The following is a 230,686-nucleotide window of genomic DNA, read 5'->3' on the forward strand; positions in this document are numbered from 1 at the left end:
GTGACGGTTCACGTCCGGCGGTTGCGGGAGAAGATCGAGGCCGACCCCTCCGATCCCCGGTTGGTGCTCACGGTGCCACGCACCGGCTATCGCTTCGTGAGTGAGGCCGGATGAACCGCGACACCGTCACGATCCTCGGGCTGACGGCGCTCTGGACACTGATCGTCGCCGCAGTGGGCGCATCGGTGCTCTGGAAGTTCCGGCGCCGGTCCTTGCGGATCACCATGATCGTTGTCGCCCTCGTGCCGATGGCTGCCGCGTTGTCCGCCGTACTGCAGAGTGTGCGGGCGATGTTCATCTCCGAACACGACTCGTGGGTCGTGCTCTGGACGCTGGCGTTCGCGGCACTGCTCGGACTGGCCATGTCGGTGCTGCTCGCACACTGGATCACCACCGGCTCACGTGCCGTGGAACGACGGTTGCGCCTTCTCGGTACGTCGTACGAACCGGTCGCCGACCATGACACGCGCAACGGGCCGGCTGAGCTGACCGCGCTGACGATCGAGCTGGAGCAGACCCGGCAACGCCTGGCCGCGTCTCGCGAGCGCGAGCGCGCGCTCGAGGCCAGTCGCCGCGAACTGGTCGCGTTCCTGTCCCATGACCTGCGCACGCCGCTGGCCGGGCTGCGGGCCTTGTCCGAAGGACTGGAAGACGGCGTGATCGACGACGCACCGGGAGCCCTGCGGCAAATGCGGACCACCGTGGACCGGATGACCGGCCTGGTGGACGATCTCTTCGAGTTGTCCCGACTGGCCGGGGCTCCGCCGCCACGCCGCCGTACCGCGGTCAGCCTGCGTGAACTAGCCGACGACGTCGTCGGCGAGACCTGCGAGCACGCCCGCGCCGAGGGCGTCACGCTGTCGGTCTCGACCCCGGGCGACGAAGACCGGCTGGCAGTCCATGGCGACGCAGACGAGCTGACGCGGGCGGTGACGAACCTGGTCGACAACGCCATCCGGCACACCGAACCAGGCGGGGCCGTCCGCCTGTCCGTCGACCGCGAGACCGACGGCCGGATCCGGATCGCGGTGACGGACGGCTGCGGCGGGATCCCGGACCACGACCTGGACCGGGTCTTCGACGTCGGCTGGCGCGGCGACACGCAGCGAACACCGGTAGGTGGTGGCGGGGGTCTGGGGCTGGCGATCGCCCGTGGGGTGGTCGAGTCTCATCACGGCAACATCGCCGTCGCCAGCGTCCCCGGCGGCTGCACCTTCGAGATCGACCTACCCGCGAGCTGACCCGACCAGATCGGCGACGCCTTCGGCCAGGTCGTACGCCGGTTTCCAGCCCAGCTCGGCCTTGATCCGGTCGGAGGTCGCCGTGATGTGCCGGACGTCGCCGAGGCGGTACCGACCGGTGATCACCGGCGCAGGTCCGCCGTACACGCGGGACAGCTCGGTGGCCATCTCGGCGATGGTGTGGACGGTACCGCTGCCGACGTTGTACGCCGCGAACTGCGGATGGTCGGCCTGCGCGGCCAACGCCACCGCCGAGGCGATGTCCTGAACGTGGACGAAGTCGCGGCGCTGGCGGCCGTCCTCGAAGACCTGCGGAGCGTCACCGCGCTCGAGACTCGAACGGAACAACGCCGCCACCCCCGCGTACGGCGTATCGCGTGGCATCCCTGGCCCGTACACGTTGTGGAACCGCAGCGCGGCAACCCGGCCGCCCGTTTCCCGTGCCCAGGCGGCGGCCAGGTGTTCCCCGGTCAGCTTGGATGCCGCGTACGCGTTGCGTGGATCGAGCCGTGCATCCTCGTCGACCAGGCCCGGCCGCAGGAACTGCCCGCAGAACGGGCACGGCGGTTCGAAGTTGCCGTCCTCGAGATCCGGGATCCGCCGGGGTCCGGGCGCGACGACACCATGGCGTGCACACTCGTGGCGGCCCTCGCCGTACACCACCATCGAACTCGCGTAGACCAGATGATCGATCCCGGCGCGGCCCAGCTCCCGGAGCAGGACCGCGGTGCCCAGGCTGTTGCTGCTCACGTAGTCGTCGATGTCGTCGAGATCGACGCCGAGCCCGACCTTCGCCGCGAGGTGGACCACCGCGTCCACACCGTCCAGCGCGGCGGCGAGCGCGTCGGCATCCCGTACATCGGCCACGATCAGGTTCTCCAGCACCGGCGGTACGGCGTGAACGTCGGGCCGGAGCGAGTCGAAAACGGCAACATCATGGCCGTCGGCAACGAGTTGGGCGTGCACGTGACGGCCGATGAAGCCGGCGCCGCCGGTGAGCAGAACCTTCACCGGGCAGTCCCATCCAGCGCATGACGGCAACTGCAGTCGACGTCCGGTTTGGGAAGCTGGGCGATCACGTCGGCGAGCAGGACCTTCAGACGCTCGATGCTGCGCCCGAACACTTCGAACACCTCGGCCTGGGTGACGCCCTCCCCCGCCGCCACCCCGGCGTCATGATCGGTGACCACCGCGACCGACGTGTAGCAGAGCCCCAACTCGCGCGCGATCGACGCCTCCGGGGCCCCGGTCATGCCGACCACGGACCAGCCCTGCGCGGCGTGCCACCGGGACTCGGCCCGGGTGGAGAACCGCGGACCGTTGATCACCACCATCGTGCCGTCGGGAACCACGTTGCCCATGGCAATTACCGTGGCCCGGCCGGTAGGACAGTACGGGTCGGCGGCCGCGGTGTGGACCACCGGAGCCGGCGGACCGTCGTACACCGTGTGCTCCCGGCCCCAGGTGCGATCGACGAGCTGATCGGGTACGACGAAGGTGCCGGGAACGAGCTCGGGACGCAACGATCCGACCGCGCACGGACCGAGGACCTGGCGAACACCGAGGGCGTGCAGCGCCCAGAGATTGGCCCGGTAGTTCACCCGATGCGGCGGGAAGCGATGGTCGGCGCCATGCCGCGGGATGAACGCGACCTGACGACCGCTCACCTCACCCACGACGGGCGCCTCGCTGGGCGGCCCGAACGGTGTCTCGACCGTCACCGGGCGCGCGTCTTGCAGGAAGGAGTAGAAGCCCGATCCACCGATCACACCGATGTCTGCCATGCCTCTGACCCTAGGAGCGCGCACTCCCCCGCGGACCCGATCCGGCCGATCCGTCAGCACGCCGTAATCGCACCACCAGTGCCACAAGGCCGACCAGCACGATCGTGGCCTCCAACATCAACCAGTCGCGCAGGTAGTCGCGGGGCAAGACGGTCGGATTGACCCCTCTGCCTTGGCGCAGCAGCAGCGGAATCGCGATCAGTGTGGTGATCCCGACGTACAGCAGCATCGTGCGGACGATCGACCTGCGGGTGAGCCAGCCGGCGGCGATCACCAGCGGGACCAGGACGAAGTCGTCCACCAGTACGACGCCACCCAGCCAGAGCGGCAACCGGATCAACGCATCCGTGCTCAGGCTGTCCAGCATCAGCCACAGCCCCCAGAGCCCGAAGGCGATTCCGCCCACGGCCAACGCCGTACGAGCCTTCGTCATGACAGGACCTCCAGCCGGTGGACCCATTTGGTCTGCAGGACACCAGGCCGGTTCGGCGCGATGATGCGGGCGGGGAACCCGTGGTCGAGGTCCAGCTCGCTGCCGTTCAGCCGGAGGGCGAGGAGAGTGAGCGGATCGGCGGCGAACTGCGGCGGGAGTTCGCTGGTCGCGTAGAACCCGTCCTGCTCCATCGAGACGACCCTGACGCGGGAGGAAGCCGGTGCCCCGCACAGTCTCAGCAGATCACGGATGCGAATGCCTTCCCACCGAGCACCCTGACTCCAACCCTCGACGCACGCGATCGGCAACTCGGACCGGCTCTGCGGCAGCGCACGCAACTCATCCAGCGAATACGTCAGTTGCTGAGGGCCCCTGATCGTGAATCGCCAGTCGGCACCGACGACGGTCACCCCGGCGTCCCTGGCGGTCCGGTTCACCGGCAGACCCTGCGGGCCGATCCCCGGCCGACGCGGCGCCAGTACGGCGATCGGCCCTAGCGCCGGCACCGACTGCCCGACCGACGCGATCCCGACCAGCGCTCCGGCACCGGCAACCGTTCGGAACAAGCCGCGCCGGCTCAGGCCCCCGGTTTCCGGGACGGGCGCACGAGCCTTGCTCCAGTGGGCCGCAATCAGCGGAAGCTTCACGGCCAGATGGACCAGCAGAGCACCGACGATGATCCAGGCGAGCGCGTAATGAGTCTGCCTGAACGGGAACGGCCACGGGTACCACTGGAGCGTGTTGACGAAGCCGATGAACAGTTCCAGCGCCAGCGCCGACACCAGCACCAGAATCGACAGCCGCTCGAGAATCATGCCCAAGGCCTGCCGACCCGGCGGCCACGGAGGCTTGGCGAACAACTTCGGATACACGGCCCACAACTTCGCCAGCAACAACGGAACCGCCACGGTCCCACTCAGCACATGCAGCCCTTGCGTCACCCGATACAACGACGCCGGCCGACTCGGGATGTAGAGCCAATCGGGTCCCGACTGCTGGAAGTGGCTGAACAGGCCGGTCAGGAAGCAGATCGTCACCGCGACACCGAGCCAACGGCCGATCACGGTCGCCACCCGCGGATGGCGCAACGGAGATGGGAAGGACCTCTCGGTCGGAAGTGCCGGCAGCTTCATGCTTCCATCACAACCCGGCCAACCGCCCTTGTGGAGCATCCGAACGCTTACCGCACACGAACGTCCATCTGCTTCCGTAACGCCTGGGCGCGGGCAGGCACTGATCCTTTCAGAAGCGTTTGAGCTGAAGGAGAATCCACGATGCCCGAGTACGACGACCTGCGCGCATTGTTCATCAACTGCACGCTGAAGCGGTCACCGGCGATCAGCAACACCGAGGGCCTAATCGAGGTCAGCCGGCGGATCATGGAGAAGCAGAGTGTCGAGGTCGAGGTGATCCGGGCCGTCGACCACGACATCGCCACCGGCGTCTGGCCGGACATGACCGAGCACGGCTGGGAGACCGACGCCTGGCCGGCCATCCAGGAGAAGGTGATGACCGCCGACATCCTGGTGATCGCGGGGCCGATCTGGCTGGGTGACAACAGTTCGGTGACCAAGCAGGTGATCGAACGGCTGTACGGCAACTCGTCGATTCTCAACGAGCACGGGCAGTACGCGTACTACGGTCGCGTCGGCGGCTGCCTGATCACCGGCAACGAGGACGGCGTCAAACACTGCGCGATGAACGTGCTCTACTCCCTGCAGCACCTCGGCTACACGATTCCACCGCAGGCGGACGCCGGGTGGATCGGTGAGGCCGGGCCAGGTCCGTCGTACCTGGACGAAGGTTCGGGCGGGCCGGACAACGACTTCACCAACCGCAACACCACCTTCATGACCTGGAACCTGTTGCACCTGGGCCGGATGCTGAAGGACGCCGGCGGCGTACCGGCGCACGGGAACCAGCGCTCGGAGTGGGACGCGGGCTGCCGATTCGACTTCGAGAACCCGGAGTACCGCTGACCGTCCTGTTGTACCGTCGGCGTGTGGGGGTGGTTCTGCCGTCGGACGACGTCCTCGTCGCCGGTCTGCGGGCCGGGGACGAGGAGGCCTTTGCCTGCCTGCTGAACGGCTGGTCGGGGTCGATGCTGCGGCTGGCCCGGTCGTTCGTGTCCACCGCCGCGAGCGCCGAAGAGGTGGTCCAGGACACCTGGCTGGCCGTGTTCCAGGGGATCGAGCGGTTCGAAGGACGGTCGTCGCTGCAGACCTGGGTCTACCGGATCCTGGTCAACATCGCCCGCAAACGCGGCAGCCGGGAGCAACGGACGGTGCCGTGGACCAGCCTCATCCCGGACGAGGGACCGACAGTCGATCCGAGCCGGTTCCGGGGCGCGGACGACCCGTACCCAGCGCATTGGGCCGCGTTCCCGGAGCGCTGGCCGAACACCGAGAGCGAAGTGCTCGCGCACGAGGTCCGGGCGACCGTGGCAGCAGCGATCGAGAACCTGCCGCCCCGGCAGCAGGTCGTCCTGACCCTGCGGGACATCGACGGGCACAGGGCAGAGGATGTGTGTGCCTTGCTTGACATCTCGATGGCCAACCAGCGGGTCCTGCTGCACCGAGCCCGGGCAGCGGTCCGCGGCCACCTCGAGCGCTACTTCGCCACGAGTGGAGTCGAGACATGACGTGCGCCGAGCTGGTCGAACTCGTCACCGCCTTCCTCGACGGGGCCCTCGATCCCGAGACCGAACAGCGTTTCGTCGAGCACCTCGCGAGCTGCGACGGCTGCCAGACGTACGTCGACCAGATGCGCCGCACCATCGCCGAGGTCGGCCAGGTGGAGCCCGAGAGTCTCTCCGAGCAGACTCGCGACCGCCTGCTGGAAGCCTTCCGCACCTTCCCCCGCGACTGAGTCTGTAACGCTGACGCTGCCTGCGGCACAGAACCTTCATGCCGGACGTCGAATTCACCAACCTGTTCGCGGTCGCGTTGATCGCCCTGCTCGCACCACTCCTGCTCGGATTGGCGCCGTGGCTTCGGGTTCCGGCCGTGGTCCTCGAGATCGTGGCCGGCATCGTGGTCGGGCCACACGGCCTCGGGCTGGTCGAAGTGGACGAGCCGCTACAGATCGTGGCCCTGCTCGGTCTCGGGTTCCTGCTCTTCCTGGCCGGCCTGGAGATCGACGTCCATCGGCTCCGCGGCCAGATCCTTCGACTTGCGGTGCTCGGCTATCTGGTGACGTTGACATTGGGTACGGCGGCGGGCCTTGGCTTCTCGGCGGCCGGCTGGGTGCAGAGCCCGCTGCTGTTGGCCGTCGCGCTGTCCGCGACCTCACTCGGCCTGGTCGTACCGGTGCTCAAGGACGCGGGCAAGGCCGAGGGCCCGGTCGGCCAGTTCACCATCGCCGCGGCCTCGGTCGCCGACTTCGCCGCCGTACTGGTGCTGTCGCTCGTGTTCTCGACCGAAGGCGGGAGCACCGGCGAGAGGCTCATCATGGTCGGACTGTTCGCCGTCCTCGTGGTCGTCACCGGCGTCGTGGTCGCGACCGCCGGACGTTCCCAGCGGATCGGCACTGTACTGGTGCGGCTGCAGGACACCACGGCCGAGATCAGGGTCCGGGCGGCCGTCGTGCTGCTCGTCGCCTTCGTCGCCCTGGCGGAGCAGTTCGGGCTCGAGACGATCCTGGGCGCTTTCCTGGCCGGCGCGGTCGTCGGGCTGGTGGACCGCGACGCCAGCTCGCATCCTCGCTTCCGGATCAAGTTGGAAGCCCTCGGTTACGGCTTCCTGATCCCGGTGTTCTTCGTGACCAGCGGGTTGAGGCTCGACCTCAGTGGGCTCCTCGACGATCCGGCGGCGCTCGCCCGGGTCCCCCTGTTCCTGCTCGCGCTGCTCGTCGTCCGCGGCGTGCCGGCGCTGCTGTCGATCCGGACGCTGGGTCGCCGCTCATCCGCGGCCGTAGGTCTCCTGCAGGCGACGTCCCTGCCATTCATCGTCACCGCGACCCAGATCGGCGTGCTGACCGGACTGATGGCACCGATCACCGCCGCCGCCCTGGTCTGTGCCGGACTCCTGTCCGTCCTGGTCTTCCCAGCGATCGCGCTCGTCCTGCTCAGACAGGACGAGCGCATCCCTGGCGCTGTTCGCCGCTGAGGGTGGCGTCTGGACTGGGCGGCGATTCGATCAGTTGGGGGTGCGGCTGAGGTGAGCGGTGCGCCAGATGCTCGGCGCCTCGCCTGTCTCGCGCTTGAACGCGCGGCTGAACGCTTCCTCGGACTCATAGCCGACCCGCCGCGCCACTGCTGCGACGCCGAGATCGCTCGACCGCAGCAGATCGGTCGCGAGGTGCATGCGCCAGCCGGTGAGGTAGCGGATGGGCGCCAGGCCCAGGACCGAGCGGAACCGCTCGTCGAGGAGCGAGATGGAGACACCCGCGTCCCGGGCGAGATCCAGCAGAGTCCACTTCCGTTCCGGTGAGGCGTGCATGGCGGCGAGCGCCGGCGACAGTACCGGGTCACGCAACGCCCGCAGCCAGCCGGTTTCCATGGCCGGCGAGTCGGCCAGGTGGAGTCGCAGTACCTCTGCCAGCAGCAGTTCCGGGATGCGCGTCGGAGCCTCGAAGTGATCGGGGCGAATCAGCGCCGTCTGCTGCACCGCGTAGTCGATGCTCGCGCGCACCCAGGGCCGCGCCGCACCGTCCGGGCGGACGACGAACACGGGTGGCAGGGCGCGCATCCGTGGGTCGAACAGCGGATCGTCACAGGCGAGGTAGCCGCAGACCAGGTGCGTTTCCGCACCGCCGGCGCCGTGATGGATGACCGGCATCCGCTCCCACGGTGGCGGCTCGATCAGGGTGGACACGGCGACACACACGGCCGGCTCGGTGCCACCCATGCGGTGGCTGTCGCCGTACGGGAGGACGATGACATCGCCCGCGGAGGCCCAGTGCCGCTCACCCTCGACGGTCTCGATCCAAGCTCGACCCGTCGCGACGACGTGGAACAGGATCACCCGGCGGGCGTGTGGGGCCAGCACGGCCGTTGCGTCCTGGGGCGGAAGCGATTCGTAGGCCCAGGGCTCGGTGTACTCGCCACGAAGGAAGATCGCGCCCTCGAGGTGGAGCCTCGACAGAGCCCGCGAAAGGGTGGCTTCTCGGTCAGCGAGAGCGGCGGAACGATCATGGTGCGCACCCCGGTCGGCCATGACACTGATCATGACACAGCGTGAGCTGGACCAGTCCAGCTCAGAGATTTGGGAGGGAACTGACATGGCCCTTTTCATGGACGTACATCAAAGTCTGCCTGCGGGCGCGACGGTCAAGGACGTCGCCGACGCCCACCTTGCCGACCTGAAGACGCAGGACGAATACGGCGTGAAGTACCTGCGCTACTGGGCGGACGAGAAGGACGGCAAGGTGTTCTGCCTCGTCGAGGCACCCGACGCCGAGTCTGCGATCACAGTTCACCGGGAGGCGCATGGCCTCGTCGCGGACGAGATCTATCCGGTCGTCGAAGGAAGCTGACAGATCACGCTGCGTAATCCCGTCAGAATCGCCGCGCGACCCATCAGGCGCTGGGCAGTGCCTCCGGAGGCGGTGCACTTGGTGGACCGCCTCCGGACGCTTCCCGCCGGTAAGGCCTGATAGTTGCTTGGCGCAACTTTGGTCGCCGGTGCAAGCCTTCGATGGCTATCCGGCTCGGTAGAGGGAACCGCCGCCGGAGATCGCGACCGTGGCGGGCTTGCCATCGACGTTGAGGTTGATGATGAACGTCGTACCGGACTGCCGGACGCTGTAGGTGACCGAGCCGGTGGCACGCAGAACGTCACGATCGAAGAGCTCCAGCCCAGCACACTCATCAACCTGGCCAGAAGCTGAAAGTACGGCGCTGACGCTCACGACCCGCGAGCCCGGTGCGACCGGGGACCTGCTCGGACTCCGCTGGCCGGTTGGTCAACGCCAAACTTCTGCCAAACAGCTGCCAAGACGTTTGGCATCGGACACGATCTTGCCGCCGCCTGGCCGCGGTCCTACCTTCGGATCAATTCCGCTCTGCCAAAACCTTTTGGCAATCTCGAGAAGGAGCCGCCGTGAACTCCTCCACCCCTCCGGACGCACGCCTGTCTCGCCGGGTCTTCCTGGCAGCCGCGGTCGCCGTGAGTGCTGCGGGCTACCTCCAGCTGCCGAGTACGCCGGCGGCTGCGGCCGTCACCGCGGACCTGGCGCCGCGACCGCACAACACGCTCCTCGGCGTGCTCTGACCCACCGCAGCTCACACTACGAAAGAGAAGACGATGCCCTCCACGATCTACGACGTCACCACCTGGACCATCCCCAGCAGCCCATCGACCACCGCCTACACCGACATCGGCGCAATCGTGAACAGCATCATCGCCGACATCAAGACGAACCAGCCGACACAGGCCTCGAAGCCCGGAGCGGTCATCTACATCCCACCCGGCGACTACTCGCTCAAGACGCGGATCGTCATCGACATCAGCTACCTGCAGCTCAAGGGATCCGGACACGGCTTCACGTCGTCGAGCATCCGCTACAACGCCGGCAACACCTCCGGCTGGCACGAGATCTGGCCGGGCGGCAGCCGGATCCGGGTCGAGAACACCGACGGGAACGCCGAGGCCATCCTGATCAGCCGCAGCGGCGACCCCCGGCTCAGCTCGATCGAACTGCTGGACTTCTGTCTGGACGGCGTCTCGTTCACCCCGCACCAGAACAGCTACCTCAACGGCAAGATCGGGATCCGCTCGACCACCGCCACCGACTCGCTGCGGATCACCGGGATGGGCCTGGTCTACCTGCAGCGCGGGATCGTGATCACCGACGCCGACGCACTGCACATCCAGGGCAACTTCGTCTGCGAGAACGGCAGCTGCATCGAGCTCGTCGGCTCCGGGCAGGCCAGCATGGTCAACGACAACCTGATCGGCGCCGGCTATGTCGGCTTCACGATCTTCGCCGAGAACCACTTCGGCCTGATCGTCTCCGGGAACAACATCTTCCCCCGGGGCAAGAGTTCGGTGCACCTGAAGAACTGCACGAACAACACGATCAGCGCGAACCGCCTGCACGCCTTCTATTCGGGGATGATCCAGTTCGAAGGTGCCTGCCACAACAACCTGATCGGGTCGAACCACTTCCTCCGCAACCTCGAATCGTTCCCGGCGATGACCGGCTACAACAACGGGCTCGACGATCTCTTCGGGCTGGTACAGCTCAACGGGAGCGGCAACACCGTGGTCGGCAATCACTTCTCGTTCGACGTCCCGCCCGCGAACATCACGCCGTCCGGAGCGACCCCGACGATGGTCCTGGTGAAGTCGGGGAGCAACAACTACGTCGCAACCAATCACACGGCCGCGAACGTCGCCGTACGCACCGTCGTACTCGACGGATCGACGGTCAACACGAAGGTCCTCGACTGCGGCACGGCCGCGGAGTTCCAGGCGCTGAGCGGAGCGACGTACGGGTTCCGGGCCACGCCATGACCCGGGTCGCGTCGTTCCTGGCCTGGGTCATGGCACTCACCTGTCTCACGGCGGTCCCGGCCGCCGTGGCCGGCTCGCCCTCGGACTATCCGGAGTACCCGTACGCCGCCACCGACTACACCGAGCCGTTCCGCGGTCAGTTCCACTTCAGCCCGCAGAACGGATTCATGAACGACATCAACGCTCCGCTGTACTACCGCGGCGTGTACCACCTGTTCTTCCAGCACAATCCCCACGGGCTCGGCTGGGACGCGGCGGTGCACTGGGGACACGCGACGAGCACGGACCTGGTGCATTGGACGCAGCAACCGATCTCCCTCGAACCGGGTGTGCAGAGCGGCAATCTCTGGTCGGGATCGGGCTGGGTCGACGTGAACAACGTGACCGGCCTGAAGGTCGGGTCCGACGACCCGATCCTGTTGTTCACCAACACCGAGGGCGTCAGCATCGCGTACTCGACCGACGGGGCGAAGACCTTCCAGATGTACGACGGCGGCGCGAAGGTCATCACCGATCCGGTCGAGAGCCGCGACCCCAAGGTGCAGTGGGATCCGCAGCACAACCGCTGGGTACTCGTCACGTTCCGGGCCGGGACCGGCGCCGCCTTCTACACCTCGACGAATCTGCTCGACTGGACCTATCGCGGCGCCTACTCGGCCACCTGGTTCGCCGAATGTCCCGACCTCTACCAACTGCCGGTCGACGGCAACTCCAACGCCCGGAAGTGGGTCCTGCAGGATGCCAGCGGCGAGTACGTCACCGGCTCACTCGACGCGAGCGGACTGTTCGTCGCCGACTGGGCGACCCCGCAGCGGATGGAATGGGGAGTCTCCGGAGCGGCTTTCCCCCCGTCCACCTGGTACGCGCCCCAGACCTTCAACCAGTTGCCGAACGGCCGCATCGTCCAACTGGGCTGGCAGCCGAGCAACGCCGGCGTGACCTGGACCGGCAATGCGTCCTTCCCGGTCGAGCTCGCCCTGAAGACCTATCCGGAGGGCATCCGCCTCACCCGCAATCCGGTCAGCGAGATCTCTACCATCCGGACGTCGACGCAGACCTGGGGAACGCGCACGATCACGACGGATCCGGCGACCGATCCGCTCAGCGGCATCTCGGCCGACACGTACGAGATCAGCGCACAGTTCGACCTGACCGGAGCCACCGCGTCAGAGTTCGGATTCCGCCTGCACGCGCGGTCGGACGGATCGAGCGATCGCACTGTCGCGTACGGCGTTGCGGCGCAGACCCTGTACGGCGCGCCGATGCCACCGATCTCGAACCGGGTCACGATCAGGCTCCTCGTGGACCGCGGGCAACTAGCGGTCTTCGGCAATGACGGCAAGACCGTCGTGAGCGACAACGCCGCCTTCGACTCCTCCCCCGCGAGCCTCGGGCTTCGCCTGTACGCCGTCGGTGGTGCGGTCACCCTCACCTCGCTCAGCTTCTCTCCCATCGGCTCGACCTGGACGCCCGGTCCGGCGGGCTCGGCTCCCGCCGGTGCCATCGCGTCGACCACGCGCCAGGACCTGTGCGTCGATCGTGATGTTGCCAGCGGCAACGTGCAGCTGTGGACCTGCCTGGCGAACTCCAACCAGACGTGGAGTCTCGACAGCTTCGGAGAGCTGAAAACAGGAGGCGTCTGCCTGGAGGTGCCGTCCGGCCAGACGGCGAACCTGACCTTGGTGCGCGTCTCGGCCTGCGCAGGCGGTGGCAACCAGAAGTGGCGCCAAGGCAACTTCGGCTCACTCGTCAACCAGGCCTCCGGGCGGTGCCTGGACCTGCCCGAGGCCGACTTCACCAACGGCCGCCGGCTGCAGATCTACGACTGCGTCGGAACCCGCAACCAGAGCTGGGTCGGCCCCGACTACACGGCCGCCACCGGAGCACTCACCTGGGGTACGACGTCGTCGTGCGCGGATCGTGATGTCGTGACGAACAAGGTGCAGATCTGGACCTGCACCGGTCTGGCCAACCAGACCTGGACCCTGAACGCCAACGGAACCTTCACCTCGGGCGGAACCTGCCTGCAACCCGCGTCGCCGGCGAACGGGGCCGGAGTGACGACAGCGCCGTGCACCGCCAACAACCCCGACCAGCAGTGGACGCGCTGGTCGAACGGACAACTGCGAAACGTCGCCGCGAACCGCTGTCTGGACCTCGACTCCGGCAACACCACCAACGGCCGCCAACTCATCATCTGGGACTGCGTAGGCGGCCCAAACCAAACCTGGACAGGCCCGTCCTAACCCACCCGAGCCCCCCGGGGTGGGCACCCACACCAGTGCCCACCCACCTCAACCACACCCTCCAACCGGCAACACGCCTTCCGAACCCCGTGCACGCGATCACGCACCCCGACGATCAGGAGCGCACCCGCGCCGGATCGTCACCACACAGGGGATGCCGCGTGTCTGTCGAGGTCAGTGTTGTGGGAAGCAGGCGGTGACGGCCAGGCCGTCTACGAAGTCGTTCATCTCGTGGCCGGAATGGCCCTTAACCCAGTGGAAGGCGACATCCCCGCGCTCGATCACCAGCGCCACCAGGGGTTCCCAGAGGTCCCTGTTGGCGACTGGCTTCTTTGCTGAGGTGAGCCAGCCGCGCTCGAGCCAACCTGTGTGCCACCCGTCGCGGAAGCAGTTGACGACGTACGTCGAATCCGACACGACCAGCAGCGGACCGTCGTTGGCCCGCACGGCCTCGAGGGCGGCACGGATCTCCATCCGCTGGTTCGTGGAGGCAGCCTCGTGACCAGCGGCGTACTCGGTCGTCGACAGCGCCCAGGCCCAGCCTCCAGGTCCCGGGTTGCCCGAGCAGGCACCGTCGGTGAACACCGAGCGCGCGCCGACGGGGACGGTCATGTCGGCCGGACGAGGACGGCGGGCGCGGGCTGGAGGCATCAGAGCGGAAACACTACCCCGCCGGCGCATCCTCAGACGCACAGCCCCGAAGACGGCGTACCGCGCCGGACAACACGATCTCGACGGGTTCGTCGTACCTCGGGAGAAGCGCCGCAGTGACGGGACTTCGTACGCTCTTTCGTATCCGCACAGGACCGAGGAGCGACGACGATGAGCGAAGCAGTCGACGGGACCACGGAGACACCGACGGCCGGTGTCCCTTCGCACCGCTACACCGCGGCGCTCGCCAAGCGGATCGAGACCGCCTGGCAGGAGCGGTGGGAGCGCGGGGGCACTTTCCATGCCTCCAATCCGACCGGCCCGCTGTCCGACGGCTTCGACGAGGTCGCCGGCCGGCCGCGCCGCTACGTGCTGGACATGTTCCCGTACCCGAGCGGCGATGGGCTGCACGTCGGCCACCCGCTGGGCTACATCGGTACCGACGTCTACGCCCGCTACCTGCGGATGTCCGGGGCCAACGTGCTGCACACGATGGGCTTCGACGCGTTCGGCCTGCCTGCTGAGCAGTACGCGGTAGAGACCGGGCAACACCCCCGAGACACCACCGAGGCCAACATCCGGACCTACCGGCGACAGTTGCGCCGGCTCGGCCTGGGCCACGACCTGCGCCGCAGCGTCGTGACCACGGACGTCGACTTCTACCGCTGGACCCAATGGATCTTCCTGCGGATCTTCGACGCCTGGTACGACGCCGCCGCGGGAAAGGCCCGCCCGGTCGCCGAGCTCTGGACCGACTTGGACGCCCGGGTCCGGGAGCCGGCCCAGGGCACCAACCCGTTCGGCCGGCCGTGGCCCGAGCTGTCCACAGTCGAGCGCCGGCAGGTGGTGGACGCACACCGGCTGGCGTATCGGTCGGATGCGGTCGTCAACTGGTGCCCCGGCCTGGGCACCGTGCTGGCCAACGAGGAGATCACCCCCGACGGCCGTAGCGAGCGCGGCAACTTCCAGGTCTACCGGCGGCCGCTGACTCAATGGATGCTGCGGATCACCGCGTTCGCGGACCGGCTGATCGACGACCTGGACTCCGTCGACTGGCCGGAGTCGGTGGCGCAGATGCAGCGCAACTGGATCGGCCGGTCCAGTGGCGCGCGGGTCCGCTTCGGCTCGCCCGGTGGCGACATCGAGGTCTTCACCACTCGGCCGGACACACTGTTCGGTGCCACCTACTTGGTTCTGGCCCCGGAGCACCCGCTGGTGGACGGGGTCACGGCAGAGCGGTGGCCGGACGACGTACGTCCGGAGTGGACCGGTGGCGCCGCGACGCCGGGCGAGGCCGTAGCGGAATACCGTACGGCGGCCTCGCAGCGCTCCGAGGTGGAGCGGCAGACCGAGGGCCGGGACAAGACCGGCGTCTTCACCGGGTCATCCGCGCTGAACCCGGTCAACGGTCAGCTAGTGCCGATCTTCGTCGCTGACTATGTGCTGATGGCGTACGGCAGCGGCGCGATCATGGCGGTGCCCGCGCACGACCAGCGGGACTTGGAGTTCGCGCAGAAGTTCCACCTGCCCGTCGTCAAGGTGGTGGAGCCGCCGACCGAGTGGGCTGAGCGGCACCGGATCGGCCGGCACACCCCGTCGGCCGAGTGGCCGGAGGCGTATGCCGGCGACGGTGCCCTGGTTGCCTCTGCGAACGCCGGCGTCTCGCTGAACGGACTGGATCAGGACGAGGCGAAGGCCCGGATCACGGCCTGGCTGCGGGTGCAGGGCCGTGGCGAAGCGGCGATCACTTACAAGCTGCGGGACTGGCTGTTCAGCCGCCAGCGGTACTGGGGCGAGCCGTTCCCGATCGTGTACGACGAGCACGGGTTGCCGGTGCCGCTGCCAGAGTCGATGCTGCCGCTCGAGCTGCCTGAGATGACGGACTTCTCGCCGCGTACGTACGACGGCCCGGACGCGGCCGACTCAGAGCCGGAGCCGCCGCTGTCCCGGCTGGCGGACTGGGTCGAGGTCGAGCTGGACCTGGGCGACGGGCTGAAGACGTATCACCGCGAAACCAACACGATGCCGCAGTGGGCCGGTTCCTGCTGGTACGAGATCCGCTACCTGGACCCGGCCAACCACGACCGCTTCGTCGACCCCGAGGTCGAGCGGTACTGGATGGGGCCGAACGCCGAGAACCCGGCCGGCGGCGTCGATCTGTACGTCGGGGGTGTCGAGCACGCCGTACTGCACCTGCTGTACGCGCGGTTCTGGCAGAAGGTGCTGTACGACTTGGGGCATGTGTCGGCGTCCGAGCCTTTCGCCCGGCTGTTGAACCAGGGCTACATCCAGGCCGCCGCGTACGTCGACGAGCGCGGCTTCTACGTGCCGGCGGCGCAGGTCACCGAGGTCGACGGCAGCTTCACCTACTTGGGCCGGCCGGTCACCCGCGAGTTCGGCAAGATGGGAAAGAGCCTGAAGAACTCCGTCGCCCCGGATGAGATGTACGCCCAGTACGGCGCGGACACGCTGCGGCTGTACGAGATGTTCACCGGGCCGCTGGAACAGTCCCGGCCGTGGGACAACAAGGCGGTCATCGGCGTCTACCGGCTACTGCAGCGGGTCTGGCGCAACGTCGTCGACGAGGAGGCCGGTACGCCGCGGGTCTCTTCGGACGCGGCCGACGAGGAGACGCGGCGGCAGCTGCACCGGACCATCGCGGCCGTGCGCGAGGGGATGGAAGGGCTCCGCTTCAACACCGCGATCGCCCGCATCACCGAGCTCAACAACCACCTGACCGCGCGATGGGGCGCGGCCGGAGGAGCACCCCGAGAGGTCGTCGAGCCACTGCTGCTGATGCTGGCCCCCCTGGCGCCGCACGTCGCCGAGGAGCTCTGGTCGCGGCTGGGCCATGCAAAGTCGCTGGCGTGGGAGACCTTCCCGGTCGCCGACCCGACCCTGCTGACGACCGAGACGGTCGAGATCGCCGTACAGGTGAACGGCAAGGTACGGGCGACCGCCGTGGTGCCTGCCGATGCCGACAAGGCGAGCACCGAGGCACTGGTGCTGGCCGACGCGCAAGTGGTCCGCATGCTGGCCGGCGTCCAGGTCCAGCGGGTCATTGTGGTGCCCGGACGCCTCGTCAACATCGTCACCGAATAGCCGCGGCCGACCAGACTCCTCGACGTCGCGAAAGACCTGGACAAGAAGTTCCGCCGTCACTCGGTGTGGGCTGTCGCGGCCAGGAACTGCGTCAGGCTTCGGGTCAGGTCGACGGGTGCCTGCTCGGCGATGTGATGGGTGGACTTGATGCTGTGCCCTTCGACCTCGCGGCACCAAGCGCGCCAGACAGCGACCGGGTCTCCGTAGAGCTGTTCCATGTCATCGTCGGTCGACCACAGCACCAGCGTCGGGCACTCGATCCGGCGACCGGCCGCCCGATCCGCGGCGTCATTGCCGCGATCGACTCCGAGGCCGGCGCGATAGTCCTCCAGCATCGCGTGAACCGTCGCCGGATCACGAATCGCAGCCAGGAAGTCCGCGTGATTCTCGGGCCCGAGCGCCTGCGGCGTGTTCGTGGTCCAGGCGCCGTACCACGTCTCCGGATCGGCACAGATCACCCGCTCCGCCGGATTCTTCGACTGCGCGAAGAACCACCAATGCCACCACGCGGCAGCAAACTCGGCTCCACACCTCTCCAACGCCTCGATCACAGGCACGCTGTCCAGAACCGCCAGCCGCGACACTCGCCCGGGATGATCCAGCGCCGCTCGATAAGCGACGTACGACCCGCGATCGTGCCCCACAACGGCGAACCGCTGATGCCCCAGAAGCTCCATCAACCCGACAACGTCACCAGCCATCGCCCGCTTCGAGAACGGCGCATGGTCCACATCCGTCACCGGTTTCGCCGAACCGCCGTACCCGCGCAGATCCGGACACACCACACTGAACCCCGCCTCCACCAGCCGAGGAGCGACCGCATGCCACGTCGTATGCGTACGCGGATGACCATGCAACAACACCACCGCCGGACCGGACCCACCATGCCGCACCCGCAGCCGAATCCCCGCGACATCAACCTCATCCACAACAAATCCATCGAACATGCCCCCGCTGTACCCGCCGCGCATTCACGCTGCGCGGTCCGCCAGGTATGGCAACCTCGTGCTCTGAGGAACGGTCGCCGCACCGCTGATCGTGGCGTTGGACACGCGAAGCGGGCTCGCTAATGTGCGCGGGCGACCGGACAGCCCCGAGAGCATCCGTCCGGAGGGGGTCCGTGATCCCGAACATCGCGAGCGTGGTCGCCTTGTTGTCAGCAGACAGCAACGCCTACAAGATTTGGCTCCGCGATGCCGGCCGTGCTCGGGCTGGCCCTGCTGATCGGCCGGCTGATAACGCTCCTCCGCATCCACCGCCGCGACAAAGCCGCGCCCCACGCGTTCGGCGTGCAGAGGCCGAAGAACCGGGCCAAGGAGGTTGCGGTACGGCGGGTACGCGCACCCCAAGGGCGGCGACACCATCGTGCTCTTCATTGGCATCGAGCAGAAGAACTCCGACCCGGAGCAGGGCATCGAGGACTTTTCGCCGGTCTCGCGAAGAGCAGCGGTGAACAGCCTGGGTTGATGGAGTACCCGGCCGGTGACCTGGGTGGCGAAGTGCGCTGCGCCGCCGGGGCCGAGCTCCGCTGCGACTGGGCAGACCGGAGCACCTACGGAGCGATGACGGCAAACGACATCACCGAGGCGGAGCTCGCCGCGCTGCTGGTCAAAGATGCGTACCGACCTCGAGCAAGAGAAGTAACCAGCACGGTTTGCCTTGCGCATGCGTGCGCGTGTCGTCGGAGTCAACGTCTACAGGTGGGGCTGGACGACGGTAGCCTCCGCTGCGGGGGCCGGGGAATCGGTGATGACCCTCACGTTGCTGAATGGGATAGACGATCTGGTGAGGGGGTAGGCGTGAAGGCGGTTGTTTATGAGCGGTACGGGGGGCCCGAGGTGTTGCGGGTCGAGGACGTTCCGGTGCCCTCGCCCGCTGCAGGCCAGGTGCGGGTCAGGATCGTTGCCACGTCGGTCAACCTCAGCGACTGGGAGTGCCTGCGTGGATCGCCCGCCTATGCGCGGATCGGAGGCCTGCGTTCCCCCTCGCGGCGCACGCTTGGATCGGACATCGCCGGACTCGTCGACGAGGTGGGTGAGGGCGTGACCCGGTTCCTACCGGGCGATGAGGTGTACGGCGACAACCTTCTGCTGAAAGGTGGATTCGCCGAATACGCGATCGCGCCAGAGTCCGCGCTCGCTCACAAGCCCGCTCACCTCAGCTTCGCGGACGCATCGACGATCCCGCAGGCGGGCGCGATCGCCTTGCAGGGAACGAAATTGGCCGCCGCGGACCGCCGGATCCTGATCAACGGTGCCGGTGGAGGGTCGGGGTCGTTCGCGATCCAGCTCGCCAAAAGCCTGGGTGCTCACGTCACCGCTGTCGACAACAGCGCCAAACTCGACTTCATGCGGTCCGTCGGCGCGGACGACGTGATCGACTACCAGCGAGACGACTTCACCAAGACCGCCCGTCCATACGACCTGATTCTGGGCCTGGTCGCACACCGGTCGGTGTTCGCCTACCGGCGTGCCTTGGCGCCCGGCGGGACGTACCGCTGCGTGGGTGGATCGGTTCCGACGCTGCTACGCCTGCTGACGGCCGGCTGGCTGGTCGGCCGCTTCAGTGGACGCTCCATCGGGGTCCTGGCGATCAAGGAGGGGCCGACTCACTTCGAGCCGCTTGCCGACCTCTGCGCGACCGGCGAGGTCAAGATCCACATCCACCGTACCTATCCGCTCGCCGACGTCCCCGCCGCTCTCGCCGACGTCGGCGAGGGACGGGCCCTCGGCAAAGTAGTCGTCACCCTGTCCTGACACACCTGACGGCTATGACGAGGTGGGAGTCGCCGCGCTACCGGTCGGCTGCCACGCCGGCTGGCCGTCGAACCCGGGCGCCCGCGTCAAAGCCCGGCTGACACCGGTCTCGACATCAACCACGTAGACGTCCCACGAGCCCTCCGCGTCGGAGTAGTACGCGAGCGACCGGCCGTTCGGCGACCATCGGGGCCGTTCCTCCGACGCCGACTCGGCCACGACAGAACGCCACCCGGTCCCGTCCGCGGCCACGACCGCGATGTCGAAACCGGCATGCGTCACGACGTTGTACGCCAACTGCGAGCCGTCGAAGGTCCAGGACGGGTTGATACCGCGGACCGGCTGCGGTAGGAGCAGTTGTTCGACGCCGGTGTCCGGGTCGACCGCGCGGAGCTCTGGGGCGCCGCTGCGCGTGGTTGCGAAGCCGATCCGCGAGCCGTCCGGCGACCATTGCGGCTTGTCGTCCAGCCCGGGCGAGTTGACGAGCTGCCGGACGTTCGAACCGTCGACGTCCATCACGAAGATGTCCCAGTCGCCGTCCCTGTTGGAACTGAAGGCGAGTCGTCGTCCGTCCGGCGACCAACTCGGGTAGAAGTTCGCGGCCGCGTCGCGGGTGATCTGTTGCAACCCCGTGCCGTCCAGCGAGATCAGGTAGATGTCGCTCACGCTCGACGACCCCGCGTTGAACGCCAGCCGTCGCCCGTCCGCCGACCAGGCCGGGTGCGAGACCGGCGGCAGGTCCCCGGTCAGCCGCCGTACGTTCGAGCCGTCCGCCTGCATCAGGTAGAGCGCGTCGGTGCCCTCGCGATCGGAGACGAAGGCAATGAGCCCGCCCGCGTGCATGGTCGGCGACTGCGATGAACCCTGCGGCGACGGCCGGGGTTCGGGCGTCGACGTCGTACACCCGAGCGCCATGCACCCGAGGATCCCAACCAACAGCGCGCCGCTGAGCAGTCGCGGCCCGTGGACGGTCCGCACGACCTGAGCTTCGCGGTCGACACGACGGCCCGCCAAGAAGTGGCGCGCTTCCGTGGCCGAACCGTTGCGCTCGGGCCGGCAGACCTCAGCCTCGTGCCGGCCGCTTCGCGTTGTACTGGTTGAGGGCCGCGACGAAGGCAAGCCCGGCGGCCTCCACGACATCCGTGGACGACGCCCTGACCGCAACCCTGCGGCCCGGCAACTCCACCTCGAGCTCGACCTCTCCGACAGCCTCGCTGCCCGGGCCGACCGAGTACGCACGGAACGCGACTACCCGTGCCTCCACGCCGGTCGCCTGCGAGATCGAATGGCACACCGCGTCGACGAGCCCGGTGCCAGAACCCTCGGCGTGCACCGGTTCTCCAGCCCGGGAGAGGTTCACGTCGGCGTGCGGCCCGTCCTGCGTGCCCCCGGAGTACGTGATGGCGTCGAGCTGCCAGCCGGTGGATGGCTCGGTCATGAGATCCCCCTTGATGTCCAGCAAAGCCAGACTCGGTCCGGTCCTCGAAGCATATTGCTCCCAGCGTGGGACGGCGTTTGCCGAATCGCTGGACAGCGCTTGTACGACGGGACTACTGTCTCAGCTCGGTCAATTCTATTCACCGTGAGAATAAATGACGAAGCTGGTACGAGGCGGTGCCGGGACCCGGACGGCCAACCGCGGCGCGGTCATCGCCGCGCTGCTGTCCGAGGCCGGGATCGACCGACGGCAACTGGTCGAGCAGACCGGACTGAGCTGGGCGACCGTGGCCCGGATCGTGGACGACCTGCTCGCCGATGGGCTGGCCCTGGAGCAGCACAAGATCGTCCGGGAAGGCCCGGGCCGGCAGGCCGCCGCGCTCGGGTTCAACCCACGATCCGGGCTGGTCTGCGGGATCGATCTCGGCGGTACCTACTGCCGGATGGTGATCGCCGACGGGATCGGTTCGGCGATCATCCGCTGCCGCGACGAGACCCCGCGGGACCTGGGCGCGGCCGAACTCGCGTCCTGGATCGCGACCCGGGTACACGGTCTGGTCGAGCGGTACGGCGACGGCATCCCGCTGACGTCGGTCGCGATCGGCCTGCCCGGCGTGGTCGCCTCGACCAAGGACCGAGTGGTCGGCGCGTTCAACCTGCCACAGATCCTCGGTACGGCGTTCGTCGAGACCGTCGGCGCCGAACTCGGCGTACCGACGATCATCGACAACGACTCCAACCTGGAGCTGCTGGGTGAGCTGTACTACGGCGACCTGCCCAGGGACGAGACCATCGTCCTACTCAGCCTGGGCACCGGTCTCGGCTCGGCGGTCGCCCTCAACCGGCAGGTGCTCGCCGGACCGGAGGGTCTGCTCGGCGAGTTCGGCCGGTTGCGGTTGCCGGGCCGCAAGGAACGGCTGCGGGACCTGTTGTCCGGCGCAGGGTTGCTCGCCCTCACCCGGTCCGCCGGGCACCGAATCGACAGGGCCGACGAGGTCTTCGCCGACCCGGACCGCTTCGGCGAGCTGGTCGGCGAGATCCGTGCGGCTTTGGTCCACCTGGTCTCGATCGTCGCCCTGGCCTACGAGCCGGGCACCGTGGTTTTCACCGGCGGCTTCTCCGGAGCGTTCAGCGACTCCGTGCTGGAGACGGTCGGTGCCGAAACGGTCGAGACCGTCGGCGTGCACAGCGACCTGCGCCGGTCCGTGCTCGGCGATTCCGGCGGCCTGCTGGGCGCGATGGCGGCCGCGCTGAGCGGTTACTACACCTCGATCGGGGTGGCCCGCGACCAGGTCGCTTCGATCACCACCTCCGACCTCGGCGTCGTGGCCCAGCTGGACAGCTGCGCTGTCGATCAATCCGCGAGAGAGGAACTGACATGACACGTCGGAAGACGTTGGCTGTCACTTCAGAGCTTCACCGGCTCGCTCATGGTGTGCTGTTTCCCGCTCTCGGGCGGCCCAAGGTGCCGAACTGGGTGCCGGCGCGGATCGAGGCCGGTCTCGGCGGCTTCGTGATCTTCGGCAAGGACATCGTCGACGGTTCGCAGTTCGAGCGGTTGGCCGCGGAGTTGCACGGCCTGCGCGATCACGTGCTGCTGTCGATCGACGAGGAAGGCGGTGACGTCGGCCGGCTGGCAGACCTCGGCGGCTTCTCGATGCCCGGCAACCGGGCGCTCGGCGAGCTGGACGACGTCGAGCTGACCCGGCAGGCCGCGTTCCAGATCGGGCTGTCGCTGGTCGAGGCCGGGATCGACTGGGACCTGGCCCCGGCGGTCGACACAGCGGTCAACCCGCTCAGCCCGAACGGGATTCGTTGCTTCGGGTCGGATCGTCAGCTGGTCAGCCGGCACACGGCCGCGTGGGTGGAAGGCCTGCAGGCAGCCGGGGTCAGTGCCTGCGCGAAGCACTATCCGGGCCACGGTCTCAGCGGCACGGATGCCCACCTCGCGACGCCACTCGTCGACGTCTCCCGGGCTGAGCTGCTGGACAGCTACCTCGATCCGTTCCATGCCGCGATCGCGGCCGGAGTCGACAGCATCATGGTGTCGCACGACCTGGTTCCGCAGGTGGACGACGTACCGGCGACCATCAGCAAGGTCTTGCTCACCGACATCCTGCGCGGAGAGCTCGGGTACGACGGCGTGGTGATCACCGACGCGCTGGAGATGTACGGGATCGCCGACGTGGCGCCGTTGCCCGAGGCCGCCGTACGCGCAATCGAGGCCGGGGCTGACGCGCTCTGCCTCGGGTCGTGGGCGTTCCTCGACGACGTGGACGTGGCGGCTGCTGCTCTCGTCGAGGCGGTCGAGAACGGGCGGTTGCCACTGGAGCGGCTGCGGAACGCCAACGAGCGACTGGCTCGGCTGGGGACGAGGGCGAAGGCGGATGTCGCGCTGCGGGACAACTCACTGGGTGAGCGGCTTGCCGACCAGGTCGCAGTGACCCACGGGGATCCGGTACTGCGCAGCGACGCCGTACTGATCATCCGGTTGGAGCCGACGCACTCCCCCGCGGCCGGGTCGTCGGGCTGGGGTGTGGAGAAGCTGCTGCGCGATGCCGGGAAAGTTGTCGAGAGCATCGGGTTGTCGGGGCAGACCTACAACGGGCCGGGAATGGCTCGCGCCGGCGTCGGCGAGTTCCGTTCGGAGTACGGCGCTGGGAGCCAGGTCGTGCTGACGGTTCGGGGCGCTCACCGCTTCGACTGGCAAGAGAAGCTCATCGGCGAGCTGCAGAGCCGGCACCCGGACATGATCGTCGTCGACATGGGTGTCCCGGGCACGGACTACTCCGGTTTCGCCGGCTGGATCCAGACCTTCGGCAGTGCCCGAGTGTGCGCCGAGGCCGCCACCCGGCGACTCCTGGGGTCGACGCGTTGACACGTCTGGGTGGGAGCTGATGCTGGACCGGCCCGAGTCTGCGCTGCGCATCGTCGTACGGTCGCGTCTCTACCGTTCGGCGCTCCTGTCCTTGTTGATCGCGGGCATCGGGCAGTCGGCCACGATTCCTCAGCTGGCCCTGTTCCTGGTTCGTGACCTGGGCATTCCCCTGCCCGTGGCCGGGCTGTACTACGTCACGAATCTGGCCGCACCCGTCGCCGGCTATCTGGTCGGCCGGTGGGCGGATCGAAGCCGTGATCGACTGCTCTGGTTCCGGCTGTGCTCGCTGATCGGGGCTGCCGGCTGGCTCGCCATGGCTGCCGCGAACACGGTGTGGCTCCCGTTCGTCATCAGCACGGTCGCGCTGAGCTTGTCCGGCGGCTCCATGGCTGTGCTGTTCGCGGCTTGCCGAGACGAGCTGAGCCGGCACCCGACAAAAGCCGAGAACGGGGTCATCGCGACCATTCGGATGGCCTTCACGACCGGCTGGATCATCGGACCTGTGCTGGGAGGCTGGTTCGGCGGGGTCTTCGGGCTCCGCGCCCTGCTGGTGGCCACCGCCGTCTGCGGCTTCGCCCAACTGATCCCACTCGGCCGCCAACGAGTGGAGCGGTACCAAGGCCCGGCGATCTCGGCACGACCCGAGAACCGGCGACGGCTCGACCACATGATGCCGTTGCTGGTCTACACCGCGGTCTGCGTCCTGGCGATGACCGGCGACACGATCAAGTTCGGCTACCTGCCCATCTACATGGCCGAACAGCTCCACATCTCCGACTCCCTGCGCGGTGCGGTGATCGGGATCCAGCCGCTGCTGGAACTGCTGTTGCTCCCGGCGGTGGCCCGGCTGGCCGACCGATACGGACCGCTCCGGATCATGGCGGCAGGAACCGCGCTGGGCGTGGCCGGAAACCTCGCCTACGCGACCAGCACCTCCGTCGGCGGACTGTTCCTCGGACAAGCGTTGACGGCCGGCCTCTGGGCCTGCGTCGGTGGGCTCGGAGTGTCGATCGCACAGCGGCTGTACCCCGAGGGCGTCGCCACCGCGTCCGGCATCTTCCTCGGTGCCATGCCCGTCAGCTCCGCCATCGGCGGCACGATCGGCGGCATCGGCGTGGCAGTCATCGGCCTTCCCCAGGTCTTCTTCGTGCCGGCCCTGCTGACCACCCTCGCCATGGCCGCCCTCGTCATGTTCACCACCAGACTCGGCAACCCATGACCAGGCGGCGCTTTTCGCCGATCGGGGGTGACCCCGTTAGGGTCTGTTGAGTGTCCATTCTCGATGTTGCCGCCCCTGACCACGAACTGCCGGATGTAGCGGAACGCGCCTGGCGCGATGTGTCCGATGTCGGCGTCGCCGCCGCACGGATCGAGTGGGCGGGCGCCGCGCGGGAGATGCTGCTCGTCGCAGCCAAGAAGTACCAGGCGCTCGTGCAGCAGAAGGACATCGCCACCGGCGTCCAGGAGCTGACCGGCATCCGCACCAAGCAACCGGCCCGGCAGTGGATCGGTGGCGTGCTCGCCGAGGTGTCCGCGGAGAGCCTGCGGCGGGGTGAGCCGATGTTGTCGGCGCTGTGCGTCAACCCCGACGAGAGCGTCTTCGACGGGTACGCCGCCATCGTGGGTGCCGCAACTGGTACCACTCCCCCGGACCCGGATGCACATGCCTCCCACGAGCGCCTCGCTACCTACCGGCACTTCGAGGCGGCCGGCATGCCGGCCGATGGCGGCAGCGCGATGATCCCGCCGAAGCTCGGCGCCGCCCGCGAGCGTGCTCGCCGGGCCGCGATCGCCGACCGCCCGATCAACAAGTGCCCCCGGTGCAACCTGCAGACGCCGGCCAACGGGATCTGCGACACCTGCGACTGATTGCCATCAGCCACGAATAACGGGGTTGTGAGGTCTGGCCGTGGGGATGGTTTGGGCTTAGCCTCGGCTCAGGCAGGCACCGTGGGGGTGCCGGCCGGTACGCCGGTACCCGTGGGGGGGATCGGTCACGGGACTGAGGGGTTTGCTGCGTCGGCCTTGGGGGTCACCCTGACGTTCAACGTCTGCCTCCTGCGGTGACGGCGTCATCCGCCTGCACGGGAGGCCAGCGCATGAGGTCACCGATTCATCGACGAACTACTCGCATCACCATGGCCGGGCTGTCCGCCGGCCTGCTGCTCGCCGCCACCTTGTCCCCGACGGGCGCGGTGGCCGCCGACCCGACTCCAACCCCGGGCAGCCGGAACTGGACCGCGACTCCGCTGCAGGTCGCCAGTACGGTCAACGGCGCGAAATCGCCCAGCGGTCAGCTCGCAAAGAGCGACCCCGCTCTGATCAACAGCACGTCGGCCAAGCAGGTCCGCGTGGTCGTCAAACTCGACTACGACTCGCTCGCCGCGTACCGCGGCGGCATCAAGGGCCTTCCCGGAACCAGCCCCTCGGTCACCGGCAAGCGTCTCGATCCCAGGAGCGCCAACGCCACCAGGTACCTCAGGCACGTGACCACGATGGAGAACGACTTCCTCGCTGCGTTGCAGGCCAGGATTCCGAGCGCCAGGGCGGGACAGAAACTGCGCACCGTGTACGGCGGCATCGCGCTCAGCATGCCCGCGAACAAGGCTCGCGACCTGCTGAAGCTCCCCGGCGTCGCCGCGGTCCAGCAGGACAATCCACAGCAGTTGCTGACCGACTCGAGCGGCGACTTCATCGGCGCCCCGACGATCTACAACCAGCTCGGTGGTTCGGCCGCAGCGGGCAAGGGTGTGATCGTCGGCATCCTCGACAGCGGCTCCTGGCCGGAGCATCCGTCGTACGCCGATCCAGGCACACTGCCCGCGCCGCCGGCGACCGCCGACGGCACACCGCGAGTCTGCGACTTCGGCGACAACCCGCTGACGCCGGCGAGCGACCCGTTCGTGTGCAACAACAAGCTGATCGGCGGACGGCCGTTCCTCGACACCTACAACGCGGTGATCGGCGGCGACGTCTACCCCGACTCGGCGCGTGACTCGAACGGTCACGGCACGCACACGTCGACGACGTCGGCCGGCGGTCCGGTCTCCGACGCGAACCCGCTGGGCATCAGCCGCGGACCGATCCGTGGCATCGCACCGGCAGCGGCGGTCTCGGTCTACAAGGTCTGCGGTGCCGAGGGCTGCTTCCCGTCCGACTCGGCGGCGGCTGTCGCGCGCGCCATCCTCGACGGCGTCCGGGTGATCAACTTCTCGATCTCCGGCGGCAGCGACCCGTACAGCGACCCGGTCGAGCTCGCCTTCCTGGACGCGTACGCCGCGGGTGTGTTCGTGGCCGCTTCGGCCGGCAACTCCGGTCCGGGCGCGAACACGACCGATCACCGCAGTCCGTGGGTCACCACGGTGGCGGCCTCCACCCAGAGCCGGACGTTCCGCTCCACGGTCACCTTGTCCGACGGTGGCGCGACCGCCACGATCTCCGGCGCCTCGGTCACCGCGGGGATCAGTACGCCGGCGCCCGTCGTACTGGCCGGATCCGCGGCCGGGTACGGCGACGCGACCTGCAACACGCCGGCACCTGCGGGCACGCTCACCGGCAAGATCGTCGCCTGCCAGTTCACGCCCGGCCGGGTGATGAAGGGCTTCAACGTCAGGCAAGGCGGCGCCGTCGGAATGCTGATGTACAACACCACCTCGCCGTCCGACGTCTTCACCGACAACCACTGGCTGCCGACCGCGCAGCTCGAGAAGCCCGACGCCGACACCCTGCTCGCGTTCCTCGCGGCGCACCCGAGCACGACCGCCACGCTCACGCAGGGTACGAAGACCACCTGGCAGGGCGACGTGATGACGTCCTTCTCGTCGCGCGGCCCCGGTGGTGACTTCCTCAAACCCGACGTCACCGCGCCCGGTCTGCACATCCTGGCCGGCCATACGCCGACTCCGGAGTCCCCGGCCGAGGGACCGCCCGGGAACCTCTACCAGGCGATCGCCGGTACGTCGATGTCCTCGCCGCACGTGGCCGGCGCGGCCGCGCTGATCATCGCCCTGCATCCGTCGTGGACGCCGGGCCAGGTCAAGTCCGCGCTGGAGACAACGGCCAAGACGACCGTCACGAAGCCTGACCGGGTCACGCAGGCCGACCCGTTCGACTACGGCGGCGGCCGGATCGACCTGACCAAGGCCGGCGACCCCGGTCTGACCGTGGATGAGACGGCGGCCGACTACGCGGCCTCGGCCACCGACGCGTTGAACCGGATCAACCTCAACCTGCCGTCGGTGAACGCGCCGACCATGCCCGGCACGATCACCGCCGAGCGCGTCGTCAAGAACGTCACCAACCAGAGGCTCCGCTTCACCGCGAGCGGTACCACCGTCAGCGGCGCCGGCATCACGGTCCTGCCGCCCGCCTTCGAGGTTCCCGCCGGCGGGACACAGAAGCTGACCATCACGATCACGGCACCCGACGTGCCCGATGGTCAGTACTTCGGCCAGGTCAACCTCAAGCAGATCGGCGGCAGCCGCGCCCTGCACCTGCCGGTGGCGTTCTTCCGGCAGGAGGGCATCGTGCCGATCGACCAGACCTGCGCTCCGAGCACGATCGCGCGGAACACCGGTCTGTCCACCTGCACCGTGACCGTGCAGAACAACAGCCTGCAGACCACGGACGTGACCGCGGTCAGCACGCTGAGCTCGCAGCTGCGGCTCGACAGCGTCACGGGTGCGACCAAGATCGGCAGCCAGATCGCCACCAAGACCGCGACGCTGGCCGGGCGCCAACCCGACGCACCGGCGATCGCGCCGGGGTCGTTGTTCGGCTACATCCCGCTGGACGCGTTCGGCATCACGCCGATCCCTGTCGGCGATGAGCAGGCGGTGAATCTCAACGTTCCGCCGTACGTGTTCGCCGGGCAGACCTACACCAGGATCGGCGTCGTCTCCAACGGCTACTCGGTGGTGGGCGGAACGTCATCCGGGGACGACATCCAGTTCGCGCCGCAGACCCTGCCCGATCCTGCGCGTCCGAACAACGTACTCGCACCGTTCTGGACCGACCTCGACGGGACCGCAGCTCCGGGCATCTACGCCGCCAGCCTGACCGACGGGGTGGATGAGTGGCTCGTCCTCGAATGGCGGCTGAACCTGTTCGGCACGACCAGCCAGAAGGTGTTCCAGCAGTGGATCGGCACCAACGGCACCGAGGACATCACCTATGCCTACGATCCGGCCAACCTGCCCGGTGACCCGGGTCCGGCGTACGGCCTGACCGTGGGCGCCGAGAACTTCGAGGGGACGGCCGGCGGTCAGATCACCGGTCCTCCGGTCGAGGACTACCGGGTGCAGAGTACGCCGGGTGCGCCCGGCGGCTCGATGACCTACTCGATGAACATCAGGGGTGTGCAGAAGGGCACCGGAACGGTCACCACCGGAACCTCCACGCCACTCGTCAAGGGCCTCACGATCGAGGTCGACAAGATCATCGTCAACTAACAGCCTGCCCCGTCCGGGCCGGATCCCCCAGGATCCGGCCCGGACGTCGTGAACCGATGGTGTCTGCTGACCATCGAAGCCTTCCGTAGGACACACTGAGGAACTCATTGCGGAGGGCATCATGAAGCGGAGTATCAAGCTGGCCGGCTTGGTGACGGGTGTTTCGGTCGCTGCTGTGGTGGCGGGCGCACTGGTCGCCGCGCAGCAGACACCGACGCTCGCGGCGGCGTCCGGCGACGGCGTCACCCCGATCGACAGCAGGCCGGCGGCACAGTCCACGACGACGCGCAGGCCGACGCCGGTACAGTCCACGACCCCGAGCAAGCCGCCTGGGACTTCTCCGGCCCAGCCGAGCGGATCGGTCAAGCAGACGCTCGACCTCACGAAGCTCAAGCAGGGTGCGAAACCGGCCACGGCGTACGTCGACGGCAGGACGGTGCGCATCGGAGAGATCGAGTTCACCCTGCCGGCCTCGGACGGCCCGGTCTGGGATGTTGCGCAGGCAGGTACCGGGGGCGCACTCGTTCTGCACAGTCCGAAGGACGACGGCAGGGCCGTTCTCACCGCCTGGAGCGGAGGCTCCCGCGGTGAAACCGTCAACGACGTCTCATCGGTACTCTCCTCGGCTGATCACTCGACCAGCGCGTATGCGGTCCAGCCGACCGCCGCAGACGGCGCCGAGCTTCCTCGCTTCACGCTGACCTGGCGCGACAACGCCAGCGGCGAGAAGATGTCGCTGCAGCGCACCGGCGAGCACGGACCGATCGTGCACGCGGTCCAGGGCAGCGAGGTCTACTTCAGCGCGTTGTCCAAGAGCTCGAAGCAGACCCTCTATCGCTGGACTGCCGGCGACACCGCGCCGCGGCCGATCACTGCCGCGCCGTCTCCGTCCGCAGTGTCGTCGGACCTGCAGCTCGCGGCGTCGGTCGTCTCGCAGGCCGACGACGGCAGTTGCACCGCACTGGTCGAGCTGGCATCGGCCAAGAAGCGCTGGCAAACCTGCACCTACGCGGTCGACGAACTGCTCAGCGGCAGCGACTTTGCGCTCGGCGGGCCGGCCTATCGGGACGGGTACGGCGACGGACTGTTCGCCGCGCTGGACCTGAAGACCGGCAAAGCCGTCCGCGAGTGGTCGGGCGGTTCCGCGGTCGCGATCATCTCCACGGTGATGGAGGACGCCGACCACGTGCTGGTGCTCGCCGAGCAGGGCGGCAAGACAGCCATCGCCCGGTGCGCGCCGAAGACCGGCACCTGTGAGCTGGCTGCCCCACTGAAGAAGGGCACCGGCGACGAGAACAACCGGCCGTACCAGCTCGGCCACTGACGCCAAGGCGCTGCGGCTCCTCCGACGAGGGGCCGCATCGCCTTATTTTCTTGGCTTGTAGTCCACCGAGTCCAGCACTTTCCTGGCCTGCGCGTCGTCCTCGGCCCGTACCTGGATCCGGACCAGCTGTCCCTCGAACTGCTTCACTCGCTCGTACGTCGTCATGCCGGCCGGGCAACCGGTGTACTTGGCCGTTGCCGTGGAGTCGTTGTTGATCTGCTCGGGCGACACCGTGCAGCCCGCCGGACCGGGGAGGCTGGTGGCGGCGGGTAGGTCGCCCGGCGGCAGCACTCCGGCGAAGACACCCGGCACCTTCGCATCGGCCTTGGCCCACGCGCTGTTGTCGTCGCTCACCAGCAGACCGGGCAGCGAGCCGGTCGAGCCCTGTGGCTGCCAGCCGTCGCCGGCCAGGGTACGTGTCCAGCCACGAGGAAGCTCGACCGACAGGACCTGCTGCTTGTCCTCGACCCGCACCCACTGGCGGTTGACGCCGTACTGCCAGCCCAGGTAGCCACCGGCACCAGCGAGCAGCGCGGCTGCGATCGTCGCCGCCACCCAAGGCCTGGCCGACGACCGACGAGAAGTCGCGGGGACGCTCGCCAGTGCGGCCGTCCGGAGCGCTTCGGCGAACGATCGAACGTCGGGCCAGCGCTGCTCTCGATCCTGATGCAGCCCGCGCAGGATGACCGCGTCCACCTCGGCCGGAACATCCTCGCGAACCGTGCGCAGCGAGGCCGGTGGCCCGTCGACGGCCAGCACCGCCGCCAGGGTTGTCGCACCGTACGGCGGTTGGCCGGCCAGCGCGGCGTAGGTGACGGCGGCCAGCGCGTACAGATCGGCTCGCGGGTCGAGTACGTCGCCGCGCACCTGCTCGGGCGCGACATAGGCCGGGGTGCCGCCCGGCATCGTCACCCGCGACACCGCGTCGAGCGACTTGCCCAGGCCCAGATCTCCGAGCATGGCCCGCTCTCCGGTCGGCGTACTGCGGAAGAGCACGTTCTCCGGTTTCACGTCGCGGTGCAGGACGCCTCGGTCGTGCAGCTCCTGCAGGCCGGCGCTGACGTCCTCGATCACGTCCACTGTGTTGGTCAGCGGAAGCCGGCCGGCCTTGATCCTGTCGGCCAGCGTGCCGCGGTCGGCGTAGGTGAGCACCAGGAAGGGCCGGTCGTCGTCGGTGGTGCCGATGTCATGGACGCCGACGACGTACGGCGACTCGACCTTCCGCAGGAAGCGCCCCTCCTCGACGAACCGCCGGCGTACGTCGAGATCGTCGACCCAATGCTCGGCCAGCACCTTGACCGCGACCTCGGCGTCCAGCTCTTCGTCCCGGACCAGCCAGACGGCGGCGAACCCACCGCTGCCCAGCCTCCGGATCACGGCGTAGCGGCCGAAGTGAGAGGGCTGAACCATGCCGTCATTATGCTCAACACCATGGCGAACGACGGGGACGCGCTCGACGAACTGGCCCGGCGCGCTGCACAGGACCCCGCCTTGCTGGACGAGCTGATCCGGCAGGTGCAGCCGCAGGTGATGCGGATCTGCCAGCGCGTCCTGCCACACCGCGCCGACGCCGAGGACGCCTGCCAGGACGCGCTGCTGGCGATCGCCACGAAGGTCGGCACCTTCTCCGGCCGGAGCCGGTTCACCACCTGGGTCCACGTGGTCGCGTCGAACGCCGCTCGCGAGACCTACCGGCGGTTGAAGCGCCGCGCCGTCGAGAACACCGCGGCCTGGCACGACGACGATCGCCCGGCCAGGTACGACCGTCCCGATCCGCGCACCACCAGCGTCGTGGCCGGCACCCGGCTGGACCTGCTCGACGCGCTGGAGCAACTGGAGGCCGAGCTGCCCGAGACGGTCACGTCGGTGATGCTGCGCGATATCTACGAGCTCAGCTACGACGAGATCGCCGACCAGGTCGGCATCCCGGTCGGCACCGTCAAATCCCGGATCAGCCGGGCCCGCGTCGCACTCAAGGCTCAACTGCTCCCCCGCCACGACTGACACAGCCCCCCTTGTGCATGGTTGCTCCAGGCACCTTTTCGGCGCAGGCAGAGGGCACTTTCGCCCGCACTGCAAGGTCCTTCGCCGGATACTTGCCAGCCAGATCCGAACGCAGCAGTCTGGAGCTGGGGGCGTTTCCGCTCCCGGGCGCCGGCCCGCCGGACCGGCCGAGGATCTAGGGGGATCAGATGGCCTTCACCACCAACCTTTCCGCCGCCACCAGCACGCGGACCGCGCTGATCGTCGCGCTGGTGTCGCTGTTCCTGAGCGGCTGGACCTTCATCGACACGCTGTCCGACGAGCGCAACGAACGCCGGATCGAGCAGCGCTTGGCCTGTCTCGAACTGCCCGGACCAAACGACTGCGGCCTCGACGGACGGTGAGCATCAAACTGTTCCTCAGAATGGCAGCTACCTCTGCCAGGTGGAAGCCGGCAACCCGCTCGGCTGCTGTGACCTTGACACTGAGCGCCCGCGCGAGGACTCTCGGTTTGAGGTGGAGACGGCCAACCGCGTGCTGGGGGTAGCACGCGGCCTGGAGGGGGAGGAATCGTCGTGCTCTTCGAGGCATACGCGAGAGTCCAGCTCGATGCATGGCCGCACGTCCGGGCACCACTCTTCCATCCGTTGACCCGGCCCGTCGGCTTTGATCGTCGTACCTGACGGGTGGGCGGGCCATGCCCGGCGCACGCTCGTCGAAGGACAAGCAGACCACGCCCGCAACGCCCACCGTGCTGGGTGTCGCCGTCCGCGACGACACCTGGTTCCGGCCGGCCGGCAACCAGGCGAAGCTCGATCCCGGTAGGGCGACGTCCAACCTGCTCAAGGTTCCGGCCGGTGACGGACAACGGATCCTGCGTCAGACCGTGCGCCTGGTCGCCGACATCCCGCGGCGGGCCTCACCCGACCTGGTCTGGGTGCAAGGGGCCAGCGAACTGCTGGTCCGCACCGGCGGAATCGGGCTGACCTGTCTCAGCGGCCTGATCACCATCGCCCTCCCGGTGACGTGCGATCAACTGAAGAAGGACGCCACGGTCCAGATCCCGCTCGGTGTCGGTACGGCGAAGGCGCCGAGCGGACTGATCATGTCGACGCTGACCCGGCCGGTCGGTCCGGACCTTGTCATCGACGTCTGGTCCGGTGCCCTGATCGCGTTTGCCTGGGAGGCCGTCGTACACCTGGCCCAGCAACTGTGTGCCGCCGCGGGCAAGGACGCCGCGGGGAGCCCGCTGATTCCCGGCTACATCGCGGCCGAACGCGGTGTGCTGCTCATCCAGCCGATGGCACGGCACCGGATCTGAGAAGGGCTGAGACGCATGACCCTGACCGCGGACAGTCTCGACTCCTTCAGCCAACTCGCGAAGGCGATCGGCCTGCTGGACAGCGGCGGGTCGCCGAACGCGTCCTGGTTCGGCGACCCGATCGGCACCACCGGCAACCAGCACGGCCTGCGCCACCTGCTCGCGGACGACGACCAGCGCGCCGCCCTGCTGGCCTTCGTCGACGAGGTGCTGGGGCCACCGGAGCGGGCCGTGCGCACCGGCGAGACCTGGGTGCCACTGTTCGCCGAGTCCGACCCCCGGGTGACGGTGTACGCCGTCGTCTCGGTGGTGTCCGAATTGGTCCACCTTGGCATCGGCGTGGAACACACGACGTCCGGCGGCCCGCCGAACGTGTCCACCCGGATCCAGGTCCCGGTGTTCCGTTTCGTCCGCGGCGACGGTCCGGCGGTGACCGATTCCGGCGGACTGCCGCCGTGGCTCCTGCTGGGCACCGCGGGTGCCCGGGTCGAGATCAGCGTGGACGCGACCTTCACCGACGCCGCGCCACCGCCGGGTGAGGCGGCGCTGGCCGGTGTGTCGGTCGGGCTCGGCATCCCGACCGCAGCCGGCGACAACCTCAGCGTCGAGTTCGAGCTCCGCGGCTTGCAGTTGCCCGGGGCAACGGAACCCCGGACCTTCGGCTTCGACGCGAGCAGCCTGACCGAGCTGGGCTCGGATGTCTTCGACCTGCTGCTCGGGCTGGTCCGGGCCCAGGCTGACGCGCTGAGCGGGATCGACCCGGCGCTGGCGCCGTTCCGGGCGGTGGCCGGGCTGCTCGGCCTGCGGGACGTGACCGGTCTGCCGCCACTCCCCCTGGCCGACCTGCCCAGTCAAGGCGTGTCGGCGCTCGTCGGCTGGGTCGAACAGGTGCTCGCCGCCGACGCCTCGCGGGACGCCTGGCTCGGCCAGCTGGCAGACCTGGTCGGAGGCACCCTGATTCCGGCGGATGACGCCGTCCAGTTCACCTCCGGCCCGGTCACGGTCACTGCCGGCATCCGGGTCCAGCCCGGCGCGGCCGGGCATCCGGTCTTGGTGCCGTGGGTCGAGCTCGGCCTGAACACCCAGGCCGGTGCCCGGGCCCGGCTGGCCGCCGACCTGTTGCGGGCAGACACCGGCACTGGCTCCTGCACCGCGCTGCCCGACCTGCGCGCCGAGGCGGTCTTCGGCGCCGACGCTGGCGGCGCGGCCCTGCTCCCCGGTCCCACACCACATGTCGGCAGCCTGCACACCGGTGTCGCGCTCGATTCGACCGGCCGGCCCGCGTTCGTACTCACCCTGCATGACGTGGATATCACCAGCGGCGGGGCGCATCACGACGTACTCGACCTGTCGTCGCCGTCGGCGGCGCTCGACTCCGCATCCCAGGTGATCGACGCCGCGCTCGCCGATGCGATCGACGCCCTCGGTCCGGCCGGCGTGCTGATCAACCGGCTGCTCGGTCTCGATCCGCCGACGGGCATCCCCGCGCTCAACGTGGCAAATCTGCTGACCGATCCGCTGGCCGCGATCCGCACCTACTGGCGGAATCTCACCGATACCCCGGCCGCCGCTGCGGACGTGCTCGGCCGGCTGCGCGCGCTGGTCACCGACGCCCCCGTCGCGCTGGCGCCGGGATCCGGTACGGCGTCCGACCCGTGGCGACTCGAATTGGTGAGCGGGGTGGAGCTTGACGTCTGGCGGAACGGCGACCAACTGTTTGTCGACCTCGTCGGCATGATCGTCACCCCCGTACTCGGCGAGTACGACGTGACGGCGCTACTCGGCATCATGTTGCTGCGAGCTGACCTGGCTGCCGGCACCGCTGCCTTCGCCGTGGAGGCACACGGCTCGCTCTCGCTGGGTCGGCAGGATGCCCAGCCGGCCCAGCTCGCGCTCGGACCAGTGACGCTACAAGCCGCGGACTTCGCGATCCGGGCCGGCTGGATACCGGGTCGCGGGCTGCGAGCGACCGTCGCCGCCGATCGGCTCGCGGTCGTGGTCGGTGACGACGCTGGGATCCCGCTGCCGCTGCCGGAGCTGGACGCCGACGGCCACCTGGTGCTGCCGACGCCGGATTGGCCCGCACTCGAACGGGCGGCGGCCGCTCTGCTCGCCGAACTGCGGCTGCCGGCGATCGACGCCCTGCTCGACCTGGTCGGCTGGAAGGGCTCGGGAGCACATCTGTCACTGGCCGGCCTGGTTGGCGCCGATCCAGGCGCCGCCCTGCAGGCATGGCTGGCCGACCTGGTCCTCGACTGCGAGCGGATCCGGCTGGGGCTCGGCCCGGTCGCCGCTCTGCTGAGCGGCTTCAGCCGGAGCATCCCGCTGGGCACCGGGTCGGCCCGCAACCCCTTCCGGTGCCCGGTCACTGGCGAGGCCCGCGCGCCCGGGCTGGCGGTCTGGACCGATCCCGGCTGCGCGACCGGATACGAGGATCTGGTCCAGCGGCTCGGCGCACTGACCGGCGGCGAACTCCCGGACCCGGCCGCGATCGCCGGCGTACTGCGTGGCTCCGCGCTGGCACTGCCGGACGTCGCCGACCTGCTGGTCGGGCGGGACTCGCTCGCTGAGGGCCTCGGTCTACTCCTCACCCGCTGGACCGGGACCGACGGCCTGGTCGGCCTCCCGGCAACGATGCCGGACGGCGTGACGACGGTCGAACTGGGCGGGCTCAGCTACGACGAATTGGTGGCGCTGGGCAGTGCGGGGATGCTGATCGCCGACGTGATCGATCCTGCGCCCGCGGCGGTCGTGCACGTAGGGTGCGAGCCGACCTGGGTGAGCGACCTGCGGCCGGCCGGTACCGCGTTCGACCTGACTGGTCCGGACGCGGTCAGCACTCAGACCGTGCCGACCGCTGGCGGCGGTACGTGGTTCGTCCGGTTGCCCACGCCGGAGGCGGCCGCGACAGCGCGGCCGGATCGCGGTGGGGTTGGCGAGCAGGCTGCGCGGTTGGCAGCGGTCCTGGGCGGCCGCACCGACCCGATTGTGCTGATCGGGTACGGCGCCTGCGGTGCGGCCGTGCTGCGCGCCGCGGCGGAGGTGACCGCCGTGACGGACGCCGTGACGGTCGGTACGCCGTGGGCCGGGCTGGCGGTCGACAGCCTGGACACCGGACTCGGTGGCGACGCATTGCAGCTGCTGCGACGGTTGCGGAGGCCGGACCGGCAGCCGTGGCCGGACCGGCTGCTGGCGCAGGAGGCGACACCGCGCGAGCAGGCGTACGGCGTCATCCGCCGGAGCCTGGACATCCTTGCTCCAGGCAACGACCTCCCATCGGCCGGTGCGGAGGCGCGGCGTGCCGGGCTCGCCGTACACGCGGTGTTCGGGAGCCTGGACGACGAGACGCTGAGCCGTGGCCTGGCGGCGTACGTTGCGGATGGCATCGAGGCCCGGATCGCGGCCGCGTCTCCCGGAGTGACTGGCGACACGGCACGAACCGCGTTGCACGCGGGCATCGACGTACCGGTGATCGATCTCGACCTCGGCGGCCTGCTGGTCGGCGTCGGTGCCACTGTGGAGCTGGTCCGGATCGGCCGCGCGACGCCCGGCCCGGGTCTCGACGCATCACTGGTCCGCGGCGTGGTCGTCGACGTACACCTTGGTGTGCACGACGGCTGGCTCGTCGGTGGTCCCGGGTCGTCGAGCACCATCGGCGATCTGCGCTGGATGTCCGCCCGGATCGAGGTGCCGCTCGACGGCCGCCCAGGTGACGCCGAGCTGGTATTGCACGAGGCAACCGGGTTCGGCATCGACCGGGAGCGCTGGGTGGTGCGGGCCGACCCGGGCGGAGCCGCCCCCGACGTACCGGCATTGGACATCACGGTGGCGGTCCCCGAAGTCCGGGTGCTCCTCGCAGAAGTCGTCTCCCGGTTGCGCGCCGCGTCCCCAGACTTGGCTGCTGTGCTCGAGTCGATCGGTCTCAGCCGGGCCGGTGGGCTGGATCCGGACGGCCTGGACCGGCTGTTGCACGACACAGCGGTCACCTTGCGCGGCGCCATCTCCGCGGAAGCGCAGGAGATCGCCACGCGGCTGCGGGCCCTGATCCCGGCCGCTGCCGGAGCCGGTACAGCGCTCAACTGGTCAGTCGGCCCAGCCAGCATCGGCGTCGACCTCGCGGCAGGCACCATCACCGCCGGGCTCGAGGTAACGCCTGTCCAGGTGGACGTGGCACTCAGCCCAGCAGGAGCGACGGCCAGCGCCTCACTGGGCGTCCTGGATCCGCAGGCCGGAGGGCTGCGCTTGCACGCTGGCACCGCACCCACGCCGGCCATCTCGGTCGACTGGGCCGCGCCGGGCGCTGCCACGCGCAGCGTCGCGCTCTTGCCGATACCGGATCCCGCCGCACTCCGCGAGCTGGCCACCGTGGTCCTCCCGGCCGCCACCGCTCAGGGCCTGCTCAGTGCATTCCGCCAACTGGTATCGACTCCAGCGGCTCCGGCTCTCGACGCCGCACTCGACGCGGTGGGCCTGCTCACCCCGGCCGATCCATTGGGTTTCCGGTCTGTCGTCGTACCGATCGGTCTGGTCCAGGACCCGGGCGGCTGGTTGCGGCACGCGGTGGAGTCATGGCGAGCGAATGCCGCCACCAGCGCGGTCGCACTGCTGGAGGCACTCGCGCCGCTGGTCGTGCCGGCCCGCGGATCGGCCGCAGGCTGGCCGATCGCCGACGGGGTGGTCATCGACTACACGGTCGAGCCGGGGAACCGGTTGCGGCTGGTTCTCGATGTGGCGCTCGATGTCGACGCCGGCTCCGGTACGACGGTCACGACACACATCGCCGGCGGTCTACTGATCGGGCCAGACGCGCTGCCGCAGCCGTCGCTGGAGGTCTCGGTCGACGTCGACGGGCGCGGCCTCCGGTTGGTGGTTGCCCCGGGCACCGATCCGTTGGTGCGGCTCAGCCTGTTGCGGCCGCCGGCGGCACCGCTGCAGATCTATCCCGGCGGGCCAGGGCTCGGCGATGCACTGGCGGCGGCCGGCGAGACCGTGCTGCCGATCGTGCTCAACGCGATCGCCGGTCATCGCGACGACGTGGGCACCTCGATGCTCAAGTCCGTCGGTCAGGCGGTGTTCGACCTCGGCGGCGCGCTCGAGCTGCGCGACGGCACGGACTTCACGGCCGGCAGGCTGACGACGTTCGCGCAGAACCCGGCGGCCAGGCTCGCCGCCCGGTTGCCGCAGCTCGTCGCGACCGGAGCCGGAGCGCTCGCCGGCGCCCTCGACCCGGGAGCAACCGTGGTCCGCGCGACGCCCGGCACGGACAAGCTGACACTCGAGTTCGGCGCCGCCCGCAAGGTCAAGCTGGTTCTGGACGCGAGCGGCGCGCTGCCTGCGGTCGAGCTCCAGGCCGACGTCGACATCGACGGTGTCGGCCGGTTCGCGCTGGACCGGCTGCGGCTGTCGACCGCCGGGGTGGACGTCGCGGCACGGCTCGGGCCGATCGTGCTGGACCTCGGCCCGTTCGCGTTGCGGCCGCTGCTGGTGGTCCGGGCGGGCAGCGCGCTCGGATCCGGCCGGATGGTCGGCCTCGGGCTGTCGCTCGACGACGCCGCGGCCAGGTCCGTCGAGTTCCGCTGGGGTCTCGACGCCAACCCGCCGGCGCTGGCCGCTGTCAACCGCTCGGTGAGCGGGGAGACCCTCGGCACCGAGGACGAAGCAGCACAGTGGCTGCTTGCGCTGGCGCTGTCCATTGCGGGCGGAGTGGTCGTCGACAGCCTGCAGAGCGTGCTCAGCGCCAAGGCCAAGGCGACTCTGCAGGGCGTCGTCTTCACTGACAGCCCGGGCAGCACGGAGATCGATCCAGGCCTGGCTCTGGACCTGTTCGATCCGGACTCGTTGCTCGACCGGCTGAAGCGGATGCTGTGGAACGCCGCTCAGGCGCCCGCGCTGTCGATCACCCTGGACGGCCTGGTCACCATCGGCCTGGCGAGCATCGGTACGACGACCAAGCAGCTCGGCGTGAATCTCTCGCTGGCGGCCGGGCAGCGGTTCACCATCGCCGAAGGCGATACCCGGGTGGAGCTCGAGGTGGACGCCAGCTGGGTGAAGCCGGACGTGCCTGCCGGCCTGTCGATCTACGTCCTGTCCGGGACGTCGGCGACGACGCTGGAGATCAGCCCGGCGGTATCGATCGCAGGCCTGGGACTGCGGTTCAGCAAGCTGATGGGGCCGCTGCTGTCGCTCGGTGCGGTGTCGCTGGACGGTATCGCGGTCCACCTGTACGGCGAGGCATCGCCGGCCGGGTTCGGTGGTGGCGTCAACCTCGAGCTGGCCGGACTGGCGTTCTCGCCCGGCGGAGGCTCAGGCGGCAACGGCGTGGCGAACAGCATCCTGAACGACGCCGGCCAGGCGGGACCGGCGAGCCGGCCGGCCTTCTCGCCGTCGATCGCCGTCCAGAAGCACCCCGGTCTCGACCCCTCCGTGTCACTGCGGGCCGGACCGCCGCCCGGGCCGTGGTGGATCGTGATCCAGCGCCAGCTCGGCCCGCTGTACCTGGAGCGGATCGGCTTCGACGCGCAGGAGACCGGCGGCACGGTCAGCCGGATCTCGCTGTTCTTCGACGGCCGGGTCTCCATCTTCGGGCTGACCGCGGCCGTGGACCGGCTGTCGATCAGCTGGACCGGCGGCGACGTCCTGGACATCGACAGCTGGGCCGTCGACCTGATGGGCCTGGCCATCTCGGCCGACCTGTCCGGCATCTCGCTGTCCGGCGGCATCCTCAAGACGATCGGCCCGCCGGACCCCGGCGGCCCGGTGTCGTACGTCGGCATGTTGCTCGGCCGGTTCGGTGTCTACGGCCTGTCCGTGTTCGGCGGCTACACCGACGACGCCGGCAACCCGTCGTTCTTCGTCTTCGGCGGCATCAACGGCCCGATCGGCGGCCCGCCCGCGTTCTTCATCACCGGCCTGGGCGGCGGGCTCGGCATCAACCGCGGGCTGCGGATCCCGGACGATCCGGCCCAGTTCAACACCTTCCCGTTCATCACCGCGCTCGACCCGGCGGCCCAGCCGCCCGACGACCCGATGGACGAGCTGCGCAAGCTGAACGTCTACTTCCCGCCGCAGCGCGGCAACTTCTGGTTCGCCGCCGGGATCAGCTTCAACTCGTTCGCCCTGGTGGACGGGATCGCGGTCGTCGCGGTGTCGTTCGGCGACGGGCTGGAGATCAATCTGCTCGGGCTGGCCCGGATGGCGCTGCCGAGGCCGCAGGCGGCGCTGGTGTCCATCGAGCTCGGCCTGCTCGCCCGGTTCTCCACCCGCGAGGGCGTCTTCATGATCCGCGCGGCACTGACCGAGAACTCCTGGCTGCTCTATCCGGAGGTGCGGCTCACCGGTGGGTTCGCGTTCGCGATCTGGTGGAAGGGGCCGCTGGCCGGGCAGTTCGTGCTGACGCTGGGCGGCTACCACCCGGACTTCCACCGCGACGGCTACCCGGAGGTGCCGCGGCTCGGGCTGATCTGGCGGATCGGCGACGCGATCGTGATCAAGGGCGGCTCGTACTTCGCCCTGACCTCGGAGGCGCTGATGGCCGGCGTCGACGTCGAGGTGACCGCGGACTTCGGCTGGGCCTGGGCGCGGATCGCGTTCGGCGCGCACGGCATCGTCTACTTCGACCCGTTCTGGTTCGAGGTGATGGCGTATGCCCGGATCTCGGCCGGTATCAAGATCGACACCTTCTTCGGCACGATCAGTTTCAGCATCTCGATCGGGGCCCGGATCAAGGTCTGGGGACCGGAGTTCTCCGGCGAAGCGACGCTGGAGATCGGGCCGTGCGAGATCACGGTCGGCTTCGGCAGCGAACGCACGGTCGAGCCGCGCACGCTGAGCTGGGCCGAGTTCGTGGCCAAGTACCTCGAGGACGCCGGCGGCGGCAGCGCCCGCGCGCTGTCGGCCGTCACCGGCAAGGGAACGTTGCCAGCGGCAACGGGCGGCGACCGCGCGGCGCCCAGCTCCGACGGTACGCCGGACCGGCCGTTCGAGGTGTACGCCGAGTTCGAGATCACCGTGGTGACGACGGTGCCGACGTCCCGGATCGACGTGGCCTTGACCAGTGGACCGGTCAACCTGCCGGTGGTCCGCTCCGACGGGCTGCCGGCGACGCTCGGGCTGAAGCCGATGAAGGCGGGCAATCTCAGCTCGACGTTGCGGATCCGGCTCGAACAGCAGAACCCGGCGACCAAGGCGTGGTCCGCGATCCCGGACCGGCTCCGGCTGCTGGGCGCGAACCTGGCGGCAGCACAGCCGCGTCCGGAGGGCAGCTCGTTCGGCCGGGACTCGTACCCGATCGGTGCCTGGGGAGCGCCCGATGCACCAGGCCTGCCGACCGCGCCGCTACCCAAGGGCGACGTGGTCCAGGCCGGCAACCTGGTCCGGCTGGTGGCCGAGGCCGCGATGCCTCCGCCCGGTCCAGAGATCGACTACTACCGGGTCGAGGCCACGCGACGCCCGCTGCCGCTACAAGCCGGCGGCCCGGCCCGCGGCACCCTGCTGGCGACAGCCGACACGGTGCCGGTGCCGGTGGCAACCACTGTGGCCGCCGCCCTGACTGCCGCCAGCGAGAGGCTGTTCGCGGCGTCAGCCGAAACCCTCCCGGAGGGCGTGCTCGCCTCGGGTAAGCGGAGCGCTTTGGCCAGGGCGTCGTACCGCGGCGAGGTCTCGGCCCCGCCGCTGTTCGGCACGCTGGCAGACGGCATGGCGGCGGTGAACGCGGCAGACCCGACGGCGGGGCGGACCGAGCCCGTTCCTGGCCAGAAACCGCGCCCGCTCCGCCCGCCGGTGATCGCCGGGTATCTGGCCGCCGGCAGTCGGGTGGCCCCCCGGGCATCCGGTACGACGGTCTCCGACGGCCGGATCAAGCGGCGTACGGCGCCGACCCTCGACTCGGTCCAAGCCCGGCTGGGGACCCACCTGCCGGTGCGGATGTTGGTCACCGCTCCCCCGTCGGTCGAGCAGGTCGGAACGCTGGCGCTCGAGCGGGTGCCAAGGACCGAAGCGATCGGCACGGTCCGGTCGTACCAACTGGGCTCCAGCGGTCTGACCGGTCTGGTCGGTGGCATCACCGGCGGATTCGCGACCCACGATGCGCGGGCCAAGGCGCCCGCGGAGGGTCGGTTGCTGGCGGCCGGTGAACTGGTCGTTCTGGCCTTGCCGGATGCCGCTGTGGACACTGCGGCCGACCTGCGGCCGGTGCTGCAGCTGGACGGCCAGGCGCGGGTCACGGTACTGCGGGGCGACGGCGAGGTGGTCGTGGACACCGGGACCGAGGCGCTCCGTGGCAAGCTCCGGCTGCCGGTAGGGGCCGCGATGGTCGCCGTACAGGCCGATGGCGTAGTGGCGGGTGGCGACGGGGTGTCGGGCTGGCACGTTCGGTCGCGAGTGTGCTCGCTCGGGTCGCAAGCGGCACTTGCCGACGGGTGCGTGATCACGTCCGACGGCGGCCCGACGGTTCAGGGCACGGTGTGGGTGACAGCGGCGGAGTTGCTGGCCGGAGCAGCGGCGGTACAGACCTGGTTCAGCCGGCCGGTCGGCACCGTGGCGATCGTGCTGGAGGAGGGTGACGCGGATCGCCTCGACGCGGTAGCGCTCGAGCTCGGCGGCGCCAACCGCGCTAAGGATGCCGCAGGCAACGAACTGCCCCCGACCGCGTTGCTGACCGGTGACCAGGCGGTGCTGATCTATCCCGTCGTACCGGAGGCGGCCGGCAAGGTGCCGGTGTCGGTCCGGGTCCGGTCCGGTGGGGACTGGCAGGTCACCGGCGTCCTGGGCGCGGAGTTCGGCATCGACGAGCTGACCCGGGCGGTCGTCCGCGACGGCGTCGTCGCGGTGACCGGCCGGCTCCTCGGCGGCACCGGCAAGGGCTGCCGGCTCAACTGGATCGAGGTCACCAAGAAGGGAGGGCATGATGGCAGTCGGTGAGGGCAAGTTCGTGCTGTACTCGCGGATCGAACCGCCCCTGCAGGCGGGCAACTACCGGTTTCTGGCCAACCAGGACCTGACCGCCACCGGGCACAGCACCAACCAGTTGCCGGTCGCCCAGCTTCCGGCGTACGTCACGGTTCGTTCGCCTCGGTTCACCCTCCCGCCCGACCAGGTGCTGTCCACGTTCCCTCCGGCCGGCAGCGAAGGAGCGTACGGGTCGCGGCTGCCGCAGGTCGTGATCCGTCGCCGGACGCTGCCATGGGAGCGGCTGGTCCAGGAGGGAGTGCCGAGATCCACGCCGTGGCTGGCCCTGGTGCTGATCGCCGAGGGCGAGGCGGAGCTCAAGATGAACGAGCCCGTCGCACAGTGCGTGACGCCCGGCAAAACCCTGCCCGGCAAGGCGGATGTGGAGTTGGGCAACTGTCTGCACATCCGCAGGTCGATGGTGAACAAGATCTTCCCGACCCGGCTGGACGTGCCACTGCTGGCACACGCCCGTGAGGTCGACATCCACGACACCGAACTGTTGATGGGTGACGACGACGGCTTCCTCGCCGTGGTGATCTCCAACCGACTGCCGCTGCCCGGAAAGGATGCCGACGGCAACGCTGCGCCGGTGAAGTACCTGGCCTGCCTGGTCAATCTGGAAGGTCAGTTCAACGATCTGATCGAGCGCGCTCCCGAGCCCTCCCTGTTCACCGTCCAGCCGGTCAAGGCCGCTCAGGTCTTGGCCAACCAGGCGTCGTGGGACCACACCAAGATGGGTCTGACGCCGTACGGAGTCCTCCCTGGTGGCGCCATCGGCGGGCAGCCCGCGGCCGAGGAGCGGGCGGTCGGCAGCACGTTCGGCTCGGTCACCGCCGTGCCGAACACCGGCACCGCGGCGGTCAAGTCCGCGCAGCAGGCGGGCTGGTCGGCCACGGCCGGGAAGCACGGCGGCGATGTGTACGTCGAGATGGCTCGTGACTTCATCGAGGCGACGGTCGGGGCCGTCAAAGGGCAGCCGCTCGACCCGATCCTGCGGTTCCCGGTGCTGCTGCACTGGAGCTTCACCTCGCACGGCAGCGTCACCTTCCGATCGCTGATGGAAGGGCTCGATTCAGGCCTGCTCGGCACCGTGCCCGAGGAACCGGACGAGTCCGGCCGGTCGCCAATCGAGGTGGTCGAGACCGGGCACACCGGACTGGCCCACCGAACCCGGCGCGGCGACCCGGTGCGGTGCTGGTACCGCGGACCGTTCGTGCCGCACCCGACAACGGACCCGCCGGGCGGCCGGCTGCCGCTCGCGCACTCCGCTGACCAGATGCGGATCATCATCCCGGACGGGCGGGAGGACATCTCGATCGCCGCCGCGTTCGAGATCGGCCGGTTGCTCGCGCTGTCCCGGCCGTCGATGATCGCCGCGCTGATGCGCTGGCGACAGAACGGCTACCAGGTGGCGCGCCGGGGCGCGCTGTGGAGTGACAAGAAAGGCTTCCTCGACTCCGTGCTTGGCGTCGGCCAGGTGCTCGACCGCGACCTGGGCGTCCACCTCGGCCGGGGGCTGGCCGAGTCGGTGATCACCAAGCCGGAGAGCTTCCTCGGCGAGCCGGCGCCGCTGGTCGCGGCCGGCCGGCCCGTGCCGGTCGACGGTACGCCGGAAACCCTGCTGGCGAAGGGATTCGGGCTCTCGGCGGACATCCTGGAAGGTGACGCGGCAGCCATCCTCGACCGGCTCCGCGAGACCCCGGTCCTGCGGCCCGAGTCCGACGTGCGCCCGCAGATCCGGGTCGCTCTGGCGGACACGCTCAACCGTGAGCTCGACCGCTTGGTCACCGACACGCTGGCCTTCACCGCCGGCGAACCGGACGCACTGGAGCAGCTGCTCGACGGGATCGAGGCCGGCGCGGCGGCGGCCGAGGAGGAGGAACGATGAAGGCGGACGGCGTCACGGTGCTGAAGGAGATGCCGCTGGCCCTCAGCCAGTTGCCACCGGTGAAGATCGCCACTGAGGACGACGGTGACGGCGCCATCCCGGCCGAGCTTCGCGAGTGGATGGTGCGGCTGCGGTTGCTGGACGGGGTGCCCTTCGCCTACCTGGTCGCGGACACCGAGTTGCTGCCGCCGGAGTCGATCCGCTGGTTCTACGTCGACCGCCGCTGGACCGATGCGCTGATCCAAGGCGTGCTCGCGGTCGGAACTGTCAACAGCGACGACCGCACCCAGCTCGCCAACCGGTATCCGCAGGTCCGGGCGGAGCTGGACAACGAGGAGCGCAACTTCCGCCGTCGTACCGGCTCCAACCGGTATGCCGGCGAGTCCGGGCCGATCAGCGGCTTCCTGCTCCGCTCGCGAGCGGTCTCCGGCTGGCCGGCGCTGCACGTCCGGGCCTTCAGCATCGACCCCGGCCCGGAGGCCGACCAGGCCCAGATCAAGGAAGACCAGCCCGGCCGGATGCGTCTGCTCCGGCTGGAGCGGCTGGCACCGGCGGTGTTGCTGTGCCTGTTCGACGGGGTACCGAAGGTGGTCCATCTGGAGGAGCCGCGCCAGGGGGTGCAGTTCGGCTTCGATGCCAGCGGTGAGGACGACAACGTGACCGCCACGCTCAAGCCGCGGAACGCGACCACGTTCGAATACTTGCCAGGGGCACCGATCACGGTGCCGTTCCGGGTCGGGACCTCGGGCGTGGTGGACATCCAGCGGCTGGAGCGCAAGCTGAAGGACCGGGTCGGCAGCGGTGCCGCGGATGGGCTGGACAGCTCCGAGTACGCCCTGCAGTTGGTGCGATTCCCGTTCCGGCAGGTGTGGGGAGATCCGGAACCCACCGTGGTGCGGTTCGTCTTCAAACCGACCGTGTCGTACCAGGTGATGGTCGACGACGTGTTCCAGATCGGGGGACCGTGATGCCCGACCCGGAGCAGTTGCGGAAGGCGGTCCTCGACCGGCGGTTCGCCGGACTGGTCCGGGCCGGCACCGAGCTGACCACGATCGGCACCTGGGACCGGCGGCTGTCCCGGCGGACCCGGATCCTGGTTCCGGCCGACGTGCAGGCCTTCGTCGTACCGGCCGGCGGTGGCGAGCCGACGGTCCCGGTGACCGGAGGCGCCGGCGACCCCCAGCCGTTCGACCCCGGCACCGTGCGGGCTGTCGGCGTACACCTGCACTGGGCGATGCCGGACGCGCTGCTCGTCGGCGCGGACAATCCGGCCACCAAGTCGCTCGACCTGCCCCCGCTTCCGGACAGATGGGTCGTGGTCCGGACCCTGCAGCCCGTCGGCGGCCGGCAGGTCCACGTTCGCGGCTGGGTGATCGACGCCCGGATCGGTTCGGTCACCCCGCTGGCGACGTACGCCGGTTCGCCCGACCCGGCTCCGCAGGGCACCCCGGTCCTCGACCCACTCGACGGCGCCGCCGGTGGCTCGCTGCTGTGGACCGCGTCGTACACCGCAAGTAGCGGCCGGTTCGGTTTCCACGACCCGCTGGCCGACCTCACCGAGAAGTACGCGGGTGATCAGGCCGTGTACACCGTGGCCGGCTGGTGGAGCGAACTCGGCCAGGACCCGCTCGGTGCCGCGGCCGGTGCGAAGGCACTGGACGCCCGGCTGGCCAAGCTCGGCTGGTACGTGGTGCACGACGGTGACGACGAAGCGCTGATCGAGGAGGACCCGCGGCTGGTCCGGATGCGGGACCGGATGGGCCTGATCTCACCGAAGGACACTCCCCCGGCCAAGGTCACCGGAGCGGACGCCCGGATCGTGTCCGGCGCGCTGGACGACATCGGGTTCCAGCTGAAGAACCCGGTGAAGATCGCCGACGCGGTCATCGTGATGCCGGCGCTGCCGCGCTACGCGACCCTGGTCCACGGCAGCGTGCTGGGCGTCCCGGTCGGTCCCGCGCTGCCGGCCGCCGACGATCGGCCGCCTCCGGATGCGCTCGGGATCGCGCTCGGACAGGACACCGACGACGTCGTCTCCGCGTTCGGCGCGCAGGTCCTCGGCCTGGACACCGCCCATCGTCGTTCGGCCGAGACCCTGGTCGCGGCCTTCACCAGCGGACTCATCGAGCAGCTCGGCAGCCCGGACGGGTTGGAGGACCTGGCCGAACGCGAACACGGCGACGGCTTCTGGTCCCTGCCCGGGACGCCGCTGCCGGCCGCGAAGACCGACCGCCTGCGGGCCGAGGACACGGCGCCGATGGGACCCCTCACTGTCGGCCGCAAGGGCCGGGCCGCACAACCCGCCGACCGCCTGACGACCAAGCTGGAGTGGGCCGACACCGAGCTCAACCTCAAGGCCACGACCAGGCGCAGCAGCGCGTCCCGCCGTACCGAGGAGACCAAGTTCGCCGCCGCGGGCAAGGCCCTCTCGGAGTCTCGCGAGGTGGTGCGGCCGGCGCCACGGTTCTTCCGGCCACAGTCGCCGATCCTCGCCCTGCGCGGCGCCCGGCCGAGCCATCGACACCACGGCGACGGCCTGTACGACGAGAGCGGGCGGCTGCGGTGCCGCTATCCGCGCGAATGCGTGCCCGAACTCGAGGGCGTCGTCACCGGCGCCGCCGTACTGCCGTCGCTCGGCTCGGGCGCGGTGCCCGACGAGGTCCTCCGGGTGGTGCGGGAGGCGGTGCTGCTGAATCCGTACGGGTACCGCTGGCTGGCCGAGGCCGGCGCGCCGACCCGCACGGTGCTCGACGCGTACCGCACCCGGATCGCCGCCGAGATGGTCCGCTTGTACGGCGTCGACGGCCGGTACGACGGTGGCAGCAAGCTGACCGCATCGAGCCGAAACGAGCGGGCCGCCAAGTCCTGGCAGGCTGTGTCGGCCGCGGATTCGATGGTCGATCGGCAGATCAGCGCAGAGCTGGCCAGGCACGCCCTGGTCAAGGGCACGCCGCCGAGCCCAGTGGCGATCACCACCTGGCGGCAGCCCTGGGTGCCGCTCTGGCTGGAATGGCAGGTCACCCTGGACGGCCGGGACGCGGTCGCGGGCTGGGAGCTCGCTGATCTCGACCTCGAGCCCTCGACCGAAACGCCGGCCAACCCCGGCAACCAGGTGACGACGACGCTGGTCGGCCGCAGCCCGATCGGCCAAGGAGTGTCCCGCGCACTGCACGAGGGCATCAGGCGATGGGTCGACGCGGAGAAGCAACGCGACGCGACCGGCAGCTCGACGCTGCCCACATCCGACCAGAACGCACTGGCCCGGCTCGGTGACCTGATCGCACCGCTCGACCTGGTGTCCGCGACACTGGACGGCATCCGGGAGCAGCTGCTCGGCATCCCGTACGTCGGCGTCCTGGACCGTGGCACCGGCACCGACCCGTTGCCGCAGGCAACCGGTATGCCCTCGCCACTGTACGGCGGCACACTGAAAGTCGACGCGCTCCGGCTGGTCGACGCGTTCGGCCGGGTGCTCGACATCCCCGCAGCGGCGATCAAGGCCACTGCGACCACGCTCGACCTCGAAGTGGCAGGCCTGACCGGCGGGATGCGCCTGCGGCCGCGGATCCAGCACCTGGCGAGATGGCTGTTCCGCCTCGTCGACCCAGGCCAGCTCGCGGGAACCGATCCAGCCGAGTTGCGGGAGGCATTCGTCGACCAGCTCGATCCGGAGGGGGCAGTCAACCCGGTGGCCGGTTTCTTCCTGCCGGACCACATCGACGAAGCCCTGGAAGCGTTCACCGTCGCCGGTTCGCCGATCGGCCAGCTCGGACACGACGCGGTCAGCGGCGCGGTGACCTGGGAGACAGCACCCGGCCGCCCGCTACCGCCGGACGCCGGACCCCTCGCGGACCTGGACGCGCAGGCCCGGATCACCGGGGAGATCGCGGCCGGCCTGGTGCAGGCCGACGCCGCGGCACGGGACCAGGCATCGCCACCGACGACCAGCGCCCTGTCCGCGCTGCTGCGAGCGATCGACACCACGCTGTGGACCGTGGACACCTTCGCTGCAGTCGGTTCGCCGACCGTGGCCGGCTTGGTCGGCCGACCGGTGGCGGTGGTCCGGGCGTCGTTGCGGCTGGACGCGCCGGACGACCTCGACGAGGTCGAGGTGGTCGCGCCTGGAGGCGTGAACGCGCGACGGGCCGCCTTCGAGGCGATGCGCGAGCAACGATTCACGGTCCGGCTCGGCGCGCTCACCCGGGCCGACGACGCCCTTCTCGGCTTCTACCTCGACGACGACTACGCGCATCTGCATCTGGTGGACCGGGTGATCGCAGCGAACGCGATCGACAGCGGCCGGCAGCGAGGTCACCTCGGCCTGTTGGGCAAAGTCACCACGCCGGGTTTCGACCCGCTGTCCCACCCCTACCTGATTCCGGATGGCACCATCACGCTGCGACCTGGCCAAACGGTGCTGCTGACCCTGCTGATGCTGCCGATCGGCCGGGTCCACCTCACCTCGGGCATCTTGCCGCGCAAGCAACTGGCGCTGTCCGACGACTGGGTCACGCCCGGGTTGCGGCGGCTCGTGCCGTCGGTGCGGGTCGGCCCGCTGCTGGTCGACCCGGCCGAGATCCGGTTGCCGCTGGTAACGCTCCTCGGCGACAAGCAGACGTTCACCCGGCGGACCGGGCCGTTGACCTGGCAGGACGACCCGATCATCGCGGCCACCCAGGCGGCGTACCTCCCGCGGCTTCCACACGAGGCTCAGGAGGGCTGGATCCGGGTCACGCCGGCCGAGCAGGACGGCCCGGAAGGAGTCGCCCCGTGACGGAGATGCCCCGGGCCCGGCGTCGTACCGGGCGGGCGGCCGAGCGGCAGGCATTCGTGGCCGGCCGGTCGGGCGAGTACGACGAGGTCGCGCTCACCACCGCCATGGCGGAACGGCTCGAGGCGGAACTCGCGACCGCCGAGGCTGCTGAGACAGATGGTTCGCTGCGCGCCTTCGCGGTCGGCGACGTCAAGCGCTGGGTGCCGATCGGCCCGTCGGTGATCAGGTCCAAGCGCACCGGTGTCTTCCCGGCGGCGTTCCCGCGCGCGACCGGCCGGGTCCGCGACATCGCGGTGAGCAGCGACGGGCGCCGGGCGTATGCGGCGACCGCCAAGGGTGGGCTCTGGTACACCGACGACGGTGGTGCCCTCTGGTCCCCCGTGGGCGGCTGGGCGGACCGGCCGGGAGTGACCGGCGGGGTGCACAACGCGCAGGCTTGCGGGTGCCTTCTGGTGTCGTTCCCTACCCCGCCGGGCTTGTCGTCCGCGGACGACTTCGTGATGGTCGGGACCGGCGAACTGCAGGGCTTCGGCCGGCCGCCGGCCAGGCCCTCGCTGGCGGGCCGCGGTGTCCTCGCAGCCAAGGGACCGGCGTTGACCGCCGGAGGTGGCGGCGACCCGTGGGAGCCGGAGTCCGGTCTCGGTGTCCTCGAAGGACTGGGCGTCTTCGAACTGGCCCGTGACCCGGGCGCGACCGCCGGTACGACCGCTGGCCCGGGTCTCGACCGGGTGGTCGCGGCTACCAGCGGCGGTCTGTTCCTCGGCACCCGAGGCCCGGACGGGCCGCCACACAACGGCAAGTTCACCTGGACCGCCATCCCGGCGCTCGGTTCCTTCATGGGCCTCCCGGCCGGGCAACAGCCGATCGTCACCGATGTCCTGTGGCTCGCCCGTGGCGCGGATCCGGCGGGCCGCATCGTGTGCGCCGTGGCGCGCGGGCTGGAGACACCGACCGGGTTCGCGCCGCTCGGCAGCGGCGTCGCGTTCACCGACGACCTCGGTGCGACCTTCCACTGGGTGGCCAACCTCGACCCGACCGCGGTTCCGACGCCGGCCCGGATCGTCGGCCGGATGAGCTTCGCGAACCCGGACACCGACCGGGTCTACGTGCTCGGCGACCAGCAGCCGGGACTGCCGAACGCGACGGTCGCGAGCCTGTGGTTGATCCCGGCGGCAGCCGCCGCGGCGCCGTCCGCGGACGCGATCGCCGGCGTGCCACCGGTCTGGCGTCGCAACTCCCTCGGCAAGAACCAGCGCGACTACGACCAGTGCATCGCGGTCGATGTGGTCGGCGGTGTGGATCGGGTCTACCTGGGCGGCAACGTGGCTGGATCCGGAGCCTCGGTTTGGTGCCTCGACGTCAGCGTCGGCCCGGCGCTGGTACCAACCGCCGGGGTGTCCAGGACCGGACCGCCGCCGGGCGGCGAGGGCGCGTCGACCGGCGGGCTGGTCGGGGACGACATTCATGCCGACGTGCACATGATCCGCTTCGCCGGCACGCATCCGAACCGGCAGGTGTGGGTCGCCACGGACGGCGGTGTGTTCGTCTCCACGCAGGCCGGCCGGGTCAACACGTTCGCGCCGCGGGCCACCGGCCTGGCCGCACTGGAGGTCAACTTCCTCGCTTCTCATCCGACATCCAGTCACTTCACCGCGATCGGAACCCAGGACAACGGCCGGCACTCCCGCGTCGGCGACGTGGTCTGGCAGGACACCATGGGCGGCGACGGCGGCGGCGTCGCCTTCCATCCGAACCAGTCGCAGATCATCGTGTCGCAGTTCTTCCGGGCCGCCTGGGACGCGGACCCGAGCGCCGGTTTCGCCAACCCACTCGACCAGAATTCGGGCTCGGTGAATCAGATCACCGACCGGGAAAGCGCATTGGCCGCGTTCTACTCCGGCCCGTCCGCGATCCGACGCCCGCCGTCCGGCGCCCGGCTCGCGCTCGGGACCAATCGAGTCTGGCTGACCGACGACTTGGGCATCGGCTTCCCGAACACCTGGAACGTGCTGCCGTATCCAGGCCCCGGACCGGTGACCAACCCCCGGTCCGGCGGCAGCGACGCGCCGGCCAGCCGCAACGTCGGCGTGCCCGGCGGCGCTCCACTGCCGGCGGTGGTGGGTGGCATCGGGCCGCTCGGCGAGGTAATCACCGCGAAGTGGGTGTCGCCGACCGTCGTCCTGGTGGTGTTCGCCAACGGCTTGGTGCGGTGGACGCAGAATCCGGCGGACAGCAAGTGGACCGCCAGGTTACTGGTCGCACCGGCCGGCGTCGTCCTCGCTCCCCCGGTAACCGACGCGCCGGACCCCGCGGTGAGCATGCTCAGCGACGTGGCGCCGGTGCCCGGCACCAACGACTTCTACCTGACGACAGCGCCGCGCTCGGGTGTGGCGGGTCTGGACACCTGCCTGTTCTTCCACGACGCGAGCAGCAGGTTCTTCCAGACCACGCTGCGGGCCCAGCTCGGACCGCTCGATCCGGCGTACGCCGTCGTCGTGGATCCCGAAGCCGTCACCGATCTGTACGTCGGTACCGTCACCGGCGTCTGGCGAGGCGTCCAAGGCGCCGGGCCGCCGGGCGCCGGACTGCCCTGGCCCCACACCTGGACGACCGACGTGAACGGGCTGCCGCAGGCCGCCGTACAGGACCTTGGCATCTGGGTGGATCCGACCGGTGCCGCCGACAGCCCGCGCCTGTTGCGTGCGGCGATTCAGTCACGCGGCGTCTGGGAGCGGGATCTCAAGGCCGCGTCGGAACCCAAGCGGACCTACCTGCGGGTGCACGCCCGGGACGACCGCCGCCGGCTGCCGACTCCAATGGCGAACCCCCGGCTCGCCCCAGTCCGGCCGGACGTGGTGCCGTTCGCCAGCCGGGACATCAGCATCCGGCCGCGCCCGAACCCGGCCACCGCACCGACCTGGCAGCTCGCTTCTGGTGCGACCATCGCCGCCGGCAACGCTCCCGAGTACCAGTTGTGGACGTTCCAGACGGCGTTTCGCTGGATCTACCCGTCCGTCCTGGCCGACGGTCAGTGGTCCGACTCGCTGGGGGCGCTGATCGAGTTCCACCGCAGCACCGCCGCCCCTCTCGGCCGGGTGGAGCCCAAGATCAACAAGACGCTCTGGGACGCTGTGGTCGGCGGCACCCATCTCGACGCCGCCGGAGCGGTCACGGCGAACGCCGCCGACCCGCTGGCGGTGTACCGGCCGCCGTGGCAGTCGCCGCTGGCGATGAGCGCGCCGGCGACCGAGATCGATCTGCTCGAGACCGTCGTCGTACCGCGCACGTTGAGCGACGTCGTCCAGGTGTTCCGGGAACCGAGCGTCGTCGACGTGCTCATCCACCACCGGGACACGACAGTGGTCGCGGCCGGCGACGCTTTCGCGTTGCTGCTCTGGCGATTCGGGACGTCCCGGAGCGGGCTGCTGACCGTGGACGTCTCGCCGATCCCCGGCTACGTCGGCGCGGTGCTGGCCGGAGGCCCGGTGCCCGCCGTGCCAGCCGGCTGGAACCGGGCCTTGACCGGGGCCGGCTCGCCACGGATCCCGTTGCCGGCTCCACTGGACGCCCGGATGCCGCGAGCGGTCCCGATCGACGTCGACCTCTCCGTGGTGCCGGACGGCAACTTCGTGATGTTCCTCGCCATCGCAGGTTCGAACGTCGACCCGTGCAGCACTGCGCCCGTCGGGCTGCCCGCGACGCCCACGCCCGCAGACCTGGTCCGCCGCTGGCCCTACGCGGCGCTGCGTGTAGCCCGAGTCTCCACCCGACGCTGAAGTCGAACAGTTCAATTTCTCAGGATCGCATCTACTTTGGCAGGTAGAAGGCCGATAGGAATCGCAGGGGGAAGCCATGTCCGACGATGACACCCGGCACGACCGAGATCGCGAGGACAGCACCGAGCCGCCGGGTGAGCCCGAAGGCGGCCCTCTCGCGCGACAGGAGGCGTTCCTCGAGGAGCGGATGACCGCCCTGCGTCCGGTGACGCCAGTTGAGGGCGAACCATCCCTCGAGGAGGCGGTGGGTCCGTTTGAAGGTCCGGCCGGACAGACACGAGCGACGAACGATGAGGAGTTGTTCGACGCGGCGTCCCGTGCCGTGCCGGAGGATTTCCGGCTCCGACGGCTCGGTCAATTCCGCCGCGCACAGCGAACACAGGACCCGAGCCTCGCAAGTGCCGACGTGGCGACCTCAGCGGAGCCGCCAACTGCGCCAGGCGAATCGGACGACGAGGCGTCGACTCTGGAGGAACCCGATCCGCCTGACGTGGGGGCTCCCGAGCCGCCGGAGCCCCCTGTTCCACCACCGGCCGAGAACTGGGTTCCGATCGGTCCGTCGGTGCTGCGGCAAGGGCAGGCGGGTGCCCGGCCGGCGACCAGCGGTCGCACACCGGCCATCGCTGTAGCTCCCGGCGGAGACCGCGTCTACGTCGGAGCGGCCAACGGTGGAGTCTGGCGAACCGACAACGCCGGCCGGACCTGGCACAGCACCATGGACGCCTTCGATCTCAACCCGGTCAACGCCGCATCGGACTCGCTGTCCGTTGGTGCGCTGGCCCTCGATCCCACCAACCCCGATCGGCTCTTCGTCGGTTCCGGCGAGGGGCCGGGCGGCGCGTACTTCGGTGTCGGGCCGATCCTGACCACCGACGGCGGCCTGAGTTGGGCGACCGAGTTCACGGCACCGGGCAGCCCTGCTCTGGCCGGCAGCGCCTTCTACGCGCTGGCGATCGACCCGAACAACCCTGACCGCGTCGTCGCCGCCACCTACGTCGGCCTCTACCGGCGCGAGCCGAATGGGGCCGGTGGCTTCCACTGGGTCAGGAAGCTCTCGGGCCGCTGGTCGAGTGTTGTCGTGGCCAGCGCCGGCGCGACGACCACGTTCTACGCGTCGCTGTCGACCGGTCCCGTCCACTCCTCCACCGACGGCCATACCTGGACGACGGCGGGCACCGGCTTCCCCGCCAACGATGTCGCCCGGGTCGGGCTGGCTGTGCAGTCCACCAACCCAGGCGTGGTTTATGCCCTGGTTGCCAAAGCCAGCGACTCCCACCTGCACGGTGTGTACCGGCTGGACACGTCGGCGGGCAACTGGCGGCAGGTGACCGGTGCTCCGATCACTCTGTTCGGCCCGGACCTCGGCAAGCGCGGGCAGGGCACGTACGACCTGGCCATCGCGGTCGACCCGACGAATGTGAACCGCGTCTACCTCGGTGGATCGATCGTCTTCTCCGGCGGAGATTGGTCCGGATCCCTCTACCGGTGCCAGATCACTGTCGCACCGGGGTCGATCAGCATGTCGGCGACGTACATCGGCAACTCGGTGCATGGCGACATCCACACCATCACGTTCGCGCCCGGCGACGGAACGAAGTTGTGGGTCGGCTGCGACGGCGGTGTCTATTCCACGACCAACCCGACCGGGTCAGGCGACATCTTCACGGCGCGCAACACCGGACTGTCCACCCTCACCATGAACTATCTCGGGCAGCATCCGACCGAAGACGCTGTGCTGTTCTGCGGCACGCAGGACAACGGCGGCGTCCGGTACACCGGCGAGGAAGCCTGGCTGTACTCGTCCGGCGGCGATGGCGGCCATGCGGTGGTCAACTGGGCGGACCCGTACCGGGTACTCAGCAGCTACGTCCGCGGCGGTGTGCGTCGGTCGACCGACGGCGGCTCGCGCGGCTCATACGATCCGGCCTCGGTCCCACTGGTCACGGGCGAAACGGCGCTCTTCTACGCGCCGATAGCCGGCACGGCACCGAACCCGGCAGCTGCTGCCGAGGCCGAGATCGTGGCCTTCGGCTCGGTGCGACCGTGGATCACCACGAACTTCGGCACCAGCTGGACACCGATCCCGAGCGGCCTGCCGAGTGCACTGGCGAGTGACCAGCTCAACGACCGGATACGCTCGCTGGTCTTCGCCTCGGCACGTCGGCTGTATGCCGGCACGATGAGCGGAGGCGTGTACCGGTTCGACCAAGCCGGCGGAACCTGGACCAGGACGCAGATCAACACCCTCGGCGGCGCCGGAGCACTTCCCCTCGCCGGCGTGGTGACCGATATCGCCGTGGACCCCGCCGACGCAACCGGAAGTTCGATCTACATCGCGTTCGGCGGTGCCGGGGACTACCGGCACGTGTGGCACTTCAACGGAACCTCGTGGACTCAGCGCAGCGGCCCGGCCGCGGGCAGCCTCGACAGCCTGCTCGACATCCAGGCCAACGCGATCGTCACCGACCCGGACCATCCCACCCACGTCTATGTCGGCGCCGACATCGGAATCTGGCGGTCCGTCAACGGCGGCACCACCTGGACGCCGTACTCCCAAGGCCTCCCGGACGCCGCCGTACTCGACCTCCGTCTACATCAGGGCCGACGCCTGCTGCGTGCCTCGACCCACGGACGTGGCGTCTGGGAGCGCCGGATCGACAGCGGATCCGCAGCCGGGGTGGAACTGTACGTCCGGGACACCCAGCTCGACCAGGGCCGGTTCCCCACGGTGAACGGTTTGGCCGACCCCACTGACCCGGGCAGCACGGTGGTGCACTGGCGTGGGCCGGACATCAAGCTAGACACCCCGGATGCCGGCGGCAACTACCAGTTCCCACTCACCGGTGACATCGACTTCCACGACTTCGTCGACACCCTGACCGACGACTTCCGCAACGTCGCCACGCACGCCACCAGCACCATCGTCACGCGGGTTTACGTCCAGGTGCACAACCGGGGCGTCGTTCCAGCCGACAACGTCCGGGTGATGGTGCTCCTGGCGAACGCATCCGCAGGTCTGCCGGCACTTCCGGCAGGCTACGAATCCAACGTCCGAACAGGTACGCCGATCACGACGGCGAACTGGCGGACGCTCGGGATCGTGAACCTCAACGGGGTCCGTGCGGGCTTCCCGAAGGTTGCAGCAGTGGATCTGCCGTCGAGCAGCCTCCCTCCCCCTGCCAACCTGGCCGGAAACGATCACCATTGTGTGCTTGCGCTGGTGCACCATGCCGACGATCAGTTCACCAGCACGACGACTGTGACCGACACACTCAGCAGGACAGATCGCAAAGCCGCGCACAAGAACCTGCGTGTCGTGCAGTTCACCGGCAGTGTGCCGCCCGTCCGGCCGATCGTCGTGCCAGTACGGCTCAACAACCCACACGACGACATCCTCATCACCGATCTGGGTGTGCAGGTGGCCGGATACCGGGGACGCATCCGCCTGCTGATCCCAGCGCTGGAGACCCGAAGCGAGCTGCTCGACGCCGTGCAGGGCCTGAAGGTCACCCACGACCTCGACGACGTTCGGGAGTGGGCGCGCAAGCAAGTCGAGGTTGCGCAGTCAGACGATCATGGTTATGACCCGCAATGGACCCGGCAACAGGTCGAGGACATCACGCGAGCGATCGAAGGCGGCACTGGGCTCGAGGTCGTCGACGGTACGGCGGTGGGCATCCGCGGCATAGTGATGCCATCCCAGAGTCACCACACCGTGTTTCTTGTCATCGACTGTCCGCGGGATGGAGAAATCGGCGAGGCAACCGAACTCAGCGTGCGCCAGTTCGATGCCACGGAGGAGGAGATGATCGGCGGCTTCGACTTCCGCGTCGAGCTCGTACCCGAACCCGAGCCCGCCCATGCTCTCGAGCTGTGGGCCGAACGCTGGCGAGGACAATGGTGGATCGTGCGCGCCCGCCTTTCGCTGCCTGGAAAGGAACTCACGCCCGACGACGGCGCCCAGGTCCTGGTCGGCCTCGACGACGAGCAACCGAGCCGGCCAATGCGCTACCAACCACGCTGGCGCTCATTCGTCCTCCACCTCAACGCCGGCCGAAACGGTTCCCGCCTGACCGCCACCGCACTCCACAACGGCAGCGAGGTCGCAACCACCACGACCGAAGTCGCCCTCCCCAGATAGAGACAACCGACAACCGGATTCAGCGCAAGCCCGCCGACGTCTACAGGATGACGGTGCCCTCGGTGTCGTAGAACTGGCCTGGGTTTTGGTACATCCAGGTGATGGCGGCGGGGCTTACGGGGGTGTCGAACAGGCGGAGGCAGTCGATGTCGGCGACGGAATCGTCCGGGTCGTCTCCACCGATCACGAGCTGGGTTGGTACCCGGAGAGCGCCTACGTCGTAGGCGAGCGCGGTGACTCGCCTGCCGTTCAGGAAGAACTGCGTCCGGTACCCGTTGCACGACGCGGCGACGTGGGTCCAGGTCTCGGCGGGGATGGGTGCCGAGGTGATCGATACCGCGCCGGTGTTGCCGTCGGCGCCGTACAGCCGGGTCCACAGGTTGCCCCAGAGGCGGCCGGCGTGCGCAACTTCATCATTGTCGTTGCGGAGCACCAGGAAGCGTGCGCCGGATGGTTCCTCCCGGCATCTCACCCAAGCGCTGAAGGCCCAGCCTTTGGGGTTCGCCGGCCAGTCGATCGGGCCCCATGCGCCGCCGCCGGTGCCGTTGGAGGCCAGGGCGGAGCCGTGCACGCCGTTGGTCCACCAACCGGACGGGGTGAGCGCGAGACTGTTCGCCGCGGGTGACTTGTCGGCGGTCGTGCTGCCGCTGTTCTCATTGAAGTCGAAGACGGCCCGGGCGATGTTCAGCGGCCGTGCCGGGTACGCCGTTGGCGGCCCGGCCCAGTAGAGGTCGGCGACCTCGTTCAGGAAGTTCCTGGTCAGCGTGAGGTAGTCCCAGGTGACCTGACCACCGACGAGCTTGTCGCCACCGACGTGCAGCACCTTGAGCCCGTCGACCGTCGGGGTGAGGTGCGGGAAGCTGTTGCCGGTCGAGGTGGTGTCCTGAGCGGTGGAGCCGACTTGGATGCCGACGTACGTCGGGTTCATGGAGACGTGGATGGGGGTGAATCGGCCGACCACGAGGGCCGACGAGCTGGTCACGGACTTGGTGCCGTAGGCAATCGTCACCCAGGTCGCGGTGACCGTGCGGTTGGGGTTGACGACCACACGGACCCGGGAGTTCGCGGCGGCGTCGTCGATCGCGAGGATCGGCGCCGCACTGCTCGGTGTGGCGTCGAGCCGGACCCAGCCGGTGATCGCGAGCCGGTCGCAGTCGGGCAGGTTGACGGTCCCAGATGCCGCGGCCGCGGCTGCGGTCGAAACCAGCGCGCGACCGTACATGCCGTAGGTGTAGGCCGCAGACCGAGCCGGGGTCAGGTGGCGACCGTACCTGCCCCGATCGGTGGCCTCGTTGTCGAAGGGGTAGATCGCCAGTTGGAGGTCGACTTGCTCTTGCTCGACGACGGTTGCCCAGTACGACGATTCGATCGGATCGTTCCACCAGCGGAAGTCATCGACGACGCCGTGGAGCGGCTCGTTCTCCTCGAGTACGTTCCGGCCGACCTCCACGGTGACGCCGCCCGTGTAGTCGAGGTCGGTGGTCAGCGCATTCTCGGACAACACCGCGGTCCCGTCGACGACGATCTTCACCGTCTCGGCTCCGGGGCCGGAGGTCCGGTCGACCACGAGCATGAGGTGATGGGGAGCGCCGTCGCGGATGCTGGTGGTCGTCGCGTACGTCGTACCCTCGATCCAGGCCTCGACGTTGCCGGCCGAGTTGGAGGCGTACAGCGCCACGTCGAGGTCGCCGTCGCTCATGACCGACACCAGGCAGCGGGCCGCCGCGGTGGTGTCGTTCAGCCTCACCCAGCCGGCGAAGCTGATCCCACCATCGGTGTTGACCGGGTACGTGTCGTCGGCGGCGACGATGCGCATGGCGCCGCCGGTGCAGTTCAGGCCGTCGCCGTACTTCGCGGCGACGAGGGCTGCCGATCCGAGGATCCTGCCGTGCAGCCCGTACCCGGCGAGGTCCCTGACCATGTCGCCCGAGACGGATTCTGGATTGAAGTTGTACCCCGCGGCCTGTGCCATGTGTTCCCCCACTGGTTGCCGTCTGGGCATCGTACGCCGCGACGCCGCAGAGTCGAGGCTGGGAAACGGCCGGCCGGCGGGTGATGTTCCGAGCAGGGCTACATCATTGCGCCGCTCCGCGGACGGTCGCCTGCTGCTGGGCCGTCAGGGCCAGGCGCATGGTTTCGAAAGTGTGCTCCTGCGGCGCGGCCGAGGTGGTTCGTTCCCGTACGTCGCGAACCAGGTCGGGGTAGTAGGTGGTCTCGACCTGCGAGCAGTCGATGTACTGCGTACCTTCCTGATTGACCAGGAAGAGATGGTCGCCGCCATCCCGGCCTGCGATGTCGACGTACTTGCGCAACTCGATGTAGCCGTCGGTGCCGAGGATCATCAAGCGACCGTCGCCCCACGTCGGCAGACCGGCCGGCGTGTACCAGTCGACCCGGATGTAGCCCTGGGCATTGTCACTACGCAGCAGGATCTCGCCGAAGTCCTGCAGGCCGGGCTCATCGGGGTTGGCGAAGTTCCCCACCGTGCTGGCCACGACCTCGGCGGTCCGGGCGCCGGTGAACCAGAGGAACTGGTCGATCTGATGGGAGGCGAGGTCGGTCAGGATGCCGCCGTACCGGGACTTGTCATAGAACCAGTCCGGGCGGCCGGCCCCACCCCCGAGGTGACCGCGGTCGCCGACACGATGCGGCCCGATCCCGAGAGTCTGCACCACCGTCCCGATCCGGCCCTCGCGAACCAGCTCCCCGGCCTTGATTACGCTGGGGACTTCGAACCGCTCCGAGAACGTCACCGACCAGAACCGCCCGCTCTGGCCGACAGCCTTCTCGATCTCCTCCAACTGCTCGAAAGAGACACAGCCGGGCTTGTCGGTCACGACGTCCTTGCCGGCCCGCAACGCCGCGACGGCGATCGGCCCCCTTCGATCCGGTACGGCGGCAGTCACGATCAAGTCGATTCCGTCCCGACCGACCAAGTCGTCCGGACTCTCGACCACCGGAACCTCCGGATACAGCTCCCGGACCCGGCTAGCGATCGCGGCCGACGGATCGTCGGTCGCCATCCCGACGAACTCCGCACCGGCCCCGACGAGGCCCGCGATCTGACCGAAGATATGCGCGTGATCAAGCCCGACAGCGGCGAACCTGACAGCCTGGGTGGAAGTCACCCGTACTCCTCCCAACTCGGCAAATATCTCGACTGCCTCAGCCTATGCCTGATCGGCAAACGCTTGCCAACCTCACGCGAGTCGCCCCCGGCCGGCTGTGCAGCGGGGCGCGTGTCTGGTGACCGAATGTCGTCGTGTGATACCGGATTGACTGTCACGAACTCTCCACCGACAGGAGCCCGGCATGACCACCTTGAACGAGTTCGCAGACCTCGCCAGGACGGAACAGGGTCTCGCTGTCGTATCGACCCTGCGCGCCGATCAGACGATCCAGTCGTCGGTCGTCAATCTCGGCGTAATGGAGCACCCGATCGACGGCGAGCCCGTCATCGCGTTCGTGGCCTACGGCAAGGTCAAGCTCGCCAACCTCCGTGCACGTCACCAGGTCACGCTGACGGTGCGCTCCGGATGGCGTTGGGTGGCGGCGGAAGGGAACGGCGAGCTGATCGGACCGGACGACCCGCACCCGGCCGTGGACGCCGAACGCCTGCGCCTACTCCTTCGCGAGATCTTCACCGCCGCCGGCGGCACCCACGACGACTGGGCCGAGTACGACCGAGTCATGGCCGCCGAACGCCGCGCCGCCGTCCTCGTACGATCCAAACGGATCTACGGCTCCTGAGCCCCGGCCATCTCGCTCTCACGACACTCTGCCGGGCGAGGCCGTGAGCGTGGTGCAGTACGCAGGGTCGAGGGTGCCGAAGCCGCGTGCGGTCCAATACTGCCGATTGGCCGGCGAGCCGTGATCCGGCGGTTCGCCGCGATCGGTCGAAGTCCCGGCTTGTCCCTCGACATAACGTCGGTAGACGGTCAGATCGAGACCCGTGATGCCGTACGAGATCCGGTTGGCTCCCAAGAAGATTGCCCCGAGACAGGACGCCTGCAACTCGATCCGTCGGCTCACTTCGAGCCCCGCGTCGCGGTTCGGTGCGTCGTACCGGAGTCTCGTTGCGGCGGGCAGGATCCCGGTGAGCTGCTGCAGGTGGTGGCCGAACTCCCGCCCAGCCGTGTACGTGGCCCACATCCGGGTGAACGCTCGGTCGACGCTGCCGGCCGATCGGTTCCACCGCTTGCTGTCGTCGTCGAACTTCAGGTACAGGGTTTGACTCGAGGGGCAGTAGAACGACACCGCCGGACCGCTCGCGCAGGGCGACTGTATGGTCGCGGCCCAGAACACGACACGGGGAGCGGCGAAGGCGTCTTGCCCAGCGCGGACGTGTGGCTCCCACGCGCGGTTCAGGCAGTCGATCAGGTTGGTGTAGTACCGCCGTACTGCGACTAGGCGAGACAAGGCGATCTGCGGCTCACGGCAGTTGACCGAGCTCTGCACACCGCTGGCGTAGAGAGGATTCGCCGTCGCCCTATCCGCCGACGGTTGCGGACCGGCGGTGGAGTTGTCGTCAGGGTACGGCGTGCTCGCGCTCGTCAGCGCAGGGCTTGGGGCGGGGGCCGTCGTGGTCGCATTGTCCCCGCGGCCGGCGACAGCGACGATCACGACGGCGAGGCAGGCGATGCCCAACAGAGCGAAACCCAGGCCGGTACGGCGTCGTCGTGGCCGGCGGCCGGGTCGGTGGCCACTGTCGAACTCGGGCCCCCAGCCGATGTCCAGCCGGGTCAGATCGCGCGGCGTCTCCGACCGCAGATAACCGACATAGAGAGGTATCGATCCGTCGGGCAACGGCCCCGGCGCCGGGTGCGCTCCGGGCGGCTCTCCCCAGTCCTGATACGACATGGTGGTTCCTCACCCCCGGACACACAGCGCGTGATCCGGACCAGCGTGTGGCAGTCGTATTCAGCGTAGTACCAGGCCTGTCGTCACAGCCCACCCGCGCACTTCCTGCGTCTTTGCGTGCTCTTACCACCTCGTATGGTTGCCGTCGGCAAACTGATTCGAGTCCTCGCGGCTACTCCTCGTGTGGGTTGTCCACGAAGGCGCCGCGCAGTGGGATGGTGTCGGCGCGGGCCGGGTCGAGTGTGAAGACCGTGCCCTCGGCGATCGACTCCAGCAGCGCCGCCATCGACGCGTACGCCGTCCGGACCAGCATCCCGGCACTCTTCTGCCCGATGTCGCCGCGCAGCTCGACCAAGACACTGCCGGCGCCGCGGATGCCGTAGGAGTTGCGCGCGATCCCACGCGGCAACGTGCCCGGGTACTGGCTGACCTCGGCGAACCCGTAGTGCATGAGCGTGTCGAAGATGACCAGGCACATCTGCCGCGACAGCGCGACCGCCGAGGCCGGTGCGTCCGGGTGGTTCGGCCAGAAGATCGACGCGGTGATCAGGTCACCATCGGCGCTGCGGTAGGAACCCTGGTGGTGGTAGTCGACGACCATGTTCGGCTGATACCTGATGGCGACACGTTGCACCGCGGCAGCCTCCGGCACCGGGTTCACCTCCGGCGCGACGGCCGGATCGTGCCAGCGATTCACATCGAACCCGACACCCGGAGTACAGAACGCGCCGGAGCAATCCGGATCGTGGTTCTCCCGCTGGAACCGCTCGGAGCCATCCGGATTCACCTTCGGGATGACCAGCAGGGTGACCTTGCTGAGAATCTCGTCCCAGCCCGCGCCGCCGTTCCCGAGCCGTTGCAGCAACTGGAGCGCTGCCTCGGTGCCGAGCGGCTCGTTGCCATGCTGCTGAGTGATGTAGAGGACCTTGGTCGGGCCGGTGCCGACCTTCGCCAGGTACAGGTCGCGGCCCTCGTTCGAGCGACCGACGGTTTCGAGTGAGACGCGGCCCTTGGAACTGCGCTCGATCTGCCGGAGCGCCTTGACCATCTCGTCGTACGAATGCAGGCGCTCCAAGCTGACCTGCTGCGAGTCCTGCACCCAAGGGCCGTTCGGGACAGTCTGCGGATCAGCGGTCGCGGTGGCCGTGGTGGCCACTGCGAGCCCCATCACCAGCAACGCAGGGATCAATCGGCGCATGGCGGGCACCTCCCGGAACGGCAGCTGAGACTGTGCTCCCGACCCTAGTAACGCCCACGAGCCGCGGCAACGGCTCACCGCGGACGCAATTCCAGCCTGTCCGCCTCAGGGCAGCGGCTCGACCCTGTAGTCGCCGCCGTCCTCGATCAGCAGCACGCCTTCCCCTTTGCCCAGCGGGGGGATCGACTCACCGGCGAGTCCGAGTACGGCGGCCTCGTTGGTCGGGCTGTGTCCCACGACGAGTGCCCGACCGCCCTCCGGCAGTCCGTCCACCACCTGTCGCAACGCCAACCCCAGCAACCACGACTCCCGCTCGACGAGATCCGGATCGATCGCCCGCATGCCCTCGACATCGGCACCTTTGCCCGCCGTCTTGGCCGCCGCCCGCCACCGATCCTCCACCGAAGATCGCAACCCAGGCGCCTCCGTGATCGCGACCTCGTCCTGACCAGCCGAACTGCGCAGGATCTCCAGCATCTGGGTGCAGCGTGCCGCACCGGTGGACACGAACGCCGCGTACGGCGGATGCAGCCGACCACTGATTGCCTCAGCATCCGCCACCCCGCGGACCGTGAGACGATCGCCATCGTTGTCGGTGTGCCGACGCAACTCGACGTACCGCATACGACCAGTGTGCACGCACATCCCGGCGCGCACACTGAGTAACCACACGCGCGCCGGATGGTCCGGCGGGTTGGACGTGCGGTCGGCTAGGTTGCCGGGGTGATCGGTCTCGCGCTGCCGGGCTGGCTGGAAGCCTTTCTCGAGTTCCAGCTGGGCCTCGGCCTGTTCGTGGGGTTTGCCGTGTTCGTCGGGTGGCTGATCGCCCGGGTGGGTGGTCCCTGGGTCGCCAGATCCGAGGCTCGGCTGGCCCGGAACCAGGCCGGCGCCGACCGGTACGGCTGGCGGCCGGGCGTCGACACGGACGGGATGCTCACCTCCGCTGGACGCCGGTGCTTCAGCCGCGACGGCAGGCTGCGCCGGGTGCTGGTCGGTGAGTACGAGGGCCGCCAGATCCGGATGGCCGAGTTCCTCTACATCGTCAGGTCGCGCTACTTCCCCACGACCTACGTCAACCACCTGGTCGCGATCGAGCTGCCTGTCCATCTGCCGGAGCTCGTCGTCAGCCGGCAGCCGGTGGCCGAGCCCGGACTGCTGAGCTTCGAAGGCGAAAGCGGGGCCTTCAACCGGCAGTACTCCGTCGCCAGCCCGGATCACCGGTACTCCTCCGCCATGCTGCATCCCCGGATGATGGAGTGGCTGCTCGCCCATCCGGAGCTGAGTTTCCGGATCGTCGGCAACCTCCTCGTCGCGTACTCCCCCACGCCCTGGACCGTGCCGCAGACCCTCGCGACCCTCCCCGCTCTGAACGGCGTCGCCGACCTGATCCCGCCCTTCGTCCTCGACGACTTCGGCCAGTCACCACCACTGTCGTCCGCCGGCAACGGATGACTCGCCCTCGCCGAGACCACGGACTGAGGCGGTTTGTCGGGGCAGACAGGTAATGTCCTGGGCCGTGGACGTTGGGGAGCGTATTCAGGAAATTGCCGATCGGATCGTCGTACTGCGGGACGCCTACTACCGGGGTTCGCCGGCGGTGGCCGACGCGGAGTACGACGCGATCGAGGACGAGCTGCGGGCACTGATCGAAGCCAACCCGGAGCTGGCGCCCGACCCGAACCCGTTGGATCAGGTCGGTGCGCCCGCCGTACTGCACGCGCCCGTCCGGCACTCGCGGCCGATGCTGTCACTGGAGAAGGCGACCCGCCCGGAGCAGGTCGAGGCCTTCTTCAGCCGCTTTCCCGGCCAATCGGTGGTGGTCATGCCGAAGCTCGACGGCCTGTCACTGGCCCTGGTCTACGAGAACGGGCAACTGGCACGAGCGGTCACCCGCGGCGACGGGACGACCGGCGATGACGTGACCCCTCTCGTGCGGGCGCTCACCGACGGGGTCCCGGACCGGCTCGACGTACGAGACCGCGTCGAGGTCCGCGGGGAGGCGGTCATGTTGCGCTCCACGTTCGCCGCCTACAACGCGGCCCACCTCGACAGGCCCCTGATCAACCCGAGAAACGCGGCCGCCGGCACTCTCCGCGCCAAGGACCCGGCCACTGTCGCCGAACGGCGCCTGCAGTTCTTCGCCTTCGACCTGCTCAGCGACTCCAACAACGCCGACGCCGATCTCGAGCGCGCATTGCAGACGATGGGATTCACTGTCGCCGATATGTCGCACTGCGACGACGCCGGTGCCGCGCAGGCGGTGATCACCACGATCGAGCAGCAACGCAACGAGCTCGACTACGACCTGGACGGCGCCGTACTGCGGTTGGCCGATCGCGACGCCTTTGCCGCGGCAGGTACCCGTTCCAGCTCGCCTCGCGGCGCCCTGGCGTTCAAGTTCGCCGCCGAGGAGAAGACCACTGTGCTGGCCGACGTCGTCTGGGACGTCGGCAAGACCGGCAAGATCGCGCCGGTCGCCTGGCTGGAGCCCGTCTTCGTCGGGGGTACGACGGTCACGCGCGCAACGCTGGCGAATCAGGAAGTGATCCGCGCCCGCGACATCAAGATCGGCGACACGGTCCTGGTCCGCCGCGCCGGTGACGTGATCCCGTTCGTGGCCGGCGTACTCGACGCGTCCAAGCGCACGGGCGCCGAGCGAGACATCGTGCCGCCGAGCGTGTGCCCGTCGTGCGAGCAGGCGCTCACCGAGCAAGGCAACAGCCGCGAACTGTTCTGTACCAAGGTCTCCTGCCCCGCCCAGACTGTACGGCGGCTGATCCACTGGGCATCTCGAGCGGCGGCCGACATCGACGCGATCGGCGGGGTCTGGATCGAGCGACTGGCCGAGGCCGGGATCCTGGAACGGCCGTCGGACTTCTACCAGCTGACCAAGGAAAGGCTGCTGGAGTTCGACCGCATCGGCGAGGTCTCGGCCGCCCGGATGATCGACTCGATCGACACAAGCCGCCAGGTCGGCCTCCGCCGAGCACTGATCGGCCTCGCGATTCCCACCGCATCCGAAGGCACCGCGGCCAGGCTGTGCCGAGCCGGATTTGCTTCCTTGGAAGAGGTCGCCGACGCAGGTGTCGACGGGCTCGTCGGCGTTGACGACATCGGTCCCAAGGTCGCCGCCTCGCTGATCGAACACCTGACCCGGCTGAGACCCGAGCTCGAACGGCTCCGCGCGGCCGGCGTCTCGCTCGACGTACGCGAAGAAGACCTCCCGCCGGTCGTCGCGGCCGGTGCACCGCTGGCCGGCAAGACAGTGGTCGTCACCGGTGCCATCAGCGACCCGCGGTCCGGCGAGAAGGTCGCACGCCCGGCCTTCCAGCGACTCTGCGAGAAGGCCGGCGCGACCATCGCCTCATCGGTTTCGGCAAGCACCGACCTGCTCATCACCGGCGCGGACGTCGGCGCCGCCAAACTCACCAAGGCCGAAAAGCTCGGCGTCACCGTTGTCGACCAGTCCGAAATCTGGCAACAACTCCAAGCCGCCGACCTGCTCAACCACTGACCCCTCTGTACTGCGATCTCGAGGAGTACTTCGGATGCGTGTTCTCTTTCTTGGTGGGACCGGCATCATCAGCTCGGCGTGCTCTTGGCGAGCCATCGAGTCGGGACTCGACCTCACGGTCGTGAACCGTGGCAAGACCTCCACTCGCCCCCTCCCGGCGGAGGCGCGGCAGCTCACAGCTGACGTCGACGACCCAGCGGCCTTCGCCGCAGTCGCCGGCCAGGACTTCGACGTCGTCGTCGACTGGCTGGCGTTCACGCCGGATCAGGTGCGCGCTCGCACCGGCGCGCTGCGCGGACATGTCGGCCAGTACGTCTTCATCAGCTCCGCCTCGGCGTACCAGACACCGCCGTCCCGGCTGCCGATCACCGAGTCGACGCCGTTGCGGAACCCGTTCTGGCAGTACTCGCGCAACAAGATCGCGTGCGAAGACCTCCTGACCGCGCTCTACCGTGACGAGGGCTTCCCGGTCACGATCGTGCGCCCCTCGCACACCTACGACCGCACCCTCGTCCCGTTCGACGGCGGCTGGACGATCGTCGAGCGGATGCGCCGTGGCCAGCCCGTCGTCGTGCATGGCGACGGAACCTCACTGTGGACCCTGACCCACCACCGCGACTTCGCCCGCGGTTTCGTCCCGCTGCTCGGCCACCCCCGCACGATCGGCGAGGCCTTCCAGATCACGTCGGACGACGTCCTCACCTGGGACCAGATCGCGAACACGCTCGCCACCGCGGCCGGGACGTCGGCCCAGATCGTCCACGTCCCGTCGGACGCCATCGCCGCCGTACATCCCGCCTGGGGCGACGGGCTCCTCGGCGACAAGAGTCACTCGGCGGTCTTCGACAACACCAAACTCCGCCAGGTGGTCCCGGATTTCGTCGCCCCCATCCCGTTCGAAACAGGCGCCCGCGAAATCATCGCCTGGTACGACGAAGACCCGGCCCGGCACCAGATCGACCACAGCATCGACGAAGCGATGAACCTCCTGGTCGCCCGCTACGCGCAGTGAGTCTGACCCAGCAGATCGCGTCCTCCTGCGGCGTGGCGACGATGTCGGTCATCCTCACCAACCAGCTGAACGACTCGCCGATCATCCCCGGTACGCAGCGCGTCCCCGGGGTGGGCGAAGGACTGCGCGAGACCCAGGCGGCGATCCTGTCCAACACCCGCCCGGAAAACCTGGCCCCGCTGCACATCGACCCCGCCGCGATAGCGCGCGGGCTGGTCGACGCCGCCACCGCCTTCTCGCACACCTACTGGGTCGCCTGGGCGCTGGTCGCCCTCACCTTGGTCCCGGCCCTCCTGCTCCCCCGCAAACGCGAGGCAACCCACCTCGTCGACGAGGACATCGCACCCGCGAAACGCTAGGCGCACGACGAACACCAACGCCGAAGCCGAAACTACGATGTGCGGATGGCGACTCCGGTGGTGCTCGACTGTGATCCTGGGCATGACGATGCGATGGCGTTGTTGCTGACTGTTGCTGATCCGGCGGTCGAGTTGCTGGGGGTCACCACGGTGGCCGGGAATCAGACGGTCGACAAGTGCACGTTGAATGCTCGCCGCGTGTTGTCTCTTGCCGGTGTGTCGCACATCCCGGTCGCGCGTGGGGCCGAGCGGCCGTTGGTTCGGCCGTTGCGGATCGCCGATGATGTTCACGGCGAGACCGGGCTGGACGGGCCGCTGTTCGAGGGCGAGCCAAAGGTGCCCGAGGCAACGACCACGGCTGAGGAGCTGCTGGTCGACGTACTGACGAAGCACGAGGCGCCGGTCACGATCGTGGCGACCGGCGCGTTGACCAACATCGCCATGCTGCTCGCCGGTCACCCGGACCTGGCCGGACGCATCGAGCAGATCGTCTGGATGGGCGGATCCACCGAACGCGGCAACGTCACGCCGTACGCCGAGGCCAACTGCTTCGTCGACCCCGAAGCCGCCGACCAGGTCCTGCGATCCGGGATCCCGTTCACCATGTGTGGGCTCAACGTCACCCACCAGGCACTGGTGACCGACGAGGTTCTCAAAGCGTTCGCCGGAATCGGTACGCCGCTGGCACGCATCTGCGTCGAATGGATGACCTTCTTCGCCTCTACGTACCGACGGCTGTGGGGATTCCCCGCCCCGCCGTTGCACGACCCGGTCGCGGTCGCCCGAGTCATCGACCCGGCGATCGTCGGTTGCGTCGACGCCAACGTGGTGATCGAGACCACCGGCGAATGGACGGCCGGCGCCACAGCGGTCGATCTCCACCACTACACCGGCCGCCCAGCCAACGCGCGCGTAGCGATCGACCTCGACCAATCCAAGTACTGGACCAAGCTCAGCGAAGCAATAAGTCGGATCGATTGACGCTGGTGTTGACTTTTCGTCGGATCCGTCGAATCCTGGAAGGGAGACGAGAGGATCTGGATGAGTCACGTACGTGTCGGGCTTGTGGTGCCCAGTTCGAATGTCACTGTCGAGACGGAGCTGCCGGCGTTGCTCGGCCGGCATCCGGCGGCGACGTTCTCCTTCCATGCCAGCCGGATGCGGATGGCCAAGGTCTCCCCCGCCCAGCTCGCCGCGATGAACGCGCAGCGGGAGCGATGCGTCATGGAGCTCGGCGACGCCGATCCGGGTGTGCTGCTCTACGCGTGCCTCGTCGCGTTGATGTCCGTCGGTCCTGGTGAGCATCAGCGCGTCGAAGGGCTGATCGCCGAGCAGCTCGCCACCGGTGGGTCCAGGACGAAGGTGCGGTCGAGTGCCGGTGCGCTGGTCGAGGCGCTTCGGGCTGTTCCGGCTCAACGGATCGCGATCGTCACCCCGTACCTGAAGCCGCTAGCCGAGCAGGTCGTGGCGTACCTCGAAGCGGAGGGTTTCGAGGTCGTGGACTGGCGAACGCTGGAGGTCGAGGACAACCGTCAGGTCGGCTGCATCCCCGGCGACCAGGTGATGGCCGCCGCCCGCTCGCTGGAGTTGGCTCGCGCGGACGCGCTGGTGATCTCGGCCTGTGTGCAGATGCCTTCGTTGCCGCTGGTCGAATCCGCCGAACAGGAGTTCGGGCTTCCGGTGCTCTCGGCCGCGACGGCCGGTGCCTACAGCGTCCTCAAGGCCGCTGGTTTGCCGATCGACATTCCCGGAGCGGGTTCGCTGCTCCGTCGCGAAGGAGGACTCTCCCGATGAACGATCTCGCCGGACGTCACCTCGCCCGTGGTGTCGACCACGCCGCCTTCCCTACCTTCGATCCCGTCGGGACCGTCCGGTTCTACCGCGACGTCCTCGGCTTCCCCGTCGTCCACTCGATCTGTGCGGCCGGCTGGGGGCCGGACGATCACCCGGACTTCATCCATTTCTTCTTCGACATCGGCAACGACGACCGGATCGCCTTCTTCTACTACTTCGGGCTGCCGCGGCCGTCGGACGGGAAAGGTGATGTCTATGCGCGGTTCGACGACAGTACGCCGGACTGGTTCGTGCGATCGCGTCACCTGGCGATCCACGTGGACTCCGAGGACGCCTTGACCGAGTACCGTCGCCGGCTCGATCTGAGCGAATGGCCGGTCGAGATGCAGATCCAGCACGAGACGATCGAGTCGATCTACACCCACGACCCGAACGGCTACATGGTCGAGATCACCCGGGCACTGCGTCCGGTCACTCCGCAGGAGGATCTGGACGCCAACCTGACCATCGACGCGCTCGTCGACATCGCGCAGCGCGAAGGGCACACGATGGACGATCTGCTGACCCGCAAGGCTGAGCTGATCGTGGAACGTGCCCCGTCGTGGGAGGTGCGTATATGAGCCGGCTGTACGTGCTCGACGTACCTGAGAACACGTCCGTGGCAAGAGTCGCCGGGGAGTCGGACGGCGTCCAGGTGGACAAGCTCGGTCCGTACTTCGTCATCGAGTACGACGGCCCGATCGTCATCGACCGTCGGGCCACCGGCTGTCGTCACGCGGTCTGGTACAGCTGTGTCGCCGGGTTGGCCGGTGGCCGGATCGTCCAGTGGGACAAGGACGCGCTGCGAGTGGACCCGCGATGACGGCAACACAACTGGGGGCCGGACGCTACTCGTCCACCATCGAGGGCCCTGACGGTGTCGCGACCAGTGTGCACGAGCTCAGCACCAGCGACGACGCCAAGATCACCGGCGTCCTGCGCGTGCCCCGAGGAGCGACGACAGTCGTCACGATCATGCATCCGCGACAGGACGTCACGCACCATCCGCTCGTTCCGTACCTCTTGACCATGGGGTACGGCGTATGGACTCAGGGCGCCCGATCGCCGAACAACGACCTCAACCTGCTGCACGAGCAGGCGATCATCGACTTCGCCGCCGGTCACGCGTTCCTGCGCGACAACGGCTTCGGCGTCTACTCGCTCGGTCACTCCGGTGGTGGAACCCTCGCCGCGTTCTACTGCCGGCAAGCCGACCTACCTCCCGATCAACGTCTCGCGACAACGCCGTCCGGCCGGCCGGTCCCGTTGGCAGACACCGCGATGCCGCTTCCCGACGGATGCATCTTCCTCGCCCCACATCCCGGCCAAGGCGCCCTCCTGCAGCGACTGATCGACCCGTCCGTGGTCGACGAATCCGACCCGCTCTCCGTCGATCCGGATCTCGACCCGTTCAACCCCGCCAACGGATTCCGCCCGGCACCCCAGTCGAGCAAGTACGACGAAGCCTTCATCACTCGCTATCGGGCCGCCCAACAGGACCGGGTACGACGCTTGGACGCAAAGGCTCGCGAACTCGTATCGGATGCCCAGCAGGCGAATCGTGCCTTCAAGTCCGGCGGTGACGCGGCCGATCGTCGCCGAGCCATCGCCCCACGGGTGATGACCGTCTTCCGTACCGACGCGGATCTGCGCAACGTCGATCTCTCGCTGGATCCCAACGATCGCCTGTACGGCTCACTGTTCGGCCGGCGCCCCGATCTGACCAACTACGGTCTGGTCGGCTTCGGCCGCCTGTCGACGGCGGAGGCGTGGCTGTCCACCTGGTCCGCACTGTCCACCAACGCGACCTTCCTCGACTGCGCCCCCGGCGTGACCGTCCCAACACTGCTCCTGGAGTTCACCGGCGACCAAGCGTCGTACCCGGCCGACATCACCGCGATGAGCGACGCGCTGGCCGCCTCGGACCTGACCGTGGAGTCCGTCCCCGGCACCCACTTCGGCGGCCCGGTCAGGAAGGGCGCCGCGACCGGCACGTCCTTGGCGGCCCAGCGGATCGAGAGCTGGCTGAAGGCTCACGCCTGATCGTCGGTCAGGATCTTCTCGAGGTGCTGAACGTCCTGCTTGAGGCGTTCGATCGCCCGGGTCCGCGGGTCCACGCCCGGGTCGGCGTCGTCGGAGGAGAGGACGGAAGCGACAGCCAGGTCGGCGATGGTGGTGGCGACCCGGCTGTTCTCCTCAGGCGTGCCGGGGTGGTGCCACCAGGCGACCCAGTTGCATTGGCCGATGACCGCGAGCGCGGCGATCCGGGCGTCGACCGGGCGGAACTCGCCGGAGGCGACGCCGGCCTCGATCACGGCGACGATCTCGTTGAGAACGTCGCGACGGCTCTGGTTGTACGGCCCGACGAGCTCCTCGGGGAGGTCTGCCTCGGAGCGGATCAGTAGCTGGAACTTGGCCGGTTCGCCGGCCTGTTGCAGTGCGATCGCGTGGGCGATCTCGCGCAGCTTCTGGGCGGCCCCCAGCTCGCTCTGTGCGCGGATGGCACGCAGCGCACGCGCCGGTCCTTCGGCGAGCTCGCTGACCAGCTTGGCCAGGATCTCGTCCTTGTTCTTGACGTAGTGATAGAGCGCCGGCCGGGTCAGTCCGGTCGCGTCCGCGATGTCCTTCAGGCTCGTCCCGGAGAACCCACGCTCGGCGAAGAGCCTGGTCGCCTCGGCGATGATCTGGCTCTCGACGAGATCGCGGCGGGTACTGCTCCGCACCCGCTCGTCGGCATCGGCGGGCTTCTTCGCTGACGTCATGGGCCGACTCTAACCGCCGGTCCCGGCCCGCAGCGCCGCGGCGACACGGTCGCGGAGCCGCGACTTGTCGATCTTGCCGACGTTCGTCCGCGGCAGGTCGTCCAGCTGCTCGACCCGTTCGGGCCATTTGAACTTCGCGACGCCGAGCGAGTCCAGGTACCGCTGGACGGTGGGCAGGTCGACGGCTCCGCGGGCGACGACGTACGCGCACGACCGCTCGCCCAGCCGGGCGTCGGGCATCGCGACGACGGCGGCCTGCTGGATGTCGGGGTGCCTGAGCAGCAGCAGTTCGATCTCCTCGGCGTTGATCTTCTCGCCGCCACGGTTGATCACGTCCTTGATGCGACCCTCGATCAGCAGCTGCGGCCTGCCGTCGTACGTCTCCCAGCGAGCGAGATCGCCGGTGCGGTAGAACCCGTCCGGGGTGAAGGCGAGCGCGTTGCGTTCCCCGGCCGCGTAGTACCCGGGGATCGTGTACGGACCGCGGCAGCACAGTTCGCCGATCTCGCCGTACGGCGCCTCGACCTCGCTGCCCGGGAGCAGGATGCGCACCTCGTCGTACTCGCTCAGCGGTGTGCCGACGGTCCGCAGCCGTGCCTCGCGCGGATCGTCGAGCCGGCTCATGACGAACAGGCCCTCCCCCATGCCGAACAGCTGTCCCGACCAGATCCCGCGCCGCTCGAGCTCGTCGAACAAGGTCTCGGGAACCTTCGTGCCGGACAGCAGAACCTGCCGCAAGGTCGGCAGTTGATCGAGAAAGCCAGGCTGCCGGAGAGCGCCGAAGTGCCCGTGCCCGATCAACGCGGAATCGACGCCGGCGCGGGCCAGCAGGTCCATCGAGGCCGTGGCGTCCGGCGTTCCGAGGACGAGGGTGGCTCCGCAGCTGTGGGCGGCGTGGATCGCGCAGGTGATCCCGGCGTTGTGGATGACCGGGATCAGGTGACCGACCTTGGTCTCCTTCGTCCAGCCGAGCCGGCGAGCGTAGGCCGCCGCGTTGTACCAGTACTCCGCATGCCGCCGCGGTATGAGCTTCGGTACGCCGGTCGTGCCGCCGGACAGCTGCAGCGCCACCAGATCGTCCGGCCCGGTGCTGCCTTGCGCCTCGTCGATCCGGGCGCGAATCGCCGCTTCGCTCAGGTCGGTACCGAGCGTCTCGAGCGACGACACCTCTGCGCCGATGGTGATGATGTGGCGGAGGCTCGGGTGGTCCGTGGCGATGTCCTGGGCGAAGGCGACCAGGTCGAACGGTAGGCCGGCTTCGACCAGGTGAGCGGTCGCCGCACACTGCCGGCTGATCTCGGCGATCTCGTGCGCACGGTGAGCGGCGAGCGTGGCAACAGGGACGAGAGCGGCTTTGAGGCACGCGTACCACGCCACCACGGTCTCCAACCGGTTGGTCACCTGGAAGATCACGCGGTCGCCCGGCTGGACACCGAGCTCGAGCAGGCCCGCGCCGATCCGGTCGGTCCGCTCGTCGAGTTCGGCGTACGTCAGACTCCCTTGCTCGGCCACGACGGCGATCCCATCCGGATGCCGCTGCGCCACCGCGGTGAACTCGCGAGCGATGGAACGATCGCCCCACAGCCCGGCTTCCCGGTAGCGCTCGGCCAGCTCCGGCCGGAACGGCGGCACCAGCTCGTCCGTGATCACGCGGCACCGCCCAGGTCGACCAGGTCGACGCGCTCGGTGACGAGAGCGCCGACGGCGAGGTCGGTCGCACTCGCGTCGAGTCGGGCCACGACCAGCGTGCCCGCTTCGCGCCGGATCCGCTCTGCCAGGTCGAACATCGTCAACACGGAACCAGTATCAGCAGCAGTGCTCAGCAGTACGCCGGACAGCGCCTCGTCGGCCCCGATCTCCTTCACGAGAGTGTCGGCGGCGAACCCCCAAGGATCGCCGAGCGTCACGTGCACCGGACGCAGGCCAGCGATCTCCGAAGCCCGCACGCGACGCGACGGAAACGCCGTACCGAGAGGTTGCCGCAACACCCACTCAGTGCGGTTGCCGTCATCGACCTCCGACACCTCGCACCGCCCATACTGAGCAAGAGCCATCCGTACGACGCCCACCGCCGACGTAGCGAATCGGTCGACAGAGACCTTCCCCGCCCGGGTCATGTACGAGACGAGGAGTTGCTCCACCGGCAGGTCGAGCCGCGTCGGGAACGAGTCCCACCAGCTCATACTCCGGGCCGCCGTCTCCTGGAGATGTTCGACGGCCGGCCGCCGTACCCGCTCGTACTCCGCCAGCGCCTCCTCGAGGTCGCTCGCGCCGTCGATCGCCGCGGCCAGCGCGATGCCGCCCTCCATCGCGAGCTTGGTGCCGGACCCGATCGAGTAGTGCGCGGTGTGGGCCGCGTCGCCGAGCAGTACGACGTTGCCGTCGTGCCAGCGTTCGCAGCTGACCGTCCGGAACCGCAGCCAGCGCGTGCGGTTCCCGATCAGCCGATGCCCGTGCAAGTGCTCGGCAAAGGCCTCGCCGAGATACGCGAGCGCGTCCTCGTCACTCCCATCGAACTGCAGCCGCTCGGTGGTCACGTCGAAGCCGGCCCGGCGCCACGTCTCCTCGTCGGTCTCGATCAGGAACGTGCTCCGATCACTGGCATAGGGGTAGGCGTGTGCGACAAAGGTCCCGTACTCCGTCCGCACCGGTGCGAATACCGCCCTCGGCAGCGCAACGTCTGTCCCGGCCCAAAGATAAAGGCCTTTGTGTACGTCGATCCGAGCGCCGAACACCTCAGCACGGGCATCCCGGGTTCCACTGTTGACACCATCGGCGGCGATCACGAGCTCGGCATCGAGCTCATCCGCAGAGACCCGCGAGTTGTAGCTGAACTCGACGCCGGCATCGGCCGCATGACCGCGCAGGACGTCGAGCAACGTCGACCGGCCGATCGCGATCAGGTTGTCCAGCGCCAGACTCACCTCCCGGCCGCCGACCGTCATCGACATCTCGTGCGACCACGAGTTCGCGACGATCGCCGCGAAGGTTTCCGGGTCCGCCGCCTCCAGGTTCCGCTGCGTGCGAGTCGCCAGACCGACACCGAAGCCGAACGTACTGGCGGGCTCCGATTGCTCGAAGACCCGCACGCGACTGTCGGGATGCCGGAGCTTGAGCAGGCGGGCGACGTACAGTCCGCCCGGCCCACCGCCCAGCACGTCCACGGAGCGAAGCCTCACTGCGGCCCACCCGCGAGTGCGAACCGGCCGACGTCGGACACGTGGTCCGCGTGATCCTTGGGCACGACCGAGGAGTAGACAGCTGTCCAGCACCCCGGGCAGCAGAGCTGCCGGAACAGGACCTCGTCGTCGACGTACGTCGCCGGATCGGAGGTGATCTGCGGACCGGCCTCGCTCGACGGTCCCTCGAAGATCGCGAGCTGAAGCTGCGTGCCGGTGGTGAGGTCGGCGAGCCGGTGACCGCAGTGCGCACAGCCAACCTCGTTGCCCGCGACAACCAGGTTGTCGTCCAATCGTCGCGCACTCTCCAAACCGATCCGCGTCGCATCGGATGTCTCAGGCACAACGGAACGCTCACGTCGCTGGTCCCGCAACCGATCACGCAGTACGGCGGTCTCCTCACCGTCGACCACGTTGTCCCGCAGGACAACGCCGTACACCTGATGCGCGGCCTCTGGTGAGACCTTCTGCTCTCGTACGTCGTCAGCCACCGCAGCCGGGTCGCGATGCAGCGGATCGCCGTACCCGCCGCCGCCTTGCCAGCTCAGATACAGCACCTCCCCCGGCGCGAGATAGGACTGCGCATAACAGTTGCCGAGTTCAACACCATCGCCGAAGTCGTCCAGCGACTGTGGAACCTTGCCCTGCTCGAGAAGCGCGTGTACGTCGGCACCACGCGCGACTGCGTCGAGACCCGTGTTGCCGGGATAGCCGCCGGCCAGCCCGTTGTTCTGCGAGACCGCCTTGCCGGCGGAGGCGAGCACCAGGCCGGCTGGATTGCTGGACCCGTAGAGCGTCACCGCGACTGATGCACTGACGCCGCCACGCTGCCGCCCGGGACCGCCTGAGTCGGGCTCCTCACGCCGCCACAGCGTGAGCAGTGGATAGAGGAACTCGGTCATCTCGACGTCGGGGATGCGCCCCATCGGGATGCAGAACAGGCCGCCCGTATCCATACCGTCCGCCTGCGGCCGGGCACCGAACCCGCCGGCCATCGGCTCCATCATCACGTTGAGGAACGGCATCGGGAACTCGCCACGTTCGTCGAGCCCGGCCACGACCGCCGTGTCCCAGGTACCGCAGCAGGCCGCCTGAACACTCTTGCCGAGGTCCACCGACCGATCGAGCAACTGCGACAGGCACTCCGCGACCAACGTCCCGGTGAGCCAGGCCGGTCCGATCGGACCACGACTGACGGCTGCGGGGAAGGTCGCGTTGTTGATGGTCCCTTCCTCCGCGACCAGGTCGAAGCAACGCATCAGGCCGCCCGCCGACCAGGGGATGTCGTGCGCCAGGATCGGCAGCAACGCGAGCATCACGCCACCACGCATCCCCGCGAAGGTGCAGTTGATGACGCCGGTCTGCGGATCGGTGCCGTGGAAGTCGAAGGTCAGGTGATCGTCGGTCTTGGTCATCGCGACGGTGATCTTGTGCACGCCACGGTCGCCCTCGTGCGACTGGTCTTGATACCCGGTCGCGCGCCAGGTCCCGTCGGGCAACGCGGTCAGCTTGCGCCGCAGCCGGCTCTCGGCGTCGGCCATCATCCGCTTCATGACCGCCTTGACCGTGTCCGCGCCGTACTGCTCGATGACATCGACCAGACGCTTGCGACCGACCGAGTTCGAGCCGATCTTGGCCCGGAGGTCCAGGTTGACCAGCATCGGTACGCGCGAGCGTCGTACCCAGGCATCGGCGACGTCGTTCTGCAGCTCGAAGTCGCGCACGACCTTGATCGGTGGCGTCGGCAGCGCCTCGGCGAAGACGTCCTGCGCGGCCGGGGAGAACGAGCCCAGCCCGACACCGCCGAGGTCCGGCTCGTGGCAGATCGCACTGGTCCAGGCGAACAGCTTGCCCTCGTGGAAGACCGGCTGGAACACGATCACGTCGCTCTGGTGCAACCCGCCGCCGACCCACGGGTCGTTGCAGAGGAACATGTCGCCCTCGCGAATACCGGGATTGTCGGCCCGGTGCTGCAGAGTCCAGTAGATCGCCAGATCGACGGCACCGACGAGCATCGTGTTGTAGAGGCCGACCTGCACCTCCTGGCCGACCTCGTCGCAGATCGCGAAGTCGAAGTCGTTCGCATCCGTGACGATCGGGGAGCCGGACATCCGCTTCAGCGCCTCGCCCATCTCCTCGGTGACGGACCACAGGCGATGCCGGATCACCTCGTAGGTCAAGGGATCCAGGTTGTCGATCTGCTCCTGCGTGACGGTGTGCACCGGCAGGGACGCGGGCAACGCGGAGGCGAGCACCGCCGGGTCGACGGGACGGCTGGAGAAGTACTCCGAACCGGGAATCTGCATCGCCATGGTCAGGACCTCTTCTGGGTGTCGATCGTCAGGTTGCCGAGGTGGTCGACCACCCCGGTCATCTCCGGCGGTACGACGACAGTCGTCGTGGGCACTTCGATCACGGCCGGACCGGTGATGACGTGGCCCGCCTTCAGTGCGCGATAGTCGTAGATCGGCGTCTCGACGTACCCGACCCGGGCATCGAGACAGACCTTCCTGGTCGAGTACGACGCCTCGGACGGATCGGATCCTTCGGCATCGGCGAGCTTTGGCAACGTGGGCGAGAACGGCAGCACGCCGGTCCCCCGGACGCGGAAGGTGATCGCCTGGATCCCGGCCGCGCTGAAGCCGGTGCCCTCGCCGTACAACTCGGCGTACCGCTTCTCGAACGACGCGACCGTGTCGGCCATCGTGGTCGCGTCGAGCGGCCCGTTCGGGACCTCGACCGACACCTCGGCCAACTGCGCGGTGTAGCGCAGATCCAGCGACCGCACGCACTCGATCCGCTCGTAACTCAGCCCCTGACGGTCCAGCGCGGACCGCACCTGCTCCTCGAGTACGGCGAAGTTGTCCGCGGCCCGGACCGGATCGAACGGCATCGGCCCGGGATCGGACAGCTCTGATGCCAGTACGACGTCTGACGACGCGAGGCCGTAAGCGGAGAACGCCGATGCGACAGGCCCCAGTGGTACGACGACCTCCCGCACACCGACCTCGGCGGCGTACGAAGCGCAGTACGCCGGCCCGGCACCACCGAACGCGTACAGCACGAACGACCTCGGGTCATGGCCCGCTTCGACGACTGTCTTGCGCAACAGGTCACCGGTCTGGGCGTTCTGGATCGCGTAGATCGCGGCCGCGGCGTCCTCGACGCTCAGGCCGAGCGGACCGGCGATCTTCTCCCGGATCGCCCGCCTGGCCGCATCGACGTTGAGCGCCTTGCGACCACCCAGAAGCCCGGACTCCGGGAGGATGCCGAGCACCAGATTGGCATCGGTGTTGGTGGGCTCAGTGCCTCCCGTGTCGTAACAGGCCGGACCAGGCACCGACTGCGCGCTCCGTGGACCGACCTGGAGGTTGCCGCCGGCATCGATCCAGGCGATCGCGCCGCCGCCCGAACCGATCGCGTGGACCTCGAGCGTCGGCACGTTGACGGGGTGGTGATTGATGATGGTGGTGCTGGCCCGGACCGGTTCGCTGTCCACGATCAGGCCGACGAGGAACGTCGTACCGCCGACATCTGTGGTGATGATGTTGCGGTGGGCAAGCTGCCGGCCCAGCGACACGGCACCGACGACGCCGCCGGTGAGCACCGAGCCGACTGTGCTGATCGCGGTCGAGGGCGCCTCGCTCGCGGCGATCGCACCGCCGTTGCTCTGCATCACCAGCAGCGGACCGGCGAGGCCTTGCGCACGCAGCCGGCCTTCGAGAACTCCCAGGTACTCGCCCAGGCCCGGACCGATCTGCGAACTCATGATCGTCGTCGCGTTGCGGGCGAACTCGCGGATCCGCGGACTCACCTCCGAGCTCAAGGCGACGAACACGTCCGGATCGATCGCGTGGATCAGCTCCCGGATCCGCCGCTCGTGCACCGGATTCTTGAACGACCACAACAGCGACACCGCGACCGAGCGAATCCCTTCCGCGAGCAGGCTGTTCACCGCCGTACCCACGGAATCCTCGTTCAGCGGCACGACGATGTTGCCGTCCCGGTCGATCCGCTCGACCACCTCCAGCGCGTGCCGCTTCGGGATCAGGCCGTGGTTCTTGCTCTGGCCGAGCACGTTCTGCAGTTCGTCCGGTGACGACCCGAGATAGCGGCCCTCGACGTTCATGATGAAGATCGAGTCGCGGTGCCCGACCGTCGTCAGGAACCCGACCGGCGGCACGTTGCCCATCACCAGCGCGTTCAGCGACGACGTCGTACCGTGCGCGACGTGATGCGTCTTTCCGAGCATCTCCTCCACCGGCTCGGCCAACTGCTCGGCCAGCCCGGCAAGCGCCTCCATGACTCCACGCGAGTAGTCATCCGGCGTCGACGGCGCCTTGGCCGCGACAACCGTCCCCGCATCGTCATCCAACACCGCATCCGTGAACGTCCCACCGACATCCACCCCGATGACATAAGCCATGGCGCCCTCTCTCTTCCGCTGAGACCCCCAACGTAGACACAGCCTGACACTCGCGTCAATACTTTGACACTCTTGTCAGCACGGTCTCGGCTGGGTCAGTTGACGAAGAGATCTCTGGGGCGGGCGCCTTCCTACAGATCCGGCGGCCCTTGATGGCCGCCGGATCGCTTGCTGGGTGCTGTGGTCAGCAGCTGCCGATGTCGTGGGTGTGTAGGTGGACGAGGTGGCCCTCGCCGTCGAAGTCGGCGTAGACCTCGGTGAGGACGTGGTTGTGGCAGACGTCGCCGAGGTGCACGCCGCCGATCCCACCCTGATCGTTCGCCATCATCGGGAACCGCAGCTTCGGCCGTTCCTGCTTCACCGCGGTCTCCTCGGTCTCCAGAGTGCTCATGGTTCTTCCCCCTCCTTGTGGTACCGGACATCACCAGCGTGCGCCGTGGTCTTCAGACAGCCTTAAATCCACTGAGGCGAGTCAGGTCTTGGTGTCGTGGGGGATGTTGGCGGCGGCGTAGGCGTCGGCTTCGTCGAGGGTTTCGTGCTGGAGGAGTTGTTCGGCGATGCCGTCGAGGCGGGTGCGGTTCTCGCGGAGGAGTCGGCGGGCCTCTTGATAGCACTCGTCGATGAGGCGTCGTACCTCGTCGTCGACGATGTTCAGCAGAGAGTCCGAGGCCATGGCCCGTGGGTCGCCGTCCGAGGGGAGGACCGAGACCGGGCCGACGGCCGCGGACATCCCCCACCGGCCGACCATCGAGCGGGCGATCCGGGTCGCGGTCTCCAGGTCGCTCTCGGCGCCGGTCGTGACCACGCCGAGGACCTCTTGCTCGGCCGCCATCCCGCCGAGTGCACCGATGATGCGGCCGCGCAGATAGCCGGCGTCGTACCCGTACCGATCCATCTCCGGCGTCGACAGCGTGACGCCGAGCGCGCGTCCACGCGGAATGATCGAGACCTTGCGCACGGGGTCGGCGCCGACCTGGATCATGCCCAGCAGCGCATGACCGCCTTCGTGATAAGCGGTACGACGACGCTCCTCCTCGGGCATGACGACGTTGCGAGCGGCACCGAGTTGGATCTTCTCCAGGGCGTTGGTCAGGTCGTACTGGTGGATCTCCGACCGGCCTTGGCGCGCGGCGGCCAGCGCGGCTTCGTTCAGCAGGTTGGCCAGGTCGGCGCCGGTCGTTCCCGGAGTGGATCGGGCCATCGCGGCGAGGTCGACGTCAGCGGCAAGCGGCTTGCCCCGCGCGTGCACTCGCAGAATGGCTTCGCGGCCCTTCTGATCCGGCGCATGCACAGTGATCGTGCGGTCGAACCGGCCCGGTCGCAGCAGCGCCGGATCCAGTACGTCGGGACGGTTGGTGGCCGCCAGGACGACGACTCCCTCGGTGCCGGAGAAGCCGTCCATCTCGGTCAGGATCTGGTTCAGTGTCTGCTCCCCCTCGTCGTGACCGCCGATCGACCGGGCGCCGCCGCGCGCCCGGCCGATGGTGTCGATCTCGTCGATGAAGATGATCGCCGGCGCCACCTTCCGAGCCTCCTGGAACAGTTCACGCACCCGTCTGGCCCCCACCCCGACGATCGCCTCGATGAACTCCGAGGCGCTGGCCGAGAAGAACGGGACGCCGGCCTCACCCGCGGTGGCCCGGGCGAGCAACGTCTTGCCCGTGCCCGGCGCACCGGCGAGCAGAACGCCCTTCGGCGCCCGCGCGCCCAGCCGGCGGTACTTGTCGGGCTCTTTCAGGTAGTCGGTGATCTCGGTGATCTCGGCCTCGACCTCGTCGATGCCCGCGACGTCGGCGAAGGTCGCCCGGACACTCTCCGGATCGACCGGCTTCTTCTGTCCGCCACCGAGCAGACCGCCGAGCCCTCCCCCGGCCGCGCGTTGCTGGCGCCGGAACAACCAGAGATAGAACCCGACCAGCAGGAGGATCGGCGCGAACGAGATCAGCAGATTCCACAGCGCACCGCGTTCCTGGACCACCGGAGTGGCCCGAACGGTCGTGCCGCTCTTCTCCAGGGCGCCGTACAGATCGTCGTTGGCGAACGTCGGTCGCTCGGTGGTGAACTTCGTGTACGACGTGTCCGTCTTGCCCGGGACGGACGCCGCCTCGTTCAGCCGGCCCTCGATCGTGTCCCCACGGGCGAAGATCTCAGCGACGTTCCCCTTCTCCACCTGCGTGGTGAACTCGGTGTACGCGATCGTCTCCACTCCCCCGGACATCTGGTCCTGCATCGTGGTCAGCAGGAACAGCACCAGGTATCCGCCGACGATCCACCCCACCAGCTTCAGCCAGCGCGGCCGGCGAGGCCGTTCGCCCTTCCCCGTCGGGAGACCTTCGGTACGCCAGGGCGGATCGGCGGATCGCTTCGAGCCATCGGCTCGCTCGTCCCGATTCGCGGCCGGCCGCTCCCGTGGCAGCGGCTCCTGATCCTGGTCACTCATGGTCGGCTCCGTTGGTCGGCATGCTCCCATCGTCCAGCAGAAGCCCCCTCGGTGGACCCAGTCGAGCCCACGGGTCTTGCCACGGGAGACGACAAGCGCCGGACCACCATCAGGACTCCGGGTTGATTCCGCGCAGCGCGTCGGTCAGTTGGCGGCGGGCGGTGAGGTGGAGCTTCGTGAAGACCTTGCGGATGTGCCACTCGACAGTGCGGGGACTGATGAACAGCTCCGAGGCGATCTCGGCGTTGGTCAGGCCGCTCGCCGCGAGGCGAGCGATGTGCAGTTCCTGCGCCGTGAGCTCCTGCTGCGTGTCGACCGTCTGTCTGCGGACTGTCTCGCCGGTGGCATTGAGCTCGCGGCGCGCCCGGCCGGCGAACGCCTCCATCCCCATCGCAGCCATTGCGTCGTACGACGATCGGAGTTGTTCACGTGCTTCCAGCCGGCGACCGGCACGTCGCAGCCATTCGCCGTACAGCAACCGGGCCCGGGCCGACTCGACGCGCAGGTTCGTGCGCTCGAGGCGGTCAACCGCTTCGCGGTAAAGCTCCTCGGTGCGGGGACCGTCGAGTTGAGCCTGCGAACGCGCCGCGACACCCGCAGCCCAGTCCGTTCCGCTCGCCCGGGCTGCCTCGGCCAGTTGCTCGGCGGCATCCGCGGCAGTGTCAGAGTCACCGGTGCGCGCTGCTGCTTCGACGAGTTCGACAAGACTCCAGGACCTGACCACCATCTCCTCGGGGTGAGCGGCGGCCGCACGGGCGGATTCGAGAGCCGCTGGGTACCGGCCATGACTGTTGCTCAGCAACGCGTTCGCCCAGTGGGTGAGGGAGACGCTGAGCCCTTCACCACGCGCCTCAGCGTCACGCCGCGCCGCCGTGAGAAACCGCGTCGTGTGATCGTCACGTCCCTCGAACGCGGCGAGGCCGATGGCGCCGTACGGCGTCATCCTGATCTGCGCGAGCTCGGTCGCGGCCTCCGCCTCCTGGACCAGGGCCGCCGCGGCTTGCAGGTCGCCGGAGAACAGGTCCACGAAGACACGGGAATTGAGCGCCAGCGGCAAAGCGCTCACCGCACCCGAGTCCCGGGCGATCCGCAGGTGCCGGCTGGCCAGTTGATCCCAGGCCCTGCCGTCCCTCAGTTCGATCGCGATCACCGTCGCCAGCCAGAGGAACCGGACCGCCTCCTGGACAGGGATGTCGTCGCTGTCAAACGCCTGAACTGCGGCTCGGAGCGTTGGAGCCGCCGTCTGATAACCGTCGCCGAAGAGCACTGCGAGTGCACGCAGCAGATCATCTCCCCGCCGCGGCGGGGATGGTCTCGGTACGTCGCGCACCATCAAGGCAACTGCCATCGGCCCCGGCTCGGTGGCCAGGTGTCCGGCGAACCAGGCCGCGGTGAACGCGTCGACATAACTCTCCAGAGCCAACTCGACGTCGAGCGGCTCCAATCGGCGAGCGGCACTCACCAGCAACGGGAGAGCTTCGCGGCCCTGATTAGCCGCCAGCCCGATCTGAGCGCGCAGTACGTCGATGCGGGCACGCTGGAGCTCGTCGAGCGGACCGTGTTCGGTCACCGCGAGCAGTTGCGAAGCCGCCTCGAGAGCGCCGGCGTGCATCATGGCCTGGGCCGCATTGAGTCGACGCTGGACGCGGTCCGCGGCGTTGGGCGTCAGCACGGCCGCCCGCTCGAGGAACGCAGCGGCAGCGGCCAGTCCGCCTTGTGCCAGTGCGCGATCCGCTGAGCGTTCGAGCTGCGCCGCGACGGCTTCATCCGGCCCGGTTGCCGCGGCTGCGCGATGCCAGGCCTGCCGATCAGGGTCCGCCTGCTGGTCGGTGGCCTCAGCCAGGGCCTGGTGTGCCGCCTGACGCTCCACTACGGTGGCCGAGCGGTACGCAACCGAACGCACCAACGGATGACGGAACCGAACGGTCTGGCGGAGCTCGATCAGCCCTGCTTGTTCGGCCGAGCGGGCGGCATCGACGCCGATGCCGAGTCGCTGGGCCGCCCGCCACAGCAGGCGGACATCGCCGAGCGGCTCTGCGGCCGCGGTGAGCAGCAAAAGACGCGACTCGTGCGGAAGCGACTCGAGCTCACGACGAAACCCCTCCTCCATCCGGCCGGTCAGGGATCTCTTCCCGATCGTGCTGTCAGGCCCCGGCCCGAAGCTGAGCTCAGCCGCCGTGAACCATCGCGGCAGCTGCAGCAATGCCAGCGGGTTCCCGTGCGCCTCGGCCAGGATGCGCTCTCGCACGCGCTCGTCGAGGTGGCCGCTCACGGCCGATTCCAGCATCTCCCGAGCGTCCGGCGCAGCCAGACCACGCAGTGACAGGCCAGGGAGATCCGCCCAGGTCTTGGCGCTCTCGCCTGCTCTGACCGAGATGACCAAAGCGACAGACTGGACCATCGACTGGGTCGTCAGTCGGCGAGCCACGAACGCGAGCGTCCGAACGGAGGCTTGATCGAGCCACTGTGCATCGTCGACGATGCACACCACCGGGCTGTCCCCGGAACTTTCGGACAGCAATGTCGAGGTGGCGAGCCCGACCAGGAAATGGTCCGGAGGAGTTCCCTCCCGCAGGCCGAACGCCGTTGCCAGAGCGTCCGCCTGCGGCCCTGGCAGTCGATCGAGCAGGTTCAGTACCGGCGTGCACAGCTCATGCAGGCCCGCGAACGCGAGTTCCATCTGCGATTCGACGCCGGCAACGTGCAAGGTGCGACAGTCCGTTGCCGCTGCCTCGACGTACTCCAGCAGGGCGCTCTTGCCGATGCCGGGCGCACCGCGCAGGACGAGAACACCGTGACCGCCCAACCGCACGGATGCGACCAGGCGGTCCAGCACCTCGCACTCGTCGCGCCGACCTCGCAAGGACAGCCGTGGACGGTTGGTTCTCCCGGACACGGCTTTCAGGCTAGACCTGGCCGAAGCACCAGTGCATCGGCCAGTACGTGGTACTGGCGCGATCACGTGCACGGTGAGTGATGGTCGAGTCGTCAGCCCCACGCGGGTCTGGTGATCGGAGACCTTCGATGAACACTCAGCAGTTCCACGTCACCGAGGTCTCGGACGCCTATTGGCGAGCGTCGTTCGGCAACGGACCGGTGAACCTGATCGATCCTGACACGATCGAGCAGCTCAGCGACCTCGTCGCCCGGATCGAGGAGGCTCCCGCGCTCACGGTCGTGGTCTTCGACAGCCTGAACCCGGACTTTTTCATGGCGCACTGGGACATCACTGCCAACCGGTCCCGGGTCGCGGCGATGCGGCCAGGCCCAACCGGTCTGCATCCGTATGTGGACAATCTGATCCGGCTGAGCAAGGTCCCTGCGGTCACCGTCGCGGCCGTCCGGGGCCGGGCCCGTGGCGCCGGCAGCGAGTTCTTGCTGGCGACCGACATCCGGTTCGCTGGCGACAACGCCGTACTCGGTCAGGTGGAGGTCGGCATGGGTGCTGTGCCAGGCGGTGGCGCGATGGCCCGCCTGGCTCGCTTGGTCGGCCGGTCGCGGGCCGCCGAGATCGTCCTCGGTGCGGACGACTTCCCGGCTGCGCTCGCCGAGCGCTACGGCTATGTCAACCGCGTCGTCCCCGACAGCGAGCTCGACGACTTCGTCGATCGATTCGCCCGACGCATCGCCGGCTTCGACAAGACCGCGATCGTCTCCGCCAAAGGATTGCTGGATCTGGCGTCGCTGCCCGCCGACGACGAGTTCGGGCCGGGCATGATCGCGTTCCTCCAGACAGCGTGGCGCCCGGTGAACGCCGCACGGATGCGCTACCTGCTCGAACGCGGCCTGCAGACGCCGAAGGGCGCCGAACTCGACCTCGGCCGGGCAGTCGGTGCGGCCGGGGCGCCACCGAACGGTGTCTACCCGAACAGTCAGGCTTCCGGCTGAGAATCGTTGCCCGCGGCCGGAGTCAGTGCCAGAGTGAAACCTGCGCCAGGCTCCGACGTCGCCCCATGCCGAGGGCCAATCCGCCATGCGGCCTAAGACGATGGGGTGGTCATGACTGTCAGCTCAGGATGGCCGGGCCTCCGTGGACGTCGTTCCGAGTGCGAATCGCTGATCTCACTGCTCACTGCTGCTCGCAACGGACAAAGCCAGGTCATTGTTCTGTCCGGCGAGGCCGGAATCGGCAAGACGGCCCTGCTGCAATACGTGCTGGACAACGCCGACGGGTACGGCGTGAGCCGGGCAGCCGGTGTCGAGTCGGAGATGGAGCTCGCGTTTGCGAGCTTGCACCAGCTGTGTGTTCCCTTTCTCGACCGGCTGGATCGGTTGCCGCTTCCGCAGCGGACGGCACTCGACACCACGTTCGGCCTCGCGTCCGGCCCTCCGCCCGATCGGTTCGTCGTCGGACTCGGCGTACTCAATCTGCTGAGCTCCGCAGCCGAGGAGCAGCCGCTGCTCTGCGTCATCGACGATGCCCAGTGGCTCGACCAGGCATCCGCGCAAACACTGGAGTTCGTCGCCCGTCGGCTGCACGCGGAGCCCGTTGCGATGATCTTCGCTCTCCGTACGACGGATGAACAGCCGATACTGACCGCACTGCCGCAGTTGCCGGTGCCCGGACTGAACAACCGCGATGCCGCGGACCTGCTGGATTCCGTGCTGGCCGGCCGGCTCGATGCCGAGGTCCGGGAGCGCCTGGTGGCCGAGACGCACGGAAACCCGCTCGCACTGCTCGAACTCCCCCGCGAGCTGGCAGGCAGGGCGCCCGACGGCGAGAGCCCAAGCACCAGTCTGGCCAGCCGCCTGGAGGAAGGTTTCCTCCGCAAGCTGGAATCTCTACCGAACCAAGCCCGGCAGCTGATGGTCCTCTCGGCCGCCGACCCGGTGGGAGATATCGACCTGGTACGGCGGGCTGGACAGCGACTCGGGATCGGCGACGACGCGATCTCGGCCGCCGAGGCGACGGGCCTGCTCGAACTGCGTCACAGAGTCGAGTTCAGGCATCCACTCGTGCGGTCGGCCGTCTATCGTGCGGCTGCTCCGGAAGAGCGACGTACCGTCCATCAGGCGCTCGCCGAGGTCACCGATCCGGTCACGGACCCGGACCGGCAGGCCTGGCACCGCGCCCGCGCGGCCGCCGGTCCCGACGAATCAGTCGCGACCGCACTCGAGCAGTCCGCGGACCGTGCCCTCGGCCGCGGTGGACTGACGGCCGCCGCATCATTCCTCGAAGCTGCTGCGACGCTCACACCTGAGGCCGATCACCGAGCTCAGCGATCGCTGGCAGCCGCGCAGGCGAAGGCGACAGCCGGTGCTTTCGACGACGCTCTGTCATTGCTCGCCGAGGCACAGGCCGGACCGCTCGACGAGACACAGAGTGCGCTGGTGGACCTGTTGCAGGCGCAGATCTCGCACTATTCCGAAGGTGGAAACAAAGGGCTTCCACTGCTCCTCGCCGCCGCTGCCCGGCTCGAGCCGCTCGACCCGAAGCTCGCCCGGGAGACCTACCTGGACGCCTTCGCCGCGGCCATGTTCGCCGGCCGGCTCGCGTCCGGTTCCGGCATCGGAATGCGTCAGGTCGCCGAGGCCATCCGTGAGATTCAACTGCCGGCAGTGATCGGCAAGTCCGATGTGATGCTGCGCCGGATCGGGGAGCTCTATACCGACGGCTACACGGCGGCGGCTCCCGGACTGCTCGACACCGTCCGGGCGTTCGGTTCCGACGAGCTCACTCTGGACGAGTCCGTCCGCTTCGCCTGGCTTGCGGCCTGTGCGGCGACAGATCTGTTCGACGACGGCAACTGGGACGTCCTCACCCGAAGGCACTTGGCTGCCATTCGCGAGATCGGCGCGTTGAGCGTGCTGCCGGTCGCGCTCACCAGCCGCATCATCTACGACCTGTACAGCGGCGACCTGGCCGAGGCGGAGGCCTTGGTCGCCGAATGCGCCTGGGTCGCCGAAGTGACCGGCGGGCAGAACACGATGACGCCGTACGGCGAGGTCTGCCTCAACGCCATCCGCGGCGACGCGGGACGGGCAGAACCGCGCTTCCGCAAACTGCTCGACGATGTGACAGCTCGCGGTGAAGGCGTTGGCCTGAACATGATCGGCTGGTTCCAGGCTGTGATGTTCAGTGGCCTGGGCCGCCACGCGGAAGCGTTGACCGCCGCCCAGCTGGCCGCCGCCTCACCTCTCGAACTCGGCCCGCCGAAGTGGGCCCTCGCCGAGCTCGTCGAAGCCGGCGTACACAGCGAGGACACCAAGGAGGCCGCCCAGGCCTTCGAACAGCTGACGTCGTTCACCCAGGCCAGCAGGACCGATGCGGCATTGGGAGTCGAGGCCGGCCGGAGAGCCCTGCTGCACTCGGGCCGCGCCGCCGAAGACTGCTATCGAGAAGAAGCCGAGAGGCTGGCGCGTACGACGCTTCAAGTCGAGCGCGCCCGGGCTCAGCTCCGGTACGGCGAATGGCTGCGACGGGAGGACCGTCGCGGGGACGCACGCACTCAGTTGCGCCTCGCGTTCGAGACGTTCAGCGCCATGGGTCTCGGCGGATTCGCCGAGCGTGCACGCCAAGAACTCGCCGCGACCGGCGAGACCGTTCGCCGGCGAACGGTCGAATCGGCCGGGAACCTCACCGCTCAGGAGACGCACATCGCTCGGCTCGCCGTGGAAGGTCTCACCAACTCCGAGATCGGCGACGCGGTCTTCCTCAGCGCCCGGACGGTGGAATGGCATCTGCGCAAGGTGTACTCCAAGCTCGGCGTCCAGACCCGCCGAGACCTCCGCCAGTCCCTCCCGGAGTCGCCCCACACCGTCTGATCCCTCAGCCGAAGAGTTTTCGGAATCCGTCCCGCCAGGACGGACTGTCGAGGGCGAACCCCAGCTCCGCCTTCGCCTTGGCGTTGCTGGCCGGCGGAAGGTGGTTGCCGTAGTACACGGCCTGGACGCCGATCTGCTGCTCGGCCTCCTCTTCCGAGATACGCCGCGGCGGCGGGGCATCCAGAAGCTCGGCCAGGTACGGCAGCCACTCGGCCTGCGAAGCGGGATCGTCGTCCACGATGTTGTAGACACCAGGGCTGCCGCGGTCGACGGCCTGCAACGTGACCGACGCCGCGTCGTGAACGTGAACGAACGGGTACCGCCCGGCGCCGTCGCCGACGATCGGCAGCTCACCCGCCTTGACCGCCGTGGTGATGTCGCCACCAGGTCCGATCGCAGTGCCCTCGCCGTACAGGAATCCGTACCGAAGAACGACGCCCTCGATACCCGGCGTGTCCAGCACCAGGTTCTCAGCCACGATGTTGGCTTCGACGTGGGTTCCGATCGGCCCCGGAGCTTCCAGGTACGGCGGCGCCGACTCGTCCGTCGTACCTGAGCCGGGTCGGGTCATGAAGCTGGCGCTCTGTGCGACGACCCTCAGAACGCCGGCCTCACGCGCCGCGTTCATCAGTACCTTCGTGCCCTCGCGCCGCAGCCGGTTGGTCACCTCCAGCCAGGTCCCGTAGTCCGGAGCCGGCACCGCGAGCGCAGTCATCAGATTGATGATCACTTGCGGTTGAGCCTCGATGATCACCTGTCCCACCTCGACCTCGTCGAGCCCGTTCATCACGACCGGTCGCGCCCCGAGTCCTTCCACGAGACCAAAGCGGTCACGCCGGCGGGTGCTGACCGTGACCTGGTGGCCGTGGTCGACCAGCGCCTCGACGACGGGCCGGCCGACAACCCCTGTTCCTCCTGCGACGAAGACCCGCATGGCCATCTCCCTTGAGTTCCCAGCTGTGTCCGACTCGTTCATCGTCGATCGTTCGACGGACATCTCGCACCCGGCACAGTCCCTGGTCCCGCCACGGGAGAACACGGGCCGGAACGGTGCGGCCCGTGAACCAGGGAAAGGACCAGTGGCGCTCACTGGCGCAACGGTCGGCGGACGCGAGCAGTGTCGGTGAGGTCGACAGACCACAGCGGATCTGTCCTTTTCGAAGGAGTCCCTCCCATGAGCATCTCTCCCGCAGATCCGCCGCGCCCTTTCTCCCGCCGGGCCTTTGTCGGTACTGCCGCAGCTGCCACCGGGGTGTCATTGTTCGGCGCGGCGTCCACCGCCTCCGCAGCGCCGCAGCGGGCGCGGGACGGCATCGGCTCGGTCTCCACCGCTCCGAAGCTCCCGGCCGGTTTCACCAGGACCTTCAGGAGCCGGTTCGTCGATGCCAACGGCATCCGCCAGCACGTGGTCATCGGCGGTGACGGTCCCCCGCTGCTGCTGGTGCACGGCTGGCCGGAGAACTGGTACGCCTGGCGCTTCCTGATGCCGGCACTGGCTCGCGAGTTCACCGTCATCGCCGTCGACCAGCGCGGTATCGGCCTGACCGAGAAGACCCGAGCCGGGTACGACACCGCCACTCTGGCCGACGATCTCGCCGAACTCATGACCGCACTCGGCCATCAGCGGTTCGCTGTCGTCGGTCACGACACCGGCTACATCATCAGCTACGCGCTGGCCGCCGACCACCGCGACCGCGTCGACCGCCTGGTCGTCGCCGAGATCCCCGGCCCACCAGGACTGGTGGATCCCGAACACGCTCCGCCGCCACTCTTCCTGCCCGAGTTCCTCAACAACAGGCTCTGGCACATCCCGTTCAACCGGGTCAACGACGAGCTGATCGTTGACATGGTCAGAAGCAACGCGGACGCCTACTACCGCTACGAGTTCGCCATCCAGGGCGGCGGGGCGACGCTGCCGGAGTACGCCATCCAGTACTACGTCAGCCTCTACAACCGCGACCGGAACGCCCTGCGCGCCAGCTTCGGTCTCTACCGTGCCTGGGACGCCATCCTGGCGCAGAACGCGGACCGCCAGCAGACGAAGCTGACGATTCCGGTTCTCGGGATCGGTGGAGAGAACAGCTGGGGTGCTGCCGCGGCAGGCGGGATCAAGCCGGCCGCGATCGATGTCCAGACCCTGGTGATTCCCGGGGTCGGCCACTGGGTCGCGGAGCAGGCTCCCGCGCAGATGCTCGCAGCACTGGGCACTTTCCTGGCCCCCTATCGGACGGCCGCCGGCTAAGTCCGCGACCTCTCGAAGGGGAGCCACTCATGCATCGCTTGGGCGCCCTGCCCGAAGGGTCTCGAACAGCCGCCTTTGTCCTGGTCGCCGTCGACAGCCCGGCGAACGGGTTGGACGCCGTGGCCTGGGCAGCAGCCGAGGCGGCGGCTCGGCAGGCAAGGCTCCATATTCTGCATGTCATCCCCTGGAACTCGTTCGCGCTGACCTACGTGGGACCGGGTGACGCCGGCGCTCACGACGCGGCCCAACGGTTGCTCGACACGGCCGCGGAGCGCGCCCGTCAGGTCGCGCCACACGTCGCGGTCACCACTCACATCCATACCGGCGAGCCCTCGCACTCGATCGCGGTCGAGGGTGACGACGCGGACCTGATCGTGCTGGGCCGCGACGCCACCTGCCGCCCACACCAGCGTTGGGGCAGGCCGGTGGCCGTGCAGGTCACCGCCCGGTCCCGGCGGCCCGTCGCAGTCGTTGGCTTCACAGGTACGCCGGTCCCCGGGCGCGGCGCCGGCCGGGTGGTCGCCGTGATGCCGTCTGATCACAATCCCACCGCGGCGTGGGCCGTCCTGGGCGCTGCCTTCAACGCGGCGCACCGACGCGGGATCGGAGTCACCGTGCTGGTCGACGTACCCGAGGCGAACACACCGTCGATCGACGATCTCCTGCAGCAGCACGTGCACGTCTTCGTCGACGTCGATCTGCAGCGACAGCCGTTGACCGGTCCGCGCGGTTCCCTTCTCACGCACGCATCACGGTCCGCGGCCCTCGTCGTGTTCGCCGTACCCGAAAGCCGAGTCGCCCGCTGGCGATCCAGATCCGCCATCGGCCGCCTACTCGAAAACATCCCGGCCCCCATCACCTTCGTCCACCACCGCCCCAGCCCCTTGCTGGTGCGCCGAAACTCATGACCGCAGGACGGTCCGGCGTCTGGCGAGCGCACGAAGGCAGTCGCGGACGGTGCCGGCAAGGATGGCCAGGATCGATGCCGTGGAGATCGTCAGGATCACCCAGGCGACAACCTGCCAGCCGTCGAAGCCGAGGCCGGCGGACCAGCGGATCCCGATGTTGCCCAGCACCGCCAGCGGGAAGGTGAAGACCCAGTGCTGGGAGGTGAACGGCAGGCGCAGGTAGTCGGACAGGAAGAAGAGCTGGATCAGCAGGGTGAACAAGGTGATCCCACCGACCGCGGCTTGCAGCTGGTCGATCTCGCCGTACCTGATCGCGAACCATGCCAGGCTGGCTGTTCCCGGTGGCGAGAGGAGGATCGACAGGACTGGCGTGAAAGGCTGCGGCATCGGCGTACGGAAGAACAGGCGACTGGTGATGACGGCTCCCAGAAGCAGCCAGAAGTACACGCCAACGCCGAACACCCCGACCGCCGCCATCCGGTCGCCCACGGCGGCCAGCCCGATGCTCGCGATGAACGGGCCTGCGACGACCGGGAGGAAATAGCCCGGGTGCACGGCCTCCTCGTCCAACGGTGCGCGCAGCCAGTGCGCCACCAGCGCCGCGGCATTGACCGCGAGCGCGGCCACCGCGACGTAGATCAGCCACCGTGCAGCCTGGCCGAGGCCGGCCGCGTAGTGCGCAACGAGCAGGATCGCGATCACCGGGATGTAGGCAGTCAGCGGGCCGAACAAGGGGTGGCGTAGGTCCACCTTGAACCGGCCCGAATCGTGGCGGATGGCGCTGACCACATAGATGCCGGTGAAGATCGCCCAAACGACGGTGGAGGCTGCGAAGGCCAGATCGGCGGGCGCCGCGGACGCGCGCAGCAGCTGGGCCGAGGCCTCCCACGCACCGCCCAGCCCGGCGAGGCCCAGCGGGATCGAGAACAACGTGATCGGCACGGCCGAAACCCTCGGCTTGCTGTCGGCGGTCGACGCATCCAGCTCTGTAGGAGCAGTACTCGTGGCGTTCATCGTGTCCCCACTCTCGATCGACAGTAAGAGCACGATCGCCGTTGGCACCCTCGCACCGAACCAGGGAAGCACCCTGGCCCTGCCCCTGGCGCACCGTGCAGACCCGGGAGCAGACCAGGGCTTTCCACGGGCGCGCCGTACAGGAGACAAGAGCAGGCTCGGTGGCGTCACCAACCGCATCAGCCCAGGAGGCGTCATGAGCACCACCCTCGACACCACGACCGAAGTCCAGTCGTTCCACATCGAGATTCCGCAGGAGCGGATCGATGACCTGCGCCGCCGTATCACGGCGACGCGCTGGCCGACCAAGGAGCTCGTCAAAGACCGTTCACAGGGCGTGCAGCTTGCGACGCTGCAGGAACTCGCCCGCTACTGGACGAACGAATACGACTGGCGCAAGTGTGAGGCGAGACTGAACGCGCTGCCGCAGTACACCACCGAGATCGACGGAGTCCAGATCCACTTCATCCACGTCAGATCGCGGCACGAGAACGCGTTGCCGCTGATCATGACGCACGGCTGGCCCGGCTCGGTCCTCGAACTGCTCGACACCATCGGTCCGCTCACCGACCCGACCGCGCACGGCGGCGACGCCGAGGACGCGTTCCACGTCGTGTTGCCGTCCTTGCCCGGGTACGGGTTCTCCGGCGAGCCGACCGAGCTCGGCTGGGAGAACGGCCCCATCGCACAGGCCTGGGCGAAGCTGATGGGTCGCCTCGGCTACACGCGCTACGTCGCCCAGGGAGGCGACGTCGGTGCCGCGGTCACGGACGCGATGGGCCGCCAAGGTCCCGACGGGCTGGTCGGAATCCACGTCAACCTGCTCGCGACGGCGTTGGGCATCGTCGATCTGCTGCCGGCCGAGTCCGAGCAGGAACGTGCCGCGCACGCCGCGCTCAAGACGTTCACGACGGAAGGCTTCGGCTACTTCCTGGAGCAGTCCACCCGGCCGCAGACGGTCGGCTACTCCCTGCTGGACTCACCCATCGGGCTGGCGGCCTGGATGCTCGACCACGACACCGACAGCTACTACAAGATGTCCCGCGCGTTCGTCGACGGCGAACCCGTCGGCAACCTCACCCGAGAGAACATTGTCGACAACATCACGCTGTACTGGCTCACGGGCACCGGCGCCTCGGCGGCCCGGTGGTACTGGGAGTTCGGGCAGTTCCTGCACGCGGCGGCCGGCCATACGCCCCCGCCGGTCAAGGTTCCCGTCGGCTTCACCACGTTCCCCGGCGAGATCTGGGCCGCCCCGCGCAGCTGGGTCGAGACGGTCTACCCCGGCCTCGACTACTTCAACCAGGTCGACAAGGGCGGCCACTTCGCCGCCTGGGAGGAGCCCGGCCTCTTCGTCACCGAACTGCGAGCCGCCTTCAGCCAGCTCCGCTGACTCATGGCAGAGACGCCCGACGGGTGCACCGTCGGGCGTCTCCATCGGGAACTCGGGGCGGGTCCTGTCGGGCGGCTAGTGTCGGGTCATGACGCAACTTGTGGTGAATGCTCCGATTGCCGCCGTCACGGTCTATCCGGACCGCGCGCGGATCACTCGTCGCGGCAGGATCACTGTGCCGGCCGGCGATCAGACCGTGTACGTCGAGCCGCTGCCGCTCGCACTGCAGGAGGACTCGGTCCGGGTCGCCGGACGCGGACCGGCGACCGTGCTCGGCGTTGACCTGGCGACGTCGCACCATCCACAGGCCCCGGATGAGACCGTGGCCGAGCTCGAGCGACAACGTCGCGAGGCCGAGGCCGAGGTTGTGGAACTGATCGACGCGGATGATGTCCAGGCCCAGCTCGACGTGTTCCTGGCACAGCTGGCCCGGCGTGGCGGCGGCAGCTTCGCCCGGACGTTGGCCTCCGGCGAAGCAGGCGGCGAGTTGGGCGAGTTCACCGACTCGCTCGTTGCCCGGCTGTCCGCCGTACGGTCGAAGCGGAGGGAGCTGGCCACGCAGCGGCGCGAAGCCGAGGAACGCCTCGCGGCCGCCGACCGCCGGCTTGCCGCGATCGCGCAGCAACGCAAACCCGACCGCCGTTCCGCCGCCGTCGCGTTGGCGCTGGAGTCCGAGGCCGAGGTGGAGATCGAGCTCTCCTACGTCGTGCCCGCCGCCAGCTGGACCAGCGCGTACGACGTTCGTCTCACGGGCGACCAGCTCACGCTGAACTGGTACGGCCTGATCACCCAGCACACCGGTGAAGACTGGCCCGAGTGCGACCTCACGCTGTCGACAGCCCGGCCCACAAAGACCGCGCAGGTACCCGAGCTCGACCCCTGGTACCTCGACCGCTTCCACCCGCCGGTCCCTGTCGCGCCGGCCGGCGTCCAGCGAGGTCGCCAAGACGGGATGGAGGCGTACGCCGGGGCGGTCCAGCCCCAGTCAGCTGCGGCACCGGCCTTCGCGGACCTCGCCGCGACCGTCGAGCAGGGCATCACTGCAGCGACGTACACTCCGCCCCGGCCGGTCGCCGTACCCGCGGATGGCGCCTCGCACCGCGCGACGATCGCCTCGATCGACCTCGACGCCGAGCTGGATTACGTCACCGCGCCGGTCCAGTCAGCCGACGTCCACCTACGGGCCACGGTCGTGAACTCGTCCACCCACACGTTGCCCGCCGGGAAAGCCGCGGTCTTCCACGAGGCGGACTTCGTCGGCTCGGCCGCACTGCCGCTGTGGGCCCCCGGCGAGGACGTCGAACTCGCCCTCGGTCTGGACGACCGGATCCGCGTCGAGCGCAAGCTGGTACGACGTACCGCGACCAAGGCGACCCTCGGATCCACACGCCGCCGCGAAGTCGAGTACGAAACCCGAATCGAGAACCACACCCCCCGCCCAGCCCGCATCACAGTCCTCGACCAACTCCCCGTACCCCGCGACCACGAAATCACCGTCAAACCCATCACCACCACCCCAGAACCAACCAAAACCACCGACCTAGGCGTCATCACCTGGACCCTCGACCTGACCCCCGGCAAAGAGGTCGCGATTAAGCTCGCCTTCCGCGTCGACACCGCCAAATCCGTAAACCTCACCGGCTGGCGCGAGTAACCCAGCCGCTGGCGCCGTACTGCGCTGGGGGTATGGCGGGTAGTGCGGGTGGGTGACGCGGGGATCGGGTGTGGAGGTCAGACTGGGGCGGTGTGGGCTGTGCGAGACTCGTAGCCATCATCACTCGAGGACGGATTATGGACGTTCGATCATTCCTTCCACCGATCCAGCCCCGAGTCCGTCGTCCCCGACCAGCCTCAGCCTCAGCGGCGCCCTGTGCGCTTTGTTGCTGCTGGCACCTACCCTGCTCGGTGCGATCCTCCCGTCCAGCTGGGAGGACAACATCCTCCCCTACCTCCCGTCGAACGCAGGCTCATCATTCACCTCAGTCGTCCCACCCGACGGAGCCGGCGCCGCCGTCCTCGCCGGCTGGGTGATCGTCCTCCTCGGCGCCGCCGCAGCCCTACTCCACCGCCGCGACGCCTGACCGCCGTGCGCCGTACCGTCTGCTCTGAGCGAATGAGCCTTTCGCGGCCGGGATCTGCGGCGCACGCTGGTGGAGTCGACAGGAGGACCCCATGGTGTTGGAGAGACCGGCTGCCACTTGGCCGCCCGGGCGGCCTGAGATACCACCACCGTGGCAGCCGCGGGTGCCGTCGGAGCCACCTACGCCCCAGCCGATTCTGCCGTCATGGCAGGAACCCGCTCCCTATGGACTGGACCAAGACCTGGCCGACCGGCTTCTCGACCAGCGAGTGATCATCGTCGGCGGGCGACTCGACGACGCAGTCGCGAACCGCGTTGCGTCGCAACTGCTGCTCCTCGACACCCGCGACACCACCCCGATCACGCTGCACCTGGCCTGCTCCGACGCGGACCTCGAGCCGTCCCTCGCGGTCGCCGCCGCGATCGACCTCATCGAGTCACCCGTCCACGCCGTCGCCCGTGGAACACTCCGCGGCCCGGCCATCGCCGTACTGTGCGCCACCCAGCAACGAGCCGCCCACCGCCACACGATGTTCATCCTGGTCTCGCCTCGTTTCACCGCCAACGGCACGGCCGACGAGCTCGCCACCCTCGCCGACCAGCACGAACGCCAGGTCGCCCGCCTGCACGACCTGATCGCCGACGCGACCGGCCGTACGACGCAAGAAATCGCCGCTGACCTCGAACCCGGCCGCGTCCTCACCGCCCCCGAGGCCCACGACTACGGCCTCATCACCCAACTCCTCTGACCGTGCACCTGGTCAGTCAGCTGGTGGCGGGGTTCCTGTGCCCTGGCCGCCTGGTGACGGAGTACCCGTCACCGGGGTGCTCGTCACGGTCGGCGGCGGGCTCGACGGAGTCGTCGAGGGCGTCCCGGACGTGGGAGCGCTGGGCGTGGTGCTGCTCTGGGGCGATGCACTCGGCGACGTCGTACCCGTCGAGGTAGGACTGGGCGATTGCGTTGGTTGCTGAGAGGGGCTTTGCGTCGGCTGAGTCGTGGTCGGGTTTGTCCTGGTCTGGGGCGGGCCTGTCGTGGATGCAGTGCTCGTCGCGGCAGGTGTCGACGCCGGCGCACTGGAAGTGCCGCTCGGTTGCGGACCGACGTCGGTCGTCGGGGGCAATCTCGGCTCGTTGCCGTTGAGCAAGACCCCAGCCAGCACAGCCGCCGCCGTCGCGAGGACGGCGATCGCTCCGGCCACAAGAGCCTTGCCTCGCATCCGGTTCGGCGGCTCCGGCAGACTCTCGCCGTCGCCCGGCTCGACGTCGAGAGCCGCAGCGGCGGGGGCGAGGTGCTGGGCACGGAGGGAGCCGGCTGCGATCTCGGCGGCGGACGGACGGTCAGCGGGTTCCTTGGCGAGCATCTGGAGCAGAACGCTCTCGAACGGTCCGCTCAGTTCGGGGCGGACCAGACTCGGAGGTGCCGGTGCAGTGTCGACGTGCTGGTAGAGAATCGCTGCCGGGTGGTCCGCCGTGAACGGCGGGTGACCGGTGACCAACTGGTAGAGCACGCACCCCAGCGCGTACACATCCGCCGCCTTGCCGGCCTGCCCGCCTCGTGCTCGCTCGGGCGAGAGGTAGTGCGTGCTGCCGATGATCTGACCGGTCGCCGTCAGCGTGGTCGTTCCGTCTCCTGGAAGGTGAGCGATACCGAAGTCCGCGACCTTGACGGTCCCGTCCGTCGTCAGCAGCAGGTTGCCCGGTTTCACGTCACGATGGACGACATCCTCCCGATGCGCCGCGGCCAGGCCTGCGGCAGCCTGTTCGATGAGGTCGATCGCACGATCTTTCGGCAGAGGTCCGAGTTCGGCGAGTTCCTCGGCGAGACTCCGGCCTTCGACCAGCTCCATCACCAGGAAGAACCCGTCGCCGTGGCTGCCGAAGTCGTATACCGAGACGACATGCGGGTCGCTCAGCCTCGCGGCGGCTCGCGCCTCGCGCTGGAATCGCTCGGCCGCTCGCTCAGCGTGATCGGACGGCAGCAGCAACTTGACCGCGACCAGACGTCCCAGCTGTTCATCGGTGGCACGGAACACCTCTCCCATGCCGCCCCGCCCAATGGAGGGACCCAACCTGTATCGCTTAGCAACCAGCATTCCGACAACGGTACCCACCGCCGCCACGACCCAACCCACCGCCAGCTCAGCGGGTGGCGGTCAAGGCGAGGTCGGCAGTGTAGGCGGTCTGGAGGGGTTCGTCCCAGGGGTCGGATTCTGCGGCGAGCGAGTCGAGGACTGTCTGGGGCCGGGTCGCGCCCGAGACCACCGACAACACGGGCGACGAGGCCAACAGGGCGCGCAGTTGGAGACGTTGGAGGGAGATGCCACGGGCGTCCGCGATCGCCTGCAGGTGCGGGGCCTCGGCTGGGGAACGCAGGGGTGAGTAGGCGAAGAACGGCACCTCGTTGGCCTCGCACCACGCGAGCACATCGAGCGACTCACGCCCCATCGCGGTGTGCTTGTTCTGTACGGCGTCGACGCGGGCGACTGTGGTCGCCCGCTCCAGTTCAGCGACGCTGACGTTCGACAAACCGATCCGGGCCAGCTTTCCCTCGTCATGCAGCGACGCGAGAGCCGCCACGCCTTCCTCCACCGGTTGTTCGGCGAGATCGACTCGGTGCAGGTAGTAGAGATCGAGCCGCTCTCCCCCGAACACCCGAAGGCTGGTCTCGACGTCGGACCGAATCCGTCCCGCACTGATGTCCGCATCCCACGTGGTCTGGCCGGTCCGCGAATGACCACCCTTCGTCCCGACCAGCACGCCCGTCTCCCGGGCCGCTTCCGCAGCCAGCTCCTCGCCGTACAACGGAGCATCCACCCGGGCATACGCCCGCGCGGTGTCGAGGATCGTCGTACCCGCGGCAATGCCGGCCCGGATCGTGGCCAGATCGGCAGACCGGTCCCGGGGTGCGAACGAGAAGCTCGCAACCCCGAGAGCGACCCGACCGACGAGCTCCGTCACGTACCGGCCCTGTAGTCGGTGTCCATCGCCTGGTCAGGCGTGTACCCGGTGTCGGGAAGGGACGGAAGGCCGCCCTGTTTCTTGACGAACAGGTTCATGCCCTCGGGCGACATCACGTAGTTGACGAACTTCAGTGCGAGCTCCTTGTTCTTCGCCTTGGCGTTCACACCGTACCCGGCACCGGCCGCGGCAAGCATCAGGAACTCACCTGGGTTGTCGGTGGCCGGCAGCGCCTTGAGGGTGAACTTGCCGGACGGGTCACTCGACGACTCGCAGGGCCGCAGGAATGTCCATCCGGCGCTCGCGCCGGATGGCGAGCAGTGGTGCGAGTGCCACCACCGAGATGCCGATTGCGAGCGTGGTCACCACGGTCGAGGCGGACAAGGTGGGTTCCACCAGTAGCTCGGGAGTCACCTGATCGAATCCGGAGACGATGTAGCTGAGTCCGGCATATCCGCCGGCCAGGCCGGCCACCGTGCCGATCAGTCCGATCAGGGCGTTCTCGGCGACCGCCATACCCGTCACGACTCGTGGTGGGAGCCCGAAGGCGAGCATCGTGGCGTGTTCGCGGGTCCGTTCGTCGGCGCTGATGCTGGCCGTGTTGAAAGCGATCAGCATCGCCAGCAGAACGGTGGCAACCTCGATGACTCGAAGGATTCCGGTGAACTGGGCGAGCGCGTTGTCGAGAACCTCGGCGAACCCGGCCGCCGCATCGATCGCCGCAACACCCCGCAGGCGGAACAGGCTGCGCCTGAGCTCGTCGACGTCCGCGGACGGAACGACGACGACCTGGTTGGCGCTGCCGGTCAGGCCGAAGAGCCCGGCTTCGCCCACGTCGAGATAGGCGAAGGTGCGCCACGGGTTCGGGTGGAGCGCGCGGACCGGAACCCGGCTGGTGACCAGCCGGAAACTGTCGGCGGCCCGCAACGGATGCCGGAGGTCGATCATGTCGCCGGGTGCCACGCCAAGGTCCTTGGCCGCCTTCTTCGACAACACGATCCCGTTCTTCGGACCGTGGTCGTCGAGCAGCGTGGGAGCCCAGATCTTGTTGGCGAGATCGATCACCTGGACCACCCCGTCGACCGTGGTTCCCTTGTCGCTGAGTGTCGCCGGGACAGCCAGCTGCGGTTCCGACGCGGCCACTGCGGTCGTCCCGGTGACCGCTCCTATCGCCGCGGAATTCAGTGGGTAGTAGCTGTCGAGGGTGACTACCAGCCGCGCGGGACTGCTGCGCCCGGCCTCAGCGGCATTCGCGTCTCCGGCGGCGGAGAAGGTGTCCAGGAGGCCGAGAACCGCGACCAGCGACGTCATCGCAGCGGCGACCCCGAGCGCAGTGAGCGCGGTACGGCGTGGTGCCCGGAGGAGGTTGCGGAGTGACATCGACAGGTAGGTGCGCCCGGGCAGGTGGGCCTTGGACAGCAACGAGAGCAAGCGCCCCGCCGGCCGCGCCGACCCGTACGCGCCGGTGCGAATGGCATCGACCGGATGCAGGCGGACCGCCCGGACGATGGGAAGGATCGTGGCCAGGACCGGGATGAGCAGTCCGAGTACGGCGGCCTGTGCGAACCGGCCGGCCTGGAACGGTGTCATCCAGATCGGCAGGGGCAGCAGGTCCGCCATGACCTTGCCCATCGCCACGCCCACCAGCCAGCCCACACCGATCCCGGCGACCACCCCGACGACGGCGATCTGCACACCGACGAGCATCGGACGGATGGCGAGCCTGCGCGGTGGGACTCCGAGAGCCATCCCGACCCCGATCTCCCGGCGCTGCGACTCGATCATCCGGTTGACCAGGTTGAAGGTTGCGACGGCCGCACCGAACAGGATCAGGAAAGCGAAGACGTTCCAGGTGGTTTGGTCGTTGTGAGCGTCCTCGTACAACGCCCGGTGGACCGGATCCTCGGCCCGGGTGGTGACGGTCCCGCCGGCCGGCGCGACCGCGGCGGCCAGCTCCCGGCGAACGGACTCGGAGTCTGCTCCCGCCCGCAGGCGCAGGACGAGGTCGTTCACCTGGCCAACGTGCCCGGTCGCCTGTTGCGCCGCCACGCGTGGCATGAACACCACGGCGTAGCCCTCCTCGCCGAGCACCATCCCGCTGCGCCCGGTCACCTGGAAGTACTCCGGGGTATAGCCGGTGCCGACGTACTGCAGACGCGTACCGGCATTGAGCAGGAGGCTGCCCTGCGCGGGAAGATCATGCCCTGAGGCGAACTTGGACTCGAGCACGACGACCGGGTTGCGACCATCGGTCGAACGCAGGCCACGCCCGCTGTCGACGTACAAGTCGTTGACAGGTGCCTGGCCGGCCGGCATGCCGACGACCTCACCGGGGACGAGCAACGGGTCGGCGCCGGTCGACACCTCGACCAGCGTGGGTACGACGAGTCGTTCGACCGCTGCGTCGACCACAGAGGCATCGCGGAGATCGGACACCGCCCGCAAGAGCGACCCTTCCGCGGTGAACCCTCCCTCCGGCAGCTGCACCCGCAGGTCGTGCATCCGAAGGCTGGCGTAGCTGTGGTCGTTGGACTGGATTCGCCAGGCGCTCGTCCCGCCGAGGCCGGCGTACACCCCCGTGCCGACAGCGATCACGAGGGCGAGCGCCGTGACCAAGAGCCAGCGCCGCCGCAGGTCGCGCCATGACCAGACGATCCAGAGACGAAGGGAGCCCGTACTCATGCCGGCTACCAGCGCAGTTCGTCCGTGCGGCTCTTCCCACCGCTCGGCCGGTCGTCACTGACAATGCGACCGCTCGACAGTTCGATGACCCGATCCGCCACCCGGGACAACTCACGATTGTGTGTGACGACGAGCACTGTCTTGCCGGCCTCGGCCTGCGCCTGCAGGAGTTCCAGAATCTGGACGCCGGTCCGGAAGTCGAGCTCACCGGTCGGCTCGTCGGCCAGGAGGATCGGATTGTCGGTGGCCAATGCCCGGGCGATCGCGACCCGCTGCTGTTCTCCGCCGGACAACTGGTGCGGGAAGTGATGCAGTCGATCGGCGAGGCCGACCAGCGCGAGCCCGTCCCGGGCAACCTCGGCGGCTGCCGGCCGACCCGCCACGTCGGCGCCGAACTGGACGTTCTCCAAGGCGGTCAGACCGGGGAACAGGTTGAAGGTCTGGAAGATGAAGCTCACGGTGTGGCGCCGCAGCGCGAACTGCTCACCTCGCGACGATCTGGTCACGTCTTTGCCGTTCAGGGCAACTCTGCCCGCCGTTGGCGTGTCGAGTAACCCGATCATGTTGAGCAGGGTCGTCTTCCCACTCCCGGACGGGCCGAGAACGACGACAAAGGCAGCCTCGTCGACGTGAAGGTTCACGTCGGTCAGCGCTGTCACCGTGGTGTCGCCGACCAGGTACCGCTTCACCACGTCGTCAAGATCGATGCGCGTGCCGACCGAGAGATCCGGCGACGACGCGCGCAGATGGGTCGTGATGTCCAGGTCCATTCGCTCAGCGTCGCAGCCCGGCCAGGCGCCCAGCAGGGACGAAGGTCCCTCGAGCCCAGAGTCCAAGCGCACGGAGACGAGCCTCGCCAGCCGGGCCAATGTGACCAGACAACCCCACTGGTGCTGTGCCTTCTGGCGCCGAACCTGAGGCAGATCGGCCCTGGGCGATCGTCCCCGCCGGCGCTGAGGATCGAGGTGATGAATGGAGGTGGGAGGTATGCCACCGCATTGCGATTCTCTGGATGGTCCGGTCGTCACCGCGGCGCGCGCGGCCCTCGATCAGGGCAAGGTCGATGTCGTGCTCCCGTACGTCGCCGCGGACGGTGAGGAAGAGGTGCGACAAGCCTTCGCGCTGGTTCTGAAGGCACGAGCGCACGGTCCTGAGTCACGCGAGGTCGCAGACCGCTGGTTCTTCGAGACCGTCGTCCGGATCCACCGAGCAGGCGAAGGTGCACCGTTCACAGGGTTGAAGCCCGCGGGACTCGATGTCGGCCCGGTGATCCCCGCGGCCGAGCGCGCAATCACGCTCGGATCGGCGCAGCCCCTGGAAGACGCACTGTGTGACATCGTGCGTCAGCAGGTCGAACTACGCCATGCGCGCGTCATGGCACTTGAAGAACAAGCTCACAGCAGCCTGCCCGGAGCTCGTGACTACGTCGAGGCGATGCTCGGGCTGCAAGTGTGGGCGCACCGCCTCTACAAGCAAGCCCTGGCTGACCACCCCCACCGGCCGTCGCACACCGAGCCATCTTGACAGTCCGGCCAAGTGGCGTCACCGGACGTGGTCGAGTCCGGCCCAGCCAGCTCGACCACGGCCCCTGCTCCCAGCCCTGACCACTCAGGTTGGACCGTCAAGGCGTTGGGAGGTCCGTTGGCGGGTACCGGGGGGCTGTCTGTCACAGAGCGCTTCGCGCCGGGCCGCACCGGCCAGGCCGAGTGCAGCCAAGCTCGAAAGCCGGGTCTCGCCTGGCATCCGGGTTCGGCGCCCGGCGCGAAGCACCTTCTCCTCTGCTGCGGCTGACTGATTCCGCTGGCATGCACTGTGAGTACACGTCACGAAGGAGACTCCCTCAGGCGCCTCACGCGGGATTGACTGCAATCGGCCGGAAAGGCCGTACCCGTCCCCGCAGAAGAGGAACTGACGACACATGAAGACGAAGCTCAAAGTCGCCGCGCTGGCGCTTGCCCTCGCGCTGGCCCTCCTGATGTCCGCGCCGTTCGCCCAGCAGAGCATGGCTGATCGCGGCGCGGGTCCCCTCATCGGTGCGTGGCGGATGACGTCGCTGGAGGTCGGCACCGAGGGGAACCTCCAGCCCGTGCCGTACTCCGGGCAGATCGTTTTCACCACGGCGGGCACCATGTCGGTGCAGGCCATGAACCCCGACCCCAACGCTCCGGACACGCCGTACACCTTGAACGGGTACGAAGCCTTCTACGGGACCGTCGATGTCGACCGACCTGCCGGGACGTTCGAAGTGACCGTCGAGTCGTCCTTGGCACGCGCCCTCATCGGCCAGAAACTGACCCGCGTCTTCGAGGTGAAGGGCGACACCCTGGTCCTCACCCCGCCGGACCCGGCCGAGGGCTGGCGCGTCACCTACAAGCGCTCATGACCGGAGCATCGAAGGCCGGCAAGCGACTGTAGCAATCGTCCGCTGACGACCGGTCCGCTCACCGAGACTGGAGGATCTTGGCTCCGGGTCTTTCGTGAAAGGGTCCGTCCATGAGGGCGACCGCACCGCGCACGGTGATCACGACGGATCCGGAGCTTGATGATCTGAATTCGATGCTGCGGTTGCTGCTGTACAGCAACGAGATCAGCATCGTCGGGCTGATCTATTCCTCGAGCATGTTTCACCACAAGGGCGACGCCGCGTTGGGCATCGCCCCCCACAGGTGGCCGGCGCCGGGTGCTCGGCTCCACATCGACGAGGCCGTTGACGCCTACGCGCAGGTCTACTCCAACCTCGTGAAGCACGACGCCAGGTATCCCACCCCCGACTATCTGCGGTCCCTCATCCGAGAGGGGAACGTGATCGAGGTCGGTGACATGCGAGCGGACACCGCCGGCTCGGATCTGATCAAGGACATCCTGCTCGACGACGAGCCTGGTCAGGTGTTCCTGCAGGCGTGGGGCGGACCCAACACGATCGCGCGTGCCCTGAAGTCGATCGAGGACGACTTCAGAGGCACACCTCACTGGGACTCGATCTACGCCAAGATCGTGGCCAAGGCGGTCATCACCAGCTTCGCTCAGCAGGACTCGACGTACCTCGACTACATCAAGCCACACTGGCCGGAAATCGAGCTCCGCGAGGTCGCCACCCACACCTGGGGGTACGGCGCCCGCAACGTCGTACCACCGTCCGACGCGCAGTACCTCTCCGCGGACTGGACGCGGGACAACGTCTCCCGAGTCGGCCCGATCGGGGCGGCGTACCGCGTCTGGGGCGACGGCAAACAGATGGCCGACGGCTTCGACGACGAGGACTACTTCGGTCTTTCCGGGTACGACGTCGAGCAGCTCACCGCGATGGGGTACAAGGTCTGGACCCCGCCACAGCCGAAGGACTCCTGGATCTCCGAGGGCGACTCCTCGAACCTCGCGCTGCTCATCGACAACGGCCTGCGCAACTGGCAGGACCCGGCGTGGGGCGGCTGGGGCGGACGCCAGGCCGTCGACCCGGCTGACCCGAAGCGCTGGTCGAACAAGGACGCGCTTGATGCGACCCCGGAGGGCACCCCGGCCATCGACTACTCGAGCGCGAGGTTCTTCGCGGCGATCCAGAACGACTTCGCCGCACGACTGAAGTGGAGCGTGACCAGCGATCCGGCCCAGGCCAACCATCACCCACAGGCGTCCGTGGTCGAAGGCCTGGACCTCGTCCGGCAGCCGGGTGAAACCGTGACACTGCACGCGAAGGTGACCCACCCGGACGGCCACGCGGTGACCGCCAACTGGTGGCAGTACCAAGAGGCAGGCACCTATCCAGGCACGGTCACCCTAGCGATCGACGGCGACTCGACGACTCTGCAGATCCCCAACGACGCAGAGCCAGGCCAGACCATCCATGTGATCTTCGAGGCAACGGACCACGGGAGCCCCGCCCTGACGCACTATCAACGTGTCGTCATCACGGTCGGGTAGGAGTCTGAGACGTCCAGGAGGCGAGGAGATCGAGGGCTTGGGCGGTCGGTGAGCTGGGCTCGGCGGCGTACAGGGTGAGGGTGAGGCCGGGGTCGGAGATCATGTCCATGCTTTCGTAGGCGAGTTCGAGGTCGCCGACGTCGCGGTGATGGAAGCGTTTGGTGCCGGTCCCGTGCGTGCGCACGTTGTGGGCGCTCCAGCGGCGGCGGAACTCCTCGCTGCGGGTGGACAGCTCGCCGACCAGGTCGTGCAGTTCCTTGTCGTGCGGGTCGCGGCCGGCCTCGGTGCGCAGGATGGCGACGCAGATGTCTGCGGCTCCATCCCAGTCGGGGTAGAAGTCACGGGCGGCCTCGAGGTCGAGGAACGTGAACCGGGCGAAGTTCGGCTCCGCGCCGGCGGCATCGTACACAGTGGCATGCATGGCCCGGCCGAGGTGGTTGCAGGCGAGCAGGTCCATCCGCCCGTTGCGGACGATCGCCGGCGCGGTGAACCTGTCGAGAACCCACTGCAGGCTCGGCCGCGCGGTCCAGCGTTTGCCGACGCGGCGGCGAGGGCGCATACCGGCACTGGTGCCGTCGGCGGCGTGGGCCAGGTGGAACAGATGGGCCCGCTCCGCGTCGTCGAGCTGCAGCGCGCGGGCGATCGCATCCAGCACCGAGGCGGACACACCACCCAGCGCCCCGCGCTCGAGCTTGGAGTAGTACTCGACGCTCACTCCGGCGAGCGTGGCGACCTCGCCGCGGCGCAACCCGGGCACCCGCCGGCTGCCGACCACAGGAAGCCCCGCCTGCTCCGGGGTGACCTTGGCGCGCCGCGAGATCAGGAACTCGCGGACCTCGGCACGGTTGTCCATAGCAACGACGGTACGACGTACCTCACCCGAAAGGGATGCACTACCAGTACACCTCACGAAAGAGACTCCCTCAGCCCGCAGGCATCCCGTTCACTGGACGGACGACCCCCAGTTCTGCGAGGAGTTCCACCGATGCGTGGTGTAGTGATGCATGCCCCCGGCGATGTCCGGGTCGAGGACCGGCCCGAGCCGGCCATCCTGAAGCCGACCGACGCGATCATCCGGCTGTCCGCGACCTGCATCTGCGGCTCCGACCTGTGGCCGTACCGCGGCGCGGACAAGGTCGACGAACCGATGCCGATGGGCCACGAGTACGCCGGGATCGTCGAGGAGGTCGGCTCGGCGGTCACGACGATCAAGCCGGGGCAGTTCGTGGTCGGCTCGTTCTTCGCCTCCGACAACACTTGCGAGATCTGCCTGGCCGGCTACCAGACCTCCTGCGTCCACCGCGAGATCCTCGGTACGTCGGGCGCCGCACAGTCGCAGCGGATGCGGGTCCCGCTGGCCGACGGCACCCTGGTCGCCACCCCCGAAGTCCCCGACGCCGACCTCGTACCGGATTTCCTGGCCGCCTCCGACGTACTCGGGACTGGCTGGTTCGCCGCTGTCGCTGCCGAGGTCGGCCCCGGTAAGACCGTCGCCGTCGTCGGCGACGGCGCGGTCGGACTGCTCGGCGTGATGGCCGCCCAGCAACTCGGCGCCGAGCGCATCATCGCCATGAGCCGACACTCGGAGCGTCAGAAGCTCGCGCTGGAATTCGGCGCCACCGACATCGTCACCGAGCGTGGCGACGCCGGAGTCGAGCGGATCAAGGAGCTCACCAAGGGGCTCGGCGCACACTCGGTGATCGAGGCCGTCGGCACCCAGGAGTCGATGATGCAAGCCATCCGCTCCACCCGCGCCGGCGGTCACGTCGGGTACGTCGGCGTGACTCACGACGTGTCCCTGAACGGCGACGAGCTGTTCTTCTCCCACGTCCACCTGCACGGCGGTCCGGCCCCGGTACGGCGGTTCCTGCCCGACCTGATGGACCGGATCTGGAACCGTACGATCCGTCCCGGCCAAGTCTTCGACCTCGAACTCCCGCTCGACGAGGCGGCCGCCGGCTACCAGGCCATGGACACCCGCCAGGCGATCAAGGTGCTGCTCCGGCCTTGAACAACCTGCTGATTTCGCCGTCCGCTCCCAGTTCGCGTCGCCAGGCCCGGCTGACTGCCGGGCTGGTCGCGACCGTGATCTTCCTGACCGCGATCGCACCCCTGGCGACCGACATGTACGTGCCGGCGTTCCCGCGGGTGGCCGGTGAGCTGACCGCGAGCGCGACCCAGGTCCAGCTGACGCTGACCACGTTCTTCGTCGGGATGGCGCTCGGGCAACTGGTCGGCGGGCCGATCTCGGATCAACGCGGCCGGCGGTTCCCGCTGCTGGCCGCGATCCTGGCGATGACCGCGGCCTCGGTCGTGTGCGCGCTCACGCCGACGGTCGGCGTGCTGACGGTGGCTCGGTTCGTGCAAGGTTTCGCCGGCGGGTGGGCGATGGTGATCGGCCGGGCCGTGATCGTCGAGCTGGCCCGCGGCGCCCAGCTCGTCCGCGTGCTGAACGTCATCGCGGCCGTCGGCGGCATCGCGCCGATCGTCGGCCCATTGCTCGGCGCGGTCATCCTTCAGGTGTCCGACTGGCGGGTCTCGTTCTGGGCGATCGCCGCGCTCGGGATCGCGATGACGGTCGCGGTCCTGATCGCCGTACCCGAATCGCTACCGCGCGAGCGCCGCCACGGGGGTGGTCTGCGCAGCTTCCTCACCGCCGGCCGGGTCGTTCTCGGCAATCGCGAATACGTCGGTTACGTCATCGTCGCCGGGGCTGCGATGGGCGCCCTGTTCGCGTACGTCGCCACATCCGCCTTCGTACTGCAGTCCATGAACGGCCTGTCCCCCGTCGCATACTCGATCGACTTCGCCGCGAACGCCGGTGGCATGACCATCGCCGCACTCGTCGCTGCCCGGCTCGCCGGGCGGGTCTCCACCCGCAAGCTCATCCTCGCCGGCCAGCTCGCCGCTCTCGCCGCGGGTGTCGTGATGCTGGCCGGCGCCCTCTGGTTCGATACGCCACTGATCGTGGCCATGGTGTGCTTCTTCGTGTTGATGACCGCCCAAGGCCTCATGATCCCGAACGGCGGTGCGCTCGCGTCGGCCGCCGTACCAGAGCATCCCGGCACCGGAGCGGCCGTGCAGGGCTTCGTCCAATGGGTCGCCGCCGGCACGATCGCCCCCATCGCCGGCCTGGGTGGCGAGCACACCGCCGTACCCATGGCCACCCTCATGATCGCCGGCGCTGCCGCCTCGCTCGTCGGACTCCTCGTGGTGGCGAGGTCGAGATTGGTCACGCAGGTCGCGCCTCGAGGATGAAGAAGTTGCTGGCAGTTGGTACGGCGCGCATCAGGTCGAAGCCGGCCTCGGACAAGAGAGCGCGATATTCATCCGTCGTACGCTCCTGACCGCCCGCGACGACCAGCATGGTCAGATCACTACAGGCCGTCCGCACCGGATCCGGAGAGTCGTCGAGCAACTGCTCCACCAGTAACAAGCGACCATGCTCCGGTATCGCGCGCCGGCAGGTGGTCAGGATGGCGACCGACTCCGCATCCGCCCAGTCGTGGATCACGGACTTGAGGACATACGCGTCACCGCCCGGCGGAACCGACTCGAAGAAGCTGCCGCCGACCACTTCGCAGCGATCCAACACGCCCAGCATCTCGCCGGCGCCGGCCACGACACCGGGTTGGTCGAAGAGGACACCCTGGACCGAGGGATAGCGCGACAGAATCGCTGACATCAGCAGTCCCCGCCCGCCGCCGATATCCACGACCGTGCCGAACTGCCCGAAGTCGTAGCCATCGACGACCGCGTTCGAAACCGCCTGGGACAGGCTCGTCATCGCCGCATCGAAAGCCGCCTGCTCTTCGGGTTGCTCGGTGAGGTACTCCCAGACCGACCGCCCGTGAACGACCGCGAACCCGTTCTCGCCCGTCCGGATGCTGTGCTCCAGCGCCCCGTACGCCTGCCAGTGATGTGGCCGGCCGACATACCGCGCCCAGCCGGCAATCGAGTACGGCGCATCGGTCCGCAAGGCGTCACCGAGTTCGGTGTTGGCGAAGCCCTCGTCGTCGCCGGCGCACACGCCGATCGCGACCAACGCCCGCATCAGGCGGGTCAACGACCGCGCATCCGCGCCGGTCGCCGCGGCAAGCTCCCCTGCTCTCTTCGGACCGTCAGCCAGCAAATCGCAGACACCGAGCGTCGCAGCCACATGCACCGCCTGCGACACCTGATACCCGGTGACCAGCCGATGCAACTGACGAACCACCTGCCGATCGGGCGTCCGCCCCTCCCCCACTGTCATCACAGTCCCCCACTTCCCCGCTCACGCTTCATCCATCATGCGCCAGCCATTCGAGAACGTGAAGGTTCTGTTGCAGTGCGGTCAAACACGGGGGTGGGTGCGAACCGGAATGGACGAGGTGACGTCTCAGCCTGCATTACCGAGTTGATTCGTGCTCGGCGCCGGGGCGGGGATTCGATGAGCTGCGGCGAATTTCGGGAAATTCTGGGGGAATTTCATGGGTGCCGTATGTATGTTGCCGTCTGCTCGGCGGGATCCGCAGTTGCCGGAGGTCGTGCTGCCGGATGTCCTGCCGTGGCGGAGGCGGATTCTCAAGCATCCGCGGCTGATGCAGAGCAATCGGTTGGCCGCGTTCGTGCTGGCGGCCAACGTGGTGGCGTTCGGGTGCGGCCTGAGGAATCAATGGTGGATCGACGTGCCAAACGTCACTCTGATAGCGCAGCTGAATTTCGCGCTGGGAATTCTGGTGCGACAGCAGTTCTTCGTGAACTGTCTTTCTCGGGTGGTGATGAGAGTGCCTAAGTCGTGGCCACTTCGGCTGCGGTGGGCGCTGGCAAAGGGGTACCACCTGGGTGGCTTGCACATAGGTGGCGCGGCGTGCGGGACATTGTGGTTTCTGGGCCTGACCGTCATCGCCGTTGGAGAGGTGGCCTCAGGGCTACTGCTCGTGTACTGCGTGCAATCTCTCTTGCTGCTCGGGATCGTCATGACTGCCCGGCCAGGATTTCGGGCCAAGCACCACGACCTGTTCGAGAAGGTTCACCGGTTCGGAGGGTGGGGACTGTCAGTCCTGTTCTGGACCGGCGCGGTGCTGCTCGTGGACGAGCAGCGCGGCGACGAGTCTCTACCGGCGGCACTGGCGGGAACGCCGACGGTGTGGGTGCTGACGCTGACGACATTCAGCTCGTTGGTCCCGTGGATGTTGCTGCGACGGATCCCGATCGAGGTCGTGCGGCCGTCGTCGCACGTCGCTCTGGTGCGGGCTGGTCGTAGTAGGCCGATGGCGGGCTCGACGCGGTCGATCTCGCGTCATCCACTGCGGCAGTGGCACAGCTTCGCCGTGATCCCAACGCCCGGTGCACCAGGGTTCCGGATGGCGGTGTCCCGGGCCGGTGACTGGACCGGCGACTTCATCGACAACCCGCCGTCGCACATCTGGGTGCGCGGCGTCGCGACCGCCGGCATGGCGAACTACGGCACGGTCTTCCGCCGAGTGGTCTACGTGGTGACCGGAAGCGGCATCGGCCCTGTGCTCGCCCACGTCCTGGCGGCCCGAGTGCCGCACAAGCTGGTGTGGGTGACGCGCGACCCGGTCAAGACCTACGGGCAGGACCTGGTTGACGAAATCCTGACCGCCCAGCCCGACACCCTGATCTGGGACACCGATGCCCACGGCAAACCCGACATGGTGAAGCTGGCCTACTCGGCGTACAAGTCCTCAGGCGCGGAAGCCGTGATCTGCGTGTCCAACAAGAAGGTCACCTGGTCAGTCGTCCACGGCATGGAGCGCCTGGGCATCCCCGCCCTCGGCCCAATCTGGGACTCGTGAAAGAACCGCTCGCCGTCAGCCGAAGGCGTTGCGCATCGAGACCAGTTCGATGTCTCGCTCCTCGATTGTCTTGCGGATCTCGGGGTCGGTGACTATGGCCTGGTCTGAGAGGCGGTATTCCTCGGCCCAGCGGTAGGTTTCGGTGCCGGGTGCGTGGAGGGCGGCGAGTTCCGGTGCGGCGGCGGCGCAGTGGGTGACCAGCAGGTGGACGCCTGGTGTCAGGCCGGCCAGGTAGGCGAGCATCCAGGGCTTCTTGGTTGCGGCTTCCCGGTCGCTCAGGATTTCGATCGAGGCGAATCGCCGCGACTCCTCGGGCCCGTAGATGTACGGCTTCCCGGCGGCATCCGAGATCTCGGCGTACGCATCCGGTGCACTCTCGCCCATGTGGACGTCCAGGTAGTCGATAGCGAGCCCCTCCGCGGCGAACTTCGCTACCTGAGCGGACAGCTCGCGTACGGCGTCGTCGTGGGTGATCGAAGCCCGGGCCTCGGCGACTGTCCGGAAGAACGTTCCGTCATCACCCACGAGCGAGGGTCCATCGGTCAGCGGCCGCCAGCGCAGAAAGTCCCATTCGCAGGTCAGGGTCTGATGGACGCCGAGCGGAATTCCGGACTCGCGTGCGAGCGCCGCAGCCTCGGTGAACCACGGGCACGCGGCCATGGTCGAGGTCTGCGTCAGGATCCCTTCCTGAAACGCCTGCATCGTGCCGACGTTGACGGCATGACACATGCCGAAGTCGTCACCTTGAACGATCAGCCTGACCTCACCAGCCACGCGCACTCCCGTGATCAGCGGACGAAACCGAAAGACGACCGTACCCCAGGTTGTGCAGGACGGCAGTCGTTTGATCAACAGTCGGTCGATCGGCCGGGGCTTTGGCGAGGAGGGCCTCGATGATCCGGCGCAGTGGTCCGGCGTGCACGAACGGGCCTGGCCGGGCCTCGACCACCGCGGCCAAGCAACGCCTTCAAGCGGTAGCGGCCGGTCACCAGGCGCGCTGAGCCGACGACCGCCGGTGTTGACTGCATCGCGACTGGTGCCATGATCGCCTGCCTCTGCGGGGTCCATCTTGAGTGGTGCTCCCTACACGGACCCCGGGCCAACCCGGTTCACTGGTCGGCAGAAATTCCTTTTAGATGCCTTGGGCAACTATTTGAATGAGCGCTCGAATTTGTTTGAACCCGCCCGCGCTGGTGGCCGTGTAGGCCCCGTACATACCAACCGGGAGGAGCACATCATGAACACCATGACGAAACGGGTGCGGCGGGGTCTGAGCGCGGCGGCTGTCGCGGCCGTCGCCACCGGCATCGCCCTGAGTCTGACCGGGACGGCCTCCGCGGCGCCTGACCGCCGCGTCGTGATCGACACCGGCCAGCTCATCGTCACCGGCACGAACCGCGCCGACAACATCAGCCTGAGCGTGCCGGCCGCCGACACGTCGAAGCTCGAGGTCGACTTCGGTCCAGGTCAGGGGAAGCGCACGGTGAACCGGAGTGACTTCACCCAGATCATGGTCAACAGCCGGGGCGGCAACGACGTCGTGCGGATCGACTTCGGCGCCGAGGTGCAGCCGGCCACGATCGTCGACACCGGCAACGGCAACGACAGGGCCTTCGGTGGCAGCGGCAACGAACTGTTCCGCACTGGCAACGGCAACGACGTCGTCGACGGGAACCGTGGCACCGACACGGCACTGCTCGGCAACGGCACCGACAAGTTCATCTGGGATCCGGGCGACGGCAGCGACGTGATCAAGGGCGGTCGCGGTCCGGACACCATGCTGTTCAACGGTTCGGCGGCCGCGGAGCGGTTCGTTGCCGAGGCCAACGGTTCGCGACTGCGGTTCACCCGGGACGTGGGCAACATCGTGATGGACACCGATGACGTCGAGCGGGTCGCGCTCAACGCCCTGGGCGGCGCCGACACGGTGACGGTTGGCGACCTGCGCCGTACCGATGTCCGGAAGGTCGAGGTCGACCTCGGCGGACAGCTCAACGCGAGCGGCGGCGACTCAGCGGTCGACGCGGTCACCGTCAAGGGCACGAACGGCAGGGACAACATCCGGGTGTCCGGCTCCGACGGGAACGTGCGGGTGTCGGGCCTGCGGACCACCGTCCAGTTGAAGGATGCCGAATCAGCGGATCAGCTGACCATCGACACCCGGGCCGGCCGCGACCGGGTGAACAGCGGCAGGCTCGCACCAGGCACCATCAACCTCAGCATCCTCTGACCACCAGACCCGGCGTCCGCCGTACCGCGGACGCCGGGTCCTTCGTCAGCGCTACTTCGCGATCGTGTAGCGGATCGTGTCGTTCCGCAGTACGTCGCCCGAGACCTTGACGACCCGCAGTGTGTGCGGCCCGTTCTTCAGACCGGTCGAGCTGAACACCTGCCGTGCCGTGACCCGGGCATCGTTGTGGAGATTCACCCGACGGACGAGCTTGCCATCGACGTAGACATCGGCTTCGCCCTGGTCCGGACCGAGCGCCGTGATCCACTCGACTCCGTTGCCCTGGAAGCTGAAGTTGATCGCCGCGTCGTTCGCTGTCGCGTAATGCACGTCGTCGCGATAGTCGCCACGGAAGCGGAAGTCGAGCGCTGTGTTACCGACCGCCTGACCTGCCAGGTACTCCTTCCTGATCGTCACGACGTTTCCGTCGACGGTGTAATCCGTCCCCTTGACAAGGGCCTGGCTTCCCTTCGAGACCGCGACCAACTCGCCCGGGTCGCGCGCAATCTGAACGCTGACGTCGGCCGGAGCGGTCTTGTCGAACGTCGCGCTGTCCGGGTTCAGCAGGCTCTGCTGCCGCACGTTCAGCTTGTCGAGCAGCATGAACTGTCCGGACTTCTTCACTCCGCGGATCGTGTGACTCCCGTTCGGGAGGTCCGAGATGCTGTACACGACCTGCTGCGCTCCGCGCCCGTCCTCGCGGTAGGTACTCACGGTCTGCTTCAGCTGACCGTCGATGTAGATGTCGACGTCACCCTGCGAGTTGTGGGTCTCGGTCACGTAGTCGACGCCGGTGCCGACGAAGCTGTACGAGAAGGCGTCGCCATTGGTCTCCGTGTACTGCACATCGTCCTGATAGTCGCCGAGCCCGCGGCCCGTGCTCCGGCTCCACGAACCGGTGTAGACAATCTGCGCATTGTCGTTGTTCACCTCGATGGTCCGAGTGCCGATGTCGCTCGCCTTCGCCGCAGCGTCAGTCACCGCGACGGTCAACGGCTCCGACACCGCCGGCACCTCGTAGTTGCCGTTGCGCTGCCAGGTGCCGTCGTACGACACCCGCAGGTCGTCGTCGTTGACGCGGATCCCCGAGTTCTTCTGCGGCGTGACCTTGAGCAGGCGTACGCCGTGGATCGGCACATCCGTCGCGGTGAAGCCGGAGGCAAACTGTCCCAGGTCCTTGTGCGCCCACAGGTCGCGTACCTGCGCAGCACCGTCCAGTCCGAGATCCGCCCAGTTCACCGTCATGTCGGCGTCGGTCTGCCCGAGGTTGAAGAGGGCAACGGTGTAGGTGTTGTCGGGATTGAGCGAGAACCAGACCTGCCGGTTCGTCTTCGTCGACACCGGCTGCGCGGGACGCCCGGCCTGGTTGACCGCGATCACCTCGCGGTTCGTGAGCAACTCGAGGCCGTACGAGTCGAGGTTGGTCATGTCGTTCCCGATGTACATCGGAGCAGCCGAGACCGCCCACAACGTTGCCGCGGTACGACGCTCGTCGCGAGTGAGACCGTCCATCTGGCCATTGCCGACATTCAGCGAGTCGAGATCGTTCCATCCACCCGGTCCGGCCTGGCGCCACCAGTCGGCCAGCTTCGGGAACAGCCGCGCGATGTTCTGCCAGGTGGTGAGCGCCTGACCGGGGCAGTAGCACTCGACATCCCAGTCGATCCGCCAGCCGTTGGCGTACTGCTTCCAGTAGTCCGCGTGGTTGATGTCGAGCGCCCACGACAACTCGAGCCAGATGCTGTGACGGGCGAGAGCCTCCGACCACGCCTTCACGTCGTCACGGGCATCGAGCGAGAGGTCGCTGATCCCCGAGCCCGGAGTCACGCTGTCGAACTTCAGGAAGTCGACTCCCCAAGCGCCGTACAGCTCGGCGATCGAGTCGATGTACTTCTGGGCGCACGGCTTCGAGAAGTCGATCTTGAAACCGAGACCCCAGTAGTCCGCCTTCTTCAGCGGCTGCACCGGCAGGTCTCCGGTCCGGCATTCGGGGGCGCCGTACACGGGAAGGTTGGCGTCGATCAGTGACTGGCTGATTCCCGGGATGGCGTACAGCCCGACCTTCTGGCCGTTGCCGTGGACGTGGTCGATCACCGCCTGCAGGCCATCGGGGTACAACGTCTTGCTCGGCACCGGCCGGCCGTACTCGTCGGTGCTGCCGTTCCAGCCCGCGTCGATGTTGATGTACTCGTACCCGTACGGCTGGAGCTTCTCGTGCATCGCGTCCGACTGAGCCTTCAGCCGGTCCGCGGAGATCCAGCTTTGGCCATTCCCGCTGTAGACCTGCATGCTGTAACTGCTCCAGCCCATGTAGGGCTTCAGCGCCTTCTCCCCCGCCGGCCCGCCCGTGGTGCCCGCCGTCGCGGTCACCCCGCGCGGCGCCGCTACGGCCGAAGACGTGACAGCCAGGCCGGCGGCCAGCAGCCCGGCGACCGCCAAACCCACGACTGTTCCTCGTAGTGCCCTGCTCCGCACCGATCTGGTCATGAGCGGTGACCTCTCTGACGTTGTGACCGCCGAGACCCCGGCCATCCGTGGCCCTCGACACGTATCCGAGAACCGGATCAGATAGGATATTGGAATACTTACTTAACTCTGTCAAGGATTGGATGCTCGTCGGATCTGCGCCGGGCTACGAGGGCAGCCGGGTGAAGGTTGACTCGAGGTGGGTGGCGAGGGCGGCGGCATGCATGGAGGCCGGGTCAGTGGTGATGCCGATGCCGAGCGAGCCTGACCAACTCAAGGCGCCTACCGCCAGGGGTGCTCCGGGAGCCAGCGGGAGGATTGGATAGACCTGGGCAATGCCGACCCCGGCCATCGAGAGCGGCTGCGGTGAGCCCTGCATGTTCGACACGATCGCGTGGAAGAAGCGCCGCCCGTAGACCGTTCTCGCGAACCACGCGGCCGCCGGCTCGGGCAGGGCTCGCAGACCGGTCGCGAGCACGAACCGCGACGCCGCCGCCCTGCTCGGCGTGCGGATGCGAGTGGTACGGCGACCTACCTCGGTGATCAGGTCCTCGATCGGCCTGCCGTCCACCGGCACGTCGACCATCACCCCAGCAGTCGCGTTCGTCTCGGCGGCGATCCCGACCCGGCGTACCGTCAGCGGCACCGCGACCCGCAATCGGCCGTGGACCCGGGCGGTGACTTCACGGTGGGTCGCGGCCACGGCGTCGCCGACGAGGGCGAGCACCACGTCGGTGACGCGGACGTGGCGGGCAGCGGCCACCCGCCGTACCGTGGCCAGGTCGAGATCGGCGGTCGCGAACTCCCGCCGCGGCGACGAGGCAAGAGACGACCCCGCTCCCCCGTCTGTAGCCAGCTGCGCGAGGCCGGCGATCGTTGCCGCGGCCAACCGAACGCGGCCCGGCGCCGTGCCGGACGGCCTGGAAAGTTCGATCCTGGGGCGGAGCAGATTCAGCGCCTGACTCACGATCCCGTTGCCGTCAGCAATCGCATGATGAACGAGCAGGACCATCGCCATCTGACTGGCGCGCTCCCGCGGCGACCCGTTCTCGGTGACCAACATGATCCGCCACATCGGCCGGTCACGGGATATCGCCGTCTCCGCAGCATCTGCGACAACCCGGCACAGACCGACCCGGCCGCCCGACGTACGCCGTTCCATGACGTGCGACGACCAGTCGATGTCGTCGGCCTCCACCCAACGGGGACGTCGCCAGTACGACGATCGCGCAAGTCGCTGGCGGAATCGCGGCAGCCGCACAAGCTCGTTCCGCACGACCTCACGCACCTGATCCACCGACGGCCGGTCGTCACCCGTCGTCTCGAACACCACCAGACCGCCGACGTGCTGCGGCGCGCCCGCGGTCTCCACATGCAGGAAGAACGCGTCAGCCGACCGTACGACGTTCCCCATCGATCCTCCTCGCAGACCACCCGCGAGCATCCAACTCCAGAATGCCGGATCCACCCGACGCTCCAACCACCCGGCGCCCCGAGGGACGGGGCGTCCGTGCCTTCCTGGGGAGCGCGTCGATCGTCGTACCCGCCGTCCTGCTGGTGCTGCTCTTCGGCTCCATGGCGCCGTGGGTGCTGGCTCGCCGTCGACGGCCATCTTCTTCATCACCGGCTTCATCCGCACCATCCCGCACGAGCTCGAGGGGGCCGCCCGCGTCGACGGTGCCGGCCCGGTCCGGATGTTCTTCACCATCATCCTGTCGCTGCTGCGCCCGGTCCTCGCCACGGCGACGATCCTGATCTGCCTCTACATCTGGAACGACGTCTTCTTCGCGTTCTTCGTCATCGGCGGACGGATGGACACGCTGCCGCTGAACCTGTTCCAGGTCGCCCAGCGCCGCATCATCGCCGGCGTCACCGGCGGCGCCGTCAAGTGACCCCCAGACCCCCAGGGCGAAGATGAGGGATTGACCCTCATGCCTGGGGGGTCACCCGCGCGGGAGATTGGTGACACGGGGAAACACACACCAATCACAACAGCTGGGGGTAGCAGGAAATGAAGCGTCAGGGGATCGCCGTACTCGCGGGGGTTGCGGCAGTGGTTGCCGGGTCTGTGCTGCCGGCGGGAAGTGCGGCCGCATCCGACCTGCCCATCCAGGTGCCGTGCACGGAGCAGCGGGACGTCGAAGGTGCGCAGTACCTGGTCAAGCTGTGCGACGTGACCGACGCGGACCAGCACCGCACCGCTCTGAACCTGGGCGGCAACTATCACTGCGGCCCGACCACGCTCTTCAACGTCATGTACTACCTCGGCGAGCACAAAGGCCTGCCGATGCGGATGACGCCGAACGGGCAACTGCTGACCGCGCACGACCCGCACAAACCCGCCGACTACGCCAAGGCGACCGAGTGGGTCGGCTGGCTCGGCGTCAAGGCCGGGATGAAGGCGGACTCGAAGAGCACCAGCGTCGGGGGCAACATCGCCGCCTTCGACGCCGCGACCGCCGGCGCGAAGCAGGCCGGTTGGGGGATCGACCGGAACTGGACCGGTTCCGACGACGTCAACGGTGTCGCCGAGTTCGGGCGGGAGATCGCCAGCCGGCTGAGGTACGCGCCGGTGCACCTCTGGTTCGGTCATTACACGAAGAACGCCGACAACACCTACACCCGCAACGGCGGCCACGCCATCACCGTGGTCGAGGCCAAGGGGGACGTCGGCTCCGGCAAGGTCGAGCTGACCGTGCACGATCCGGCCCTCGCGGCCGACAGCGACACGGACACGCAGTCCGCGGTGCGGGACGAGAAGGTCACCCTGACCAAGTCGACGATCTGGGTGAAGCACACCAACAAGGACACCGGAGTCATCACGTTGCGGAAGCGGATCTACTGGCACCTCACCGGCGACACCTACGGGGCCAACAAGTTCGCCGAGGCCTTCCAGTGGTACGCGGCGGCTCCGCCGGTCGGGTGATGACCAGCTGAGCAGCACGGTCCGAGCGGCCCTTGGAGGGAGGGTGCCGCTCGGACCTCGCGCTGTCTCAGGTACGACGGGTCAGGTCAGGGCCCGGGCGAGCTCGCGCCGACCGGTGATCCCGAGCTTGACGTAGATCCGGCCCAGGTGGTTCTCCACCGTCTTGGGCGACACGAACAACTCCTGCGCGATGTCCCGGTTGGTACGTCCGCTCACGGCCAGCCCGGCCACTCTGCGCTCGCTGGCCGTCAGCGAGTCCTGCCCGGGAGCCACCAGCGCACGAGGTCGATCCCCCAATGCCTGCAGGGCTTCCGCGGCTCGCTGCCGAACCACGGCCGACCCACAACCGGCCGCAAGCTCACCACCCCGGGCCAGCGCTTCCCGCGCATCTGAACGCCGCCCGACGACGCGATAGGCCTCACCAAGATCCACCAGCGCCCGAGCCAGCTCCAGCCGAGCAGGCGACTTCTCCAGTACGGCGACCGCCTCGGTGAGCGTCTCCACCCGCCTGGCACCTTGACCCAGGTCGACCTTTGCCGTCAGCCGCAGGGCAGCACCCAAGTCGGTGGCAGCACCCCAGCGCCGGGTCAGTTCCAGCTGATCGGCCGCAAGCTCCCGGGCCTCCACCTCGGCCCCGAGCCTCAACTGAGCCAGCGCGGCCGGCGTACGCCAAGGCACAGCCGGCGGATCCAGATCTGCCGCCACCATCTCGTCCCGCAGCCGGTATGCATGGTCCAACGCCGCGGCAGGATCGTCCTGTTCCAACGCAATCCGGGCCCGGGGTCCTTGCAACCACATCGTGGCGATCACCCGTGGCGCGGTCCGGGTCTGTTCGTCGAAGTCGGCCAGGATCGCCTGCGCGCCGGCGAGATCGCCGCGCTCCAGCAGCGCGTACACCGCGAAGGTCACGGCCGTCGCCCGCACCGCGACCACCTGAGGCGTCAGTTCCTCCGATGCGACCGCGGCCAGGACCCCGTCGGCGTCGGCCTCGACGGCGGGCAGATCGCCACACCGCCAGGCCAGGAAGTCCGCGACGTTGGCGACCATCGCGAACTCGATCGGCGAACCGTGACGGCGGACCCAGTCCTGCGCGCCGGCGATCTCGTCGCGAGCCGGGTCGACCCCGTCGGCCGCGATCAGCGACATCATCGCCAGCAGCCAGCCGACCAGCGGGTCTGCCTGACCCACCGAGTCCTTGAACAGTGCCCCGCGTCGCAACGCCCGCTCCGCGGTACGCCGTACCTCGGCCGACGGACTCACCTCGTACCGGCCACACTGCGCGAGCAAGGCGAGCAGGATCCGCTCGTCCGGCGTGTCCCCAGGCAACTCGGCGAAACCGCGGAGGTGTTGTGACGCCTTCTTCCGCTCGGACGGCAGGTAGGACCGGACGATCCCGAGCCGTGCGTCCAGCGACAACCGCGCCGGGTCGTCCTTAGCCCAGTCGTCCAGGACCTGAACCAGCTCGGCCGTAGCTGCGAGCGGGCCGTCGACCGCGGCTGTCGCTGTTGCCGCCGTACCGAGCAACTCGGCTCGATCCCGGCCGGCGCTCGCGTCGGCGGCGGCGAGCAGATGCCGACGGGCTCCGAGGGGCTCGCCGGCGCGGAGCAGCATCTTCCCCAGCCTGCCTTGGAGTTGTGCGTTGCCCGGCTCCACCTCGACCGCACGGGTCAGGTAGTCGACCGCCTTCTGGGGATCGCCCGCTGTCGCGCACATGGTCGCTGCCTCGCCGAAGATGGCCACAGCCTCGTCGAGAGTCCCGGCCGGTGCCTGGACCAGGTGCGCGGCGACTCGATCGGCCGACGCACGCGCAGCCCACAGGGCCTCTGCCGCTCGACCGTGCAGCGCGGCCTGGTCCACCGGACCCAGCGTCGACCTGACCGACTCACGGATCACCGGGTGGACGAAGCCCAGCTGGGAGGACTCGACGGTGAGGACATGCGCGGCGACAAGCTCCTCCACGGCCGCCGCGAGTGCGGACTCGGCCAACTGCGCCACCGATCCGGCCGCCCAGATGTCCGCGCGGGTGCCGAGAACCGCCACCGTTTTCGCCAACGCCAGCGCCTCCGGGGAGAGCCGGGCAAGCAAGGTCCGGCTGACGGCACTCGTACCGAGGCCGCGGATCGTTGCCGCTGTGGCCGGGTCCGTCACCGGCCGGTCCAGGACGGTCAGCTCGTCGAGGAGCGACTCGGCCAGGAACGGATTCCCGCCACTTGCCGCCAGCAACGCATCCACCACCTGCTCCGCCGGTACGACGGCCTCGGCCGGGGCCCGCTCCACGCTCAGGGCCGCGATACCGTCGCGGCTCAGCGGCCGGGGTAGCAGCCGCTCGACGTGCCGGGCGACGGTCAGCTCGGCGAGGGGACCCAGCCGGTCCGGCGGCGGCCTGGTCGCGACGACGAGCGCGATCGGCAGGTCCGCGACCCGCTTGGACAGGTACGAGAGGAACCGCAGCGACGGCGGATCGGACCACTGTGCGTCGTCGATGGTGATCAGCAGCGGCCGCGGCGAGGCGAGATCGACGGCCACCCACCAGAGCGCGTGCATGGTCCGCGCCACCTCGGCGTCCCCGGCGTCCGGTGTCGCCTTGTCGAGCGCCTCGATCGCGCGTCCGCTCGGCCCGGCGATGATCGCCGCCCGGGTCTCACCGGCGTACCGCGAGATCGACCGCTCGATCAGTTGCCGGACCACCCCCCAGGAGAGGGCGCTCTCCAGCTCGTCACCGATCGCCTGCATCCGGACGAACCCGCGCTCCTTCGCCATCGCCCGGGTCTCCGCGACCAGCCGGGACTTGCCGATCCCGGCCTCGCCTTCGATCACCACGACCTTGCCGTCGCCCTGCCTGGCTGCGTCGAGCGCAGCGGCGATCCGGCCGAGTTCGTCCGGCCGCTCGAGGATTCCGCTCATTCAGGACCGCGGGTTCTTCGCCTGGTACGACGGCAGCGCGGCGGCCACCCTGGAGAGTCGGTCCGGATCCCGCAGCGGCCGGCCGTGGCCGAACAACACCAGCTCCGGCCGGAGCCCGGCGAGCCGGCGCATCGCCTGATGGTTGCGCTCGACATCGAAGGTCAGGAAGTTCCACGGCGCGGACAGCGTGAACAGCCGGAAGTAGACGTCACCGCACAGCAGCGTGCGATCGGACTCCCGCCACAGCGCGATGTGACCGGGCGAGTGTCCCGGCACGTCCAGCACGGTGAAGCTGCCGACCCGATCCCCCTCGACCAGCCGACGCGCGACCGGATGCGGCGGCGGCATCTTCCCCCGGGCCAGCAACGCGGGCAACCGCCCGGGCGCCGGCACCGGCTTCGCCGTCTCGATCGCCTCGGCATCCCCAGCACCCGCCCACAACGGAATGCCGAACTCCTCGCACACCGCATGGCTGGACCCGAAATGATCCGGATGCGCATGCGTCACCACGTGGGCGGCCACCTCCCGCCCCCGCAACTGCCGGACAATCCGGCCCGCCGCCGCGGGCGTCCCCGCATCCACCAACACGTCGTCGACCAGATACGCGTTCATGAAATGCGGCGGCCGCCCCAACAGCTGACTTACCCCCTCCGCAAGCTGCCGCACGAAGGAATCTTACTCACGGACCGCCCGCCCGGCATCTCGACGCCGCCGTTTAAGGTGGCGGGGTGATTTCGCATGTCGTGTGGGACTGGAACGGGACGCTGCTGAACGACAACGACGCCGTACTGGCCGCTGTCAACGCGGTCTGCGTCGACTTCGGGCGGCCGAGCCTGACCTGGGCCGAGTGGCAGGCAGTGTACGCGCGGCCGCTGCGGGTCACCTACGAGCAGGTCCTGCAACGCCTGCTCGACGACGAGGAGTGGGCCCGCGTCGACAAGCTCTTCCACGAGCGGTACGACGCCCTCCTGCACACCTGTGGTCTGGCAGCGGGAGTACAAACCGAACTACAGCGCTGGGCCGAGAGCGGCCGGACCCAGTCCCTGTTGTCGATGTGGTTCCACGCACGACTCGTGCCGACGATCGATGAATTCGGCCTCACCGGCTACTTCAGCCGGGTCGACGGACTGCCTGGAGACGTCGGTGGCGGTTCCAAGTCCGACAGCCTGCGGCTACACCTCGAGGCACAGTCGCTGGACCCGGCCGACGTCGTACTGATCGGCGACGTGGTCGACGACGCGGTCGCCGCCGAGGCGGCCGGCACCGACTGCATCCTCGTCAACACCGGCGCCATGAACCGCGCCGCCCTGGAGACCACCGGCGCACCAGTCACCGACTCAGTCCAAGAAGCGCTCCGGCTGCTCGACTCACGCTGACTCCACCGGCTGCACTGACTAGTACAGTGCGTCTCATGGCCGGCGTACACAGATCGAAGCCGGTGACCAACGGGGCGTCCGAGCGAGTCTTCGCGATGGTCCTGACCAGGGGTCCGATCTCTCGAGCCGACATCGCCCGGCAGACCGGGCTGTCGAAGGCCGCGGTCACCAAAGCCGCTCAGCCGCTGCTTGCTCACGGCTACTTGGAGGAACTCCTGGATCAAGGTCGGCAGGCAGTCGGCTCTGGCCGGCCTTCCAGTCCACTGCAGATCCAGGCGGATCGGGAGTTCTTCATCGGCGTCAAGGTGACCGAGGACCATCTGGTCGGTGTGGTGACCGACCTCGGGGCCCGGGTAGTCACCACCCAGACCTGGCCGTTGCAGTCGGCCGATGCCGATCAGACGATTGCCCAGATCGCCGAATTGGTGGCCGTCCTGCGGGACACGGAGCCGGCGTACAAGGAGCGCAGCCATTGCCTCGGGCTGGCGATCTCCGGTGACATCGACCGCGACACCGGCGTGGTTCGCTACTCCCCCTTTCTCGGCTGGCGGCAGGTGCCGTTGGCCGAGCTGACCGCAGCCGCCACCGGTCTGACCGTGTCGATCGAGAACGACGTCAAGGCGCTGGCCGTGGCGGAACACTGGTTCGGGGCCGGGGTCGGCACCACCTGCTTTGCCGTGGTGACCGTCGGGATCGGGATCGGCTGTGCCCTGGTGATCGACAATCGGGTCCATCGCGGATCCCACGGTGTCGCCGGCGAGATCGGCCATGTCCCGGTCGCAGGCGACTCACCGCTGTGTCACTGCGGCGGCCACGGATGTGTCGAGGCCATCGCCGCCTCCGGGCCGATCGTCAAGGCGGTCCGGGAAGCCAGCGGTGACGAGTCGATCGACTTTCCCGACGTACTGCGGCTGGCCATCGACGGTGATGGGCCTGCCCGGCGCGCGGTGGGGCGGGCCGGGCAGGCGATCGGGCTGAGCGTCGCGGCGATGGCGAACCTCGTCGGCCCCGAGCGCATCATCGTCACCGCCGACCTGGCCGACCTCGCCTCCTACGAGCATTTCCACCAGGAGGCGAGTACGGCGTTCGCCGGCCAGGCCTTCGGTGCCGCGGCCGACTGTGAGCTGATCTTCGGCTATCGACCGTTCGAGGCCTGGGCCCGAGGCGCCGCGGCGGTCGCGATCCAGACCCTGTTCACTTTGTGAGCACCACCACGAAGCCACCGTTGGCGACTACGTCGACGGTCAGGTTGTCACCGGCAACCACTTCGACGGCCGAGCTGACCACGTGGTCGTGTGGATCCTCCGGCGACTCGATGAACAGCTCGGCCTGCCAAGTCCCGGCTGTAAGGAAGTCCAGCGGAACCGAAACCGCCCGGGCCTCACCCGCGACGCCGGCCCCGATGAACCACTGACTACCGGACCGGCGAGCCAAGATCGCATGATCGGCCGGATCCCCCGACAGCAACCGGGTCTCGTCCCACGCGGTCGGCACGATCGACAACAGTCGCTGTGCGGCGGGACGCTGCTGGTACGCCGCATAGTCGTCGGCGAAATGCTGGATGCCGGAGTCGAACAGCACGGCCAGCGCGAGTTCGTGTCCGGCACTGATCGAGCGGACCGAACTGAAGGTCACCGGAGTGAAGTCCATCGGCCCCTGGACGTTACGGGTGAAGATCAAGGCGACATAGTGCTCGGCCGGGTAGGGCTGCTTACCTGGCTTGGGTTTGATCCATTCCGCACCCTTCACCGCCTCGGCGGACAGGAACTGCGGCCAGGTACGTTCAGTACCGCGGGGAATCGTGCCGCCGTGGAACACGACCATCAGCTGCAGCCGCGCGGTCGCCGCCAGGATCGCGTCGAACCAGCGCATCCGATCCTGGCCGTCGGACTCGGTGAAGTCGATCTTGACGCCGGCCGCACCCCATTCCTTCCAGAGCGCAAGCTTCTCCCGATGCTCGATCTCGGAGTCGAGGTGCTGCCAGTGCGACCACAAGAAGATGCCGACATCCCGGTCGGCGGCGTACTTGATCAGCTCCGGCATCCACTCCTTGTTCCAGCCGGCGTCAGCCAGCAGATGCGGCCAGCCCTGGGACGCCGCGTAGTCGACCCACCTCTTCTGTGCTTCGAGATCCCGGGTCGACGGACCGTCCGACCACCAGGACCACGCTGCCGCGCCGGGCTTGATCCAGGAGGTGTCGGCAATCTTCGAGGGAGCGGCCAGGCTGGTGATCAGGTCGCTCTCGACGATGGTGGCCAGGTCGCCGATGATCGCAGTTCGCCACGGCGTGATCAACGGGCTGGCCGACGTCACGTACGGGTCAGGAAGGTCGACCCGGAAGGATGCGCCGTCGTAGTCGAGGCGAGATCCGGCATAGGTCGCGTCCAGGTTCGATTCGGTGATCAGCAACCAACTCTCGCCGACCTTGAACAGCGCGGGATAGCCGTAGCGCATCTTCTCGGCGGCGGCGACGGTGGTGTGGAGATGCAGTTCTTCGTAGTCACACCTGCCGTTGTCATAGGGCAGCAACACCGCACGCGAATCACCCGCCAGCACGTACTCCGACGTTTCGGCCGTCACGGTGACCGGACCGCTCCACGGCACGTGGTACCGGTAGGCAACGCCTTGCTCGCTGAGCTGTACCTCGAGCTGCAGCCGGTCGGCCCCCTTGGTGAAGGACAGTGTCCAGCCGGTGGCGACGTACTCGTGATCATGACGCCTGCCGATCAGAGTGACGTAGGAGTCGTGGACCTCCTCCGACGTGAGCTGATCGAAGCTCAGGCCTTCACTGAGATCGGCATGAGCGGTCCGGATGCCGAGTCGGGACGGTGAGATGACCGGCTGCCCGGCCCGATCGACGGCCAGGGTCAGCCGGCCCTGGCCGTCGAGGGTGATGGTTGCGGTGAGGTTGGCGAAGGTGAGGGTCCAAGGGGTCACGATCTGGCCTTCCGAGTTGGTCGGGGTGCGAGTGGTGAACCTCTACTTGCCCACGACAACGACCTTGGAGTCGCTGGCCGCGGAGTCGAGAACCGCCTCGAGCAACGCGACGCTGTGGAAGTTGTCGGCCGCCGGTGAACTCGGACTCCCCTGTCCCCCGACAGCATCCAGGAACATCCGCATGACGCCGGCCCGATCCCGCAGACCAGTCGGCTCTGGTACGTCGATCTCTTCCACCGAACCGTCGTACCGGATGATCCTGACCGGAGCCTGGGGCTGACCGTGGAACGTCGCCTCGCCCCACGTGAGCATTCCCTCGTCGCCGCTGATCTGCCAGTACCCGGACCACGGCGTACTCGGCGAGATGCCGTTGGTCGACAAGTGGTAGTTGACCACCAGGCCGGAGTCGAGCTCGATGATCAGGTCGGCGCCGTCCGTGCCTTGATCCCGGGTGCTGATCGGTGTGTGCGGTACGCAGGTCACCGCGGTGCCGTTGGCGTCGAATAAGCACCGCATCAGATCGAGGTGGTGAATGGTCATCTCGGTGAGCGCGTCGTTCCGAACGCCTTCGTGGTCGCGATGGAACCGGACCGACACGTTGCGCAGGGCACCGACTGCCCCCTCGGTCAGCAGCCGGCGGATCACCGGCACGCCAGCGCCCCACCGGTAGTTCTGATCGATACCGAAGACCAGGTTCTTGGACTCCGCCAGCCTGATCAGCTCGCGCGCCGAGTCCGTGTCCAGGGTCATGGGCTTCTCCAGCAGCAGATGGCAGCCCGCCTCGAGAACCTCGCGTGCCACGTCCACGTGCGCCCCGAACGCCACCGGGGCAAAGACGACCCGCACGTCACTGTGTACGGCGTGAGCCTCTGTGAAGGAGCTGAACACAGTCTCCTTGGCCACTCCGACCCGTTCGATGAACGCTGCCTGCGACTGTGGTGAGCGGTCGACCCAACCGACGACTTCCAGGTCCTCGAGCTGTGGCAGGACTTTCGTTGCCCAGTCCGCTCCCCAATTGCCGAGGCCGATCTGGATCACCTTGATCGTCTGGCTCATGCACGGACCTCCGTCGATTCCCACCAGTGCTCGGGCAGCTGCGGCACTCTGGCCGCGACCGGCTCAACCGGCGTCGGCGACTTCGCCCACCGGGCCGCGTTGGCCAACACCAGGCGAACGTCGTCCCGGTAGTAGATCGGATACTCCTCATGGCCGGCGGCAAGGAAGAAGATCCGGCCTCGGCCACGCTTCCAGCCGCAACCGCTACGCAGGACCTCACCGCCTTCATATGCGGTGATGAAGACGAGGTCGTCGGGAGTCGGTACGTGCAGCGGCTCGCCGTACATCTCGCCCTCGGGGATCACCAGCGGGTTCGGCACGCCCTGCGCGATCTCATGACCAGGCTCGACGGTCCACATCAACTCTCTGCCGCCGTGCCGCCACCAGCTCATCCGGCACGTCGTACCGAGAAGCGCCTGGGCGATCTTCGACTCGATCGCGGAGTGCAAGATCAGCAAGCCCATGCCACCGAGGACGCGCAGCCGGACCCGCTCGACGACCTCGTCGGAGACCTCTCCGTGTTTCAGATGCGCCCACCAGACCAGTACGTCGGTCTCGGCCAGCACACTCTCGGTCAGGCCGTGCTCAGGATCGGCCAGTACCGCCGTACGAACCTGCCAATCCGGCTGGGCTTCGAAGCCCTCGGCCAATACGCGATGGATCCCATCGGGATACACCGCCGACACTCGTGGGTCCTTGGGTTCCTGGTAATACTCGTTCCATACCGTGATGCGCACGGATGAATCACTCTCCCTTGTCGGACTCACCGGCCGGTGATTCCGGTCATCGTGATACCTCGGATGAAGTACTTCTGCGCCGCCAGGAAGACGACGATCAACGGGATCAGGGCCAGCAACGAGACCGCCATCATCAGGTTGTACTGGTCGTCGTACTGGCCCCGGAACATCGCGATCCCGAGCGGAATGGTGAACTTCTCCGGCGACCGCAGATAGATCAGCGGATCCAGGTACTCGGGCCACGTTCCGATGAAGGACAGCAACGTCACCGTGGCGATCGCCGGCCGGGACAGCGGCATCATGATCGACCACAGGATCCGCAACTCACCGGCACCGTCGATCCGGGCCGAGTCGACCAAGGCCTCCGGGATGCTGGTGAAGAACTGACGGAGCAGGAAGATCAGCAGCGCCGTACCGAAGAAGTTCGGCAGCACCAGCGGGACGTAGGTGTCGACCAGACCCAGCTTGGAGAACATCAGGTACTTCGGCACCAGCGTCACCTGGCCGGGAATCATCATCGTGGCCAGCAGCGCCATGAACATCGGCCCGCGCAACCGCGACCGCAGCCGGGCGAACGCGTACGCCGGAAGCACGCAGGAGATCAGGTTCCCGACTACCGACAGTGTGGTCACCAGCACACTGTTCATCAGGAACCGGTTGAACGGCATCGCGGTCCAGGCGTGCGGATAGTTCTCCAGGTGGATCTCATCGGGCAGGAACTGCGGCGGCGACTGGATGACACTGCCCTCCGACTTCAGCGAAGTCGTCACCATCCACAGCAGCGGCAGGATGAAGGCTGCCGAGGTGAGGATCAGCAGGATGTAGGCACCGGTCCGCTGGATCCGCTGGACCCGTTCAACGTGCCCACGGGTGTCGCTCTGGTACTCGGGTTCGGGGTCGCGACGGTGCACTGGCCGCGACTGGACGTCGACTCCGGTCATGTTCTCCGCCTACTTGTTCTCGTAGTGGACCCAGCGCCGGGCAACCGCGAACTGGATCGCGGTGAAGACGATGATCATGAAGAACAGCGCCCACGCGATCGTCGACGCGTACCCCATCTCGAAGTACTGGAAGGCGTAGCGATACACGTAGAGCCCCAGCACCAACGTCGAGTTGTCCGGACCGCCGTCGGTCATGAACAGGATCAGCGAGTACGCCTGCAGGCTGCCGATGAACGCGACGATCAGGTTGAAGAAGATGATCGGCGACATCATCGGCACCGTGACGTGCCAGAACCGTCCCCACCAACCCGCCCCGTCGAGTTGCGCCACTTCGTACAGCTGCACCGGTACGCCCTGCAGTCCGGCCAGGAAGATCACCATCGCGTTGCCGGTGGTCCACACCGACATGATGATCAGGCCCGGGATCGCCCAGTCCTTGTCCATCAGCCAGCCCGGCCCTTGGATCCCGATCTGGGCCAGCAAGTGGTTGACCAGACCGTAGTCCGGGTGCAGTACGTTGACCCACAACAGTGCCGTGGCGATCCCCGACAGCACCGAGGGCAAGTAGATGATCGTCCGGAAGATCGCCTGCCCGCGCACCTTCGCGTTCAGCATCAGCGCCAGCACGAAATTGAAGATCACGCCACAGATCGCGGATCCGGCGCCGAAGTACACGGTGTTCTTGACGGCGATGAGGAAGTTCGCGTCGGCCAGCAGTTCCCGGTAGTTGCCGAGTCCGACCCATTCCGGTGGAGACAGCAGTTCCCACTTGGTGAAGCTGATCACCAGCGAGGCGACGATCGGGCCGCCGGTGAAGAAGATGAATCCGATCAGCCAGGGCAGCGCGAACAGGTGGAACAGCCGTCCTTCACGCCGGGCCAACGGCGACCGACGGCCGGCGATGCTCGGCCGCCGTACCCGCTCGGGAGCGGCCACGGCGGTCATGCATTCTCCTTCAGGATCGGCCCGACGGTGGCCTTGATCTCCGCCAGGCCGTCGGCGAGCGGCATCGTGCCGGCCCGCACCTTGTCCCAGGTCACCGTCGCCGCGTCCGTGATCTTCGTCGTCGCCGGTCCCCGGAGCACCCCGTCCGAGGTTCCGTACGTCTTGACCGCCGACTCTCCGTCCTTCACGACCTGGGCCGGCAGCTTCAGGTCGGCCAGGTTCTGCTCGAACGTCGACAACCGCGACGGCGGTGTCACCCGGAAGTAGCGGTGCCCGGCAGCGGACATGAAGGCGTTCAGGACGATCCAGGCGGCCTCGGGATTCTTGGCCCGCTTGGTGATACCGAACGAGCTGCCGATCAGCGGCGAGAAGCGACCCTCCGGACCGCTCGGAATGTGCGTCAGGCCCCAGCGGAAGCGATCCTTCTTCGGCAAGGTCTGCATCTCGGACAGGATCCACAACCCGTTGACCGACATCGCGGCATGGTTGCGGCGGAACGGGTCGGCCGCCTCGAGGGCCAGCATCTCGGCATTGCTCGGCACCGCCTTGTGCTTCACGGCCAGCTCGACCCAAGGGGCCAGCGCGTCGTGCGCTCCGGGCTGGTCGATCAGCACCGCCGATTCGTCCGGATTCAGGAGTCGGCCACCGTAGGACAGCAGGTGGGTCGCGGTGAGGTCGGCGCTCATCTTCGGCATCGGGGTGTACCCGAAGATCTTGTTCACGCCGGTACCCGAGGTCAGTTCGACGGCAGTCTCCTGCAGGCGCTGCCAGGTCCAGGTCGGGTCGGGATACTTCATCCCGGCCTTGTCGAAGATGTCCTTGTTGTAGAAGAGCAGTTTCGGCGCCGAGTCCGACGGTACGGCGTAGTGCTTGCCGTCCTTGACCCAATAGCTGATCGCTTCGGGCGCGAAGTCGTCGAGCTTGAAGTCCGGTGTCTTGGCGATGAAGTCGTCGATCGGCGCGAGGATGTTCTTCTGGATCAGGTTCGAGGCCCAGGCGTACTGGCAATACATCACGTCGGGCAGCGACCCGCCGGCCGCGGAGGTCAGGTACTTGGTCAGGAAGTCGGCGAACGAGGTGACCTCCCGCTTGATCTCGATGTTCGGGTGCAGCTCACGGAAGAAGTAGGCGAACTGCTGATGCCGTACTTCGGCGTTCTTGTCCGCCGTGATCGCCATCGTGACCGTGACCGGCTTGGTCGGCTCCGGTACGTCGGTCTTCGGCCAGTCCAAGGAGTGAAAGAGCTCCTTGGCCGCGGCCAGTGGGTACATCTCGTTCTCAGGCGGCGTTTTCAGCGGCTCGAGAGGGCCGGTTTCGCCACTGCAACCCGAAGCCAGCGGAACGGCTGCCGCCGCCATCGCGGCCAGACCGAGAACTTGACGTCGTGACATTCCCGTCGTATCCAACTGCCGCAGATTCTCACTGAGCTGGTGCCTCATCGGTGCGACCTCTCATCTGTGGACATCGGCCACCACGGGCCTCACAGGCATGCCGGCGCCCAGGCGGTCACTCAGTCGGCGCCTCAACACACCCAGGCGGGAAAGCGCTTACCCCAGACGTCACACTCCGCCACCGGATGAAGCCACTGTGATTGTGCCCAGCAATCTAGACGGATTAGTTAACTCAGTCAACTATTGATTTCGGTATCGGCTTCTGGTATTTGGCGCACCGGCGCCGCGCTACCGGCACTGCCGGTTGTGGGCCCTAGCGTGAGGCGAAGTAGGCCTTGGCTACGGGGACGAGTTTGGGTGCTGGGAGGGAGGTTGCCGAGTCGTCGAGTTTGCCGATCCAGACCTTCCAGGTCGGGGAGCTCCTGTCCAGGTGGCGGTAGTTGTCGTTGCTGTCGGAGAGAACGACGAAGTCGACGCCCTTGCAGTAATAGGCGCCGTTCCAGCCATCAGGGCGTCCCGACCACGAGCCTCCGTTGCGCAGGCGGCAGCGGGTGCCGTCGGCCAACTGCAGGCCCCACGGCCACGGATCGGCTTCAGGCTTCACCGCGGGCAGTGCCGAGTCGACCAGCGTCCAGCGATAGACCTTCTTCTCCCACGGCTCGCCACCACAGATCGCCGGACCGCCGGCGGCAACCCAGCAGACATCAGCGCCGGAGGCAGCCGATCCACAGGAGTAGATGTTCGCGCTGACGGCCGCCGGCGACGGGTAGCCCTCGTCGAACGGTGCGCACTCCAGCCCTTCGCCGGTGTCCTCGATCTGCCAGCCTGGCTTCACTTCTCCTGACGCCGCCAGCGGATTCACCCGGATCACTTCGGTCGGCACCAGCTTCGGTACGAAGTGGATGCCGTAGATCGGATTGCTCTTGCCGCCGAAACTCGCGACCGAGTCCCAGATCTCCCGCGCGCTCAGGATGATCAGAGACAGCGCCGTACCGATCGTCGAAACGACCAGGTCGACGACGCCGAGGACCAACCCGCCCAGGAACAGTCCGACACCGGACTCGGCCAGCGACACTCGCGCCATGGCTCCGGTGCATTTGATGGTGAAGGACATGGTCTGTTTCACCACGTCGGCAGCCTTTGCGACGTCGAAGATGTTGTCCGTGTAGGCGTTGCGAAAGGCGTCCAGGCAGGTCTTGGCTGTGTCGATCCAGGCCTTGGACGGATCACCGCTCGTCACAGTCTTGGCCAGCCGCTCGACCCAGCCATCAGACTTGACCGCCTGTCCGGCAGCCCTCATCACCGCGCCGCGCACCGCGGACGCCAACTCGAGGATCTGGAGCCCGTACGCCATCTGACTGATCTCAGCCAGTACCTTGGCATCCGGCACAGCCGGCAACTGCAGGGTGATGCTCTCGCCACTTCGGATCAGTACGACGGACCGCCCGCGTGGCTTCTGGATCTGCTCAGCTTGGGTTCCGAGGAATTGGATCAAGGCATCCGCGCTGAAGCCGAACCTGTTGCCTGCGACAACCTTCCACCCCGTCGGGTAGGTCACCTGCGTGTAGGCCAACCGGTTGTTCGCAATCCGCAGCACAGTGCGTCCCGACTCGACGCCGGCGCACCACTTCACCGAGTCTCCACCGTCCGACGACACAGTGACCGCCGTACGAAGCGAAGCCTCACCCTTGCATTGAGGTTGAGCCACTCCCGCTCGCCCGGTCATCCAATTGCCCAGCCGGCCGAGCGCGTCCTTCGCGGCAGCGGTGACGTCGAACCCGCCCAGGAAGCCGGACGAGAAGTGATCCGTCTGCGCTGTCACCGTCGGCTGACCGGGCTTCCACGGCGACGTCGGCAACCATCGCCACCCACCACGACCGTCCTGCCAGGCGACAACCGGCACGAGATTCGGGTCCCATCCAGGCGGCACGGTGAACTCGACCGTCGCACGACCGCTCAGCTGGGCTCCGGACAACTCGACCCGCACCCCAGTGCCGACCCGCGTGAGACCAGCCGCGGTCGCCGGCACCTGCTCATCGGCGTCAACGTTCAGCCGGCCCTCGCCGGTCACCGACGATCCAGGCAGCGCGACGGTGACGCCACCGTGACTGAGCTTGGCCGCCGTACCACCGTGCACCTCGATGCCAGACGACGGAGTTGACGCAGGCGAAGCGGTCTCGCCGTCCGACGTACACGCCGAGCTAGCGAGAAGACATACACCCACCACAGCAGCTACAAGCCGCCTAACGCCCCCGCTCATGCATTCCCCCCATCGACCGCCAGGCCCCCCAAGCGGTCGTCTACCGACATATCGGCGGCGGCCCCAGGTTCGTTACCGTGCCGGCTGTCTGCCGGATGAGAGGTTGTTGGTGACGCATGTCGAGCTCGATCAGAACGTCGGGGCTGAGTCTCTCCAGCAGTACGTCGTACGGCGCATGCGAGCTGCACCGCGTCAGCCCGAGATCGTCCAGCAACTGCCATACGGCAGCGGGCTCCAGCCCGTGCAGGTCGAAGGTCTCGACTCCGACATAGCCGATCTCGCTGAGCTGTCGCAGTACGCCCGAGAAGTCCTTCCGCGCCGCCGCGTACACCGACCAGAGCTGGACTGCGATCGGACGCTTCACGAACTGTTTCCCAAGTAGGACAGCGAAAACGTCGTGCTGAGGTCCACCGCCCGGCCGCTGCGCGCCGACTCATCGGCCTTGAGCATGATCTCCAAGACGTGCCGTGCGTGCTCGAGATTCAGCGTCGGGCGAGCCCCGGCAGCGACACAGTCAGCCAGGTGGTCGACCAGAACAGCCCGGTGCAGCGTCATCATCCGCCGCATCGGCGCATCACCGTCGGGGAGGTCAGGAGTGAGCCAGCCCGGCAGTCCACCGACCGCGTCCAACCGGAAGATCTCCAGTGCGGGCCCCTCACCGCCGAACGGTCGCCCACTGAGGTTGATCGTCCCTTCCCGGCCGAAGATCTCCAGCTTCGGGCCCCGGCCGGCGTTCACGTTGAACGTGCCGTCGACCACGGCGAAGGTCGACTCGCCGAAGTCCAGCAGCATGAGCACGTTGTCGTCCGCGGTGACGTCGATCTGCTTTCCCTGGAACGGCCCACCGCGGACCGTCCGGGTCGGTTCGGTGATCCCCGAGAAGGCGACCACGCGCCGGGCCGGACCGAGGATGCCGGTGATCTCGTGGATGCCGTAGACGCCCATGTCGAACAACGGGCCGGAACCCTTCTGATAGAACCAGGTCGGATCCGCCGGCCAGGCTCCGGACGCAGGCCCGCCATGCGAGGACCGGACGCGCGCGAAAGCCACCTTGCCGATGGCCCCGTCCCGAACGAGCCGCCGAGCCTCGGCACGGTCCGGATAGAGCATGTTGTACGGCGCGCAGACGACGGTCAGGTCACGCTCGAGGGCGAGGTCGCAAATCCGGTCCGCGTCGGCCATCGAGGTCGCCAGCGGCTTCTCGGTCGCGAGATGCTTACCCGCCTCGAGTATCCGGGCGCAGGTCTCGCCATGCGCCGGGATCGGAGTCAGATTCAGTACGGCGTCCAGCTCCGCGCCGTCCAGCATGGCCTCCAGACTCGTGAAAGCCTGCGGGATACCGAACGTCGCGGCCACGGATCGAGCCAAGTCAGGCACCATGTCGGCGATGGCGACGACCTCGACCTTGTGCCGGATCGACGCCAGGTTGGGCAACACCCCCACCGCACCGGTCGCGATCATTCCCGCTCCGAGCACACCAAGTCTCAACGGCCTCATGCAGGTCCTTCCTGCGGCCGGCGCTGCCGGCCAGCGTCGACGGATTCGTAGAAGGCGACGCAGGCGGCGAGGTTGTGCCATGCGTCCTCGACGGTCGCCACCGGCTCCGCCTCCCCCTTGATCACTGCGGCCCAGTGGTCGAGGTCAGCGGCCTGGTCGTGCTTGCCCGGCGGCTCCACCTCCACCCATCCCTTGAACGGGGCGACATCCGCGAGGACGAGCAACCGTCCCAGGATCCCGTCCATCCGCACCGCACCCTCGCTGCCGACCATCGTCCAGCTCGACTGGAACCTGTTGTCGGGCGCCGTCCAGGTGTCCTCCAACGTCGCCACCGCGCCCCCGGAGAAGGTGACGGTGGCAACCCCGTAGTCCTCGACGCCGAGTTCCCGGTGCCGGAGATTGGCTGTCTGGCCGGCGATCGCGACCACCTCTTCGCCGAGAAGCCAACGCAGTACGTCGATCTGGTAGATGGCGTGGTCGACCCAGCCGCCGCCGACCGTGCGGGACGGATCCGCGAACCAACCGGGATCGGGATCATCCACCCATCGTTGCGGCAGCCCGGCCCACGTCGTCATCGACGCGCTGGTGAGCTCACCGATCCTGCCGTCGTACAGCAATTTCCGAAGCAGCTCCATGCCTGGCCCCAGCCGTTGCCGCGACTCGGCCGGGAGGAAACAGACTCCCGAACCACGTACGGCGGCGACCACCTGGGAGGCATCGTCCAGACGCAGAGCGAGCGGCTTGTTGGCGATGATGTGCTTGCGCGCTTTGGCCGCGGCGACGCACACCGTGTGGTTCAGGTCCGGGCTGACGAAGCTCATCACCGCGTCGATGCCCGGATCATCCACAAGCGTGCGCCAATCCGGCTCGACCCGGTCGACACCGCACCGGCGTGCGACCTGCGTGGCCCGCCAGGGATCCGCATCCCAGACGCCGGCCAGGCTGAGCCACTCGCGCGAGCGAACTCCGTCCGCGAGTGGCAACGCCGAGTACCAGTGGTCGACGCCGATCAGAGCGACTCTCATACACGTTCCTCCGATGCTGTGGCGGGTAGGCCGCGTGGTGCCGCCCACCCGACCGCGTTGGCTATCACCTTGCGCACCTCGGCCTGCCGGTAAACGGGGTACAGCTGGTCACCGGGGCTGAAGTAGAAAATCCTGCCGTCGCCGCGGTGGAAACAGCAACCGCTGGACGACGAGGCGACGCGACGGGTTGCGCGGTGGACCAACGTGTGGGTCGGCGGCGCAACAACCACCTGCTTCCGCGGGACCGCCACCTTGTGACGGCGCCCGGTCCGATCGATTGTTGGGGTTGTGGGTACCGGTAGGTGGCCCGGATTGCGTCGAGGGTAGGTGGTTCTGATGTACGACGTTGTCCTGTTGGTCGAGGAAGAGTTGAGTGTGCCGGATGCGCAGCGGGTGGTCGAGCTGTACGCGAGCGTGCCGGAGGAGGTCAAGTTTCACCTGATCATTCCGTGCGGGCACGCCAAGGTCGAGGCGTCACCGGCCAGTCTCGCCGGGACGGAGCTCTACGGCATCACTGCCGAGCGGTACTCGATCGAATCCGACGAGGAAGCGCTCAAGGCTCAGCAAAACGCGGAGCACGCCATCGAAGCGCAGGCCACGGCAGCGCTCGAGCGCAGTATCGGCCGACTGCGGTCGTTCGACCGGGAGGCGGACGGCCTGATCACCCACGGGCGGCCCGTCGACGAGCTGGTCGAACAGATCAAGCGCGTCAACGGGCAGGAGGTCGTCGTCCTCACGCGGCCGCACATCGTGGCCGAGCTACTCCACATCGACTGGTCGGCCCAGGCCCGCCGGCATCTCGGCGTACCGGTGCTGCACCTGCTCGAACAGCACCAGGACAGTCCGCTCCAGCCCGACGACTGAGCTGATCGTCAGCGGTAGCGGCGGGCTTGGTTGGCGGCTTTGGACTCGCCGGGTTGCCAGGTGGCGATCCAGGGACCGGTGTCTTCGGATGGGTCGAGGACGCCGTCTTCGAGCCAGCTGTAGCGGCCGTCAAGTACCCGGTCGGCCAACCGTCGGTCGCTGTCGTCGGTGTTCGACCACAGCTGGTCGAACAGGCGATCCACGCGCAGCCGCGCCTGCTCGCAGAACACTCCGGCCAGCTCGTACGCCGCTTCGCCGCGAGCCGGATCGTCGGTCCGCAGCATCTCGGCCCGCGAGCAGCAGGCGGCCATCGCGAACAGCTCCGCGCCGATATCGACGATCCGAGCCAGGAATCCCTGCCGGTACTCGAGTTTCGCCTGCCAGCGGCTCATCCCGTAGAACGTCTGCCGGGCGAGCCGGCGGGCCGCGCGTTCGACGTACCGGAGGTGGTTGGCGAGCGGTCCGAACTCGGTGTACGACGTCGGCACAGTTCCCTTGCCGACGGCAAGTTGTGGCAGCCACTTCGCGTAGAACCCGCTGGCCTTGACCGCGGCTCTGGCCTTGGCCCGCAGGTCGGCGTCGGCCGAGGCGAGATCGCCGGCCGCGGCCAGGTGCGCGTCGACGGCCTCGCGAGCGATCAGCAGATGCATGATCTCGGTCGAGCCCTCGAAGATCCGGTTGATCCGCAGGTCGCGCAGGATCTGCTCGGCCGGTACGGCGCGTTCACCGCGGGCCGCGAGTGAGTCGGCTGTCTCGTAGCCCCGTCCGCCGCGAATCTGGACCAGTTCGTCGGCGACCTTCCAGGCCATCTCGCTGGACCAAAGCTTGGCCAGCGCCGCCTCGATCCGGATGTCCTTGCTGCCGGCATCGGCCAGCTGGGCCGACAACTCCAGCACTGCTTCGAGGCCGAACGTCGTCGCCGCCATGAAGGAGATCTTCTCGGCCACCGCGTCGTGCTTGCCGACCGGACGGCCCCACTGGACGCGCTCGGACGACCATTCGCGGGCGATCTTCAGACTCCACTTGGCCGCCGCCGCACACAGGGCCGGAATCGAGAGACGGCCGGTGTTCAGCGTGGTCAGCGCGATCCGCAGGCCTTCGCCCTCACGGCCGAGGCGGTTCTCGGCCGGCACCCGGACCTGGTGGAAGCGGGTCACGCCGTTCTCGAGGCCACGCAACCCCATGAACGCGTTCCGGTTCTCCACGGTGATCCCCGGCGAATCAGTCTCAACCACGAACGCGGTGATGCCGCCGCGCTGACCGTCGTGCTCGGGGACTCGGGCCATCACCACGACGAGCTCGGCGATCACGCCGTTGGTGGTCCACAGCTTCACCCCGTCGAGCAGGTAGGCCGCGCCGTCGTCGGTCGGTGTCGCGATCGATCCCATCCGCGCCGGGTCGGAGCCGACATCGGGCTCGGTCAGCAGGAAGGCCGTCACCGCACCAGCGGCGCACCGCGGCAGGAACCGTTGCTTCTGCTCGTCGGTGCCGAACATCTTCACCGGCTCCGGCACACCGATCGACTGGTGCGCCGAGACGAGGGCACCCAGACTCGGGTGCACCGACCCGATCAGCATCAGCGCGCGACCGTAGTACGACATCGACAGGCCGAGTCCGCCGTACTCGACCGGGACCTTGATGCCGAACACGCCCAGCTCGGCGAACCCGGTCAGGTACTCGTCGGGGACCCGTGCCTGCCGCTCGATCAACAGGCCGTCGAGTGTCTTGCAGTACGCCTCGAGCTTGCCGAGGAACTCCTCACCCCGTACGGCGTCATCGGCCGCGGCTCGTGGATGCGGGTGGATCAGCGACAGGTCGAAATTCCCCAGATAGAGCTGCTTGGCGAAGCTCGGCCGTACCCAAGTGGTCTCCCGCGCCGCCTCCGCGGTCTCCCGGGCTTCCCGTTCACTCACGTCTCGCTGCTGCGTAGTCACGGCGAACTCCTTCCGGCCGACTCTACTCACCAGTCTTACTCGGAAGTAGCCTCCTGTGAACCGTCTGTGCTGATCCGACCGACACAGGCGTCCAGCGAGGATCCGCCGGCGGGCCGTGCATCGCCATGACCAGGACCGCCTGCGGCAGCCGGCGCCGTACGGCGTGCAGGACCTGCCTGGCCGTGTCCGTATCGAGGCCGGTGGTCGGCTCGTCGATGAGCAGTACGTCGGGTTGGGTGGCGAGCGCCCGGGCGAGGTGGAGGCGGCGCTGCTCGCCGCCGGACAGGCTCCGCCCACCGACACCGATGCTGGTCTGCGGCGTCAGGTCCAACACCAGCTCGGTGAGCAGGTCCGCGATGTCGCTGGCTTGAGCGGTGGGGTCGGCGAGTCGAAGATTGTCGACAATCGACCCGGTGAACAAATAGTCGTCGGCCAGTATGGCGGTGACGACGGCCGGACCGGGGTGTCGCCGCAGCGCTGACGCGATGGCGGTGAGGAGCGTGGTCTTCCCGCTGCCGGATGGGCCGGTGATGACGAGGGTCTGGCCGGCGGCCACGGTGAACCCGATCTCGCGCGCTTCACGCGTAGGGGTTTCGGGCAGGTGGTATCCCGAGACCTCGAGGCGACGACCGTCGTACTCGGCACGGAGCGTCTTCGCGACCTCTGGCCGACGGCGCGCCTCCTCGCCGACCGACTCGAGGTGAGTGTCGGCCTGGCGAGCTTGGACCCACGCCGTTGCTGCGCTCACCAGACGCTCGGCGTTGGCCATGACACCAGCGGCCAGCAAGGCAACGAAGACCAGCGTCGCGACCGAGCCGCCGGCCCGCGCGGTGAGCAGGACCGTGAGCAGCAACGCGACGGCCGTCACTGCACGGGAACCGCCCACAGCGCGCGCTGTCGTCGCCAAACGGCTGCCCTCGAAGGCGGACAGGCGTCGCAAGGTGCGCTGCACGAGCTGGTCTGTGGTGCCTAGCGACGCCATCTCGGGCCAGGCCTCGACTGCGGTCACCAGTTCGGTCCGCAGCAGGCTCCGGGTGCGGCCGGTGTCATCCATTCGACGCGCCGCGGTCGCGGCGAGCCCTGCGCAGGCGATCACGGCGACGGCGAGTGTCAGCGCCACGAGCGGATAGCCGGCGAGCACGATCGCGACACAGCCGCCGGCTGTCATCACGGCGGTCACGACCACAGGTGCAGTGGCCTGGATGACTGCCATGCCGGTGGTGTCCGCGTCGGCCATGACCCGGTCCAGCGACTGCCCGGACCATGCAGCACCCTCGGATCCAGCTGCGCGGTCGTAGACCGCGAGCCGGGCAGTACTGATCCGGCGGAGAGCCGCCGCGTGCAGGACCACCCGGTTGGGATAGCCGCTCGCGATCCTGCCCAGCGCGAGTGCGCGCACCCCGCCGCTCGGGGCGAGGTAGGAGAACGCGCTGTAGGCGCTGGCTCCGGCCACGGCTGAAGCGGCGATGAACCATCCCGAAAGTCCTAGAAGGCCGACGGAGCAGGCCTCCGCGACGACAGCCAGCAGCAGCCCGACGGGTGCGAGAGCCTTCATACCCGCGTCGCCTCCTGGACGGTGTGGATCGTCCCGTCGGTCAGACTGCGCAGGACGTCGGCTGACCTGGCGAGAGCCGTCGAATGCGTGGCCACGATGACCGTTCGACCGTGGGTTGCGTTGCGCAGGGCAACGATGATCTTGGCCTCGGTGTCCGCGTCGAGATGCGCGGTCGGTTCGTCCAGGACCCACAGATCCGCATCACTGAGGAACGCGCGGGCGATCGCGATGCGTCGTACCTCGCCGGTCGACAGCCCCCAGCCTCCCTCCCCCAGCGGGGTGTCCAGTCCTTTCGGAAGTCGTACGACGACCTCGGTCAACCCGGCCGCGGCGACTGCCCGGTCGATGTCCGCCCGGCTGGCATCCGATCGTCCGATCCGGATGTTGTCGCCGACCGATCCCGGCAGCAGGACCGTCTGCTGACCGATCCAGGCACAGCCACCGAGACGCGGCTCCGACGCTCCGCTTGGGGTCAGCCATCGGACGGTCCCCTGACTTGGCGCGCGCACGCCGGCGATCAGCGACAGCAACGTGGTCTTGCCGGCGCCCGACGGTCCGGCCACGACCGTCCAACCTCCCGCAGGGATGGTCAGATCCACGTCGTGCAGAGTCGGTTCCTCCGCGGCAGGGAACTGGAGAGAGACGTTGCTCAGGACAACGGTCACCGGCTCGTTCGAAGGCTTTACCCGATCGCCCGCTACAGACGTTTCGACAAGGAGTGCGCGGATCGCAGGTACCGCCGACAGCGCTCGTTCCTTGCTGTGGAAGGTCGCAGCCATGGCCCTCATCGGCTGGAAGTACATCGGGCAGATCAGCAGCGCAAGCAAGCCACGGAACAGCGTCACGCCGGCACCAACCCGCACATACCCGAGCAGCGACAGACCGATGTACGTCGCGTTGGCCGCGATGGAGAACGTGATCACGACATCCATCACCGCGCCGGACAGAGCGGCCCGCCGTACGACGGCAATCGTCGTACCGTTCAGCTCGTCGGCTGCGCGAGCCAGTTCGGTACGGCGCCGCGTCAACGCCCCGATGCTTCGGAGCGTCGGCATGCCACGGAAGCTTTCGAGGACGACCGCGGCGAGCCTGGTACTGGCCGCCATTCGCTCGTCGGCGCCCTCCTTGGCGAACAGACCCGCGAGCCGCAGGTTCAGTGGCAGGAGCAGGCTGGCCAGCAGCAGGATCACGGCGGCAGGCCATTGCACGAGCGCTGTGGTGACGAGAATCAGCGCCATCGAGACCGGAGCAGACACTCGCTGAGGCAGGGCCTGCGCATGGAAGTCGGCGATGTCGTCGGTCGACTCCACTACTGCGAGAGCAGCAGCTGCGGGGTCTGGTTCAACGTCCCGCCGTCCGGCCGGCAGTAGTCCGGCGACCAGTTGACGCCGCATCGCGTGGGCGATCCGCAGGCGGCCCGCCGTTTGGAGTCGTGCCGTGCTCCAGGTCGCTCCCGCCGCGAGAAGGCCACCACCGAGCAGGGCGCCCAATCCCAGCCAGCTTGGCCGATTGCCGTCTAGAACATCACCTGCGATCAAGGCCAGACCCGCCCACTGGACGATGGTGAACGCCGTCTCGAGCGCTTGGCAGCCGGCAGCCGACAGCAGCCACCGCCGGCCCGGTGACGCGGCTGCGGCGAGCCACTCCCCCGGCCCGGCCTCGTCAGTCGTCATCGTGCATCCGGTGTTCGTCGATGATCCAGGCGATCCCGCCGGTGAGGGCGATGAGAACCATGCCCACGATGCTCAGGAGTTGGCTGTGGTACTTCGGATAGCCGGAGAACATCCCCTGGCAGACGCAGTAGAGCGTCCAGGCAACGACGACTCCGACGACGGTCAGCACCGTCCGGGTGACGAGTCTCATCGGGCAGCTCCTGTCCCGTTTGGTAGATGGTTCGCTGGCGCCTTGCCTCGGAAGGCGTAGTGGGCGAACCAGTTGTAGAAGAGGATCAGCGGCACGTTGAGCCCGATCCCGACCGCGAGAAACCTCAGCGTGCCGGGCGGAGCCGCCGTGTTCGCGAGCGTCAGACCTCCCGGCGCCAGCACCGGATAACGGGCCACCACCAAGGCGATCACGAGCGCCACGACGGCAGTGACCAGGCCGGCGAGCGGGAGGCCGTCGTACGGCGAAGTCGGCCGCAAGGTGATCACGCTCATCACCGCGCCGGCCACGGCGAACAGCAGGAGCCCGCTGAAGGCGATGGTCCGCGCCGGACCGTCCACGCTCAGCGGCGTGGCGGTAGCGCCCACGGCGATCAAGCACCCGATGGCCAGCAACGCCCCCAGCAATGCGCTGACCGCGCCGCGGCGTCCCGCTCGGGCACGGAGTTCACCGGTCGCCTTCCACTTCGTGTAGGCGTACCCCAGTGCCAGATAGCCACAGACGACCGTCACGGCGGACAGCGCCGAGAACCAACTGATCGCACCGAACGGCGAGGCCATGCTCACGTCAGCTGTCAGCGTCGCAACAGCGACGCCTTGGGCAAGAGCGGTGATCAGGGAGGCAACGCCGAAAGCTCGTTCCCAGCGGGGCGCGGGGTGGGCCTGTGACGCCATCTCCACGCTGACCCCGCGAACGATCAGGCCGAACAGCATGACGATCACCGGCAGATAGGCATGCGGGAGGAGCGTGCCGAACGCGGCCGGGAAGCCGGCCCACAGGCTGACCCCGAGCAGGACCAGCCAGGTCTCGTTGCCGTCCCACGCCTGGGCGACGTGTTCGAGCAGCTCGTGCCGATGGCTCGCGTCCGGTTCGACCAGGGAGGCGATGCCGTTCCCCAGGTCATAGCCGTCCAGTACGACGTACATCAGCAGACACAGCAGGATGAGCAGGAACCAGATCGTGGCCATCAGTTCGCCCTCCCGCCGGCCAGACTCGCCGTTGGGACTGAGTCGAGAACCGGGTGCCGATCGTCGGGATCGACCTGGTCTGGGCCGATCCGGACGGTGTGCACGATGTAGGCGACGTACGCGACCAGCATCACGACGTACAGCAACGAGAAGCCGACCACGGAGAACACGAGCTCCCCCGGAGCCAGGTGCGAGACGGCGTCCGCGGTGCGCAGTTGACCGAACACCACCCACGGCTGACGACCTGTCTCCGCGGTGGCCCAGCCGCCCAGGATCGCGAGGATGCCTGCCGGAGTCGTCCAGAGGAGGAACCGGTGGAAGCGTCTGGAGGTCCACAGTTTCCGGCGGAACCGCAGGATCGTGGCGTAGAAGACGGTGCCGAACATCAGCAGCGCAGCCAGGAACATCACCCGGAACCCCCAGAACACCGGGGCCATGTCCGGTCGGTCCGCCTTCGGCGTCAGGTCGAGCCCGGGGATCGCCGTCTGACAGGTGAGATCGCGGTTGATCGCGCTGCCGAGGCACGGGATGTTCAGCTCAACGAGGTTGCGCTCGGCCTGCTGATCGGGAATCGCGAAGAGGACGAAGCCGGTGTTGCCTTGTGTCCAGTTGCCTTCCAGGGCCTCCAGCTTGGACAGCTGATGCGGCAGCACCGCGCCGGCGGTGTGGTCACCGACGAAGACCTGCACCGGGACCAGCATCGCCGCCACCCCCAGCGCGATCGACACGGACCGACGGGCGAACGGCAGCGCCCGGCCCCTGACCAGGTAGTACGAGCCGATGCCGGCCACGAAGAACGCGGCGGAGATCAGTACGGCGAGCACCATATGCGGCCACCGCCAGACGAACGACGGGTTGAAGATCGCGTCCACCCAGTCGGTCGGCTCGAACCGCCCATCGCGGACGACGAACCCGGCCGGTGTCTGCATCCACGAGTTGGCGGCGATGATCCAGGTCGAGGACAGGATCGTGCCAAGGGCAACCATCACCGTCGAGACGAACATGGTGGCATGCCTGACCCGGCCGTCGCCGTACAGCAGGACACCGATGAACCCGGCCTCCACGAAGAACGCCGTGACGACCTCCATCCCGATGATCGGGCCGATGATCGGACCGGTCTTGGCCGCGTAGACGCCCCAGTTCAGTCCCATCTCGAAGGTGATGACGATGCCGGCCACCACGCCGATCGCGAACCCGACCGCGAAGACGCGCCGCCAGAACCGGAACATCTGCAGATAGACCGCTGTGCGGGTCCTCCAGTACATCCCGTAGAGGATGCTCAGCAGGATCGCCAGTCCCACCGTGATGGCCGGGAACGTCATGTGGAACATCACGGTGATGACGAACTGCCACCGCGACAGATCGAGCAGACTCATGTCGGCTCTCCCGTCAGGCGTCGAGTACGGGGGCGTCCGCGGCCGCCTTGGTGAACCGCGGCAGGGCGGCGGCGCCGATGGCGAGCAGGGCGATGATGACTATCTGCACGGATTCGACGGTGGCGAAGGCGTGCGCGGTGTTGTGCTCCGCACGGGCGAGGTACAGCGTGCCGAGAGTCGCCACGCCGAGCGCGAGACCGCTCTGCTGCAAGGTGATCAGTACGCCGCTGCCGACACCGCCGAGATGAGTCGGTACGTCGGCCAACACACTGCGGAACAGGCCGGCGAACAGCATCGACTGCCCTGCACCTGCCAGCGCGAGTGGCGCGGCCATGTCCCAGAGAGTGACGTGCGGCCAGCGGCCGACGACGACGGCGACCAGCGCGGCGAGACCGGTGAGCTGGATGACCGCACCGGCAGACAGCGCGGCCCGTCCGAAGCGAGCGATGACCTTCGGCGCGAACAACGAGCCGAGGAAGAACAGCAACGCCATCGGCAGGATCGCCAGGCCGCCATGGAGTGCGTCTTGGTGGAGTCCGTCCTGGACGGTCAGAGCGAAGACGAACATGAACGCGCCGAAGCCGATGCTGAACGCGAAGAGCATGACCAGGCCGCGTGCCATCGACGGCAGCTTGAGCAGCGACGGTGGCAGCAGTGGGATCTGTCCACGTTGCTCAGCGCGCCGTTCCACTACGAAGGTGACGATGCCGAGTACGACCGCGAGGGCGATCATCGCCCAGGTCCACCACGGCCACCCCAGGGAATGGCCCTCGGTGAGCGGAACCAGCAGAGCGGCAAGCGTGGCGGCGAACAACACGGTGCCAGGCAGGTCGACCCCGACCGGGTGATCCGAACGGGTGTTGGGCACGATGCGGGCGGCGACGACCAGCACCACCATGCCGATCGGCACGTTGACCAGGAAGATCGGGCGCCACGATGCGCCGGCGATGTCCGAGCTGACCAGCAAGCCGCCGACCAACTGACCGACCACGGCCGCGATACCGGACGTGGCGCCGTACAGGGCCAGGGCTCGCGCTTTCCGTTCGTGCTCGAGGGTGTGATGGAAGGTCGCGAGCACCTGTGGGACGAGGAGTGCGGCGGTGGCGCCTTGCACGATGCGGGCGGCGATCAGTACGCCGACAGACGGCGCGAAGCCGCAGATCGCCGAAGCCACGATGAAGCCGACGAGTGCGCCGAGAAACATGCGGCGGCGACCGAAGCGATCGCCGAGCCGGCCACCGAGCACGAGAAGGGCGGCGTACGCGACGCCGTACCCGGCGATCACCAGCTCGAGCTCGGAGGCCGACGCGTGCAGCGACGCGTCGATGCTCGGCAGGGCGACGTTGGTGATGAAGAAATCCATGATCGGCAGGAACGCACCGGCCAGCAGGAAGAACACACCGACGGGGTGCAGCCCGCCGGTGAGTGCGACCGCGCGTGGCGACGCCGGCCGCGCGGCATGGATGACGGCCATGTCTCCTCCAAATGATTATGAGTACATAACTATCTGACGGAAACCAGTATGCGCTCATAACTATGAGGCGACAATCATCTAGGCTGGCGATGTGACGAAACAGCCATCGCGAGTGGACCGCTGGGCCGACCTGGCCGACCTGGCGCTGATCATCAGCCGCGAACTCCAGTACCGCGGCTACACCGACGAGCGGGCGATCGGACTGACCCAGTCCGAGGGCATGGTGATGCGCCACCTGCTCGACACCGAGTCAGCCGCGACCCCCAGCCAGACCGACCCCAGCCAATCCGGTCGCGGTCAGACGGCGCCCAGCCAGGTCGCGCCCAGTCAGATCGCGGCTGCGACCGGTCTACAGCGCACCAATCTCTCGACCACCCTCCGCGGTCTGGAGAGCAAGGGCCTGATCGAACGCCAGGCCAACCCCGCCGACGGCCGCGGCGTCACCGTCAGCCCGACCGACCTCGGTCGCGCCAACTACGTCCGGGTCCGCCGCGAATGGGCCACCGCGGTCCGCCAAGCCGCCGCCGATGACGCCACCCACCTGGAAGCGGCCCTGTCCCTGCTCACTGCCGTCAAGGAGGGCCTGGTCGAGGCCCGCCCGCAGGTCCCGTCCCGCCACCCACCGGCCTAGCTCCCGCCACCACCGCGGGCCTAGCTCCCGCCACCCCACCGGCCCAGCTCCCGCCACTACCGCCGGCCTAGCTCGCGCCATCCCACCGGCCTGGACCGCACGCGCGGATAGGTGGGCTTGCGTCAGTTTGTGGGGGCTGTTGCCGGGTACCTGCGGTGTGGCTGGGGGCCTGGTATGTGGTCGAGCATGATCAGGATCAGGGAGGCAGCGACATGGCGGGAACAGGCGTCGCGGGGAGACTGGTGAAGGCCTGGGGAACCGGGGTCAAGGACCTACCGCGGAACACGACCTGGCTGCTGTCGAAGGCGTTGACGCCACTGGAGGCGACGAAGGACGCGGCCGGTAGCGCGACACAGGCAGCGGGTAGCGGGCTGGTGGACATCGCACGCCATGCGGGGGCTTCAGTGATGGACGTCCTGCCCGTGGGTGACTCGATCGAGCTGAGGCTCCAGCGAGCCAGGGCTGCGGCCGAGGAGGCCCAGCAGGCGGAGGACGAGGCAGTACGCGAGGCCGAGGAGGCGAAGGCGCGCAGCGACGAGGCGCGCCAGGTCGTCGAGCGGTGCAAGGCGTACGTGCGGGACGTCGAACGCGAGCAGGCTCAAGAGGTCAGCGACAAGGTCGCCGAGGCGCGCCGGGATGCCGATGCGCGGGTCGAGCGGGCTCGTGCCGCGGCGCAGGCCGACGCCGATCGCGTGGTGCAACGGGCGAAGGCGGAGGCCGACGACCGGGTCACGAAGGCACGCGAGGAGGCGGAGGCGGCGCAGTCGAAGGCCAAGCAGGCGATGTCCGACGCGACGGCCAGCCTCGCGGAGGCCAGGCGGCTGGCCGACGAGGCCACCGAGGCGACGAAGGCGGCCGCCGAGGAAGCACACCGACAGGCCGCGCAGCTCGCCGCGAACGCCGATCGCGAGGCCCAGAGTGCCGACGAGCGCGTGCGTGAGGCCGAAAAGGTCCGCGCCTCCGCACAGCGGAAGCGCAACGGCCGGACTCAGGTCACCGTGGACCTCAACGAGATGACCAAGACGGACCTGCTGAACCTTGCCACGGCCGAGGACGTCAAGGGCCGGTCGGGGATGAGCAAGAACGAGCTGGTGACCGCCCTCAAACGCTCGTCCGGATCGAAGCGGCACTAGTCAGGGAGTGGAGATGACCATGGGACTGTTGCACCGGAAGAGCCGCTGGGAGCGGATGGTCGAGCCGATTGCGACCGGCGCGACGCACGCGATGCGCCGTACCGCGGTGCGTAATGGCATCGCGGCCGCAGCCGCGGCGATCGGGATGAGTGCCGCGAGCGCGGTGGTGTCCTCGCGACGGCAGAAGGACAAGAAATGAAGCTGCGGACTCTCGCGGTGTTCGGCGCGGGGTACGTGCTCGGGGCCAAGGCTGGACGTGAACGCTATGCGCAGATTGTCGAAGCGGCCCAGAAGGCGTCGCAGCGCCTCGACGAGGCCCGGCGTCAACGCAGCGGTAAGCCTTCCCGAGCTCCGAGCGACGGGCTGGACAGCTATTTGGACGAGACCAGCCGGAACTAGCACCCTGGCCGGCGGCGCCGTCGTACACACCTCACTGGTCGCGCGGCTCCTCGGAGTGCGCCTGCTGACCGTGGAGGGGACGGTTCTGCTGTCGCCACTCTCGTACGACGTCCCACCGGCGGAGGTTGCCCGTACGGCGAACCGCCCGGCAGCCCACGTGAACACCGAGACCGCGTCCAAGGGGATCGGCTCACGCCTCGGTCCGTCGGCGCAGTTGATCGACCAGAGCATCGACGAACTGCGGGCGCTGGACCGCTGAACGGTCGCGGCCTCAGCGACTCGTGCTCTGGTGCTCCGTCTCGTCGACGATGGTCTGCGCCACCTGCCGGAGCTTGATGTTGCCGTCCTGGGACAGCCGGGTCAGGAACGCGAAGGCCCGCTGGTCGGTCAGGGAGTAGCGCTCCATCACGATGCCCACAGCTTGGCCGATCGTCGTGCGGGTCCGCAGCGCTTCCTCGAGATTCTGGATCTCCCGCGCGTATTCGATCGCCATCGCCGACTGATGGGCGAACAGGGCAGCGAGCGTCTCGAAGTCCTCGAAGGATCCGGTCTGACGGGAGTAGAGGTTGAGCGCGCCATTCGACTTCGGCGCGTCGAACAGTCGCAGGCCGGCCTGCGCGTGGATACCTGCCGCGACCGCGATAGCGCCGTACTGCAGGAAGCGCTTGTCGGCGGCCAGGTCGGTTGAGATGACGTGCACCGTGTCCACGGCAGCCTGGTAGCAAGGGCCTTCCCGCAACTGGTACTGGGCCGCGTCCAGGCCCAGCAGCAGGTCGTCTGTCGGCGCGACCGTCTCGAGCCGGTTGTTCTCGTGCAGGATGGTGATGCTGGCGTACTGGACGTCCGGCAACAGCTCGACGGCGGCCGCCGTGATGCGGCTCAGCGTTTCATCCAATGCACTGGGAGTCAGCGATGCCGACAACCGCCGCATCGTCTCGACCAATCGCTCGTTGCCCATGAAAGCCCCGGTACCCGGTAGCCCGACACCGAATCGACTGGGCTCAGTGCGGCAGCCGGCGAGTGTTGATCAACTGCTCGGCCACGTCGCGCAGCTTGGTGTTGGTGTCCTGGGAGTAGCGCCGCAGGATGGCGAACGCCCCGTCGGGATCGACGTCGTACCGCTCCATCAGGATCCCCATCGCCTGTCCGACCAGCTTGCGTGCGTCGACCGCCTGGGCCATGTTCGCCTCGTTGCGCGCGGTCGCGACAGCGACCGAGGCATGCCGGGCGAGGATGGCCGCGACTGCCTCGTCGTCGGCACTGAACGCGTCCGGCTCGACACTGTAGAGCCCGAGTACGCCGACGGTTCCGGCTGCCGTCGTGAGTGGAACGTCGAGCACACTGCGGACGCCGAGGGACAGCACCTTGGCCGCCCAGTCCGGCCAACGCTCGTCAGCCGCCGTGTCGCGGACCAGCACCGTCTCGTGGCCGCGCATGGCCTCCACCAGCGGTCCACAGCCTCCGGCCATTTGCCACTGGTAGATCTCAGCCACCATCGGATCAGTAGCGGCCGGCACTTCCGGCCGGCCACGTGTCGCGAGTGCGACGCCTGCATGGGAACAGTTCAGCGCATCCAGCGCGAACTGGACCACCGCCTCCACGGTCTCTCCGACCCCACCGGAATCGTGCAGCTCGACCGCGAGCCGTGCGAACACCTCCGCCATCGCTCCAGCGGCGTCGTCCGGCCCGGATCTCGCCGGGTCAACGCCGACACCGCCCTCAGGCGTCACCTGTGCAGCCTCCTCCATGCCCCCATCATGCCCCCAGCACTGCCCCATAGGCACGAACATCGGTCGATCCCCGGCCCACGGCGTTCATCCATACGTTTGACCCGAGACGCCAGAAAGCCGGCGCGCGACAGGAGTCCTGTCGCGCGCCGGTTGCTCCGCGTGAGCGGCACAGTCAGGGGCGCTGACCGACGGAATCGGCCGATTCCTTGACATGGTCGACGGCTTCCTGCGCCGGCTCGCGGAGATTCTCCTTCAGATCCTGAGCCAGCTCGCCGACGCGCTCCTTGACCGGCTCAGCGGCGCTCTCCTTCGCCTTGACAGCCAGCTCGCGTTCACGGGTTGTCGGCGGCAGGGCTGCCGCGACCACCCAGCCGGCCGCGAAGGCGACCATTCCCGCGGCCAACGGAGCACCGCGAGTCTGTTCCTTTGCCTTGTCCGGTACGGACTCGGCGGCCTGCTTGGCGTGTTCGGTCGTCCCCATCACCCGATGCCTCATCGTGTGCAGCCGGTGCCGGGCTGCGTCCGTCCGCCGATGCACCATCTGCCGTGGACTGACCTTGTCTGCCAGCGCGTCCACGTCGTCACTGAGATGGCGCCTGGTCTGCTCGATGTCTCGTCTCAGGGTTTGCGGGTCTTCAGCCATTCTGCGTCCTCCTTGAGGGTCTCCACGGTCTGCTCGGGTATCGGGCTCACATCGCGCAGCGCCTTGCGTCCAGACGCCGCCAGGACAGCGGCCGCCACGCCCCAGACGGCCGCCACGATGAGGGCGGCCCAGGCGAGATGCATGACTTCATCGAGCGCCCACATCACGGTGAGCGAGACGAACATCGCCAGCATCCAGCCCGCGAGCGCGGCGCCGCCCAGCATCCCGGCGCCCTTGCCGGCTTGTTTGGCCTCCTCGCGGAGCTCCGCTTTCGCGAGTGCGAGCTCCTGGCGGGTCAAAGTTCCGACGTCGCCAGTGAGCTGGGAAACGAGCTGGCCGAGCGAGGCCGCGTCGTACGTCGGCGCCGGAGCACTCCCCGTCGCCGAGCCGCCCGCGTACGTCGTACCTCGCTCGTCGTCTCCTCTGGTGGTGGATGGTCCGCTCATCTCACTGCTCCGGCGCACCGGCGGCCATCGCGCGGGACATCCGCCCGGCGACGATCCCGGCCACGGCTGCGCCGACGAGGAACCGGCCGGGCCGCTGCCTCGCCATGGTCCGGACGTCGTCCAGGATGTCGGTGAACTCCCGTCCGTCCAGGAACCCGACAGCGCGATCGGACCAGCCGGCCCCTTGCCTCGCCAACTGGGCGCCCAGGCCGGAGCCTTGCTCGGCCATCTTTCGCAACTCGTCCGACAGCGAACGCAGTCCGTTCACTGCCTGATCCCTTTGCTGCCCGGCCTGTTGCCCGACCTGGTCCCGCGTTTCCCTGAGCAGGCGCTGGGTCTCGTGCTGCACATCGGTGGCAACGTCGGCCACCTGCTCCTTCGCGGTCGTTGATGTCATCTGACGCCTCCCTTGCGATCCGGCCGCCTGGGTAACCCAACCCCGCCGCAACAAACCTGCTGTGCCTGAATGGATGCCGGAGGCATCAGGCCGCCAGAGCGTCTTGGAGGATGCTCATGATCCGGCGAAGAAGTCGCGAGACCTGCATCTGGCTGACCCCGATCTCGGCGGCGATCTCGGCCTGGCTCCAGTGATCGACCATTCGCCGGCGGAGGATCAGCTTGTCCCGGGCCGCGAGGTTCTCGACCGCCGGGCGCAGCGTCTCGAGCTGGTTGACCAGCTCGAAGGTGTTCTCCCGGTCCGGCATCAGGCTGCCGAGCGAGGTCGTGGACCCGATGCCGCCCACCGGAGCGTCCAGCGAGACCGGACGAAAGCAGCCGAAGGCACGCTGCGCGTCCCTGACCTCCCGCAGCGGTACGCCGATCCGGTCGGCCAGCTCCTGGTCGGTCGGCCAGCGGTGCAACCGCGCAGCCAGCTCACCCTCGACGGCGTTGATGGACGCCTGCAGGTTCTGGATTCGCCGCGGCGGCCGGACACTCCACGCGTTGTCACGGAAGTGCCGCTTGAGCTCGCCTCGAATGGTCGGGAAAGCGTACGACCGGAAGTCCGTGTCCGGTCCCGGTACGTATCCCTGGACGGCTTTCACGAGTCCGACGTACGCGACCTGGAACAGTTCCTCCCGTTCCACCCCGCGTCCGTCGTACCGTAACGCGAGCGACCGTGCCATCGCCGTACTCTGCTCGATCGCTTGGCAGAGCAGGTCGGCGCGGCGACTACCGACAGCGTTGGACGCCTCGCGAAGCAGGTTCTCGGTGAGTGTGCGTTGTTGTTCCCGGGCCACGAGCGATGCGGGCCCCAAGCGACTGGTCATCAGATTGACCTGGGACGGTCGATCGCCCAACAACTGGCACCGTCTTGACCATGGCGAGGTCGTCCCAGGCTCCCCTGTGATGTGCGGTACCCCGGCCCAATCCGGGCCACGCATTCAGCAGGTGGTCAGGGCTGAGAGATGTCCTGTACGACGTCACCGGTGTCGGACTTGCCCAGGTTGCGCGCGACGTCGGCCAGCGCGAGCATGCCGACGAGGTCGTGGCCGTCGATCACTGGCAACCGGCGGACCTGGTGTTTGCTCATCGTGGCGAGCGCTTCTTCGGCACTGTCGTCGGCACCGATCGTGACCACCTTGCCCTCGCCGAACTGCCCCGCCGTCGCCGAAGCCGGATCGCCGCCGTCGGCGATGAACTTCACCACGATGTCGCGGTCGGTCAGCATCCCCTTCAGCCGGTTGTCCTCGCCACAGATCGGCAACGCACCGACGTCCAGGTCCCTCATCTTCCGGGCCGCGTCGACCAGCGTCTCGTGCTCACCGACGCACTCGGCACCGGCCGTCATCAACTCACGTACGGTCGTCATCTTCGGACTCCTAGTTCTCCTGCACAACCGCGCCGACGTTGTGAGCGGTCCCAGGTGCTGGATGCTTCAACACCGGGAACCTCGGACAACCCCGACCCTCGAGAACCCGGGGCCGTCCTACCCCCTCTGTGCCCCACTGGACACCCTGTATTCGTCGTACGCACGGAGTCCGATCAGCGCACGGCGACCGGGTTCAGTGGTGAGCCGACGGCACCGGTGACGGGCAACGGTGCGGCGGTGAGAAAGAAGTCGTAGTGACCGTCAGCGGCGCAGGCGTCCGCGAGAACGTCCAGGTCCCACATCTCGCCGATGAACAGTCCGATATGGGGAATCGCAACCTGATGCAGCGGCTGGAATGCCGCCTCGAACTCGTTGGGCCGGACCTCGAAGCCCCACGTGTCGGTGGCGATCGCGGCGATCTCGGTACGGTGCAGCCAATCGGCCGTGGTGAAGGAGAGTCCGGGGGCGGCTCCGCCGGCGTAGTCGCCCCAACCTTGCCGACGGACCCGGGTCAACTGACCGGTGCGCACCACCACGATGTCACCGCGTCCGACTCCCGAGGTCTCCCCTTGCGCGGCGATTGTCTGCTCGAGGTGCGCTTCGGTAATGGCGAAGCCATCGGGCAGTTCGCCGTCCGTACCGAGCGCACGGCCGACGTCGAGCAGCACTCCGCGGCCGGCGACGACGTCGGCGACGGTCTCGATACCGGTGACGTGGTCGCCGAGGCTGGTCACGACCTGATCGGCCGGGCGGCCGTTCCAGGCGACGCCGTGGTCGAAGATGTGGCCGAGGCCGTCCCACTGCGTCGAGCATTGCAGGGGCATCGCGACCACGTCGTCGGCGCCTCCGAAACCGTGCGGGAACCCTTGCCGACCCGCGACGGCGTCGGTGCCAGTGTCGAGCATCGTGTGCACGGGATTCGTACGGCGCCGCCAGCCCTTCTGCGGCCCGTCCATGTCGAAGGCCTGTGCCAACGAGTAGGACTCCCCCGTCCGCACCAGCGCCGCTGCCTCGCGTCGTTTCCGCGCGGTGAGGAAGTTCATCGTGCCGCGGACGTCGTCGGCACCCCAGCGATTCCAGTTGGACACGCGTTTGGCAACCGCGGCGATCTCTCCCTCGGGGTCGCGCCGATCGATCGTCATGGGATCGGATCCGGGTCGAGCTCGGTGAAGGTCTCGGCCACCCAGTCCGCGATGTACGTCGCCACATGCGGGAGGTGGTCGAGGCCGATGTGCTCGGTCGCCCCCTCCTCGGGGGTGAAGATCCGGAGGTCCCGTTTGGGACTGTTCACCGCCTGATCGTAGGAGCGGTGGGCGTACTCGAGCGGGATCTGACGGTCGCTCTCACCGTGGGCGACGAGGAACGGCACGGTGATGTTCTCGACGATCCCGTCGAGGTGCACAGCTTCCGCCGTACGGATGAAGCTGTCCAGGTCGTCCTCGCCCCAGACCCAGAGCACGTGGTCCCAGTAGTGCGGCACCGGGTTCTCGCCCTCGCGCTGGAGCCGGCGTTTCTGCACGGCGCCCCAGTTGTGGTTGGCACCCCAGGCGACGCACAACGCCAGCCGCTTCTCGAAGGCGGCGGCGCGCGGAGCGTAGTAGCCGCCGAGCGACCAGCCGACCAAGCCGATGCGGTCAGGTCTGACGTCGTCTCGCGTCAGCAGGTGATCGACGCAGGCCGCCGCCCAGTCCTCGGTCGTCACCCGGGACTTCAGACCGCGCAGCCGCAGCGCTTCACCGCTGCCGGGGCAGTCGACCATCAGCGTGGAGATGCCGCGGGCCGCCAATTCGGCCGCGAAACCCGAGCTGTACATGTGCTCCTTGGTGGAGTCGAGCCCGTTCCACATCACCATCACGGGAACGGGGCTGCCGTCCGGTGAGGCGTTGGTGAAGTACGCCGGGAGCGACACCGACTCGAACGGCACCTCGACCCGCGTGGTCGCGGGATCGATCAGGTCGAACACCTTCTGCTGGACCTCGAGGAGATGTTGATAGACGGCGTTGCGACCCGGATCCTTGGCGCTCTGCATCCGCTCCGCCTGCGCGAGGTAGTTGGCGGCCCGCTGATACTTCTGGCCGGCGGTACGGCGGTGGCCCGCTTTCTCGGCCTCCAGCGCCTGCTGTTCGAGCTGGCCGGCGACCGCCGCCCACGATGCCATGAACTCCTTGGTGCCGACGTCCGCCCCCTGGGCAGCGAGCTCGCGGATCGGCCGGCAGGCGCGATCGACCTCGTCGATCAGCCCACCGCTGTTCAGGGCCGCGACGACCCCCAGGTTCCAGACGTAGTTGCCGGGGAAGTACTCGAACATCTCTCGTTCCTTCGCTGGTGTGCGTGGTCTGGGTTCAGCGGGGTGCTGACCGCAGGGCGTCACTGATGGCCTTCGCGCCGCCGTGCGAGCTGGCTCCGCCGTCGACCGGCACGTCCGCGCCGGTGACGAACGACGCCGCGTCCGACAGCAGGAACACCACGACGGCCGACACCTCCGCCGCCGTACCGGGACGGCCCAGCGCTGTCGCGGCGACGGAGGTACGACGAAAGTCCGCGGGCGCGGTGGCGGTCATCGGAGTGTCGGTGAAACCGGGGTGGACGGCATTGACCCGGATGCCGCGCGGGCCGAGCTCGAGTGCCGCCGCATGAGTGAGACCCCGCAACGCCCACTTGCTGGCGGTATAGGCCACTGGATAGTGACCCTGGAGGCCCGCAAGGGATCCGACATTGACGACCGAGCTGCCGGCAGCCATCAGCGGCGCGAGGGCCTGAAGCCCGAGCAGCGGCCCGAGCACGTTCACCTGCTGTACGCGCATGAAGTCCGAGGCCGCCACGTCGCCCAGGCGAGCGCGCCACGTGACCCCGGCGCACGAGACGAGGCCGGCGACGGTACGGCGTTCGCCCTCGAGCCGACCGGCGAGCGCTGCCCAGGCCTTCTCGTCGCGAACGTCGAGCGGCTGCACGCCGTCAGCCCCCGCCTCGACGTCGAGCCCCAGCACGTCCGCGCCTTCCGATGCCGCTGCGTGGCAGACGGCTGCGCCGATGCCTGATGCCGCGCCCGTCACTACGACGAGCCGGCCGGCCAAGCTGGTCATGGCGTCACCACCTGCCGCTTGCCGACAGCTCGTCGTACCTCAGCAGGCTCACGACGTCGAGGCGCCGGCACATCCGGGGACGGTGGTGCGACGGCGACCCGGTTACTGATACTGCCGATGCCCTCAACCGACAGCGTGACGACGTCGCCGGGCTGCAGGGCGGGCGGGTCGTTCCGGCCGTTTCGGCCCCAGAGCTCGGCGAGACAGCCACCGTTGCCTGTGGTCCCGGAGCCGAGCACGTCGCCAGGTCGCACAAGGCTGTCGTGCGAGGCGTACGCGAGCATCGCCTCGAAAGTCCAGCCGGCGTTGGACAGCAGGTCGCGCCCTACTTCACGTCCATTGACACTGGCCGAGCACCAGAGGTCGAGGAAGCCGTCCGCGTCACGATGGTCCGCCAGTTCGTCGGCGGTGACGACCCACGGCCCGAGCGTGGTCGCGAAGTCCTTGCCCTTGGCCGGTCCGAGCCCCACCTGCATTTCGCGAGCTTGGACGTCGCGGGCGGACCAGTCGTTCATGATCGTGTAGCCGAAGATCGCGTTAGATGCCTGTGCGAGGGTCAACGAGCGACCGGAACGACCCACGATCGCGGCGACCTCCAGCTCGAAATCGCGCGCCACACTCCGGCTCGGGAACGCGACGTCGTCGTCCGGCCCGAGGATCGCGTGCGGGTTGGTGAAGTAGAACGTCGGAGCGTCGTACCAGGCCTCGGGGACACCTGTAGCGCCGTCGACACTTCGGCGTACACCCTCGACGTGTTCCTCGAACGCTACGAAGTCCCGGACACTGGCCGGTTGCAGCGGGGCCAGCAAACGGACATCCGCCAGCGGGATCGCCGTCACGGCGCTGGCGCGACGCGCCAGGTCGTGCGCCGCGTCCAGGCCGCCTTCGACGACCTCGAGCATCGTCACCGGCTCGGGAAACGGATGGATCCGGTCGTCCACGACCAGTCCGACCTGCGTCAGGCCGGCCGGATCGCGGTATGTCGCGAGACGCACGGCTCAGACCGGTGGCGCGACGAAGACGCCGCGGTCGGGGTCGTTGAAGGACTGCTTGGCGACGAATTCGCTCATCGGGTTCGCGGTCCCCCACTGATCGGTCACCTCGGGGTCCGAGAAGTCGTACAGGTGCGGGTGCCAGGTGTCCTCGTCGAGTTCCTCGAGCTCGGTGGTGTACTCGATCGTGTTGCCGTGCGGGTCGAGGAAGTAGCTGAAGGTGTTGTTGCCGGCCATATGACGGCCGGGTCCCCAGACCTTCTCGACGCCGGCCCGGAGCAACCGGCCGGTGCCGCGCATGTACTCGTCGATGCCGCGCATTTCGAATGAAGCATGGTGCAGGGAGACGTGCGGGCACCTGGCGATCGCCATGCTGTGGTGGTACTTGTTCGTGCGCAGGAACCACATGACCTCGCCCATGTGCCGGGAGTACAGGGTGTCCGACAGCGCGAAGCTCAGGTGCTTGTTGTAGAAGGCAACTGTCTGCTCGGGGTTGGGCGAGTTGATCACGACGTGCGACAGCTTGACCGGGATGGACTCCCCCGCCTCGATCTTGCGATGCCGTCGTACCTCGACGTCGGAGCTCACCTCGATGGTGCGGCCGTCGTTGTCGAAGAAGCGGAATCCGTACCCGCCACCAGGGGTCTGCAGCTTGGCGGGCTCGGTCACCAGCTGAACCCCGTCCGATCCCAGCCGCTGTGCGAGCGTGTCCACGTCGTCCTGATCGGCGGCCCCGAAGGAGATCAGATCCAGGCGCTTCTCGTCGGCTCGACGTAACCGGACGGAGTACTGCTCCGGTGAGCCCTCGGCGGCCAGGAACGCGATGCCACTGTCGGTGTTCTCCGCGGTCAGCCCCCACATGCTCGTGTAGAACTCGAGCTGCCGGTCGTAGTCGGGCACTGCCAGGTCGACGTGCCGCAGGTGCGTGATGAGTCGATCAGTCATGGTTGGTCCTGTCTCAACGGTTTTGGGTCGTCAGGCGGGTTCTGTGAGCAGATGCGCGATGCGCGCCATCAGTCCGGGGACATCGCCGCGCTCCCCGTCGAGCAGCCATTGGCCGAGCTGCACCGAGGCATCCACCACGGTCTTGGCGCGGTCGAACCGGCGTGCGGTGAACGCGGTCCACAGGTCGGCATCAACCCGGTCAGCCGACAACAGCAGTTCGGCCAGCACCGCGGCGTCCTCGAACGCCTGAGCGGCGCCCTGGGCCAGAGTCGGAGGGCAGGAGTGCGCGGCGTCCCCGATCAGAACCACGCGGCCGCGGTGCCACGGCGCGTCCAGGAGGTGAGTCTCGAACCAGGTGTAGTTGACCTCGGTTCGGTCGGTGAGTCCGGCGCGGATCTCGTCCCATGGGCCGTGGTAGGCCTCCGACAACTCGCGCATCACCTCCAGTCGCTGCTCTGCGGACAGGGTGCTGCGATCCTGTGCCTTCTCGACGATGTAGGCGTAGAGCGAGTCCTCGCCCGTCGGGCAGTAGCCGGCGATGTAGCTCGGTCCGCCGTAGAAGAGGTCGGTGCGGGTCACACTGGCCGGTCGCGGCGCGAACACTCGCCAGATCCCCATGCCCGTACAGCGGGTCTCCAGCGTGATGCCGAGCTGGCGGCGCGTCCAGGAGCGAATCCCGTCCGCTCCGACGACCAGGTCATAGCGACCGGTAGAGCCGTCGGCGAAGGTGACCTGGACGCCGGCGTCGTCCCGCCGCAGTTCCGTGTACGTCGTACCGAAGGCGACCTTGGCGCCCGCGGCCTGGGCCTGGTCGACGAGGATCCGGGCGAGCGTCGGTCTGTACATCCCGATCGTCGCGGGCAGGTCCACACCGCCGGTACGAACGTCGTCGAGCTCCGCCACGAGCGTGCCGGCCGGGTCAGGTGCACGCAGGCCGAGCGTGTCGAAGGCGAAGCTGTGCGCGGCCACCTGCTCCCAGACACCGAGTTGGCGCAACACCCGCAACGCGTTGCCCTGGAGGGTGATGCCGGAGCCGACCGCGCTCACATCGGGCTTGATGTCGACGAGGTGGACCGAGACGCCCTGGCGGGCCAGGAGGATCGCGGTGGCGGCACCGGCGGCACCGGCACCGACGACGAGCACGTTCGCAACGGCGGGCATCGGGAACTCCTCGCACAGCTGGCTGATGGGTCACACCAGCGTCGGCGACTGCCGACTATCAGGGAAGAGCGATCTGTTGATGCTCTTCATCATCCGGCCTTATGGTTGCCGCGTGCCGCAGAGCCTGGCGAACCTGGACCTCAATTTGCTGCTCACGCTCGACGCGCTGCTCGAGGAGCGAAACGTGACCAGGGCAGCAGCGAGGGTGGGCGTCAGCCAGCCTGCGGTGAGCGCCGCGCTGGCGCGGCTACGACGGCACTTCGGTGACGAGCTGCTGAGCCGGGTGGGAAACCGCTACGAACTGACTCCGCTCGCGCTCCAGCTGCGGGGGCACACCGCGACCGCGCTGGCCTCGGTCCAGCGCGTGTTCGACGCGTCCCCCGACTTCGAGCCGGCCGAGGCCGACCGCGAGTTCACGTTCCTGATGTCCGACTATGCGGCAGCGGTGCTGGGCCCGACGCTCGCCGCAGCCGTCGCCCGGGAGGCCCCGGGCGTTCGGTTGCGTCTCCCGATGCACACCCCCGACGCGGTCGACCATGCGGCGGAGACGCTGCGGGTCGTCGACGGCATCGTGCTCCCGCACGGCTTCATCTCCGACTTTCCCAGCGTCGATCTGTTCGATGACGACTGGGTCGGCCTGGTCGCGACCGAACATCCGGAGGTCGGCAGCTCGTTGACGATGGACCAGTTGGCCACACTGCCGTGGGTGCTGACGTACAACCGGCCCACCGCGTTCACACCGCCGAGCAGCACCTGCGGATGATCGGCGTGGAGGCTCGTGCCGCGATCGTCGTCGAGAACTTCCTGACGATCCCCTTCCTCGTGATGGGAACCGACCGGGTCGCCATGGTCCAGCGCCGGCTGGCGCTGCGGCTGGCCGGCCTGGCCGGTGTCCGAATGGTCGCTCTCCCCTTCGACGCCGTACCCATCGTCGAGGCGTTCTGGTGGCACCCGGTGCACCGCAACGATCCTGCCCACCAGTGGCTTCGTCGTACGCTGCGACAGGTTGCCCGCGGGCTCGACGATGGAGTGTGAGTCAGCCTGCTGCCGGGGTGGGGTCGACCGCATGCGGGCGAATGTTTCGCACCGCCGCCGCGGCGGCGAGTGCGACTGCCCCGAGCACCAGGAGCGCCGAGTTCAGGCCGCTGATCGCCCCGCTGAGCGCAAGCACGACCAGCGGACAGACGAACTGGCCGATGAACACGGCCGAGGTCCAGACGCCGGTCCCACGGCCACGCTGCTGCAGGGTCAGCGAGCCCAGTGTCCACGTGAGCACCGCAGGCAGCAGCAGACCGTTCCCGAAGCCTGTGACCACGGCGCAGACCACGACCGCCGGAACGCTGCCGGCCAGCCCCAGTCCGATCAGGCCGGCACCGGAGATGGCGAACGCCACCGGGACGGTGAACGACGCGCCCCGCGCGGCCAGCCGACTGAACAGGAACGCGCCGATCGCCGTACCCAGCGACGCGATCGCACTGACCGCACCGATCGTCGAGGTGGCAACGACTCCGAGGTCGTCGAGCTTGAAGGACAGTTCGACGATGAGGACATAGAACACGAGCCCGCCGACCAGCGTGACGACGATCGGTGTCCGCAACGACTGCCACGGCAGCGAGACCAGCTCGTTCGCGCGGGCCTCCCGGAGACCCGCCGGTTGCCAGATGAATCGGGCTGCCAGCAGGGCCAACGGCAGGCTGACCGCGTAGAGCCAGAAGGGAGCGCGCCAGCTCGTGCTGCCCAGAGCACCCCCGAGTGCGAAGAAGAGCGTCGCGGAGACGGTCGTGAAGACGATCTGCAGGCCGAAGTAGCGCTCCCGTCGGCGACCGTGGAAGTAGTCGGCCAACAAGGTCGTGCAGCAGGTCATGATCGCGGCCTCGGTCAGACCGACCAGCACTCGGCTGGCGACGATGAGCTCGAGGGAAGGCAACCACAGCGGCGCGGTGCCGAAGACGGCGTAGGCGCTCAAGGCCCCGACCAGGAGCCGCTTGCGACCGAACCGGTCGACGATACGGCCCGCGATCGTCGCGGTGAGTCCGATCACCAGGGCCGGGGCGGTGAGCAGGATCGGCGTCAGCGCGTCGACGCCGGGCGTGGTGTGGAAGGCACTCGCGATTCGCGGCAGCACTGGCGCGAGAAGTACGGCGCCGAGCACCGACAGACAACTGGACAGCAGCAGGACGGCGGCCTGCATCGGTCCCGCGGGCCGGCCGCTGGCGGGGTCGACCGCGACCTCGTTCGCAGCGTGGTCGTCGACACGGGGCAACTCAGAAGCGTTCTGGGACACGGCGTGCTCCGATGTGATCTGCACCGATCCCGATGATCGGAGCCACCAGTGTTCGGCTTCACAGCCACGCTCGGGAAATAACGATCGACAAGACAACACATCAGCGCGATTGATGGCCGGCCTGCCGGGTCACCGGGGTGGTGACCGAACCTGGAGGCCATCATGAGCTTCGATCGACCGGGACTGGACCACAAGCACAAGACCGTCAGCGACACCGAGCTGAACGAGGCGTTGGAGAACGACGAACTCGAGAAGCGCGGCCTGGACTTCGACGAGGTCGAGCACGACGAAGGCGAGCGATCGTCCGGTCCCGAGCCCAACCCCGGACGACGCCCGCCGCGCGACCAGGACGTCACCCCCGGCACGGAGGGCAGCCCGGTCGAACCGACCGACTGACTATCGGCGTGCCGACTCCAACTGGTGCTTGGCCGGGCGACCACGCCGCTTCCCCGCCCGTACGTCGTCAGCGTTCGACTCCTCCGGCATCGGGCAGGCGGGCTTGTCGTGGACCGGGCCGCCGCCCAGGCGTCTGTACTTCCAGCGCTGCTCGTCGTAGTCGTAGTACGTATCTGTTCCGCCCACTGTGACCACGGTGGCCTCCGGTAGACCGATCCTTCACTCCCGCCCACTGCCGGACGACCCCACCCCGGTACCCGCCTCCCAGCCCGGCAACACCTGCAGAGCGCCGCGAACGTCGGTCGCTAGCGGCGGGCGGTCGGTGAGCGTTTGGCCCGGGGTGGGGCGGTGCTGCTTCGGATGATGACGGAGGTGTCGACGACGGTCTCACGTGGTCGGAGCTTCTGGCCCTCCACTCGGCGGACTGCCGCGTCGACGGCTGACACGCCCATGAGTTCGGGGTCTTGTCTCACACTGGTCAGGTCCACTGAGGAGAGCCGTGCGATCGGGGCGTCGTCGAAGCCGGCGATGGAGACGTCTTCGGGAACTCGTACTCCGTTGCGGATCAGCGTGTGGAGAACGCCGACAGCCGCGTGATCGTTCGGCGCGACGATGGCAGTCGGGAGCTTGCGCCGCCGCAGCAGCATGGCCGCGGCCGCCGAGCCCGCTTCCTCGAAGTAGCTCCCGTCCGTGTAGTCGCCCGGCATGGACAGGATGTCGCTGGGCATACCGAGACGCTTGACGGCGCGCTCGTAACCTCGCCGGCGCAGGGTGCTCGGCGGCATCGACTCGGGATCCACATAGGTGATCCCCTTGTGGCCCAGCTCCGCCAGGTAGTCGACCAGCTGCTCGATCCCCTTGTCGCCGGACGACCGGACCACGTCGTAGAACTGATTCCGTCGGCCGTAGCCGACATCGACGATGGGCAGGACGCTCCGCTCGGCCACAGCCCTGAGCCCGGCGTGGTCGAGGTTGGACCCGATGACGATGAGCGCGGCACATCGATGGCCGAGCAACTCCTCCACCGCCTGGACGGTGCTCCGGGTGGCCGTCTGCGCGCTGAGCACCACGTCGTACCCGCGGGCCGCAGCCGCCGGATAGATCGCCTCGACGATCTCAGGCTCGGTCGAGTGGGCCGGCGTGAAGATCACGCCGAGATCCTTGCTCCGGGCGCGGCGCAGCGACCTCGCACCCACGTGCGGACTGAAGCCGAGCTCCTGTGCCGCCTCGCGGACCCGCCGCCGCGTCTCGTCGCTGGCTCCCGGTGCATCGCGCAGTACCAATGAGACGAGCTGCCGGGAGACGCCGATGTGGGCCGCGATGTCGGCCATGGTCGGCGGACGAAGATTGCCCGCCGGATCGGCGGCGTCGCTGACCATCGGACCTCCTTCGCTCCCGCCTTCTGCGGTGAAGACTAACGCTTGCCCCTCGTCACCAAGCCCCGACGTACTGGTCGATGGTTTCGCGCATGTACGTCGCCGAGTCGCGGGCGCGGTCCTCCCAGGCGAACACGCACGAGGTCATGATGGTGTCATCGCGATCACCGAAGCCGAGTTTGCCCAGCGTGGTGAAGAACGTGTCCCAGTCGACCTCGCCCTGACCGATGTCGAGGTGCTGGTGGATCCGCGCGGTCGAGCCGGGTGGGTTGACGATGTAGCGCAGCCCGGACGAGGCGCGGTGGTCGAAGGAGTCGGCCAGGTGCAGCTGGGTCAGCAGCGGCCCGGCGTATTCGAGGATCTCGACCATGTTGCCGCCCATGTGGAAGGTGTGTGGGGCGCAGTACAGGAACGAGACGAGGGGTGAGTTGATGCCGCGGATCATGTCGATCGCGACCAGGCCGTCTTCGACGAAGTCGTCGGGGTGCGGCTCCAGGCGCAGCTCGACGGCCTCGCGTTCGAAGACCGGCAACAGTTCTTCCAGTGACTTCCAGAACATGGCTTCGCTGCGGCTGGCCTGTTCGGGGCGGCCGTTGAACTCGGAGTTCATCACCCGGCAGTCGAGATCGACGGTGAGCTGGATGGCGCGTTTCCAGTACCGGACCGCGGCCTGGCGTTCGTCCTCGTCCGGTCCGGACCAGCGGTACAGCGGCAGGTGCGAGGCGATCTTCACCCCGGCCGCGTCGAGCGCCTCCTTGAACGCCTTCACCGTGCCGTCGTCCGCGCGGGGGTGCAGGAAAAACGGCGTGAAGTCGTCGCGCGGCGACAGTTCGATGTACTCATAGCCCAGGTCGGCGACGAGCCCGGGCAGCTCGAGTAGGGGCGTCGTACGGAACATATATGGATCGAGCGCGATCTTCATACGGTGATGCCTTTCAGTAGAGCGCCGGCTTGTCGCCGAGGACGACTGGCACACGCTCCTGCGTGTCCAGCGACTGCACGCCTGCGTCGCAGACCACGGTGGCGGCGTACCCGTCCCACGCGGTCGGTCCGGTCGGTGCGGACCCGGAGGCGATCGTGTCGATCCACTCCTGCAGTTCGGTGTCGAAGGCAACGGTGAAGCGTTCCCGCCAGTCGGCCGGCACCCGATCGGGACGGGCCAGGGACGCGGTGCCCGTCTCCCCCACGGCCTCGCCCCGGATGTCGTACCCGTAGCGGATGTTGACGCTCGTCTCGACATTCACCAGTACGCCGCTCTGCGTCTCCACGATCATCAGCAGCGGATCCTGGAGACCGCTGCCGAGGCTGTTCTGCTTGGCCGGTAGGACCCTGATCGCCACGAGTTCTTCGCCCAGCAACCAGCGGGCAATGTCGAAGTCGTGTACGGCGGTGTCGACAATCGCCATGTCGCGCGTATAGGTGCTGGGTACGGCGGGGTTCCGGTGAGCCGAGTAATACATGAGCGGGGAGCCGATCGCTTCGATCTCCGCTTTCAGAGCCCTGTAGGCGGCGTCGTACCGGCGCATGAACCCCACCTGGACGAGGCGGCGACCAGCCGCGAGCTCGGCCGCGATGATGCGTCGACACGCCTCTGCCGTGGTGGCGAGCGGCTTCTCGCAGAACACCGGCTTGCCGGCGGCGATCGCGGCCAGGACGAACTCTTCGTGCGTGGGTCCCCAGGAGGTGACGAGTACGGCGTCGACGCGACTGGAACCGATCAGCGCCTGACCGCTGTCGAACACCTCGGCGTTCGGCAGATCCTCGGCAACCTGCTTCGCCAGGTCCAGGTCGGCGTCGGTCACGGCCGCGATCTCGGCCCCCGACAGGACCTGGGTGATCCGGCGGATGTGCGCCGTACCGATCATGCCGGTGCCGATGACTCCGATGCGAAGTGTCATACCTGCTCCTGCTCATAGGGCCAGCGGCGGACCGGGCCGAGGCCGCAGCCGACGTAGTAGCCGGCCGTCCGCGCGCCGATCGGAAGCGGGATGTGCGACTCCACCGGGTAGAGGTCCTGCTCGATGACGCAGAAGATGTCGCGGTCCAACCAGCCGAGCGATTCGAGGAGCGGTGGCATCTCCGGCTCGCCGTACGGCGGCTCACACATCACGCCGAGCTTGACGGCCTCCGACAACGGCAGGTGCTCGGCCAGGGCACGCGCGCGGACCGCGGGATCCACCGACTTCAGGTGGACGTAGGTGATCCGCTCGGGGAATCGCTGGACGATCTCGAGGTTGTCGCCTTCGCAGTACGCGACGTGACCGGTGTCCAGGCAGAGGTTCACGACGTCCGGGTCGGTGTCCTGGAGGAATCGCTCGATGCGTTGCTGGGTGTCGACATGAGTGTCGACATGTGGGTGGAAGACGAGTTTCACGCCGTACGACTCGAACAGGAATCTGGCCAGCTCGTCGGTGCCGGTGACCAGGTTCTTCCACTGCTCGGGGTCGATGTCGGCAGTCTGGTTCGCCTCGCCGGTGTGCATGTCGGTGTACTGCTCCGGGAGGTGGACGAGGTACTCGGCGCCGAGTGCGGCGAGCAACTGGGCTTCCCGGCCGAAGTCAGCCTTCGCCTTCTGCAGCGCCTCAGCGCCCTTGTGCAGGCCGGCAAAGACTGTGCCTCCGCAGGCTGTGAGCCCGCGCCTGGCCAGTTCGTCCTTGACTCGTTCGGGGTCTTGCGGCAGGAAGCCTTGTGGGCCGAGTTCGGTATAGACGTAGCCGACTGCGGCGATCTCGTCGAGGTAGACGTCCCACGTCACCTGGTGCGGGTCGTCGGCGAACCACACCCCCCACGAGTCGGGCGCAGTACCTAGGCGAAGTTTGGCCAGACCGGGGCGGAGGGGTGGGGAAGGAAGGTTGGACAGTTGGGTCACCCGTGACATGGAACTAGCACGTGCTAGTGACTGTCAAGAGTTCGCGCTAGCACGTGCTAAATCCGGTCTGCGTTCGCTCTTGACGCGGACATCCCCCCGCCTTACTGTCCCGGTTCATACCACCCCCTAGCACGTGCCAGTCGCCGGACGAAAGGTTCGCCATGTCACATCCCACCAGCGCAACCGGGGAGCACCATCCGACCTTGCCCGCCGACAGCCCAGGCCCGCATTCGCGGCGCCTGGGGCTGATCGCAGTCGTCGCGACCTTCGGCGGCCTGCTGTTCGGCTACGACACCGGTGTCATCAACGGTGCCCTTGCACCGATGAAGGACGACCTCGGCCTGACCCCGTTCACCGAGGGCTTCGTGGTCAGCATCCTGATCTTCGGCGCCGCCATCGGGGCCCTCATCGGCGGCCGGCTCTCGGACCGGTACGGCCGGCGGCACAACATCTTGATGCTGGCCCTGGTCTTCACCCTCGGCACACTCGGCTGCGTACTCGCGCCAACCTGGCAGGTGCTGGCCCTGTTCCGGTTCGTGCTCGGACTCGCGGTCGGCGGCGCCTCGGCGACCGTCCCGGTGTACCTGGCCGAAGTCTCGCCGTACGAACGACGCGGCAGCCTGGTCACCCGCAACGAGGTGATGATCGTGTCCGGCCAGTTCGCGGCCTTCGTTGTCAACGCGATCATCTTCCAGCTATGGGGTGAGCACGACTCGGTCTGGCGGTTCATGCTGCTGGTCGCCGTACTCCCGGCCATCCTGCTGTTCTTCGGGATGCTGCGGATGCCCGAGAGTCCGCGCTGGCTGTCCTCGCAGGACCGCGATCCGGAGGCGCTCGCCGTACTCAAGCAGGTGCGGTCTCCAGTGCGTGCCGAAGCCGAACTGGCCGAGGTACGGGCGCTGGCCGAGGAGGAGAAGGCGGCCCAGACTGGCGGCTGGGCCGATCTCGCGGTGCCCTGGATCCGGCGGCTGCTGCTGATCGGCATCGGGCTCGGGGTGTTCCAGCAGTTCACCGGCATCAACTCGATCATGTACTACGGCAGCCAGCTACTCGAGGACGCCGGCTTCTCGGCCGAGGCCGCGATCCTCGGGAACACCTTGTTCGGACTGGCCAGCGTGCTGGGCATCTCGGTCGGCATCCTGGTGATGAACAAGATCAACCGGCGGACGATGCTGCTAGCCGGCTTCGGACTCACCACCGGTTTCCACCTGCTGGTCGGCCTGGCGGCGCTGCTGATGCCGGACAACTCGATCAAGCCTTACGCGCTGCTGCTGTTCGCAGTGCTGTTCGTGTTCTCGATGCAGGGCACCATCGGGCCACTGGTGTGGCTGCTGCTGGCGGAGATGTTCCCGCTGAAGATCCGCAGTTTCGCGATGGGTGTGTGCGTGTTCTGCCTGTGGATCGCCAATGCCGGTGTGGCGTTCGGATTCCCGCCGGTGGTCGCCTCGGTTGGCATCGCACCGACGTTCTTCATCTTCGCCGGCCTCGGCCTGTTCGCCCTCGTCTTCATCGCCACCTCGGTCCCCGAGACCCGCGGCGTCACCCTCGAGCAGTTCGAAGACTCCTTCAAGGCCGCCCACGCGGAGAAAGGCTCATCCCGATGACTGTGATGGTCGCCGTACCCGACAGCCCCGAAGGCGTCGCCGCCCTGGCCGCGGCCGCCGCCGAAGCCGAACTGCTCGGCACCGACCTGGTGGCGGTCAACCTGGCCCTCAAACCCCTCGACACCTCCGCAATTCCCTCGACGATCAAGGTCACCGTCGTCGAACGCCACGGCAGATCCGATCGCGACCCGGCCGACGCCGTCCTCGCCGACATCGAAGAGCATCGCGCGCAACGCCTGGTCATCGGCATCAAACGCCGCTCCCCCGTCGGCAAAGCCCTCCTCGGCAGCGTCAGCCAACGCCTCCTGCTCGAATCCCCCATCCCCGTCCTCGCCGTCAAGATCAACGAAGCCCGCGACTGATACAGATCTGCCCTGCGCAACGCGGCAAACGTTGCGCAGGGCAACCGATCGCGAGACCAGCGCTGTTTCAGGGCTGGTGCCGTGTCCATCGTGGTCCGACCTGCTCCCAATCGCGGGCCCAGTCCTGGGTACGGCGGCGGTCGAGCGGACGGCGTGCCAACCGGAACAAGCCGAACAGCAACGGCCAGACGAACATCGGCAGGCTGAGTCCAGCGGCGATACCAAGAGCAGCATTTCTGGCCCAAGCCGTCGTACCGAGAGCCGCGGCGGCAGGGACAACCAGCAAACCCGCCACCAGCGCGCTGAGAAGGAACGTGGACTCGATCCGGTCCACTCTTCGACGCAACGGGTTGCGCCCGAACCCGAGACGCCGGCACCACATCAGCACCAACAGCTCGGCCCTGCGTTGGCGGGTAGTACTCATCAAGGCCTCCTCGGTCGACGACGGACGCGATCTGATCCTGAAAGAGAGACCGGACAGGCACCTGGTCTGTGACCGCCCCAATGGGCTGGGTGTGTCACAGGGTGGGGACTCGCGCGGTCCTAGTGGGTGACCAAACCCACGAAAGAGAAGACGTGATGAGCCAGGTGAGTGGCCGGGTGGGACCGAGCGCTGTGCCCAAGCGCGCTTCCAAGGACGGGCTCCGGCGGTTCGTCGAGACCTTCGCCGAGGAACATCCGCCGTTGTCGCTCGATGCCGCCGATCTGACCATCAAGAACCCCGAGCAGGTACGCCGCCGGTACGGCGGTGTCTTCAACTACCTCACCCGGGTCGAGCTCGAAGTCGAGCGGAACGTGCTCGAACTGCGAGCCCTCATGCCCGACGCCACCGAGATCGACCGGCTCTTCTACGAAGACGTGTGGTCACCGCAGGAGCTGCAGCACGGCATCCTGCTCGACGCGGTCCAACAGGGATTCGGAATGGTGCCCGCGGCAACGGACCTGGAGGTGAGCGCCAAGATCCGGCTGGTCGGGGTGCTCTCGCATCTGCCTGGCATGCTCGCCGTCGTACGCCTGCTCTACTACCTGACCGGCGCAGCGACCGAGCGGTCGGCGGTGGTCGCGTACTCGCGCCTGGTCGACGGCCTTCGCGCGATGGGCGAGCACGCGATCGCGGAGACCGTGATCGCACCGATCAGGCGCCAGGAGCCAGGGCACTTCGCGTTCTACCGCCTGTCCGCCGAGGCCCTCGTCGGCGAAGAAGGCCTGAGCGACTGGCAAGTCCAGCTCGCCCGCATCCTGCGCCGCCGGTCCTTCGAACTCGTCGGCGTGAACAACCGCCGCCAACGCGCCGACTTCGGCGACGTCGCCCGCGCCCTCGACTTCGACCGGGACCTCCTGGAGGTCGCCCGGCAAGTGAGCCGAGTAGAACGCGAACTCCTCTGGGCCCAACACCAGGGCCTGAAAGTCCCCACCTACATCCTCACCGCCCTCCAGGAAGCCATCAGCCTGAGCACCGCCCGCAGCACAGGCCGGTTCTAGTCGGCTCGATAGAGCCCAGCCCCACTGATGTGCAGTTCGTCGAGAAACCGCCCTGCCGTGACGGACGCGGTGCGGATCAGACGCTGCGAATGGCTGAAGTCCCACGGTGCAGGCCATTCCTCAACACCGGTCGGCAGTACGACGACCGGGATGTGCTCGGCCACCTCGTGCAGATCCAACTCGATCTGATGATGAACCTGCAGTACGGCGGCCCTCGAGGCAATCGCACCGGGACGCCAACGCGGGAGGGTACGGCGCAATGGCCAGCTCGCCGGACCGGTCGACAGCACAACCACACTGGCTGCCCCGGCCTGCTCCGCCGCCCGGACCGGGACATAGGCGATCAATCCGCCGTCCACGAGCGTCCGGCCGTCGCGAACCACCGGTGGCAAGGCGCCCGGAATGGCCGTGCTGGCCAGCAACGCGGACTCGAGCTCACCGTGATCGAGCCGTACCTCGGCGCCGGTGACGAGGTCCATGGCCACCGCGGTGAACGGCACCGCCAACTCCTCGACCCGCGACGGCAGACCGGCCCGGGCGATCAGTCGGCGTAGGCCGCGATCAGTGAAGATGCTGGAGCGCGAGGACAGGTAGCCGAAGGGGAACACGTCACGGCGGCGCAAGTGGCTCCACACGTCGTCCAGCCATTGTGCGGCGCGGTCGGGGTAGGCGGCCGCGATCGCTCCCGTGAGAGCGCCCACCGAGGTGCCGGCGATCAGGTCCGGGACGAACCCTCGCTGCTCCAGCGCGTACCCGACACCGACATGCGCTGCTCCAAGCACTCCCCCGCCGCCGACCGCCACCGCCACAGGACGGGGCAGGGCGCCCAGCGCTCCGGTTACCAGGCGATGAGCAGTAGTCATGATCCCCCTTCCAGGCCACGACGCGGACCAACCGCTCACCCATGAGGACCAGGTGGCCACCTCACCTGTGACACCTGCGGCGAAGTTTCGGTCGCCGGCCGGTCCTGCTCACGGTGGGACCGGCCCTTTGCCCCCATATACTTCGTGACCCGATCAATCGAGGGGGCACAGGATGAGCAGCGACATCGATCAAGCTATCGACGAGACCTTCGGCGCGGGCACGCCGCGCACGGTGACGGTCCATTCGTCCGGCGCGGTGTCCATCGTCATCAGCGTCGCGGAGCACGTCATCATGATCGACGGTACGGCGTCGCACACCGAGTGGGGCGTCTCGGTGGACCCCGATGACTCGGCCGCGTTCAGTGGTCATCCGGAGACCACGACGTCCTTGGCGGACGCACTGCGCACAGCCCACGCCGCGATCCGCGGCTGACCGGCTGAAGGAGCACACCCGACGTGCCCGATGAGCAGAGCGACGAGCGACGGCTGTCCCTGCAGGAGCGCCTCGCCCTCGTGTACGAGCGGCTGGACAAGCTTCCCCCGGTGTCCAAACCCGAGGAGGCGTTCAAGCAGCTCGCGACCACCCTGGACGAGGTCGAGGACGAGTTCAGCGGCGTCCCCAGGAACCCCGACCCCGGCCTGAAGTTCGACGGCCGGATGTACCCGCCGCGCGAGGACTTCACCGAGCGCACCGAGGACGGTGGGCTGCAGGCCACCACCCGCGGCAACATCGTCAACATCTCCCCGAACGGGACGATGAGCATCCTCAGCCGCAAGTCCGGCGAGGAGGTCTACCGCAAACCCGGCGCCGACCTCGGCGAGAAGAACACCCTCGACGCGAACCTCCGCAAGATCCAGTCCCTCGCCGCGACGGACTATCCGCCGCCCGGCGGATCCACCCCGGCCTCCACTACCGGCACGCAACCCGCACCGAAGACGGTCCAGCGGAAGTCAGAACGCGACGACCGCACCAAGGGCCGCTGAAACTCTCGTGATGTCCGAATCCGCGAGGGGCATCCTGGTGTGCATCGGCGACCTGGTCGAGGACATCGTCGTCTGGCCGGCTGGTGCGACCCGGTCCGGAACCGACAACCCGTCGCGGATCCATCACTCTCGCGGCGGTAGCGCCGCCAACGTCGCCGCTTTCGCGAGCAGCCTCGGTACGCCGACCCGCTTCATCGGCCGCGTCGGAGAGGACTCTGTCGGCGACGGGCTGGTGCGGGACCTGTCCCGGGCGGGTGTCGACGCTCACGTTCAGCGGCAGGGGCGGACTGGCACCATCGTTCTCATCGTGGACGACGCCGGCGAACGAACGATGTACCCGGACCGAGCCGCCGCGGCCCAGTTAGCCGACGTACCGGACGCCTGGATCTCCGGTGCGGGCGCGGTCCATCTCTCGGCGTACTCCCTCGACGGGCCGGCCCGGGCCGTGCTCCGGCAAGCCGCGGACATCGCTCACGCCGAGGGGGCCATCCTCACCGTCGACGCGTCCTCGGTCGCTCTCATCGACTCCATCGGAGCCGAGACCTTCCGCTCCCTGGTCAGCGCGCTCCAGCCGACGTACGTCTTCGCGAACGGAACCGAAGCCGACGTCGGATCGCTTCGAGAGCTCGGTACGACGGTTGTCGTGAAGAACGGCGTGGATCCGACCGAGGTGCATTTCGCCGACGGCACGTCAGCCATCGTCCGGGTCTCGCCGGTGGACGGGGTGCGTGATACGACCGGCGCCGGTGATGCGTTCGCGGCCGGATTCCTGTCCGCCGTACTCGACCAGGCCGATGCCGTCGAGGCGGTCGAGGCCGGGCACAATCTGGCCAGGAAGGTGCTGACCGAACCCGGCGCCACTCTCACCAACGACAACGGAGCCGCTTGTGACTGACCCGATCGTGTCCGACGACGTGGCGCAGGCCCTGGCCGAACGCCGTGCGGTCGTCGCGCTCGAGTCGACCATCTTCTCGAACCTCGGGCTGCCCGCCCCGGCGAACGCCGAGGCGCTCGAGCTGTGCAAGCAGGCTGTTCTCGATCAGGGCGCCGTACCGGCTGTCACCGCGATCCTCGACGGCCGGCCGCATGTCGGGCTCACGGCGGACGACGAGAAGCGCGTGCTGCAGGGCACGCGGAAGGTCGCCGAACGCGATCTGTCGGTGGCGCAAGCCCAAGGATGGGACGTCGGCGTCACCACGGTCTCGGCATCGGTCGCGCTGGCCCATGCGGCGGGGATCTCGGTCTTCGCCACCGGCGGCATCGGTGGTGTCCACCGCGGTTCCGAGATCACCGGGGACATCTCGGCCGACCTCGACGCCATCGCCAACCATCCGGTCATCACCGTCTCCGCCGGCGCGAAGGCGTTCCTCGACCTGCCGCGAACCCTCGAGTACCTCGAGACCGTCGGCGTACCGGTCCTGGGCTGGCAGCACGACTGGTTCCCGGCCTTCTACACGCGGTCGAGTGGCTTGCCGGTTCCGCACCGGGTCGACAACGAGCGAGTGGTCTGCGACGTGCTCCGCTTCCGGACCCGACCCACCACCGGCGTCCTCCTGACCGTCCCGATCCCCGTCGACGACGAGATCCCGGAGTCGCGCATCAACGCCGTACTCACCGCCGCCCTGGACGCGAGCACTCAGGCAGGCATCACCGGTCCCGCCGTCACCCCGTACGTCCTCGAGCAAATCGAGAAGGAAACCGACGGCCAAAGCATCCCCGCCAACCTGTCCCTCGCCCGCAACAACGCCACCATCGCAGCCCGCGTCGCCGTCGCACTCGCATCCACCTCGGCCTGACTCAGCACTGGGTAGAACCACGCACGTCCATCCGTGAGCTGGTTGCGTGGTTCTTCCGATGCTGGGGTGCTGTGGCGTGCGCCAGCGTGGAGGTATGACGACTGAGCGTTTTGACACCGTGATCGTTGGGGGCGGGCAGGCCGGGCTTGCGGTCGGATACGAATTGGCGGCGCGGCAGCGGTCGTTCGTGATCCTGGAGCGCGGGGAGCGGATCGGGGACTCGTGGCGTCGACGATGGGACTCGCTGCGGGTGTTCACGCCTGCCCGCTATGACGGGCTGCCCGGCTGGCCGTTCCCGGCGCCGGGATGGTCGTATCCGACGAAGGACGAGGTGGCCGACTACCTCGAGTCCTACGCAGCCCGGTTCCGGCTTCCGGTCCGCACTGGGGTGCGCGTCGACGGCTTGACGCGGGACAACGGCGAGTACGTCGTCACGTCCGGAACGAGCCAGTACGTCGCGCACAACGTCGTTGTGGCAACGGGTGGTTACCAGGCGCCCCGGATCCCGGAGTTCGCCGCCGAACTCGATCCGGCCATCCTGCAACTCCACTCGAGTGAGTACCGGAATCCGTCGCAACTCCAGGAGGGCGCGGTCCTGATCGTCGGCGCCGGCAACTCGGGAGCCGAGATCGCGGTCGAATCGGCCCGGAATCACCCGACCTGGCTGTCCGGTCGAGACACGGGACAGGAGCCGGTCCGCGCCGGTGCCCTCCTGGACCGGCTGTTCACACCGCCGTTCTGGTTCTTGCTCTCGCACGTCTTCACCACGCGAACGTCACTCGGCCGAAAGGTTGAGCAGCAACTGTCCAGCCACGGGCTCCCGCTCGCCCGAGTACGACGGAAGGACCTCGTCCAGGCGGGGATCCGGCGGGTGCCGCGCATCACCGGCGTACGCGACGGTCTGCCGCTGCACGCAGACGGTGAGTCCCTCGACGTCACCACCGTGGTTTGGTGCACCGGCTTCGTCAACGACCTCAGCTGGATCCAGCTCCCCGTGTTCGACCCGGACGGCCGCCCCAGGCACGATCGCGGCATCGTCCGCTCCGAGCCCGGGCTCTACTTCATCGGCCTGTTCTTCCTGTCCGCCGGAACCTCGTCCCTGATCGGCGGCGTCGCAAGGGACGCCCAACACATCGCCCGGCACCTCACCTCCCAACGCACCAAAGCCGACGCGTCAGCTGTGTAGGAGTTTCTTGGCGTCGTGCTCGGTGATGGTGACGTCGGTTGTGGTGAGGACTGCGAGGGCGGCCAGGTGGCCGGCGCGGTCGGGGAGGTCGTAGAGGCGTACGGCGGTTTCTTCGCGGCCGGGCCAGGCGATGAGCGCGGCAGGATGCGTCGGTGGGGTGACCGAGAGCAGGTTCAGTGGTTGGCGGAGGCCGTCGCCGGTGGACTTCACGACCGCCTCCTTGCGGGTCCAGTAGCGCAGGAAGTCGGTCGGTGACATGCCAGGGCGATACTCGTCTGGCGTGAGGACCAGCGGAGCCATGCTCTCCACGTCGACGGCACGCACCTCTTCCACGTCGAGACCGAGTGGCGCGACAGTGCCGACAGCGACGCCGACGAGGTCACCGGAGTGAGTCACCGACAGCTCCCAACCGGACCTCGGCCCGACAAGCCGAACCTTGCCGTGCGGCTTGCCGCAGTCAGGACAGGTCCGATCGAGCTCGACGTCGCCCGCCGTACACCCCAACTCACGAGCCAACACCAGTCGCATGATTGCCACGCCGAGCTGGAAACGGACCCGATCCTCCGCCCTCCGGTAGGCAGCCGCCCGAGCCCGCTCAACCGACGACAGCAGCCCCTCAACGTCCGCCCGCACCTCCGACAGCCGCACCCACCACACATCGACGGCGGGCACACCCATACGCCAACTCTAGCGACCCCACCGACTAGCAGACCAAGACACCACTCACGGTTGCCGCCGGCAATGTCGTACGCCAGCCGGACGCGACCGGCCGTACCCGCCAACCCACGGCCGAGTGACACTCCCCCTCAACGGCACCTGGCGGCGGCGGCTTCGTCGCTTGCTTCTGGTGGAGCGATGTGGAGACTGGGTGCACGTGCCGGAGTTCGGACGGCTTTCTCGACGAGGATGGGACGTCATGTACGAGGTTGCGGTGGTGGGGAGTGGCATCGTCGGGGCGGCGACTGCCTGGGAGCTGACGTCCCAGGGGTACGGGCCGGTCGTGGTGATTGAGAAGGAACAGGATGTGGCCCGGCATCAGACCAGTCACAACAGCGGTGTCATCCACGCCGGGATCTACTACGAACCGGGGAGCCTGAAGGCGAGGCTGTGCCGGGAGGGGGCGGCCGCGACCAAGGCCTTCGCGGCCGAGCACGGGATCCCGGTGCAGACCTGCGGAAAGTTGCTTGTCGCAACGAACCCGCTGGAGTTGGAGCGGCTTGAGGCGCTGCAGAAACGCGCCGAGATCAACTCCATCGACGCCGAGACCGTCGACGCCGCCGAACTCCGCCGGCGCGAACCGCACATCGTCGGCCTGGGCGCGCTGTTCGTCCGCGAGACCGCGATCACCGACTACCCCGCCATCGCCGCCAAACTGCTCGACCTGGTGATCGAGGCCGGCGGCGAACTCCGGACCGGGGTCACCGTGACCAACGTCCGCGAAACGACCTCCGCCGTGACACTGCAGACCGACCACGGACCCATCGAGGCACGCCGGGTGGTGTTCTGCGCCGGCCTCCAGGCTGACCGGATTGCGCGAATGGCGGGCCTGGCCCCCGACGTTCGGATCGTGCCGTTCCGTGGCGAGTACTACGACGTCGTGCCGGAGAAGGCCGATCTCGTCAAAACGCTGATCTACCCTATCCCCGACCCTTCGCTGCCGTTCCTCGGTGTGCACCTCACCCTGACGGTGACCGGTGGACTGAACGTCGGCCCCAACGCGGTGCTGGGCCTGGCCCGCGAGGGCTACCGCAAGGGCTCGGTGAACTGGCGTGACGTTCGCGATCTGGCGACGTACGCCGGGATGTGGCGGGTCGCGCGATCCAACGTCCGCGTCGGCACCCGCGAGCTCAAGAACTCACTGTGGAAACGCGGCTACCTACGTGAATGCCGCAAATACTGCCCTGAACTGACCCTGGACGACCTGACCCCGCGAGAGGCCGGCATCCGCGCGCAGGCGGTCATGCGGGACGGAAGCTTCGTGCATGACTTCCTGCTCCGCCGGACCGACCGCACCCTGCACGTCCTGAACGCGCCCTCCCCGGCTGCGACGTCCGCACTACCGATCGCAGCTCACCTCGTCTCCACGCTGACAGCCGCGTCCTGAGCGTCTCGCCGGAGGCGCTTGGCTCTGGTGATCTCGGGATCTCTCGGATCGAGGGGCAACTCGTCGAGCAGCGAGGCCCGGCGCCGACGGCTTGTCCGGCTGACCTTCGTCATCTGGATCTGTCGCATCTCAACTGCCTGCCTTCGGGAGGGGAAGGTGGTGCGGCAGACCTGGCGCCGAGGGGTGGAGGGGGCTCGAGACGCCAGGTCCGCCGGCCTGGTGGGGCAGCGCAGCCGCGGGTTCCAGCAGGTACCAGGCCGCGCTGTTCGGGGGAAGCTTGTCGCCGGCCTCGAGGTGACTGGCGAGCAGCAGTTCGCCGTCGACCGGTGCTGCGACGACCCGGGACGAGCAGTTGACGACGCAGCAGAAACCGTTGCCGCGGGTGAAGGCCAGGACACCGGGCTCGGTCCGCAACCAGCGGAACTCGTTCGAGACCAACCCGGGAAGGCGGTGCCTCAGCCTGAGCGCTTCGCGGTAGAGGTGCAGCATGGACTCGCCCCAGCGCAACTGCCGGTCCACGGCGTGGTCGGCGAACCAGTCCGGCTGCTCCAGCCACGGGTCGGCGGTGGAGAAGCCGAAGCCATCCTCGTGGGAGGACCAGGGCAAGGGGACCCGGCAACCATCCCGGCCGCGGCGGGCTCCGTTGCTGCGGTGGAACATCGGGTCGGTCAAAACCTCGACCGGCAGATCGGTGACCTCGGGCAGCCCGAGTTCCTCACCCTGATAGAGGTACGCCGATCCCGGTAACGCGAGCATGAGCAGAGCGCTCGCCCGCGCGCGGACCGTACCGAGATCGACGTCCCCGGCATCGATACCTGGCGCACCACCGGCGTAGCGGGTCACTGACCGCGGCATGTCGTGGTTGTTCAGCACCCAGGCGACCGACGAACCCGAGTCGGCGATCGTGCCCAGGCCCCGGTCGACCACGTCGTACAGGGTCTGGTCGTCCCAGTGCGCGCGCAGGAACTCGAAGTAGAAGCTCTGATGCAGTTCGTCCGGGCGCTGGTACAGCGCGAGCTGCTCGGCATCCAATACGCCGACCTCGCCGATCAGCACGCGCTCACGGCCGGTCGTCGCGGTGAACTCCTCCGCGACCCGCCGCCATCGTTGCCAGACCTGGTGAACCTCCGGCTGGTTCCAGGCATGCGGGTTCATCGGATCGCCGGTGAGCTCGTCGTCGATCGCGTTCTCGTGGTCGGGCAACCCGTCGGCCTTGTGCAGCCCGTGTGCCACGTCGATCCGTACGCCGTCCACGCCACGCTCGAGCCAGAAACGCAGTACTTGCTCGAAATACGACGCCACGTCCGGATGACGCCAGTTGAAGTCGGCCTGCTCCGGCGCGAAGCTGTGCAGGTACCACTGGCCGTCAGGGACTCGCTGCCATGCGGATCCACCGAAGATCGAGCGCCAGTTGTTCGGCGGCTCGTCGCCATCACCGTCCGCGAAGTGAAATCGTTCGCGTTCCGGGCTGCCCGGGCCGGCGGCGAGGGCCGCGGCGAACCAGGGGTGCTCGGTCGAGCAGTGGTTCGGGACGATGTCGATGAGCACCTTGAGGTCGAGCCGGTGCGCGTCGTGGACCAGGCGGTCGAAGCTGTCGAGGGTGCCGTACGCCGGGTCCACCGCGCAGTAGTCGGCGACGTCGTACCCGTGGTCGTGCTGCGGTGAGGGGTAGAACGGGTTCAGCCAGATGCCGTCGACGCCAAGGCTGCGCAGGTACGGCAGCCGGGCCCGAACGCCGGCCAAGTCGCCGATGCCGTCGCCGTCGGAGTCCTGGAAGCTGCGCAGGTACACCTGGTAGATGACGGCGCTGCGCCACCAGCCGGCGCCGTGCCGGATGCTTGCCGCGGTGGTGTGCATTGCCATCAGTCCCTTTGGCTGGAGGAGGCCATTCGGAGATCGTGATGCAACCATCCCGCGCGAGGCGTGTCCGGTCTGCACCGCCAGCGCCCACACCGCCTACCTGCTAGCCGGAATTCCTGGGTCTCGCAGGTGGGTGACTCAGCGGGTCTCGAGGTAGGTGATCACGGCAAGTACCCGGCGGTGGTCGTCGCCGGTCTCGGGGAGGCTCAGCTTCGCGAGAATGTGCCGGACGTGCTTCTCCACCGTCGCCTCGGTCACCCACAGGCGGCGGGCGATGCCGGCGTTCGAGCGTCCCTCCGCCATCAGTGCCAGCACCTCGCGCTCCCGCGGGCTGAGCTCGGCGAGCGGATCGTTGTGGCGCCTGGCGGTCACCAACTCCTGCACCAGCGCGGGATCCATCACCGAGCCGCCTCTGACGATGCGCCCCAGCGTCTCGATGAAGTCGCTCACGTCCGTCACGCGGCTCTTGAGCAGATAGCCGATCCGCTGGCCCGACGCCAGCAACTCCATTGCGTGCTCGACCTCGGTGTGGGCCGAAAGGACCAGGATGCCGGTCTCCGGGTAGTCGCGGCGAATCTCCCGAGCGGCGTCTAGTCCCTCCGTCGTGTTCGTCGGCGGCATCCGGATGTCGAGCACGACCAGGTCGGGCGCCAACTCACGCACCAGCGGGAGAATCCACGCGCTGTCCCCGGTCTGCCCGACCACCTCGAGCCCCGACCGCTCGAGCAGACTCGCCAGCCCCTCGCGCAGCAGTACGTCGTCCTCGGCCAGCAGAACGCGGGTGTTCCCCGGCAGCTCGACGGACGACTTGATCGTCATGACCCCAAGGTAGCGTCCGCTATGAGGTACGTCAGGGACCGTTGGAACCGCCGTCGAGAATGCGGCGGATGGCGTCCGCCGACAGCTGGGACTTGGACAGGAACGCCGCCGCCGGGGCACCGCCGAGCAGCTCCCACACGTCCTCTTCGGCATAGGTCGAGATCAGGATCACCTTCGACTGGTCGACGGTCGTCTCCTGCTGGAACCGCCGGGCCACGTCGAAGCCGCTCTCCCGGCCCAGATCCACGTCGACCAGGACGACATCGGGCGCTGCCTCCCGGACCCGATGCAGCGCCTCCTCGGTGGTGCCCGCGACTCCCACCACCGCGCATCCCTCGCGTTCCAGCAGGGCTTGGGCGGCAGCCAGAAAGGGCGGGCTGTCGTCGACGATGAAGCAGCGCAAGACCATGGCACCAGCATTGCGCCCGACACAGCGTCACGCATTCCGGCTAACTGGACCTTTCTATCGATTCCCGGCTACCTGGAGTGCCGACGACGTACCTCCGCGAGTTCGGCTCCGCCCCGCACGGATGGCGCATGGACCGGCGGCAGGGCCTCTTGTAGCGTCAGAAACGGAGAGGGGTGGCGTGCAGCCTGAACGGTGGATGGCAGTCGGATCCGCCCATGGTCTCGAAGCGCGAGCCGGAGCGCGGGCGGTGGACGACGCGCTGGTGCGTGACGACGCCAAGCTGCTGATCGTCTTCTGCTCCCAGTCGCACGACCTGTCTGCCCTCTTGGCAGAGATCCGGCAGCGTGCACCCGACGTACCCCTGATCGGCTGCACCACCGCCGGTGAGATCGCGGCGTCCGGCCCGAGCGAGGCCAGCGTCGTCGTGACGGCGCTCGGCGGCGACGGGTTCGCCGTCGAGACCGCCGCGGCCACCGAGGCGTCGCGTGATCTACGGCAGGCGGGTGCGCGGGTGGCCCGCTGTCTGCCGGTGCGCGAGGACCTCCCCCACCAGGTTCTCGTTCTCCTCACCGATGGCCTGGCCGGGGATCAGCAGGAGATCGTTCGCGGTGCGTACGGCGTCCTCGGCGCGGCCGTACCCCTCGTCGGCGGCTGTGCTGGCGACGACCTGAAGATGACCCGGACGCATCAACTGCACGGTGACCAGGTCCTGACGGACTCGGTCGTCGCCGCCGGGATCGCCTCGAACGCGCCGTTCGGGATCGGGGTTCGGCACGGCTGGCGCCGGGTCGGTGAACCGATGCTCGTCACCGCTAGTGCCGCCAACCGGGTCTACACCCTCGACGATCGGCCGGCGCTGGACGCCTACCTCGACCAGCTCGGCGTCGGCGCGTCCGCCGGCCGCGATCAAACCTGGCTGGCCCGACTGGCGCTGACCCACCCGCTCGGCCTCGGCCGGCCCAGCGGTGAGGACGAGGTGCGCCTGATCAGCGGCGGGGACTTCGAGGAGCGGACCCTGTCCTGTATGGCCGAGGTCCCGCAGGGTGCGCTGGTCTGGATCATGGAGGGTGACGAGACATCGGTGCTTGAGGCAACCGACGCGGCATGCGGCGACTCGCTCGGGGCACTCGACGGGAAGACTCCGCTGGGCGTCATCGCGTTCGACTGCATCGCCCGGCGCGGAGTCCTGGGCGACGAGGGGATCCGGACCGAGATCGACCGGCTGGCCGCCGTCACGGCCGGTGTCCCGGTCGCCGGTTTCTACACCTACGGCGAGATCGCCCGGACCCGCGGTCTGCGCGGCTTCCACAACCAAACCCTGGTCGTCCTCTCGGTCGGCTGAGATGGATGTCTCCGCTTGGTCGACCCAGCAGCTCGCCGAGTACGTCGCTGTCGTCTCGACCGCGCGGAGCGAGTCCGAGGCCGCCCGGATCGCCGTCGAGCGGGCCGCCGAGGCTCTGGACGCCGATGTGGCGGCGATCGTCCACGGTGGCGAGCTGGTGGCGGCCGTCGGCTATCCGGAGGGCACCGCACCCGTGGGCGAGCTCGAGGCCGCCCGACCGGGTGCCGGGTACGCGCACCAACTCGACGTACCAGGAGTCGGCAAGTGTGAGGCGGCTGCGGCCCTGCTCGAACATCCGCCGGGCGCCGTGCTGGTCGTCGCACGGTTGGACAGCCTGACCCGCGAGGAGACCGGCCTCATGCGAGGGATGGCCAGGGTCACCGCGATCACGATGCGGATGCTCCGGGTGCTGGACGACGAGCGCTCCACCCGCGCGGAGATCGAGCGACTCGCCCGCGAGCAGGCGGCCTTGCGCCGGGTCGCAACACTCGTGGCCACCGGGGCCCGGCCAGACCAGATCTTCGCCGCCGTCACCGCGGAGGTCGGACAGTTGCTGGGCGCCGACTTCACCGAGCTGACCCGCTTCCTGCCCGGAGAGACCGTGACAGTGGTCGCTGCTTGGAGCGCGACCGGCGAGCCGGTCCTGCCCGACAGCCCCAAGCCTCTCGGCGGGCCCAACCTGACCACCCTGATTCACCGAACCCATCGCCCGGAACGGATCAGGTACGACGAGGACACCGCACCGCCCGCCGACGTCACCGGAGGAGTCCGGATGCGGTCGGCCGTCGGGGCTCCGATCATCGTCGAAGGCCACCCGTGGGGAGTGATCGCGGTCGGTACGGCGCGCGACGAGCAACCACTTCCCGAGGTCGAGTCGCGGCTCGCCGACTTCACCGAACTCGTGGCGACCGCGATCGCGAACGCCGGCGCCCAGACCGAGCTGAGGGCGTCCCGCTCACGCATCGTCGCCAGCTCCGACGAGACCCGCCGCCGGATCGAACGCGATCTCCATGACGGCGCTCAGCAACGCCTGGTCTCGCTCGCCCTGCAACTGCGAGCGGCCCAAGCAGCGGTACCGCCCGGACTCGACCAGCTCTCCGCCCAACTCGACAGTGTGGCGGGTGATCTGACGAGAGCACTCGACGAACTCAGGGAGATGGCCCGCGGCATCCACCCGACGATCCTCGCCGAAGGTGGACTCGCACCGGCCTTGAAGACACTCGCCCGCCGTTCGTCGGTACCGGTCGACCTGCAGGTCCGGACGACGGCCCGACTCCCCGAGCGCGTCGAGGTGACGGCGTACTACGTCGTGTCCGAAGCGCTGACCAACGCCGCCAAACACGCGCAGGCCGCCACCGTCCACGTCCAGGTCGACTCGATCGACGGCACCCTGCGGCTCGCGGTCAGCGACGACGGCGTCGGCGGGGCGAATCCCGCCAGCGGCTCCGGCCTCGTCGGCCTCAAGGACCGAGTCGAAGCCGCCGGCGGAAAGCTCACCGTGCAAAGCCCGCCGGGCCAGGGCACCCAACTCACCGTGGACCTCCCACTCGAACACGATCCGCCGCTCGGCATCTGACGTGACACCTCCGCGAGCCTGGATGTGTGCGACCAGGACATGGCGCTCGCTGGCGCTCACCACAACTATCAGTGAGTGTCCGACAACACGAGGTGAGGTGCCCTATGCGTTTGCATATGATCCGCCGGTGGGCTGCGATGGCCGCGATGGTTGCCGGCCTGGTCGCCGTACCCGCGCCTGCTGCCCAGGCGGCCGGGCTGGAGGAGGTCACCGGATTCGGTACGAACCCGGGCAACCTGAAGATGTTCCGCTACGTCCCGTCGGGACTCCCCGCGGGGCGACCACTCGTGGTGGCGTTGCACGGATGCACACAGTCGGCTGCCGCGTACGACGCTGAACCCGGCTGGGTCGAGGTGGCCGAGCGGATGGGGTTCGCTCTGCTTCTGCCTCAGCAGCAGAGCGCGAACAACGCGAACTCGTGCTTCAACTGGTTCGAGCCGGGCGACACCGCCCGTGGCTCGGGTGAGGCACTGTCGATCAAGCAGATGGTCGATCGGATGCGGTCCGACTACGGATCGGACGCGGGGAAGATCTTCGTGACCGGCCTGTCCGCAGGGGGTGCGATGGCGGCGGTGATGCTCGCGACGTACCCCGAGGTGTTCGCCGCCGGAGCCGTTGTCGCTGGCCTGCCGTACCGCTGCGCCGGCACCTTGGTCCAGGCGCTCAGTTGCATGTCCCCTGGTACGAACCTCACGCCGTCGCAGTGGGGTGACAAGGTCCGGGCCGCCTCGAGCCACACCGGCCCGTGGCCGGCGATCTCACTCTGGCACGGCACATCCGACTCGACTGTTGCCTACAGCAACCTCAACGAGCTGATGGAACAGTGGACGAACGTGCACGGCACCGACCACACCGCCGACGTGTCGGACACCGTCAACGGCTATCCGCACAAGGGCTACCGGGACAGCGCCGGCCGACTCGTCGTGGAGAGCTACGCGATCACGGGAATGAACCACGGCCAGCCGATCGACCCTGGTACCGGTGCTCAGAGTTGCGGTACGGCCGCGCCGTACATCCTCGATGTGAACATCTGCGCCGCGGATCACATCGCCCGCTTCTGGGGCCTCGACGATGCCCCGACCTCGCCGGGGACGCAGACGTTCGCAGGTGTCGAGAGCCAGGACGGTTACGTCAAGGCCAACCTCGACGGGTCCGGTGCCGCCGTGGGAACCCTGGCCAACCTTGCCATTGGCCGTGGCACCGACGGCAAGCACAACCGCGCCCTGCTGTCCTTCGACACCTCGTCGATCCCCGACGACGCCGTCATCGCCAGGGCGTGGTTGACCGTCACCTCCGCCAGCGGATCCGGCGACCCATGGGCCAACGGCAACCGTCTCCTGACCGACGTCAAGAACGGCTGTTTCGGCGCCTGTACGACGGAATCCGCCGACTGGGCGAGTTCACCAACCGCAACGGCGGTCGCGGCCTTCACCTCCGGATCACTCACCCCCAGCGACTTCTCCGCCGCTGGTCTCAACGCGATCAACCGATCCGGCACCACCCAGGTCAAGCTCCGCTTCGAGCAGCCACCCGCCAGCACCGCCTACCGCTTCCTCCAGTCCGGCGTCGCAACCACCCTCACCGTCGTCTACGCGTAAGCCTCGGTGAGGGCCTGGTCGAGGATCTCGATGCCTTCGTTCGCCTCGTCCGCCGTGATGGTGAGCGGTGGGACGAGGTGGATGCGGTTGAAGTTCGCGAAAGGCAGGAGGCCGCGTCGAGAGCAGGCTGCGAGGATCGCGGCCATCTGCGGGCTGGAACCGCCGTACGGCGCGAGTGGCTCGCGGGTCGTCCGGTCGCTGACGAGTTCGAGCGCCCAGAACACGCCCGTTCCACGGACCTCACCGATCCACTCGTGCTTGACCGCGAGGTCCCGCAGGGCCGGTTCGAAGACCTCGGCACCCAGGGTCGCCGCATGCTCGACGATGTAGCCGTCCTGCATGGTCTCGATGGTGGCGACCGCGGCCGCGCACGCGAGCGGATGGCCCGAGTACGTCAGGCCGCCCGGGTAGGGCCGGTCGGCGAAGGTCCGGTAGATGGGCTCGCTGATCGCGACGCCACCCAGCGGGACGTAACCGGAGTTCACGCCCTTGGCGAAGGTCAGCAGGTCCGGGACGACCTCGGCGTGCTCGATGGCGAACCACTTGCCGGCCCGGCCGAACCCGGACATCACCTCGTCCGCGATCAGCATGATGCCGTGGCGGTCGCACAGTTCCCGGACGCCCTGGAGGTAACCAGGTGGCGGCAGCATGATGCCCGCCGTACCGGGGATGGATTCGAGGATGATCGCTGCGACGGTCTGCGGACCTTCTAGAGCGATGACCTGCTCGAGGTGCGCGAGTGCGCGCTGGCACTCTTCCGCCTCGGTCGTTGCCGAGAACGCGCTGCGGTAGAGGAAGGGCCCGAAGAAGTGGACGGTACCGGCCGAGCCGTTGTCGTTCGGCCAGCGGCGGGGGTCGCCGGTGACGTTGACAGCCAGCTGGGTGCCGCCGTGGTACGACCGGTACGTCGACAGCACCTTGGACCGCCCGGTGTGCAGCCGGGCCATCCGGATCGCGTGCTCGTTTGCGTCCGCGCCGCCGTTGGTGAAGAAGATCCGGTTCAGATCCCCCGGGGTGTGCGACGCGATCAGCCGCGCCGCCTCCGAGCGAGCGGCGTTGACGTAGGCCGGCGCCACCGTGCACAACGTGGCGGCCTGTTCCTGGATCGCCTTCACGATCCGCGGATGCTGGTGGCCGAGATTGGTGAAGACGAGCTGGGAGGTGAAGTCCAGCAGGCGGTTCCCGTACCGGTCCCAGACGTAGCAGCCCTCGGCCTTGGTGATCACCATCGGGTCGAGGTTCGCCTGGGCGGACCAGGAGTGGAAGACATGCTGGCGATCCAGCTCGTACGCGCGATCAGCCGTGAGGTCAGACATTCTGCGGGAACCCCAGCTCGAGGCCGCCCTCGGGGCGAGCGGCCGGATTGATCCAGCGCGAGGTGACGACCTTCGCGCGGGTGAAGAAGTGGACGCCCTCGGTGCCGTGCGCGTGGGTGTCGCCGAACAGCGACCGCTTCCAGCCACCGAAGGAGTAGTACGCGACCGGCACCGGGATCGGCACGTTGACGCCGATCATCCCGACCTGGACGTCGTTCTCGAACCGGCGGGCGGCACCACCGTCGTTGGTGAAGATCGCCGTCCCGTTGCCGTACTCGTTACCGTTGATGAGGGCAACGGCTTCGTCGTACGACGCGACCCGGACGACCGACAGCACCGGCCCGAAGATCTCCTCGCGGTAGATCTCCATGTCCGGAGTGACGTGGTCGAACAGCGTCGGCCCGAGCCAGAACCCGTCCTGCTCGCCGGCGGCCTGAACGTCGCGCCCGTCGATGATCAGCTTCGCACCGGCCGACTCCCCCGAGGCGACGAACCCAGCAACCTTGTCGCGGTGAGCCTTGGTCACGAGCGGCCCCATGTCCGCCTCGACGTCAGCGCCGCGACGACCGTCGCCGGTGCGCAGCGTCCGGGTGCGCTCGGCGATGCGGGCGACGAGGTCGTCGGCGATCGGCTCGACCGCGACCAGCACGCTGATCGCCATACACCGCTCCCCCGCACTCCCGTAGCCGGCGTTGACCGCGGCGTCGGCGGCCAGGTCCAGGTCGGCATCCGGCAGCACGACCATGTGGTTCTTGGCGCCGCCGAGAGCCTGTACCCGCTTGCCGTGCCGGCTCGCCTCCTCGTACACGTACTGCGCGATCGGCGTCGACCCGACGAAGCTGATCGCGGCCACGTCCGGGCTCTGCAGCAACGCGTCGACGGCGACCTTGTCGCCCTGCAGCACGTTGAACACACCGTCCGGCAGGCTGGCCTCTTTCCAGAGGTTCGCGATCCACAGCGCGGCCGACGGGTCCTTCTCACTCGGCTTCAGTACGACGGCATTCCCGGCCGCGATCGCGATCGGGAAGAACCACATCGGCACCATCGCCGGGAAGTTGAACGGGCTGATGATGCCCACCACGCCCAGCGGATCCCGCCGGGAGTGCACGTCGACGCCGGTCGAGGCGTTACCGGACTGACCGCCCTTGAGCAGGTGCGCGATCCCGCACGCGAACTCCACCACTTCCTGCCCACGCGAGATCTCGCCGACCGCATCGGAGTGCACCTTGCCGTGCTCGGCGGTGATGAGCTGCGCGAGTTCGTCCTTGCGGGCGTTGAGCAACTCACGGAACGCGAACAGGACCTGGGTACGACGAGCCAGTGAGGTGGTGGCCCAGGACGCGGAAGCCTTCTTCGCGGAATCGATGACGTGGCGCGCATCGCGCTCACTCGCGAGTGCGACGCGACCGGAGACCTGCCCGGTGGCGGGGTTGGTCACATCGGCCCAGAGATGCGACGTGCCGTCGTACCCCGCGCCGTCGACCCAGTGCGTGATCGTCGTGGTCATAGAGCAGCTCCTTCGGGATCAGGCCTCCATCGTGACGGCGCCGGACCGGCTGGAAGGGCTGCAGACTGTAGGATTGCGATCTGAAGTCCGACACTGTGTCGGGCTCCTTCCGGGGAGATGGATGGCGTTCCTGACCGTGGCGCAGGTCCTCGAGATGCCACCTCTGCGCGAGGCCGGCCCCGAGGTACTCGCCGGTGCGGCCGGACTCGGCCGAGAGGTCCGGTGGGTTCACTCCGCCGAGCTCGCCGATATCGCGCCGCTGCTGCGCGGCGGCGACCTGCTGCTGAGCACGGGAATCGCGCTCCCCGAGACCGCCGACGAACTCCGCGAGTTCGCCACCAGCCTCGGCAGCAGCGAGGCCGCCGGGCTGGTGATCGAGCTCGGGCGCCGATGGCAGCGCGTGCCGGACGCCCTGATCGACGCTTGTGAAGCCGTCACCCTTCCACTGGTCGCGCTGCACCACGAGGTGCGGTTCGCCGCGATCACCCAGGCAGTCGGCGAACGCATCGTCGACGAGCAACTGGAAGAGCTCCGCGAGACCCACCGCGTGCACGACACCTTCACCGAGCTGAGCATCGCCGAGGCCGGTCCCCGGGAGATCCTCGAAGCGGTCCAGCGCTTGGCCGGCGCCGCCGTCGTACTGGAGAGCGAGCAGCATCAGGTCCTCGACTACCGATCCGGACCGGCCGATATCGCCGACTTCCTGGCCGACTGGACCGCGCGCTCGCGCAGCGTGCAGGTGGACGGCCGCACCGGCTGGGACGAACGCGCCGGGTGGCTCGTGACCCGACTGGGCAAGCGCGACCGCGGCTGGGGACGGCTCGTGGTCCAAGCACCCACGCGACCATCACAACGTCTGATCGCCCTGACCGAACGCGCGGCCGCAGCGCTTGCCATGCACCGCCTGCACGACCGGCACCGCGACAGCGTCGTACGGCGGGTCCACCACGAGCTACTGCTTGGCCTGCTGGCGGATCCCACCGATGCCGACGTACTGCGCCGCTGCGAACTCGCCGGTGTCCCGCTCGTCAAACGCCAACTCGTCGGACTGACCGTGCGACCGCGCGGGCAGCAGTTGGACGACCTGCTTGCGTCGGTCGTGCACGCGGCGTACGACCTCAATGTCCCGGCGATCGTCTGCGAGATCGACCGCGATGTCCGCGTGCTGCTCTCCTGTGCTCCCGCCGCCAACGCCGATCGCGTCGTCGACAACCTGGCCGAACGCGTCGCCCGGCGTCATCCGGTCACGATCGGCGCTGGTCGACCGGCCACCAAGACCGCCGATGTAGACCGGACTCTCAAGGAAGCTCAGCAGGTGGTCGAGTCGGTCCGTGCTGACGCTGCGGACCGCGTCGTACACCGGCTGGAGGACGTCCATCTGCGCGGCCTGCTCACGCTGCTCGGCGACGACGATCGACTGCGCCTCTTCGTCGGCCGGGAGCTGGACCCGCTGAAGGAACACGGCAACGGCCTCCTCGACGCGGTCCGCGCCCTCCTCCACCACCCGGCCGGCAAGTCCGAAGCCGCGGCGAGCCTGCACATCTCCCGACCCGTCTTCTACGACCGCCTCGCCAAGGCCGAGCGCATCCTCGGCGTCAGCCTGGACGACCCCGACATCCGCGTCTCCCTGCATGTCGCACTGGTTGCCGACGAACTACGGTCCTTCACTCCGTAAACTGCCTGAGCATGCTCACATTGCGTGCCTTGGTGGCCGACCCCGCCCTGGAGTTGCGGGTGCTGGAGGCTGGGCTGCCCGAGGCGTTGGATGCGCCTGCGTTGTGGGTGCACAACACCGAGCTGCCGGATCCGTCGCCGTACGTCCGGGAGGGTGAGATCGTCCTCACCAACGGGCTCTGGCTGGAGCAGACGACCCCGGCCGAGTTCGTCGCGAACGTCCGCCGCGCGGGTGCCGTCGGAGTGATCTTCGGACTGCGGGAGCAGACGCCGGCCACGCCACCCGACCTGATCGCAGCGTGCCGGGATGCCGGGATGCCGCTGGTGGAAATCTCGATCCGGGTGCCGTTCACCGCCGTCACCGAAGCAGCGGCCGCGATCTACACCGAGCAGCGCCAAGGGACCCTCGTCAGCCTGGTGCGGCGGGGCAACGCGCTGGCTGCCGCGATCTCCCACGGAGCCGGCGCCTCGGGTGTCTTGTCGGTACTGCGCCGCGAGCACGAGCTCCCCCTGGTGGTGGTCGACCGGATGGCTCGACAGCTCGCCGCCGCCGGTGCCAACCTCTCCGCGGACCAGCTCCGGCGCGCCGCGGACGGTCTGGGCCGCCGCCCCCCGCCGCTGGAGGTCGATCTCGGCGATGCGGGCCGGGCGACCATGTTCCTGGTCAGCGCCGTTGGTGACATCGACGCGGCCCTGCTCTGCCTCCGGCCGGTCACCGAGTTGTCCCGGGCCGAGCAGGACGCGCTCGAGCAGACGGCGCGTTTCCTGAGCCTGGAGGTCGCGAAACAGCAGGCTGTGCAGGCGATCGAGCAGCGGTACGCCAGTGAGCTGCTCGACATGATCCTGTCCGGCCCGCAGCGCGCGGCCGAGGTGCCGGACCGGCTGCGTGCGTTCGGGGTCGACCCGGATGGCGCGTTGGCGGTGTGCACGCTCGCGTTCGCCGACGGCGAGACACTGCCCGGGATGGCCGAGGCGGTCACCGACTTCTTCCTCGACAACGGCACCGCGGTCGTGGTGGCAGGCGGCAGCCAGGACGTCGTGGCCGTGCTGCCGTGGCGGCGCGCGGACAACGAGCTCCCCGAGTTGGCCGGGCGGCTGCGGGCCGCCGTACTCGCGAAGTTCCCCGGGCACCGGCCGGTGGTCGGCCTCGGCGAGCCGGCCCAGTCCGCTGCCGACCTGCGCCGTCCGCTCGTGCAGTCCCGCGAGGCCTGCCGGGTGCTCCGGCGCCGGCAGGGCTCGAACGGCGGGATGGATGTGGCCACGATCGGCCAGCTCGGCACGCACCGGCTGCTGCTCGGGCTGCACGACGCCGAGACCCTCGCCGGATTCGCCGACCAGGTGCTCGGCCCGCTGCGTGCGCACGACCAACGCCACAGTGGGGAACTGGAGCACACCGTGCGCGTGTTCCTCGACCACGACGCACAGTTCGGCGCCACCGCCGCGGCGCTCTACGTGCACGTGAACACCTTGCGCAACCGGCTCGCGAAAGTTGCCGAGCTCACCGGTCTGGACGTCGCCCGGACCGTCGATCGGGTCGACCTGTTCCTGGCCCTGGAGGCCGATTCGATGCGTCAGTCGGGGTAGACCGCGGGATCGACCTGCACGTCCGGTAGCAGAGCCTTGCGTACGTCGGCGTCCACCAAGGCCGCCTCGGCCACGTCCCGGCACCGTGCGAACGTCACGTCGCCGCAGCCCTGCGCGTACTCGATCAACTCGCGCAGAGCCTCGACCCGACCCGGGCGGCCGGACAGGAACGGGTGCATGCACAGGTTGAACAGGCACCGGTATCGCCGCATGCCGTCCAGCTCGGCCCGCCACAGCTCCAGGACCTTTCGTGGGGACTCGATCACCGATCCCACGTCCGGTTCGGGCAGGAAGGCGTACTGTTCCCAGTCGTCCAGCGACCAGTGCACCGGTAGCTCCACGATCGTGGCTTCGCCGAGGTCGAGCAGATAGGGCCGGTCGTCACCCATCAGCGACGAGTCGTAAAGCAGACCGTGCTCCGCCAGCAGGGCGTAGGTGTTCCGCCCGGCCTCCCACAGCGCGGCCCGATAGCCCTTGATCTCGACACCCTGCTTCTCGAACACGGCCAGTCCGCGCTCGAAGTCGGCTCGCTCCTGCGACGCGTCCAAGGAGACCGGTGCCCGGTGGCTGTAGGTGTGGTGGGCGATCTCGTGACCGTGCTCGACGATCGTCGCCACCAGCTCCGGCCGCCGCTCCGCCACCCACCCGGGAACGAAGAACGTGGCCGGCACCGCCAGCTCGTCGAGCAACTGAAGGATCCGCGGTACGCCGACATCCGGCCCGTAGCCCTGATGCGACATTGTCATCAGGTGGTCGGCGTACCTGCGCCCGCGCGCGAGGATCGGGGTCTCGGCGTCCACGTCGAACGTCAGTGTGGCCACCGCGGCCGCGCCGTCATGCCAGCTCATGACCTGCAGCCTGCCGCCACGCGCGCACATTGGCCAGCGTCACCATCGGCTCCAGCATGTCGCGATCGAACGCGGCGACGTCGGCGTCCTTCGCCCAGCGGCTCGGCAGGTCCGGGTTCGCGAGCGCGCCGCGGGCGATCGAGAGCAGGTCGGCGTGCCCGTCGGCCAGCACCTGCTCGGCCTGGCCGAGATCATGCATGCCGCCGTTCGCGATGACCGGCAGACCACTGATCCGCCGGGCCAGCCCGGTGATCGTCAGACCGCCGTCCAGCCGCGCGGTGTCCAGCCAGTTGCGGCCCTCGCTGGCGATGTGCAAGTAGTCCGCACCGGCGTCCGCGAGCGCTGCGAAGATCGCCTCGCCGTCCCGGGCGCCACCAGGCCACCGGTACTCGAAGTCGTTGACCTTCGTCTGCGACAGCCGGACCCCGACCAGGAACTCCTCCGGTACGGCGGCCTTGATCGCGGCGGTCACCTCGGCCGTCAGCCGGATCCGGTTCGCGACCGGGCCGCCGTAGGTGTCCGAGCGCTGATTGGTGTAGACGGTGATGAACTGGTCCAGCAGGTAGCCGTTCGCGGCATGGATCTCGACTCCGTCGAACCCGGCAGCCTGCGCGTTCCGCGCGGCGGCGGCGAACCCGTCGACCACTTCGTTGATCTCGGCAACGGTCAGCTCGCGTGGTGCGGTCCAGGGCCCGCTGCCGCCGTACTCGGGCATCATCTCGCCGAGCGGTGTGACCGCTGACGGACCGACCCGCTCGGTGCCGTAGGCGGATCCCTGCGAGATCGCGCCGGCATGCATCAACTGCGCCACGATCGGCCGGCCGGCCGCGTGCACCCGCGCGGTCACCGTGCGCCAGCCGTCCACGTGCTCGGCGGTCGCCAGCCCCGGCTGGTTGAAGTATCCCTGGCTGTGAGCGGTGTCCGGGTAGGTGCCTTCGGTGATGATCAGTCCGAACCCGCCGTCGGCGAACTCCGCGTAGTAGTCCGCCAGCTCGGTTCCCGGTACGCCGTCCGGCGCGGCCGACACTCGGGTCATCGGCGCGACGGCCATCCGGTTGGCCAGGTCGAGGCGGCCGAGTCGGGCCGGTTCCAGTGCGGGGTGGGTCATCGGTGGTCAGCTCCTAGGGTCTCGATGGCAAGAGCGGACGGTTCGCCGCCGTTGATGCCAGTCAGGTCTTGTGGGCAGGCCGAGACGACGACCACACAGTCGGTCGTCGCCTCGAAGGTGATCGAGTCGCCGGGGGCGGTCGGCGCCGGCAACCACTGCAGGGAGCCGTCGCGGGCGACCGGGACGTTCATGAAGACGTTCACCGGCTGGGGCACCGGTCCCCCGCAGACGAGGTCCAGGCCGGCCAGCGCGTCGGCCAGGTTCTGCGCGCAGGACGGATGCCCCGGTACGCCGAGCGCTTCGTACCGCTCGGGGTCACAGGCGGCGATCAGCAGATCGTGCCGGCCGGGCGAGTCGTCGGCGACCAGCCGGAGGATCGGCCGCCGCCGCGTGGTGACGAAGTCGTCGCCGACCGCCGGAAAGATCCGCTCGGTGTGCGCCCGGGTGTGCGACGCACTGAGGGGTTCGGTGAGGATCCGGCGCCCGTCGTACCCGAAGGCGAAGAGGTCGCCGACCTGGGCGCCGGCCAGGTCGACGATCCGGAACCGCTCACCGCGGCCCACTGTGATCGCCCGACCGGCGCGGGCCGGTACCACCACCCGTTTGCTGACAATCTCGGTCACCATGCGCTGAACTCAACCAGTTTGGCGGCGCCGATCCGATGGACAGAGGCACACCAACTCGGGACGACGGTAGAGAATCCTCCATCGGCCGTGAGACCAGGCTGGCACGGACGCGGTGGAGCGCCGCGGCTGGAGTCGGTTCGGCCGTCAGCGCCGCGGCGAGAAGGAGGCGGGCCTTCGCGGACCCGAGGTCACCGGCGAACACCGCCCCGGCCGCGGCCAGGTCGGCCCCTCCGCCGGCTCCGTAGACGGGGACAGCCGGCCCGGCGCCGCAGCGCGAGGTGACGAGCACCGGGATGCCGTCGCGGACGCACGCGGCGACAGTCCGAAGGACCGCTGGGGTCGGGTTCCCCGCGCCAAGTGCCGCCAGCACGATGCCGTGCGCCCCAGCCGCCACGCACGCGACGAGCTGTGTGTCGTCGGCGTCGAGGTGGAGTGAGACGACATCCACCCGGGCCAGCGAGCTGCCCAGTTCGTCGAGCCGGAAGCCTGGTGCCCGCACGGGCCGGCTCCACACCCTCGGCCCGGTGACGTCGACCGCTCCGATCGGGCCGCCGTCCGGCGAGGCGAACGCGTCCGCTGCGACCGTGTGTGCCTTCCGAACCGTCCGGGCCGGATGAATGCGCCCGGCCATCACGATCACCGCACCGAGACCGCGCGCACCCGGATCGCCGGCCACCCGGACCGCGTCGGCGAGATTGCGCGGACCATCGGAGTCCGCCTCGCCGGCGTGCCGTTGGGCGCCGGTGAGGACGACCGTCTCGTGCGCGCGGAGCAGCAGATCCAGCAGGAATGCCGTCTCCTCCATGGTGTCCGTGCCATGGGTGACGACGACACCGTCGACGCCGGGTGTGCGGATCTCCTCCAGTACGACGGCGGCCAGCTTCAACACCTCGGCCAGGGTGAGGTTGAAGCTGTGCGTGCGGAGCACCTCGACCACTTCCACGTCAGCTCCGAGTCCGGCGTACTCGATCAGCGCACGGCCCGAGAGGTCCACGCTGACCGCTTCACCCTCGTGGCCAGTGGGCCCTGCATCGCCGGCACGAGTCCGAACTGCCAGGACCAGGCGGCGACCAGCCCGAGACCGAGACTGACCAACCCGCGCGCGTTCACACCGCCGTACGGCGAATCGTCGTCGTACAGCGCGGACACGTCGATCCGGCCCTTGCGCAGTACGAAGAAGTCGACCAGGACGACGCTGGCCCACGGACTGATCCAGACCAGGATCGACACCATCCAGTGGTCGAACGCGTGCGCGAAACTGTCGGCCCGGACGAACACCATCAGCACCGCGCTCGCGATCAGACCGGCGACCAGGGTCACCTTCCAGCGGCTGACCCGCAAGCCGATCGAGAGCGCGGCGAGCGAGCAGGAGTACAGGTTCAGGATGTTCGTCGCGACCGGGCCGTGCATGATCAGCAGCAGCACCGGCAACGCCATGATGCCGAAGGCACCGATCACCAGCGCGGACGGGTCGCTGCCGGCACCGCCGCTGGCCAGGCAAGCGCCGAGCCCGGCGAGCCACACGGTCGGCACGTACATGCCGAGTGCGGTCGACCAGAACACCTTGCGATCAGGTACGTCGGTGCGGACGAAGCGGCTGTAGTCCGCCGAGTACGGGATCCACGAGATGCCCCAGCCCACCCCGATCGCCGTGAGCAGCTGGGTCGCGGCGGTGAGCTTGGCGCCCGGGCCGGATGCCGTCGCCGTGGTCCACTGCAGCTCGGTCTGACTCAGCGCCAGCACGGTCATCACCACCATCACGATCGCCGTGGCCGGCACCGTGTACTTCTCGAACGTGCGGATCGCGTAGAAGCCGTACAGCGCCAGCCCCAGCTGGATCACCATGATCGCCACCGCCACCGCGACCTTCAGTCCCGAGCCGCCGGTGATGCCGAGCTCGCCGAGCACCGCGAGGGCCAGATCGAGTACCACCCAGGTGTTGACCCCGACCCACGCCATCGTGAGCAGTCCTTGGACGATCCCCGGGATCACCGCACCCCGGCGCCCGAACGGTGCCCGGCCCAGCACCATCTGGTTCACCGCGGTCCGGTGCCCGATCACGTTGAACAACCCGAACGCCGCGCAGCCCACCAAGTTGCCGAGGGCAATGACTGCCAGGGTCTCGAGCAGGCTCAGGCCGAGGGTGATCCCGAGCGCTCCGAGCACCCAGTTGATCGGGGCCAGGTTCGCACCGGTCCAGATCCAGAACTGCTCCCACGGCGTCGAGTCCCGGCCGCCCGGCGGGATCGGCTGGATTCCGTGCGCGTCGAAGGGAACGGCATCGGTCTGCTGTACGGTCATCGCTACCTCCGCAGGGGTGAGTTGCCTCACCCAAGCAGCCGCCCCTCGCCCCGAGCAGTGGGCGAACCTCCAGCGATCAATGCTCCACCCTGGAGAACCTCACACCGGCGGGCGGCGACTGCCCTAGCGGGGAGCGGATTCGAGTGCGGGGTACGGCGAGTCCGCGAGACCCAGGTTGCGCCAGACGAAGCGCGGGATCCGGGCCAGGAAACCGCGCAGGAACAGCGAGCTGTGCGCGATCGTCGGCTGGTTGTGCGCGCCGACCGAGAACCAGGCCCAGTCGTCGACGAACTGGAACGTCGCCGGCGGGTTCGCCATCAGGTACTCCATCTGGCGCGGGTGGATCACGTCGTACGCGAACTTCTGGTCCCGCGCGCTGACCGCGAACTGGTCGTTGAACGCCTGACTCTCGAAGCTGATCCCGCGGCCGAATCCCCGCCGGCCGACCTGGAGCCACGGCATCCGGGCCGGCAACTGGAACCCGAGGATCGCCTCGCTGTGGTTCTCGGTCACGGTCCGGGTCTGGGTCCGGCCCTCGCTGTCGGTGTACGTCTCGGTCCGGGTGGTCTTCCAGTGGTGCGTGAACGCGACGAACGGCGGGCCGTCACCGTCACGGCCCCGGATCACCTCGCTGGTGCTGTGGTCATGTCCGGACTGAGTCACGGGCGTGCCGTGCAGCAGGCTGTCGTCGACGCCGATCCAATACCAGTCCGGGTGGCGGTAGAAGGTCATCCGCGGCGGCTGCTCGGGCTGGATCCACGGATCCAGCGGCGCGGCGTCGATCGCTGCGGCGACGGTGGCGAGTTGCTCCAGCCACGGGCCGAGTAGCTCGGGGTCCTTGCGTGGCGGATCGAGCACCACCACCTGGTCGGCGTCGACGCTCAGATTCACCCCGGGCTGACCTGCGGCCAACGCACTCAGCCGCTCACACACCTGCGGCGTCAACAGCGCCGCGGCAAACGCCGGGTCCAGAGCGCCGATCTGCCACCCCGGCCCGAGCTGCGGCGGCGACGGCACCACAGTCGCCGCCACGCCGAACCGCGGCTGCGTCTGGCCGCCGGTGATCCACAGCTCCGGCAGTCGGCGGGAGACCGTGACCATCCCGACCCAGCCCGACCAGTGTTCGGACTTGTACTCGATCACCTGGAACGGCCGGCCGAGGCTGGTGTGCCCGATGATCTGATCATCGGGCACACGGCGGAAGCCGATCCCGAACGGCGGATTGCCCAGCCGGGCCACGGCGTCGAACGTCGGGCTGTTCACGAACGTCCAGCCGCGATCCCGCAGCGACTTGATGTACTGCTGCCGCCGCACCAGCGCGACGATGCCCCAGACGATCCCGGCCGTAACCAGCAGTATGACGACCAGTACGACGGTCGGCACGCCTCCGTTCACGTCCACCTCCTGGGTTCGCGGCTGTCTCCACCAAGACACTATCCGCGCCAGGGGGCGGTCAGACCCTGAGCGGATCGGGAGCCAGCGAGCCGTCCGGGGCGATGTGGTCGAGGATCTGCTCGATCAGGGTCAGGACGTGCGGGTCGTCGACCGTGTAGATCTGGCGGCGGCCGTCGCGGCGGGCCGTGATGAGACCGGCGAGGCGCAGTTTGGCCAGGTGCTGGCTTGCGGTGGTGATGCTGACGCCGGCCCGGTCCGCCAGCGTGCCTACGTCGTACTCGCCGTCGATGGCCAGCCAGAGGAGGTGTAGCCGCACTGGCGCGACCAGCAGGGCGAAGGTTCGCCCCGCGGCGTCCAGCTGCCGTCTGGTCGGCTCGGTCATCATTGCAACACACCGGCCAGGCGAGCGGTGCAGAAGGTCACCAGGAACGCCAGTCCCAGCGGCAGCAACGTCGCGGTGGCGGTCCACTTGAGGCTCCTGGTCTCCTTCCAGATCGTCAGGATCGTCGTACTGCAGGGGTTGTGCAGCATGCTGAAGAGCATCAGGTTGACCGCTGTCAGCACCGTCCATCCGCCGGCTTGGACGAGGACTGCGCCGGCCTCGGCATCGCCGAGATCCAGCATCACGCCGTTCGATGCGCCGTACTCGAGCGGGCCCAGCGTCATCGTCAGCATCAGGATGGTCGGGATGATGATCTCGTTGGCGGGGATCGCGACGACGTACGCGAGCAGCACGATGCCGTTGAGACCGAGCGCGAGGCCCAAGGGATCGAGGCCGTGGGCGAGGTGCCCGGCGATGGTCGCGTCGCCGAGGGTGACGTTGCCGATCAGCCAGATCACCGCACCGGCCGGGGCGGCCATCACGATCGCGCGCCAGAGGACCTTGAGGGTGCGGTCGATGACGCTGGTGTAGATCGTCCGCAGGATCTGCGGCGGCCGGTACGGCGGAAGCTCCAGCGAGTACACCGATGTCTTTCCCCGCAGGACGGTCTTCGACAAAGCCCACGAGACGACCAGAGTGGTGACGATCCCGAGTACGGCGACCAGTACGACGCTGCCGGCTGCGACGAGGCCCGCGGCGGCCGGGGGAACGAGGGTGCCGATGAACACCGTGCCCATCAGGATCAGCGTCGGCCACCGTCCGTTGCAGATGCTGAAGTTGTTCGTGACGATCGCGATCATGCGCTCGCGCGGGCTGTCGATGATCCTGGTCGCGGTCACCCCGGCCGCGTTGCAGCCGTAGCCCATCATCATCGACAGCGATTGCTTGCCATGGGCACCGGCCGCGGCGAACAGTCGATCCAGGTTGAACGCCACCCTCGGCAGGTATCCGAAATCCTCCAGCAAGGTGAACAGCGGGAAGAAGATCGCCATCGGCGGCAGCATCACCGCGATCACCCAGGCCGTGCCCAGATAGATGCCATCCGCAACGAGCCCGGTCACCCACCACGGTGCGCCACCGAGCAGATCGCGGACCAGTGCATGCCCGTCCTGCACCAGCAGCCGGTACAGCAGGTCGGACGGTACGGCGGCGCCGGTGATGGTGAACCAGAAGACTCCGAAGAACAACAGCCCCATCACCGCGAATCCCAGCACCCGATGCGTCAGCGCACGATCGAGCAACCGGTCGAAGGTCAACCGCGGCCGCCCGTCGACCGTGAGCCGGGCGATCCGGCCGGCCTCGGCGAACAACAACGCCGCGACGGCATCGTCCTCCGACAGACCGTCCAGCCGGAGCCGGTGCCCTCGAGGCGCGACACTCCCCCGCGCCACCAGGTCGATCGACTCCCGCAGTTCCGCGATCCCACGTCCACGCCGCGCCGCCATCGCGGTCACCGGTACGCCGAGCTCTCGCGCGAGGTGGCGGGTATCGACGTTGATCCCGTGTCGCTCGGCCTCGTCGATCAGGTTGAGCGCAACCACCACCCGGGTGGTGACCTGGAGGATCTGGAGAACCAGAGTGAGGTTGCGTTCCAGCCGGGTCGCGTCGACCACCACGACGGTCACATCAGGTGCGCCGTGCTCGAGGTAGTCACGGGCGACGTCTTCCTCACCGATGGCCGACCGCAACGAGTACACACCGGGGAGGTCGACCACCTTGTACTTGTGGTCCTGGTACGAGTACAGGCCCTCGGCGCGCGTGACCGTCGTACCCGGCCAGTTGCCGGACCGCTGCCGCAGCCCGGTGAGGGAATTGAACACCGTGCTCTTGCCGGTGTTCGGGTTACCGGCGACCGCGACGACAAAGTCGTGGCCGCCGGCAACCACCTCCAGCCGGCCCGGATTCAGCGCACAGCTCCCACAGTCGTGACTCATGCCGTCACCAGTTCGACATGAATGCCGCGGGCCTGGGAGGCGCGCAGGACGATCAGACTGTCGCAGACCAGGTACGCCGTGGGATCGCCCAGTGGACTGGTCAGGTCGGCCAGGACCTGGCTGCCGGGTAGCAACCCGAGGCCCATCAGCCGACGTCGTTCGGCACCGTGGCTGTCGAGCGCGGTGATGACTGCGCCGGCGCCGCGTCGGAGCTGGTCGAGTGTCATGGCTCAGTAGATGTTGGAGGGACGGACCATGCCCTCGGCCAGGTCGCCGAAGCCGGGAGCCATGATCGCGCCGGGGTGGCCGATGACCTCCTCGACGACGGCGGTCTCGGTGGTGATCAGCAGCGCCGCGATCGACGCCGCGCTCTCCAGCGCCGCACGGGTGACCTTGAGCGGGTCGATGACACCCTCGTCCGACATGTCCGCGTAGTGCCCGGTCAGGGCGTTGAACCCGTGCCCCAGCGGGAGACTCGCGACCCGTGCGACGACCTCGTCACCGTCGTAGCCGGCGTTGATCGCGATCCACCGCAGCGGCTCGGAGAGCGCCCGCCGGACCACCTCCCGGCCGACGGCGTCGTCACCGGTCAGCTCGACCCGCGATACCGCCTCCTGTGCCTGGACGAGCGCCGTACCTCCACCGGCCACGACCCCTTCCTCGAGGGCGGCCCGGGTGGCGGCCAGCGAGTCCTCGACCCGCAGCATCCGCTCCTTGAGCTCCACACTCGTCGCGCCACCGACCCGGATCACGGCCACCCGCCCGGACAGTCGAGCCATCCGGAGCTGCAGGTTGTCCTGGTCGGCGTCGATCCTCGCCCGCTCGAACTGCGTCTCCAACTGCGCCAGCCGGGCCTCGACCAGCCGCGGATCGCCATGACCGCCGACGATCGTCGTACCGTTCTCGGTGATCGTGATCCGGTCACACGATCCGAGGTGGTCGAGCGCGACCTCGGCCAGCTCGAGGCCGGTGTCGTTCGCGATCACGTGGCCGCCGAGGGCGACGGCGAGGTCCTCCAGCTCGGCGAGCCGGCGGTGACCGAAGCCGGGCGCCCGGACCACGACCGACCGCATGGTGTTGTGCATGTTGCCGCCGACCAGCAGCTGCAGCGCCGGGCCGTCAACGTCCTCGGCGAGCACGACCAGCGGCCGGTCCGAGCGCTTGGCCACCTCGACGGTCGGCATGATGTCCTGGACCTGGGTGATCTTCTTGTTGGTGAGCAGGATGACCGGCTTCTCGTAGACGGCCTCCATCCGCTCCCGATCCGTGACCATGTACATCGAGATGTATCCGTGGTCGAACTCGATCCCGTCCACCACCTCGACCGACAGGCCGATCGTGTCGGATTCCTCGGTCGTGACGATGCCGTTGCGGCCGACCCGTTCGACCGCCTCCGCGATCACGTCGCCGATCACCTCGTCGTCGCTCGCCGCCAGCGTCGCGATATGCCGCAGGTCCTGCTTGCCGCCGACCTCGGCCGCCCAGGAACGCAGGGTTTCCACAACGACCGGTACGGTCTGCTCGATCCCACGCCGTACCCGCATCGGGTTGGCGCCGGCGTCGACCGCCCGCAGGCCCTCCCGGACCATCGCCTGGGCGAGCACCGTGGCCGTCGTGGTCCCGTCGCCGACCACGCCGTTGGTCTTCATCGCGACTTCCTTGACCAACTGGGCGCCCATGTTGGCGAACGGCTCGCGCAGCTGGATCTCTCGCGCGATCGTGACCCCGTCGTTGGTGATGGTCGGCGGGCCGGTCAGCTTCTCCAGTACGGCGTTGCGCCCTTTCGGACCCAGGGTCACCTTGATCGCGTCGGCCAGGGCGTTCACCCCGGACTCGAGCAACCGTCGCGCTTCCTCGTTGAATCGCAGTTCCTTGGCCATGATCAGACCGCCTTTCGGGTCACGGGATGAGAATCGCCCGGCCGCGGACTCTGCCCGCGTCGAGGTCGTCGATCGCCTGCTGGAAGTCAGCGAGCGGGTATTTGGTGGTGTGCAGGGTGACCTTGCCCTGCGCGGCGAGCACCATCAGCTCCTGCAGGTCGTTGTAGGAACCGACGAGGTTGCCGATGAAGTTGATCTCGGTCGAGATGATGTCGATCGTCGGTACGTCGATGTTCTCGCCGTACCCGACGACGTAGTAGTTGCCGGCCCGGCGCAGCATCGCCACGCCCTCGGCGGTGGCCCCGCCCTCGCCGACGAAGTCGATGACGGCCTCCGCGCCGGTGCCGCCGGTCAGCTCCAGCACCTGGTCCACTTGGGTGCCATCGGCAACGATGCCGTGGTCGGCGCCGATCTCCACGGCGAGCTGGACCGCGGCCGGGTTGCGGTCGACCACGACGAGGGTCGCGGCCGAGATCGCCTTCAGCACCTGGATGCCGATGTGGCCGAGACCGCCGGCTCCGATGATCACGCAGACATCGCCGGGCCGGGTGGCGCGCGCTGCTTTCGCGGCCGCGTGGTAGGCCGTCAGGCCGGCGTCGGCCAGCGCCGCGACGTCGGCGGGTTCGAGGTTGTCGTCGATCCGGACCACGCTGCGGGCGGTGGTTCGCAGGTATTCGGCGTACCCGCCGTTCGTGTCGATGCCCGGGAACTGGCTGTTCTCGCAGTGCACGTCGTCACCGAAGCGGCAGGCACGGCACAGACCGCAGGTGATCAGCGGGTGCAGGATGACCTTGTCTCCGACCTTCACGTTCGTGACCGCGTCGCCGACGACGTGCACCCAACCGGCGTTCTCGTGGCCGATCGTGTACGGCAGCGCGACGCCGGTCTTCTCCGCCCACTGCCCCTCGAGAATGTGGAGATCGGTCCGGCAGACGCCCGCGCCACCGATCCGGACGATCACATCGAGCGGGCCTTGAACAACAGGCTCTGGTACGTCGGTGAGCTGCAGCTTCGTGTGGTAGCCGACCACCTGGACCGCTCTCATGGTGTGCTCCTCAGATTCGTGACTCGGATGGACATGTCGTCGGCGTCGGCGTACCTGGTGGCCAAGAGTCCGCGGCAGAAGTGGGCGTTGCCCTCGATCGAGATGCGGACGGCCTTGGCGAACCGCAGCCGCAGCGGGACGGCCTCCGGTGCGAGCGGGCCGCCGTTCTCGTCGACGACGACCGGCTCGCCGGGGTCGACGCTCAGACCGATGGCGGAGCGACGGCGCAGCAGCGCTTGCTTGGCCGGGCCTTCCGGTAGGTCCGCGAGGGTCAGCAGGTGCAGATCCGTCAGGTCCCGATCTCGTAGCACTTGAGCGGCACAGCGTTCCATCGCCGCGGTGTGTGCTTTGCGGAAGAAGATCGAGCGCAGTTCCTCCAGGCTGGTCTCCGCCTCGACGCCGAACGTGCCGACGTACCCGGCATCCGCGGCCAGCCCGGCGTTGATCTTCTCCGAGTCGTGGTGATCATCGAGCTGGACCACGATCCGTCCGAGACCCTCCACTCGCCGCAACGCGTCCTGAGCGTCCGACGCCATCAGGTAGGCGAAGTTGGGCGAGCAGAACGACGTCGGCAGCCTGAGGTGAACGGTCACTCCGGTGTTGTCCAGACGGATCGACCGGACGAATCCCAGCTCGGTGATCGGCTCGTCCAGCTCGGGATCCATGACCGTCGCCAGGGCAGTCAGGACCTCGTCCACCAACGAGGTTGCGACGGCGGTCATGAGCGTGCGCCGGCGGCCACCTCAACGGAGGTGTCGCCGGCTTCGGTCGGGAGACGCAGGTCGGCCGGTACGTTGAGGTTGTACATCGCTGCCGCGTTGAGACCGAGGATCTTCTTCTTCTGCGCGGTCGTGATCGGCGCGTACTCGGTCATGTCCGCGGGAATCTGGAAGTCGACGAACTGCTCGATCAGCCACTTCGGCGTCCAGAGCGCGTAGTCGCTGGCGAAGAAGATCTTGTCCTCGCCGATCCAGTAGAGCAGCTCGCCGATGATCTGGGCGAAGTACCGCGGCCGGGTGTGGATGAACGGCATCGCGACCGCGAGACCGCCGTACACGTTGGACTCCTGGGTGGCGATCCAGCAGAAGTCCTCGAGCCGCGGCAGGCCGACGTGCTCGACGATGAAGTTCAGGTCGAGGTAGTCGGTCGCGACCTTGTCGATGTCCGCGACGTCGAACGCGTCCCGGTCCAGCGGGCGGATCGTCGGGCCCTTGTGCACGTGGATGTTGGTGATGCCGAGCTTCAGGCACTCCTCCAGGTACCGGCGCGACCACGGGTCGTCGAGCTTGTAACCGCGCGAGTCACCGTGCCACTCGGCGGTGTAGAGCTTCACGCCCTTGAGCTGCATCCGGTCGGCGTCCCGGCGGAGTTGTTCCAGGCCGGCCTCGCCGTACCGCGGATCGTAGGCGTGGTTGTAGGTCAGCTTGTCCGGGTGCTCGCTGGCCAGGCCGAACGCCTCCTCGGTCTGGCCGAACCCGTTCTTGTAGAAGTCGCTGAGCAGTGTGGCCTGGAAGATCGCGTGGTCGACGTACCCCTCCTCGAAGAGGTCCTTCATCAGCCGCTGGCCGCCGTAGTACGTGTAGGTGTCGTAGTCCCAGACGACCTCTTCCGGGCTGAGGTTCTTGTGGTAGTCGTAGAAGCAGTCGATGAACTGCTTGCCGTGCACGTTCTTCAGGTTCGACTCGCGGCCGTCCCAGATGTGCACGTGTGCGTCGACCACGTAGTACTTCTCACCGTTCTTCTCGTACATGACGTCCTCGCTTTGTCTTCAGGCTGATCGGGATGAGCCCCGGTCCGGGAGCCGCCGTGCCACCGGACCGGGGCGGCGTGGGGTGCTGCTAGTGCGCGGTCAGGTCGAAGCCGATGTACTCGGCGGCATCCTCGGGACTGGCGAACAGGATGGTCTTGTCGTCGAGGTGGACCATCCGGCCGTAGTGGGTGGAGCTGATCTCCTCGAACACCGACCCGTCGAACTCCGAGCCGAGCGCGTCGGTCAGCTCGGCGTAGTCGAAGTCGAGCAGGCCGACGCCGTCGACCCGGATCATCGACGGGTACTCGGTCAGCTCGACGCCGTCCTTGGCGCCCATCACGTTCGCGACCACCCGGCCGACCGGCGTGTTCATCAGGGTCACGCCGCACTTGTTCGAGAACGCGGTCTCGGATCCGAACTGCATCGTCACTGGTCCAGCTCCTTCGGAATGTCGAGCCCGAGCTCGTCGAGCAGCGAACGGAACTTCTGCTTGGCCGCGTCGAAGCTGGCCGCGAACGTGACCGCCTTGTCGGCCGGCTGCGACCAGATCGGCTGCAGCGCCTGCGCGGCGGCGAGGCAGCGCGGCACCCACGTCGCCATCCATTCCCCGAACAGCACCTTGTTGGTCTCGCCGTATTGCTCGTCGCGGGTCAGCAACCGGAACAGGTTGCGGGTGTAGGCGAGATCGCGGTCGTAGTCGTGCTCACCGGTGCCGACGATGGTCGGGGTGATGTAGTCCCCGTTGCGGGCGGCGATCTGCATCACCAGCTCGCTCCGGAACAGCGATCCGACCAGCTGCTCGAAGACGACGTTGGTGGCGAACAGCAGCTCGCACCAGTCGCCGACGGCGGTCAGCCGCTCGACCACCTCGCGGGTCGGCTGCCACTCGGGCGCGTCCTTCCAGACCTCCTTGTGCGCCGAGCCGTCGAACTGTACGTCGGCCTCGGACAGATCGAGGTTGAACAGCGCGAGGTCCTGGGCGAACCGCATCTTGTGCGCCGCGTTCACCGCGACCGCGGTGTTGATCATGTTCGTCGGGCCGGACCGCTGGACCGCCGTGAAGACGTGCAGGCCGAGACCGTTCTCGGCGTGCATCCAGGCGCCGAGGTTGCGCTCGATGAACTTCAGCCAGGCCACGTTCCAGCCGTCGTACGCCCGGGCCCGCTTGGCGTTCTGCAGGCACAGGTCGACCTGGCGGACGACCGCCGAGTTGTTCCGGTAGATCGTCTGGTCCCATTCCTCGTTCGGGTCGAGGAACGCGTGCCAGTTGGACGACTTCGCCGCCGTCCACTCCTTCGGGTAGCCGCCGGGGCCGTCGCCGAAGCCGTAGATCCAGCCCTGGCTCAGGTGCCGGTCGGGATCCGGCTGGACGTCGACGGTGACGTCCTCGTACATCGTCGCCCGCAGCTTGGCCGGCTTGTAGTAGTTGTAGGTCCGGCTCTTGGAGCTCGGGAACTCCAGCGCCCCGGCCTCCGAGTCGGTGAACTCGATCCGCGGGAAACTGCGTTGCTTCGTTTGCGCCATCTCAGACTCCATCGGTAGTCGCTGGGCTGGTGAACTTGTCGTAGAAGACCTGGTCCTTCGGTACGGCGTGTGTCTCGAGCAGGGCGAGTGCGGCGTCGACCATCGGCGGCGGACCACACAGGTAGGCCTCGCATCGGCCGAGGTGTGCTTCCCGGCGCTCGACCACGTCGGTGACGTTGCCCGCCTCAACCTCGATGCCGTCGGCCCCTTCCACCGACTCCGACAGGCACGCGATGAACTCGAAGTCGGTGAGGGCCGCTCCGAGATCCCGGATGCTGTCGAGGTAGAAGAGGTCGGCCGCCGTCCGGGCGCCGTAGTAGAACCGGACCGGCCGGGTGCTGCCGGTCTCGCTGAGGTGCCGCAGGAGCGACAGGATGGGCGCCATCCCCGCTCCCCCGCCGATGCAGACCACCGGCAGCACGTGCCCGTCCTTGAGCGTGAAGGATCCGTACGGGCCGGTCAGGGCCAACTCGTCACCGACGGCCAGGCCGTCGTCGAGCAGACCGGAGAACCGGCCGCCCGGGTACTTCTTGATCAGGAACTCGAGCCCGTCCGGCGCCGACGGGGTCGTCGCCATCGAGAACGACCGGTGCTCGTCGGTCCCCGGGATGGTGAGATCGGCGTACTGCCCCGGTTTGAACTCGAACGGCTCGGCCGGCTTCAGTCGCAGCGAGACGATGTCCCGGGTCACCGGCTGGATCGCCGCCACCCGGGTGGTGACGGTGCGGATCGGGACGCCGCCGAGCAGCTCGTCCTCGTCGAAGTTGAGCAACTCGATCGTGCAGTCGCTGAACGCGTGCGACTTGCAGAGCAGGACATAGCCCTCCGCGACCTCGGCGTCGTTGCAGGCGAAGGTCGAGTAGCGCTCCATCTGGATCTCGCCGTCGAGTACGTACGACTTGCACGCCGAGCACTGCCCTTCGCGACAGCCGTGCATCAGGTGGATGCCCTGCCGGAACGCCGCGTCGAGGATCTTCTCGTCCTCGCCGACCTCCATCTCGATGCCGACCGGCTCGAACTGAATGCGGTGAATGTCGGCCACCAGGCCCTCCTCAGGCGATGGGTGGTAGCGGCTGGTGGCGACGCTCATCCCCGCGGCGCCACCAGCCGGTTCGGTGGGGTCGGGCTCAGGCGACCTTGGTGCCGTTCGCCCGGTAGGCCGCGACGTGCGCCTCGCGCTCGGCGTCGGACATCTGGTTCAGCAGCACGTTCGGGCTGTTGAACGTGTTGCCGCGGACGTCGTCGAGGGTCCACATCTTCTTCGGGTCGTCCAGGTCCAGGTGCGGCTGGCCGATCAGGGTCTTGCCGTCGTCCCGGACATACCCGAGGTCCTGGACGATGTCGGCCAGGTCCTTGCCGTGGTGCAGCGTCTCCCACTCGCGGAAGCCGGTCAGCCGGCCCATGTTCGGTGTCGGGCGACCGTCGTACTCACTGCGGAACGCGACCGCGTCCGTCCAGTAGCAGGTCTCCGAGCAGTACGTCCGCCACTGGTCGTCGACCTTCTCGACCACCATGTCCTCACGGATAAGGGCCGGCACCATACAGGTCCAGCACCGGTGCGGGTACTGGTAGCCGACGTCCTCGAACGCGATCGGCTTGTTCCGGCCCGGGTAGGCGAGGCGGTTGTAGTTCTCCCACCACTTGCCGTACTTCGAGTACCAGCCGGGGTACTTGTCCTCGAACCACTCGAAGTCCTTGTCGGTCATCGCGTCGATCCGCCAGTAGTTCACCGGCCAGCCGGTCGCGAAGAACCGCGCCACCTCGTGCACGTAGCCCTTGTCCACGATCCGCTTCCAGGCCTCCTCCACCAGGTCGTGCGGGATGGTGAGCCCGTACTTCTCCAGCGGCAGCAGGTAGCTGCGGTAGTAGTCGTCGTAGATCCAGCGGCGCCACATCTCCGCATAGCTCTCACGGTCCTTGCGACGGTCCTTGGTGCCGTACTCGATGAACGTGCCGATGGCCGCGTCCACGACACAGTGGTTGTTCCACCAGGCGTAGCGCAGGTCGCGCTCGAGCAGCGGCCGGTTGCGTTCGTCGGCCAGCGCCATCAGCAGGATCGAATAGCCGTTGCTGATGTGCCGCGACTCGTCGGACTGGACCGAGTGGAAGACCGTCGGCAGCAGGTAGTCGCCGTTGGCCGCGGCCTCGTCCGGCATCGCCACGAACAGCGTGTTCGTGAAGGCGGTCTCGGCCACCACGGTCAGGTAGATGTTCGCGGCGGTGATCGCGTCACCGGTGATGAACCCCTCACCGAACTGCCGGCCGATGGTGCCCGCGTAGTTGTTCGCGAACGCCTTCTCGGTCATGTCGAACCCGGCCGGGTCGATGTAGTTGTTCATGTACAGCTTCTTCAGGTTCATCTGGATCGTCGAGTGCCGGACCTCGTCGATCATCTGCACCGCGAGCCCGTTGTGGATCTCCGGGTTCGGGACGGCGTCGATCGCCATCGGCATCGCCCGGGCCGCGGAGATCTCCGGGAACGGGATGATGCTGAGGAACAGCTTCTGCCACTCCAGCCAGCGCTGCTGGACCTGGCGGAACATGTTTCCCCGGATGGCACCGTCCATGGCGCCGTACACCCGGTTGTCCTTCTCCTCCTCCATCGGGAAGTAGGACCGCATGATCTGCTTCAGCGGGTCCTTCTTCGGCGCCTTCTCAAAGGTGTAGTCGGTGCCGAACCGGGTCGCCGGCGTCGCGAAGGTGGGCTCCCACGACAGCTCGGTGATCTTGGCATGCGCCTTGGTGAGACTCTGCCTGCTCAATGTCTGCCTCCAGGGTCGGGAACCGGCCGTCTGCCGGCTCCAGCGGTACGGCGGGACTGGTTGGACAGATGAAAGCCGTACGGGTCCCCGGTTGCTGTCTCAATGTGAGACGGCGGTCACAGGCTTGCGAAGTACCGTTGATCGTGTTCCGCTGTCGAAGGGTTCGCCGAGCGGATGGGAGCGTGTATGGGCACCGACCTGCCGGTCCGGAACTCGATCCGGATGTCGTGGCAACGCTCTCAGGCGTCTCTGGTCGACACCGACCAGCCGGCCCCGGCGTACTTCGACGGGATCGACTTCGACACCACTCTGACCAGGGCCGCCCGGCCGGTCATCGACGCGTTGTCGTCGGAGCTCACCGACGAGCCGGTGTGCATCATCCTGACCGACGCCAAGGGGATCGTGCTGGACCGCCGGGGCGGCGATCGGTCGCTGATCCGGCGCCTCGACTCGGTCGACCTGGCGCCCGGCTTCCGGTACGCCGAGTCCGAGGTCGGAACCAACGGCATCGGTACAGCGCTGGAGGTCGGCGGCCCCATCCTGGTGCTCGGTGATGAGCACTACACCGGCGTCCTGCGCACCTTCGCCTGCGCGGGAGCGCCGATCACGCATCCGGTCACCGGCGCCCTGCTCGGCATCCTCGACATCACCACCCAGGCCCGGAACTCGAACGCCATCCTGTTGTCGTTCGCCAAGCTGGCGGCCCGGCGGATCCAGCAGCGGATCGTCGAGGAGGCGAACGCTCTGGACCAGGCGCTCCTGAGCGACTACTACGCGGTCTGCCGGCACACCGGCGGCTCGGTGATCGCCCTCGGTGACGAGGTCTTCATGATCAACGCGCACGCTCAGCAGCATTTCGACTCCGCCGATCAGGCCGCGCTGATCGATCGGACCCGGGACGCCCGGGGCGGGACCAAACCGCTCACGTTCATCGCCGACCTGCCGAGCGGGATCAGCGCGCGGCTCGCGTACCAGCCGACGTTCCTCGGCGACACCCTGGCCGGCGGCGTCATCCAGATCAGGGAACAACGATCGGCGCCGCGGGCTGGGACTCGCGTACCCGCCGTACCGGGGATGGCCGGGACCAGTGCAGTGTGGCGGCATACGACCCATGAGGTGCTGGATGCCTGCGGCCGGGCCGAATGGCTCGTCGCCGAGGGTGAGCCGGGCTCGGGCAAGCTCACGTTGCTGCACGCCGTGCACGACTACTGCTCACCGACGCGGCGGCTGGCGGTCCTCGACGCCGGTGATCACGAGCTTCTCACCGCCGCGACCAGCGAGCTCGAGTCCGGCGCGGACCTGATCATCCGGCACGCGCACCTGCTGTCCGGTGACGTCATCCACGGTTTGGCGGACCTGCTGCAGGCCGCCCGGGACGGCTCGATCGGCCAGGATGCCTGGGTCGCGTTCACGATGGTTCCGGGACAGCCCGACGATGACGCTCTCGGGACCCAACTGCTCAGCTTCTTCCCGCGGACGGTCGCCGTACCGCCGTTGCGGCATCACCTCGAGGACGTCCCGGCCCTCGTCCGGCATCTGCTGGGCCGGGCCGGTGTCACCGGCGTGACGCTGTCCACCGCGGCGCTCAACCAGCTGATGCGACTCCCCTGGTCGGGCAACGTCACCCATCTGCGGACGGTCCTCACCGACGTGGCCCGGCGGCGCCGGTCCGGAGTCGTGGAGCTGGAGGATCTTCCCGCCGAGTGCCACGCGACCACGCGCCGGCACCTGACCCGGATGGAAGCCCTCGAGCGCGACGCCATCGTCGGCGCCCTGGCCGCCCACAACGGCGACAAGACCGCGGCCGCCGGCGCCCTCGGCATGTCCCGCGCCACCATCTACCGCAAGATCCGCGACTACGCCATCCTCAGCTGACCCCTTTCGGTCCAGGCATGCAACCGTGGGGCTGACCGAACCCGTTGTACTGGTATATATCTGTACGGCGGGGTGGGGGGAGGACTGTTGTCGTCGTCGCGGGGAGGCACGCGGGCGAGGAACACCGTCGGGCTGGCTGTGGTCTGCCTGGTGGTGTGTGCCGTTGCGTTCGCCGGCGCGGTCACCGTGCTGATGCCGAGCGCGCGGGATCGCAGTGTTGCCGCGACTGTGCCTGGTTCGGTCTCGCCGAGCCCGAGCGTGGTGACCCCATCCACCACGATGCCGACGCCGAGTACATCCGCCTCGAAGCCGGTGGCGCGGACCGGGACGTATCAGTGTTCCGGGTTCAGCGGGATCGACGCGAAGGTCCCCTTGCCCGCGCTGCTGCGGGACACGTTTGCCTGGGGTGACGATCCGCCGTACCGGGTCGGCGACGGCTCCGGCGACATCCGGTGGCGGTCGGATCCGTACAGCAAGCCGAGTTGGTACATGTGGCTGCACTCGCTGCGCTGGCTCGGACAGGGCATCGTGGCCGGCGGGAAGGGCAACCGCCCGGCGTTGACGCACGTGATGTCGATCATCCAGGACTGGGTCCGGGACAACCCGTATTCGTGGAAAGGCGACATCGGTGCGTGGGAGTCGACGATGCACCGCACCAACGTGCTGATCTGTGCCCGTCAAGCCGTGCTGTCGGGTCTGCGGGTCCGCCAACTCCCAGCGCAGTACGCGTGGCTCGACCAGGCGCTGCTCGATCACGCGAGGTTCATGGTCGAGAACTTCGGCGGGCCGTCCAACCACGGCACGGACGAGAGCATCGCGCTGTTCGGAGTCGGCTGCACTCTCGGCCGCGGTGAGTTGAAGGACCTCGCCGTACAGCGGCTGACCGAAGCCATCACCACCGCGATCGACCCGCAGGGCTCGACGAACGAGCAGTCGGTCGGGTACGCGATGTTCAACTACCAACTGTGGGGCCGGGCGACCACCGCACTGCAGCGCTGCGGCGCGAATCCGGGTCCTGTCATCGACGAACGACGCCGCGCGCTGGCGGAATGGCTCGCCCTCGCCACCACGTCCACCGGCCAACTCCCCCAGGTCGGCGACGCGATCCGCCAGAAGCCCGACGTCGTCCACGGAACATCCTTGGAGTACGCCGCCACCCTCGGGCGGAAGGGGAAAGTGCCGCCCCGGCGAACCGCGGTGTTCGACGCCGGCTACATCTTCGGCCGGACCGGATGGGGCGAGGACAGGCCGTTCGTCGGCGAATCGTCGTACAGCATCAGGTTCGGTCCAGGACGCCGGTACCACGGTCACGAGGACCACACCTCGATCACCTACACCTCGCACGGCCGGGACATCCTGATCGACCCGGGCCACTCCGGATACAAGGAAGACGAGTGGCAGGCCTGGACCAAGAGTCAACTGGCGCACAACGTGATGAGCATCCCGGCCGGCAAAGCCACCGGAGCGGAGACGCGGCTGGTCAGCGCGGCCATCGCACCGACCTCCGAGTACTACTCCCTCGCCGACACACCGGTCGAGGGAGTGGAGCGGACCCGGGACGTCCTGGTCCTCAAGGATCCCGACCTCATCATCACCTTGGACCGCGGACAGTCGGCCACCGCGCAACGGTACGAGACGCTGTGGCACCTACCAGCCGACCAGAAGGTGACGGTGCAGTCGGCAACCACCGCGGTCGCCGCCAAACCCGGCGACGCCACCAAGACCCACCTGCTCCAGATCCCTTACCGGCAAGAGCTTCCCGCCGACGCCACCACCGTGGAGCAAGGCAAAGCCAACCCGGTCCAAGGCTGGTACTACCCCACCATCTTCGACCGCCAACCGGCCCCGGTCGTCAAGTTCAACCGCACCGCCCCCACCGCCACCATCCTCTCCGCCGTCATCCCCACCACCTCGACCGAACACGTCACCTACACCACCCGAACCCAGGCCGGCATGTTCTTCATCGACCTCACCATCGGCACCCAAAAAACCACCATCCGCCTCACCGAAAACGGCCGCCTAACCCGAATCCGCTGAGGGTTGCGACCGTGTCAGCTACCCACCCGCGGACCGGACAAGGCCCCACCCCAACCACGCCGGCGCTTGCCGGCCGGCTGCCGTACCGGCGAACCGCCCGGGGGTGGGCCAACCCACGAGAAGGTGGGTTAGCCAACCAGAACCCGGTAGGCGAACCCACACTCTGGTGAGCTGACCCAGCCCGAGTCACGCCGACCGATCTGACAGACTCCTGGCATGGCTGAAGCCGCAGGAGTGGTGAATCGTTCCGGGCCTGGCGACGACACGGACTTCGAGGCGGTCATCGCCGGGTCGAGCGAGAACGTGCAGTTGCTGGCCCGCGCCGTACGCGGGCTCGTGTACGACGTCCTGCCCGGGACCGTCGAGGTGGTCTGGAAGAAGCAGGGCTCCGTCGGCTGGGGTACCGGGCCGAAGAAGTTCACCGAGCAGTTCGCCTACCTGATGCCGTTCAAGAACCACGTCACCCTCGGCTTCTACCGCGGTGGCGAACTCGCCGACCCCGATGGCCTTCTCCCCACGTCCAGTGGTCGCCAGGTCAGTGGCACTCTCAGCATGCGCAGCCTCAAGATCACCACCCCCGACGACGTACGCCGGCCGGCCCTACGCGACCTCATCGCGGCCGCGATCCGCACCGTCAGCTGAGCGCGACCTCTTCCAGGCGGAGGGCCAGTAGCTCCTTCATCGGGATGGACTCGCCGTCGCGCGCACCTTGGCCGACGATCAGGGGCGGGTCGGAGGGGAGAATCCGGACGCCGAGGAGGCGGGCTCTGGCGCTGGCCGGGGTGGCGAGGATGTAGAAGTTGCCGTCCGAGTCGGTGCCCAGTGATCGGTTGCGGCGGAGGTACCAGCCGATGACGTTGGTCCGGTAGCTCGCGCCCGATCCCATGACGGGTGCCCGCAGCGGCTGGGGCTCGATGCCTTGCGCCTTCAGCTTCTGAACGAACTCAGCCAGCATCGCGCGGGCCTGTGCCGTCTCGGCGGCCTTGCGCTGTTCGAGCGCAGCCGCATGCGCGGCCGACGCCTCCCGCCGCTTCTCGCGCCAACTCAGCTCGCCTTCCACGCTCCCACCCTAGATCACCTCAACCACGCGGCCGTCTGGGCGGCAAGCAGCGCCTTCAGGTCACCGAGCGCGAGGTTGTAGTCCACGACATGCAGCCCGAGCGATGACGAGCCTTCAGGCAGGAAGTCGCCGCCGGTGATCTGCAGCCAACTCGAGTTGCCGCCCGCTTGTTCGACGTACCGGCACTGCCCTGTCAGCGACGTGAGCGACTCCCGCGGAGGCCGTCATGCCTGCTCCAGGGTGCGCTTGAGTACGGCGAGGTTCGCGGCGACTGCGGATTTGATCCGCAGCGTGGCGACGGGTGCCACCAGTTTCAGGTGACGTGGTGGCTGCAGGTCGACGGTGTTGGTGAGAAAGGTGGCGCCTTCCTCTGCGCGGAGTGTGTAGGTGACCTGCGCGGGAAGGGAGTTCAGCGAACCACGGATGGTGAGCCTGTGATCGGGCTCGAACTCGATGATCTCCAGTTGTTCCTCAGTGTGAACAGGAATCGTGCGGGTCTGCAGGTAGCGCGAGCCGACGTCGACCGGACCGGCGGTGATCTTGCGGGTCGCGCCGATCGCGTAGTTCCACCGCGGCAGGTTCTCGAGGTCGGCCAGATAGGCGAACACCTGCGAGAGCGGACGGTCGATGGTGATCGTGTTGGTGAACTTCATCGGGAGCTCTCCAGCAAGCGTCGTACGGCGGTCGGATCGTGGGCCGGGAGGACGATCAGACCGGACAGTCGGTCGGTGAGGGCGACGACCTGGTCGGTCGTCCTGGCGAGCTCGTCGCGGTCGCCGACACCGGGAAGCTGCCGGCGTTCGAGTAGTGCGGCCTCGTAGGTGAGGTCGCCGACCAGCAGGAGCGGCGGCAGGGTGCGTCGCCGTACGAGGAGCGAGACCGAGCCGGGCGTGTGACCGGGTGTCGGGAGCAGGACGAGCGAGCCGTCGCCCATGAGGTCGAGTGACTCGGTGAACGGTGCCAGCGCGGGGTCCGTGGTGCGGTCGAAGGTCACGTGCTTCCACCGCGTGCCGGGTACGTCGATGTGCGCGCGCAGGAAACCGCGGGACTCGGGCGAGAAGCCCTTCAGCTGCGCCCATTCCGCCGGGGTGATCAGCAGGTCGGCGCCCCTGAGCTGGCGGATCCCGCCGATGTGGTCCTGGTGCAGGTGGGAGATGACCGCGGTGTCGACGTCGCCGGCGCCGTACCCGAGGGTGCCCAGCTGGGCGTCGAGGGTCTCGTCCTCGCCGATGTGGAACTTGGCCAGCCGGTCATAGACGATTCCGGGGAGCCCGCCGGGGAAGTACGAGTCGTCGGTGACCGAGGCACGGTCCTGGCCGGTGTCGAAGAGGACCAGCCCGTTCGCGTGTTCGATGACATAGACATTGATCGGCCGGGGAGGCAACCAGCGGCGGGAGGTGAGCAGCCACCAGTAGAGCGGCTTCCTCGAGCCGAAGGCGTGTTCGGGGTGGATCTCGACTCTGCCGGTACTGATGACCGACACGGCCTTGACCGGGTCTGCGGTTCCGCCGCGGGCCTGCGACGTGGTCGCTGCGGTGGACATGTGCGCTCCTCGAATGCTTGTGCGGCCCGAGGGATTCGGGCCCGAGGGCTTCAGTCTTGGCCTGCGGTCGCGGGGTGTCTGTGACTTTTGTGGGGGGCTCGAGTGACCGGGGTCACGCCTCGGCGGCCGGGTTCCAGCATTGGTCGTGGAGTCCGGTCGGGTCGAGGATCCGGACGCTGTCGGGCGAGGTCGCGACCAGGTGTGCGAGGCGGAAGTCTCGTAGTACTCGGGCCACCACCTCGCGGACGGATCCGACGGCGTCGGCGAGCTCCTGCTGGGTTACGCGGGCGACGAGATCGTCTTGGGGGCCCTGCTGAGCAGAGGCCAGGTCCAGCAGGTGGCCGGCGACTCGCTGTCGCACTGTGCCGAAGGCGTTGATCGCGGTCTGCTGCAGGCTCTCGTACAGCAGGCGGCCCACCTCCTCGGCCATCGTCCACGCGACACGACTGTCGGAGCGCGCCTCGGCAGTCAACATCGCGGCGTCGAACCGAAACACGGTCGAAGGGGCCAGCGTCTGGACGCTGACGTCCGCCGGCCCTCCGACGAGGGTGGCGATGCCGAGTACGCCGCGGCCGCGAACGTAGCGAACCGTCACCTGCCGACCCTCGGGCGACGACATGTAGACCCGGATCAGTCCATGGACAACCAGCAACGCCCGAGGTGACGAACCCTCCCGATAGATCGTGCTGCCCGCCGGGTAATCGATCCGATCACCGCCCGCGAGCAACCGACCGGTCAGCTCGGACGACAACCCCCCAAGACAGCTACCGGCCACAGCTGCCACGACATCTGCATCCGCCACCGGCCCAGCATCTCCCATGCCGGCAGTCGTGGCCTGGCTGGCGTGAGGGTGTGATGGCGGTCACACTCGGGGGATGGGAGAGCTTGAGGGTGTTGATGCCGGGAAGGTTCATGCGCAGTTGCTGGCGACCGAGCACTGGAGTTTGCTGGCGACGCGGAGCATGACGTGGCAGGAGATCTTCAGCCGGACCGGGACGTATTTGACGGTGCTCTCGGCGTGCGTTGTCGCGCTCTCGCTGGTGGCCAACGCGACCGGGTTCGGGCCAGGCTTCCGGACGTTTGCGTTGCTGGTGTTGCCGGTTGCTCTGCTGGTCGGGTTCGGGACGTTCTTCCGGCTGGTCGAGGCCGATATCGAGGACACCTGGCTGATCATCGGCATGAATCGGCTGCGGCACGCCTATGTCGAGCTCGCACCGGAACTCGAGCCGTACTTCATCGCGAGCCATCACGACGACCCGCCCGGAATCTGGACGACGTACAGCTTCCGCCGCCGGATCGGGGTGACGCACTGGATGTCCGGATCACCCGTCGTCGTCGGCATCATCAACGCCGTCGTCACCGGCGTACTGGCTGCCTTTGTCTGCGAGGCCGCCGGGGCTGGGGACACGCTGCGCACGGTCGTCGCCGCCACCACCGCGGTCGCGACCGCGATCGTGCTCGGGTTCCTCGGCCTCCACGCGGTGCACAAGGTTTCCCGCAGCTACGAACCGCGCTTCCCCAGTTGACGAAGGACGATAGTCGGTGGTTTGAAGAGGCCGGAGCTGACCGTATCTGCGGCGTGGTCGAGCACGGGCCCTTCGGCACCCGCCGCGGCCCGCTTCACGTTCTGCCCGGTCAGCCGCGACGACGCGATCAGCACCTCGCGCGGCCCGGTCCCCGGCGGTACCCGGATCGTCCCGTTGCTCACGGCAACTTCGTCGTACGACGTGGGCACACCGGCCGATCCCTCACCCACGAACGCCGCGATCACGTCGTCCCCGGGCCAGGCCTCGACCACTGGTACGTCGTACCCTTCGGCACCGATCTCGCGGCGGTCCCAGCTCAGCCGACGGGCGGCCAACTCCGGTCCGATGTGGCCGCCGCCGAACGACCAGCCGCTGCCCAGGGTCAGATCGAACCGCAGCCCCAGCTCTCGTGCGGTCCGGGCCGCGAACCCGACGTCCTGCAGGAACTTGTCGGAACCGAACGGCGCGTCGACCGAGCTCATCGGATAGACGAACGCGACCTCGACCCCACCCAACCCAGCCGCAGCCATCACCTTCAACTGCCGCTCGAGCTCCCGCCGATCCACCGACGGCCCGAACCACCACCACCGCATCATCGCCCGCCCCTCGGCAGGCGGTACCCGAAACCCCCGTCGTACGTCGTCCACCGTCGGCACAGCCCGACCTCCGCAGTCTCGGTCCCCCCACCCCATCCCGACCCCCACCCCAAGGTCAACGCCCCTGACCACTACCGGTCACCAGCGAGCGAGCACCTCGCCAGCAACGTCATCAACACCACGCCCAGCCGTGCCGACCGAGAAGTCACTCACATCCTGAGCAACAAGCTGAGCGGACAACTCAGCCGCCCGCGCGACGAGCTGCTCCAAGTCGTCGCCGCCCTCTCGCCCACGATCTTCGATGCGCTGCGCGAGTACGTCGTCCGAGGCGTCAAGCCGGCAGATCACCACCGGGCCACCCGTCGCCTCCTCCAACTGAAGCCGCTCACCCGAGTTCTCCACCACGCCCGCGATGATGAGCCGCCGGCTGCCGACGGCTCGGTAGTTCGACCACACCACCGCCAAGTTGGCCGCCTTCAGCCGCGACTGGTGCGGGTCGTCGTCCGGAGCCGGCCAGGCGGCGCCGAGGAGGTCGAGGTCGACGAACGCAGGGTTCTGCCCGAGGTCGGTGCAGCGGGTGAAGACTCGCCAGCCGATGGTGGTCTTGCCGACCCCGGGCGGGCCGGACAGCACGAGAGCAGGCGTCATCCGGCCGATGGTAGCTACCGCAGTGGGGTTACTCGACGAGTTTTCCTTCTGTGGTGATGTCGTCGCGCATGAGCTTGCGGAGGTCTTCGGGGATCGGGGGGATCGGCTCGTGTTCGACTGCGCCTGGGCCCGACCACACCAGGTTGACCTGGAGGGACTCGTCGAGGTCGGGGTAGTCGGAGCGGTTGTGGCAGCCTCGGGTTTCGCGGCGTTCGAGGGCCGCGTCGAGGGTTGCCCGCGCGGCCAGCGCCGAGGACTTCAGGTCGAACGCGTGCGCCAGGTCCTGGAATCCGGCGATGTCGGGGTGGACGCCCATCTGCGCCATCCGCTCCTCGATCTCCGCGAGCTCGGCGATGCCGGCCAGCAAACCGGCCTCGTCGCGGACCACACCCGCCCGGTTCGTCATCGTGTCGCGGAGCGCACGCTGCAAAGCCCGCACGTTCTCCTCACCGTCATTCGCCAGCAGCGCGTCCACCTCCGCCCGCGCCTCGGCGACCGCCTCCACCGACCGTTCCTGCGACTGCCGGCCGATCGAGTACTTCGCCGCCTCCTCCGCCACGATCCGGCCGAACACGAGCAGCTCGATCAGCGAGTTGCCGCCCAGCCGGTTCGCGCCATGCAAACCACTGGCCGCCTCCCCGATCGCATACAGCCCCTCGACATCGGTCCCGTGGTCCTCGGGGCGCACCCACACTCCACCCATCGAGTAGTGCGCGGTCGGTGCAATCTCGATCGGCTGCTTGGTGATGTCGAGCATCTGGAGTTCGAGCAGCGTCTGGTAGACCCGCGGCAGCCGGCGCATGATCGTCTCCCGCGGGAGGTGCGACACGTCCAGCCAGACCCCGCCGTTCGGCGTACCGCGGCCTTCCTTGATCTCCGTGTACGCCGCCAACGCGACCCGGTCCCTGGTCGACAGCTCCATCCGCTCGGCGTCGTACCGGGCCATGAACCGCTCCCCCAGCGCGTTCCGCAGCTGACCGCCTTCGCCGCGGGCCGCTTCGGACACCAGGGTCCCGGCCGCGTTCTCGGGTTCGATCAGGCCGGACGGGTGGAACTGGACCAGCTCCGGGTCACGGATCCGGCCGCCGGCCAGCACCGCCAGCCGGAACGAGTCGCCGGTGTTCTCGTCCCGCCGGGACGACGTACGACGCCAGATCCGGGTATGACCGCCTGCGGCCAGGATCACCGCGTCGGCGTGGATGACATAGCGCCGCCCGGTGGTCAGGTCGAACCCGTACGCGCCGAACACGGTGTTGTCCCGGACCAGGAGGCGCGTCACGTAGACCGTGTCCAGGATCGGGACGCCCAACTGGACCGCGCGGTTGATCAGCGTCCGCTGGATCTCCAACCCGGTGTAGTCGCCCGCAAACGCCGTACGGCGATAGGTGTGAGCGCCGAAGAATCGCTGCGAGATCCGCCCGTCCGCCTCCCGGGCGAACGGCATCCCGTAGCGCTCGAGATCCTCGATGCCCCGCGCCGCGCCCTCGGTGACGATGCGGACCGTGTCCGGATTCGCGAGCAGGTAGCTCTCCTGCAGGGTGTCGGCGGCGTGCTGCTGCCAGCTGTCGTCGGGGTCCATCGTGGCGAGTGCGGCGTTGATCCCGCCGGCGGCCAGCGAGGTGTGCGCGTCCGAGCGAGGTCGTTTGCCCAGAGCAAGCACCTCGACCCCCTGCTCGGCCAGTTCGATCGCGGCCCGCAGCCCCCCTCCACCGGTTCCGATCACCAGGACGGAGGTGGCGATCTGCTGCTCGGTGGTCTTCATCAAGTCTCCTTTGACTCGTCGCGTGGTCTCACCCCTAGGACAACGCAGCGCACCCTTCTGTGACTGTCACTCCGGTCACAACCCACCTGTCTGTCACGTCTCACTGGCCTGCTGCCGCAGCGTCTGCGTGGTAGGCCAGGTCGTAGTGGCGCAGGCGGTAGAGGTTCAGGTGCCGGCCGTGGTACTGGTTCGTCTCGCCGATCAGCTCCATCCCGATCCGCTTGGCGGTACCGGCCGCACGGGCATTCGTCGGGCTGACCAGGGCGAACAGTTCTTCGACATCGGCATGGTGCATCGACCAGTCGGCCAGAGCCGCTCCTGCCTCTGCCGCGTAGCCGTGTCCCCACGCCGTACGGGCGAGCTGCCAGCCGATCTCCAGGTCTTCCCAGGGCTCCAACCGAAGCAGAGCCACTCCGCCGATCACGCGGTGGGTGTCGCGCGACTCGACCGCCCAGTGACTCGCCGGTCCCACGTCCTGCGCCTTCCAGCGGTGCAGTACGTCGCGCATCGACAGCACGTTCGGCACCCAGGTCATCGCCGGGGTGAGCCACCGGGTCACGTGCTCGTCACCGTAGATCACCAACGCGTCCGAGGCGTCGGTGTCACGCCAGGGCCTGATCAGCAGTCGCTCGGTCTCGATAGTCGGCTTCATCCGATCCTCCGCGGCTGGGGACTGACACCGGCTATGACCGGGTGGCCCCGGCTTCTGTGACACCTGTCGGCGGCCACGGGGCCGTGGTGAGACCACGGATCCGACTACGGACTTCCAGGGCGCGGCGACCACGATCCGGCGGCGACGGTGGGGAGTGTCACCCGGGGGATCGATCAGAGGAGCAGAACCATGAGCACGCACACCTTGGATCACGCTGCCTCGGTCTTCGTCGTCGTCCGTCCACGCCTGTTCGGGATCGCGTACCGGATCGTCGGCAACGCGCCCGAGGCGGAGGACATCGTCCAGGACGTGTGGCTTCGCTGGCAGCGCACCGACCGGACCGTCGTCGTCGACCCCGCGGCCTTCCTCGCCACCACGACCACCCGGCTGTCCATCAACCTCGTCCGGTGCGCCCGGCGCCGGCACGAGGTGTACCTCGGCTCCTGGCTACCTGAGCAGAACGCCGTCGACGCCACGGACCCGGAGCTCCAGGCCGAACGGGACGAGGGCATCGACCTCGCCGCCCGGATGCTGCTGGAACGGCTGTCCCCCGCCGAACGGGCTACCTACGTACTGCGCGAAGGCTTCGACTACCCGTATCGGCAGATCGCCGAGATGCTGCGGATCGGGGCGCCCAACGCGAGGCAGCTCGTGAAGCGAGCCCGGGACCGGCTGTCCTCCGACCGCTGCCGTCCGTACAGCCCCGCCGCACACAGCCGGCTCGTACACGCCTTGGTCTCGGCCTCGCGGGCCGGCGAACTCGCCGATCTCGAGGAGTTCCTGACCGCGGAGCTGGCAGAACAGGCTGCCTGACGCGCCCCAAACTGCTATCGCCGCTCGGCGTCCCGGCTCTAGCCTCTGATGTTGTGACAAATGCGGCGGACGAGCTTCGCGGCCGGCGTGCGGAATCCGCGCAGCTGGACAGCCTGGTGACAGGCGTTCGCTCCGGCCAGGGCCAGGTCCTGATCGTCCGCGGTGAGGCCGGGATCGGGAAGTCCGCGCTGCTCGACTACCTGGCCGGACAGGCCGAGGGGTGCCGGGTCGCCCGGGCGGCGGGGGTCGAGTCCGAGATGGAGCTCCCGTTCGCCGGTCTGCACCAGTTGTGCGCTCCGATGCTGGATCTGGCCGAACACCTGCCGCCACCGCAGCGTACGGCGCTCGCCGTCGCCTTCGGCCTGGAATTCGGCGGCCCGCCGGACCGGTTCCTGGTCGGCGCGGCGGTCCTGACACTGCTGTCGGAGGTGGCCGATCGCGAGCCGCTGCTGTGTGTCGTCGACGATGCGCAATGGCTGGATCAGGCCTCGGCACAGGCGCTGACCTTCGTCGGACGACGACTGTTCGCCGACCGGATCGGGGTCGTGTTCGGCGTCCGCGATCCGGTCACCGCGCCCGAGTGGCGAGGCTTCCCGGAGTTGGTGGTCGGCGGCCTGGCGAACGAGGACGCCGGTGCCTTGCTCGATGCCGTCGTACCTGGGCGGCTCGACGAACGCATCCGGGATCGGATCGTGGCGGAGACCCGGGGCAATCCGCTGGCGTTGCTCGAGCTTCCGCGGGGCCTGACCGCGGCGGAGCTCGCCGGTGGGTTCGAGCGGCCGGACGCGCGTCCGCTGGCGAGCCAGATCGAGCAGAACTTCGCGCAACGGGTGCAGTTGCTGCCGCCGGAGACACAGCAGTTGCTGCTGACCGCCGCGGCCGAGCCGACCGGCGACGTACAACTGCTGCTCCGCGCGCTGAATGTCCTGGATCTCCCGGCGAGTGCCGCCGGTCCAGCCGAAGCAGCCGGCCTGGTCGAACTCGGTACTGCCCGCGTCCGGTTCCGGCATCCGCTGGTGCGGTCGGCGACGTACCGGGCGGCTGTCTCGGCGGACCGCCGTGCGGTGCACCAAGCCATCGCCGAGGCGATCGATCCGAGCCTCGATCCCGACCGCCGCGCGTGGCACCGCGCACAGGCGGCCGACAAGCCCGATGAAGAGGTGGCGGGTGAGCTGATCGCCTCCGCCGACCGGGCCCAGCGTCGCGGCGGTCTCGCGGCCATGGCCGCGTTCCTACGGCGGGCGACCGAGCTGACCCCGGACCCGGCGACACGCGCGAGCCGTGCCCTGGCCGCTGCCCAGGCCACGCTCCAGTCCGGCGCTTTCGACACGGCCCAGAAACTGCTCATCACGGCCGAGGAGTCTGCCGACGAGCTACAACTGGCCACGGTCAACCTCTTCCGGGCGCAGATCACGTTCGCGTCCGGCCACGGCGCGGCCGCCGCCCCACTACTCCTGGACGCCGCCCGCCGGCTCGAACCGCTCGACGTCGAGCTTGCCCGCGACACCTATCTCGACGCGTTCACCGCAGCGATGTTCGCCGGGGTCCTCGCGACGGGTTCCCCGCGGACCGACGTGGCCCGGGCTGTGCGCGCGGCACCGCAGCCCAAGGCACAGCGCAAACACGATCTGCTGCTCGAGACCTGGGCTGTCTCGGTCAACGACGGGTATCCGGCGGCGGTGCCACTGGCCCGGGCGGCGATCGAAGCGTTCGCGGACCAGGCCCGGGCAGACCCGAGCGATCTGCGCTGGTTGTGGCTGGCGACCCGTACCTCCGTCGATCTCTGGGACTACGACCACTGGGACGTGCTCACCGACCGGCACGTGCGTCTCGCGCGGGAACTCGGTGACCTCACCCAACTCCCGCTCGTCCTCAACTCCCGGCTCACCATGCACCTGTTCGGCGGTGACTTCGCGGCGGCCGCGTCGCTGCTCGGCGAGATCAAGACCATCGTCGACGCGACCGGAATCGGGCTCGCGCCGTACGGCGCCATCGGCCTGGCCGTGATGCGCGGACGGCTGGACGACGCCGCTCCCCTGATCGCCACGACCCTGAACGACGTGATCGCCCGGGGCGAGGGCGGCGGATTCGTGTTCACCCACTGGGCCAACGCCGTACTCATGAACAGCCTCGCCAGGTATCCGGAGGCCCTGGCCGCGGCTCAGGCGGCCAGCGCCGATCCGGAGGTTCTCGGTGTCGCCAACTGGGCCTTGCCCGAGCTCGTCGAGTCGGCGGTACGGTCCGGCCAGCACGAACTGGCGACCGGTGCCCTCGACCGCCTCGCCGAACTGACCCAAGCCAGCGGCACGGACTGGGGACTCGGCTTACTCGCCCGAACCCGAGCCCTACTCACAACCGGCCCGAAGGCGGAGTCCGGCTATCAGGAGGCCATCGAGCGACTCGGCCGGACCCGCGTCCGGATGGACCTGGCCCGCGCCCACCTCCTGTACGGCGAATGGCTCCGGCGAGCGGGTCGACGCCAAGACGCCCGAACCCAACTGCGGACGGCGTACGACGTCTTCGACACAGCCGGCTCCGACGCCTTCGCCGACCGCGCCCGCCGCGAACTCGCCGCCACCGGCGAAGCCGTCGACGAACGAGCCAGCCGCGCCTTCGACACCCTCACCGCCCAGGAAGCCCACATCGCCGAACTCGCCGGAGCCGGACTGACCAACGCCCAGATCGGCGCCCAGATGTTCCTCAGCCAGCACACCGTCGAATGGCACCTCCGCAAGGTCTTCACCAAACTCGGCATCACCTCCCGCCGCCAACTCCGCCCCGATCCCAGCTGATCGGTGCTGCGGTGGTGCGACTCGTGGTTGTCGGGTGCTGCGAGAAGGCGACTGTGGTGGCGCGGCTCCGGGCTGCTTGATGGTGCTAGTCGTGGTGGTGTGCGTCAAGGGCGCCTTCGGCGTCCCTTCGGGAGCTTCGCCCCTTGACCCACACCACCACGACCAGGGAAGGACGCAGCTATCCCGGAGCTGCTCACCCGAGTGGTCACGGTTCTGGGGTGAACACGGTGGGCGGGCCTGGATCCGGGGGATTTGGTGGCAATCGGCTGACCTTGAACACCCGGCGGGGACCTCGGACATCTGACCAGGTGTCCGAGGTCCCCACCCGGTGTACGAGGTCCGGGGATCCGCCCGGCTTGACCAGCATCCGGCCGGTTCGGTCCGGATCCCGAGACCACACCCCCCCAAACCACGCCACCGGCGGGACCTGAGACAACAAACCGGCAGCGGAGACACGAAATATCAAGTCCCAGCCAGCCGTTTCCTGTCCCAGGTCCCGGCCACTGGCCGCAATCTGTCCGCATAACGGACCCGAGAGCCCAGCACCGACACCGGGCCACCGAATCCCCTCGTTACCCCCGTCTCGGGCAGCACCCGATGCAGATCCACCAAACCGCCAAACACCACACCGACCCACCGCATCCACGTCAGACACGCGACCACTCGGGTGAGCAGCTCCGGGATAGCTGCGCCCTCCTGGTCGGGGTGGTGGGAGTCAAGTGTCGAAGATCCCGAAGGGACGCCGAAGGCGCACTTGACGCCCGCCGCACCGACTAGCACCATCACGCAGCCCGGAGCCGCGACACCACAGTCGCCTTCTCGCAGCACCCGGCACCGCAGTCGCCCTTATTTCCGCGACCCCGCCATCGCTCTGCTGAACTAACGCGGCCAGCCCGGGTAGAAGTAGCCGGGACCCCAGAACGGTGGGGTGTCGTAGTAGCCGTAGACGTCTTCGAGGTAGTGGCGTTCGGGTACGACGTCCGGGTCGTAGACCGGAGCACCGGCCACCCGGTCGCGATCGGTGGAGATGTGGACGTTGTCCGCGTCGACCTTGGTGATGGCGTCGACCGGGATGAGCCGTTTCTTCTCGCCGAGCCCGAGGAAACCGCCCGAGCCGACCTCCATGAACCGCACCCGGCGTTCGTCCTCGTCGATCAGCAGTCCGTCGACCTTGCCGACCTCGTCACCGCTGCGGTCCAGCACAGTGCGACCACGCAGATCGTCAGCGGGATCGGCCAGAGTCAGGCCGACATCGTCCAGTCGGACCAGAGTGTGAGTGAGCTCGTTCATCGGTCCTCCCTTTCTGAGTGCTACCGGCCGGTGACGCCGTGTGCGAGCGGGCGCATCGGCCGGCGGCACCGGTCCGGTACCCAGCGCAACCAGGGTTATGCCGGTGGTGTGTAGGCGGCCGTGTACGCGGCGGCGTCCCAGGGCGAGAAGTCGTCGGGCAGCGACTCGGGTTCGACCCAGTCGCCTCCGGTCGCCGCGGAGTGGGCCAGGGCCAGCAGCATCAGCTCGGGCTCGACACTCAGGTACGGCGGCTTGTGTTGCCCGAAGTGGGCAGCCAGGAACGGTTTGTAGACACCGACCGGGTCGGGCCGCAGGTGCTCGACTGAGGAGGCGGTGGCAACGGTGGCGAAGTACGGATAGCCGTCCTGGATGTCGACCAGCACCTCGGCACCACTCTGATGCCGGAGAAGCCCACGCCGGCTCGACTCGTCGAGCGCCCGCGCGGCCGTGAAGCCCGGTCCGAGCAGCGCCTCGGCGAACGACACCGCGTGGACGCCGTAGTAGAACGGGTGCCCAGCGCAACCAACCAGTACCAGAGCGGCCGTCTCACCCCGCTCTCGCCAGGTGATTGCCTCCGGCAGGCAACGGAACGACGATCCACCACCGACCGGCTGCCCGGCGGCTGCGCGGGCGGCCAGATCCCGCAGATCGCCAGCCCGCCCTGCGAGCGGCTTGTCGAGCAGCACTGCCATCCCCGCATCCAGGAGCGTGCACGCCTGCTCGTACCGCTGATCCCAGTCGCACCCCAGCAAGACCGCGACATCGGCCGGCAGCTCCTCCAGGCTCGTCGCCACGGCAGGAATCCCGTGCCGCTTGGCGAACTCACCGGCGTACGACGGCGGCCGGACAGCCCCTGAGTCGAGTACGGCGGTGATCTCCAGACCGAGCTCGCGCAGCAACGGCACGAAGGCCCCCGGATGCGAGGTGTCGAGCTCGACGAGTGCGATGCGACCAGGCATGAGCGCCAGTGTTCCGGACCGGACCGGAAGCCGTCGAGCCCGCCCTCTACGGCGAGGGTTCTTGCAGCAACCTGCCCAAATCGCGAAACTGAGCCGGTGATGGAGGGGAGCCGGAGATGGTGACGACGATTGGTGTCGTTGGGCCATCGGACCTCGTCACCTCCACCAGCCGGATCGTTTCGGCTCTGCGCGGTGTCGAGGTCGTGCCGCTGCGCTACCGGCGCGAGACCGATACCCCACGGGTGATGGCCGAGGCGCCCCCGAGTGTCGACGCGTGGCTGTTCACCGGCGTGGTGCCGTACCAGATCGCCGCCGCACACGAACTGCTCGACCGACCGGCCGCCTACGTGGCGTACACCGGCGCGACGTTGATGCGGGCTCTCGTCCAGTTGCTCCGCGAAGGCCGGGACGTCACCTCGATGAGCATCGACGTACTGGACGAGGCGCAGGTCCGGGAAACGCTCGAAGAGGTCGGCCTGCCGACAGCCGGCGTGCAGGTTCTCCCGTACCGTCGCGGTCTGGGCGCTGACGACGTGATCGCGTTCCATCGCGAGGCCGGCGCGACGGTCGCGGTGACCTGTCTGCGGTCGGCGTACGAGAAACTCCGGACCGAGCAGACCACCATCCGGTTGGCTCCGTCGGTCCACTCGGTCCGTGCCGCGGTGAACAGTTTGCTGCTCGTTCATGACGCTTTGCGCAGTGACGATGCGCAGATCGCCCTCGGTTTGGTCGAGATCGCCGCGGAAGGTGAGCAGGCGCTCCGGCGCGAGGCCGGTTCGCTCGGCGGGAGTGTCCTCCGGTACGACGACAAGCGGTATCTGGTCGTGACCACGCGCGGACCGCTCGAACAGGCGACCGCTTCGTTCACTGAGCTCGGCATGCTGTCCAGGCTCAAGGAGCAGTTCGGACCGGTCCGAATCGGGTTCGGCATCGGCGGCTCGGGGATCGAGACGGAGGCGCTCGCCCGGCGCGCGCTCGGCCGTGCGAAGACGGCCGGGCGGACCGCGGCCGTGGTCTCGCTGCGCAACGACATCGACCTCGTCCTGGTCGGCGGCGCGGCTCCACGCGCGCAGCAGCGGACAAAACTGCAGGTGCTTGCGCAGCGGGCCGGGTTGTCGAAGGCAACGCTGGAACGGCTGCAGGAACTCGTGCACGCGGCGCCGGAAGGGCTGACCACGCGCACTGTTGCCGATCACCTCGGCATCCAGCCACGGACCGCCCGCCGGGTCCTGAACCGGCTGGAGCGGGCCGGTCTCGCCGACGCCACCGGCACCCAGATCGGCTCCGGCAGCGGCCGCCCGCTGGTCGTGTACCGCGTCCACCTCTGACGCTTTTCCACAGCCCTTTTCCTGATCTGTTGACGTCCCGATTCGGCCACGCGTACTCTGCCGGGTAATTTCAGCCATGACCGTAAAACCGGCCGCGATGTCCCGGGAGGCCTTGTGGACAAGCGATTTGCGCGGAAACTGATCGGCATGCTCGTCATTTGCGCAGCACTCGTGAGCGTTTCCGTCATGCCCAGCGCGGCCGCCGCCAGCGCGGTGACCGTGGACAGTCTCGGTCCGGCGTCGGCCGTCACCTCGACCAGCGTCGCCGAGCAGGTCGGCGACCGGATCTGGACCGTCACCTCCGGCGTCTCCCCGATCCAGGTCGGCGCCTTCGATCCGGTCACCCGCACCGTCGACCGCAAACTCACGCTGCCGACCGGCGCCGGCGCCTGGGCGATGACCCACGTCGGCACCGAGCTGTACGTCGGCCTCTACACCCCAGGAGACCTCTATCGGATCGACACGGTGTCGGGCTCGGCCACCAAGGTCGCCCGTTTCGGGTCGTTCATCTGGTCGATCGCCGCCACCCCCGACGGCAAGATCGTCGCCGGCACCTATCCGGACGGCGCCGTCCATGAGTACGACCCTGCCTCCGGCGCCACCAAGACGTACGGCGCGGCCGTCGCCGGCGAGCAGTACGTGCGCAGCATCGCCGCCGACGCGACCACGATCTACGCCGGTGTCGGCACCAAGGCTCACCTGATCGCCATCGACCGCGCCACCGGCGAACGGCGTGACGTGCTTCCGGCCGCCTACGCCGACCGCACCTTTGTCGCCACCCTCAGCTTGTCCGGGACGACACTCGCGGCGGGCCTCTCCCCCACCGGGACGATGCTCGTGTTCGACACCACCGACCTGAGCAATCCGGTCGAGGTGCAGACACCAGGTGGCGACCAGTACGTCACGGCCATCACCATCAACGCCGGTGACATCTACCTCGGCACCCGACCGTCCGGCACCCTCTACCGGTACGCCGGGTCCACGCTCGAACGGCTCGGTTCGCCGTACGACGGGGCGTACTTCAACCGGATCTTCGTCGACGGGTCGACGATCCGGGCCGAGCTGACCAGCCAGGTCGTCGAGTTCGACCCGGCCAGCGGCACGTTCAGCGGCACCGATCTCGGCACGGCCGGTCTGCCACCGGCTCCGGAACAGGCGATGGGGATCGCTGCCACCGCGACCTCGGTGCTTGTCAGCGGCAAGGCTGGCATCCAGGTGCACGACCTGGCTAGCGGAACCAACACGCGCACCTTCCTGCCGGGCGAGGCCAAGACCCTGACCCCGGTCGGGGGTGACGTCTACCTCGGCGTCTACACGCTCGCCCGGCTGTGGTCGATGAAACCGGACGGCACCGGCTTGCACGAGTTCGGCCGGATCGGCAACGAACAGACCCGCCCGACCGACGAGGCGTACGACGCCCGCTCGCGGACCTGGCTGATCTCCACCGAGCCCGACTACGGCAAGTACGACGGCACGCTGACCGAGCAGCACCTGGATACCGGCGAGCTCGAGGTGCACCGAGGCGTCGTACCGCAGCAATCGGTCCGATCGGTCACCACGCAGGACGGCATCGCGTACCTGGGTGGCGCGACCCGGAACAGCCTCGGCA

The 230,686-nt window shown here is 68.3% G+C and carries 197 protein-coding genes (1 of these 197 cut by a window edge); 88 read left to right on the top strand and 109 right to left on the bottom strand.

Translation table 11 applies throughout. From position 1 onward, the window contains the following. Positions 1–114, top strand: a complete 114-nt coding sequence (locus V9K99_RS26355) for a winged helix-turn-helix domain-containing protein (RefSeq protein WP_443137113.1) — start codon at positions 1–3, stop codon at positions 112–114. Continuing rightward, complete coding sequence (locus V9K99_RS26360; protein WP_337324161.1) at positions 111–1,241, top strand: sensor histidine kinase; 1,131 nt, start codon at positions 111–113, stop codon at positions 1,239–1,241. The genes V9K99_RS26355 and V9K99_RS26360 overlap by 4 nt, the downstream gene beginning before the upstream one ends. Here V9K99_RS26360 and V9K99_RS26365 read toward each other — a convergent pair. The 4 genes from V9K99_RS26365 to V9K99_RS26380 are packed head-to-tail and all read right to left on the bottom strand — an operon-like array spanning position 1,227 to position 4,531. Then, a complete protein-coding gene (locus V9K99_RS26365; RefSeq protein WP_337324160.1) occupies positions 1,227–2,252 on the bottom strand; it encodes an NAD-dependent epimerase/dehydratase family protein in 1,026 nt (341 codons plus the stop codon). The genes V9K99_RS26360 and V9K99_RS26365 overlap by 15 nt on opposite strands. After that, on the bottom strand, positions 2,249–3,025 hold the full coding sequence (locus V9K99_RS26370) for an S-methyl-5'-thioadenosine phosphorylase (RefSeq protein WP_337324159.1): 777 nt from the start codon (positions 3,023–3,025) through the stop codon (positions 2,249–2,251). The genes V9K99_RS26365 and V9K99_RS26370 overlap by 4 nt, the downstream gene beginning before the upstream one ends. Before the next feature lie 10 nt (positions 3,026–3,035). After that, entirely contained in the window at positions 3,036–3,458 is a 423-nt protein-coding gene (locus V9K99_RS26375) for a hypothetical protein (RefSeq protein ID WP_337324158.1), read from the bottom strand. Then, complete coding sequence (locus V9K99_RS26380; protein WP_337324157.1) at positions 3,455–4,531, bottom strand: molybdopterin-dependent oxidoreductase; 1,077 nt, start codon at positions 4,529–4,531, stop codon at positions 3,455–3,457. Before V9K99_RS26380 ends, V9K99_RS26375 begins: the two co-directional genes overlap by 4 nt. Positions 4,532–4,732: 201 nt before the next feature. On the opposite strand from V9K99_RS26380, the gene V9K99_RS26385 reads away from it, so the two are divergent. Genes V9K99_RS26385 through V9K99_RS26400 form a run of 4 tightly spaced genes read left to right on the top strand, consistent with a single transcriptional unit; the run spans position 4,733 to position 7,564 of the window. Beyond that, positions 4,733–5,437: a flavodoxin family protein gene (locus V9K99_RS26385; RefSeq protein WP_337324156.1), complete on the top strand. Its 705-nt coding sequence runs from the start codon at positions 4,733–4,735 to the stop codon at positions 5,435–5,437. A gap of 23 nt (positions 5,438–5,460) precedes the next feature. Further along, positions 5,461–6,099: an RNA polymerase sigma factor gene (locus V9K99_RS26390; RefSeq protein ID WP_337324155.1), complete on the top strand. Its 639-nt coding sequence runs from the start codon at positions 5,461–5,463 to the stop codon at positions 6,097–6,099. After that, positions 6,096–6,326: an anti-sigma factor family protein gene (locus V9K99_RS26395; RefSeq protein ID WP_337324154.1), complete on the top strand. Its 231-nt coding sequence runs from the start codon at positions 6,096–6,098 to the stop codon at positions 6,324–6,326. The genes V9K99_RS26390 and V9K99_RS26395 overlap by 4 nt, the downstream gene beginning before the upstream one ends. Before the next feature lie 38 nt (positions 6,327–6,364). Beyond that, positions 6,365–7,564 carry a cation:proton antiporter gene (locus V9K99_RS26400; RefSeq protein ID WP_337324153.1) on the top strand — a complete coding sequence of 400 codons (1,200 nt, stop codon included), beginning with the start codon at positions 6,365–6,367 and terminating at the stop codon, positions 7,562–7,564. A 30-nt stretch (positions 7,565–7,594) separates the two neighbouring features. Here the strand turns inward: V9K99_RS26400 and V9K99_RS26405 are convergent, their stop codons facing one another. Beyond that, a complete protein-coding gene (locus V9K99_RS26405; protein WP_337324152.1) occupies positions 7,595–8,614 on the bottom strand; it encodes an AraC family transcriptional regulator in 1,020 nt (339 codons plus the stop codon). Positions 8,615–8,678: 64 nt separating this feature from the next. Here V9K99_RS26405 and V9K99_RS26410 point away from each other — a divergent pair, with 64 nt between their 5' ends. Continuing rightward, positions 8,679–8,933 carry a DUF4242 domain-containing protein gene (locus V9K99_RS26410; protein ID WP_337324151.1) on the top strand — a complete coding sequence of 85 codons (255 nt, stop codon included), beginning with the start codon at positions 8,679–8,681 and terminating at the stop codon, positions 8,931–8,933. 165 nt (positions 8,934–9,098) lie between these two features. Here the strand turns inward: V9K99_RS26410 and V9K99_RS26415 are convergent, their stop codons facing one another. Further along, positions 9,099–9,308, bottom strand: coding sequence for a hypothetical protein (locus V9K99_RS26415; protein WP_337324150.1), 210 nt, complete (start codon positions 9,306–9,308; stop codon positions 9,099–9,101). Between the two features lie 191 nt (positions 9,309–9,499). Between V9K99_RS26415 and V9K99_RS26420 the strand changes: the two genes are divergently transcribed. The 3 genes from V9K99_RS26420 to V9K99_RS26430 are packed head-to-tail and all read left to right on the top strand — an operon-like array spanning position 9,500 to position 13,161. Next, positions 9,500–9,670, top strand: a complete 171-nt coding sequence (locus V9K99_RS26420) for a hypothetical protein (RefSeq protein WP_337324149.1) — start codon at positions 9,500–9,502, stop codon at positions 9,668–9,670. Positions 9,671–9,703: 33 nt separating this feature from the next. Beyond that, positions 9,704–10,915 (top strand): NosD domain-containing protein, encoded by a 1,212-nt coding sequence (locus tag V9K99_RS26425; RefSeq protein WP_337324148.1) that lies wholly within the window; start codon positions 9,704–9,706, stop codon positions 10,913–10,915. After that, complete coding sequence (locus V9K99_RS26430; RefSeq protein WP_337324147.1) at positions 10,912–13,161, top strand: ricin-type beta-trefoil lectin domain protein; 2,250 nt, start codon at positions 10,912–10,914, stop codon at positions 13,159–13,161. The genes V9K99_RS26425 and V9K99_RS26430 overlap by 4 nt, the downstream gene beginning before the upstream one ends. A 174-nt stretch (positions 13,162–13,335) precedes the next feature. On the opposite strand, the gene V9K99_RS26435 is transcribed toward V9K99_RS26430, so the two are convergent. Continuing rightward, a complete protein-coding gene (locus V9K99_RS26435) occupies positions 13,336–13,812 on the bottom strand; it encodes a ribonuclease H family protein (RefSeq protein WP_337324146.1) in 477 nt (158 codons plus the stop codon). Between the two features lie 171 nt (positions 13,813–13,983). Between V9K99_RS26435 and leuS the strand changes: the two genes are divergently transcribed. Continuing rightward, positions 13,984–16,914 carry a leucine--tRNA ligase gene (gene leuS, locus V9K99_RS26440; protein ID WP_337324145.1) on the top strand — a complete coding sequence of 977 codons (2,931 nt, stop codon included), beginning with the start codon at positions 13,984–13,986 and terminating at the stop codon, positions 16,912–16,914. Between the two features lie 56 nt (positions 16,915–16,970). Here leuS and V9K99_RS26445 read toward each other — a convergent pair whose 3' ends face one another. Next, positions 16,971–17,843 (bottom strand): alpha/beta fold hydrolase, encoded by an 873-nt coding sequence (locus V9K99_RS26445; protein WP_337324144.1) that lies wholly within the window; start codon positions 17,841–17,843, stop codon positions 16,971–16,973. Between the two features lie 391 nt (positions 17,844–18,234). Here V9K99_RS26445 and V9K99_RS26450 point away from each other — a divergent pair, with 391 nt between their 5' ends. Both V9K99_RS26450 and V9K99_RS26455 read left to right on the top strand, forming a co-directional pair. After that, a complete protein-coding gene (locus V9K99_RS26450) occupies positions 18,235–18,381 on the top strand; it encodes a hypothetical protein (RefSeq protein ID WP_337324143.1) in 147 nt (48 codons plus the stop codon). Positions 18,382–18,713: 332 nt separating this feature from the next. Next, on the top strand, positions 18,714–19,670 hold the full coding sequence (locus V9K99_RS26455) for an NAD(P)-dependent alcohol dehydrogenase (RefSeq protein WP_337324142.1): 957 nt from the start codon (positions 18,714–18,716) through the stop codon (positions 19,668–19,670). A 12-nt stretch (positions 19,671–19,682) separates the two neighbouring features. Here V9K99_RS26455 and V9K99_RS26460 read toward each other — a convergent pair whose 3' ends face one another. Then, on the bottom strand, positions 19,683–20,648 hold the full coding sequence (locus V9K99_RS26460) for a hypothetical protein (RefSeq protein ID WP_337324141.1): 966 nt from the start codon (positions 20,646–20,648) through the stop codon (positions 19,683–19,685). Between the two features lie 85 nt (positions 20,649–20,733). Further along, positions 20,734–21,108, bottom strand: a complete 375-nt coding sequence (locus tag V9K99_RS26465; protein WP_337324140.1) for an alpha-isopropylmalate synthase regulatory domain-containing protein — start codon at positions 21,106–21,108, stop codon at positions 20,734–20,736. Positions 21,109–21,262: 154 nt separating this feature from the next. Between V9K99_RS26465 and V9K99_RS26470 the strand changes: the two genes are divergently transcribed. The 6 genes from V9K99_RS26470 to V9K99_RS26495 all read left to right on the top strand — a co-directional run bounded on the left by V9K99_RS26470 (position 21,263) and on the right by V9K99_RS26495 (position 30,759). Beyond that, positions 21,263–22,489 (top strand): ROK family transcriptional regulator, encoded by a 1,227-nt coding sequence (locus V9K99_RS26470; protein WP_337324139.1) that lies wholly within the window; start codon positions 21,263–21,265, stop codon positions 22,487–22,489. Next, positions 22,486–23,985, top strand: coding sequence for a glycoside hydrolase family 3 protein (locus tag V9K99_RS26475; protein WP_337324138.1), 1,500 nt, complete (start codon positions 22,486–22,488; stop codon positions 23,983–23,985). Before V9K99_RS26470 ends, V9K99_RS26475 begins: the two co-directional genes overlap by 4 nt. A 19-nt stretch (positions 23,986–24,004) precedes the next feature. After that, positions 24,005–25,204: an MFS transporter gene (locus V9K99_RS26480; protein ID WP_337324137.1), complete on the top strand. Its 1,200-nt coding sequence runs from the start codon at positions 24,005–24,007 to the stop codon at positions 25,202–25,204. 50 nt (positions 25,205–25,254) lie between these two features. After that, the gene (locus V9K99_RS26485) at positions 25,255–25,854 is read left to right on the top strand and encodes a hypothetical protein (RefSeq protein WP_337324136.1); all 600 of its coding nucleotides are present in this window, start codon (positions 25,255–25,257) and stop codon (positions 25,852–25,854) included. A 269-nt stretch (positions 25,855–26,123) separates the two neighbouring features. Next, positions 26,124–29,435: a S8 family serine peptidase gene (locus V9K99_RS26490; RefSeq protein ID WP_337324135.1), complete on the top strand. Its 3,312-nt coding sequence runs from the start codon at positions 26,124–26,126 to the stop codon at positions 29,433–29,435. 121 nt (positions 29,436–29,556) lie between these two features. Further along, a complete protein-coding gene (locus V9K99_RS26495; RefSeq protein ID WP_337324134.1) occupies positions 29,557–30,759 on the top strand; it encodes a hypothetical protein in 1,203 nt (400 codons plus the stop codon). A 42-nt stretch (positions 30,760–30,801) separates the two neighbouring features. On the opposite strand, the gene V9K99_RS26500 is transcribed toward V9K99_RS26495, so the two are convergent. Next, on the bottom strand, positions 30,802–32,169 hold the full coding sequence (locus tag V9K99_RS26500; RefSeq protein ID WP_337324133.1) for a serine/threonine-protein kinase: 1,368 nt from the start codon (positions 32,167–32,169) through the stop codon (positions 30,802–30,804). Positions 32,170–32,190: 21 nt separating this feature from the next. On the opposite strand from V9K99_RS26500, the gene V9K99_RS26505 reads away from it, so the two are divergent. From V9K99_RS26505 to V9K99_RS26545, 9 genes are all read left to right on the top strand, one after another. Further along, entirely contained in the window at positions 32,191–32,763 is a 573-nt protein-coding gene (locus V9K99_RS26505) for an RNA polymerase sigma factor (RefSeq protein WP_337324132.1), read from the top strand. Positions 32,764–32,951: 188 nt separating this feature from the next. Further along, positions 32,952–33,146, top strand: a complete 195-nt coding sequence (locus V9K99_RS26510; RefSeq protein ID WP_337324131.1) for a hypothetical protein — start codon at positions 32,952–32,954, stop codon at positions 33,144–33,146. Positions 33,147–33,439: 293 nt separating this feature from the next. Beyond that, positions 33,440–34,063: a hypothetical protein gene (locus V9K99_RS26515; protein ID WP_337324130.1), complete on the top strand. Its 624-nt coding sequence runs from the start codon at positions 33,440–33,442 to the stop codon at positions 34,061–34,063. Between the two features lie 15 nt (positions 34,064–34,078). Further along, on the top strand, positions 34,079–43,981 hold the full coding sequence (locus V9K99_RS26520) for a DUF6603 domain-containing protein (RefSeq protein ID WP_337324129.1): 9,903 nt from the start codon (positions 34,079–34,081) through the stop codon (positions 43,979–43,981). Continuing rightward, positions 43,968–45,899, top strand: coding sequence for a hypothetical protein (locus tag V9K99_RS26525; protein ID WP_337324128.1), 1,932 nt, complete (start codon positions 43,968–43,970; stop codon positions 45,897–45,899). Before V9K99_RS26520 ends, V9K99_RS26525 begins: the two co-directional genes overlap by 14 nt. Further along, entirely contained in the window at positions 45,896–46,867 is a 972-nt protein-coding gene (locus tag V9K99_RS26530) for a hypothetical protein (protein WP_337324127.1), read from the top strand. Before V9K99_RS26525 ends, V9K99_RS26530 begins: the two co-directional genes overlap by 4 nt. Then, positions 46,867–50,673, top strand: a complete 3,807-nt coding sequence (locus V9K99_RS26535) for a hypothetical protein (RefSeq protein ID WP_337324126.1) — start codon at positions 46,867–46,869, stop codon at positions 50,671–50,673. Before V9K99_RS26530 ends, V9K99_RS26535 begins: the two co-directional genes overlap by 1 nt. After that, the gene (locus V9K99_RS26540; RefSeq protein WP_337324125.1) at positions 50,670–54,449 is read left to right on the top strand and encodes a hypothetical protein; all 3,780 of its coding nucleotides are present in this window, start codon (positions 50,670–50,672) and stop codon (positions 54,447–54,449) included. The genes V9K99_RS26535 and V9K99_RS26540 overlap by 4 nt, the downstream gene beginning before the upstream one ends. Before the next feature lie 76 nt (positions 54,450–54,525). After that, a complete protein-coding gene (locus tag V9K99_RS26545) occupies positions 54,526–58,590 on the top strand; it encodes a WD40/YVTN/BNR-like repeat-containing protein (RefSeq protein ID WP_337324124.1) in 4,065 nt (1,354 codons plus the stop codon). Between the two features lie 40 nt (positions 58,591–58,630). On the opposite strand, the gene V9K99_RS26550 is transcribed toward V9K99_RS26545, so the two are convergent. Then, entirely contained in the window at positions 58,631–60,562 is a 1,932-nt protein-coding gene (locus tag V9K99_RS26550; RefSeq protein ID WP_337324123.1) for a LamG-like jellyroll fold domain-containing protein, read from the bottom strand. 103 nt (positions 60,563–60,665) lie between these two features. Then, complete coding sequence (locus V9K99_RS26555; RefSeq protein ID WP_337324122.1) at positions 60,666–61,718, bottom strand: Gfo/Idh/MocA family protein; 1,053 nt, start codon at positions 61,716–61,718, stop codon at positions 60,666–60,668. A gap of 184 nt (positions 61,719–61,902) precedes the next feature. On the opposite strand from V9K99_RS26555, the gene V9K99_RS26560 reads away from it, so the two are divergent. Beyond that, on the top strand, positions 61,903–62,340 hold the full coding sequence (locus V9K99_RS26560; protein WP_337324121.1) for a TIGR03618 family F420-dependent PPOX class oxidoreductase: 438 nt from the start codon (positions 61,903–61,905) through the stop codon (positions 62,338–62,340). An 18-nt stretch (positions 62,341–62,358) separates the two neighbouring features. On the opposite strand, the gene V9K99_RS26565 is transcribed toward V9K99_RS26560, so the two are convergent. The 3 genes from V9K99_RS26565 to V9K99_RS26575 form a co-directional block, all read right to left on the bottom strand. Continuing rightward, on the bottom strand, positions 62,359–63,450 hold the full coding sequence (locus V9K99_RS26565) for a neutral zinc metallopeptidase (protein ID WP_337324120.1): 1,092 nt from the start codon (positions 63,448–63,450) through the stop codon (positions 62,359–62,361). Between the two features lie 172 nt (positions 63,451–63,622). Beyond that, on the bottom strand, positions 63,623–64,648 hold the full coding sequence (locus tag V9K99_RS26570) for a M14 family zinc carboxypeptidase (protein ID WP_337324119.1): 1,026 nt from the start codon (positions 64,646–64,648) through the stop codon (positions 63,623–63,625). Between the two features lie 105 nt (positions 64,649–64,753). Further along, positions 64,754–65,272 (bottom strand): hypothetical protein, encoded by a 519-nt coding sequence (locus tag V9K99_RS26575; protein ID WP_337324118.1) that lies wholly within the window; start codon positions 65,270–65,272, stop codon positions 64,754–64,756. A gap of 99 nt (positions 65,273–65,371) precedes the next feature. Between V9K99_RS26575 and V9K99_RS26580 the strand changes: the two genes are divergently transcribed. From V9K99_RS26580 to V9K99_RS26620, 9 genes are all read left to right on the top strand, one after another. Further along, on the top strand, positions 65,372–66,100 hold the full coding sequence (locus tag V9K99_RS26580; protein ID WP_337324117.1) for a hypothetical protein: 729 nt from the start codon (positions 65,372–65,374) through the stop codon (positions 66,098–66,100). A gap of 64 nt (positions 66,101–66,164) precedes the next feature. Continuing rightward, entirely contained in the window at positions 66,165–68,162 is a 1,998-nt protein-coding gene (ligA, locus tag V9K99_RS26585) for an NAD-dependent DNA ligase LigA (RefSeq protein WP_337324116.1), read from the top strand. A gap of 34 nt (positions 68,163–68,196) precedes the next feature. Continuing rightward, positions 68,197–69,174, top strand: coding sequence for an NAD-dependent epimerase/dehydratase family protein (locus V9K99_RS26590; protein ID WP_337324115.1), 978 nt, complete (start codon positions 68,197–68,199; stop codon positions 69,172–69,174). After that, positions 69,171–69,533, top strand: a complete 363-nt coding sequence (locus V9K99_RS26595) for a hypothetical protein (RefSeq protein ID WP_337324114.1) — start codon at positions 69,171–69,173, stop codon at positions 69,531–69,533. Before V9K99_RS26590 ends, V9K99_RS26595 begins: the two co-directional genes overlap by 4 nt. A 45-nt stretch (positions 69,534–69,578) precedes the next feature. Beyond that, positions 69,579–70,514: a nucleoside hydrolase gene (locus V9K99_RS26600; RefSeq protein ID WP_337324113.1), complete on the top strand. Its 936-nt coding sequence runs from the start codon at positions 69,579–69,581 to the stop codon at positions 70,512–70,514. A 60-nt stretch (positions 70,515–70,574) separates the two neighbouring features. Further along, positions 70,575–71,327, top strand: coding sequence for a maleate cis-trans isomerase family protein (locus V9K99_RS26605; RefSeq protein ID WP_337324112.1), 753 nt, complete (start codon positions 70,575–70,577; stop codon positions 71,325–71,327). Continuing rightward, positions 71,324–71,947 (top strand): VOC family protein, encoded by a 624-nt coding sequence (locus tag V9K99_RS26610; RefSeq protein WP_337324111.1) that lies wholly within the window; start codon positions 71,324–71,326, stop codon positions 71,945–71,947. Before V9K99_RS26605 ends, V9K99_RS26610 begins: the two co-directional genes overlap by 4 nt. Beyond that, positions 71,944–72,189, top strand: coding sequence for a hypothetical protein (locus V9K99_RS26615; RefSeq protein ID WP_132217243.1), 246 nt, complete (start codon positions 71,944–71,946; stop codon positions 72,187–72,189). Before V9K99_RS26610 ends, V9K99_RS26615 begins: the two co-directional genes overlap by 4 nt. Further along, positions 72,186–73,409, top strand: a complete 1,224-nt coding sequence (locus tag V9K99_RS26620) for an alpha/beta hydrolase family protein (protein WP_337324110.1) — start codon at positions 72,186–72,188, stop codon at positions 73,407–73,409. The genes V9K99_RS26615 and V9K99_RS26620 overlap by 4 nt, the downstream gene beginning before the upstream one ends. Here V9K99_RS26620 and V9K99_RS26625 read toward each other — a convergent pair. The 8 genes from V9K99_RS26625 to V9K99_RS26660 form a co-directional block, all read right to left on the bottom strand. Further along, complete coding sequence (locus V9K99_RS26625; RefSeq protein ID WP_337324109.1) at positions 73,400–74,128, bottom strand: TetR/AcrR family transcriptional regulator; 729 nt, start codon at positions 74,126–74,128, stop codon at positions 73,400–73,402. The genes V9K99_RS26620 and V9K99_RS26625 overlap by 10 nt on opposite strands. A gap of 9 nt (positions 74,129–74,137) precedes the next feature. After that, positions 74,138–75,778, bottom strand: a complete 1,641-nt coding sequence (locus V9K99_RS26630; protein WP_337324108.1) for a (2,3-dihydroxybenzoyl)adenylate synthase — start codon at positions 75,776–75,778, stop codon at positions 74,138–74,140. Then, positions 75,775–77,307 carry an FAD-dependent monooxygenase gene (locus V9K99_RS26635; RefSeq protein WP_337324107.1) on the bottom strand — a complete coding sequence of 511 codons (1,533 nt, stop codon included), beginning with the start codon at positions 77,305–77,307 and terminating at the stop codon, positions 75,775–75,777. Before V9K99_RS26635 ends, V9K99_RS26630 begins: the two co-directional genes overlap by 4 nt. Further along, positions 77,304–79,619 (bottom strand): hydantoinase B/oxoprolinase family protein, encoded by a 2,316-nt coding sequence (locus tag V9K99_RS26640; protein ID WP_337324106.1) that lies wholly within the window; start codon positions 79,617–79,619, stop codon positions 77,304–77,306. Before V9K99_RS26640 ends, V9K99_RS26635 begins: the two co-directional genes overlap by 4 nt. 2 nt (positions 79,620–79,621) lie before the next feature. Then, the gene (locus V9K99_RS26645) at positions 79,622–81,733 is read right to left on the bottom strand and encodes a hydantoinase/oxoprolinase family protein (protein WP_337324105.1); all 2,112 of its coding nucleotides are present in this window, start codon (positions 81,731–81,733) and stop codon (positions 79,622–79,624) included. Positions 81,734–81,917: 184 nt separating this feature from the next. After that, on the bottom strand, positions 81,918–82,124 hold the full coding sequence (locus V9K99_RS26650) for a hypothetical protein (RefSeq protein ID WP_337324104.1): 207 nt from the start codon (positions 82,122–82,124) through the stop codon (positions 81,918–81,920). Positions 82,125–82,205: 81 nt separating this feature from the next. Then, complete coding sequence (ftsH, locus tag V9K99_RS26655; RefSeq protein WP_337324103.1) at positions 82,206–84,173, bottom strand: ATP-dependent zinc metalloprotease FtsH; 1,968 nt, start codon at positions 84,171–84,173, stop codon at positions 82,206–82,208. A gap of 109 nt (positions 84,174–84,282) precedes the next feature. Continuing rightward, complete coding sequence (locus V9K99_RS26660) at positions 84,283–87,069, bottom strand: LuxR C-terminal-related transcriptional regulator (RefSeq protein WP_337324102.1); 2,787 nt, start codon at positions 87,067–87,069, stop codon at positions 84,283–84,285. A 128-nt stretch (positions 87,070–87,197) separates the two neighbouring features. On the opposite strand from V9K99_RS26660, the gene V9K99_RS26665 reads away from it, so the two are divergent. Both V9K99_RS26665 and V9K99_RS26670 read left to right on the top strand, forming a co-directional pair. Beyond that, entirely contained in the window at positions 87,198–88,061 is an 864-nt protein-coding gene (locus V9K99_RS26665; RefSeq protein WP_337324101.1) for an enoyl-CoA hydratase/isomerase family protein, read from the top strand. Positions 88,062–88,172: 111 nt separating this feature from the next. Next, entirely contained in the window at positions 88,173–90,938 is a 2,766-nt protein-coding gene (locus V9K99_RS26670) for a helix-turn-helix transcriptional regulator (protein WP_337324100.1), read from the top strand. Positions 90,939–90,942: 4 nt separating this feature from the next. On the opposite strand, the gene V9K99_RS26675 is transcribed toward V9K99_RS26670, so the two are convergent. Next, positions 90,943–91,872: an NAD-dependent epimerase/dehydratase family protein gene (locus V9K99_RS26675; RefSeq protein ID WP_337324099.1), complete on the bottom strand. Its 930-nt coding sequence runs from the start codon at positions 91,870–91,872 to the stop codon at positions 90,943–90,945. A gap of 240 nt (positions 91,873–92,112) precedes the next feature. Between V9K99_RS26675 and V9K99_RS26680 the strand changes: the two genes are divergently transcribed. Both V9K99_RS26680 and V9K99_RS26685 read left to right on the top strand, forming a co-directional pair. Continuing rightward, a complete protein-coding gene (locus V9K99_RS26680) occupies positions 92,113–93,180 on the top strand; it encodes an alpha/beta fold hydrolase (protein WP_337324098.1) in 1,068 nt (355 codons plus the stop codon). 29 nt (positions 93,181–93,209) lie between these two features. Further along, positions 93,210–94,088, top strand: a complete 879-nt coding sequence (locus V9K99_RS26685; protein ID WP_337324097.1) for a universal stress protein — start codon at positions 93,210–93,212, stop codon at positions 94,086–94,088. On the opposite strand, the gene V9K99_RS26690 is transcribed toward V9K99_RS26685, so the two are convergent. After that, a complete protein-coding gene (locus V9K99_RS26690; RefSeq protein ID WP_337324096.1) occupies positions 94,083–95,102 on the bottom strand; it encodes a hypothetical protein in 1,020 nt (339 codons plus the stop codon). The genes V9K99_RS26685 and V9K99_RS26690 overlap by 6 nt on opposite strands. Before the next feature lie 196 nt (positions 95,103–95,298). On the opposite strand from V9K99_RS26690, the gene V9K99_RS26695 reads away from it, so the two are divergent. From V9K99_RS26695 to V9K99_RS26710, 4 genes are all read left to right on the top strand, one after another. Then, the gene (locus V9K99_RS26695) at positions 95,299–96,495 is read left to right on the top strand and encodes an epoxide hydrolase family protein (protein ID WP_337324095.1); all 1,197 of its coding nucleotides are present in this window, start codon (positions 95,299–95,301) and stop codon (positions 96,493–96,495) included. Between the two features lie 88 nt (positions 96,496–96,583). Then, positions 96,584–98,149, top strand: a complete 1,566-nt coding sequence (locus V9K99_RS26700; protein ID WP_337324094.1) for a DUF4139 domain-containing protein — start codon at positions 96,584–96,586, stop codon at positions 98,147–98,149. Between the two features lie 226 nt (positions 98,150–98,375). Beyond that, on the top strand, positions 98,376–98,576 hold the full coding sequence (locus tag V9K99_RS26705; RefSeq protein ID WP_337324093.1) for a hypothetical protein: 201 nt from the start codon (positions 98,376–98,378) through the stop codon (positions 98,574–98,576). A 91-nt stretch (positions 98,577–98,667) separates the two neighbouring features. Beyond that, complete coding sequence (locus tag V9K99_RS26710) at positions 98,668–99,324, top strand: ATP-dependent Clp protease proteolytic subunit (RefSeq protein WP_337324092.1); 657 nt, start codon at positions 98,668–98,670, stop codon at positions 99,322–99,324. Positions 99,325–99,336: 12 nt separating this feature from the next. Here V9K99_RS26710 and V9K99_RS26715 read toward each other — a convergent pair whose 3' ends face one another. Genes V9K99_RS26715 through V9K99_RS26735 form a run of 5 tightly spaced genes read right to left on the bottom strand, consistent with a single transcriptional unit; the run spans position 99,337 to position 104,985 of the window. Then, entirely contained in the window at positions 99,337–100,668 is a 1,332-nt protein-coding gene (locus V9K99_RS26715; protein ID WP_337324091.1) for a serine/threonine-protein kinase, read from the bottom strand. A gap of 46 nt (positions 100,669–100,714) precedes the next feature. Further along, entirely contained in the window at positions 100,715–101,533 is an 819-nt protein-coding gene (locus V9K99_RS26720; protein ID WP_337324090.1) for an aldo/keto reductase, read from the bottom strand. Beyond that, a complete protein-coding gene (locus V9K99_RS26725) occupies positions 101,530–101,817 on the bottom strand; it encodes an extracellular solute-binding protein (RefSeq protein ID WP_337336412.1) in 288 nt (95 codons plus the stop codon). The genes V9K99_RS26720 and V9K99_RS26725 overlap by 4 nt, the downstream gene beginning before the upstream one ends. Then, complete coding sequence (locus V9K99_RS26730) at positions 101,792–104,215, bottom strand: ABC transporter permease (RefSeq protein ID WP_337324089.1); 2,424 nt, start codon at positions 104,213–104,215, stop codon at positions 101,792–101,794. Before V9K99_RS26730 ends, V9K99_RS26725 begins: the two co-directional genes overlap by 26 nt. Before the next feature lie 5 nt (positions 104,216–104,220). After that, positions 104,221–104,985: an ABC transporter ATP-binding protein gene (locus V9K99_RS26735; RefSeq protein ID WP_337324088.1), complete on the bottom strand. Its 765-nt coding sequence runs from the start codon at positions 104,983–104,985 to the stop codon at positions 104,221–104,223. A gap of 217 nt (positions 104,986–105,202) precedes the next feature. Here V9K99_RS26735 and V9K99_RS26740 point away from each other — a divergent pair, with 217 nt between their 5' ends. The 3 genes from V9K99_RS26740 (at position 105,203) to V9K99_RS26750 (ending at position 108,133) form a co-directional block, all read left to right on the top strand. After that, positions 105,203–105,739 carry a DUF6448 family protein gene (locus V9K99_RS26740; protein ID WP_337324087.1) on the top strand — a complete coding sequence of 179 codons (537 nt, stop codon included), beginning with the start codon at positions 105,203–105,205 and terminating at the stop codon, positions 105,737–105,739. Between the two features lie 394 nt (positions 105,740–106,133). Beyond that, positions 106,134–106,598, top strand: coding sequence for a lipocalin-like domain-containing protein (locus V9K99_RS26745; protein ID WP_337324086.1), 465 nt, complete (start codon positions 106,134–106,136; stop codon positions 106,596–106,598). A 110-nt stretch (positions 106,599–106,708) separates the two neighbouring features. Further along, positions 106,709–108,133 (top strand): DUF1593 domain-containing protein, encoded by a 1,425-nt coding sequence (locus V9K99_RS26750; protein ID WP_337324085.1) that lies wholly within the window; start codon positions 106,709–106,711, stop codon positions 108,131–108,133. On the opposite strand, the gene V9K99_RS26755 is transcribed toward V9K99_RS26750, so the two are convergent. Then, entirely contained in the window at positions 108,120–108,986 is an 867-nt protein-coding gene (locus V9K99_RS26755; RefSeq protein WP_337324084.1) for a helix-turn-helix transcriptional regulator, read from the bottom strand. The two genes, V9K99_RS26750 and V9K99_RS26755, sit on opposite strands and share 14 nt — an antisense overlap. Before the next feature lie 132 nt (positions 108,987–109,118). On the opposite strand from V9K99_RS26755, the gene V9K99_RS26760 reads away from it, so the two are divergent. Both V9K99_RS26760 and V9K99_RS26765 read left to right on the top strand, forming a co-directional pair. After that, positions 109,119–110,144, top strand: a complete 1,026-nt coding sequence (locus tag V9K99_RS26760) for a zinc-dependent alcohol dehydrogenase family protein (protein WP_337324083.1) — start codon at positions 109,119–109,121, stop codon at positions 110,142–110,144. Beyond that, positions 110,141–111,391, top strand: a complete 1,251-nt coding sequence (locus V9K99_RS26765) for a multidrug effflux MFS transporter (protein ID WP_337324082.1) — start codon at positions 110,141–110,143, stop codon at positions 111,389–111,391. The genes V9K99_RS26760 and V9K99_RS26765 overlap by 4 nt, the downstream gene beginning before the upstream one ends. Here the strand turns inward: V9K99_RS26765 and V9K99_RS26770 are convergent. Further along, positions 111,366–112,385 (bottom strand): methyltransferase, encoded by a 1,020-nt coding sequence (locus V9K99_RS26770; protein WP_337324081.1) that lies wholly within the window; start codon positions 112,383–112,385, stop codon positions 111,366–111,368. The two genes, V9K99_RS26765 and V9K99_RS26770, sit on opposite strands and share 26 nt — an antisense overlap. A gap of 706 nt (positions 112,386–113,091) precedes the next feature. Here V9K99_RS26770 and V9K99_RS26775 point away from each other — a divergent pair. Further along, entirely contained in the window at positions 113,092–113,934 is an 843-nt protein-coding gene (locus V9K99_RS26775) for a hypothetical protein (RefSeq protein WP_337336410.1), read from the top strand. Positions 113,935–113,949: 15 nt separating this feature from the next. On the opposite strand, the gene V9K99_RS26780 is transcribed toward V9K99_RS26775, so the two are convergent. Then, a complete protein-coding gene (locus V9K99_RS26780) occupies positions 113,950–114,708 on the bottom strand; it encodes a carbohydrate deacetylase (RefSeq protein ID WP_337324079.1) in 759 nt (252 codons plus the stop codon). A 463-nt stretch (positions 114,709–115,171) separates the two neighbouring features. Here V9K99_RS26780 and V9K99_RS26785 point away from each other — a divergent pair, with 463 nt between their 5' ends. Then, entirely contained in the window at positions 115,172–116,164 is a 993-nt protein-coding gene (locus tag V9K99_RS26785) for a hypothetical protein (protein WP_337324078.1), read from the top strand. A 51-nt stretch (positions 116,165–116,215) separates the two neighbouring features. Here V9K99_RS26785 and V9K99_RS26790 read toward each other — a convergent pair whose 3' ends face one another. Further along, a complete protein-coding gene (locus tag V9K99_RS26790; RefSeq protein WP_337324077.1) occupies positions 116,216–118,609 on the bottom strand; it encodes a X2-like carbohydrate binding domain-containing protein in 2,394 nt (797 codons plus the stop codon). Between the two features lie 187 nt (positions 118,610–118,796). Beyond that, positions 118,797–120,044, bottom strand: a complete 1,248-nt coding sequence (locus V9K99_RS26795; protein ID WP_337324076.1) for a wax ester/triacylglycerol synthase domain-containing protein — start codon at positions 120,042–120,044, stop codon at positions 118,797–118,799. Between the two features lie 169 nt (positions 120,045–120,213). Here V9K99_RS26795 and V9K99_RS26800 point away from each other — a divergent pair, with 169 nt between their 5' ends. Both V9K99_RS26800 and V9K99_RS26805 read left to right on the top strand, forming a co-directional pair. Continuing rightward, positions 120,214–120,522 carry an ABC transporter permease subunit gene (locus V9K99_RS26800; protein WP_337324075.1) on the top strand — a complete coding sequence of 103 codons (309 nt, stop codon included), beginning with the start codon at positions 120,214–120,216 and terminating at the stop codon, positions 120,520–120,522. A 119-nt stretch (positions 120,523–120,641) separates the two neighbouring features. Further along, positions 120,642–121,556, top strand: a complete 915-nt coding sequence (locus tag V9K99_RS26805; protein ID WP_337324074.1) for a hypothetical protein — start codon at positions 120,642–120,644, stop codon at positions 121,554–121,556. A gap of 81 nt (positions 121,557–121,637) precedes the next feature. On the opposite strand, the gene V9K99_RS26810 is transcribed toward V9K99_RS26805, so the two are convergent. After that, on the bottom strand, positions 121,638–124,460 hold the full coding sequence (locus V9K99_RS26810) for a helix-turn-helix transcriptional regulator (protein ID WP_337324073.1): 2,823 nt from the start codon (positions 124,458–124,460) through the stop codon (positions 121,638–121,640). Further along, positions 124,461–125,126 carry an MBL fold metallo-hydrolase gene (locus tag V9K99_RS26815; RefSeq protein WP_337324072.1) on the bottom strand — a complete coding sequence of 222 codons (666 nt, stop codon included), beginning with the start codon at positions 125,124–125,126 and terminating at the stop codon, positions 124,461–124,463. 62 nt (positions 125,127–125,188) lie between these two features. On the opposite strand from V9K99_RS26815, the gene V9K99_RS26820 reads away from it, so the two are divergent. Both V9K99_RS26820 and V9K99_RS26825 read left to right on the top strand, forming a co-directional pair. Continuing rightward, complete coding sequence (locus tag V9K99_RS26820; RefSeq protein ID WP_337324071.1) at positions 125,189–125,836, top strand: HAD family hydrolase; 648 nt, start codon at positions 125,189–125,191, stop codon at positions 125,834–125,836. Between the two features lie 35 nt (positions 125,837–125,871). Beyond that, a complete protein-coding gene (locus V9K99_RS26825) occupies positions 125,872–127,041 on the top strand; it encodes an ROK family transcriptional regulator (RefSeq protein WP_337324070.1) in 1,170 nt (389 codons plus the stop codon). Here V9K99_RS26825 and V9K99_RS26830 read toward each other — a convergent pair. The 10 genes from V9K99_RS26830 to V9K99_RS26875 all read right to left on the bottom strand — a co-directional run bounded on the left by V9K99_RS26830 (position 127,031) and on the right by V9K99_RS26875 (position 138,625). Next, complete coding sequence (locus tag V9K99_RS26830) at positions 127,031–128,773, bottom strand: glycoside hydrolase family 97 protein (RefSeq protein WP_337324069.1); 1,743 nt, start codon at positions 128,771–128,773, stop codon at positions 127,031–127,033. The two genes, V9K99_RS26825 and V9K99_RS26830, sit on opposite strands and share 11 nt — an antisense overlap. 42 nt (positions 128,774–128,815) lie before the next feature. Next, the gene (locus V9K99_RS26835) at positions 128,816–129,829 is read right to left on the bottom strand and encodes a Gfo/Idh/MocA family protein (protein ID WP_337324068.1); all 1,014 of its coding nucleotides are present in this window, start codon (positions 129,827–129,829) and stop codon (positions 128,816–128,818) included. Then, positions 129,826–130,566, bottom strand: coding sequence for a ThuA domain-containing protein (locus tag V9K99_RS26840; protein WP_337324067.1), 741 nt, complete (start codon positions 130,564–130,566; stop codon positions 129,826–129,828). Before V9K99_RS26840 ends, V9K99_RS26835 begins: the two co-directional genes overlap by 4 nt. 26 nt (positions 130,567–130,592) lie before the next feature. Beyond that, complete coding sequence (locus V9K99_RS26845) at positions 130,593–131,507, bottom strand: carbohydrate ABC transporter permease (RefSeq protein ID WP_337324066.1); 915 nt, start codon at positions 131,505–131,507, stop codon at positions 130,593–130,595. 9 nt (positions 131,508–131,516) lie between these two features. Continuing rightward, positions 131,517–132,452: a carbohydrate ABC transporter permease gene (locus V9K99_RS26850; RefSeq protein WP_337324065.1), complete on the bottom strand. Its 936-nt coding sequence runs from the start codon at positions 132,450–132,452 to the stop codon at positions 131,517–131,519. Next, positions 132,449–133,891, bottom strand: a complete 1,443-nt coding sequence (locus V9K99_RS26855) for an ABC transporter substrate-binding protein (protein ID WP_337324064.1) — start codon at positions 133,889–133,891, stop codon at positions 132,449–132,451. Before V9K99_RS26855 ends, V9K99_RS26850 begins: the two co-directional genes overlap by 4 nt. A 265-nt stretch (positions 133,892–134,156) precedes the next feature. Beyond that, positions 134,157–136,067 (bottom strand): hypothetical protein, encoded by a 1,911-nt coding sequence (locus V9K99_RS26860; RefSeq protein WP_337324063.1) that lies wholly within the window; start codon positions 136,065–136,067, stop codon positions 134,157–134,159. A gap of 76 nt (positions 136,068–136,143) precedes the next feature. Next, the gene (locus tag V9K99_RS26865; protein WP_337324062.1) at positions 136,144–136,467 is read right to left on the bottom strand and encodes a hypothetical protein; all 324 of its coding nucleotides are present in this window, start codon (positions 136,465–136,467) and stop codon (positions 136,144–136,146) included. Next, positions 136,464–137,600 (bottom strand): Gfo/Idh/MocA family protein, encoded by a 1,137-nt coding sequence (locus V9K99_RS26870; protein WP_337324061.1) that lies wholly within the window; start codon positions 137,598–137,600, stop codon positions 136,464–136,466. The genes V9K99_RS26865 and V9K99_RS26870 overlap by 4 nt, the downstream gene beginning before the upstream one ends. Continuing rightward, positions 137,597–138,625: a Gfo/Idh/MocA family protein gene (locus V9K99_RS26875; RefSeq protein ID WP_337324060.1), complete on the bottom strand. Its 1,029-nt coding sequence runs from the start codon at positions 138,623–138,625 to the stop codon at positions 137,597–137,599. Before V9K99_RS26875 ends, V9K99_RS26870 begins: the two co-directional genes overlap by 4 nt. 336 nt (positions 138,626–138,961) lie before the next feature. On the opposite strand from V9K99_RS26875, the gene V9K99_RS26880 reads away from it, so the two are divergent. Then, positions 138,962–139,489, top strand: a complete 528-nt coding sequence (locus V9K99_RS26880) for a hypothetical protein (RefSeq protein ID WP_337324059.1) — start codon at positions 138,962–138,964, stop codon at positions 139,487–139,489. An 8-nt stretch (positions 139,490–139,497) separates the two neighbouring features. Here the strand turns inward: V9K99_RS26880 and V9K99_RS26885 are convergent, their stop codons facing one another. Genes V9K99_RS26885 through V9K99_RS26915 form a run of 7 tightly spaced genes read right to left on the bottom strand, consistent with a single transcriptional unit; the run spans position 139,498 to position 148,677 of the window. After that, positions 139,498–141,423: an acyl-CoA dehydrogenase family protein gene (locus V9K99_RS26885; RefSeq protein WP_337324058.1), complete on the bottom strand. Its 1,926-nt coding sequence runs from the start codon at positions 141,421–141,423 to the stop codon at positions 139,498–139,500. 22 nt (positions 141,424–141,445) lie between these two features. Next, positions 141,446–142,978 carry an ATP-binding cassette domain-containing protein gene (locus V9K99_RS26890; RefSeq protein ID WP_337324057.1) on the bottom strand — a complete coding sequence of 511 codons (1,533 nt, stop codon included), beginning with the start codon at positions 142,976–142,978 and terminating at the stop codon, positions 141,446–141,448. Then, entirely contained in the window at positions 142,975–144,651 is a 1,677-nt protein-coding gene (locus tag V9K99_RS26895; protein WP_337324056.1) for an ABC transporter ATP-binding protein/permease, read from the bottom strand. Before V9K99_RS26895 ends, V9K99_RS26890 begins: the two co-directional genes overlap by 4 nt. Beyond that, positions 144,641–144,841 (bottom strand): hypothetical protein, encoded by a 201-nt coding sequence (locus V9K99_RS26900; RefSeq protein WP_337324055.1) that lies wholly within the window; start codon positions 144,839–144,841, stop codon positions 144,641–144,643. Before V9K99_RS26900 ends, V9K99_RS26895 begins: the two co-directional genes overlap by 11 nt. Beyond that, the gene (locus V9K99_RS26905) at positions 144,838–145,827 is read right to left on the bottom strand and encodes a cytochrome d ubiquinol oxidase subunit II (RefSeq protein WP_337324054.1); all 990 of its coding nucleotides are present in this window, start codon (positions 145,825–145,827) and stop codon (positions 144,838–144,840) included. The genes V9K99_RS26900 and V9K99_RS26905 overlap by 4 nt, the downstream gene beginning before the upstream one ends. Further along, a complete protein-coding gene (locus V9K99_RS26910; protein ID WP_337324053.1) occupies positions 145,827–147,203 on the bottom strand; it encodes a cytochrome ubiquinol oxidase subunit I in 1,377 nt (458 codons plus the stop codon). The genes V9K99_RS26905 and V9K99_RS26910 overlap by 1 nt, the downstream gene beginning before the upstream one ends. Positions 147,204–147,216: 13 nt before the next feature. Next, positions 147,217–148,677: an MFS transporter gene (locus tag V9K99_RS26915; protein WP_337324052.1), complete on the bottom strand. Its 1,461-nt coding sequence runs from the start codon at positions 148,675–148,677 to the stop codon at positions 147,217–147,219. A gap of 91 nt (positions 148,678–148,768) precedes the next feature. Between V9K99_RS26915 and V9K99_RS26920 the strand changes: the two genes are divergently transcribed. From V9K99_RS26920 to V9K99_RS26940, 5 genes are all read left to right on the top strand, one after another. After that, positions 148,769–149,308 (top strand): MarR family winged helix-turn-helix transcriptional regulator, encoded by a 540-nt coding sequence (locus tag V9K99_RS26920; protein WP_337324051.1) that lies wholly within the window; start codon positions 148,769–148,771, stop codon positions 149,306–149,308. 212 nt (positions 149,309–149,520) lie between these two features. Then, entirely contained in the window at positions 149,521–150,441 is a 921-nt protein-coding gene (locus V9K99_RS26925; RefSeq protein WP_337324050.1) for a hypothetical protein, read from the top strand. Between the two features lie 13 nt (positions 150,442–150,454). Then, the gene (locus V9K99_RS26930) at positions 150,455–150,640 is read left to right on the top strand and encodes a hypothetical protein (RefSeq protein WP_337324049.1); all 186 of its coding nucleotides are present in this window, start codon (positions 150,455–150,457) and stop codon (positions 150,638–150,640) included. After that, positions 150,637–150,840: a hypothetical protein gene (locus V9K99_RS26935; protein ID WP_337324048.1), complete on the top strand. Its 204-nt coding sequence runs from the start codon at positions 150,637–150,639 to the stop codon at positions 150,838–150,840. Before V9K99_RS26930 ends, V9K99_RS26935 begins: the two co-directional genes overlap by 4 nt. Before the next feature lie 70 nt (positions 150,841–150,910). Next, the gene (locus V9K99_RS26940; protein WP_337324047.1) at positions 150,911–151,099 is read left to right on the top strand and encodes a hypothetical protein; all 189 of its coding nucleotides are present in this window, start codon (positions 150,911–150,913) and stop codon (positions 151,097–151,099) included. Positions 151,100–151,111: 12 nt separating this feature from the next. Here the strand turns inward: V9K99_RS26940 and V9K99_RS26945 are convergent, their stop codons facing one another. The 13 genes from V9K99_RS26945 to V9K99_RS27005 all read right to left on the bottom strand — a co-directional run bounded on the left by V9K99_RS26945 (position 151,112) and on the right by V9K99_RS27005 (position 161,650). Next, complete coding sequence (locus tag V9K99_RS26945; RefSeq protein ID WP_337324046.1) at positions 151,112–151,798, bottom strand: GAF and ANTAR domain-containing protein; 687 nt, start codon at positions 151,796–151,798, stop codon at positions 151,112–151,114. A gap of 43 nt (positions 151,799–151,841) precedes the next feature. Next, a complete protein-coding gene (locus V9K99_RS26950) occupies positions 151,842–152,504 on the bottom strand; it encodes a GAF and ANTAR domain-containing protein (RefSeq protein WP_337324163.1) in 663 nt (220 codons plus the stop codon). A gap of 238 nt (positions 152,505–152,742) precedes the next feature. After that, the gene (locus V9K99_RS26955; protein WP_337324045.1) at positions 152,743–153,213 is read right to left on the bottom strand and encodes a DUF3618 domain-containing protein; all 471 of its coding nucleotides are present in this window, start codon (positions 153,211–153,213) and stop codon (positions 152,743–152,745) included. Then, entirely contained in the window at positions 153,189–153,659 is a 471-nt protein-coding gene (locus V9K99_RS26960) for a phage holin family protein (protein ID WP_337324044.1), read from the bottom strand. Before V9K99_RS26960 ends, V9K99_RS26955 begins: the two co-directional genes overlap by 25 nt. Before the next feature lies 1 nt (position 153,660). Further along, positions 153,661–154,056, bottom strand: coding sequence for a hypothetical protein (locus tag V9K99_RS26965; RefSeq protein WP_337324043.1), 396 nt, complete (start codon positions 154,054–154,056; stop codon positions 153,661–153,663). Between the two features lie 85 nt (positions 154,057–154,141). Next, complete coding sequence (locus tag V9K99_RS26970) at positions 154,142–154,927, bottom strand: sigma-70 family RNA polymerase sigma factor (protein WP_337324042.1); 786 nt, start codon at positions 154,925–154,927, stop codon at positions 154,142–154,144. Positions 154,928–155,052: 125 nt separating this feature from the next. After that, entirely contained in the window at positions 155,053–155,469 is a 417-nt protein-coding gene (locus V9K99_RS26975) for a CBS domain-containing protein (RefSeq protein ID WP_337324041.1), read from the bottom strand. A gap of 173 nt (positions 155,470–155,642) precedes the next feature. After that, positions 155,643–156,611 (bottom strand): cyclase family protein, encoded by a 969-nt coding sequence (locus V9K99_RS26980; RefSeq protein WP_337324040.1) that lies wholly within the window; start codon positions 156,609–156,611, stop codon positions 155,643–155,645. Then, entirely contained in the window at positions 156,608–157,777 is a 1,170-nt protein-coding gene (locus V9K99_RS26985; protein ID WP_337324039.1) for an alpha/beta hydrolase family protein, read from the bottom strand. Before V9K99_RS26985 ends, V9K99_RS26980 begins: the two co-directional genes overlap by 4 nt. Before the next feature lie 34 nt (positions 157,778–157,811). Then, positions 157,812–158,552: an SDR family NAD(P)-dependent oxidoreductase gene (locus tag V9K99_RS26990; protein ID WP_337324038.1), complete on the bottom strand. Its 741-nt coding sequence runs from the start codon at positions 158,550–158,552 to the stop codon at positions 157,812–157,814. After that, positions 158,549–159,547, bottom strand: coding sequence for a fumarylacetoacetate hydrolase family protein (locus V9K99_RS26995; protein WP_337324037.1), 999 nt, complete (start codon positions 159,545–159,547; stop codon positions 158,549–158,551). The genes V9K99_RS26990 and V9K99_RS26995 overlap by 4 nt, the downstream gene beginning before the upstream one ends. 3 nt (positions 159,548–159,550) lie before the next feature. Then, positions 159,551–160,489 carry a VOC family protein gene (locus tag V9K99_RS27000; protein WP_337324036.1) on the bottom strand — a complete coding sequence of 313 codons (939 nt, stop codon included), beginning with the start codon at positions 160,487–160,489 and terminating at the stop codon, positions 159,551–159,553. Positions 160,490–160,519: 30 nt separating this feature from the next. After that, complete coding sequence (locus V9K99_RS27005; protein ID WP_337324035.1) at positions 160,520–161,650, bottom strand: FAD-dependent monooxygenase; 1,131 nt, start codon at positions 161,648–161,650, stop codon at positions 160,520–160,522. 112 nt (positions 161,651–161,762) lie between these two features. Between V9K99_RS27005 and V9K99_RS27010 the strand changes: the two genes are divergently transcribed. Further along, complete coding sequence (locus tag V9K99_RS27010; RefSeq protein WP_337324034.1) at positions 161,763–162,413, top strand: LysR family transcriptional regulator; 651 nt, start codon at positions 161,763–161,765, stop codon at positions 162,411–162,413. Next, complete coding sequence (locus V9K99_RS27015; RefSeq protein WP_337324033.1) at positions 162,410–162,685, top strand: hypothetical protein; 276 nt, start codon at positions 162,410–162,412, stop codon at positions 162,683–162,685. Before V9K99_RS27010 ends, V9K99_RS27015 begins: the two co-directional genes overlap by 4 nt. A 1-nt stretch (position 162,686) precedes the next feature. Here the strand turns inward: V9K99_RS27015 and V9K99_RS27020 are convergent, their stop codons facing one another. Further along, positions 162,687–163,958 (bottom strand): MFS transporter, encoded by a 1,272-nt coding sequence (locus V9K99_RS27020; protein ID WP_337324032.1) that lies wholly within the window; start codon positions 163,956–163,958, stop codon positions 162,687–162,689. Positions 163,959–164,096: 138 nt separating this feature from the next. On the opposite strand from V9K99_RS27020, the gene V9K99_RS27025 reads away from it, so the two are divergent. After that, the gene (locus V9K99_RS27025; protein ID WP_337324031.1) at positions 164,097–164,330 is read left to right on the top strand and encodes a hypothetical protein; all 234 of its coding nucleotides are present in this window, start codon (positions 164,097–164,099) and stop codon (positions 164,328–164,330) included. Here the strand turns inward: V9K99_RS27025 and V9K99_RS27030 are convergent, their stop codons facing one another. The 5 genes from V9K99_RS27030 to V9K99_RS27050 all read right to left on the bottom strand — a co-directional run bounded on the left by V9K99_RS27030 (position 164,331) and on the right by V9K99_RS27050 (position 168,584). After that, entirely contained in the window at positions 164,331–164,516 is a 186-nt protein-coding gene (locus tag V9K99_RS27030; protein ID WP_337324030.1) for a hypothetical protein, read from the bottom strand. Between the two features lie 119 nt (positions 164,517–164,635). Further along, entirely contained in the window at positions 164,636–165,709 is a 1,074-nt protein-coding gene (locus V9K99_RS27035) for a LacI family DNA-binding transcriptional regulator (protein WP_337324029.1), read from the bottom strand. A 52-nt stretch (positions 165,710–165,761) separates the two neighbouring features. Continuing rightward, positions 165,762–166,628, bottom strand: coding sequence for a sugar phosphate isomerase/epimerase family protein (locus V9K99_RS27040; protein ID WP_337324028.1), 867 nt, complete (start codon positions 166,626–166,628; stop codon positions 165,762–165,764). 13 nt (positions 166,629–166,641) lie between these two features. Next, positions 166,642–167,604 (bottom strand): Gfo/Idh/MocA family protein, encoded by a 963-nt coding sequence (locus V9K99_RS27045; protein ID WP_337324027.1) that lies wholly within the window; start codon positions 167,602–167,604, stop codon positions 166,642–166,644. Further along, entirely contained in the window at positions 167,601–168,584 is a 984-nt protein-coding gene (locus tag V9K99_RS27050; protein WP_337324026.1) for a TIM barrel protein, read from the bottom strand. Before V9K99_RS27050 ends, V9K99_RS27045 begins: the two co-directional genes overlap by 4 nt. 152 nt (positions 168,585–168,736) lie before the next feature. Here V9K99_RS27050 and V9K99_RS27055 point away from each other — a divergent pair, with 152 nt between their 5' ends. Together V9K99_RS27055 and V9K99_RS27060 are read left to right on the top strand one after the other, a co-directional pair. Beyond that, positions 168,737–170,179 (top strand): sugar porter family MFS transporter, encoded by a 1,443-nt coding sequence (locus V9K99_RS27055; RefSeq protein ID WP_337324025.1) that lies wholly within the window; start codon positions 168,737–168,739, stop codon positions 170,177–170,179. Beyond that, on the top strand, positions 170,176–170,541 hold the full coding sequence (locus tag V9K99_RS27060) for a universal stress protein (RefSeq protein ID WP_337324024.1): 366 nt from the start codon (positions 170,176–170,178) through the stop codon (positions 170,539–170,541). Before V9K99_RS27055 ends, V9K99_RS27060 begins: the two co-directional genes overlap by 4 nt. 67 nt (positions 170,542–170,608) lie before the next feature. Here V9K99_RS27060 and V9K99_RS27065 read toward each other — a convergent pair whose 3' ends face one another. Then, on the bottom strand, positions 170,609–170,965 hold the full coding sequence (locus V9K99_RS27065; RefSeq protein ID WP_337324023.1) for a hypothetical protein: 357 nt from the start codon (positions 170,963–170,965) through the stop codon (positions 170,609–170,611). A 155-nt stretch (positions 170,966–171,120) separates the two neighbouring features. On the opposite strand from V9K99_RS27065, the gene V9K99_RS27070 reads away from it, so the two are divergent. After that, a complete protein-coding gene (locus tag V9K99_RS27070; RefSeq protein WP_337324022.1) occupies positions 171,121–172,023 on the top strand; it encodes a GTP-binding protein LepA in 903 nt (300 codons plus the stop codon). Here the strand turns inward: V9K99_RS27070 and V9K99_RS27075 are convergent. Next, positions 172,020–172,886: a patatin-like phospholipase family protein gene (locus tag V9K99_RS27075; protein ID WP_337324021.1), complete on the bottom strand. Its 867-nt coding sequence runs from the start codon at positions 172,884–172,886 to the stop codon at positions 172,020–172,022. The two genes, V9K99_RS27070 and V9K99_RS27075, sit on opposite strands and share 4 nt — an antisense overlap. Before the next feature lie 172 nt (positions 172,887–173,058). Between V9K99_RS27075 and V9K99_RS27080 the strand changes: the two genes are divergently transcribed. The 5 genes from V9K99_RS27080 (at position 173,059) to V9K99_RS27100 (ending at position 176,852) form a co-directional block, all read left to right on the top strand. After that, positions 173,059–173,319, top strand: coding sequence for a hypothetical protein (locus V9K99_RS27080; protein ID WP_337324020.1), 261 nt, complete (start codon positions 173,059–173,061; stop codon positions 173,317–173,319). 23 nt (positions 173,320–173,342) lie between these two features. Further along, on the top strand, positions 173,343–173,870 hold the full coding sequence (locus tag V9K99_RS27085) for a hypothetical protein (RefSeq protein WP_337324019.1): 528 nt from the start codon (positions 173,343–173,345) through the stop codon (positions 173,868–173,870). Between the two features lie 10 nt (positions 173,871–173,880). Further along, positions 173,881–174,765 carry a carbohydrate kinase family protein gene (locus tag V9K99_RS27090; protein ID WP_337324018.1) on the top strand — a complete coding sequence of 295 codons (885 nt, stop codon included), beginning with the start codon at positions 173,881–173,883 and terminating at the stop codon, positions 174,763–174,765. Beyond that, the gene (locus V9K99_RS27095) at positions 174,758–175,666 is read left to right on the top strand and encodes a pseudouridine-5'-phosphate glycosidase (RefSeq protein ID WP_337324017.1); all 909 of its coding nucleotides are present in this window, start codon (positions 174,758–174,760) and stop codon (positions 175,664–175,666) included. Before V9K99_RS27090 ends, V9K99_RS27095 begins: the two co-directional genes overlap by 8 nt. Before the next feature lie 94 nt (positions 175,667–175,760). Next, positions 175,761–176,852: a flavin-containing monooxygenase gene (locus V9K99_RS27100; RefSeq protein WP_337324016.1), complete on the top strand. Its 1,092-nt coding sequence runs from the start codon at positions 175,761–175,763 to the stop codon at positions 176,850–176,852. Here V9K99_RS27100 and V9K99_RS27105 read toward each other — a convergent pair. After that, positions 176,841–177,530: a 4'-phosphopantetheinyl transferase family protein gene (locus V9K99_RS27105; RefSeq protein WP_337324015.1), complete on the bottom strand. Its 690-nt coding sequence runs from the start codon at positions 177,528–177,530 to the stop codon at positions 176,841–176,843. The genes V9K99_RS27100 and V9K99_RS27105 overlap by 12 nt on opposite strands. A gap of 238 nt (positions 177,531–177,768) precedes the next feature. Between V9K99_RS27105 and lhgO the strand changes: the two genes are divergently transcribed. Next, positions 177,769–178,956 (top strand): L-2-hydroxyglutarate oxidase, encoded by a 1,188-nt coding sequence (gene lhgO, locus V9K99_RS27110; protein WP_337324014.1) that lies wholly within the window; start codon positions 177,769–177,771, stop codon positions 178,954–178,956. A gap of 129 nt (positions 178,957–179,085) precedes the next feature. On the opposite strand, the gene V9K99_RS27115 is transcribed toward lhgO, so the two are convergent. The 3 genes from V9K99_RS27115 to V9K99_RS27125 form a co-directional block, all read right to left on the bottom strand. Next, positions 179,086–180,819 (bottom strand): glycoside hydrolase family 13 protein, encoded by a 1,734-nt coding sequence (locus tag V9K99_RS27115; protein WP_337324013.1) that lies wholly within the window; start codon positions 180,817–180,819, stop codon positions 179,086–179,088. 135 nt (positions 180,820–180,954) lie between these two features. Continuing rightward, positions 180,955–181,635 carry a response regulator transcription factor gene (locus tag V9K99_RS27120; protein ID WP_337324012.1) on the bottom strand — a complete coding sequence of 227 codons (681 nt, stop codon included), beginning with the start codon at positions 181,633–181,635 and terminating at the stop codon, positions 180,955–180,957. 31 nt (positions 181,636–181,666) lie between these two features. Then, on the bottom strand, positions 181,667–182,044 hold the full coding sequence (locus V9K99_RS27125; RefSeq protein ID WP_337324011.1) for a response regulator: 378 nt from the start codon (positions 182,042–182,044) through the stop codon (positions 181,667–181,669). Positions 182,045–182,240: 196 nt separating this feature from the next. On the opposite strand from V9K99_RS27125, the gene V9K99_RS27130 reads away from it, so the two are divergent. The 3 genes from V9K99_RS27130 to V9K99_RS27140 all read left to right on the top strand — a co-directional run bounded on the left by V9K99_RS27130 (position 182,241) and on the right by V9K99_RS27140 (position 186,560). Next, positions 182,241–183,386: an FIST signal transduction protein gene (locus tag V9K99_RS27130; protein WP_337324010.1), complete on the top strand. Its 1,146-nt coding sequence runs from the start codon at positions 182,241–182,243 to the stop codon at positions 183,384–183,386. Between the two features lies 1 nt (position 183,387). After that, on the top strand, positions 183,388–184,962 hold the full coding sequence (locus V9K99_RS27135; protein WP_337324009.1) for a GAF domain-containing sensor histidine kinase: 1,575 nt from the start codon (positions 183,388–183,390) through the stop codon (positions 184,960–184,962). A 104-nt stretch (positions 184,963–185,066) separates the two neighbouring features. After that, positions 185,067–186,560 carry an extracellular catalytic domain type 1 short-chain-length polyhydroxyalkanoate depolymerase gene (locus V9K99_RS27140; protein ID WP_337324008.1) on the top strand — a complete coding sequence of 498 codons (1,494 nt, stop codon included), beginning with the start codon at positions 185,067–185,069 and terminating at the stop codon, positions 186,558–186,560. On the opposite strand, the gene V9K99_RS27145 is transcribed toward V9K99_RS27140, so the two are convergent. Together V9K99_RS27145 and V9K99_RS27150 are read right to left on the bottom strand one after the other, a co-directional pair. After that, positions 186,551–187,876, bottom strand: coding sequence for an aspartate aminotransferase family protein (locus tag V9K99_RS27145; RefSeq protein WP_337324007.1), 1,326 nt, complete (start codon positions 187,874–187,876; stop codon positions 186,551–186,553). The two genes, V9K99_RS27140 and V9K99_RS27145, sit on opposite strands and share 10 nt — an antisense overlap. Continuing rightward, positions 187,869–189,383 carry a CoA-acylating methylmalonate-semialdehyde dehydrogenase gene (locus tag V9K99_RS27150; RefSeq protein ID WP_337324006.1) on the bottom strand — a complete coding sequence of 505 codons (1,515 nt, stop codon included), beginning with the start codon at positions 189,381–189,383 and terminating at the stop codon, positions 187,869–187,871. The genes V9K99_RS27145 and V9K99_RS27150 overlap by 8 nt, the downstream gene beginning before the upstream one ends. Before the next feature lie 121 nt (positions 189,384–189,504). Here V9K99_RS27150 and V9K99_RS27155 point away from each other — a divergent pair, with 121 nt between their 5' ends. Then, entirely contained in the window at positions 189,505–191,058 is a 1,554-nt protein-coding gene (locus V9K99_RS27155; RefSeq protein ID WP_337324005.1) for a PucR family transcriptional regulator, read from the top strand. Between the two features lie 11 nt (positions 191,059–191,069). After that, positions 191,070–192,641, top strand: coding sequence for a PucR family transcriptional regulator (locus V9K99_RS27160; protein ID WP_337324004.1), 1,572 nt, complete (start codon positions 191,070–191,072; stop codon positions 192,639–192,641). Here the strand turns inward: V9K99_RS27160 and V9K99_RS27165 are convergent. The 17 genes from V9K99_RS27165 to V9K99_RS27245 all read right to left on the bottom strand — a co-directional run bounded on the left by V9K99_RS27165 (position 192,629) and on the right by V9K99_RS27245 (position 210,196). Next, positions 192,629–193,489 (bottom strand): polysaccharide deacetylase family protein, encoded by an 861-nt coding sequence (locus V9K99_RS27165; RefSeq protein ID WP_337324003.1) that lies wholly within the window; start codon positions 193,487–193,489, stop codon positions 192,629–192,631. The genes V9K99_RS27160 and V9K99_RS27165 overlap by 13 nt on opposite strands. Then, on the bottom strand, positions 193,476–194,597 hold the full coding sequence (locus V9K99_RS27170; RefSeq protein ID WP_337324002.1) for an NADH:flavin oxidoreductase: 1,122 nt from the start codon (positions 194,595–194,597) through the stop codon (positions 193,476–193,478). Before V9K99_RS27170 ends, V9K99_RS27165 begins: the two co-directional genes overlap by 14 nt. Beyond that, positions 194,594–195,223 (bottom strand): urea carboxylase-associated family protein, encoded by a 630-nt coding sequence (locus V9K99_RS27175; RefSeq protein WP_337324000.1) that lies wholly within the window; start codon positions 195,221–195,223, stop codon positions 194,594–194,596. Before V9K99_RS27175 ends, V9K99_RS27170 begins: the two co-directional genes overlap by 4 nt. Next, the gene (locus V9K99_RS27180) at positions 195,147–196,217 is read right to left on the bottom strand and encodes an asparaginase (RefSeq protein WP_337323999.1); all 1,071 of its coding nucleotides are present in this window, start codon (positions 196,215–196,217) and stop codon (positions 195,147–195,149) included. Before V9K99_RS27180 ends, V9K99_RS27175 begins: the two co-directional genes overlap by 77 nt. Continuing rightward, positions 196,193–197,524 carry a purine-cytosine permease family protein gene (locus tag V9K99_RS27185; protein ID WP_337323998.1) on the bottom strand — a complete coding sequence of 444 codons (1,332 nt, stop codon included), beginning with the start codon at positions 197,522–197,524 and terminating at the stop codon, positions 196,193–196,195. The genes V9K99_RS27180 and V9K99_RS27185 overlap by 25 nt, the downstream gene beginning before the upstream one ends. A gap of 123 nt (positions 197,525–197,647) precedes the next feature. Further along, on the bottom strand, positions 197,648–198,919 hold the full coding sequence (locus V9K99_RS27190) for a hypothetical protein (RefSeq protein WP_337323997.1): 1,272 nt from the start codon (positions 198,917–198,919) through the stop codon (positions 197,648–197,650). 58 nt (positions 198,920–198,977) lie between these two features. After that, on the bottom strand, positions 198,978–199,304 hold the full coding sequence (locus V9K99_RS27195; protein WP_337323996.1) for an ArsR/SmtB family transcription factor: 327 nt from the start codon (positions 199,302–199,304) through the stop codon (positions 198,978–198,980). Then, positions 199,301–201,235 carry a ferrous iron transporter B gene (gene feoB, locus V9K99_RS27200; protein ID WP_337323995.1) on the bottom strand — a complete coding sequence of 645 codons (1,935 nt, stop codon included), beginning with the start codon at positions 201,233–201,235 and terminating at the stop codon, positions 199,301–199,303. The genes V9K99_RS27195 and feoB overlap by 4 nt, the downstream gene beginning before the upstream one ends. Next, a complete protein-coding gene (locus tag V9K99_RS27205) occupies positions 201,232–201,462 on the bottom strand; it encodes a FeoA family protein (protein WP_337323994.1) in 231 nt (76 codons plus the stop codon). The genes feoB and V9K99_RS27205 overlap by 4 nt, the downstream gene beginning before the upstream one ends. Positions 201,463–201,465: 3 nt before the next feature. After that, positions 201,466–203,115 carry a chaperonin GroEL gene (gene groL, locus V9K99_RS27210; protein ID WP_337323993.1) on the bottom strand — a complete coding sequence of 550 codons (1,650 nt, stop codon included), beginning with the start codon at positions 203,113–203,115 and terminating at the stop codon, positions 201,466–201,468. A gap of 19 nt (positions 203,116–203,134) precedes the next feature. Continuing rightward, positions 203,135–204,160, bottom strand: a complete 1,026-nt coding sequence (locus V9K99_RS27215; protein ID WP_337323992.1) for an NAD(P)-dependent alcohol dehydrogenase — start codon at positions 204,158–204,160, stop codon at positions 203,135–203,137. Further along, positions 204,157–204,882 (bottom strand): iron-sulfur cluster assembly protein, encoded by a 726-nt coding sequence (locus tag V9K99_RS27220; protein WP_337323991.1) that lies wholly within the window; start codon positions 204,880–204,882, stop codon positions 204,157–204,159. The genes V9K99_RS27215 and V9K99_RS27220 overlap by 4 nt, the downstream gene beginning before the upstream one ends. After that, positions 204,879–205,910, bottom strand: a complete 1,032-nt coding sequence (locus V9K99_RS27225) for an amidohydrolase family protein (RefSeq protein ID WP_337323990.1) — start codon at positions 205,908–205,910, stop codon at positions 204,879–204,881. The genes V9K99_RS27220 and V9K99_RS27225 overlap by 4 nt, the downstream gene beginning before the upstream one ends. Before the next feature lie 88 nt (positions 205,911–205,998). Next, positions 205,999–206,334, bottom strand: a complete 336-nt coding sequence (gene mimD, locus V9K99_RS27230) for a propane 2-monooxygenase effector subunit MimD (RefSeq protein ID WP_337324162.1) — start codon at positions 206,332–206,334, stop codon at positions 205,999–206,001. 2 nt (positions 206,335–206,336) lie between these two features. Then, the gene (locus tag V9K99_RS27235; protein ID WP_337323989.1) at positions 206,337–207,434 is read right to left on the bottom strand and encodes an aromatic/alkene monooxygenase hydroxylase subunit beta; all 1,098 of its coding nucleotides are present in this window, start codon (positions 207,432–207,434) and stop codon (positions 206,337–206,339) included. Between the two features lies 1 nt (position 207,435). Further along, a complete protein-coding gene (locus tag V9K99_RS27240; protein ID WP_337323988.1) occupies positions 207,436–208,476 on the bottom strand; it encodes a 2Fe-2S iron-sulfur cluster-binding protein in 1,041 nt (346 codons plus the stop codon). An 85-nt stretch (positions 208,477–208,561) separates the two neighbouring features. Beyond that, positions 208,562–210,196, bottom strand: coding sequence for a hypothetical protein (locus V9K99_RS27245; protein ID WP_337323987.1), 1,635 nt, complete (start codon positions 210,194–210,196; stop codon positions 208,562–208,564). A 186-nt stretch (positions 210,197–210,382) separates the two neighbouring features. On the opposite strand from V9K99_RS27245, the gene V9K99_RS27250 reads away from it, so the two are divergent. The 3 genes from V9K99_RS27250 (at position 210,383) to V9K99_RS27260 (ending at position 214,750) form a co-directional block, all read left to right on the top strand. Next, positions 210,383–212,071, top strand: coding sequence for a sigma-54-dependent Fis family transcriptional regulator (locus tag V9K99_RS27250; protein ID WP_337323986.1), 1,689 nt, complete (start codon positions 210,383–210,385; stop codon positions 212,069–212,071). Positions 212,072–212,158: 87 nt separating this feature from the next. After that, positions 212,159–214,108 carry a heparinase II/III domain-containing protein gene (locus tag V9K99_RS27255; RefSeq protein WP_337323985.1) on the top strand — a complete coding sequence of 650 codons (1,950 nt, stop codon included), beginning with the start codon at positions 212,159–212,161 and terminating at the stop codon, positions 214,106–214,108. Between the two features lie 216 nt (positions 214,109–214,324). Beyond that, positions 214,325–214,750: a DUF1801 domain-containing protein gene (locus tag V9K99_RS27260; protein WP_337323984.1), complete on the top strand. Its 426-nt coding sequence runs from the start codon at positions 214,325–214,327 to the stop codon at positions 214,748–214,750. On the opposite strand, the gene V9K99_RS27265 is transcribed toward V9K99_RS27260, so the two are convergent. The 4 genes from V9K99_RS27265 to V9K99_RS27280 all read right to left on the bottom strand — a co-directional run bounded on the left by V9K99_RS27265 (position 214,743) and on the right by V9K99_RS27280 (position 217,513). After that, positions 214,743–215,168 carry a hypothetical protein gene (locus tag V9K99_RS27265; protein ID WP_337323983.1) on the bottom strand — a complete coding sequence of 142 codons (426 nt, stop codon included), beginning with the start codon at positions 215,166–215,168 and terminating at the stop codon, positions 214,743–214,745. The two genes, V9K99_RS27260 and V9K99_RS27265, sit on opposite strands and share 8 nt — an antisense overlap. Before the next feature lie 224 nt (positions 215,169–215,392). Continuing rightward, positions 215,393–215,821: an SRPBCC family protein gene (locus V9K99_RS27270; protein WP_337323982.1), complete on the bottom strand. Its 429-nt coding sequence runs from the start codon at positions 215,819–215,821 to the stop codon at positions 215,393–215,395. Continuing rightward, positions 215,818–216,711: an N-acyl homoserine lactonase family protein gene (locus V9K99_RS27275; RefSeq protein WP_337323981.1), complete on the bottom strand. Its 894-nt coding sequence runs from the start codon at positions 216,709–216,711 to the stop codon at positions 215,818–215,820. Before V9K99_RS27275 ends, V9K99_RS27270 begins: the two co-directional genes overlap by 4 nt. A 112-nt stretch (positions 216,712–216,823) precedes the next feature. Then, the gene (locus tag V9K99_RS27280) at positions 216,824–217,513 is read right to left on the bottom strand and encodes a Crp/Fnr family transcriptional regulator (RefSeq protein ID WP_337323980.1); all 690 of its coding nucleotides are present in this window, start codon (positions 217,511–217,513) and stop codon (positions 216,824–216,826) included. A gap of 73 nt (positions 217,514–217,586) precedes the next feature. On the opposite strand from V9K99_RS27280, the gene V9K99_RS27285 reads away from it, so the two are divergent. Continuing rightward, positions 217,587–218,237: a hypothetical protein gene (locus V9K99_RS27285; RefSeq protein WP_337323979.1), complete on the top strand. Its 651-nt coding sequence runs from the start codon at positions 217,587–217,589 to the stop codon at positions 218,235–218,237. Here V9K99_RS27285 and V9K99_RS27290 read toward each other — a convergent pair. From V9K99_RS27290 to V9K99_RS27305, 4 genes are all read right to left on the bottom strand, one after another. Beyond that, on the bottom strand, positions 218,213–218,893 hold the full coding sequence (locus V9K99_RS27290) for a glycosyl hydrolase (protein ID WP_337323978.1): 681 nt from the start codon (positions 218,891–218,893) through the stop codon (positions 218,213–218,215). The genes V9K99_RS27285 and V9K99_RS27290 overlap by 25 nt on opposite strands. Before the next feature lie 78 nt (positions 218,894–218,971). Then, positions 218,972–219,481 carry an AAA family ATPase gene (locus tag V9K99_RS27295; protein WP_337323977.1) on the bottom strand — a complete coding sequence of 170 codons (510 nt, stop codon included), beginning with the start codon at positions 219,479–219,481 and terminating at the stop codon, positions 218,972–218,974. A gap of 28 nt (positions 219,482–219,509) precedes the next feature. Next, positions 219,510–221,243 (bottom strand): L-aspartate oxidase, encoded by a 1,734-nt coding sequence (locus V9K99_RS27300; protein WP_337323976.1) that lies wholly within the window; start codon positions 221,241–221,243, stop codon positions 219,510–219,512. A gap of 100 nt (positions 221,244–221,343) precedes the next feature. Continuing rightward, positions 221,344–221,895: a GNAT family N-acetyltransferase gene (locus tag V9K99_RS27305; RefSeq protein WP_337323975.1), complete on the bottom strand. Its 552-nt coding sequence runs from the start codon at positions 221,893–221,895 to the stop codon at positions 221,344–221,346. A gap of 189 nt (positions 221,896–222,084) precedes the next feature. Between V9K99_RS27305 and V9K99_RS27310 the strand changes: the two genes are divergently transcribed. Together V9K99_RS27310 and V9K99_RS27315 are read left to right on the top strand one after the other, a co-directional pair. Then, on the top strand, positions 222,085–222,708 hold the full coding sequence (locus V9K99_RS27310; RefSeq protein ID WP_337323974.1) for a sigma-70 family RNA polymerase sigma factor: 624 nt from the start codon (positions 222,085–222,087) through the stop codon (positions 222,706–222,708). A gap of 53 nt (positions 222,709–222,761) precedes the next feature. Next, positions 222,762–225,500, top strand: coding sequence for a helix-turn-helix transcriptional regulator (locus V9K99_RS27315; protein WP_337323973.1), 2,739 nt, complete (start codon positions 222,762–222,764; stop codon positions 225,498–225,500). An 879-nt stretch (positions 225,501–226,379) separates the two neighbouring features. Here V9K99_RS27315 and V9K99_RS27320 read toward each other — a convergent pair. Continuing rightward, positions 226,380–226,790: a PRC-barrel domain-containing protein gene (locus tag V9K99_RS27320; protein ID WP_337006557.1), complete on the bottom strand. Its 411-nt coding sequence runs from the start codon at positions 226,788–226,790 to the stop codon at positions 226,380–226,382. A 95-nt stretch (positions 226,791–226,885) separates the two neighbouring features. Beyond that, positions 226,886–227,749: a Gfo/Idh/MocA family oxidoreductase gene (locus V9K99_RS27325; RefSeq protein ID WP_337006559.1), complete on the bottom strand. Its 864-nt coding sequence runs from the start codon at positions 227,747–227,749 to the stop codon at positions 226,886–226,888. 116 nt (positions 227,750–227,865) lie between these two features. Between V9K99_RS27325 and V9K99_RS27330 the strand changes: the two genes are divergently transcribed. Both V9K99_RS27330 and V9K99_RS27335 read left to right on the top strand, forming a co-directional pair. Further along, a complete protein-coding gene (locus V9K99_RS27330; RefSeq protein WP_337006561.1) occupies positions 227,866–229,077 on the top strand; it encodes a helix-turn-helix domain-containing protein in 1,212 nt (403 codons plus the stop codon). Between the two features lie 114 nt (positions 229,078–229,191). Beyond that, positions 229,192–230,686, top strand: the 5' portion of a protein-coding gene (locus tag V9K99_RS27335) for an outer membrane protein assembly factor BamB family protein (RefSeq protein ID WP_337006563.1). The gene runs 443 nt beyond the window's last position; the window shows 1,495 of its 1,938 coding nt (coding positions 1–1,495); its start codon is at positions 229,192–229,194; its stop codon lies beyond the right edge, outside the window.

The sequence above is a fragment of the Kribbella sp. CCNWLW201 genome (genome assembly GCF_037203805.1).
Taxonomy (GTDB): Bacteria; Actinomycetota; Actinomycetes; order Propionibacteriales; family Kribbellaceae; genus Kribbella.

Bases quoted from the DNA above. Each gene is read 5' to 3' on its own strand.
- V9K99_RS26360 (WP_337324161.1), top strand. From the start codon at position 111: ATGAACCGCGACACCGTCACGATCCTCGGGCTGACGGCGCTCTGGACA.
- V9K99_RS26370 (WP_337324159.1), bottom strand. From the start codon at position 3,025: ATGGCAGACATCGGTGTGATCGGTGGATCGGGCTTCTACTCCTTCCTG.
- V9K99_RS26375 (WP_337324158.1), bottom strand. From the start codon at position 3,458: ATGACGAAGGCTCGTACGGCGTTGGCCGTGGGCGGAATCGCCTTCGGG.
- V9K99_RS26385 (WP_337324156.1), top strand. From the start codon at position 4,733: ATGCCCGAGTACGACGACCTGCGCGCATTGTTCATCAACTGCACGCTG.
- V9K99_RS26395 (WP_337324154.1), top strand. From the start codon at position 6,096: ATGACGTGCGCCGAGCTGGTCGAACTCGTCACCGCCTTCCTCGACGGG.
- V9K99_RS26400 (WP_337324153.1), top strand. From the start codon at position 6,365: ATGCCGGACGTCGAATTCACCAACCTGTTCGCGGTCGCGTTGATCGCC.
- V9K99_RS26405 (WP_337324152.1), bottom strand. From the start codon at position 8,614: ATGGCCGACCGGGGTGCGCACCATGATCGTTCCGCCGCTCTCGCTGAC.
- V9K99_RS26410 (WP_337324151.1), top strand. From the start codon at position 8,679: ATGGCCCTTTTCATGGACGTACATCAAAGTCTGCCTGCGGGCGCGACG.
- V9K99_RS26425 (WP_337324148.1), top strand. From the start codon at position 9,704: ATGCCCTCCACGATCTACGACGTCACCACCTGGACCATCCCCAGCAGC.
- V9K99_RS26430 (WP_337324147.1), top strand. From the start codon at position 10,912: ATGACCCGGGTCGCGTCGTTCCTGGCCTGGGTCATGGCACTCACCTGT.
- V9K99_RS26435 (WP_337324146.1), bottom strand. From the start codon at position 13,812: ATGCCTCCAGCCCGCGCCCGCCGTCCTCGTCCGGCCGACATGACCGTC.
- leuS (WP_337324145.1), top strand. From the start codon at position 13,984: ATGAGCGAAGCAGTCGACGGGACCACGGAGACACCGACGGCCGGTGTC.
- V9K99_RS26465 (WP_337324140.1), bottom strand. From the start codon at position 21,108: ATGACCGAGCCATCCACCGGCTGGCAGCTCGACGCCATCACGTACTCC.
- V9K99_RS26470 (WP_337324139.1), top strand. From the start codon at position 21,263: ATGACGAAGCTGGTACGAGGCGGTGCCGGGACCCGGACGGCCAACCGC.
- V9K99_RS26475 (WP_337324138.1), top strand. From the start codon at position 22,486: ATGACACGTCGGAAGACGTTGGCTGTCACTTCAGAGCTTCACCGGCTC.
- V9K99_RS26480 (WP_337324137.1), top strand. From the start codon at position 24,005: ATGCTGGACCGGCCCGAGTCTGCGCTGCGCATCGTCGTACGGTCGCGT.
- V9K99_RS26490 (WP_337324135.1), top strand. From the start codon at position 26,124: ATGGCCGGGCTGTCCGCCGGCCTGCTGCTCGCCGCCACCTTGTCCCCG.
- V9K99_RS26495 (WP_337324134.1), top strand. From the start codon at position 29,557: ATGAAGCGGAGTATCAAGCTGGCCGGCTTGGTGACGGGTGTTTCGGTC.
- V9K99_RS26500 (WP_337324133.1), bottom strand. From the start codon at position 32,169: ATGGTTCAGCCCTCTCACTTCGGCCGCTACGCCGTGATCCGGAGGCTG.
- V9K99_RS26505 (WP_337324132.1), top strand. From the start codon at position 32,191: ATGGCGAACGACGGGGACGCGCTCGACGAACTGGCCCGGCGCGCTGCA.
- V9K99_RS26510 (WP_337324131.1), top strand. From the start codon at position 32,952: ATGGCCTTCACCACCAACCTTTCCGCCGCCACCAGCACGCGGACCGCG.
- V9K99_RS26515 (WP_337324130.1), top strand. From the start codon at position 33,440: ATGCCCGGCGCACGCTCGTCGAAGGACAAGCAGACCACGCCCGCAACG.
- V9K99_RS26520 (WP_337324129.1), top strand. From the start codon at position 34,079: ATGACCCTGACCGCGGACAGTCTCGACTCCTTCAGCCAACTCGCGAAG.
- V9K99_RS26525 (WP_337324128.1), top strand. From the start codon at position 43,968: ATGGCAGTCGGTGAGGGCAAGTTCGTGCTGTACTCGCGGATCGAACCG.
- V9K99_RS26530 (WP_337324127.1), top strand. From the start codon at position 45,896: ATGAAGGCGGACGGCGTCACGGTGCTGAAGGAGATGCCGCTGGCCCTC.
- V9K99_RS26535 (WP_337324126.1), top strand. From the start codon at position 46,867: ATGCCCGACCCGGAGCAGTTGCGGAAGGCGGTCCTCGACCGGCGGTTC.
- V9K99_RS26545 (WP_337324124.1), top strand. From the start codon at position 54,526: ATGTCCGACGATGACACCCGGCACGACCGAGATCGCGAGGACAGCACC.
- V9K99_RS26550 (WP_337324123.1), bottom strand. From the start codon at position 60,562: ATGGCACAGGCCGCGGGGTACAACTTCAATCCAGAATCCGTCTCGGGC.
- V9K99_RS26560 (WP_337324121.1), top strand. From the start codon at position 61,903: ATGACCACCTTGAACGAGTTCGCAGACCTCGCCAGGACGGAACAGGGT.
- V9K99_RS26565 (WP_337324120.1), bottom strand. From the start codon at position 63,450: ATGTCGTATCAGGACTGGGGAGAGCCGCCCGGAGCGCACCCGGCGCCG.
- V9K99_RS26570 (WP_337324119.1), bottom strand. From the start codon at position 64,648: ATGCGCCGATTGATCCCTGCGTTGCTGGTGATGGGGCTCGCAGTGGCC.
- V9K99_RS26575 (WP_337324118.1), bottom strand. From the start codon at position 65,272: ATGCGGTACGTCGAGTTGCGTCGGCACACCGACAACGATGGCGATCGT.
- V9K99_RS26590 (WP_337324115.1), top strand. From the start codon at position 68,197: ATGCGTGTTCTCTTTCTTGGTGGGACCGGCATCATCAGCTCGGCGTGC.
- V9K99_RS26600 (WP_337324113.1), top strand. From the start codon at position 69,579: ATGGCGACTCCGGTGGTGCTCGACTGTGATCCTGGGCATGACGATGCG.
- V9K99_RS26605 (WP_337324112.1), top strand. From the start codon at position 70,575: ATGAGTCACGTACGTGTCGGGCTTGTGGTGCCCAGTTCGAATGTCACT.
- V9K99_RS26610 (WP_337324111.1), top strand. From the start codon at position 71,324: ATGAACGATCTCGCCGGACGTCACCTCGCCCGTGGTGTCGACCACGCC.
- V9K99_RS26615 (WP_132217243.1), top strand. From the start codon at position 71,944: ATGAGCCGGCTGTACGTGCTCGACGTACCTGAGAACACGTCCGTGGCA.
- V9K99_RS26620 (WP_337324110.1), top strand. From the start codon at position 72,186: ATGACGGCAACACAACTGGGGGCCGGACGCTACTCGTCCACCATCGAG.
- V9K99_RS26625 (WP_337324109.1), bottom strand. From the start codon at position 74,128: ATGACGTCAGCGAAGAAGCCCGCCGATGCCGACGAGCGGGTGCGGAGC.
- V9K99_RS26640 (WP_337324106.1), bottom strand. From the start codon at position 79,619: ATGGCGATGCAGATTCCCGGTTCGGAGTACTTCTCCAGCCGTCCCGTC.
- V9K99_RS26645 (WP_337324105.1), bottom strand. From the start codon at position 81,733: ATGGCTTATGTCATCGGGGTGGATGTCGGTGGGACGTTCACGGATGCG.
- V9K99_RS26650 (WP_337324104.1), bottom strand. From the start codon at position 82,124: ATGAGCACTCTGGAGACCGAGGAGACCGCGGTGAAGCAGGAACGGCCG.
- ftsH (WP_337324103.1), bottom strand. From the start codon at position 84,173: ATGAGTGACCAGGATCAGGAGCCGCTGCCACGGGAGCGGCCGGCCGCG.
- V9K99_RS26665 (WP_337324101.1), top strand. From the start codon at position 87,198: ATGAACACTCAGCAGTTCCACGTCACCGAGGTCTCGGACGCCTATTGG.
- V9K99_RS26670 (WP_337324100.1), top strand. From the start codon at position 88,173: ATGACTGTCAGCTCAGGATGGCCGGGCCTCCGTGGACGTCGTTCCGAG.
- V9K99_RS26675 (WP_337324099.1), bottom strand. From the start codon at position 91,872: ATGCGGGTCTTCGTCGCAGGAGGAACAGGGGTTGTCGGCCGGCCCGTC.
- V9K99_RS26680 (WP_337324098.1), top strand. From the start codon at position 92,113: ATGAGCATCTCTCCCGCAGATCCGCCGCGCCCTTTCTCCCGCCGGGCC.
- V9K99_RS26685 (WP_337324097.1), top strand. From the start codon at position 93,210: ATGCATCGCTTGGGCGCCCTGCCCGAAGGGTCTCGAACAGCCGCCTTT.
- V9K99_RS26690 (WP_337324096.1), bottom strand. From the start codon at position 95,102: ATGAACGCCACGAGTACTGCTCCTACAGAGCTGGATGCGTCGACCGCC.
- V9K99_RS26695 (WP_337324095.1), top strand. From the start codon at position 95,299: ATGAGCACCACCCTCGACACCACGACCGAAGTCCAGTCGTTCCACATC.
- V9K99_RS26700 (WP_337324094.1), top strand. From the start codon at position 96,584: ATGACGCAACTTGTGGTGAATGCTCCGATTGCCGCCGTCACGGTCTAT.
- V9K99_RS26710 (WP_337324092.1), top strand. From the start codon at position 98,668: ATGGTGTTGGAGAGACCGGCTGCCACTTGGCCGCCCGGGCGGCCTGAG.
- V9K99_RS26715 (WP_337324091.1), bottom strand. From the start codon at position 100,668: ATGCTGGTTGCTAAGCGATACAGGTTGGGTCCCTCCATTGGGCGGGGC.
- V9K99_RS26730 (WP_337324089.1), bottom strand. From the start codon at position 104,215: ATGAGTACGGGCTCCCTTCGTCTCTGGATCGTCTGGTCATGGCGCGAC.
- V9K99_RS26735 (WP_337324088.1), bottom strand. From the start codon at position 104,985: ATGGACCTGGACATCACGACCCATCTGCGCGCGTCGTCGCCGGATCTC.
- V9K99_RS26740 (WP_337324087.1), top strand. From the start codon at position 105,203: ATGCCACCGCATTGCGATTCTCTGGATGGTCCGGTCGTCACCGCGGCG.
- V9K99_RS26745 (WP_337324086.1), top strand. From the start codon at position 106,134: ATGAAGACGAAGCTCAAAGTCGCCGCGCTGGCGCTTGCCCTCGCGCTG.
- V9K99_RS26750 (WP_337324085.1), top strand. From the start codon at position 106,709: ATGAGGGCGACCGCACCGCGCACGGTGATCACGACGGATCCGGAGCTT.
- V9K99_RS26755 (WP_337324084.1), bottom strand. From the start codon at position 108,986: ATGGACAACCGTGCCGAGGTCCGCGAGTTCCTGATCTCGCGGCGCGCC.
- V9K99_RS26760 (WP_337324083.1), top strand. From the start codon at position 109,119: ATGCGTGGTGTAGTGATGCATGCCCCCGGCGATGTCCGGGTCGAGGAC.
- V9K99_RS26770 (WP_337324081.1), bottom strand. From the start codon at position 112,385: ATGACAGTGGGGGAGGGGCGGACGCCCGATCGGCAGGTGGTTCGTCAG.
- V9K99_RS26775 (WP_337336410.1), top strand. From the start codon at position 113,092: ATGACTGCCCGGCCAGGATTTCGGGCCAAGCACCACGACCTGTTCGAG.
- V9K99_RS26785 (WP_337324078.1), top strand. From the start codon at position 115,172: ATGAACACCATGACGAAACGGGTGCGGCGGGGTCTGAGCGCGGCGGCT.
- V9K99_RS26795 (WP_337324076.1), bottom strand. From the start codon at position 120,044: ATGGGGAACGTCGTACGGTCGGCTGACGCGTTCTTCCTGCATGTGGAG.
- V9K99_RS26805 (WP_337324074.1), top strand. From the start codon at position 120,642: ATGAAGCGTCAGGGGATCGCCGTACTCGCGGGGGTTGCGGCAGTGGTT.
- V9K99_RS26810 (WP_337324073.1), bottom strand. From the start codon at position 124,460: ATGAGCGGAATCCTCGAGCGGCCGGACGAACTCGGCCGGATCGCCGCT.
- V9K99_RS26825 (WP_337324070.1), top strand. From the start codon at position 125,872: ATGGCCGGCGTACACAGATCGAAGCCGGTGACCAACGGGGCGTCCGAG.
- V9K99_RS26835 (WP_337324068.1), bottom strand. From the start codon at position 129,829: ATGAGCCAGACGATCAAGGTGATCCAGATCGGCCTCGGCAATTGGGGA.
- V9K99_RS26845 (WP_337324066.1), bottom strand. From the start codon at position 131,507: ATGACCGGAGTCGACGTCCAGTCGCGGCCAGTGCACCGTCGCGACCCC.
- V9K99_RS26850 (WP_337324065.1), bottom strand. From the start codon at position 132,452: ATGACCGCCGTGGCCGCTCCCGAGCGGGTACGGCGGCCGAGCATCGCC.
- V9K99_RS26855 (WP_337324064.1), bottom strand. From the start codon at position 133,891: ATGAGGCACCAGCTCAGTGAGAATCTGCGGCAGTTGGATACGACGGGA.
- V9K99_RS26870 (WP_337324061.1), bottom strand. From the start codon at position 137,600: ATGAGGCCGTTGAGACTTGGTGTGCTCGGAGCGGGAATGATCGCGACC.
- V9K99_RS26875 (WP_337324060.1), bottom strand. From the start codon at position 138,625: ATGAGAGTCGCTCTGATCGGCGTCGACCACTGGTACTCGGCGTTGCCA.
- V9K99_RS26880 (WP_337324059.1), top strand. From the start codon at position 138,962: ATGTACGACGTTGTCCTGTTGGTCGAGGAAGAGTTGAGTGTGCCGGAT.
- V9K99_RS26890 (WP_337324057.1), bottom strand. From the start codon at position 142,978: ATGAAGGCTCTCGCACCCGTCGGGCTGCTGCTGGCTGTCGTCGCGGAG.
- V9K99_RS26895 (WP_337324056.1), bottom strand. From the start codon at position 144,651: ATGACGACTGACGAGGCCGGGCCGGGGGAGTGGCTCGCCGCAGCCGCG.
- V9K99_RS26900 (WP_337324055.1), bottom strand. From the start codon at position 144,841: ATGAGACTCGTCACCCGGACGGTGCTGACCGTCGTCGGAGTCGTCGTT.
- V9K99_RS26905 (WP_337324054.1), bottom strand. From the start codon at position 145,827: ATGGCCACGATCTGGTTCCTGCTCATCCTGCTGTGTCTGCTGATGTAC.
- V9K99_RS26910 (WP_337324053.1), bottom strand. From the start codon at position 147,203: ATGAGTCTGCTCGATCTGTCGCGGTGGCAGTTCGTCATCACCGTGATG.
- V9K99_RS26915 (WP_337324052.1), bottom strand. From the start codon at position 148,677: ATGGCCGTCATCCATGCCGCGCGGCCGGCGTCGCCACGCGCGGTCGCA.
- V9K99_RS26925 (WP_337324050.1), top strand. From the start codon at position 149,521: ATGGCGGGAACAGGCGTCGCGGGGAGACTGGTGAAGGCCTGGGGAACC.
- V9K99_RS26930 (WP_337324049.1), top strand. From the start codon at position 150,455: ATGACCATGGGACTGTTGCACCGGAAGAGCCGCTGGGAGCGGATGGTC.
- V9K99_RS26935 (WP_337324048.1), top strand. From the start codon at position 150,637: ATGAAGCTGCGGACTCTCGCGGTGTTCGGCGCGGGGTACGTGCTCGGG.
- V9K99_RS26945 (WP_337324046.1), bottom strand. From the start codon at position 151,798: ATGGGCAACGAGCGATTGGTCGAGACGATGCGGCGGTTGTCGGCATCG.
- V9K99_RS26950 (WP_337324163.1), bottom strand. From the start codon at position 152,504: ATGGCGGAGGTGTTCGCACGGCTCGCGGTCGAGCTGCACGATTCCGGT.
- V9K99_RS26955 (WP_337324045.1), bottom strand. From the start codon at position 153,213: ATGGCTGAAGACCCGCAAACCCTGAGACGAGACATCGAGCAGACCAGG.
- V9K99_RS26960 (WP_337324044.1), bottom strand. From the start codon at position 153,659: ATGAGCGGACCATCCACCACCAGAGGAGACGACGAGCGAGGTACGACG.
- V9K99_RS26965 (WP_337324043.1), bottom strand. From the start codon at position 154,056: ATGACATCAACGACCGCGAAGGAGCAGGTGGCCGACGTTGCCACCGAT.
- V9K99_RS26970 (WP_337324042.1), bottom strand. From the start codon at position 154,927: ATGACCAGTCGCTTGGGGCCCGCATCGCTCGTGGCCCGGGAACAACAA.
- V9K99_RS26975 (WP_337324041.1), bottom strand. From the start codon at position 155,469: ATGACGACCGTACGTGAGTTGATGACGGCCGGTGCCGAGTGCGTCGGT.
- V9K99_RS26980 (WP_337324040.1), bottom strand. From the start codon at position 156,611: ATGACGATCGATCGGCGCGACCCCGAGGGAGAGATCGCCGCGGTTGCC.
- V9K99_RS26985 (WP_337324039.1), bottom strand. From the start codon at position 157,777: ATGTTCGAGTACTTCCCCGGCAACTACGTCTGGAACCTGGGGGTCGTC.
- V9K99_RS26990 (WP_337324038.1), bottom strand. From the start codon at position 158,552: ATGACCAGCTTGGCCGGCCGGCTCGTCGTAGTGACGGGCGCGGCATCA.
- V9K99_RS27000 (WP_337324036.1), bottom strand. From the start codon at position 160,489: ATGACTGATCGACTCATCACGCACCTGCGGCACGTCGACCTGGCAGTG.
- V9K99_RS27005 (WP_337324035.1), bottom strand. From the start codon at position 161,650: ATGCCCGCCGTTGCGAACGTGCTCGTCGTCGGTGCCGGTGCCGCCGGT.
- V9K99_RS27015 (WP_337324033.1), top strand. From the start codon at position 162,410: ATGATCGGCGTGGAGGCTCGTGCCGCGATCGTCGTCGAGAACTTCCTG.
- V9K99_RS27025 (WP_337324031.1), top strand. From the start codon at position 164,097: ATGAGCTTCGATCGACCGGGACTGGACCACAAGCACAAGACCGTCAGC.
- V9K99_RS27035 (WP_337324029.1), bottom strand. From the start codon at position 165,709: ATGGTCAGCGACGCCGCCGATCCGGCGGGCAATCTTCGTCCGCCGACC.
- V9K99_RS27040 (WP_337324028.1), bottom strand. From the start codon at position 166,628: ATGAAGATCGCGCTCGATCCATATATGTTCCGTACGACGCCCCTACTC.
- V9K99_RS27045 (WP_337324027.1), bottom strand. From the start codon at position 167,604: ATGACACTTCGCATCGGAGTCATCGGCACCGGCATGATCGGTACGGCG.
- V9K99_RS27050 (WP_337324026.1), bottom strand. From the start codon at position 168,584: ATGTCACGGGTGACCCAACTGTCCAACCTTCCTTCCCCACCCCTCCGC.
- V9K99_RS27055 (WP_337324025.1), top strand. From the start codon at position 168,737: ATGTCACATCCCACCAGCGCAACCGGGGAGCACCATCCGACCTTGCCC.
- V9K99_RS27060 (WP_337324024.1), top strand. From the start codon at position 170,176: ATGACTGTGATGGTCGCCGTACCCGACAGCCCCGAAGGCGTCGCCGCC.
- V9K99_RS27065 (WP_337324023.1), bottom strand. From the start codon at position 170,965: ATGAGTACTACCCGCCAACGCAGGGCCGAGCTGTTGGTGCTGATGTGG.
- V9K99_RS27070 (WP_337324022.1), top strand. From the start codon at position 171,121: ATGAGCCAGGTGAGTGGCCGGGTGGGACCGAGCGCTGTGCCCAAGCGC.
- V9K99_RS27075 (WP_337324021.1), bottom strand. From the start codon at position 172,886: ATGACTACTGCTCATCGCCTGGTAACCGGAGCGCTGGGCGCCCTGCCC.
- V9K99_RS27080 (WP_337324020.1), top strand. From the start codon at position 173,059: ATGAGCAGCGACATCGATCAAGCTATCGACGAGACCTTCGGCGCGGGC.
- V9K99_RS27090 (WP_337324018.1), top strand. From the start codon at position 173,881: ATGTCCGAATCCGCGAGGGGCATCCTGGTGTGCATCGGCGACCTGGTC.
- V9K99_RS27100 (WP_337324016.1), top strand. From the start codon at position 175,761: ATGACGACTGAGCGTTTTGACACCGTGATCGTTGGGGGCGGGCAGGCC.
- V9K99_RS27105 (WP_337324015.1), bottom strand. From the start codon at position 177,530: ATGGGTGTGCCCGCCGTCGATGTGTGGTGGGTGCGGCTGTCGGAGGTG.
- lhgO (WP_337324014.1), top strand. From the start codon at position 177,769: ATGTACGAGGTTGCGGTGGTGGGGAGTGGCATCGTCGGGGCGGCGACT.
- V9K99_RS27115 (WP_337324013.1), bottom strand. From the start codon at position 180,819: ATGGCAATGCACACCACCGCGGCAAGCATCCGGCACGGCGCCGGCTGG.
- V9K99_RS27120 (WP_337324012.1), bottom strand. From the start codon at position 181,635: ATGACGATCAAGTCGTCCGTCGAGCTGCCGGGGAACACCCGCGTTCTG.
- V9K99_RS27125 (WP_337324011.1), bottom strand. From the start codon at position 182,044: ATGGTCTTGCGCTGCTTCATCGTCGACGACAGCCCGCCCTTTCTGGCT.
- V9K99_RS27130 (WP_337324010.1), top strand. From the start codon at position 182,241: ATGGCAGTCGGATCCGCCCATGGTCTCGAAGCGCGAGCCGGAGCGCGG.
- V9K99_RS27135 (WP_337324009.1), top strand. From the start codon at position 183,388: ATGGATGTCTCCGCTTGGTCGACCCAGCAGCTCGCCGAGTACGTCGCT.
- V9K99_RS27140 (WP_337324008.1), top strand. From the start codon at position 185,067: ATGCGTTTGCATATGATCCGCCGGTGGGCTGCGATGGCCGCGATGGTT.
- V9K99_RS27145 (WP_337324007.1), bottom strand. From the start codon at position 187,876: ATGTCTGACCTCACGGCTGATCGCGCGTACGAGCTGGATCGCCAGCAT.
- V9K99_RS27150 (WP_337324006.1), bottom strand. From the start codon at position 189,383: ATGACCACGACGATCACGCACTGGGTCGACGGCGCGGGGTACGACGGC.
- V9K99_RS27155 (WP_337324005.1), top strand. From the start codon at position 189,505: ATGGCGTTCCTGACCGTGGCGCAGGTCCTCGAGATGCCACCTCTGCGC.
- V9K99_RS27160 (WP_337324004.1), top strand. From the start codon at position 191,070: ATGCTCACATTGCGTGCCTTGGTGGCCGACCCCGCCCTGGAGTTGCGG.
- V9K99_RS27165 (WP_337324003.1), bottom strand. From the start codon at position 193,489: ATGAGCTGGCATGACGGCGCGGCCGCGGTGGCCACACTGACGTTCGAC.
- V9K99_RS27170 (WP_337324002.1), bottom strand. From the start codon at position 194,597: ATGACCCACCCCGCACTGGAACCGGCCCGACTCGGCCGCCTCGACCTG.
- V9K99_RS27175 (WP_337324000.1), bottom strand. From the start codon at position 195,223: ATGGTGACCGAGATTGTCAGCAAACGGGTGGTGGTACCGGCCCGCGCC.
- V9K99_RS27185 (WP_337323998.1), bottom strand. From the start codon at position 197,524: ATGACCGTACAGCAGACCGATGCCGTTCCCTTCGACGCGCACGGAATC.
- V9K99_RS27195 (WP_337323996.1), bottom strand. From the start codon at position 199,304: ATGATGACCGAGCCGACCAGACGGCAGCTGGACGCCGCGGGGCGAACC.
- feoB (WP_337323995.1), bottom strand. From the start codon at position 201,235: ATGAGTCACGACTGTGGGAGCTGTGCGCTGAATCCGGGCCGGCTGGAG.
- V9K99_RS27205 (WP_337323994.1), bottom strand. From the start codon at position 201,462: ATGACACTCGACCAGCTCCGACGCGGCGCCGGCGCAGTCATCACCGCG.
- groL (WP_337323993.1), bottom strand. From the start codon at position 203,115: ATGGCCAAGGAACTGCGATTCAACGAGGAAGCGCGACGGTTGCTCGAG.
- V9K99_RS27215 (WP_337323992.1), bottom strand. From the start codon at position 204,160: ATGAGAGCGGTCCAGGTGGTCGGCTACCACACGAAGCTGCAGCTCACC.
- V9K99_RS27220 (WP_337323991.1), bottom strand. From the start codon at position 204,882: ATGACCGCCGTCGCAACCTCGTTGGTGGACGAGGTCCTGACTGCCCTG.
- V9K99_RS27225 (WP_337323990.1), bottom strand. From the start codon at position 205,910: ATGTACGAGAAGAACGGTGAGAAGTACTACGTGGTCGACGCACACGTG.
- mimD (WP_337324162.1), bottom strand. From the start codon at position 206,334: ATGCAGTTCGGATCCGAGACCGCGTTCTCGAACAAGTGCGGCGTGACC.
- V9K99_RS27235 (WP_337323989.1), bottom strand. From the start codon at position 207,434: ATGGCGCAAACGAAGCAACGCAGTTTCCCGCGGATCGAGTTCACCGAC.
- V9K99_RS27250 (WP_337323986.1), top strand. From the start codon at position 210,383: ATGGGCACCGACCTGCCGGTCCGGAACTCGATCCGGATGTCGTGGCAA.
- V9K99_RS27260 (WP_337323984.1), top strand. From the start codon at position 214,325: ATGGCTGAAGCCGCAGGAGTGGTGAATCGTTCCGGGCCTGGCGACGAC.
- V9K99_RS27270 (WP_337323982.1), bottom strand. From the start codon at position 215,821: ATGAAGTTCACCAACACGATCACCATCGACCGTCCGCTCTCGCAGGTG.
- V9K99_RS27275 (WP_337323981.1), bottom strand. From the start codon at position 216,711: ATGTCCACCGCAGCGACCACGTCGCAGGCCCGCGGCGGAACCGCAGAC.
- V9K99_RS27285 (WP_337323979.1), top strand. From the start codon at position 217,587: ATGGGAGAGCTTGAGGGTGTTGATGCCGGGAAGGTTCATGCGCAGTTG.
- V9K99_RS27295 (WP_337323977.1), bottom strand. From the start codon at position 219,481: ATGACGCCTGCTCTCGTGCTGTCCGGCCCGCCCGGGGTCGGCAAGACC.
- V9K99_RS27300 (WP_337323976.1), bottom strand. From the start codon at position 221,243: ATGAAGACCACCGAGCAGCAGATCGCCACCTCCGTCCTGGTGATCGGA.
- V9K99_RS27305 (WP_337323975.1), bottom strand. From the start codon at position 221,895: ATGAAGCCGACTATCGAGACCGAGCGACTGCTGATCAGGCCCTGGCGT.
- V9K99_RS27310 (WP_337323974.1), top strand. From the start codon at position 222,085: ATGAGCACGCACACCTTGGATCACGCTGCCTCGGTCTTCGTCGTCGTC.
- V9K99_RS27320 (WP_337006557.1), bottom strand. From the start codon at position 226,790: ATGAACGAGCTCACTCACACTCTGGTCCGACTGGACGATGTCGGCCTG.
- V9K99_RS27325 (WP_337006559.1), bottom strand. From the start codon at position 227,749: ATGCCTGGTCGCATCGCACTCGTCGAGCTCGACACCTCGCATCCGGGG.
- V9K99_RS27330 (WP_337006561.1), top strand. From the start codon at position 227,866: ATGGTGACGACGATTGGTGTCGTTGGGCCATCGGACCTCGTCACCTCC.